Source organism: Paenibacillus taichungensis (genome assembly GCF_003287275.1).
GTDB classification, from domain to species: domain Bacteria; phylum Bacillota; class Bacilli; order Paenibacillales; family Paenibacillaceae; genus Paenibacillus; species Paenibacillus taichungensis_A.
The window spans coordinates 115,343-346,028 of the sequence record NZ_QEVW01000014.1 but is presented as its reverse complement, the minus strand read 5'-3'; the positions used below and the strand labels follow the sequence as shown (position 1 = coordinate 346,028).

Annotated in this window: 184 protein-coding genes, 1 pseudogene and 2 riboswitches (2 of these 187 cut by a window edge); of the genes and pseudogenes, 137 read left to right on the top strand and 48 right to left on the bottom strand. The window is 45.1% G+C overall.

The genetic code is table 11. From position 1 onward, the window contains the following. Positions 1-450, top strand: the final stretch of a protein-coding gene (locus DC345_RS21425; RefSeq protein WP_113054825.1) for a glycoside hydrolase family 76 protein. 681 nt of this gene lie to the left of the window's left edge; the window shows 450 of its 1,131 coding nt (coding positions 682-1,131); its start codon lies off the left edge, out of view; its stop codon occupies positions 448-450. 217 nt (positions 451-667) lie between these two features. Here the strand turns inward: DC345_RS21425 and DC345_RS21420 are convergent, their stop codons facing one another. Beyond that, complete coding sequence (locus DC345_RS21420) at positions 668-2,722, bottom strand: GxGYxYP domain-containing protein (RefSeq protein WP_113054824.1); 2,055 nt, start codon at positions 2,720-2,722, stop codon at positions 668-670. 307 nt (positions 2,723-3,029) lie between these two features. On the opposite strand from DC345_RS21420, the gene DC345_RS21415 reads away from it, so the two are divergent. The 10 genes from DC345_RS21415 to DC345_RS21370 all read left to right on the top strand — a co-directional run bounded on the left by DC345_RS21415 (position 3,030) and on the right by DC345_RS21370 (position 21,234). After that, positions 3,030-4,178 carry a GntR family transcriptional regulator gene (locus DC345_RS21415; protein WP_113054823.1) on the top strand — a complete coding sequence of 383 codons (1,149 nt, stop codon included), beginning with the start codon at positions 3,030-3,032 and terminating at the stop codon, positions 4,176-4,178. A gap of 167 nt (positions 4,179-4,345) precedes the next feature. Then, positions 4,346-6,550 carry a hypothetical protein gene (locus DC345_RS21410; RefSeq protein ID WP_113054822.1) on the top strand — a complete coding sequence of 735 codons (2,205 nt, stop codon included), beginning with the start codon at positions 4,346-4,348 and terminating at the stop codon, positions 6,548-6,550. A gap of 46 nt (positions 6,551-6,596) precedes the next feature. Then, positions 6,597-9,680: an alpha-mannosidase gene (locus tag DC345_RS21405; RefSeq protein WP_113054821.1), complete on the top strand. Its 3,084-nt coding sequence runs from the start codon at positions 6,597-6,599 to the stop codon at positions 9,678-9,680. 44 nt (positions 9,681-9,724) lie between these two features. Further along, positions 9,725-10,651, top strand: coding sequence for an ABC transporter permease (locus tag DC345_RS21400; RefSeq protein ID WP_113054820.1), 927 nt, complete (start codon positions 9,725-9,727; stop codon positions 10,649-10,651). A gap of 12 nt (positions 10,652-10,663) precedes the next feature. Continuing rightward, positions 10,664-11,560, top strand: coding sequence for a carbohydrate ABC transporter permease (locus tag DC345_RS21395; RefSeq protein WP_063565068.1), 897 nt, complete (start codon positions 10,664-10,666; stop codon positions 11,558-11,560). A 62-nt stretch (positions 11,561-11,622) separates the two neighbouring features. Beyond that, positions 11,623-13,275, top strand: coding sequence for an extracellular solute-binding protein (locus DC345_RS21390; protein ID WP_113054819.1), 1,653 nt, complete (start codon positions 11,623-11,625; stop codon positions 13,273-13,275). 142 nt (positions 13,276-13,417) lie between these two features. After that, positions 13,418-15,427, top strand: coding sequence for a glutaminase family protein (locus DC345_RS21385; RefSeq protein ID WP_113054818.1), 2,010 nt, complete (start codon positions 13,418-13,420; stop codon positions 15,425-15,427). 18 nt (positions 15,428-15,445) lie between these two features. Continuing rightward, positions 15,446-18,673, top strand: a complete 3,228-nt coding sequence (locus tag DC345_RS21380) for a glycosyl hydrolase (protein ID WP_258530747.1) — start codon at positions 15,446-15,448, stop codon at positions 18,671-18,673. Positions 18,674-18,928: 255 nt separating this feature from the next. Further along, on the top strand, positions 18,929-20,503 hold the full coding sequence (gene ptsG, locus DC345_RS21375) for a glucose-specific PTS transporter subunit IIBC (RefSeq protein WP_113054816.1): 1,575 nt from the start codon (positions 18,929-18,931) through the stop codon (positions 20,501-20,503). A 5-nt stretch (positions 20,504-20,508) separates the two neighbouring features. After that, positions 20,509-21,234, top strand: a complete 726-nt coding sequence (locus DC345_RS21370) for an N-acetylmannosamine-6-phosphate 2-epimerase (protein WP_113054815.1) — start codon at positions 20,509-20,511, stop codon at positions 21,232-21,234. Between the two features lie 47 nt (positions 21,235-21,281). Here the strand turns inward: DC345_RS21370 and DC345_RS21365 are convergent, their stop codons facing one another. Beyond that, complete coding sequence (locus tag DC345_RS21365; RefSeq protein WP_181586682.1) at positions 21,282-22,085, bottom strand: MurR/RpiR family transcriptional regulator; 804 nt, start codon at positions 22,083-22,085, stop codon at positions 21,282-21,284. 296 nt (positions 22,086-22,381) lie between these two features. Between DC345_RS21365 and DC345_RS21360 the strand changes: the two genes are divergently transcribed. From DC345_RS21360 to DC345_RS21350, 3 genes are all read left to right on the top strand, one after another. Continuing rightward, positions 22,382-26,446, top strand: a complete 4,065-nt coding sequence (locus tag DC345_RS21360) for an S-layer homology domain-containing protein (RefSeq protein WP_113054813.1) — start codon at positions 22,382-22,384, stop codon at positions 26,444-26,446. Positions 26,447-26,604: 158 nt separating this feature from the next. Continuing rightward, positions 26,605-27,654 (top strand): helix-turn-helix transcriptional regulator, encoded by a 1,050-nt coding sequence (locus DC345_RS21355; protein ID WP_113054812.1) that lies wholly within the window; start codon positions 26,605-26,607, stop codon positions 27,652-27,654. A 168-nt stretch (positions 27,655-27,822) separates the two neighbouring features. Next, positions 27,823-28,617, top strand: coding sequence for an SDR family NAD(P)-dependent oxidoreductase (locus DC345_RS21350; RefSeq protein WP_113054811.1), 795 nt, complete (start codon positions 27,823-27,825; stop codon positions 28,615-28,617). A gap of 235 nt (positions 28,618-28,852) precedes the next feature. Here DC345_RS21350 and DC345_RS21345 read toward each other — a convergent pair whose 3' ends face one another. Beyond that, entirely contained in the window at positions 28,853-29,512 is a 660-nt protein-coding gene (locus tag DC345_RS21345; protein WP_113054810.1) for a helix-turn-helix transcriptional regulator, read from the bottom strand. Between the two features lie 273 nt (positions 29,513-29,785). Here DC345_RS21345 and DC345_RS21340 point away from each other — a divergent pair, with 273 nt between their 5' ends. From DC345_RS21340 to DC345_RS21300, 9 genes are all read left to right on the top strand, one after another. Beyond that, positions 29,786-31,081, top strand: coding sequence for an MFS transporter (locus tag DC345_RS21340; protein ID WP_258530767.1), 1,296 nt, complete (start codon positions 29,786-29,788; stop codon positions 31,079-31,081). Positions 31,082-31,114: 33 nt separating this feature from the next. After that, positions 31,115-31,420: a winged helix-turn-helix transcriptional regulator gene (locus DC345_RS32465; protein WP_113054809.1), complete on the top strand. Its 306-nt coding sequence runs from the start codon at positions 31,115-31,117 to the stop codon at positions 31,418-31,420. A 50-nt stretch (positions 31,421-31,470) separates the two neighbouring features. Then, positions 31,471-31,824, top strand: a complete 354-nt coding sequence (locus DC345_RS21330; protein ID WP_113054808.1) for a hypothetical protein — start codon at positions 31,471-31,473, stop codon at positions 31,822-31,824. Positions 31,825-31,854: 30 nt separating this feature from the next. Beyond that, on the top strand, positions 31,855-32,211 hold the full coding sequence (locus tag DC345_RS21325; protein WP_113054807.1) for a HesB/IscA family protein: 357 nt from the start codon (positions 31,855-31,857) through the stop codon (positions 32,209-32,211). A gap of 113 nt (positions 32,212-32,324) precedes the next feature. Further along, a complete protein-coding gene (gene murB, locus DC345_RS21320; RefSeq protein WP_113054806.1) occupies positions 32,325-33,215 on the top strand; it encodes a UDP-N-acetylmuramate dehydrogenase in 891 nt (296 codons plus the stop codon). A 141-nt stretch (positions 33,216-33,356) separates the two neighbouring features. Further along, positions 33,357-33,905, top strand: a complete 549-nt coding sequence (locus tag DC345_RS21315) for an NADPH-dependent FMN reductase (protein WP_113054805.1) — start codon at positions 33,357-33,359, stop codon at positions 33,903-33,905. 207 nt (positions 33,906-34,112) lie between these two features. Then, positions 34,113-35,336, top strand: a complete 1,224-nt coding sequence (locus DC345_RS21310) for an RNA polymerase sigma factor (protein ID WP_113054804.1) — start codon at positions 34,113-34,115, stop codon at positions 35,334-35,336. A gap of 174 nt (positions 35,337-35,510) precedes the next feature. Next, positions 35,511-36,491, top strand: coding sequence for an SDR family NAD(P)-dependent oxidoreductase (locus tag DC345_RS21305; protein ID WP_113054803.1), 981 nt, complete (start codon positions 35,511-35,513; stop codon positions 36,489-36,491). 192 nt (positions 36,492-36,683) lie between these two features. Further along, positions 36,684-37,718, top strand: a complete 1,035-nt coding sequence (locus tag DC345_RS21300; RefSeq protein ID WP_258530746.1) for a phosphotransferase enzyme family protein — start codon at positions 36,684-36,686, stop codon at positions 37,716-37,718. 83 nt (positions 37,719-37,801) lie between these two features. On the opposite strand, the gene DC345_RS21295 is transcribed toward DC345_RS21300, so the two are convergent. Next, a complete protein-coding gene (locus DC345_RS21295; RefSeq protein WP_113054801.1) occupies positions 37,802-38,428 on the bottom strand; it encodes an HXXEE domain-containing protein in 627 nt (208 codons plus the stop codon). A gap of 24 nt (positions 38,429-38,452) precedes the next feature. After that, positions 38,453-39,034: a TetR/AcrR family transcriptional regulator gene (locus tag DC345_RS21290; protein WP_113054800.1), complete on the bottom strand. Its 582-nt coding sequence runs from the start codon at positions 39,032-39,034 to the stop codon at positions 38,453-38,455. A gap of 210 nt (positions 39,035-39,244) precedes the next feature. Between DC345_RS21290 and DC345_RS21285 the strand changes: the two genes are divergently transcribed. After that, positions 39,245-40,150 (top strand): poly(ethylene terephthalate) hydrolase family protein, encoded by a 906-nt coding sequence (locus tag DC345_RS21285; protein WP_397333704.1) that lies wholly within the window; start codon positions 39,245-39,247, stop codon positions 40,148-40,150. Positions 40,151-40,304: 154 nt separating this feature from the next. On the opposite strand, the gene DC345_RS21280 is transcribed toward DC345_RS21285, so the two are convergent. After that, entirely contained in the window at positions 40,305-41,420 is a 1,116-nt protein-coding gene (locus tag DC345_RS21280; RefSeq protein ID WP_113054798.1) for a GntR family transcriptional regulator, read from the bottom strand. A gap of 406 nt (positions 41,421-41,826) precedes the next feature. On the opposite strand from DC345_RS21280, the gene DC345_RS21275 reads away from it, so the two are divergent. From DC345_RS21275 to bshB2, 13 genes are all read left to right on the top strand, one after another. Beyond that, positions 41,827-43,206, top strand: coding sequence for an ABC transporter substrate-binding protein (locus DC345_RS21275; RefSeq protein WP_113054797.1), 1,380 nt, complete (start codon positions 41,827-41,829; stop codon positions 43,204-43,206). A gap of 71 nt (positions 43,207-43,277) precedes the next feature. Continuing rightward, positions 43,278-44,171, top strand: coding sequence for a carbohydrate ABC transporter permease (locus DC345_RS21270; RefSeq protein ID WP_024631712.1), 894 nt, complete (start codon positions 43,278-43,280; stop codon positions 44,169-44,171). 12 nt (positions 44,172-44,183) lie between these two features. Then, positions 44,184-45,002, top strand: coding sequence for a carbohydrate ABC transporter permease (locus DC345_RS21265; protein ID WP_024631711.1), 819 nt, complete (start codon positions 44,184-44,186; stop codon positions 45,000-45,002). A gap of 40 nt (positions 45,003-45,042) precedes the next feature. Beyond that, on the top strand, positions 45,043-47,802 hold the full coding sequence (locus DC345_RS21260; RefSeq protein WP_113054796.1) for an alpha-mannosidase: 2,760 nt from the start codon (positions 45,043-45,045) through the stop codon (positions 47,800-47,802). Between the two features lie 123 nt (positions 47,803-47,925). Then, positions 47,926-53,478 (top strand): glycosyl hydrolase family 28-related protein, encoded by a 5,553-nt coding sequence (locus DC345_RS21255; RefSeq protein WP_181586681.1) that lies wholly within the window; start codon positions 47,926-47,928, stop codon positions 53,476-53,478. 45 nt (positions 53,479-53,523) lie between these two features. After that, entirely contained in the window at positions 53,524-54,747 is a 1,224-nt protein-coding gene (locus tag DC345_RS21250) for an enolase C-terminal domain-like protein (protein WP_113054794.1), read from the top strand. Between the two features lie 34 nt (positions 54,748-54,781). Further along, positions 54,782-55,624, top strand: coding sequence for an NAD-dependent epimerase/dehydratase family protein (locus tag DC345_RS21245; RefSeq protein ID WP_113054793.1), 843 nt, complete (start codon positions 54,782-54,784; stop codon positions 55,622-55,624). A 45-nt stretch (positions 55,625-55,669) separates the two neighbouring features. Further along, positions 55,670-57,349 (top strand): carbohydrate-binding protein, encoded by a 1,680-nt coding sequence (locus tag DC345_RS21240; RefSeq protein ID WP_258530745.1) that lies wholly within the window; start codon positions 55,670-55,672, stop codon positions 57,347-57,349. 50 nt (positions 57,350-57,399) lie between these two features. After that, the gene (locus DC345_RS21235) at positions 57,400-58,728 is read left to right on the top strand and encodes a family 43 glycosylhydrolase (protein WP_113054791.1); all 1,329 of its coding nucleotides are present in this window, start codon (positions 57,400-57,402) and stop codon (positions 58,726-58,728) included. Between the two features lie 331 nt (positions 58,729-59,059). Further along, positions 59,060-61,531, top strand: a complete 2,472-nt coding sequence (locus tag DC345_RS21230; RefSeq protein WP_258530744.1) for a family 43 glycosylhydrolase — start codon at positions 59,060-59,062, stop codon at positions 61,529-61,531. A gap of 217 nt (positions 61,532-61,748) precedes the next feature. After that, positions 61,749-62,666: a deoxyribonuclease IV gene (locus DC345_RS21225; protein ID WP_181586680.1), complete on the top strand. Its 918-nt coding sequence runs from the start codon at positions 61,749-61,751 to the stop codon at positions 62,664-62,666. A 101-nt stretch (positions 62,667-62,767) separates the two neighbouring features. Beyond that, positions 62,768-63,112 (top strand): YojF family protein, encoded by a 345-nt coding sequence (locus DC345_RS21220; RefSeq protein ID WP_024631702.1) that lies wholly within the window; start codon positions 62,768-62,770, stop codon positions 63,110-63,112. A gap of 23 nt (positions 63,113-63,135) precedes the next feature. Then, positions 63,136-63,810, top strand: coding sequence for a bacillithiol biosynthesis deacetylase BshB2 (bshB2, locus tag DC345_RS21215; RefSeq protein WP_113054992.1), 675 nt, complete (start codon positions 63,136-63,138; stop codon positions 63,808-63,810). Positions 63,811-63,828: 18 nt separating this feature from the next. Here the strand turns inward: bshB2 and DC345_RS32245 are convergent, their stop codons facing one another. Next, positions 63,829-64,221 carry a hypothetical protein gene (locus DC345_RS32245; RefSeq protein WP_258530743.1) on the bottom strand — a complete coding sequence of 131 codons (393 nt, stop codon included), beginning with the start codon at positions 64,219-64,221 and terminating at the stop codon, positions 63,829-63,831. Between the two features lie 25 nt (positions 64,222-64,246). On the opposite strand from DC345_RS32245, the gene DC345_RS32240 reads away from it, so the two are divergent. Beyond that, positions 64,247-64,621: a hypothetical protein gene (locus tag DC345_RS32240; RefSeq protein ID WP_258530742.1), complete on the top strand. Its 375-nt coding sequence runs from the start codon at positions 64,247-64,249 to the stop codon at positions 64,619-64,621. A gap of 37 nt (positions 64,622-64,658) precedes the next feature. Continuing rightward, positions 64,659-65,360 carry a hypothetical protein gene (locus DC345_RS21205; RefSeq protein WP_113054788.1) on the top strand — a complete coding sequence of 234 codons (702 nt, stop codon included), beginning with the start codon at positions 64,659-64,661 and terminating at the stop codon, positions 65,358-65,360. Positions 65,361-65,475: 115 nt separating this feature from the next. Here the strand turns inward: DC345_RS21205 and DC345_RS21200 are convergent, their stop codons facing one another. The 3 genes from DC345_RS21200 to DC345_RS21190 all read right to left on the bottom strand — a co-directional run bounded on the left by DC345_RS21200 (position 65,476) and on the right by DC345_RS21190 (position 68,087). After that, positions 65,476-66,288, bottom strand: coding sequence for an undecaprenyl-diphosphate phosphatase (locus tag DC345_RS21200; protein ID WP_113054787.1), 813 nt, complete (start codon positions 66,286-66,288; stop codon positions 65,476-65,478). Positions 66,289-66,304: 16 nt separating this feature from the next. Then, complete coding sequence (locus DC345_RS21195) at positions 66,305-67,069, bottom strand: DUF817 domain-containing protein (RefSeq protein ID WP_113054786.1); 765 nt, start codon at positions 67,067-67,069, stop codon at positions 66,305-66,307. 166 nt (positions 67,070-67,235) lie between these two features. Further along, the gene (locus DC345_RS21190) at positions 67,236-68,087 is read right to left on the bottom strand and encodes a bifunctional 5,10-methylenetetrahydrofolate dehydrogenase/5,10-methenyltetrahydrofolate cyclohydrolase (RefSeq protein ID WP_063565033.1); all 852 of its coding nucleotides are present in this window, start codon (positions 68,085-68,087) and stop codon (positions 67,236-67,238) included. 51 nt (positions 68,088-68,138) lie between these two features. Next, positions 68,139-68,220: riboswitch (ZMP/ZTP riboswitch) on the bottom strand. 186 nt (positions 68,221-68,406) lie between these two features. Here DC345_RS21190 and DC345_RS21185 point away from each other — a divergent pair. Genes DC345_RS21185 through DC345_RS31815 form a run of 3 tightly spaced genes read left to right on the top strand, consistent with a single transcriptional unit; the run spans position 68,407 to position 69,988 of the window. Then, on the top strand, positions 68,407-68,889 hold the full coding sequence (locus DC345_RS21185; protein WP_113054785.1) for a MarR family transcriptional regulator: 483 nt from the start codon (positions 68,407-68,409) through the stop codon (positions 68,887-68,889). 20 nt (positions 68,890-68,909) lie between these two features. Continuing rightward, positions 68,910-69,485: a nitroreductase family protein gene (locus tag DC345_RS31820; protein ID WP_181586679.1), complete on the top strand. Its 576-nt coding sequence runs from the start codon at positions 68,910-68,912 to the stop codon at positions 69,483-69,485. Positions 69,486-69,502: 17 nt separating this feature from the next. After that, the gene (locus DC345_RS31815) at positions 69,503-69,988 is read left to right on the top strand and encodes a nitroreductase family protein (RefSeq protein ID WP_181586678.1); all 486 of its coding nucleotides are present in this window, start codon (positions 69,503-69,505) and stop codon (positions 69,986-69,988) included. A 169-nt stretch (positions 69,989-70,157) separates the two neighbouring features. On the opposite strand, the gene DC345_RS21175 is transcribed toward DC345_RS31815, so the two are convergent. The 3 genes from DC345_RS21175 to DC345_RS21165 all read right to left on the bottom strand — a co-directional run bounded on the left by DC345_RS21175 (position 70,158) and on the right by DC345_RS21165 (position 73,277). Beyond that, positions 70,158-71,420 carry an MFS transporter gene (locus DC345_RS21175; protein WP_113054784.1) on the bottom strand — a complete coding sequence of 421 codons (1,263 nt, stop codon included), beginning with the start codon at positions 71,418-71,420 and terminating at the stop codon, positions 70,158-70,160. Positions 71,421-71,459: 39 nt separating this feature from the next. After that, positions 71,460-72,365 carry an ArsR/SmtB family transcription factor gene (locus DC345_RS21170; RefSeq protein ID WP_113054783.1) on the bottom strand — a complete coding sequence of 302 codons (906 nt, stop codon included), beginning with the start codon at positions 72,363-72,365 and terminating at the stop codon, positions 71,460-71,462. Between the two features lie 249 nt (positions 72,366-72,614). Continuing rightward, positions 72,615-73,277: an MBL fold metallo-hydrolase gene (locus DC345_RS21165; RefSeq protein ID WP_113054782.1), complete on the bottom strand. Its 663-nt coding sequence runs from the start codon at positions 73,275-73,277 to the stop codon at positions 72,615-72,617. A 556-nt stretch (positions 73,278-73,833) separates the two neighbouring features. On the opposite strand from DC345_RS21165, the gene DC345_RS21160 reads away from it, so the two are divergent. The 3 genes from DC345_RS21160 (at position 73,834) to DC345_RS21150 (ending at position 76,467) form a co-directional block, all read left to right on the top strand. Further along, positions 73,834-74,493 (top strand): hypothetical protein, encoded by a 660-nt coding sequence (locus DC345_RS21160; RefSeq protein ID WP_113054781.1) that lies wholly within the window; start codon positions 73,834-73,836, stop codon positions 74,491-74,493. Between the two features lie 297 nt (positions 74,494-74,790). After that, positions 74,791-75,426: a glycoside hydrolase family 11 protein gene (locus DC345_RS21155; protein WP_113054780.1), complete on the top strand. Its 636-nt coding sequence runs from the start codon at positions 74,791-74,793 to the stop codon at positions 75,424-75,426. 201 nt (positions 75,427-75,627) lie between these two features. Then, positions 75,628-76,467 carry a formylglycine-generating enzyme family protein gene (locus tag DC345_RS21150; RefSeq protein ID WP_113054779.1) on the top strand — a complete coding sequence of 280 codons (840 nt, stop codon included), beginning with the start codon at positions 75,628-75,630 and terminating at the stop codon, positions 76,465-76,467. 143 nt (positions 76,468-76,610) lie between these two features. Here the strand turns inward: DC345_RS21150 and DC345_RS21145 are convergent, their stop codons facing one another. Beyond that, positions 76,611-78,092, bottom strand: coding sequence for a DHA2 family efflux MFS transporter permease subunit (locus DC345_RS21145; protein ID WP_113054778.1), 1,482 nt, complete (start codon positions 78,090-78,092; stop codon positions 76,611-76,613). 163 nt (positions 78,093-78,255) lie between these two features. On the opposite strand from DC345_RS21145, the gene DC345_RS21140 reads away from it, so the two are divergent. Continuing rightward, positions 78,256-79,149 carry a LysR family transcriptional regulator gene (locus DC345_RS21140; protein ID WP_113054777.1) on the top strand — a complete coding sequence of 298 codons (894 nt, stop codon included), beginning with the start codon at positions 78,256-78,258 and terminating at the stop codon, positions 79,147-79,149. Positions 79,150-79,452: 303 nt separating this feature from the next. Beyond that, a complete protein-coding gene (locus DC345_RS21135) occupies positions 79,453-80,880 on the top strand; it encodes a hypothetical protein (protein WP_113054776.1) in 1,428 nt (475 codons plus the stop codon). An 80-nt stretch (positions 80,881-80,960) separates the two neighbouring features. Here the strand turns inward: DC345_RS21135 and DC345_RS21130 are convergent, their stop codons facing one another. Further along, positions 80,961-81,344, bottom strand: coding sequence for a winged helix-turn-helix transcriptional regulator (locus DC345_RS21130; RefSeq protein ID WP_113054775.1), 384 nt, complete (start codon positions 81,342-81,344; stop codon positions 80,961-80,963). Next, positions 81,337-81,699, bottom strand: a complete 363-nt coding sequence (locus DC345_RS21125; protein ID WP_113054774.1) for a winged helix-turn-helix transcriptional regulator — start codon at positions 81,697-81,699, stop codon at positions 81,337-81,339. Before DC345_RS21125 ends, DC345_RS21130 begins: the two co-directional genes overlap by 8 nt. Before the next feature lie 105 nt (positions 81,700-81,804). Between DC345_RS21125 and DC345_RS21120 the strand changes: the two genes are divergently transcribed. Beyond that, complete coding sequence (locus DC345_RS21120) at positions 81,805-82,719, top strand: arginase family protein (RefSeq protein ID WP_113054773.1); 915 nt, start codon at positions 81,805-81,807, stop codon at positions 82,717-82,719. Positions 82,720-82,815: 96 nt separating this feature from the next. Here DC345_RS21120 and DC345_RS21115 read toward each other — a convergent pair whose 3' ends face one another. The 5 genes from DC345_RS21115 to DC345_RS21095 all read right to left on the bottom strand — a co-directional run bounded on the left by DC345_RS21115 (position 82,816) and on the right by DC345_RS21095 (position 88,723). Beyond that, positions 82,816-83,937 (bottom strand): Ger(x)C family spore germination protein, encoded by a 1,122-nt coding sequence (locus DC345_RS21115; RefSeq protein ID WP_113054772.1) that lies wholly within the window; start codon positions 83,935-83,937, stop codon positions 82,816-82,818. Beyond that, positions 83,934-85,022: a GerAB/ArcD/ProY family transporter gene (locus DC345_RS21110; protein WP_113054771.1), complete on the bottom strand. Its 1,089-nt coding sequence runs from the start codon at positions 85,020-85,022 to the stop codon at positions 83,934-83,936. The genes DC345_RS21115 and DC345_RS21110 overlap by 4 nt, the downstream gene beginning before the upstream one ends. Beyond that, positions 85,015-86,478 carry a spore germination protein gene (locus DC345_RS21105; protein WP_113054770.1) on the bottom strand — a complete coding sequence of 488 codons (1,464 nt, stop codon included), beginning with the start codon at positions 86,476-86,478 and terminating at the stop codon, positions 85,015-85,017. Before DC345_RS21105 ends, DC345_RS21110 begins: the two co-directional genes overlap by 8 nt. Before the next feature lie 123 nt (positions 86,479-86,601). Next, on the bottom strand, positions 86,602-87,453 hold the full coding sequence (locus tag DC345_RS21100; RefSeq protein ID WP_113054769.1) for an aldo/keto reductase: 852 nt from the start codon (positions 87,451-87,453) through the stop codon (positions 86,602-86,604). A 226-nt stretch (positions 87,454-87,679) separates the two neighbouring features. Next, complete coding sequence (locus DC345_RS21095; RefSeq protein ID WP_113054768.1) at positions 87,680-88,723, bottom strand: SIS domain-containing protein; 1,044 nt, start codon at positions 88,721-88,723, stop codon at positions 87,680-87,682. Positions 88,724-89,051: 328 nt separating this feature from the next. Here DC345_RS21095 and fba point away from each other — a divergent pair, with 328 nt between their 5' ends. The 9 genes from fba to DC345_RS21050 all read left to right on the top strand — a co-directional run bounded on the left by fba (position 89,052) and on the right by DC345_RS21050 (position 98,859). Further along, the gene (gene fba / locus DC345_RS21090; protein ID WP_113054767.1) at positions 89,052-89,918 is read left to right on the top strand and encodes a class II fructose-1,6-bisphosphate aldolase; all 867 of its coding nucleotides are present in this window, start codon (positions 89,052-89,054) and stop codon (positions 89,916-89,918) included. Next, positions 89,915-90,844, top strand: coding sequence for a 1-phosphofructokinase family hexose kinase (locus tag DC345_RS21085; RefSeq protein WP_181586677.1), 930 nt, complete (start codon positions 89,915-89,917; stop codon positions 90,842-90,844). Before fba ends, DC345_RS21085 begins: the two co-directional genes overlap by 4 nt. 184 nt (positions 90,845-91,028) lie before the next feature. Then, positions 91,029-91,829 (top strand): DeoR/GlpR family DNA-binding transcription regulator, encoded by an 801-nt coding sequence (locus DC345_RS21080; RefSeq protein ID WP_113054765.1) that lies wholly within the window; start codon positions 91,029-91,031, stop codon positions 91,827-91,829. A 70-nt stretch (positions 91,830-91,899) separates the two neighbouring features. Next, positions 91,900-93,192 carry an ABC transporter substrate-binding protein gene (locus tag DC345_RS21075; RefSeq protein ID WP_113054764.1) on the top strand — a complete coding sequence of 431 codons (1,293 nt, stop codon included), beginning with the start codon at positions 91,900-91,902 and terminating at the stop codon, positions 93,190-93,192. Positions 93,193-93,207: 15 nt separating this feature from the next. Further along, positions 93,208-94,143 (top strand): carbohydrate ABC transporter permease, encoded by a 936-nt coding sequence (locus DC345_RS21070; protein ID WP_113054763.1) that lies wholly within the window; start codon positions 93,208-93,210, stop codon positions 94,141-94,143. A 21-nt stretch (positions 94,144-94,164) separates the two neighbouring features. Next, positions 94,165-94,989 carry a carbohydrate ABC transporter permease gene (locus DC345_RS21065; protein WP_113054762.1) on the top strand — a complete coding sequence of 275 codons (825 nt, stop codon included), beginning with the start codon at positions 94,165-94,167 and terminating at the stop codon, positions 94,987-94,989. Positions 94,990-95,007: 18 nt separating this feature from the next. After that, positions 95,008-96,309: an alpha-galactosidase gene (gene melA, locus DC345_RS21060; protein ID WP_113054761.1), complete on the top strand. Its 1,302-nt coding sequence runs from the start codon at positions 95,008-95,010 to the stop codon at positions 96,307-96,309. Continuing rightward, a complete protein-coding gene (locus DC345_RS21055; protein ID WP_181586676.1) occupies positions 96,309-97,262 on the top strand; it encodes a carbohydrate kinase family protein in 954 nt (317 codons plus the stop codon). The genes melA and DC345_RS21055 overlap by 1 nt, the downstream gene beginning before the upstream one ends. 49 nt (positions 97,263-97,311) lie before the next feature. Then, positions 97,312-98,859, top strand: coding sequence for a right-handed parallel beta-helix repeat-containing protein (locus DC345_RS21050; protein WP_113054759.1), 1,548 nt, complete (start codon positions 97,312-97,314; stop codon positions 98,857-98,859). A gap of 204 nt (positions 98,860-99,063) precedes the next feature. On the opposite strand, the gene DC345_RS21045 is transcribed toward DC345_RS21050, so the two are convergent. Beyond that, entirely contained in the window at positions 99,064-99,567 is a 504-nt protein-coding gene (locus tag DC345_RS21045; RefSeq protein WP_113054758.1) for a hypothetical protein, read from the bottom strand. A gap of 270 nt (positions 99,568-99,837) precedes the next feature. Here DC345_RS21045 and DC345_RS21040 point away from each other — a divergent pair, with 270 nt between their 5' ends. From DC345_RS21040 to DC345_RS21025, 4 genes are all read left to right on the top strand, one after another. Beyond that, the gene (locus DC345_RS21040; protein WP_113054757.1) at positions 99,838-101,499 is read left to right on the top strand and encodes an extracellular solute-binding protein; all 1,662 of its coding nucleotides are present in this window, start codon (positions 99,838-99,840) and stop codon (positions 101,497-101,499) included. Between the two features lie 95 nt (positions 101,500-101,594). Next, positions 101,595-103,409, top strand: a complete 1,815-nt coding sequence (locus DC345_RS21035; protein WP_113054756.1) for a sensor histidine kinase — start codon at positions 101,595-101,597, stop codon at positions 103,407-103,409. Between the two features lie 2 nt (positions 103,410-103,411). Then, on the top strand, positions 103,412-104,983 hold the full coding sequence (locus tag DC345_RS21030; RefSeq protein WP_146752150.1) for a response regulator: 1,572 nt from the start codon (positions 103,412-103,414) through the stop codon (positions 104,981-104,983). 158 nt (positions 104,984-105,141) lie between these two features. Beyond that, positions 105,142-107,190, top strand: coding sequence for a glycoside hydrolase family 16 protein (locus DC345_RS21025; RefSeq protein ID WP_258530741.1), 2,049 nt, complete (start codon positions 105,142-105,144; stop codon positions 107,188-107,190). Positions 107,191-107,460: 270 nt separating this feature from the next. Here the strand turns inward: DC345_RS21025 and DC345_RS21020 are convergent, their stop codons facing one another. Both DC345_RS21020 and DC345_RS21015 read right to left on the bottom strand, forming a co-directional pair. Further along, positions 107,461-108,876 carry a M56 family metallopeptidase gene (locus tag DC345_RS21020; RefSeq protein ID WP_113054754.1) on the bottom strand — a complete coding sequence of 472 codons (1,416 nt, stop codon included), beginning with the start codon at positions 108,874-108,876 and terminating at the stop codon, positions 107,461-107,463. A 9-nt stretch (positions 108,877-108,885) separates the two neighbouring features. After that, a complete protein-coding gene (locus DC345_RS21015; RefSeq protein ID WP_113054753.1) occupies positions 108,886-109,260 on the bottom strand; it encodes a BlaI/MecI/CopY family transcriptional regulator in 375 nt (124 codons plus the stop codon). 237 nt (positions 109,261-109,497) lie between these two features. Between DC345_RS21015 and DC345_RS21010 the strand changes: the two genes are divergently transcribed. From DC345_RS21010 to DC345_RS21000, 3 genes are all read left to right on the top strand, one after another. Further along, positions 109,498-110,124, top strand: a complete 627-nt coding sequence (locus DC345_RS21010) for a hypothetical protein (RefSeq protein ID WP_113054752.1) — start codon at positions 109,498-109,500, stop codon at positions 110,122-110,124. Between the two features lie 191 nt (positions 110,125-110,315). Further along, the gene (locus DC345_RS21005) at positions 110,316-110,909 is read left to right on the top strand and encodes a YdeI/OmpD-associated family protein (RefSeq protein ID WP_113054751.1); all 594 of its coding nucleotides are present in this window, start codon (positions 110,316-110,318) and stop codon (positions 110,907-110,909) included. 179 nt (positions 110,910-111,088) lie between these two features. Continuing rightward, the gene (locus tag DC345_RS21000) at positions 111,089-112,120 is read left to right on the top strand and encodes an ABC transporter substrate-binding protein (protein WP_113054750.1); all 1,032 of its coding nucleotides are present in this window, start codon (positions 111,089-111,091) and stop codon (positions 112,118-112,120) included. A gap of 179 nt (positions 112,121-112,299) precedes the next feature. On the opposite strand, the gene DC345_RS20995 is transcribed toward DC345_RS21000, so the two are convergent. Continuing rightward, entirely contained in the window at positions 112,300-113,676 is a 1,377-nt protein-coding gene (locus tag DC345_RS20995) for an aminotransferase-like domain-containing protein (RefSeq protein ID WP_113054749.1), read from the bottom strand. 187 nt (positions 113,677-113,863) lie between these two features. Here DC345_RS20995 and DC345_RS20990 point away from each other — a divergent pair, with 187 nt between their 5' ends. Beyond that, the gene (locus DC345_RS20990; protein ID WP_113054748.1) at positions 113,864-114,724 is read left to right on the top strand and encodes a DMT family transporter; all 861 of its coding nucleotides are present in this window, start codon (positions 113,864-113,866) and stop codon (positions 114,722-114,724) included. Between the two features lie 186 nt (positions 114,725-114,910). Then, positions 114,911-115,282: an iron chaperone gene (locus tag DC345_RS20985; protein WP_113054747.1), complete on the top strand. Its 372-nt coding sequence runs from the start codon at positions 114,911-114,913 to the stop codon at positions 115,280-115,282. Between the two features lie 68 nt (positions 115,283-115,350). Here DC345_RS20985 and DC345_RS20980 read toward each other — a convergent pair whose 3' ends face one another. Then, positions 115,351-116,241 (bottom strand): LysR family transcriptional regulator, encoded by an 891-nt coding sequence (locus tag DC345_RS20980; RefSeq protein WP_113054746.1) that lies wholly within the window; start codon positions 116,239-116,241, stop codon positions 115,351-115,353. Positions 116,242-116,352: 111 nt separating this feature from the next. Here DC345_RS20980 and DC345_RS20975 point away from each other — a divergent pair, with 111 nt between their 5' ends. Further along, a complete protein-coding gene (locus DC345_RS20975) occupies positions 116,353-117,738 on the top strand; it encodes an MFS transporter (RefSeq protein WP_113054745.1) in 1,386 nt (461 codons plus the stop codon). A gap of 24 nt (positions 117,739-117,762) precedes the next feature. Here the strand turns inward: DC345_RS20975 and DC345_RS20970 are convergent, their stop codons facing one another. After that, positions 117,763-118,626, bottom strand: coding sequence for an AraC family transcriptional regulator (locus tag DC345_RS20970; RefSeq protein ID WP_113054744.1), 864 nt, complete (start codon positions 118,624-118,626; stop codon positions 117,763-117,765). 126 nt (positions 118,627-118,752) lie between these two features. Between DC345_RS20970 and DC345_RS20965 the strand changes: the two genes are divergently transcribed. From DC345_RS20965 to DC345_RS20950, 4 genes are all read left to right on the top strand, one after another. After that, entirely contained in the window at positions 118,753-120,696 is a 1,944-nt protein-coding gene (locus DC345_RS20965; protein WP_113054743.1) for a glycoside hydrolase family 127 protein, read from the top strand. Between the two features lie 280 nt (positions 120,697-120,976). Then, the gene (locus tag DC345_RS20960) at positions 120,977-123,118 is read left to right on the top strand and encodes a M1 family metallopeptidase (RefSeq protein ID WP_113054742.1); all 2,142 of its coding nucleotides are present in this window, start codon (positions 120,977-120,979) and stop codon (positions 123,116-123,118) included. 344 nt (positions 123,119-123,462) lie between these two features. Beyond that, on the top strand, positions 123,463-124,908 hold the full coding sequence (locus tag DC345_RS20955; protein WP_113054741.1) for an amino acid ABC transporter substrate-binding protein/permease: 1,446 nt from the start codon (positions 123,463-123,465) through the stop codon (positions 124,906-124,908). Continuing rightward, positions 124,901-125,629, top strand: coding sequence for an amino acid ABC transporter ATP-binding protein (locus tag DC345_RS20950; protein WP_113054740.1), 729 nt, complete (start codon positions 124,901-124,903; stop codon positions 125,627-125,629). The genes DC345_RS20955 and DC345_RS20950 overlap by 8 nt, the downstream gene beginning before the upstream one ends. Positions 125,630-125,685: 56 nt before the next feature. On the opposite strand, the pseudogene DC345_RS20945 reads toward DC345_RS20950, so the two are convergent. Then, positions 125,686-126,595, bottom strand: a pseudogene (locus DC345_RS20945) (AraC family transcriptional regulator). Between the two features lie 188 nt (positions 126,596-126,783). Between DC345_RS20945 and DC345_RS20940 the strand changes: the two are divergent. The 4 genes from DC345_RS20940 to DC345_RS20925 are packed head-to-tail and all read left to right on the top strand — an operon-like array spanning position 126,784 to position 130,183. Beyond that, positions 126,784-127,785, top strand: coding sequence for an aldo/keto reductase (locus DC345_RS20940; protein ID WP_113054739.1), 1,002 nt, complete (start codon positions 126,784-126,786; stop codon positions 127,783-127,785). 50 nt (positions 127,786-127,835) lie between these two features. After that, positions 127,836-128,165: a carboxymuconolactone decarboxylase family protein gene (locus tag DC345_RS20935; RefSeq protein ID WP_113054738.1), complete on the top strand. Its 330-nt coding sequence runs from the start codon at positions 127,836-127,838 to the stop codon at positions 128,163-128,165. A 24-nt stretch (positions 128,166-128,189) separates the two neighbouring features. Beyond that, positions 128,190-128,930, top strand: a complete 741-nt coding sequence (locus DC345_RS20930; RefSeq protein WP_113054737.1) for an SDR family oxidoreductase — start codon at positions 128,190-128,192, stop codon at positions 128,928-128,930. A gap of 38 nt (positions 128,931-128,968) precedes the next feature. Then, on the top strand, positions 128,969-130,183 hold the full coding sequence (locus DC345_RS20925; protein WP_113054736.1) for a sugar efflux transporter: 1,215 nt from the start codon (positions 128,969-128,971) through the stop codon (positions 130,181-130,183). 67 nt (positions 130,184-130,250) lie between these two features. On the opposite strand, the gene DC345_RS20920 is transcribed toward DC345_RS20925, so the two are convergent. The 3 genes from DC345_RS20920 to DC345_RS20910 all read right to left on the bottom strand — a co-directional run bounded on the left by DC345_RS20920 (position 130,251) and on the right by DC345_RS20910 (position 133,164). Next, complete coding sequence (locus tag DC345_RS20920) at positions 130,251-131,531, bottom strand: MFS transporter (protein WP_113054735.1); 1,281 nt, start codon at positions 131,529-131,531, stop codon at positions 130,251-130,253. A 17-nt stretch (positions 131,532-131,548) separates the two neighbouring features. Beyond that, positions 131,549-132,181: a TetR/AcrR family transcriptional regulator gene (locus tag DC345_RS20915; RefSeq protein WP_113054734.1), complete on the bottom strand. Its 633-nt coding sequence runs from the start codon at positions 132,179-132,181 to the stop codon at positions 131,549-131,551. A gap of 131 nt (positions 132,182-132,312) precedes the next feature. Further along, a complete protein-coding gene (locus tag DC345_RS20910) occupies positions 132,313-133,164 on the bottom strand; it encodes a MurR/RpiR family transcriptional regulator (RefSeq protein WP_113054733.1) in 852 nt (283 codons plus the stop codon). 180 nt (positions 133,165-133,344) lie between these two features. Between DC345_RS20910 and DC345_RS20905 the strand changes: the two genes are divergently transcribed. The 3 genes from DC345_RS20905 (at position 133,345) to DC345_RS20895 (ending at position 136,483) form a co-directional block, all read left to right on the top strand. Then, entirely contained in the window at positions 133,345-134,364 is a 1,020-nt protein-coding gene (locus DC345_RS20905; RefSeq protein WP_113054732.1) for a Gfo/Idh/MocA family oxidoreductase, read from the top strand. A gap of 1 nt (position 134,365) precedes the next feature. Further along, positions 134,366-135,352 carry a Gfo/Idh/MocA family protein gene (locus DC345_RS20900; RefSeq protein WP_113054731.1) on the top strand — a complete coding sequence of 329 codons (987 nt, stop codon included), beginning with the start codon at positions 134,366-134,368 and terminating at the stop codon, positions 135,350-135,352. A 129-nt stretch (positions 135,353-135,481) separates the two neighbouring features. After that, positions 135,482-136,483 carry a LacI family DNA-binding transcriptional regulator gene (locus tag DC345_RS20895; protein ID WP_113054730.1) on the top strand — a complete coding sequence of 334 codons (1,002 nt, stop codon included), beginning with the start codon at positions 135,482-135,484 and terminating at the stop codon, positions 136,481-136,483. A 53-nt stretch (positions 136,484-136,536) separates the two neighbouring features. Here the strand turns inward: DC345_RS20895 and DC345_RS20890 are convergent, their stop codons facing one another. After that, positions 136,537-139,209 carry a CHASE3 domain-containing protein gene (locus DC345_RS20890; protein ID WP_113054729.1) on the bottom strand — a complete coding sequence of 891 codons (2,673 nt, stop codon included), beginning with the start codon at positions 139,207-139,209 and terminating at the stop codon, positions 136,537-136,539. 282 nt (positions 139,210-139,491) lie between these two features. Between DC345_RS20890 and DC345_RS20885 the strand changes: the two genes are divergently transcribed. The 5 genes from DC345_RS20885 to DC345_RS20865 all read left to right on the top strand — a co-directional run bounded on the left by DC345_RS20885 (position 139,492) and on the right by DC345_RS20865 (position 145,941). Beyond that, a complete protein-coding gene (locus DC345_RS20885) occupies positions 139,492-140,394 on the top strand; it encodes a helix-turn-helix domain-containing protein (protein WP_258530740.1) in 903 nt (300 codons plus the stop codon). A 134-nt stretch (positions 140,395-140,528) separates the two neighbouring features. Next, complete coding sequence (locus DC345_RS20880) at positions 140,529-141,524, top strand: aldo/keto reductase (RefSeq protein WP_113054728.1); 996 nt, start codon at positions 140,529-140,531, stop codon at positions 141,522-141,524. A gap of 175 nt (positions 141,525-141,699) precedes the next feature. After that, positions 141,700-143,055: a DJ-1/PfpI family protein gene (locus tag DC345_RS20875; RefSeq protein ID WP_113054727.1), complete on the top strand. Its 1,356-nt coding sequence runs from the start codon at positions 141,700-141,702 to the stop codon at positions 143,053-143,055. 276 nt (positions 143,056-143,331) lie between these two features. Further along, entirely contained in the window at positions 143,332-144,330 is a 999-nt protein-coding gene (locus DC345_RS20870; protein ID WP_113054726.1) for a helix-turn-helix transcriptional regulator, read from the top strand. 165 nt (positions 144,331-144,495) lie between these two features. After that, positions 144,496-145,941 carry an MFS transporter gene (locus DC345_RS20865; RefSeq protein ID WP_113054725.1) on the top strand — a complete coding sequence of 482 codons (1,446 nt, stop codon included), beginning with the start codon at positions 144,496-144,498 and terminating at the stop codon, positions 145,939-145,941. 14 nt (positions 145,942-145,955) lie between these two features. Here DC345_RS20865 and DC345_RS20860 read toward each other — a convergent pair whose 3' ends face one another. Then, positions 145,956-146,861 carry an AraC family transcriptional regulator gene (locus DC345_RS20860; protein ID WP_113054724.1) on the bottom strand — a complete coding sequence of 302 codons (906 nt, stop codon included), beginning with the start codon at positions 146,859-146,861 and terminating at the stop codon, positions 145,956-145,958. Positions 146,862-147,016: 155 nt separating this feature from the next. Here DC345_RS20860 and DC345_RS20855 point away from each other — a divergent pair, with 155 nt between their 5' ends. The 3 genes from DC345_RS20855 to DC345_RS20845 all read left to right on the top strand — a co-directional run bounded on the left by DC345_RS20855 (position 147,017) and on the right by DC345_RS20845 (position 149,696). Further along, positions 147,017-147,925 (top strand): DMT family transporter, encoded by a 909-nt coding sequence (locus tag DC345_RS20855; protein ID WP_113054723.1) that lies wholly within the window; start codon positions 147,017-147,019, stop codon positions 147,923-147,925. Between the two features lie 55 nt (positions 147,926-147,980). Then, positions 147,981-148,313, top strand: coding sequence for a chaperone CsaA (gene csaA / locus DC345_RS20850; RefSeq protein WP_113054722.1), 333 nt, complete (start codon positions 147,981-147,983; stop codon positions 148,311-148,313). Between the two features lie 192 nt (positions 148,314-148,505). Continuing rightward, positions 148,506-149,696 (top strand): glycoside hydrolase family 5 protein, encoded by a 1,191-nt coding sequence (locus DC345_RS20845; RefSeq protein WP_113054721.1) that lies wholly within the window; start codon positions 148,506-148,508, stop codon positions 149,694-149,696. A gap of 76 nt (positions 149,697-149,772) precedes the next feature. On the opposite strand, the gene DC345_RS20840 is transcribed toward DC345_RS20845, so the two are convergent. Together DC345_RS20840 and DC345_RS20835 are read right to left on the bottom strand one after the other, a co-directional pair. Continuing rightward, positions 149,773-150,414 (bottom strand): DUF2306 domain-containing protein, encoded by a 642-nt coding sequence (locus tag DC345_RS20840; protein WP_113054720.1) that lies wholly within the window; start codon positions 150,412-150,414, stop codon positions 149,773-149,775. Positions 150,415-150,464: 50 nt separating this feature from the next. Then, the gene (locus DC345_RS20835) at positions 150,465-151,499 is read right to left on the bottom strand and encodes a DJ-1/PfpI family protein (RefSeq protein ID WP_113054719.1); all 1,035 of its coding nucleotides are present in this window, start codon (positions 151,497-151,499) and stop codon (positions 150,465-150,467) included. A 260-nt stretch (positions 151,500-151,759) separates the two neighbouring features. On the opposite strand from DC345_RS20835, the gene DC345_RS20830 reads away from it, so the two are divergent. The 3 genes from DC345_RS20830 to DC345_RS20820 all read left to right on the top strand — a co-directional run bounded on the left by DC345_RS20830 (position 151,760) and on the right by DC345_RS20820 (position 154,845). After that, entirely contained in the window at positions 151,760-152,446 is a 687-nt protein-coding gene (locus tag DC345_RS20830) for a response regulator transcription factor (RefSeq protein WP_113054718.1), read from the top strand. A gap of 1 nt (position 152,447) precedes the next feature. Beyond that, a complete protein-coding gene (locus DC345_RS20825) occupies positions 152,448-153,776 on the top strand; it encodes a sensor histidine kinase (protein WP_113054717.1) in 1,329 nt (442 codons plus the stop codon). A gap of 67 nt (positions 153,777-153,843) precedes the next feature. After that, a complete protein-coding gene (locus DC345_RS20820; RefSeq protein WP_113054716.1) occupies positions 153,844-154,845 on the top strand; it encodes an NADP-dependent oxidoreductase in 1,002 nt (333 codons plus the stop codon). A gap of 66 nt (positions 154,846-154,911) precedes the next feature. Here the strand turns inward: DC345_RS20820 and DC345_RS20815 are convergent, their stop codons facing one another. Beyond that, positions 154,912-155,757, bottom strand: a complete 846-nt coding sequence (locus DC345_RS20815; RefSeq protein WP_113054715.1) for an AraC family transcriptional regulator — start codon at positions 155,755-155,757, stop codon at positions 154,912-154,914. A 332-nt stretch (positions 155,758-156,089) separates the two neighbouring features. On the opposite strand from DC345_RS20815, the gene helD reads away from it, so the two are divergent. The 3 genes from helD to DC345_RS20800 all read left to right on the top strand — a co-directional run bounded on the left by helD (position 156,090) and on the right by DC345_RS20800 (position 163,298). Further along, positions 156,090-158,519: an RNA polymerase recycling motor HelD gene (helD, locus tag DC345_RS20810; protein WP_113054714.1), complete on the top strand. Its 2,430-nt coding sequence runs from the start codon at positions 156,090-156,092 to the stop codon at positions 158,517-158,519. Positions 158,520-158,776: 257 nt separating this feature from the next. Continuing rightward, positions 158,777-161,626 (top strand): glycoside hydrolase family 2 TIM barrel-domain containing protein, encoded by a 2,850-nt coding sequence (locus DC345_RS20805; RefSeq protein WP_113054713.1) that lies wholly within the window; start codon positions 158,777-158,779, stop codon positions 161,624-161,626. A 325-nt stretch (positions 161,627-161,951) separates the two neighbouring features. After that, positions 161,952-163,298, top strand: coding sequence for an amino acid permease (locus DC345_RS20800; RefSeq protein WP_113054712.1), 1,347 nt, complete (start codon positions 161,952-161,954; stop codon positions 163,296-163,298). Positions 163,299-163,316: 18 nt separating this feature from the next. Here the strand turns inward: DC345_RS20800 and DC345_RS20795 are convergent, their stop codons facing one another. The 6 genes from DC345_RS20795 to DC345_RS20770 form a co-directional block, all read right to left on the bottom strand. Then, positions 163,317-164,078: a YqcI/YcgG family protein gene (locus DC345_RS20795; RefSeq protein WP_113054711.1), complete on the bottom strand. Its 762-nt coding sequence runs from the start codon at positions 164,076-164,078 to the stop codon at positions 163,317-163,319. Positions 164,079-164,161: 83 nt separating this feature from the next. Continuing rightward, positions 164,162-164,788, bottom strand: coding sequence for a LysE family transporter (locus tag DC345_RS20790; RefSeq protein ID WP_113054710.1), 627 nt, complete (start codon positions 164,786-164,788; stop codon positions 164,162-164,164). Positions 164,789-164,899: 111 nt separating this feature from the next. After that, positions 164,900-165,523: an urea carboxylase-associated family protein gene (locus DC345_RS20785; protein ID WP_258530738.1), complete on the bottom strand. Its 624-nt coding sequence runs from the start codon at positions 165,521-165,523 to the stop codon at positions 164,900-164,902. A gap of 112 nt (positions 165,524-165,635) precedes the next feature. Then, entirely contained in the window at positions 165,636-167,141 is a 1,506-nt protein-coding gene (locus DC345_RS20780; RefSeq protein WP_113054709.1) for an amidase, read from the bottom strand. A gap of 137 nt (positions 167,142-167,278) precedes the next feature. Beyond that, on the bottom strand, positions 167,279-168,259 hold the full coding sequence (locus DC345_RS20775) for a DMT family transporter (RefSeq protein WP_113054708.1): 981 nt from the start codon (positions 168,257-168,259) through the stop codon (positions 167,279-167,281). Positions 168,260-168,403: 144 nt separating this feature from the next. Further along, positions 168,404-168,555, bottom strand: a riboswitch (FMN riboswitch). An 83-nt stretch (positions 168,556-168,638) separates the two neighbouring features. Then, positions 168,639-169,136 carry a DinB family protein gene (locus DC345_RS20770; protein ID WP_113054707.1) on the bottom strand — a complete coding sequence of 166 codons (498 nt, stop codon included), beginning with the start codon at positions 169,134-169,136 and terminating at the stop codon, positions 168,639-168,641. Between the two features lie 137 nt (positions 169,137-169,273). Here DC345_RS20770 and DC345_RS20765 point away from each other — a divergent pair, with 137 nt between their 5' ends. The 5 genes from DC345_RS20765 to DC345_RS20745 all read left to right on the top strand — a co-directional run bounded on the left by DC345_RS20765 (position 169,274) and on the right by DC345_RS20745 (position 175,777). After that, positions 169,274-169,834, top strand: coding sequence for a CGNR zinc finger domain-containing protein (locus DC345_RS20765; RefSeq protein WP_113054706.1), 561 nt, complete (start codon positions 169,274-169,276; stop codon positions 169,832-169,834). Between the two features lie 223 nt (positions 169,835-170,057). Beyond that, positions 170,058-171,425: an amidohydrolase family protein gene (locus tag DC345_RS20760; RefSeq protein WP_258530737.1), complete on the top strand. Its 1,368-nt coding sequence runs from the start codon at positions 170,058-170,060 to the stop codon at positions 171,423-171,425. Positions 171,426-171,989: 564 nt separating this feature from the next. Further along, on the top strand, positions 171,990-173,429 hold the full coding sequence (locus DC345_RS20755) for a branched-chain amino acid transporter BcaP (RefSeq protein ID WP_113054704.1): 1,440 nt from the start codon (positions 171,990-171,992) through the stop codon (positions 173,427-173,429). Positions 173,430-173,743: 314 nt separating this feature from the next. Beyond that, positions 173,744-174,817: a hypothetical protein gene (locus DC345_RS20750; RefSeq protein ID WP_113054703.1), complete on the top strand. Its 1,074-nt coding sequence runs from the start codon at positions 173,744-173,746 to the stop codon at positions 174,815-174,817. A 27-nt stretch (positions 174,818-174,844) separates the two neighbouring features. Then, positions 174,845-175,777 (top strand): tyrosine-type recombinase/integrase, encoded by a 933-nt coding sequence (locus DC345_RS20745; RefSeq protein ID WP_113054702.1) that lies wholly within the window; start codon positions 174,845-174,847, stop codon positions 175,775-175,777. 394 nt (positions 175,778-176,171) lie between these two features. Here the strand turns inward: DC345_RS20745 and DC345_RS20740 are convergent, their stop codons facing one another. Continuing rightward, positions 176,172-177,101, bottom strand: a complete 930-nt coding sequence (locus DC345_RS20740) for an L-lactate dehydrogenase (protein ID WP_090898036.1) — start codon at positions 177,099-177,101, stop codon at positions 176,172-176,174. A 312-nt stretch (positions 177,102-177,413) separates the two neighbouring features. On the opposite strand from DC345_RS20740, the gene DC345_RS20735 reads away from it, so the two are divergent. The 8 genes from DC345_RS20735 (at position 177,414) to DC345_RS20700 (ending at position 185,435) form a co-directional block, all read left to right on the top strand. Beyond that, a complete protein-coding gene (locus tag DC345_RS20735; protein WP_181586675.1) occupies positions 177,414-178,691 on the top strand; it encodes a WD40/YVTN/BNR-like repeat-containing protein in 1,278 nt (425 codons plus the stop codon). 135 nt (positions 178,692-178,826) lie between these two features. Next, positions 178,827-179,036, top strand: coding sequence for a hypothetical protein (locus DC345_RS20730; protein WP_146752149.1), 210 nt, complete (start codon positions 178,827-178,829; stop codon positions 179,034-179,036). 302 nt (positions 179,037-179,338) lie between these two features. After that, positions 179,339-179,731, top strand: a complete 393-nt coding sequence (locus DC345_RS20725; protein WP_062319566.1) for a DUF2500 domain-containing protein — start codon at positions 179,339-179,341, stop codon at positions 179,729-179,731. Between the two features lie 183 nt (positions 179,732-179,914). After that, positions 179,915-180,664: an SDR family NAD(P)-dependent oxidoreductase gene (locus tag DC345_RS20720; RefSeq protein ID WP_113054699.1), complete on the top strand. Its 750-nt coding sequence runs from the start codon at positions 179,915-179,917 to the stop codon at positions 180,662-180,664. 204 nt (positions 180,665-180,868) lie between these two features. Continuing rightward, positions 180,869-182,554 (top strand): hypothetical protein, encoded by a 1,686-nt coding sequence (locus DC345_RS20715; RefSeq protein ID WP_258530736.1) that lies wholly within the window; start codon positions 180,869-180,871, stop codon positions 182,552-182,554. A 160-nt stretch (positions 182,555-182,714) separates the two neighbouring features. Next, a complete protein-coding gene (locus DC345_RS20710; protein WP_113054697.1) occupies positions 182,715-183,137 on the top strand; it encodes a cell wall hydrolase in 423 nt (140 codons plus the stop codon). Between the two features lie 18 nt (positions 183,138-183,155). Beyond that, entirely contained in the window at positions 183,156-183,647 is a 492-nt protein-coding gene (gerQ, locus tag DC345_RS20705) for a spore coat protein GerQ (protein ID WP_397333696.1), read from the top strand. Between the two features lie 216 nt (positions 183,648-183,863). After that, the gene (locus tag DC345_RS20700; protein WP_113054696.1) at positions 183,864-185,435 is read left to right on the top strand and encodes a sigma-70 family RNA polymerase sigma factor; all 1,572 of its coding nucleotides are present in this window, start codon (positions 183,864-183,866) and stop codon (positions 185,433-185,435) included. 164 nt (positions 185,436-185,599) lie between these two features. Here the strand turns inward: DC345_RS20700 and DC345_RS20695 are convergent, their stop codons facing one another. After that, positions 185,600-187,456 carry an alkaline phosphatase gene (locus DC345_RS20695; RefSeq protein ID WP_220095250.1) on the bottom strand — a complete coding sequence of 619 codons (1,857 nt, stop codon included), beginning with the start codon at positions 187,454-187,456 and terminating at the stop codon, positions 185,600-185,602. 378 nt (positions 187,457-187,834) lie between these two features. Between DC345_RS20695 and DC345_RS20690 the strand changes: the two genes are divergently transcribed. The 8 genes from DC345_RS20690 (at position 187,835) to DC345_RS20655 (ending at position 196,945) form a co-directional block, all read left to right on the top strand. Continuing rightward, positions 187,835-189,151, top strand: coding sequence for a hemolysin family protein (locus DC345_RS20690; protein ID WP_110000146.1), 1,317 nt, complete (start codon positions 187,835-187,837; stop codon positions 189,149-189,151). A gap of 159 nt (positions 189,152-189,310) precedes the next feature. Then, positions 189,311-190,219 (top strand): ArsR/SmtB family transcription factor, encoded by a 909-nt coding sequence (locus tag DC345_RS20685; RefSeq protein WP_258530735.1) that lies wholly within the window; start codon positions 189,311-189,313, stop codon positions 190,217-190,219. 321 nt (positions 190,220-190,540) lie between these two features. Beyond that, complete coding sequence (locus DC345_RS20680) at positions 190,541-192,265, top strand: ABC transporter substrate-binding protein (protein ID WP_113054695.1); 1,725 nt, start codon at positions 190,541-190,543, stop codon at positions 192,263-192,265. A 101-nt stretch (positions 192,266-192,366) separates the two neighbouring features. Further along, complete coding sequence (locus tag DC345_RS20675) at positions 192,367-193,323, top strand: ABC transporter permease (RefSeq protein WP_090898117.1); 957 nt, start codon at positions 192,367-192,369, stop codon at positions 193,321-193,323. A 13-nt stretch (positions 193,324-193,336) separates the two neighbouring features. Continuing rightward, on the top strand, positions 193,337-194,278 hold the full coding sequence (gene opp4C, locus DC345_RS20670; protein ID WP_113054694.1) for an oligopeptide ABC transporter permease: 942 nt from the start codon (positions 193,337-193,339) through the stop codon (positions 194,276-194,278). 9 nt (positions 194,279-194,287) lie between these two features. Further along, positions 194,288-195,271, top strand: coding sequence for an ABC transporter ATP-binding protein (locus DC345_RS20665; protein ID WP_113054693.1), 984 nt, complete (start codon positions 194,288-194,290; stop codon positions 195,269-195,271). Next, positions 195,264-196,229: an ABC transporter ATP-binding protein gene (locus tag DC345_RS20660; protein WP_113054692.1), complete on the top strand. Its 966-nt coding sequence runs from the start codon at positions 195,264-195,266 to the stop codon at positions 196,227-196,229. The genes DC345_RS20665 and DC345_RS20660 overlap by 8 nt, the downstream gene beginning before the upstream one ends. A gap of 224 nt (positions 196,230-196,453) precedes the next feature. After that, the gene (locus tag DC345_RS20655; protein WP_113054691.1) at positions 196,454-196,945 is read left to right on the top strand and encodes a hypothetical protein; all 492 of its coding nucleotides are present in this window, start codon (positions 196,454-196,456) and stop codon (positions 196,943-196,945) included. Position 196,946: 1 nt separating this feature from the next. On the opposite strand, the gene DC345_RS20650 is transcribed toward DC345_RS20655, so the two are convergent. The 4 genes from DC345_RS20650 to DC345_RS20635 all read right to left on the bottom strand — a co-directional run bounded on the left by DC345_RS20650 (position 196,947) and on the right by DC345_RS20635 (position 201,245). After that, on the bottom strand, positions 196,947-197,915 hold the full coding sequence (locus DC345_RS20650) for a hypothetical protein (protein ID WP_113054690.1): 969 nt from the start codon (positions 197,913-197,915) through the stop codon (positions 196,947-196,949). After that, a complete protein-coding gene (locus DC345_RS20645) occupies positions 197,893-198,483 on the bottom strand; it encodes an RNA polymerase sigma factor (protein WP_063563940.1) in 591 nt (196 codons plus the stop codon). Before DC345_RS20645 ends, DC345_RS20650 begins: the two co-directional genes overlap by 23 nt. A 213-nt stretch (positions 198,484-198,696) precedes the next feature. Next, on the bottom strand, positions 198,697-199,929 hold the full coding sequence (locus DC345_RS20640; RefSeq protein WP_113054689.1) for an aminopeptidase: 1,233 nt from the start codon (positions 199,927-199,929) through the stop codon (positions 198,697-198,699). Positions 199,930-200,012: 83 nt separating this feature from the next. After that, on the bottom strand, positions 200,013-201,245 hold the full coding sequence (locus DC345_RS20635) for an aminopeptidase (protein ID WP_113054688.1): 1,233 nt from the start codon (positions 201,243-201,245) through the stop codon (positions 200,013-200,015). A gap of 214 nt (positions 201,246-201,459) precedes the next feature. Between DC345_RS20635 and DC345_RS20630 the strand changes: the two genes are divergently transcribed. The 24 genes from DC345_RS20630 to DC345_RS20520 form a co-directional block, all read left to right on the top strand. Then, the gene (locus DC345_RS20630) at positions 201,460-201,726 is read left to right on the top strand and encodes a hypothetical protein (protein ID WP_181586674.1); all 267 of its coding nucleotides are present in this window, start codon (positions 201,460-201,462) and stop codon (positions 201,724-201,726) included. A gap of 185 nt (positions 201,727-201,911) precedes the next feature. After that, positions 201,912-202,721 carry an MBL fold metallo-hydrolase gene (locus tag DC345_RS20625; RefSeq protein WP_113054687.1) on the top strand — a complete coding sequence of 270 codons (810 nt, stop codon included), beginning with the start codon at positions 201,912-201,914 and terminating at the stop codon, positions 202,719-202,721. A gap of 214 nt (positions 202,722-202,935) precedes the next feature. Next, complete coding sequence (locus DC345_RS20620; RefSeq protein ID WP_113054686.1) at positions 202,936-203,946, top strand: aldose 1-epimerase; 1,011 nt, start codon at positions 202,936-202,938, stop codon at positions 203,944-203,946. Positions 203,947-204,169: 223 nt separating this feature from the next. Continuing rightward, positions 204,170-205,558, top strand: coding sequence for a class II fumarate hydratase (gene fumC / locus DC345_RS20615; RefSeq protein WP_113054685.1), 1,389 nt, complete (start codon positions 204,170-204,172; stop codon positions 205,556-205,558). 178 nt (positions 205,559-205,736) lie between these two features. Then, positions 205,737-208,481 (top strand): CHASE3 domain-containing protein, encoded by a 2,745-nt coding sequence (locus DC345_RS20610; protein ID WP_113054684.1) that lies wholly within the window; start codon positions 205,737-205,739, stop codon positions 208,479-208,481. A 256-nt stretch (positions 208,482-208,737) separates the two neighbouring features. Further along, positions 208,738-210,360, top strand: coding sequence for a PucR family transcriptional regulator (locus DC345_RS20605; protein WP_113054683.1), 1,623 nt, complete (start codon positions 208,738-208,740; stop codon positions 210,358-210,360). 294 nt (positions 210,361-210,654) lie between these two features. Then, positions 210,655-212,160 carry a factor-independent urate hydroxylase gene (pucL, locus tag DC345_RS20600; RefSeq protein WP_113054986.1) on the top strand — a complete coding sequence of 502 codons (1,506 nt, stop codon included), beginning with the start codon at positions 210,655-210,657 and terminating at the stop codon, positions 212,158-212,160. Next, entirely contained in the window at positions 212,160-212,537 is a 378-nt protein-coding gene (gene uraH, locus DC345_RS20595) for a hydroxyisourate hydrolase (protein WP_113054682.1), read from the top strand. The genes pucL and uraH overlap by 1 nt, the downstream gene beginning before the upstream one ends. A gap of 40 nt (positions 212,538-212,577) precedes the next feature. Next, complete coding sequence (allB, locus tag DC345_RS20590; protein WP_113054681.1) at positions 212,578-213,984, top strand: allantoinase AllB; 1,407 nt, start codon at positions 212,578-212,580, stop codon at positions 213,982-213,984. Beyond that, entirely contained in the window at positions 213,981-215,282 is a 1,302-nt protein-coding gene (locus DC345_RS20585) for a Zn-dependent hydrolase (protein ID WP_113054680.1), read from the top strand. The genes allB and DC345_RS20585 overlap by 4 nt, the downstream gene beginning before the upstream one ends. 6 nt (positions 215,283-215,288) lie before the next feature. Then, positions 215,289-216,530, top strand: coding sequence for a pyridoxal-phosphate-dependent aminotransferase family protein (locus tag DC345_RS20580; RefSeq protein ID WP_113054679.1), 1,242 nt, complete (start codon positions 215,289-215,291; stop codon positions 216,528-216,530). Continuing rightward, on the top strand, positions 216,524-218,119 hold the full coding sequence (gene ggt / locus DC345_RS20575) for a gamma-glutamyltransferase (RefSeq protein WP_113054678.1): 1,596 nt from the start codon (positions 216,524-216,526) through the stop codon (positions 218,117-218,119). The genes DC345_RS20580 and ggt overlap by 7 nt, the downstream gene beginning before the upstream one ends. Positions 218,120-218,227: 108 nt before the next feature. Beyond that, a complete protein-coding gene (locus tag DC345_RS20570; protein ID WP_113054677.1) occupies positions 218,228-219,550 on the top strand; it encodes a 5'-deoxyadenosine deaminase in 1,323 nt (440 codons plus the stop codon). 14 nt (positions 219,551-219,564) lie between these two features. After that, complete coding sequence (locus DC345_RS31810) at positions 219,565-219,702, top strand: hypothetical protein (RefSeq protein ID WP_181586673.1); 138 nt, start codon at positions 219,565-219,567, stop codon at positions 219,700-219,702. Next, the gene (locus DC345_RS20565) at positions 219,689-220,741 is read left to right on the top strand and encodes an XdhC family protein (protein WP_113054676.1); all 1,053 of its coding nucleotides are present in this window, start codon (positions 219,689-219,691) and stop codon (positions 220,739-220,741) included. The genes DC345_RS31810 and DC345_RS20565 overlap by 14 nt, the downstream gene beginning before the upstream one ends. Continuing rightward, the gene (locus tag DC345_RS20560) at positions 220,707-221,351 is read left to right on the top strand and encodes a nucleotidyltransferase family protein (protein ID WP_181586672.1); all 645 of its coding nucleotides are present in this window, start codon (positions 220,707-220,709) and stop codon (positions 221,349-221,351) included. The genes DC345_RS20565 and DC345_RS20560 overlap by 35 nt, the downstream gene beginning before the upstream one ends. Positions 221,352-221,663: 312 nt before the next feature. After that, a complete protein-coding gene (locus DC345_RS20555) occupies positions 221,664-222,578 on the top strand; it encodes an FAD binding domain-containing protein (protein WP_113054674.1) in 915 nt (304 codons plus the stop codon). A 66-nt stretch (positions 222,579-222,644) separates the two neighbouring features. Next, complete coding sequence (locus DC345_RS20550) at positions 222,645-225,068, top strand: molybdopterin cofactor-binding domain-containing protein (RefSeq protein ID WP_113054673.1); 2,424 nt, start codon at positions 222,645-222,647, stop codon at positions 225,066-225,068. Continuing rightward, positions 225,065-225,565: a (2Fe-2S)-binding protein gene (locus DC345_RS20545; protein WP_113054672.1), complete on the top strand. Its 501-nt coding sequence runs from the start codon at positions 225,065-225,067 to the stop codon at positions 225,563-225,565. The genes DC345_RS20550 and DC345_RS20545 overlap by 4 nt, the downstream gene beginning before the upstream one ends. Before the next feature lie 240 nt (positions 225,566-225,805). Beyond that, positions 225,806-226,753, top strand: coding sequence for a helix-turn-helix transcriptional regulator (locus DC345_RS20540; protein ID WP_113054671.1), 948 nt, complete (start codon positions 225,806-225,808; stop codon positions 226,751-226,753). A gap of 66 nt (positions 226,754-226,819) precedes the next feature. Further along, positions 226,820-227,386 (top strand): DinB family protein, encoded by a 567-nt coding sequence (locus DC345_RS20535; RefSeq protein WP_181586671.1) that lies wholly within the window; start codon positions 226,820-226,822, stop codon positions 227,384-227,386. Between the two features lie 44 nt (positions 227,387-227,430). Beyond that, complete coding sequence (locus DC345_RS20530) at positions 227,431-227,949, top strand: EVE domain-containing protein (RefSeq protein ID WP_113054984.1); 519 nt, start codon at positions 227,431-227,433, stop codon at positions 227,947-227,949. A gap of 583 nt (positions 227,950-228,532) precedes the next feature. Next, positions 228,533-229,609 carry a class II fructose-bisphosphatase gene (gene glpX / locus DC345_RS20525; protein WP_113054670.1) on the top strand — a complete coding sequence of 359 codons (1,077 nt, stop codon included), beginning with the start codon at positions 228,533-228,535 and terminating at the stop codon, positions 229,607-229,609. A 259-nt stretch (positions 229,610-229,868) separates the two neighbouring features. Continuing rightward, positions 229,869-230,686, top strand: partial view of a LacI family DNA-binding transcriptional regulator gene (locus DC345_RS20520; RefSeq protein ID WP_113054669.1) — the 5' portion only. The gene runs 229 nt beyond the window's last position; the window shows 818 of its 1,047 coding nt (coding positions 1-818); the start codon lies at positions 229,869-229,871; the stop codon falls past the right edge of the window.

Genomic DNA, 230,686 nt, shown 5'->3' with positions numbered 1-230,686 from the left:
ACACTGGATGTGAATGAAGCATGGATCTTCACGTACAATCAAGGCACGTTTATCGGAGCGGGTGTTGAACTCTACCGGATAACAGGGAAGAAGACGTATTTGAAAGATGCTGAGAAAACGGCAGCAGGTTCTCTGAGGACCTTAACGGATGAGAAAACGGGCATATTCAAAGAGGATGGCGACGGGGACGGTGCGTTGTTTAAAGGTATACTGATCCGCTACATGGTCGAGTTGTATGAAGCCGGACATAACAATAGCTTGAAAAAGGCAATCTATCGCAATGCAGATGCCTTACTGAAAGGCAGCCGCAATACAGGATTATTCGGTCAGGCTTGGGGCAAAGCAGCCCAGAATCCACTCGATCTTACCGCTCAGTTCAGCGGCGTGTTTCTGCTGGAAGGAGCGGCTAAGCTGGAAGCAGGCAAAGCGGATAAACCAGTGAAGAAGTAGGCAGGCGAGTGGATGATAGGTTAATAGGATAGTGATTCTTAGAGGTGAGCGCCTGCATGACTCTTTCCAAGAGAAAGTTCATGTGGAGCTGTTATGTTCCGGTGTCGCTGTAACGATAAATCAGCGGTGAGGGTTCATCCGAAAAAAGCATCGTACCCAATAAATCAGGGGTACGATGCTTTTTTCGCGTCTGCAAAATTCATTGTAAGTAAGGTTATTATTTGCTAGGGGGTAAGTGGTAACTTTCTCGGATTAAGGAGAAATAGTCATCAGCACGGACAACCTTGAATTCTGTTCCAAGTTCTTCGGTGATCGCCAGTGCATCGGATGGAGTCGTACTCCATGCAAGCAAGCCAAGAGAAACAAACAATGGCGATTTGCCATCCCAATTCGCTTTCGCTTCATTCAGCACTTGTAATCCGTCCTGCACCGTACTTATTCCACGAATCGTGGATACGGGCAGGCTATCGTTAATTATTTCCACACCATAGTTGTCTTCATAGCTGATGAATAAGCCGGGTGCATGATAATCCTGTGCATAAGCCTTGGCTTTAAATGGCGTGAGAGGTACATTTTCACTGTCAACACGGTTCAACACATAAGGAATGGTCATGCCGGTCTTTTTCATATATTTTTCGGTTTGCTGCAAAAATTGCCGGAAGCTTGAGTCGGGCCATGCCTCTGGATAGAAGTATCCTGCACCGGACGGCCCTGCGATCAACAGATCATTCGGGGTTGCTGTGTTCACATAATAATTTAATATTGCTGGTGCACCTTCGTAGAGAAGCGGGCTTGAAGTCCAGTTAATCGGAACCTTACCTCTGGCCGGATCATCCCACATCACACGCATGCGATGCTGGTTATACTGGAAATTATCACCCTCCGTAAAGGTATATGTTACATAGATTTTGTTCTCCAAGGCAGGTCGTGGAGATTTTTTCACCGGAGTGAGTTTCGGTTTAGTTCCCGAGAAAACAGTCAGGTTGCTGAACCAATCGGCAGCGAGAACATAGACACCATATCGAGATGCGATCTCAACGGAGCTGAACTCACCTTCGACATCATTGCTAAACCAGCCAAGGTAGGGAGTTCCGGGATTTACATCAGACATGATCTTCTCGAAGAGTGCTTTTTGCTCAGGTACATTGGAATCCAGCCAAAATACCATCGCTTTATTGGCGACTGCATAATCCCTTAAATATGCATAAGGCTCCCGTTGCTCAGCGGAGAGAGGGCGGACATTACCCGCGGATACTTTATATTGGTTCCACATGTCCACTTCAGCCGTCAGGTTCTGAGTACCTGAAGGAGGAGTGAATTCATAAACAAAATAATTGCCATTATCGGCGAAACGGTGACCGCCTTGACCTTCAGCGACCTTGGAATTCTGTCTGTCATAGAGGAATTGTTCTTCTTCCGGAGTTCCTGCAATGAAGTTTGCAATCTCTTTTCCATCCGCCTTGACCGTAATCTCATGCACAGCCGGTCCCCAGCCATCTTGAGTAAAGGCATCATCAAATCGGAGATATACTGAAGATTTTCCCAAGTGCGAAGAAAGATCCAGGGAGTACGTATCGCGGTTGCCTGCATCCCGAATCTGTTGTTTTTCCTCCGCAATCGTAACAAAGGATTCAGGCATGCCGGATGGGATGCGAATTGCTGTATCGGGATCAAGTCCAATTAACATCTGATGACTCGTTTTCTTCCACAGATTCTCATATTGCCAGGTATAGGCATCGATCCGACTTTTGAACTTACCCCGCAGGTCATCCAGAATCTTCAATTTGTAAGGGGCTTTGGACAACTTGACTGCCAACTCGGGACTGGCAACCACAGCATTCTTCAGTCCTGCGAGCGTAGTCGCTACGTTGATTGTATCAGGTACTTCAGGATCATATACAATCATGCCTTTGACTTCACTGCGATAAGCAGAGAACACTTCCCAATAATCCTGATGAAGCGTGTAAGGCACTGCGATGTCCTTAAGCCAGGTTAATTTGCCTTCTTCCTGGGACTCAATCAGATAGATCCGGGGTTGTTCTCTGTTCACGATTCCCTGTAATGTTCCAAGCAATAATTTGATGTCACCTGGCGCATCATAGATGTCGGCTGCATCCAAATGTTTCGGCTTTTTGAAACTTGGCAGTTCACGGTGTTTGGACCCATCAGGTTTGGCTGTCTGTACATCCGTTTCGGAAGCTGAAGCAGCGCCGGCGGTTAATGAAAAAGCACATATGAGAGCTAAACAGAGCATCGTGAATCTACGAGCCATGGCGAATTCACTCCTTGTTATAGTCAAGAATTAGAGTTGTGCCTTCGTAATACCCACCCTCCTTTTTTTGGTCAAAAGCCAATCCACACATCTCTATACAACACATATTAAATATATTCATATATAATTTTACAAGTGGTTCGACAAAACTTCCCATTTTTCCTGGAAAACAGGCATATTAAATGCGATGATATCAAGGAGATATTCTTTGCAACTGCAGATAAGTTCAGCTTGTTTATTGCACTTGCAGGTGAAAGGATATATTATATATCTCAAATATTATGAATGAATTGGTGATGTGATCAAAATGAGTACAAATGATCGAATTCCACTGTATCAACAAATCCAGGATTATATCAGACATGTCATTACTCAAGAAAATATGAAACCCGGTGATCGCATACCAACAGAGAAGGAACTGATGGATCAGTTTCAGGTCAGTAAAATTACGGTTGCCAATGCCTTGACCGGATTAGCAAATGAAAAGTTAATTGCGCGTGTGCCGGGGAAAGGCAGTTTTGTAGCTGAAGAAGCGGATAGTGCTTCTGTGACCTTAACGCAAGCGACCACAATGAAAGGTAGAGAGGGGACACTGTCTACAGGAATGATTGGCATCATTGTGCCCTCCATCCATGATTATTTTGCCATCCGGCTCGTTGAGGGAATTGAGCAAGCCTTGCGGGAGGAAGGGTATCGCAGCATGATCATGTTTACGCATGGCAAGGTAGATAAAGAGAAGGATGTCATCAAGGAAATGAAGGCGCTCGGAGCAGAAGGTCTGTTAATCTTTCCTGTTGATGAAGAGAACTACAACGAGGAGATCCTTGGCATGAAGCTCTCGGGTTTTCCTTTTGTCCTGATGGATCGTTATTTGCCAGGGGTCGAGACCCATTATATTGCGGCAGATGGCAGACGGGGCACGAGGCTAGCTGTAGAGCATCTGTGGGAGCTAGGGCACCGGGATATCGCTATTTGCTCGGATTCTCCCCTTCAGACAGTCACGGTTCAAGAGCGGATCGAAGGTTATATTGAGGCTTTAAAAGGCAAAGGCGCGTTAATCAATCCTGCTCATATGATTACGGATTTCCAACCGTTAAGTGAACTTAAGGAAGCGGAGGCCCACCCTTTGTACCGATATATTCAAAATCGAATGGTCACAGCCTATGTTTCGCTTAACGGCAGGTTAGGTGTGCAAATCTATCAAATGGCCAAGCAAGCAGGGCTTCGGGTGCCAGAAGATGTATCGATTGTAAGCTTCGATGATCCTACCTCAATCGTGGAGGAATTCAGTATATTTACCCATGTTAAGCAGTTTGAGCGGGATATGGGGTATCGGGCGGCAGCTAAATTACTTGAAGTATTACGTGGCCATGGGGAAGCAAAAAGTTATAGCAAAATGCTGATTGAACCCGAGCTGGTTGTACGTCAAACCACAGGGACAGTTCCTCAAGCTTAATTTTCACAAGAAAAGAAAACCTTTTCCGTAGAGAAGCGGAGAAGGTTTTTTTATGTTTGTATAAAAAACATATTGAATATATTCATATCATATATTATAGTCTAGAAAATGATGGATAGTCATACATTGCAACCCAGATCAAATACGAGCTTGGGGAGGTTAAGAAGATGGCACGAGATCGAAAAGAGGAGCGTACCGGGTTTCAAGAATCTGCTGCTTACCATCCTGATTATGATCTGCAGACTGACTTTGTGATGGTTTACGGGATTGATGATTCGATGCAGGAACGTATTCTGAAGTGGAAAGAAAAAGGATATGTGGTTCATCTGATGACAGGAGTTGCTTGGGGGACCTACAACAGCTATCTGGATGGCGAAGTCGATGGAGCAACACATTGGGATGAAGCTCAAATGGACCGGGAAGGCAACATGATTCTTCATGGTAGCGAGCCAGTCATTCCATACATGGTGCCTACCATTTCCTTTGGCCATTACATAGCGGATCGAATACGTATTGCCGTTGACGCCGGTGTGGAAGCCATCCATCTGGAGGAACCTGAATTCTGGGTTAATGGAGGCTATTCGGAAGCTTTCAAACGGGAATGGCAGCTGTATTACAAAGAGTCTTGGATTCCGCCACACGCTTCACCTGATGCACAATTTCGAGCTTCCAAATTAAAAGCGTATTTATATACACGTGTCCTGGACCGATTATGTGCAGAGATGAAGGACTACGCGTTAAAACGTTATGGTCGTGTCCTTCGCTTTTATGTTCCGACCCATAGTCTGATTAATTACACGCAGTGGCGTATTGTCAGTCCACAATCTCAACTCTTGGAGCTGCCCTCCATCGATGGGTATATTGCACAGATATGGACCGGGACATCCCGAACCCCCAATGTGTATGAAGGGTTGCGCAAGGAACGTACGTTTGAAACCGCTTACCTTGAATATGGTGTCATGCAGGAACTGGTTCGTGGGACCGACAGACGGATGTGGTTCCTGCATGATCCGATCGAAGATAACCCGAATTACACCTGGGCTGATTACCGCCAGAACTATTTAAAAACGGTGGTTGCCTCACTGCTGCATCCCGGGGTCGCCCATTATGAAGTCGCACCTTGGCCTAGACGAATCTTTCAAGGGAAATATCCTTCCGAGGATGGATCTGGCAAGGAGCAAATTCCGTCAGACTATGCCACAACTTTGCTTCAGGTTATGCACACCCTTGGTAACATGAATCAGGATGTGATTGAAACCGCAGAGGAGCCATTACAAGTTGGCGTTTTTATTGCTGACTCAGCAATGTTTCAACGAATGAAGCCAGATCCCCATGCACCTCATGCCGGTAAATACGATGGAACAGATCCTGAAGGATTCCAGCAGGATGGCGATACAGAGCTGCTCGATTTCTCTCCTTTTTACGGTCTGACACTGCCGTTATTGAAACATGGTATTCCTGTCCGTCCACTTCAACTGGATAATGTAAGGCGGTATCCGGGTTACTTGGCAACTTATCGTGTACTCATACTGAGCTATGAATTTATCAAACCGGAATATCCAGACATTCATTATGCCCTTGCACAGTGGGTACAGGATGGTGGAGCTTTAATCTATGTAGGTGATGACAGCGACCCGTACCACGATATTCGTGCATGGTGGAATCATGACCGCAAGCAAGGGCAGTCAGATCCGACGTATAACTCCCCTCGAGCACATTTGTTTGAACAACTAGGTCTAAAAGATAAGAGGCAAGGTGTCAATAAGGTAGGAAAAGGGGGAGTTTGCTGGCTGAATGAACATCCGACTGACTTCACTTTTTCAAAGGCAGGGGCTGATCGGCTGCGCCAATCTGTCAAAGAAACGATGGAAGCTGTCCACGGACCAGATCTACAGTGGGAATCGAAGCCATATTTCAAAATTAGACGAGGTCCCTATCTAATCGTATCGGTGCTCGATGAATCGGTCAGTGAAGAGGCAGTAGTCATTCCAGGTCCGATTGTGGATTTGTTTGATTCAAACCTCTCCGTTCTGAGTCAGGTGGCACTAAATCCGGGAGAGCAAGCCTTGCTCTATGATGTTGAAGCGGGTCGTCCAACGGATGAAGAAGTATCCGTGATTGCTGCTTCTTCCCGAATAGAAGATCTGTCCTTGTCGGCCACAGGTTTTCGATTCATTGCAAGAGGACCTGCCAGCATGAAGGCAACGGCAAGGTTGTACTGCAAGTCCAAACCATTATCTGCCGAGTATGTGGTTCAAGAGCAGTCGGCGCCAGTCGTATGGGATTGGGACCCGGAATCAAAGACAGTTCTTCTTCAGTACGAACATGGCAACGAGAACAATGCAGAGGTTCATGTCCGCTGGACTTCCTGAATTCACAATACAACCTGATTGATGTAACAGAGAGGAGTATACTAGCATGCCATACGAACCGATAAGGCCAGAACGGTTAAAACAGATGTTAAACAAACTTCGGGAAGCCATATATGAGCCGATTGCCGAATTGGAAGTGACGGCTTGGGTTACACCAGAGCCCGTACCTTACGAGGAACGGATGACCGGCATGAAAGTACCACTCAAGCAAGGAGAACAATGGGGGGAGTTATGGGACTGTGCCTGGTTCCGTTTTGCAGGTAATCTTCCGGCAGTCACAGGTAACCGAACCACGGTCCTTTTGCTGGATGTCAACGGTGAGCTGTGTCTGGTTGACCATGAAGGATCACCTATCCAAGGGTTGACGACGATTAACTCCGAATTTGATTTCTCATTAGGTCTGCCTGGGAAACGAGTCGTGCAGCTTCATGAGACTTCTGTAAATGGACAGGAAGTTGAAGTGTGGGCAGATGCAGGCAATAACGATCTGTTCGGCAAGTATCGGGGAGGCACGTTGAAAGAGGCACTCATCGCCTTCTGCAGGGAAGATATTCGGGATATCTATTACGATACCGAGGTGCTCTTGGAGACCGCAGAGCAGCTTCATGACGGTTCCGCCCGGAAGGAGAGAATCTATCAGACGCTCTATGATATTTCAGTACAGTTGATTGATTTCTCGAAAGAGAATGTCGAGCAAGCGAAAAAAAGACTAAATGAACAGCTAACCCTGCAGGGGGGCGATCCGGTTTTAACCCTAAGCGCTGTGGGCCATGCTCATATTGATTTGGCCTGGTTATGGCCGATCCGTGAAACGATCCGTAAAGGAGCTAGAACGTTCTCAACTGTGCTTCGCATGATGGAGCGTTATCCCGATTATGTGTTCGGAGCGAGCCAACCCCAGCTGTATGAATGGATGAAGCAGCATTATCCCAAGCTGTATGAGCAGATCAAGGAACGTGTACGTGAAGGCAGATGGGAACCCCAAGGCGCCATGTGGGTAGAATCGGATACGAATGTGCCTGGTGGTGAATCACTCGTACGCCAGATTTTGTATGGTAAACGTTACTTCCAGCAGGAATTTGGCCTGGAAATGAACTCGCTCTGGATGCCTGATGTATTCGGCTACTCGGCCAGTTTACCCCAGTTATTAAAAAAATCCGGTGTGGATTACATGATGACCCAGAAGCTCTCCTGGAGTGAGTACAACCGGCATCCTCATCATTCTTTTTTATGGGAGGGAATTGATGGTTCAACGGTATTAACACATATGCCGCCAGAGGATACTTACAACAGTCCAGCAGCTCCACGTTCGATCATCAAAGCTGAACAGGGGTATCTGGATAAAAATGTATCAAGCCATGCACTAATGCTCTTTGGTATAGGAGACGGAGGCGGAGGGCCTGGCGAAGAGCATTTGGAGCGGCTGACACGGGAGAAAAACCTGCTTGGCTTGTCCCCTGTCATACAGGAGCCTTCTTGGAAATTTTTCGAACGACTTAATGAAGAACGTGAACGGTTCCAGACATGGCGCGGTGAGCTTTACCTGGAGAAGCATCAAGGAACCCTGACCAGTCAGGCGCGAAGCAAGCGGTATAACCGGAAGATGGAGAAAGCATTGCGTGAATTGGAGTTCGCCTCCGTACTTGTGGCTTCACAGCTAGGCAAGTCTTATCCGTCCGAGGCACTGGAAACGATATGGAAGGAAGTCCTCCTGTATCAGTTCCATGATATCCTTCCCGGGTCTTCCATCAAGCGTGTGTACGATGAGTCGCTCATACGATATGGAGAACTTTTAGATCAGACAGAAAATATGATCAACGAAACCTACAGCCATATAGCAGACCAGATCTTTTCAAATATCGATTCCTCATCCAGCTCCTCCGTGGTGATATTCAATTCATTGCCTTGGGAGCGTCAGGAATGGATTAACACGAATAGAAGCTGGCGCAAGGTTCAGGTTCCATCCATGGGATACACAATGGTATCAGATCATGTGGACCAGGATGCTATAGATGAGATCGCATCATGCGTCCAGGTAGTTCCGGGAATACAGGAGTCGGAATTTCACGTTTCCGCTGAAGAACGCTCTGTGGAGAACGACACATTCATCGTGAAGTTTGATCGGAACGGAGCCATTATCTCCATTCGGGACAAGGCAGAAGCTCGGGAAGTCATTCCGCAAGGTCATCCGGGAAATGCACTTCGTGTGTATCACGACGAAGGAGATGCTTGGGATTTCAGTCATGACTATTCCGCACATACAGGTATGACATTAACGCTCCATGACATTCGCGAGCTTCGTGACGGTCCCAAAGTCGGGCTGGTCTTCGAATATAACTATGGAGAATCCACTCTGATCCAGACCGTGGTTCTGACAGAAGGCAGCAGACGGATTGATTTCGAGACGACCGTGGATTGGAGAGAGAACGGGAAAATGCTTCGTACTTCATTCCCGGTGAATATCCGTACAGATCAGGTTCACTGTGAGATCCAATTTGGGAGTTTGACCAGACCAACTCATCGGAATACCATGTGGGACTTTGCCAAGGATGAGATATGTGCTCATCAGTGGATTGATTTATCGGAGCCGAATTATGGAGTCGCATTGCTTAATGATTGTAAATATGGTCATAGAGCCATCGATAATGTGCTGGGTCTGAATTTGCTGCGCAGCAGCTCGTATCCTGATCCGGAAGCGGATCGTGCGGAGCATACGTTCACCTACTCGTTATATCCGCATCAAGGCAACCATGTTCAGGCTGAGATCTATCGAAGAGGTAATGAACTGAACATCCCGCTTCGTACCGTTTCCTTATCATCTGTATCTGCGAAGAAGAACAGTAAGCTCCCGTATTCCAAAGCATTTCTTCAGCCGGATCATCCGCACATCATGGTGGAATCCGTCAAAAAAGCCGAGGAGGGAGACGACATCATCGTCCGTCTATATGAAACTTCGGGAACACATGCCACCACGGCATTACATCTTGGATTCCAGGTAGCAGAAGCGTGGACGACGGATCTTATGGAGAATATCCTTTCACCTGTTTCCATTGCAGGAGCATCCGAGATGGCTTTGTCCTTCACGCCATTTGAGATCATCACATTACGATTGAAGCTAGGACAGCTATAGCTGGGATGGTTGACCGTCCATCATGAGAAAGGAGAGGTTGGAATGTGATCAAGACACGAGTGAGCAACAATCGATTGATGAAGCGAATCTGGCAGCATAAACTCTTTTATTTGTTTATGCTGCCTGGAATCGTCTGGTTTTTCCTGTTCTCCTATGTACCGCTATATGGAATTCAGGTCGCTTTTAGGGATTACAATTTCGTTGGCGGATTCACCGGAAGTCCATGGGCAGGTCTTAAGTACTTTCAACAGTTCTTCAATTACTACCAATCCGGTGACATCATCCGTAACACGATCATCATCAGTCTCATGAAATTGCTAATTGGCTTTCCGATGCCTATCATTCTTGCACTCCTCTTAAATGAAGTACGAATGATCAAATTCAAAAAGACGGTTCAGACCCTTTCCTACTTGCCTTACTTCGTATCCTGGATCGTTGTGGTTACGCTGATGCAACGTCTCCTAACGCCGTATGGGGGGCCAGTCAATGACTTATTGGGTTCATTTGGAGCGGAGTCGATCCAGTTTCTGAACAATCCAACATGGTTCTATCAGATGATCGTCGGTTCAGACATCTGGAAGAATATTGGTTGGAATTCCATTATTTTTATGGCCGCAATTGCAGGTATTGATCAGCAGCTTTACGAAGCTGCCAAGATGGATGGTGCAGGACGCTTCAGACAGATGTGGCATGTGTCGCTTCCAGGTATCCGCAATGTAGCTATCATATTATTCATACTCGCTGTGGGCAGTCTGATGAGCGCAGGTTATGAACAACTGCTGCTCCTGAATGGACCAGCAACCGCCAACCTGGGCAGTGTACTGGACGTGCATGCCATTAACTCAGGGATTCGAGAGGGGCGTCTCAGTTATGCTGCAGCTGTCGGACTATTCCAAAGTGTTATAGCACTCATTCTGGTTGTAACCGTTAATCGCATCGCCCGCAAAGTCAGTGATGTATCCCTGTTCTAAGGAGGTGACCTTATGGAACGAAAATGGTCCTTATTCTCGGTGCTTAACTATATCTTTCTTGCTTTGGTTGGCTTCTCGATGATTTACCCGTTCATATATATCTTGGCTTATTCACTGAACGATGGTAAGGATTCGATGCAAGGCGCGATTTATTTTCTTCCCCGCCAATTCACGTTGGATAACTACGCACAGGTATTCGATAACGCACGGATTTGGAAGGCATATCAAATTACGATTATGCGAACCGTGCTGGGCACTTTCCTCCACGTTGTATTGTGTACACTCATGGCCTATGCACTATCAAAAAAAACATTGCCAGGTCGCTCCTTTTTCACCTTTTACATCTTTTTGCCCACGATTTTTAGTGCAGGATTCATCCCGTTCTTCATTACGCTTCAAAAACTGCATCTGATTAATAGTTTCTGGGTTTACGTTTTGCCCTTGTTGTTCAACTTCATGCACATCATCATTATTCGGACATTCCTGCAAGGCATACCGGAGGAACTGGAGGAATCCGCCCGAATTGACGGGTACGGTGATTTTCAAATTTTTGTACGCATCATTTTGCCTCTTTCCGGGCCAGTACTTGCAACAATCTCGCTGTTTATTGGGGTAGCCCACTGGAATGACTGGTTTTCGGGCGCTTATTACGTATCTAACAAAGATTTAATTCCGGTGCAGACCCTCCTGCAAGAAATGCTGACGGAAGCAGAGGCGTTGTCCAATTCGATGCAGCGTGCAGCACAGCAGGGAGGGCAGACGGTTGGTGGTGTCGGTGGAGCAGGAGCAACACCTGAATCACTTCGTATGGCCTTGCTTGTCATTACGGTTTTCCCAATCTTATGTATATATCCGTTTCTACAACGATATTTCGTGAAGGGGGTTATGATTGGTTCGGTTAAAGGGTAGATCATCCTGACCTGAATTTGCTAGAGCTTTACCGAGATCATTTATTCAAGGAGGCGATTGGTTTGAACAGGATTTGGTCGAAAGGCGTATCCATCTTGCTCGTGTCCATCATGGTTGGAGGTTTGCTGAGCGGTTGCACGAATTCATCAGGGAACGGGGAAGGCGCAGAAGGCGAGAACGGAAATAAACTCAAAATCTTGCACAATTGGAATGGCTCAGGCGGATCGGATAATGGGATAACCCCTGTCGAGGAAGTCATCAAAGAGAAAACGGGTGTCACTTTAGAGTGGGAATATACGAAAGGCAGCGAGACGGAGAAAGTAAACCAGATTTTCGCCACACAGGATTTGCCAGACATTTACACTGGACCTGCATGGGGCGGCGAGCTGGACGGGATCATCAAGGCTGCCAAAGAAGGACAGCTGGTCGATATATCGGATAAATTGGGAGATTACCCGAACCTGGCGAAATCCATTGCGAAAGAGAATGTGCCGCCCGCATTGTATGAAAAAGCAATAGATGCGTATGACGGCAAGAAATATTTACTTTTACAAAATCAGCCCGCAACGAACGAAGACGGCATGGATTGGCTGTATGGCTTCTATGTTCGTAAAGACATCGCCGAGAAAGTCGGTGTGGATCCTCAATCTGTTGAGACAAAGGAAGACTTCTATAACTTCCTCCAAAAAATCAAAGATGCCAACCTGAAGGAAAGCGGTCAGCCCGTGTTTCCACTGGGCGGCTTTAGTAACGGATGGTCCGTGGGGATTGGAAACACGATGTTCTATTCCGGAGCAGGCTATGTAGACAAAGGTGACGGAACGGTAGAACATAACTTTTTCACCAAAGGATACGAAGAATACACGCTATTCTATCGTAAACTGGTCGCAGAAGGGCTGATGGACCCTGAAGCCTTTACTCAGACGGATCCTATTGCCAAAGAAAAAATTAATCAAGGACGCATTGCTATCCTTGCCGCACATTATCCGGCCATTTTGGACGCCTCCAAAGAATATGTTACTTCACATCCTGGAAGCGATTACATCCCGATCGGACCATTGGAGCGGGCAGATGTTGACCCGAGCCGGCCTGTTGATCTAGGCATTCAAGGAAACAACGTAACGGCTATCACCAGTAGCTGCAAGGGCGCGTGTGTAGATGCTGCGCTCAAGTTTCTCGATTACATGGCTTCTGACGAAGGCTTCATGCTGGCCCGGTACGGAGTCCAAGGGGTTCATTGGGATATGAAGGATGGTAAACCTGTACCGAATAAAGAATGGTTCGATAAGTTTACAGCAGATCAATCCGGTAAAGTTCGCAAAAACGAGGGCATTTCCATTGGTCTGGAATCGATCACGGGGCTTGACCGCATCAATTCGGCAGCAGGCGGCGACATCTGGGCAGACCAGGAAAGACTCGATGCGATGGAAAATGCCCGGAAGATCCTGCGTCCAAACGGTATTCATGTAATCACAGCCTATAACCCGGGCGATGTGATTACCAAATCTCCGGAATGGGAAATGTTGAAGCCTTCCATGGACCGGATGGGAGATGCCTGGAAGGAAGCCATTTTCGCAAAATCGGATGAAGCGGCCCTTAGCATTATCAACGACCTCAGGGAACAGCTTCGCAAGACCGGATACGATCAAGCGATGCAGTTCACCAATGAGAATCTAAAAGGAAAAGATATTGTAACTGTTCAAATGCCGAACTAAAGCCGGAAGGACAGGTTACCGATTCGCACGGGAATCAAATAGGCTTTGCAGCGCCTTGGTGAACAAGGCGAGCGAAGCCTTTCCCTTTTAAGCAAGGATGCACCATTTACGTTGAAAAAATGAATTGAAGGAGTTGTAATAAATGACGACGTTTAGACCACCATCCGTACCTTTGATCACGGTAGACCCTTATTTTAGCGTATGGTCTGCTGCTGACCATCTCTATGATGATCACACCAGGCACTGGACGAACAAACCTCAGGGTATGGTTGGCATGATTGTCATTGACGGCAAAATCAGAAGATTTATGGGGAAAGTAGGCGTTCACGAAGCTTCAACCATTGAGGAGCCTGAAGTTCTCATTCAGACGAATCTTACCGTTGAGCCTGTAACTACCCGTTATACCTTTGAAGGAGAAGGAATCGAACTTGAGGTTCATTTTACCACACCACTATTGCTCGATGATCTTGAACTGTTATCCAGACCTGTGACGTATGTTACGTTCCATGTTCGAGCGATAGATGGTCAAGGCCATCAAGTGAAAATCTATTTTGATGTGACAGGTGAATGGTGTGTACATACTCCTGATCAGCAAGTCACCTGGGCGTCTCATGTAATCAATGAACAGTTACACGCCATGTCTATAGGAACGGTGGAACAACCTATCTTAAAACGTGCCGGAGATGATACGAGAATAGATTGGGGTTATATGTATCTGGTGGTTCAGCGATCTCATCAATCTCAATCAGTCATCCATGCGGTATCCAGGCGTGAGGAGTATGCCCAGTCAGGTCTTTTGAAGACAGGAGATGATTCTAACCAGCCAAAGTCCATATCTGGCGATATGGCTATTATGGCAACTGAAATGGATTTGGGTCTTATTCATGAAGAGTCGACATCCCGCTACCTGATGCTTGCCTATGATGATATTCATGCGATTGAATATTTTCACCAACCGCTGAATGCGTATTGGAAGAAAGAGGGTCTGACATTTGAGGAGATGCTGGTAAAAGCAGCGGATCAATATGAAGAGGTAGTACAACGATGCGACCGCTTTAATCGGGAGCTCTTAGCGGAGAGCCAAGCCGCAGGCGGAAACCAATATAGAGACATTCTGGCATTGACCTATCGGCAAGCAATTGCTGCACATAAATTGGTTGCTGATGAAGCGGGAGAAGTATTGTTTTTCTCCAAGGAAAACTTTAGTAACGGTTGCATCGCTACAGTGGATGTGAGCTACCCGTCGATTCCATTGTTCCTGAGATACAACACCGAATTGGTCAAAGGTATGATGCGTCCAATCTATAGGTATGCAGAGAGCACGGAGTGGACATTTGATTTTGCTCCACATGACGTAGGGACATACCCTCAAGCTAACGGTCAGGTTTACGGAGAGAACAAACTCGAATACCAGATGCCTATCGAGGAATGTGGCAATATGCTCCTGATGGCAGCTGCGGTATGCAAATATGAGAAGCATGCGGAATTTGCCCGTGAGCACTGGGGACTTCTCACCACATGGGCTTCATATTTGCTGCAACATGGACTGGACCCTGACAATCAACTCTGCACGGACGACTTCGCCGGACATCTGGCGCACAATGCGAACTTATCGATAAAAGCGATATTAGGTATCGCCGCCTATGCGTATATGTGCGAAGAGCTTGGTTTGCCGGATGGTTCCGTTTATCGTGAAGCGGCTGCAAAAATGGCAGAGGAGTGGTCATCCATGGCGACAGCAGGTGATCACTACAAACTGACTTTTGACAGCTCGGATGAGTCATGGAGCATGAAATACAATCTGGTGTGGGATCGTCTGCTCGACTTCAACCTGTTCCCAAAAGAAGTGGCTGCCAAAGAGTTGGCGTATTATCAGCAAAAACAGAATCGATATGGCGTACCGCTGGATAGCCGTGAGACGTACACCAAGTGCGATTGGCTCGTATGGTGTGCCTCCATGAGCGAAACGAAGCCTCAGTTCAAACAGATGATTTCACCTTTGTGGAACTTTATGAATGAAACATCGAGCCGTGTACCTGTAACAGACTGGTATGACACCATCACTGGAAAGCAGTTGAATTTTCAGAATCGGTCGGTTGTCGGTGGATTTTTCATTCCTCTGCTGAGAAAGACATCTGTATCAAAAACATGATGAGATCAGGTGATAAGTGTGGAAACGAAAATCACGGATATTCATACATTTCAAGAGCAGTTCAAGAATCCTGAGGCAACTTATCGGCCACAACCCTTTTGGTTTCTGAACCACAGTTTTAGCAAGCCAGAGCTAGAAAACCAAATTCAGTCCATGGTTGAAGCCGGTGTTGGTGGCGTTGTATTGCATGCACGTCATGGAATGCAGGCCGCGTACCTGTCAGAGGAGTTCATGGATACGCTGGATTTCTGCACAAAAGAGTGCCAGAAGCGTGATATGGTTGTCTGGTTGTATGATGAGGACAATTGGCCGAGCGGAACACTGGGTGGTAAGCTGACGAGGCAGTATCCCGAATATCGGATGAGATACCTGAGGGTTGAGGAACGAAGATATTTACACGATGCACAGCAGGAAATGTTATCTCTCGATTTTGCCACCTACGCTAACAATGAACTCATCGCAATTCTCGCTTATCGTGCCATCCAGCAAGAAGGGGAATGGCTGATATATGATCAACCTGAGAATATTACAGTGTTATGCGGACAGGAATGGAAGCCTGGAACCGACGAGGATTATATTATACTTGCCTGTTGGTCCTGTGAAATTGCTGAAGGGATCACGTTTGCAAAAGGGTATTATCTGGACACGTTGAACCCGGAAGCCGTGCAGGCTTTCATTCAGTCGGCATACGAGCCATTTCAGCAATTTCAGCCTCATTTCGGAGTGACCATTCAAGGTGTATTCACGGATGAACCTGGGCTCATGATCCACGACGGTTTTTTCGGAGTCGAAGCCATCCGAACGTCGGTTCAGGATGTGAATGCCACTCTGCCGGGTATCGTGTTCGCTTGGACCCATGGGATGGTGGAGCGCTATCAACAGGAGAACGGATATGATCTGATTCCAAGATTAGGCGCGTTGTTATATGGTATGGCCGACGGCAGCAGATCTGCGAGGCAGGACTATTATGATACGATTACCCGTTGGTATGTAGAAGGTTATCATGAAGCTATTCGTTCGTGGTGTGAATCACACAGCTTGCTGTACATCGGCCATACGCTGGAAGAACCCGTCTGGGGGCAGGCTCGGTCACAGGGTAATCAAACCCGCGTATTACAGCAGTTCCATTATGCGGGTGTGGACTACCTGACACATGGGATAGGTACAAAGGAGAATCCACATCGTATCGTATCCGTTAAGACGGCCGCGTCTGTCGCACAGTTGGATGGGAAAAAAAGAATTATTTGCGAGTCATTTGGTGCAAGCGGTCATGCTTATGCCATGCGACAAAGGCGGCTTGATGCCAATTTTATGGCATTTCTGGGTGTTAATCTGTTTATCCCGCATGCATTCTACTATTCATTTGCAGGGTATCGGAAAACAGACTTTCCACCTACCGAATTCAAGCATGCACCGCATTGGCCGCATTATCGAACTTTTGCCGATTATCTTGGTCGGTTGAGTGTACTGGGTACTTTCACGAAGCGTACACCTGAAGTACTTCTGTTATCACCCATCCAAACGGTATATGAGCATATGTTTTTATCCGGTGAATCGAACCAGCATCCAGCTGCGGATCAACTGTTTTCGTTATTGTCAGACCGCATGCTGCGCAGCTCTATTGATTACGATTATGTGGATGAGTGTCAGCTCAGAGAGGCAAAGATTACTCATGCTGGAGGATATCAGTTTAACGGAGAACGAAACGAATATTCGATTTTGATTTTGCCAGAAATTACGGTCATGTCGATAGACATCGCAAAACAGCTTGTTACCTTTGTAAACCGTGGTGGAACGCTTATTGCGATTGGGGCAATTCCTTGTGATAGTGAGCGACAGCGCCAAGATCCGGAATTACGGAAGTATATGAACGAACTATATGGATCCGATCATCAGTATGGGAAATTACAAGCGATTGGCAAAGGGCACAGCTTATTCTATTCCATGAAAAACACCGCTCATAACGACACACTTATGAACTTTTGTGTTCGGTTAAGAGAGTTAATGACATCATCCCCGGCGATTGCCTGGAAACAGATCGAAGGGAACACTGAGGATCTCATTACCATTGAACGCAAATTTGAAGATCATGTGCATATATGGCTGATGAACTGGTCGGAGCAGCCCGTGACCATTCAACTCCATCAGAAACCTGTAAAAGAACACATTGAAGAACAGATGGAAGAATGGAACTTGGAAAACGGGAGTATAAACCCGTTGAGTCATGATGCTGTTCTAACATTTGTACCGGGTGAGCTCCGGATTCTATCCGTTAGTCAGGATCATGTACCTGATTCACTTCTTACGGAAGAGACGACTCTTCCCAACGCGCAAAAGCCTATAAATCATAAAGTGCAAGATGCCGCCGATGTGTGGGTACTGGGTGATCATTGGCAGTTTCAGACTCTCGAACCCAATGTACTTGTGTTGGATCAATGGCAGGTCACATTGAATGACCGCCAGTCCAGAATGAATGCAACAATGCCAGGCCAAGTCAACACGTACCGGACAACATTTGCCGTAACTGAAGAATGGATCGAGCCTATGAAGTCACAGCAAGATGCAGTTCATTTAAACGAATCTGGAAATGAGCAGATCTTCACGATTGAGCTAATCCTTGACGATATCGAGCAAAAAATCCCATCCCATATTGGCTTCCTGCAACGCAGACGTAATGTTGAAATCTTTGTGAATGGAGTGCGGATGGAAGCACTCCGGCCTTCACCGTGGCAAGATAATGATTACGCTGGCGTGGATATGACCAAACATCTGGTGATAGGCGAGAATGTGCTTGAAGTTCTCACGGTTTCATTGCTGGAACCTATGCCAGCCATTTCCTTTCCTGCTTATCTGATTGGTTCATTTGCTATACAAAATCAGACTACATTAACCGTTGAACCTGAACAAATGACTGCGGTTTGGAATGTTGAAGGTTATCCTTTCTATTCGGGAGCAGGCGTGTACTCGCAGCAAGTGGATTTGTCTGATGTCAGCTTGAGTCCGGAAAATGAAATTTGGCTGGAAGCGGAAGAGATTAGAGAGACGGCCTGCCTGTACGTGAATGGGGAGCAGGTTGGCATCCGGTTATGGCCACCCTATCATTGGAACGTCACGTCTTACATGCTGCGTGGTAATAATGTAATCGACATTCATGTGGCTAATACACTGGAGAATCTATACGGAAAGTCATCCCTACCTTCAGGCATGAATGGGCAGGTAAAAATTTTAACTAAAATAATGAAATAATCCACGATTCAGGTTTAGGTTTTGGATTCGTCGGGGAAGAATATGAACGCAATAAAGTCGCCATACTGGCGGCTTTTTTTTGCATTGAACCGAAAAGACTGAGCTTTGATACGCTGGAAATAATTATATTTGAACCGGGTTATTCATCAAATGATTAGACCTCACACGTAATGAAAGCGATTTAAAATTGTGTTGACGAAAACCATTTTCATAATTATTATGTAAATGAAAATAGTTTTAGAGAGGTGGATCACTGTGAAGCAATATTTTGAGAAGGCTCAGAAGTTTGGTAAATCGTTCATGCTTCCTATTGCTGTTTTACCAGCGGCGGGTCTATTACTGGGGATTGGAGGGGCCTTGTCCAACGCCAATACGATTAACTCGTATCCATTTTTGCAGATCACATGGTTGCAGCAAGTGTTTACGGTGATGAGCAGTGCAGGAAGTATTGTATTTGATAATCTTGCTTTGATCTTTGCCATTGGTGTAGCCGTCGGACTCGCCAGGGCGGACAAAGGTACAGCAGGTTTGGCAGCTGGACTTGCCTATCTGGTCATGAATGCATCGATCAATGCGATGCTTGTCAATTCGGGTAAACTTGCGGCAGATCATTTGGCTGGTGCCGGTCAAGGTATGGTACTTGGAATCCAAACCTTGCAAACTGGTGTACTCGGAGGGATCGTTGTCGGTTTAGTTACCGCATGGCTTCATAATCGGTACAACAAAATAGAACTTCCTCAATTCTTAGGATTCTTTGGAGGTTCACGTTTCATTCCTATCGTTTCATCTTTTGCGGCCATCTTTATTGGTATTGCTTTGTTCTTGATCTGGCCAACGATCCAGCTTGGCATAACGCAGCTTGGAGGTTTGGTCGATAGAACTGGGTATATCGGAACACTGTTGTACGGATTTATTTTACGGATGCTGGGTCCACTTGGGTTGCACCACATCTTTTATCTGCCTTTCTGGCAGACGGGAGTTGGCGGAACAATGGAAGTTGCGGGAAAAGTTTACGAAGGAACACAGAATATTTTCTTTGCTCAACTGGGAGATCCTGCAACCGAGAAGTTCTTCTCGGGTACATCCCGATTTATGTCAGGTCGTTTCATCACGATGATGTTTGGTCTGCTCGGTGCGGCGCTCGCTATTTATCATACGGCCAAGCCTGAACGTAAAAAAGTAGTTGGCGGACTGATGTTGTCTGCGGCCCTCACTTCGTTCTTGACAGGAATTACGGAGCCTCTGGAATTCTCATTCCTGTTTGTTGCTCCAATCCTGTATGTCATTCACGCCGTATTTGATGGCTTGGCATTTATGCTGTCGCATATTTTTGAGATTACAATTGGTCAGACTTTTTCAGGGGGATTAATCGACTTTATCTTATTCGGGGTACTTCAAGGTAATGCCAAAACCAACTGGATTATCGTTCCCATCATCGGTGTGGTCTGGTTCTTCCTTTATTACTTCACCTTCCGAATCTTGATCGTGAAGCTGAATTTAAAAACTTCGGGACGTGAGGAAGAGGTAACATCGGAGCCAGACACCAAAACGCAAAGTCAGCCCTCCAATACAACCGCATCAGCGAAGGGTGAAGAACGCTCCATTGCTATCCTGAATGGACTTGGAGGTGCAGACAACATTAATGAATTGGATTGCTGTGCAACACGGCTTCGCGTATCTGTGAAGGATATCGAGAAAGTTCAAAAGGATGCGCTTACAGCTACAGGAGCCAAAGGGGTAGTACTTGTCGGTAACGGAGTGCAGGTTATTTATGGCCCTCAGGTTACGGTGATCAAAAATGAAATCGAAGAAATTATGGAAACGGAGTAATTGCAATGAATTTAGATAAATTAGATAACTTAGGTTTACAAGGTGGTCTCGTTGTATCATGTCAGGCTTTGGAGCATGAGCCGCTTCATAGTTCGCTGATCATGGGACGCATGGCAGTCGCAGCAAAAGAGGGAGGAGCCATCGGCATTCGTGCGAATACGGCGGCAGATGTGAAAGAGATCAAGGAGCAGGTTGATCTTCCCGTCATAGGCATTGTGAAAAGAAACTACGGAACCAATCCCGTATTCATTACACCAACGATCTTGGAAGTGGATGAGCTTGCCGAGGTTCATGCAGAGGTTGTTGCGGTTGACGCCACTTTGCGTGCGCGGCCGGACGGTAAAACACTGGATGAATTCGTAAAGGAAATCCGCACCAAACATCCTCAACTTCTATTAATGGGGGACATTTCAACCAAAGAGGAAGCCATTAATGCAGAACGACTTGGTTTTGACCTGATCTCTTCTACATTGGTTGGATATACAGAGGAGACAGCAGGGCTTAAACTGTACGATAATCAATTTGCAGCCTTGAGGGAAATTTTATCTAGCGTACAAACGCCTGTTGTTGCGGAAGGGAATATCATGACACCGGAGATGGCGGCAACGTGTCTGGAAGCTGGAGTCTATTGTGTAGTTGTGGGAGGAGCCATTACCCGCCCGCAACAAATTACGGAACGTTTTGTCTCTGAAATTGCAAAATTGAAGCAGTCTTCTCCTTCTGTCCAATAAAAAAAGAGAAATGAACAAACAGCCAACGAATCAAGTTGGCTGTTTGTTTATTCAGCTGAATAAAGAGCTTTTAACGTTTGCTGCCGCGCATGGAGTAAATGTTCATCTTCAAGTAATAGAAGAGAAATCACATCCAGGATGTAAATGATAGCCAATTGGCTGTTGATGAAGTGTACATCTCCGGTTCGCCCGATATCGGGTGTGAAAATGCATAAATCCGAGACTTCAGACAGCGGTGTGTGATCAAAATTAGTAATTCCAACAACTTTGCTTCCTCTTTTTTTGGCTGCATTTAATGCATCACTGACTTCCAGTGTTCGTCCTGAATTGGATAAACCAATGACCAGATCATCTTCACCCAAAAGGGAAGCGCTCATGATCATCATGTGCGAATCCGTCACCGCATCAATGACGATATCCATCCGCATTAGTCTGTATTTGAACTCCAGTGCAGATAAACCTGAACTTCCCAAACCATAAACATAGATTTTGCGTGCTTTTTTTATGTACTGGACCACTTGTTCAATCCTGTCGGTATCCAGCATTTCTGCGGTTGCGTTAATGATATCATTGTGGATCTGCTGTGTTCTTATAAAGAAATCCGTTTGATTGCGGGGTTGATCCACTTCACGGTTAAGCCGAATTTTAAAATCTACAAATGTAGAACAACCTACTTTTTTACAAAATCGAGTAATGGTCGACATGGAGGCATTGGTGTAAGCAGCCAAATCCCTAATATTAATGTTATTAATGGATGATTTATTGCGCATCACATAATCAGCGATTTCCTTTTCTTTTGCTGAAAAACGCTGGTATTCAAGCTGCAGCATGTCAATGACACTGGATGACATTACGAATCCCCTTTCCCAGAACATGTTAACTTTTGTATAGTCTGTCCTCATTAGTCTACTTCCTAAAAGCCAATTCATCAAACTTTAAAAATAGTGAGTATATTTTATCTAAATAGGAGTGAAAACCATATTAATTATTATGTTAACTTGAAATGTTATCGAAATTATAAGTTTAATAAATGTAAGAGTTTACATAAGTTTTACTTCCCGCTAACCGGATGCTGATCTTCCCTTGTTATGCTAGGCCTGTTTGGATTTACATAAGCCAACCAATCATACATACAAAGGAGAGAATTATGATCAGTCACCTCTACAAAAAAGTGTTATCCATCCTGTTATCGATTGCTTTGATATTCGGATGGCTTGCGGGATTTGGGGGAGTTAATTCAGCCCAAGCCGCATCATTGTCGGAGCCTGAGATGCTATTACAGCGTAATGCCAATTGGAATTATTTCGATCAGGGACAGGATCTGCAATCGGATTGGCGTGCTTCATACGATGATTCGTCCTGGAATTCGGGACTAGCTCCATTCGGTTATAAAGACAATGGTAATGGCGTAAGCACTTCCTATTTTGGACCTCTTCAAACGGAAGTCAGTTACGGTCTGGACAAAAAATTCAAACCCCGTACAACCTATTTTCGGACAAACCTTACCGTTAACAAGGACCAAATTGACGATTATGGTCAAATTCTCGGCACATTCGGTATTGATGACGGTGCAGTGATCTATGTGAATGGTGTGGAAGTCATTCGTTTTGGCATGCCGGACGGCGAGATTGAGTACTCTACCAAAGCAACTTCTGGTAAGGATTTGCCGGTAATGTATGAGGATATTGACCTCACTGCGCCGATGAAAGCCAATTTACGTGATGGCTCAAACGAAATTGCGGTCGAAGTACATCAACAGAGCGACAGCAGCTCGGACCTGTATTTTGACATGGAACTTAAAGCCTTGGCTAACGCGCCATCGCTGGATATCAGCAAAGTAACGGTTACCTTCTATGGAGATGCAACAAGTAGCAAAGGCTTTACCTGGTATACTCCTCTTGCATCTGCACAGAGCACAGTTCAAGTGGTGCCGAACCAAGAAGGCGTTGCCGACTTTAGTATGGCCCAAAGTTTCAATGGGCGTGCAACCGTAGCTTCCAACTCCCCGGGAGAAATGGTGCATAAGGCGGAAGCGACAGGCCTTTCCCCTGACACTTCTTATTCTTTCCGTGTTGGTGATCTGGATCTGGGCATATGGAGTGAGGTTGGAACGTTCAAAACGGCTCCGGTTGATGGAGCATTTACCTTTATCGACCTGACGGATACACAAGCGAAGGAAGAGGATGAGGCGATCCTGTCCGGATCTACTCTGTCCAAAGCACTCGCGACTGTTCCGAATGCTGAATTTGTCGTCCATAACGGAGACGTTGTAGAGAATGGCACTTCAGAGCAGGAATGGAATTGGCTGCTTAGTCATTCGCAAGCCAGTCTTATGAACACGACCATTGCACCATCTGCTGGCAATCATGAGAATAACAACTATGCGTTCTACGAGCATTTTAATGTGAAGCAGCCAGACGGTGCTGCAACGGAAACAGGCGCATATTATTCTTATAATTACAGCAAAGCCCATTTTATCGTATTGAACTCCAACGAGAATTCAACGGAGTACTCCAACTTCTCGAATGAGCAAGTCGCATGGATGAAGCAGGATGTAGCGGAAGCAAAAGCCGCAGGAGCCAAGTGGATTATCGTTAACATTCATAAAGGTCCATACACGACATCGAATCACGCTACCGATAGCGACATTATTGGTGCAAATGGGGAACGAAAAAAAATCGCCCCGCTCATGAACGAACTGGGGATTGATCTGGTCCTTCAGGGACATGACCATATCTATGCACGGACGAAACCGATCAAGAGCGATGGCACGGCTGAAGAAGTGTCCAAAATAACGGAGACCTTCAATGGGCAGAGCATCGAGTACGCGGTTAGACCGGATGGAACCATTTATATGATTCCTGCTACTGCCGGGGCCAAAGTATATTTCAAAAACGTAAAACCGGCGCTGGGTGAAGCGTACTTCAGCTTGTTCGAGCGTGCGGAGGAAAACCACGCACGGCAATATGGAGACACTACAAGTTTGGCCAGAGGTCATGTGCAGAACTTCGTTTCATTGACCATTGATGGAGAGAAGCTGTCCGCCATAACCTATGAGATTGACCAAAATAAAAATAATGCTGAGCCATTTATTGTGGATACGTTCGGAATCATCAAGGAATCGGATACAGTTCCTGTTCCAGAACAGGTAAACAAGGTAACGGTAACGTTCCATGGAGATCCTACCAAGAGCAAAGGCTTCACGTGGTACACTTCCGATCAAGTAACGAATAGCGACCTTCAGGTTGTAGAGAAAACAGCTGCAACACCTGATTTCACGCAAGCCAAATTGGTTCAAGGGCGCTCTGCAAAACCTGCGAATGCTCCTACAGAACTGATGCACAAAGCAGAAGTGACAGATCTGAAAGCTAATACAACTTATTATTTCCGTGTAGGCGATGCTTCTCAGCAAGTATGGAGCGAGACAGGTACCTTCCGTACAGCACCGGAAAATGGAAAATTCACTTTCATTGATCTGGCGGATACACAAGCGAAGGAAGAGGATGAGGCAATTCTATCCTCTGAGACATTGGCCAAAGCATTGGCTACAGTACCAGATGCACAATTTGTCGTTCATAACGGGGATATCGTCGATAATGGAGTGAAAGAGGAACAGTGGAACTGGCTGCTAGGGCATTCGCAAGAAAGCCTCTTAAATACAACCATCGTTCCGTCCGCAGGGAACCATGAGGACAAAAATTATGCGTTTATCGATCATTTTAACATCCAGTCACCGGTGAATTCCGCTACGGAGACGGGAGCTTACTATTCTTATGATTACAGCAATGCGCATTTTGTTGTGTTGAACTCCAATGAGGATTCGGACGAGTATGACAACTTCTCTTTAGAGCAAGTCGAGTGGCTGAAGAAAGATGTTCAGGCTGCCAAGAAGAATGGATCCCAGTGGATAATCGTTAACATTCACAAAGGGCCGTACACGACGTCAAATCACGCAACGGATTCCGACATCATGGGAGCAAACGGTGTACGTACCAAGATTGCACCGATCATGGCGGAGCTTGGCATCGATTTTGTACTCCAGGGACATGATCACATCTATGCCCGCACAAAACCGATTGATCAGCAGGGGAAAGCGCGTCAGCCAGAAATGATCACGGAGATGCAAAATGGACAGAAAATCGAGTACTCTGTGAATCCGGATGGCACGATCTATTTGATCCCGGCAACAGCTGGTCCAAAAGTGTATTATAAAAATCCGAGCACAAGTCTTGGTGATGCTTATTACAATCTTTTTGAACGTGCAGAAGAGAATCATGCAGCCAAATATGGCCCTGATCCGAATGACAATCGTCGTCCAATGCGCAGTCAGGTACAGAATTTTGTAGGCATTACGATTGACGGCAGCAAACTGACAGCTGTAACGTATGAAATTGACCAAAATCTGAACGGAGCAGCCCCGTTCATTATTGATCAGTTCGGTATTGTGAAGAAGACAGAACCATCAAATCCGGGACCAGGAACGTCCAACCCGGGAACATCGAATCCTGGCTCCGGTTCAGGCTCAGGTAACGGTTCCGGCAGCAGTAATGGCTCTTCAGGAACCGGTGGCGATACAACAACTGGAAACGGTTCGAACAGCGGTAGTGGTAGCGGAACTGATTCCGGCAACAAACCGGATACTGGATCAGGCAATAACGGAAACGGAGGCACAGCGCCAGCGTTGAAAGATACAGCTGGACACTGGGCAAAATCTGCAATTGATAAAGCCCTGGCGGCTGGATTCGTCAATGGTTATGGTGATCAGACCTTCCGTCCGAATCAGAAAGTCACACGTGCCGAGTTCATTACGATGCTGGGCCGTGCCCTGAATCTGAATACCGTAAGCGAGAGTATTTACTATACGGATGATAACAAGATTCCTTCTTGGGCGAAACCGTATATTACAGCAGCTGCGTCCGCTGGCATTGTCAATGGTTACGAAAATGGCTCGTTCGGCCCTAGCAAGACGCTTAGCCGTGCAGAGATGGTAACTATGATTGCACGCGCTGGCGGAATCCAAACGAATTCCAATGCGAAGCTTGATTTCAAAGATGCAAAGGATGTCCCAGCATGGGCAGTATCCTATGTAGCTTCTGCCGTGGAAGCAGGTCTGGTGGGCGGTGTAGGTGGCAATCGATTTGCTCCGATGCAGACAGCTACCCGTGCTGAAGCAGTTACACTTATTGTTGGGCTTCTTGAACAATCGAAATAACACTAAACCTAATTTCCAAGAAACCAATGCGGAACGTTCCCGCATTGGTTTCTTGTTTTATTCTGGGGACCAGAAAATATTGGAGACATTGCAAAAGAATCAGAGTCCCTGTACAGTGGATGAATCATTAAGCAAAGAATCCCAGAAGGAAGGTATTTATGAAATCCCACACCTCTGAGCGTATTAAATTCCCGGTAGGGTTTTGGACAGGCTTGCATCAATTAGGGATTGCCGCCCACGATGTAGCGCGCAATGCACAACTGCCGCTCACGATTATAACTGAACCAGCCGTCACGACCGCTCAATATTTTGCGATCTGGCAGGCATATTCCGATCTCGTCGGTGACACGGCCGAAGCAATCATCAAGCTTGCAACCGTCTTTGAAACAGGGAAATACCCGCCAAGTGTATTAGCAACCTACCATGCGCGTGACTACCGTGATGCATTACACCGCATGGCTCGGTACAAACAACTTTGTCCCCCTGAAAGCTTACGTATTACTGAGGAAGGCGATGATTGTTCAATTGAACTGGAATGGTTAACTAACGAACAACCAGGTCCGTCATTGCTGGTTGGAGTCACATTGGCATTTCTCCTCGAACTTGGGCGCCGGGGAACAGGTCAACCTTTGACCGCTCGGCTTGTTGAATTTTCGCATACCATGGGCGATGTTCGCACCCTTGAGACTTATTTTGGCTGCCCAATTCGGATTGGTGCAACATGTAATCGGCTCACCTTACATCGTAAAGATTTGGACCGTTCGTTTCTTTCATACAACGAAGAGTTACTGGAGATCCTTACTCCCGCCCTGGACCGATCGCTGGATGAACAGCAGGGCAGTCGTTCTATTACAGAGATGGTCAAATGGATTATGAAACGCAGTCTCACAGGAGGTCGCCCTGACATTCAGGTCGTTGCCAAGGAATTGGGTATGAGCGATCGGACCTTGCAGCGCCGGCTTACAGAAGAGAATACCAGTTTCAAGCATCTATTGACACAAGCCAGACATGAGCAGGCACGAGCCTACTTGGCAGACCCTACACTGGACATTAAAGAAGTGGCTTTCTTAATTGGATACGAGGACCAGAACTCGTTCTATCGTGCCTTTCGTTCATGGGAAGGGGATACGCCAACGAATTGGCGTACGGAATATTTAGGTGCGAATTCACGATCCGAAGGACCCTCAGCATCAACAACTCTTCATTAATTAAGTGCTTTGTATCATTTGGCGTGTTATGCAAGAACTTTGGCGTAACACGCTAGTTACTGGACAATGTAGACAAGGTAATATAAATCCTATCCGGAGCACAAGACTGTTTTTAACACGAAAACGAATCAGCTTGCCGCTACAAGAAAATAAAAGGAGTAGTGTGATATGGATATGGGTTTATACGGTAAAACAGCTTTGGTTACAGGATCGACGAAAGGGATAGGGAAAGCCATTGCGATTGAACTTGCCCAAGAAGGGGTTAATGTAATCATCAATGGACGAAATGATGCAGAGGTTGAGCGCACGGTTCATGAAATAAAGTCCGATTTTCCCGCTACCTCACCTCAAAAAGCTACAGCTGATCTGGTGGACATTGGTCAAAGAGAAGCCTTATTTGAAAAATACCCCCAAATTGATATCCTGGTGAACAATATGGGGATATATGAAATGATGCAATATGAAGATATCAGCGATGAGGTTTGGGAGAAGTACTTCCGTACGAACGTGCTCGTTGCAAATGCATTGTCCAAATTTTATATGTCTAAAATGTTGCAAAATAATTATGGTCGCATTATCTTTATTGCGAGTGAAGAAGCCATAATGCCTTCAGGACAAATGCCTCAGTATTGCATGACCAAATCCATGTTATTATCGTTGTCCAAAAGTTTATCGAAATTAACGGTAGGAACAGAAGTTACCGTCAATACAATCATGCCAGGACCAACCCTCTCTGAAAATGTGCAACAAATTATTGAGAGTATCTACCCTGATGAATCGATGACTTTTTTAGAAAAAGAGAAGGATTTTATGCGGAAAAACCTGCCTCAATCCGAAATTCAACGATTTATCAAGCCTAATGAGATAGGCAGATTGGCTACATTTGTATGCAGTCCTTATGCATCGGCATTCAAAGGTTCTCCAATTCGTATGGATGGGGGAATGGTACCTACCATCTTCTAAACTTAATATACAATTGAACGAAAAGAACCATGAGCTGAGCTCAAGGTTCTTTTTTTGTTTCCAAATATCGATAATCTTAATGAATCAAATCCAATTCGTTATCTGATACAGAGATTGATTTTATAACAAGCTCACTGAATGTTTTCACGGCATTTGATCATATCCTCACGATTATCTCGATATACTGGTTTACCAATACGATTGCATCCTCCATGCGAATCTATACCGAAGGTAATCACGAATGATGTTCTCTAACCGTATATATGCAGTTTCTTCCTCCAGCCAAAATATACTCTCCCCGTTCAATATGAACTTGATCTCCAAGAACTGTTTTGAATAAATGCAATTCATTCTTACATAACCCGGTACATACTGCTGCAGCTTCACAGATTGGACAATGCTTCTCTATAAATAAGAGGCTACCATCGCCTTGATCCTTGACCTCGGCCATATATCCTTCATTTGTTCGAATTTCAGCAAGTTTTTCAAGCCTTTCCTTCACGCCGCATGCATCACCAATGTATTGAAGATATTGATCTTGCATGTTTTTATTCCGCACACTGAGCAGCTTGTCCAGCCCTTCATTTCCGAAAGCTTCTTTCATGGAATTGATCAGACTGACGGATAACTCCGAATAGCCACTAGGGAAAAAACGATCAGCAGCGGGGGTTAATCTCCATAGTTTGGTTGGTCGGCCCATAGGACGAGCCTCTTCTTCGAAAGTAACCAATCCTTCTTCTTTCAGTGCATTTAAGTGCTGCCTGATGGCCATGCCAGATAACGCAAATTGGGAGGAGAGTGCAACCACATCCATTCCACCTTGATGCTTAAGCAGGTTAATGATTGCTTTTCGGGTACTGGTTGAGGCATCCTTTTTCGTTTGATCCCGGCTCATGGTGAACCTCCTTTTTAAGCAACTGAATCTTCATTATTTCATACATTTTAAACAAAAACATTGACAAAGTCAAAAGTGAACTGTAGTTTAAACTTTGTAAAGTAAAATGTTTACTAAGTATCCGGATACGGTGTATACATAAAAATCTCTTGGAGGTCACATATCATGTCGTCCCATTCTCAAAGTATCTTCAGTCCGCGTTATTTTGCATTATCCATAGGAATTATATTGTCAGTGATGGCTGTTGGATTTGAAGGTTTGTAGGTAACGACGATTGCTCCTTCCATTGCTGGAGACCTGAACGGCCTTAACCTGTTCGGCTGGATATTCAGTACATATCTGCTTGCACAGATTATCGGAACCTTGGTTGTTGGTCGGATTATTGATAGGAGGGGACCAGCAATACCCTTTACGCTAGCACTTCTTTTGTTTATTGTTGGGCTGGTCGCTGCCGCAACTGCAGGAGATATGTATACCATGATCGCCTCACGGGCCATGCAGGGTTTGGGGGCCGGGGCTATGATGACTTGCGTATACACGGCCATTTCCTTAAGTTATCCGGACGAATTACGTGCCAAAATACTGGGAGCATTCGGTACAGCCTATGTTCTTCCGTCCATGCTCGGTCCATACATTGCAGGCCTTATTGCAGATCAGTGGTCATGGCGCTTTATGTTCTGGGGGATTCTACCGATCCTGTTGGTTTCAGCACTTCTTAGCTTACCTGCGTTTACAAAGTTAAAATCACAGCCTGTACAAGGGGAGAATGGATCTGCCGCTACATGGATGGCGCTGCTATTAACGATAGGTACAGGGACTTTATTAGTGGGACTTGGCAAGCTTCCGTCAATTATTGGATTTGTTATTGTCCTCATCGGGGGAGTACTGATGGTATACCCACTGCGCAAACTGCTGCCGGCGGGAACCCTTGTTTTGCGAAGAGGTATGCCCGCTATACTCGCTACGCGTGGACTGTTCTTCGCTGCTTATACCAGTACACAAAATTTCTTGGTATTGGCTTTAATTGAGGTGAAAGGCATTACACCTTCTCAGGCCGGATTAATTGTAGCAAGCGCTGCACTGAGCTGGTGTGTCATTGCTTATTTGCAAGGACTTTGGGACTCGGCAGATCAGGGTCGTGGACGTCATACACGAATTATTATTGGTGTACTCCTGCTTGCCATCGGAATCACCATCGTATTTTGGGTTCCTGTGGTGACCGTTACTGTAGCGGTTATAGGTCAGATCATAGCTGGAATAGGCATTGGATTAGCGCATCCGATTAGCGGTGTTGTGGCGTTTTCCCAAACAGGAGAGGGCGGCGTTGGCAAAACTTCGGCAAATCTGCAATTTGCAGATTCGTTTACACCAGGCGTAGTTATCGGGATCGGCGGTTCCATCCTGGTGGTGTGTCAAGCTGGCGGGATGTCATTGCAATCAGGATTAATCGTAACGTTGGGTTTTCATCTGGTGTTGATCGTATTGAGCTTGATTGCCAGTACTCGGATTGCACCAGAAACAGGACAAATAAAAATGGGGCTACGATCGTTGGGATTGAAAAACAAATAAACGGGGGTAAGCCAAGGAAGGTGTGTTCATGCGATGCTGACTTCGGATACCGAGAAACTTTTCACAGCCTATCGTATTATCGGAACGAAATGGACGATCCATATCCTATGTACTCTTTCGCAAGGTCCTAAAAAATTCAGCGAAATTTACGAACATGTGCCTTCCATCTCAGAAACGATCCTCTCCAAACGATTAAAAGATCTTCAGAATGATCAGTTGGTGAAGAGAAAAGTCCTAACACATCCCATACAAATCATGTATGAACTTACACCCAAAGGGGCCGCTCTAGCTGCTTTCATACCCTGTTTGATGGAATGGTTTACTACAAACATGAATTAACCCAAAGGAATATCCTGCGATTGCCATCATTTTATCCGGAGGTTTTCTGAATGAACCATGTGTTAATCCTATCCGATACGCATCACATTGTTAAAAGTTTAAGTTTGTTGATTCAAACCGAGCCGTCTTTACATGTATTGGACGTTACTCGTAATGTGATCGGTAACATGGATCAACTTCCGGATAATTCTGTGATCATCATAGATATGAATGTGGACAATATCGAGCTGCTTATAGAACAATTTCCCGAGAAATATCCAGTGATATTGTACAGCGGATCGCTGGAACTTATGGATATTCCTATTCATTTGCAATCAGCAGGTTGTCGTTATTTTAATGCATATACGAGTCCTGAAGAAATCATTAAGATTTTAATGGGCTGCTTTCAAAATACAATAAGCTAGCCAAAAAATACGCTCCAAGGAGGTATAACAATGATTCAGGTCAGTGAAGCAGCAGCAGAAAAAATCGTTGAAATCCTGGCAAGTGCGGATACACAGAAATCTTTCCTTCGGGTAGGGGTGGATGAGGGAGGATGCAGTGGACTATCCTATACCCTAATCGTAGATGAACAGCAAGCAGAAGGGGATATCTTATTAGATAAAGGTGTGTTTCGTATTTTGGTTCACACCAATACGGTTCCATATATTGATGGACTGGAAATTGATTACGAAGAAAGTGGAATGTTAGGGGGATTCACCATGAATAACCCTAATGCAAAAGTTTCATGCGGATGCGGGGCCAGCTTCCGGATGGCGAATTATCGTGGTGAGGTCAGAAAATGTGATTAATTGTCAGGATCACGGAATAATATCAACCAATATCTCATATTAAACATACAATGAAGGAGCTTTCTATTCGGCGCTCGTGTAATCATGTCTTTTCAACTCAGGGAGAGAATGTCATGGATATTTTTGAAAATCAAATACCTTTGGAAAAATTAAAATGGAATGAACCATTAAAAGACCACACGTATATAAAACTTGGTGGTAAAGCAGACATACTTATCCATCCTACAACGAAAGAAGAAATTGTTAACACGGTTAACATTGCAAAAACACATCAAATACCTCTGACGATCCTTGGAAAAGGATCAAATGTCATTATTAAAGATCAAGGTGTGCGTGGAATAACGCTCTCTCTGAGTCAATTCGATCAGATTAAAGTCTATGGTGACAAGATTGTCGCGCAGAGCGGTTCCAATATTATTGATGTGTCACGTACTGCTTTGCATAACAGCTTAACAGGTCTGGAATTTGCATGTGGAATACCCGGAAGTACAGGTGGCGCTTTATATATGAATGCGGGAGCTTACGGTGGTCAGATGGATGAGGTCGTTGAGCGAGCGCTAGTGGTTACTAAAAATGGAGAGTTGCTTAACATGGTCCGAGATGACATGCAGCTTGGCTATCGAAACAGCATCTTCCGAACGGATCAATACATCATACTTGAAGTCCAATTTAAGCTTAAACCAGGGAACAAGGATGTTATCTCCAGTACCATGCAGGATTTAACGTTTAAACGGGAATCCAAACAACCGCTTGATTTTCCCTCTTGCGGAAGTGTATTCAAACGTCCAGAGGGACAGTATGTTGGAAAACTCATTCAAGAGTGTAAGTTACAAGGCACTCGCATTGGGGGAGCGGAAATTTCCAAGAAGCATGCAGGTTTTATCATTAATGCAGATGACGCTACTGCTGAGGATTATTTGGAATTAATCAAATTAATTAAAAAAACAGTACGTGATCAATTTAATATTGAATTGGAAACGGAAGTCATTATTTTGGGGGAGTAGGCTGCTATAAACAGTGAGCTAAGTGTTGTCGTCTATATTCTGGTTCTCCTTAGTGCAGCATGCTTCATGTGATGAAGGAATGTGCGTTGGAAACCATGGCATAGTTTCATAATGAAGAAGAAAACATTGGAGGTTAATGTTGTGAAATTAATCGGATTGTCCGGGTCACTGATTGGATCAAAGACACCAGTGGGTGTGGATGCTGTGCTCCAATTCGTGAAAAATAATCATCCCGAAATTGAAGTGGAGCTCATAGACCTAAGAGATTATAAAGGGATCGAATTTTGTGATGGCCGCAAGTTGGAGGATTATAATGAAGACACCCAGTTGGTTGTTCAAAAATTGATTGATGCTGACTTTTACGTGATCGGCACACCCATTTATCAATCCTCTCTGACAGGTGTACTAAAGAATGTATTCGACCTATTGCCTGTGCAGAGCATTTACAATAAAGTAATGGGTTTTATAGCAACTGGGGGCACCTATCAGCATTATTTGGTAGTGGAAAATCAATTAAAACCGATTGCCGGCTTTTTCCGCTCCTATGTTGCCCCAAGCTACGTATATCTGAATAGTGATCATTTTGATGCTGAGAATAACATTAAAGATACTGAAGCAATAAGTCGGCTGGAAAAATTGGCTGAGGAACTGGTCTTCATGCAGACTCAATTAAAAGCTTCATCCCGCTGAAATAAGCAAGAATTAAAATTTATGTTTCAATAAAGAACAAAGGTAGCCGGTCAGTGTGATCGGCTGCCTTTGTTTGTTTTTCAACTTCATAAGTTAGCAGAATTCATATCAAAGAGGTGGGTAGTCAAAAATTATTTTTTCTCATGCGTGGCTTTTTTGCTTCCTCCGGTGTCTAATTAAATGTAAATCAAGAGGAGGTTCCCCACCATGTCAGGAGCTCATGACACGAAACCTGTTTATCCGGATGAACAGGACAGCATCACCATCTTTGAGAACACGTATGAGCAATATCGTCAACGAATCAGCAAATACTTCTCACTGAAATTGAATCCATTGGTTGCAGATGATTTGACCCAACAGGTATTTTTGAAAGCAGTCGAAAATATTCACAATTTTAAAGGGAGCTCAAATTTATTCACCTGGATCTTTAAGATTGCTCAGAACACGGTGAAGAACGAATATCGCAGGTTATCGAGACAAAAAGAATCTCCTTATGATTTTACAGATTATGAATCGCAATCGATCTCTCTTGAATTTACGAAACATGTTGATATTCGAATTGATATTGGCTCTGCGTTACAAAAGCTGGATGAGATTGATCAGGAAATTATTGCATTACGCTTTTTCGTTGACTGCACCTTGCCCGAAATATCCAAGATAGTTGGACGACGGGAAAGCGCAGTAAAGAACAGACTGTACCGGGCTCTGGAGAAATTAAGAAAAGAACTGAAAGAGTGGGGGGATATTGCCATCATGTCTATTCAAGACCTGATTTCCATTGTAAATAAAGGTGATAACCAAGATACGAATGATCATACGAAGAAAGTGCATCAGGATTTGTTCGATGAGCTCAACAATAGTGTTGAACAAGTGTCGACCAAATATAAACATCATCCATCACAAAAGGTAGTTATTGAAATATATCCTGATTTGCCAACGTTCCATCAAGCAGTCGGAGAAACAGATGCCCCGAATTGGTTTATGGGGACATATGAAGGGCGTACTCTGAAAATTGTCTCTCCATTGGAACCGGGACCGGAGCATACGTATCAATCCATTCTGAAAGGTACAGTCCACTTGTTCGCCATGTGGCTAATCAGCGATATTAATCCTGCAGCTCCCAAATGGATCAGACAGGGCATTGGTGGATATGAGGCGAAACAGATGTCCCGAGATTTCATTAAAGGTTCGACGGAAGATAGCATTCGCAACCAGACCATTCCTTCTTTTGATGAATTAAATAACGATACGTGGGATTTTGAAACGATGAAAGGTTTTCAGTTCTCTTATATGATGGTGGAATTTGTGGTTGAGCGATACGGAGTAGATGCATTGAACAAACTGATCCGCAGTCCTCAAGATTTCGAAGGGATCTTTCAATGTAGTGAGACTGAACTGTATGAGCAATGGGTGAAGTATATCAATGCATAATAGAAATACAACCAACCTTATACTTTGACTGTAGGCCCGGTGATGAACCGGGCTTTTTTTGTATTAGTAAAGGTTTGGGACATTCATTGAGTAGAGGAATTCGTTCATATTTGACTTAGAGTACACTCTAAGCTGTAAACTTGAAGAAGACACATCTGAAAGGAGCTTATTTTAATGACCCAGGATAACAATTCAAAAACCTTACAACATAAAATCGGTTCCGGATTCAACCATCGCACAACAACTGAGGAAGTATTGAGTAACACGGATCTATCCGGAAAACTTGCCATCGTCACGGGTGGATATTCCGGATTGGGACTGGAGACTACGCGTGCACTCGTTCGTGCTGGTGCCAAGGTTGTTGTGACCGCACGTCGGCCAGATACCGCCAAAGAGGCTCTTGCAGGACTAGATGGTGTAGAGATTGATGAACTGGACCTCGCAGATCTCCCTAGTGTCCGTGCTTTTGCCGATCGTTTTCTGGCAAGCAACCGGAATATCGACATGTTGATCCTGAATGCGGGCATTATGGCTTGTCCAGAGACTCGCGTAGGCCCGGGTTGGGAAGCTCAATTTGCTACGAACCACCTTGGACATTTCACACTGACTAACTTATTATGGCCGGCACTCGTCAGCCATGGAGGAGCACGAGTTGTATCCGTTGCATCAACTGGGCATCATTTTTCACCAATTCGCTGGGACGATATGCAGTTTGAGAACGGCTATGAAAAGTTTCCTGCATATGGACAGTCCAAAACAGCAACCATTCTGTTTAGCGTCGAACTGGATAGACGTGGTGCAGATCAGGGAGTCCGTGCATTCTCTGTACATCCAGGTGGAATCATGACGCCGTTGCAACGACATATGCCGAAAGAGGAAATGATCGCATTGGGCTGGATTGATGAGTCTGGTCAAGTCGCTAATCCCAACTTTAAAACGCCTGAGCAAGGGGCAGCAACGCAAGTATGGGCAGCGACCTCTCCGCAACTTGATGGAAAAGGTGGCGTGTATTGCGAGGATTGTGACATCAGTGAGCCAGCTCCTGCGGACGGAGCCTTCTTTGGAGTCAAAGACTATGCCATCGACCCAGAGCAAGCCCGTCGTCTATGGGAAGTTTCCGCCCAGTTGACTCAAACGGATTTACCAATCTCTTAAGATCTGTTTTCTGTTCACGAGGAAAGTCGCCTGAAATGGCGGCTTTTTTTGTGTTGGAAATGCCCTTCGTGAACAGCATCCTGTGTAAAAAATGTTTTAAAATTGTTTGTTATATACTCCCCAAATGGTCTGTTCTGTATAATTCGTTGTACATCTGGATTCGCTTTCGGATGATGAATGAGGAGGACAATGATGACTTTTTTTCAAAATGGGACGCATGAAGAACTTCAAAGTTTGCTCGTTCAGGCGAGAAGTATTTGTCTAAGGGCATTAGATCAGTATGAATTAGCATGGGATTGTGTACATTTTATTCAGGTGTCAGATACCATCACGTACAAAATCGATACAACTTCATCGAAAAGCTATTTGCTTCGCATTCATTCCAATCGGCTAAGTAAAGAGACTATTCGTTCAGAACTTACTTTGCTTCAATCATTGGGCACATCCGATGAACTCCATGTACCTCAGGGTGTGGTGAGTCGCGATGGTTCATATGTTTTGTTTATGGAGGCAGAAGAAGCAGGAATGTACTTTTATGTCACGATGATGAATTGGGTAGACGGAGAGCATATGGATGGAAATGAGCTTGATGAACGTTGTGCATACCGTATGGGCTTTATGGCCGCAAATCTCCATGAAGCAACAGCCCGTTTTGTGCCATCTGTTGATTTCGCTCGTCCCGCATGGGGCGAAGAAAGTTTCAAAGTGGATATGGCCAAACTGAGACGTTATTACACAAGGTTTTTATCCGATCAGGCATGGAAGACATATCAGAAAGCATCCAGTAAAATATTATCCCAACTCGCAGACTTGGATCAGAATCCACAGCATTACGGAATTATCCACGGAGATTTACATATTGGCAACATCGTATTCAACGATGAACAACCTAATCCAATTGATTTTGGCCGATGTGGCTATGGATATTATCTTTACGATATAGCAAACACGATATTAGGGCTTTTTCCCGCACAACGTTGGGAGTTCATCAGAGGTTATGAAAGTGTAAGAGCTCTGCCAACAGATTATGCTAAGGCTCTGGAAAGTTTCTTTATCATGTGCATGATTGAGAATTACAGCCATCATTCGTCCGACCCTAGAGAAACATCAGGATTAATAGATGAGCAACCGTACGCACAAGCATGTATCAGAGAATATTTAATGAATGCTCCATTTCTTTTCAATGAGATAGAAGTGCAGGAAGTTACGGAAAAGTTCAACATTTAGAAATTCAATCATTTCAAAAGAAAAACGTAAAACGCATCAAGTCCATGGACTCGATGCGTCTATTTTTTATTGAAGTCACAGGTTTATTTTTTAGTATAAGATCCTAATTGTTTCTGTGAAAAAGGATAAACGGAGTTCTTGTTTCTTAGCCACATATTGCCTTTAACAATTAAAACATGGACAGCTACGCCAAAATAGATGGTGCTCCAAATCCAGTTTATTGGTGTTAACATATTCTGCTCATGAGCACTTGTAATGTACCAGATTCCAATTGGCAAATGCAGAAATATCGCTGTAAATAATCCGGGATTATATATGCTTTTTGCTTTTATATTGGCGAAGACGCCATGCCAGATAATCTGGAAAAATCCCATTAATATAGGTGCGAGACCCAGCCATACAACGGAAGGGAAGAATACAGGCGGTAAATAAAACACATAGGCGATAATCAGATTAATAATCATGGCTGACTGCTGATTTAACGGATATCTCTCAGGTATCTTACTTTGGAACAGAACTTTATTAAACAAGCCTGCAAAGTAACCCGGCCATCGATATTCTTCAAATTGATGCAGGAGAATGGCAATAAAGCTTAACCACAAAATGCTGTTAATGCGCGGAAGTGTTCCCCAATCCAAGATGAGATAAATACATACAAGGAATGCAATGATCAATCCCAAGTCCTGCCAATGTTTTCTTAACGTGTTCATCTGAATTGCCTCCATCAATGTTGTTTAATGAAAGTATCTTTCAAAGAGCAAGTCAATTTGTTCTTCTATAGGAGCAATCTTGACAGAAGCTCCTTTTTCCAGAATAGGACTCATAAGTGCCGGAAGAAAAAGCGCCCCAAAAATTTGCGTCATCATTGTGGTCAGTCTTTCCGGTTGTTGTTCTCCGGTTATCTCTTTTAATGTATTTTGAACTTTGGGGAACCCCAATAGATTTAAAAACGACCCATATTCCTGTTGAGATGAGAAATCTGCTGAACCCATAAGAATAATTCTGGATAACAATTCGGGATATTCACGAATGACTTGTAAATAATCCATCAAGAATTGCTTTAATCGATCTCGGGCAGGGATGGATAATTCATCGAGTATAGCAAAGGTATGCTGAAAGCTACTCAGAATCATTTTAATAGATTCACTGATCAGATTTTCTTTGGAGCCAAAGTAATAATTAACCAGGGATACATTTGTGCCAGAGGCTTCGGCAATTTTTCGGATGGTGATGCCTTCAAATCCACTTTGTTTGGTGAACTCCAGTGTGGCTTGCATAATCTTTTCCTTTGTTTCACTTTTCTTGTCTGGTTCCATATATAAAACCTCCAATGAAGTCATTTAAACGATGTTTTAAACGTTGTTTAAATTTATATTATCATGTTTTCCTAATATTGCAAGGCACACATATGGAAGTATTGACCATTAACTAAGAAACAAAAAAATCTCTAAACAAAAAGGGCTATACCTGTGGTATGTTTTACGTACGAATACCGCTTTAATGTGAGAGGAGATTGTATGCCACTATTGAAAAGAGTAATTCGAAGCAAGTGGTTTTTATGGATAACAGGTGTTGTCGGTATTTTAATCGCTGCATTTTGCGTACTATCCTTCATTCTCGTAAATTCGGTATCTGCTACTTTCGAAGCCGGAAGTGTTGAAGAACAATATGCTCTACCCGGCACGTACGAGGTAGATACTCTGGAGATCAAGGACGAATATGGCGAGAAGCTCTACAGGGTTTATTCTCCGCAATCAACGGATGTCATGCACCCGCTCATCGCTTGGGGCAATGGAACCGGGGCATTACCTGACAATTATGATCAGTTGTTAAGACATCTGGCCGGTTGGGGATTTATTGTCATCGATACATATAGCCAAACCACGGGTACAGGAAAAGAAATTATGACTGCCATAGAATATATGCTTAGTGAAAATGAAGCGAGGGTCAGCCCGTTCTATCACAGGATTCAAAAAGATCGGGTCGGTGCGGCAGGGCATTCGCAGGGATCAACGGGTGTGATTAACGCTCATACGAATTTTGAGAACGGGGGTCTCATCAAAACGGTTGTATCGATTGCTCTGCCTGATCTGAAATATTGTGATCCAGAGGATGTGTATGATACATCAGCATTGAAGGTACCATTTTTTGTTATAGGGGGAACCCGGGATTTCATCATCTCCCCCTCAAACTCCAACAAATTGGCCTTGAATAATACCAATTCGGATCTTCCGGTCTTGATGGCCATGGCTAAAGGAGCTGCACATACAGCGATAGAGCAGGATGGAGGACAGCATCGAGGTTATTTGACAGCTTGGATGAGATATCAATTGATGAATGATTCGGAGGCAAGAATGGCCTTTGTTGGAAAGCATGCTGAAATACGAACGAATAAACATTGGAAGGATGTTACTTCCGCAAATTTACAATAGTCATCGTTCACATAGCTAGAAGGACCCTTCTGAAATGGAAGGGTCCTTCTTCGTATTTACGTGAAAAACATTTTGAGGCATTGAAATGGGGATATCTAATACCACTATAAACGTTTTCAGTAAAGGCATCCTGTTAAATGCCAAGTAACGGTAGCTATAATTTCGCTTTTGCTGTTGACTGTCTGGGAATAAGCATCGTGGGTAACTTAACCTGAAGATACTCACTGCTTGGATTCTCCACTTGTTTCAGGATGACTCTGCCCGCTTCTCGTCCGAGTTCAAGTTCCTGCTGGACAACAGCCGTGGGCGGAATGATACAGAACTCCGGAAATTCGACATCATCGAAGAACACGACAGATAAATCTTCTGGTACAGAAATCCCCATCTGCATCGCCGCTTGAATAACATGAGGGCTGAAATTGGAGGATAGAAGGGCCGTCATCTGCGGATTTGCCTGTAAAAACTTCTGAATCATCATGATAACCTCTTCATCGCTGTCACTCATGGCCAGACGTGTCATCTGTATACTGCGATCAATCAGAATATGACGGTCCTCCAAGGCTTTCTCATACCCATGCAATCTGTCCTCAATACTCGATGTCCCCTCAGCAAGAGTGGAAATAAAGCCAATTCGACTGTGCCCAAGCTCATAAAGATGCTTAACTGCCTGAATAGCTGCCTCATGGTTGTCCGAGCTGATGGAGTTGGTCTCTACCCCTTTCAGATTGCGGTCCAGAAGGACCAGGGGAAAGCGATTTAGCGTAAGGGCAAGAATCTCGTTGTTATAGTGCTCACCCTCAACGGGATAAATGATTAGTCCTCTGACGCCCGCCTGTTTCATTTCCTGGATTTTGAGAATCTCCGTCTCTTGTGAATCATTCGTCTTGGCAAATAACAATTGATAGCCATTCTCTGAAAGGGTGTCCTCAATGCCGCTCAGCAGATTGGCGGTAAACCGATTGTCGAGACGGGGGAGAAGGAACCCGATTGTTGGTGCTGTGAGCTGCTCTTTTACCGCTGATGTGATGTTATGAATCTCCTCGGGGCTATGATCGTTAACAAAGGTGCCTTTGCCTTGAAGTCGGTAGACAACTCCTTTATCGACCAGAGCAGTAAGGGCATTTTTCACCGTGATACGGCTCACACTGAATTGTTCAGCCAGTTCATTTTCGGAAGGAATTCGGCTGCCCGGTTTCCAATTTTCGCTTCGAATCTGGTCAATGATATATGTTTCGATTTTCTTGTACATTGGCTTGAAGGTTCTCACCATCGCATTTTATCTCCATTCACTATTAGTTCGTTCTAAATATATTATATTAATACAACATATACAAGTGCTAAAAATCAATAACAAGTGAGTAAGACAAGAAGATTGAAATTACGAACAAATATAATAAAAAAACCTTATGAATAAACAATTTATTAAGAATGTAGTTTGTTAAGTTGTATCTAAAAATAAACATTTACAAGTAAAAGTATGTTGTTTATATTGTTTTTAAAGTTTGTTGGATAAAGCGTTTCCAACGAGCCTTCACAATCTTATCTATGCCAAGAATTTTAATCAAGTGTTCCTTAGTTCAAAAAGGGGGTGCAGCGGTTTTCAACGCCGATTTGTTGTCGTGGAATATTCATTAAGCCAGAAACGATCCAAAATTAAAGATAAGGGTGGTTGCGGGATGAAAAAAAGAGCAGGCATGATCGTTACTTTGTTAACTGTTATCTCACTCATTGTAAGCGCTTGCGGTGATACGCAGTCCGGGGGGACGGAACCCAAAGCGAGTAAAGAGCTGACCATGTGGACGTGGAAGGTTGCTTACACGCCAGGGATTGAAGCAGCTGCGAAATTGTATGAAGAGAAAACAGGAATCAAAGTCAAACTCGAGACCTTTACACCAGATGATACGTATCGCCAAAAATTCCAGGCAGCAGCCAACTCCAAAAATTTGCCGGATATCGTGAACTGGTGGGCAACGGCAGGGGATTCCATCGAGAACTCGGTTCTCGAGCTGTCTGGTGAAGTCGACGATGATCTGTTGAACAGCTACTACAGTGCTGCAATGGACCCGATCATTGTTACACAGAGCCAGGTTGACTCCTGGAAAGAAGACAAGAATGCCACCACCATTCAAAAGTCACTGAAGACTGGACAGTTCTATGGACTGCCGCTCGATATTGGAGGATTCTTTACTTTCTACGGTAACAAGAAGCTGATAGAAGAAGCGGGTCTGACAGCGGAAGCGCCAAAAACGTGGGAAGAATTCGTCACCATGATGGAGACTGTCAAAGAGAAAACAGGTACTCCTGGGCTTGTGTTTGGTGCAAAGCTGCCTGATCTGTGGGAAAACTGGGCCGGTTCGGCACTGTCCATCATGCTGAACGAACCTCAAGGTTATATTGATCTGCTTGAAAGAAAGTCCAAACTAAGCGACCCTTCTAACCTGCCGGTAGTGAAAGCGATGGAGACACTGGCAAACAAAGATCTGCTTATGCCGGGAATTTTATCAACGGATATTGATGGAGCAGATCAGGCGTTTGCCGCTGGCAAGGCCGCTTTCGATCTCGGTGGTTCCTTCACAATGTCTACGCTACTGGCTATGGGAATGAGTCCTGACGATATTTTCACTTTCCCGGTACCACCGCTTGAAGGGTCAAAAATTAACAGCTGGACGACTGATCCATTCACGTTAACGATGTTGTCAGTGAATAAAGATTCGCAGAACAAGGCTGAAGCACTCGATTTCATTAAATTCCTGACAGGTGATCCGGATGCTGCTGTTGCTTTTGCTAATGCGGCCTATACAGTACCTGCGCTGAATCTGGGCGATCGTGCAAATGATCTGGACCCGAATCTGAAATCAATTTCAGAAGCATTCGCTGCCGAGCCTGGCCCTTACAGCCAAGCTTCACCAGCGATCAATACGTATCGTGGCAAGCACAAAGAGTGGGAAGTGTATGCTCAGTCCATGCAATCCATGATCGAGAAAAAGATGACCGCTGAACAAGTCGCCAAGAAGTTCGACGACACCATGGATAGTCTGAAAGCAAGCGGGAACTAGAACATCAAAGCAATCGGCAAGCCCCGTAAGGGGCTGTCGATTGCCAAATTGAGAGCAAAAGGTGATTGATCATGATAAAAAGTCGAAATAAGTGGATGCCGTATCTCTTCTTACTGCCTGGCGTGCTTTTGTTTCTCGCCATTGGGGTGTATTCGGTCGGATTCTCGATCATGCTCAGCTTTTATAACTGGTCCGGGATCGATTTTTCCACCGCAAGGTTTGAAGGTCTGGCGAATTTTCGTCAGTTCCTGCTCGGTGATGATCCGATTGTAACCCGGAATTTCTATAATGCCGTTCTGCACAATCTGATTATTGCGGTTTCACAGGTTGTGGTCGTCGTTCCAATCGCACTTGTGCTGGCATTTGTGCTGCAAAATACGAAGGCAGCAACTTGGTACCGGACGATTTATTTTCTGCCGATGATCGCATCTGGCGTAGCTATCTTTTATGTATGGAAAGGCTTGTTTGAACCTAGTGGAGCATTCAACTCACTCTTCTTATGGATGGGCTTGGATTTCCTTGCTGTACCTGGTGGAATGCTGGGGAGTTCATCTACTTCTTTACTCGGTATTATTTTGACATCAATCTGGGGCGGTCTGCCGGGAACACTGATTCTGTATTACGCTGGCCTGACTTCCATTGATCCGACACTGTATGAAGCAGCAAGTGTGGATGGTGCCAAGAAAACAACCATGATATTGAAAATTACCTGGCCGTTGCTGAAGCCAATTACGCTTATTGCCGTCATTCAGATGGTGAACGGAGCCTTTCAGGCCTTTGAGAATGTGTTCATCATGACGGGCGGCGGACCGGCAGGCAGTTCCGAGGTTATTGGTACACTCGTATACCGTACAGCTTTTCTAAACAATGATTATGGTCTGGCCAGCGCAATCGGGTGGGTATCATTTCTGATTACAGGTGCCATTGCCATATTCAGTATTCGCTCATTCAAGGCAGACATCTAAAAGGAGGAGCACATGGTCAAATATATTAAACATATCATTCTAATCTTGTACGGATTGACCTGCCTGTATCCTTTTGTCTGGATGATCGGCACTTCGCTGAAGACATCACAGGATGCACTAGCCAATCCACAAAGTCCGTTTCCGCAAGCTGCACCGATGTGGTCCACATTTGGTGACGTATGGAACAAATTGAATTTCTATCAGTTTTTCATCAACAGTGTGATCGTAAGTGCGGTCGTGATTATAGGCGTCATTCTCATCTATACCATGATGGCCTATTCGTTTGCCAAATTTGTTTATCGGGGCAAAAAATTCATCTACTACACGTTTATTGCCTTGCTGCTCGTTCCAGGGGTAACCACATTGATTCCACTTTATATCAACATGACCAATCTGGGGCTGCAAAACACGTATATTGGCATGATCCTGCCCATGATTAATGGTGCTGCACCGTTCGCGATTTTCCTATTCACCAGTTACTTCCGTACTATCTCACATGAATTATACGAGAGCGCCGTCCTGGATGGATGCAACAATTTCAAAATCTACTACAGAATCTATCTGCCATTAGCGTTGCCAGCTATCGGAACCATTGCGATTCTGAACTTTATCGGAAGCTGGAACAATATTTTGTGGCCGATGATCATCGTGGATAGCAGGGATATGTTTACGTTACCGATGGGACTTATGTATCTGGATTCATCTTCATTTAAGAAATGGAATGAACTCATGGCAGGGGCTTTGATTACGGTCATTCCAATCCTGCTGGCCTTCCCGTTCATGCAGAAGATGTATGTCAAGGGCATGACAGTAGGGTCAGTAAAAATGTAAATACACAACAACTAAATCATACACGATTGGAATGAAATGAATGACTACAAAAACCGCGCATATTGTCGCACATTCTCACTGGGACAGGGAGTGGTATCTGTCCTTCGAGAAGCACCGAATGTTGCTCGTTCAGCTTATGGAGGATTTAATCCAGACGTTTGAAAAGGACCCGGAATTTACGAATTTCCATCTGGATGGGCAGTTTATTGTACTCGAGGATTACCTGGAAATCATGCCGCACAGGTCGAATCAGGTCCGCAAGTTGATTGAAGAGGGCAAGCTGATCGTTGGTCCATGGTACATCCTTCAAGATGAATTCCTCGTCAGCAGTGAAGCCAATGCACGAAATCTGTTAATTGGGATTCAAGCCTCGGAACAAATGGGAGGATATGCGAAAATCGGATATTTCCCAGATTCCTTCGGCAATATGGGTCAGGCACCACAGCTCATTAGCCAGGCAGGCATTGAAGTAGCTGTATATGGACGTGGAGTGAAGCCAGTTGGATTCAATAACGAAATTCAGTCTGGCAATGAACATACCTCCAAATACTCGGAGATGTATTGGGAATCACCCGATGGTACTCGTGTACTGGCGATCCTGTTCGCCAATTGGTACAACAATGGCATGGAGATCCCGGTGGAACCGGAGAAGGCGAAAGTTTATTGGGCCGAAAAGCTGGCTGCAGCAGCAGAGTTTGCTTCAAGTTCGGAACTCCTATTCATGAACGGATGTGATCATCAGCCGCTCCAGAAGGATCTGACACAAGCGTTAAAAACAGCCACCGAGATTATGCCAGATGTGGCGTTTCGTCATTCCAGCTTTCCCGAATACATTCAGGCTCTGCAAAAAGCGAAACCCCAATCATTGGATGTCATTCGCGGTGAACTTCGAAGCCAATGGACCGACGGCTGGATCACACTTGTAAATACTGCTTCAGCAAGGGTATATATCAAACAGCAAAATGTAAAAAGTCAAACGTTACTGGAGAAAGTCGCTGAACCGCTGGCAGTCATGGCCTCTCTATCCACAGGCATTTATCCACGGCATGAACTGTTATATGCCTGGAAGACGCTACTGAAGAACCATCCCCATGACAGCATCTGCGGGTGCAGTGTTGACGAAGTCCACAGGGAGATGATGACCCGATTTGCCAAATCGCAAGAAGTGGCTGAAGGGATATCGGTTCAGAGTGCTCGTACAATAGCCGAATCCGTGGATACATCTGGCTTTGACGCAGATTCTGCGTTGCCTTTTGTAGTGTTTAACACTTCGGGGCATCGCCGATCCAATGTGATTGTAACTAGAATGGACGTTGAGCGACGTTACTTTGACCACGAGCCTCCGCATGAAAAGTATCAGGAATTTAAGCGCGAATATGAAGCCTTTGACCCGAACGACTGGGTTGTATGGAACGCGGAAGGCAAGCAAGTGGAAGCCGTGATCACACCCGTTGGAACGACATTTGGATATGATTTGCCGGATAACCGATTCCGTCAACCATACTGGGCATATCAAGTGGATGTAGAGCTTCATGTCCAGAACATCCCTGGTTTTGGATATCATACTTTTGCTCTTGTGCCTAAGCGTGTTTCTGGAGAGAATGCGTTTAGCGAATTGACTACCCCTGAACTTGTTACAGAAGAGCAAGTGATGGAGAACAATTATGTGCGGATCGAGATTGCGGGGGATGGATCGTTTACCATGCTGGATAAAGTGAACGGTCGTAATTATACAGGGCTTGGTATTTATGAGGATACGGGGGACATCGGAAATGAGTATATGTACAGACAACCGGATCAGGAAGCTCCGTTAACTACGCAGGGGCTGCCTGCCCAGATTAAGCTGGTGCATCATACACCAATGAAAGCCGTTTATGAGATCGTGCATAACTGGAAGCTCCCGGTCGGTGCAGATGAACTGTTGGATGAAGAGATCCGCTCCATGGTTCCATTTCGTTATCGGAAATCCCGGCGGCTTGATGAAACCAGGGAGGTGAGCATTCGTACAGAGCTGAGCCTTGAAAAAACGGGGCGTTCGGTTGGCATTAAAAGCTATATCGACAACACGGTTCAGGATCATCGTATCCGCATGTTGTTCCAAACGGGACTCGAAGCAAGTCATGTTACCGTTGACTCCATATACGAACTGGCAGAGCGCCCGATACAGCCGGAAGCGGAATGGAGAAATCCCAGCAATGCGCAGCATCAAAATGCATTTATCAGTATCAGCAATGGTCGTGAAGGGCTGACGATTGCGAATAAAGGTCTTAATGAGTATGAAGTATTAGCTAGTCAGAACACCATTGCGGTGACACTCTTGCGTGGGGTTCGTGAGCTTGGGGATTGGGGAGTATTTGCAACGCCGGAGGCCCAATGTCTCGGACAGCACATTCTGGAAATGGAGCTCATCTCGCATGATTTGGATGTTATTGAGTCCGATGCTTATGTGCAGGCGTATCAATTCCCGGTTCCCTGGACTGTTCAACAGACAGGAGTACATGGCGGCACGTTACCCGCTACCCACGAGTTTTTGCAATGGGAGGGTGATCATCTTGCTTTTAGTGCGCTTAAACGGGGCGAAGCAAATGATGACATGCTGTTCAGGGTGTTCAATGTATCATCGAAATCGACTTCACTGAAGGTAACGCCTTCGTTTGAGGCCAAGGAAGTGTATGAAAGTACAATTGTTGAAGATCAAGGTGAAGCCATGAAGGTAGTGGATGAGGAAAGTTATGTTTTGAATGTGGGACCGGCAAAAATTCAGACGATCGGCATTCAACCCACAACACGTTTAGTATAAACAATTCAGTCTTGGAGTTCTCTCCACTGCTGCGGATTGAAAACGGATGCATCATGTTCCACATACGACAACCCTGTTTTCGTGCAGCTTGATTACATGATCAAGTGAATGGGAGGTACGATTGTGAACAAACGATTATGGTTAGGTGCCAGGTGTACCATTTCAGTGCTGTTGACGATTGTCATGTTATGTTCAGGGCTATACATCACACCAGCAACCACACACGCGGCAGCAGAGGGGGAAGAAACTGAACAGGGAGACGTCCATCCAAATGATGTGTCACCTGACTCGGTAAGTATTACGTTGGGAGAAACTCCTGTACAGCAGGGCATAACGGCTCGTCCCGGCGATGGACCTCCAGAAGGTCTGCTAGTGGGGATGACTGACGGCAAGGAGTATTGGAAAACAAATCAGACGGTGAATCCAACAAATCCAGCCGATAACATCCTGTATTTTTACTTCAATGTTGCGGATGAATATTTGTTTGAAAATACGGATCAGGACGTATTCGTCACGGTTGAATATTACGATAGCAATAGCGGAGCGATGTCTCTGCAATACGATTCGAAGCAATCCAATTTCAAGGATGCTCCTTTGTTCCGGTATGAAAATACGGGAACCTGGAAGACACATACCTTCAAACTCAGCGATGCCAATTTCGGTAACCGCACCCATGATGCGGATTTCCGGATCGGGGTTAGCGGCGCAGGGGCACCAGCCAACAATTCGGAACTTCATCTGGCCACAGTAACCGTCCATAAGCAGCCTCAGCAGCAGTCGGGGACTCAGACCAAGGTCTATGATACGGAATTCCCTACATCAGATATCGTCATTGCAGATCGGAGCGTAACCGATTATGGAGCAGCAGGAGACGGGGTCTCAGATGATACTCAAGCATTCAAAGAAGCGCTGGCAATAGCGGGAAATCAAGGCGGCGGCGTTGTGTTCGTACCATCTGGAACCTATAAATTAACCGGAGAGCTGGTTATTCCAACAGGCGTTACGCTTCGCGGCGATTGGGGGAGTCCCGACGAGCATGGCGGGTTAGTCAAAGGTACAATCCTTGCTGTATATGGCGGCAAAGGTCAAGCTAACGGGAACAGCTTCATAAAGATGGAGCCTTCCAGTGGGGTAACCCATGTGTCTATCTGGTATCCCGAACAGAATATGAATAACCCGGTGGCCTATCCATGGACGATGGAGCAGCTTCCAGGTGACAGTGCTACGGTGAAAAATGTAACACTCGTCAATGCGTACCAGGGGATTAAGATTGGCCCGGAATGGAACGAACTTCATTATGTGAAGGATGTATACGGCACTACACTGAAAACCGGTATCTTTCTGGATTTCACAACAGACATTGGGAGACTGGAAGAGCTTCACCTGTCCCCGGATGTATGGGCGAACTCCGGTTTGCCAGGAGCACCTGAACGGTCTCAATTGCGGGAATATATGATACAGCAATCCGAAGGTATCGTAATGGGGCGCTCGGACTGGGAGTACATGTCGAATATTCATATCTCGGGTTACAAGACAGGGATACGAATCACGACAAGAACAGGAAGCCTTGAAACAGCCAATGCGCAGCTGTACAAAATCCAGATCGACGACTGCAACGTAGCGTTGAAGATTGAAGGCGTCAATGATTATGGATTGCTGGTGACTGACAGTCAATTTGAAGCGAGTGCTGGTCCGAATCCTGTTGCCATTTATGCAACGGAAGGCTTTCACTCCATTGTCCAGTTTAACAAAGTAACGGTGGGCGGGGAGCCCAAACATGCGGTTGTAAATGAAGGGCGTGGAACGTTGTCCTTTGAGAGCAGCTCTTTCGAGAATTGGGGTGAAGGAAACGGAGATTATGCCATTGTTGCGAAGAGTGGTTCGCTTATACTGGGCAGTTCTACCTTCGTCAAGCCGGATCGTCACCTGCTTCTTCAGGGAGATGTGGCAACAATCAATGCCATACATTCCGGATACGAAGGCAACCTTGCGGTGAACGATGAAAGTACCTCGGCGGAACTGAACATCCATCAGGAAGAAAATTTGGTGTTGGAAACCATCCCCGATGTTCCTTCAGTGGATATTGCTGTGCAGCCCAAGCCGGGTACTCGCGAGTTGTTTAACGTCGTGAGCCAGCCCTATTTGGCTGATAACACAGGGAATACGGATTCATCCCAAGCCATTCAACAGGCATTGAATGATGCCGAAGCGGCAGGTGGAGGAACGGTCTATATGCCGGCTGGCATATACCGCGTTGAGCAGGCTTTAGTGGTCCCGACTGCCGTAGAACTGCGCGGCAATTATGATGTACCTCATCATACGATCGGGAATGGAACGGTTATTTTTACGAACTATGGAGAAAACGACCCGGATGCCGATGCCTTCATTCAGCTGAAGCAAGCAGCGGGATTGCGCGGATTATCCGTCTATTACGATCAACAAACATGGTCTGATGCCAATCCGGTGAAGCCTTATGCCTGGACTGTGCAAGGTCAAGGGAAAAACGTATACCTGATCGATACAACCTTGGTTAATCCCTACCAGGCTGTCGACTTCGGCACCCATGATACAAGTGGTCATTATATCGATTATGTAGCGGGATCACCGCTCAAGGAAGGCATATATCTTGGTGGCGGTTCAGACGGAGGATACATGCGGAATGTGCAGTTCAATCCGCATTATTATGGACGGAACAATTATCCGAATCATCCATCGAATGATGAAGAATTTAATCAAATTTGGAATTATCAAAAAGAGAACCTGGACGCCTTCCGTATAGGGGATGTCACCAATCAGGTTATTTTCAATACATTTGTATACGGTTCAAAGTACGGTATTCATTTTGAAGAACAGAATGGAAGAGGGCCCGAAGCCGTCGTTATTGGTCATGGCACGGATGGCAGCAAAAAGGGAGCCGTATTGCAACATGCGGGAACAGCAGGTCTGTCGTTTATCAACACAGAGCTTGTTTCCATGAGTACTACAGACAAGGTATACGTGGAGGTTGGGCCAGATTTTGGCTCTAAAGCGGTGTTCTTCAATACGTCCATGTGGGGAGATACAACCAGGTCCTTTGATATACACGGAGGAGATATCCGCATACAGCAGGGAAACTTCACGAACGTTGGTGAAATCGGCATTAATGCAATCGGTGGTGATATTACTCTCTACAATTCCTATTTTCAACAGCCTCGTACGAATCACGTGGTTGCAGGACCAAACGTAGAGAAGATGGTGATATCCAACAACCTGTTTAATGGCGGTTTTCAGATTGAGAATGAGGCACCTCCTGGAAAAGTGACGGGTACCAATCTGTTTCCTTTGGCACTCAAACTGAACCAGCTTGGGTATGATCCATCCAGACCAGGTGAACCCGGAAGCACACTGACTTTGACTAACGTTGCAGGTGAGGCTCTGCTTAAAGGGCAGATCGAACTGATTGAACCGAGTGTGTATCATGCGATGTTTAAGCCAGTGCGATTTGAGGGACTGGGCATTGGAAAAAGCATGGATGTGGCGCTTCCCTATATATCAAGTGACTTGCTCAAATTCAGAGTAACGCTTGAGAACGGGTTCCGTTATGAGACTTCAGTCAAGCTGTCACAATCCTTTGCGGCACAAAAAGATGCTGTTGGAACGCTGCCATTCATTGAGGTTTCGAGTCCGGAGCATTACAACAGCGTCGGTGGAAGCTGGGGAGGTCCGAATGACCTCAGCATTCAAGCTAAAGCAAGTTGGGATGCGGAAAATTTGGTTCTCAAGGTGGACGTCAAGGACGATATTCACCATCAAACCAATACTAATGGAGATATATGGCAAGGTGACAGCCTACAACTCGGTATTGACCTTGGCAAAGAGGATGGTGCGGCCAGCAAACAGGTGAATGAGCTTGGTTTTGCACTGAATCAGGATGGTGTCGTCACGAAATGGAGATGGCGAGCTCCAGAAGGGGTTGCTTCAGGATTGTTGGAATCCGCTTCAGCAAACATTACCCGAGACGAGACGACTCATATTACGCATTATCAAATTACGTTGCCTTTTGCAGCACTTCACCAGGAAGGATATTCATTCCAACCTGCCAAACCTATCGGTTTTGCACTGCTTGTCAATGAAAACGATGGGCAAGGGCGATCTGGCTTTATGGAGTTTAATGGAGGGATCGGTACAAGTAAAGATGCACGATTATTCGGAAACTTGTATCTGCTTACGGGTGATTATGTGACATTGTTGGAGCAATCGGCTGAGGCGAGTGTTCGTACTGCGGAGCAAAAGAAAGATGTGACCTCTATAGACACAGCAACCAACTTCGTCAATCTGCTACCGGGCGGCATATTAAAGTCCTCATTACTCGTGAGACTCACTGCTCTTACATCAGGTTCCAATCCGAATCCAGGGGGACCCAATCCCCATCCAGGCTCGGGCTCTGGTTCGCAGCCAAGTGCTGGAGGGGGCTATACGACTGGAGGGAAGAATGAAGCAACACCTGACGCTCCTGGTGCTACAATGCAGCTTCAGCCCAAGCTGGATAAAGCTGCTGCATTAGCAACAGCCGAGCTTACCAACAAGATGATGGAGGATGCATTCAACCGCATCACCCCTGATCAGGACGGGAAAAAGAAGCTGATTGTAGACATCGAATCTGTGGATGGTGCTGAAGGGTATGCTCTTACACTTCCATCCAGATTTTTGCAGGAAACACCATCTACCCATTGGTTGGAAATTCGAACAGTATGGGGAGTGCTGCTGGTTCCGAGCAATTTGCTGGCCAATACCCAAGGAACGATTGGAGATCGTATTACCTTGGTATTAAGCAAGGCTGACCGAAGCTCTTGGAGTGCCAAGATGAAATCAGACTTAGGAGAGCGGCCTGCAATTTCATTATCTGTGATATCGGATGGCAAATCCGTTGCATGGCAACATTCCATTACGCTAATCACAGTAAGTTTGCCCTATCAGCCTAATGTAAGTGAACTGCTGGACCCAGAAAAACTCGCAGTACGACGTATCGCGGATGACGGGCAAATGATCTCCATTCCGAATGGAAAGTTCAATAAAAAATCGGAACAAATGATTTTCAAAACAAGGCTAAACGGAGTTTATGCAATTACTCAGGATAATCGAACATTCCAGGATATACGGCAGCTATCATGGGCCCGCCATGCCATCGAAGTTCTAGTGTCCAAAGGGGTTATTCTTGGAATGTCAAAGGCAGAATATCAGCCTCAATCCATGATCCGCCGAGCGGATTTCGTGACCCTGCTTACCAATGCCTTGGAACTACAACCTGATCAGGGAACCAAGGTGGAACGTTTCGTGGATGTACCTGAGCATGTTTATTACGAACAGTCCGTGAACACAGCAAGAACGCTGGGCATTATTCAAGGGGAAGGAGCCGATCGATTCTCGCCAGCGTCTCCAATTACCCGTGAAGAAGCAGCCGTTATGATCTACCGAGCTATGCAAGTTATCGGGATGCAGCCACTTCCTGAAGGTGAATACGGTCTGAATGACTATAAAGATATTCATTTGATTAAGGCATATGCTCGCGATGCAATTGATTCGTTAACCAGATCAACAATTATGGAAGGAAGTAATGGCAGCTTCCGTCCGGGAGATACAATGACTCGTGCTGAGACCGCAGTGCTGCTGTATCGTTTATACAACCGTTTGACTTAAATCTTCCAGTAGGATCGAAATGGAGCAGATGAGGAGAGTGAACACATGGCTAAAATTACACGGATAGAGTGCATACGTACAAGGCACGACGGAAGCTGGACCATTGTGAAGATTTCGACGGATCAGGATGGTCTTTACGGATTGGGTTCTGCTTCCGATCTTTATAATCCCGAAGCGGTGGTACAGGTCATCGAACAACTGCTGGCACCATTACTCATGGGGAAGGATGCATCCCAAATTGAAGATTTGTGGCATCTCATGCATATGAGCGGATATTGGAGAAATGGAGCAATACTTCAGACGGCCATTGGTGGAATTGACATGGCCCTGTGGGATATCAAGGGCAAGGAAGCGAATCTTCCGGTATATCAATTGTTAGGAGGGGCCTGCCGCTCGGCAGTTCCCTGTTATGGCCATGCCGGAGGTGCTGATATCAGCGAGTTGAAAGAAGACGTTGCTCGCTTTATGGAAGAAGGATACACGGTCATTCGAGTGCAGATGGGAGGTTATGGTGGCGGGGGTTTTGTCAGCGGCAAGGACGCGAATTTGCCGCGTGAGCCCTGGAGCAGTGGTCCTGTATTTGATGAACATGCGTATCTGCATGCTATACCTGACATGTTTGAGAAGTTGCGCCTGGAATTCGGGAATGGAATTCAGTTTACCCATGATGTGCATGAGCATTTGTCTCCCATTCATGCCATTCAGCTATCGAAGCGGCTTGAACCTTATCATCTATTCTTTCTGGAAGATGCACTGGCACCGGAACAGATCGGATGGTATCGACAGCTTCGTCAACAGAGTGCTACGCCGCAGGCCGTGGGAGAATTATTTGTTAATCCTCAGGAGTGGACGGGTTTGATTCAAGAGAAGTTGATCGATTTTATCAGAGTTCGGGTATCGAAAGCAGGCGGAATCAGCGCTTGCCGCAAGATCGCTACGCTGGGCGAAGCCTACGGAGTACGAACAGCCTGGCAGGAGGGTGGGGAGAATGATCCTGTTAACCAGGCAGCTGCTGTCCATCTGGATATGGCCCTGTGGAACTTTGGTATTCAGGAAATCAATCATTTTAAACCTCATGAGTTGGAGGTATTCCCGGGACATATCGTCAGAGAGGGCGGATATCTATATCCTTCCAACAAACCGGGACTGGGCATTGAATTGGATGAAGTGAAGGCCAAATCATTACTAAGTGACTTATGGAATCCCAACAAATATCATCGGCCGTATCCTCTGGACCGCAAAGCGGATGGGACATTGGTGCGACCCTAACGAAGTGACAAGAACAGACAGGAGAGATATAGGAATGAAGACGATTGCAGTTACAGGCGGAGGCGGAAAGCTGGGTTCACAGGTCATTGAGAAGCTGCAATTACAGGGTCATGATGTGGTATCGCTGGATAAACACCTGTCTGATCGGGTGCGTTGCAAACAGATCATTGTCGACCTGAACGATTATGGTCAAGTCGTGGGAGCGCTCGCCGGAGTGGATGCGATCATCCATCTGGCTGCGATTCCTGCGCCGCTTCACTACCCACACACTTACATTTTCGCTAATAATACAATTTCCGGATACCATGTGCTGGAAGCAGCCACTTTGCTCGGTATAAAAAAGGTGGTCATGGGCTCCAGTGAATCATCCTACGGATTTGCCTGGGCCAACAAACCCTTCTCTCCGGATTATTTCCCGGTGGATGAACAGCATCCTCAACAGCCGCAGGAATGTTACGGCCTGTCCAAGATCGTTAATGAGGTCACTGCAGAGATGTTTCATCGGAGAAGCGGGATGCAAGTAATTTCCCTCCGTTTTTCAATGATTGTGGGACCGGGAGAGTACAGACATCTGGCTATTGCGAAGGCGGAAACGTTCAAGCACATATTGTGGAGTTACATTGATATCAGGGATGCGGTTGATGCTTGTTTGGCTGCTCTGCACGCCGATTATGATGGGGCTGTTCACGTTAATGTTACCGCTAATGATACGTTAAGCGATCGCCAAACGACAGAATTGCTCGCCACCTTTTATCCTAATGTAAAAGATCTACGGACACCTTTCTCTAATCGAGAAGCCATTGTCAGTAATGGAAGGGTGAAAGAGGTTCTAACCTGGGGTCCGAAGCATTCGTGGACGGATGGAGAACAGGAGTAGCTCACACGCAACTATAATGAATAGGGGGATACTATGCTAAATTTCATGCAAAAAAACAAGAAGGTTTTGGCTTTTGCAAGTGCGGCATTATTGATTCTTACGTTGTGTTTGTCTATTTCTCCTTCCAGCGTATCGGCAGCTTCCGCGTTTAATCAAACGCAGGCTTCCAGTTATAACAGTCAATCCGGAGTCCAGCTGGAAAGTTCCAGCGAGGGCGGGCAAAATGTCGCATTTATTGACAACGGTGATTATATTGTATTCAACAATGTTGATTTTGGCAGCGGTGCCAATTCAATCGACGTGAGAGTAGCCAGCAATAATAGTGGCGGTACCATTGAGGTCCGTCTGGATAGCCTAAACGGGACACTCGCGGGAACGGTTGCCGTTCCAGGTACGGGCGGCTGGCAATCCTGGCAAACAAAGTCCGGTTCAATCAATGGTGCCACTGGTGTACACACGGTCTATCTTAAATTCACGGGCGGAACCGGAAATTTGTTCAATTTGCTCTGGTTCAAGTTCAGTGCTTCCGCCGCAGGCAGCGGAGGCGATGTTGTAGGCAAACTGTATGCCGGATATCAAGGCTGGTTCAACGCAGCCGGAGACGGTTCACCGAACGGGGGCTGGGTGCACTGGTCCAAAAATAGCAGTGCGCCATCAGCAAATGGCAACGTGAATTTCGAGTTGTATCCAGACCTTCGCGAATATTCCAAGCTGTATCAGACAAGTTTGGCGAACCTCGGAAATGGTTCTCCTGCCAAATTGTTCTCTTCATATGATCAAGAGACGGTCAACAAACATTTTGAGTGGATGCAAACCTACAATATCGACGGTGCAGCGTTGCAACGGTTCGGCGCAGATGAGAGTGATACACCTAACAACTGGAAAAACAACCGGGACAGCGTAGCCGTCAAGGTTAAGAATGCCGCGGAATCCTATAATCGCAAGTTCTATGTCATGTATGACATTACGGGAATGAATGCGAGCAATTGGGTACAGGCAGTCAAGCATGACTGGACGACCAATGTCGTGAACAACATGCACCTGCCATCATCTTCGGCCTATGCGAAGCAGAACGGTAAGATGGTTGTCTGCATCTGGGGTATTGGCTTCACGGATCGGCCGGGTACAGCAGCAGAGGCTGCCGATCTGATCGGTTGGTTCAAAAACCAGGGGATCTATGTCATCGGTGGTGTGCCTACGTATTGGAGAACGGGTAATAACGACTCCCGATCTGATTTTATGAATGTCTACAAGTCGTTGGATATGATCTCGCCATGGTCCGTTGCTCGCTTCGGCAATATTCAGCAAGCGGACAGCTTCAAAACCAATCAGCTTCAGCCCGATCTGGCCTTCACCCAGCAGAATGGAATTGACTATCAGCCAGTTATCTGGCCGGGTTCGGCTTGGTCAAACATGACTGGAGGCCCAAGAAACGAGAATCCGCGTCTGCATGGTGACTTCATGTGGAGGCAGGCCTTCAATCTGAAGAGCATTGGTATCAATACCGGATATATCGCAATGTTTGACGAATACGATGAAGGTACAGCCATTGCCAAGATGGCAGAGAATAGCTCCATGATTCCAACCAATCAATATTTTCTGACACTGGATGCTGACGGTGTTGCCCTATCTTCAGACTTTTATCTCCGACTCGCAGGGGATATCAACCGCATGTTCAAAAACCAGATTCCAGTGACGGCAAACCATCCAACGAGTCATCAATAGAGCCCAAGTGCACGATTTTAACAAGCAAGTTTACGTTCAGGAGGATTAAAATGACCATTAATGATATTGACTTTGAAACCATACGTCAAAAGACTACATCCATGAATCCAGCAATTACATCTATATATACAGCAGATCCTTCGGCCCATGTATGGAATGACGGTAAAATTTATATTTACGCATCTCATGACATGGACCCAGCCAGAGGATGCGATCTCATGGACAGGTATCATGTTTTCTCCTCGGAGGATATGGTTCACTGGTTGGACGAAGGGGAAATACTCCGTTCAGACGACGTTTCCTGGGGCAGACCGGAAGGCGGCTTCATGTGGGCGCCTGACTGTGCTTACAAGAATGGGACCTATTACTTCTATTATCCGCATCCAAGTGATTCGAACTGGAATGATTCCTGGAAGATCGGGGTTGCCACCAGCAGTTACCCTGCACATGGCTTTACGGATCAAGGGTATATCGAGGGACTTGGCGGGTTTGCATTGATTGATCCGTGTGTACTCGTAGACGATGACAATAGCGCCTATATCTACTATGGCGGGGGAAGTGTCTGTCTGGGAGGCAAGCTCAATGAAGATATGATGTCCCTGGAGAACGGCATGACAGAAATGCAAGGTCTCGAGGATTTTCATGAAGCGGCCTGGGTGTTCAAAAGAAATCATCTTTATTACCTTACCTATGCGGATAATCTGGAAAACAACAACCGTATGAGATACGCAACAAGCGAGAATCCGCTTGGCCCTTGGACATACCGAGGCATTTTTCTGGAGCCGACCGGCTGTTCCACGACCCACGGGTCGGTAGTGGAATTCAAAGGACAATGGTATCTTTTTTATCACAATCAAGCGATCTCTAGGGAAGGCACGCTGCGCAGTGTATGTATTGACTATCTGGAGTTCGATGAAGATGGTTCCATCAGACCTGTGGTTCAGACAAGGGAAGGTGTATCCTCCGTCGGTCCAGCCCCGGTTCCTGTCCAGCAACGGAAGATTTATGCAGGTGCAGCTAGTGAGGTTTTTGGAGGAGCTGAAATCAGGGCATTGCAATCCGGTCAAAGCGTGGTCGGGAATCTTCAATCCTCAGAAGCATACGCCTTGTTTAAAAATATAGATGGAGGCGAAGGCGGAAGAGCATCGATTGAGCTTTATTATGCGACAGGTGAACGACTGGCCAAATTGCATCTGACCGTCAATGACCAGGACTACTCCTTACTGAATGCGCTATCTACTGGTGGTTTGCAGGAATTCGGCGGAATCACCAATATCACCGTTCCTTTGGAGCCGGGTAATGTTAACACAATCCAAATTTCAGGTGGACATGGTGAGATCAATCTTTTAAGCCTCACCGTTACCCCGTTGTTGGATTAATACGTAAGAAACGGGATAGACGTTTAAACCTCAGGAGAGTTTCCTGAGGTTTTTTCTTGTAAATATGAACGAGTGAGTTCTAATAAAAGATAAGCACTTTTTTCCAACAAAATGCCAAATAAATGACAACGAAATGTTATTTCTATTTGTAACGGCTTACTTTATGCTAGATTTCAACACCCGATGAAGAGACTGGATTATGTCTGTACATACGCTTGTGAGGGATAACCGTTGTGCAGAAACAAGTTCTTCAGATGTTAGACAGAAGCGTACGTAAAGAACCTTGATGTATTTGTAAGCGGTAACAAAAAACAGACTAGGAGGAAATCATGTGAGGAAGAGTCGTCGATTCATGTTCACGCTGTTGGTCATTTTATTAATGGTTTCGTCGGTGCCACTCCCTGCCACAGCCTATCAAAATCCGCAAACGTTACCGGATGAATGGGGACAATATGGACTCGGGGACCCCTATGTATTGAAATTTAATGGATACTATTACCTGTATGTAAGTACAAGAGATACGGACGACGGTGTCAAAGTCTGGAGCTCCAAAGACCTCGTGAATTGGTCGTATCGTGGGTTAGCTGCAACAGATCCCATTACGCACGGAGCTTATGCTCCTGAAGTCGTTTACTGGAATGGCATGTTCTACATGTATACATCACCTGCCGGTAAAGGTCATTACGTGCTGAGCAGCACAGGTCCTACCGGACCCTTCAACGTAGTAACGGGCAACCTTGGAAAGTCGATTGACGGTAATGTGTTTATTGACGACGACGGCTCGTTCAGCTTCTATCATGCCGCACAGGGCCGCATAGATGCAGCACCGATGAGCAGTCCGACTGAGATCGGAGTGAGTGCGTCTACAGGAGTGGGGATGGGAGGCTGGACTGAGGGTTCAACCGTCTTCAAACGAAATGGAAAATACTATATGACCTATACAGGTAACCACGTATTTAGCAAAGGATATCGGGTCGATGTGGCTGTTAGCACCACAGGTCCGAGGTCCGGATATGTTACGGATAGCACCAACCCGGTATTAATTCGTACAGAGGGCCCAACCGTGGGATTGGGACACAATACCGTAGTAACAGGACCTAATCTGGACGCACATTATATGATGTATCACAACTTGGAAGGTAACGGAATAATTGGACCGCTGCGGCATCTGAACATGGATCGAATTGTATGGAATAACGACAAGATGATTGTGCAAGGTCCGACTTCAACGGATCAACCCAATCCGGAAATGCCTGTGTTCTATGACTACTTCGATCGTTCTGCAATCGGAAGTAATTGGTCCAACGTGAACGGTGGTAATTGGGGCATCTACAATCAGGAACTCATGTGGCAAAATTCAATGGGCAGCTCAACTTGGTATAAACAAGTGACGGCTTCGAGCAGCGCATCGGATTATACGGCTGAATTTAACATGAAGGAAATGAATCGGGGAACGTCCACCAATCCGAGATACGGCGCTACTTTCTCCTATACGAATGAGAACAATTACGGTGTTGCGCTGATCAGTTCGAAAAACAAAAGACTTGAGACATTTTTCCGGATTAACGGGGTCGATCAGGCTTGGCAAACATTCGATCTGCCTGCCGACTTCAATTATTCGAAATGGCATAACATACGGATAGAAAAATCGGGATCAACGTTTAAATATTACGTAGATGGTATGTTCAAAGCAACGCGTACCGCCAATGTAGGAGCAGGTAAGATTGGTGTTCTGACAGAGGATACGCATGCAGACTTCGGCTATACTGCTTTTAACAATGATGTGAACGGAAGCAGTGCATGGAATGCCTCCAAGCCGATTCCAGGCACAATCGAGGCTGTTCATTATATGAAAGGAGGCGAAGGTGTCGCTTATCACGATACGACGGCTGGGAACCTGGGCGGGGCATATCGGAACGATGCTGGGGATATTCGCCTGAATAACGAAGGACTGTTCAACTTAGGCTGGAATCAGACTGGAGAATGGTATAAATACAAAGTAAACGTGGAGTCAAGCGGATATTACGATATTGATTTTCGCATGGCCACCTCGTTGGATGGAGCTCAGATCCGAGTGTGGGATGGTTCGACCGACTTAACGGGTATCGTCAATGTACCTAATACGGGCGGATGGGATAATTGGAAAAACATCTCCAAGAAAAAGGTCTATTTAAACGCTGGACAACGGGAATTAAAGGTTGAATTCGTAACAGGCGAGGCCGATTTCTCAAGAATGACGTTTCAGAAGAATGTTGATGTGACAAGTGTAAGTGATAATTTTAACGATGGCGACGATAATGGATGGACACGGTTTGAAGGAACCTGGGCTGTAGAGAATGGTGAATACAGTGCAGGAAGCACGGGACCGGCCAAATCTACATTTGGGGATTCGCGATGGGCGGATTATACAGTCGAGGCTGATATCAAGATGATTGACTCGGGGGGAGACGGAGGTTTACTTGTCAGAGTGTCCAATCCATCCCACGGTACAGAGCGAGGCCAGAACAATTATGATGCTTTACAAGGATATTACGCCTATCTCACCACAAGCGGAGTCAGTTTGGGCAAGATGAATTATAATTGGGCGCTCCTCAAGAGCAACGCGCAATCATATTCCACTAATACCTGGTATCATATGAAAGTTGCCGTTAATGGCACAAACATCAAAGTGTATGTGGATGATATGGTCAATCCGAAGATCGATTATACGGACAACAGCCTGAATCCGTTTACGCATGGCAAAATCGGTGTCAGAACGGCAAACAAGCATACGCATTTCGATAACGTATCCGTTTCTCCTTGAACCGGAAGCTAGGCGTTGAGAATGCAAATGGTTGTAATGAGAAGTGATTTCATATTAAGCCGCCAATTGGCGGCTTTTTACTTTAAACGATAACAAGCTATGGCAACCCAATGGTGCCTTCCTCTGATCTCCTTCACCACCGTCATTTCCCATTAGCCAATCCAACCCATATCATTGATAATTAAATGATGGATTCGACAGGGGAGGGTGGTTGGTAATGAAAAGTAGTGAACTGCTAATTGGATCTCATGTATCCTTTGGAGGAAAAGAGATGCTTCTTCAGGCTAGTAAAGAAGCTGCTTCTTATGGTGCATCTACTTTTCTGATGTACACCGGCGCACCGCAGAATTCGAAACGAAAACCTATTTCGCAATATAATATAGAAGCAGGGCATTTGCACATGAAGCAGCATGGCATTTCCAATATTGTCGTGCATGCTCCATTCCTGATTAATCTGGCGAATAGTTGTAAACGAGAGGTATTTGATTTTAGCATACAATTCCTGCGGGAAGAGATCGAACGAACAGCATCGCTTGGATCAAAACAGCTTGTTCTTCACCCCGGGGCCCACGTCCACGCTGGATTGGACATCGGTATTCGCCAAATAATCCGAGGCTTAAACGAAGTATTACAAGACGATAATCATCCAGAGGTACAGATTTCGTTGGAGACGATGGCGGGAAAAGGAACAGAGTGTGGAACAAGCTTTGAAGAACTGGCACAGATTGTCGATGGCGTGCAGCGGAATGAACGGATTTCCATATGTCTGGATACTTGTCATATTCATGATGCCGGATACGATATTGTTCATAATTTTGATGGGGTACTCGAGCAGTTTGACAAGGTGCTTGGCCTTGATCGATTAAAAGTCCTGCACATCAATGATTCCAAAAATGTGCGGGGATCGAGGAAAGATCGCCATGAGAACATTGGGCACGGACATATCGGACTTCAGGCTTTGGATTATATCGTACATCATCCCCAACTCGTGTCACTTCCGAAACTGCTTGAGACGCCATCGATTGGCAAAATAAAATATAAAAGTGCACCTTATCGACATGAAATTGCCCTGTTAAGAAGAGAGTGCACCGAACCCGTGCAGAAGGAAGAGGATTCTTTAGAAAACAGTAAATAGAGAGTATTACAAACATTCGCTCACTCATTCCATGTTTATTCTCACGGGACATATGTTAAAATGGATGTTGAACGTTACTTTTTACTAAAAAGGAGGCCGCCATGCAGCCAATAGAGCCTCAAGACATCCAACACCGGATCAATCAACTTCTCGATCAGGACCTATATCTACACCTCGAACTCACGTCAGGTGCTTACGCCAGTCACTTCGATAGCACCAGGCACCCGGGGTCGGCATTCATTTCCAATGCGGTCATACGATATACGCAAGGATCTATCTCGGGCACAGGCCCATACCGAGTTGGCTTAAAGACCACTCACGGCTGGATATACGCTGAAGGACTTACACACATTGACGAGCTGGAACAAGAAAGACTCATTCTGGCTGGTCACGATAGTCAAGGAAAACTGGTTGTAGCTTTACAACTTAGTCGGGAATTGTTCTGATGAAAGCGGAGGATCAAATAAGCATGAATAACAAACAGATTGAACATCAGCGCATTTTAGTTGTGTTTCCCCATCCCGATGATGAAGCATTCACTGCTTCGGGAACGTTGGCGAAGTACATAGAAGGCGGTGCTCAAGTCACTTATGCTTGCCTGACTCTAGGGGAGATGGGACGTAATATGGGCATCCCTCCATTTGCCAACCGGGTCACCTTGCCAATAATCCGTAAGGATGAACTCATAGAGTCCTCCAATGCGATTGGTATTCAAGACTTAAGAATGCTCGGTTTTCATGATAAAATGATTGAATTTGAAGACCCTGAATTGCTAGATGGCCACATCTTGGCCCTGATCAAGGAGCTTAACCCATCACTGGTCATTACTTTCTATCCAGGGTATAGTGTACATCCCGATCATGATGCGACCGGAGCCGCAGTTACTCGAACGATTGGCCGATTGCCAGTAGGGGAGAGACCTATTGTGTACTGCTGCGCATTCTCGAACAATCACGAAGAGAGCATCGGGAAAGCGGATGTAATTGAAGACGTGAGCGGATTCCTTGCCAAGAAAATGGCTTCGATTCGAGCTCACCGTTCACAATTCCAAGCGCCTGAACTTGTCGGCAAGCGGGAATTGGATGATGAACAAATCCGAAATCGGTTTGGAAGAGAAGCGTTTTGGACCTATAAGTTCGATTAATTTTACAGTTTGTAAAATCTAATTTTCGTAAAAAGTCGCCATTATGGCGACTTTTTTTGTTTTAGACATACTATATTGTTCAGGTATTGAATGGAGTGGGAAGGGGCAATCGTATGGTTTCCATACGTTTTCATGGGTAATAACATATTGACCATTAAACTCGTAAGGAGTGATACAATTGAAAGAACTTCGTTCTGTTTTTGTTAAAATCCCGATGTTCGTCTTGTTTCTTGCACTTACAGCTTGCTCTGGAGAAACAGAGCCGCCAGCAACCTCTGAACCGTCAGCACCAACAAATGAATCGGTTACAGCTCCCACCACAGAAAATGAGGAAACATCGGAAACGACACGACCGCACACAGAAAATTTTGATTTGATGACAGGTGAAGGGAATTCATCACGAACGGCCACCTTGCATCAAGGAGAAGGTTTTACATTGTACGTGTTTGAGAAGTTTTCTTTTGAAGCTGCCAAAGGTCGCTTGTCGCTGACAAGCAATCCGGACTACTATGTGGATATTAAACCGCTGCCCTCTGATTATGATCTGGAAAAGCTTGAGACAGATGGGCGAGAAGAATTGGACAAATTCGGTGCGGTGACTGATTATAGTGGGGAGCTGATTGAGCACCCGCTTGGTTTCGCTGAGCTTTATCTTCAAGCCTCAGGTGAAAAAGGGATAAACGATTATATGGTCTGGAAATCAGAAAAAGGTGACGCTTTTTTATTCCGTCTTCATAATCCCAAAGGGGAAGAAGCCTCCGATTTCGCTGGTCCGGTCCTTGTGTCCTTATCTACGGTTCAGGGCGAATAGTTATCATCGTCATCTTAAGGAGTGAGTGGACATCGTAATGCCGAAAATGCGAAGCAAACGAATCATTCGAATTACTGCGTTAATCATTTTACTTTTGCTCATATCATGCATCGCATTTGTTTATGTTAATGACAGACCTGGCGGATTAGCCGATCGGCGTATGTCCAAAGCGATGGGAATGAGTGAAACCATCCATATTCCTATAGGGAAAACTGCTGAAGAATCCATTCAGAAGTTTAGAGGTAAGGATGATTCATTACAAATTATTTATCAAGAACCGGTAGACGGCGGCATGATTTTGTTTAAACAAAAAGTTGGTCAGAAGAATAACAGCAATCTTCAAATGGAATATGCTCGGAAAATAATGTTCGGATGGAAGTGGGCTTGGGGTGGCGGATATTCTATTGGGGAATCATCTCAATTCACGTCTGCAATGGATTATATGAGCATGCCTGAATTGAGTCATATATCGACACCTTTCCCTATGCTGTTTGGACATATATTAGACCAGGCTATTCAGCGTGTAACTGTCGAGTTCGAGGGGGATGAGAAACCAGCAGTTACCGAAGCCAAGTTGGTTGAGGTGGGACCGGAAAGCATAATCTGGTTTGTAACACTGCCCTCGTCTGCAACAATTCCTTATGAAATAAAGGGATTCAACGATAGAGGAGAGCTCATAACCCATAAACAAATTGATGATCCGAATGGCATGGGTTCCATGGTTCTTGGAGAGCGTTAATGAGTATTCGTACGGAACCTGCAAGTAGGGCGGGATCGTCAAGTTTGGAAAACAATAAAAAGGGAACAACCACTGTTGAGGGTTGTTCCCTTATACGTTACAAGGAAATTCGGGTTTACAAAAAAATAAGTAAAAGTATTCCGACTATAAAGCAATAGTATGAAAAGTAAATCAAGTTCCCTCTTGCCATAATTCCCATGAACCATTTCATTGAAAAGTAGGTTACGATAAGGGTCGTAATGAACGCTAAAATGTAAGGTATAGCCAACTGCGCTCGGTGCGGATCGGTTACGATGTCAGAAGCTCCTAATATTACCCCGCCGATGCTAATCGGAATGTAGAGCATAAAGGAAAATTTCAACGCCGTTTCTTGTTTCATCCCGACAGCAATTGATGCAATAACTGTTGCACCAGAGCGGCTTATTCCCGGAATAAGAGCCACCGCTTGGGCCAGACCCACCAGTACTGCGTCTTTTGCAGACAAATCGCCATCTCTTTTGCGCCCACGAAGGTTTCGAATGAGCCATAGGGCAATCCCTGTAATTAGTAGACTAATCGCAACCGTATAGACAGAAGTGAATATTTCTTCAATTTTATCCTTGAATAGCACAGCCCCGATCGCAGCAGGGAGGGTACCAATGATTATGTATAGACAAAACATAAAATCTGCTCTGTACTCCGCATTGCGAGAGACTAGGAATCGCCAGCCTCCTACAATAAGTTTTTTGATATCTTCCCGAAAGATAAACATAATGGCAATCAGTGAGGCGGTGTTCGTCAAAATTTCAAAGGATAATCCGTTCTGCTCCATGCCAAGCAATCGTTGAACGATAATCAAATGTCCGCTTGAAGAAACCGGAATAGGCTCTGTAGCCCCTTGCACGACACCCAATAACACATATTTCAACCACAAAATAAAGTCTTCCATTGTATCCTCCTACTCATTATTTTCGATTAGCTTTGACATATTTCAATTGGGCCACAATGATGACACTAATAATCACCAAAAGGAACCACGAACTGATCTTGCTAAAACTGACCAGCTGCCAGGAGTCATGTTGGTCAGGATATTTCCAGCCGTTAAAAAATGTAGCTATATTTTCAGCGGTCCAGATGAAAAAACCTACGATGATAAAAGCGAGTGTTAACGGCATTCGATAGGTAGTTAATCGTACCCGATAGATAATCCATGTTTTTCGAAAAACAATAAATACCAGAGCGGTCAACCACCAACGGAAATCGGGAATAAAATGATGTGTGAAAAAGTTGATATAGATGGCTCCTCCTAACAGAACCGAAGATGCAAACCCAGGCCAGCCCGTCATGTCCATACGCAATCTGCGCCATATTTGACACATAAAGCTTGCTACACTTGCATACATAAATCCGCTATAAAGGGGGACACCAAAGAGCTTGGTATAACCAGGCTCGGGGTATGACCAGGACCCCATCCATACCTTATACATCTCCAGTACCAATCCAATCACGTGAAATATACATATGACTTTGATTTCATCACGTGTTTCCAATCCGCTCCGGTACATAAGGTATTGTACTGCTAATAAAACAAGCAGAATGGCATCATAACGATAGAGAAGAGGTATCTGAATAACGCTAGAAAGGGCCAACGTTCCAAAGATCGCCACAGGAAAAATGCAACTCATCGCCTGATGATAACCGAAATGCAGGAGCTGTACTAAAGGTTTCAAGTTATGTTTATCTCCTTCCTAAGCCTTGTTCATAATAATATAGATATGGTCCGTTTGTAAAAAGAGAAAAAAAGAAATATATATTTTCTTATTTTCAATTCGAGCTGATTCAAAGACAAAACAGGCCCCTCGTCAAATGGAGGGACCTTGTTTTTGGCTAATTCATTTATGCATTTTCAGACAGCTTGTAGGCAGATTTAATCGTATGTTCGATGAGCGTCGCAATTGTTACAGGACCAACACCGCCCGGTACAGGTGTAATTGCTGAAGAAGGAACAAAGCAAGCTTCGTAGTCCACATCTCCGACGTTGCCTTTGTTATAACCAGCATCAATAACGACAGCACCTGGTTTAATCCAGTCGCCTTTAACAAAGAGCGGTTTGCCCACGGCTGCAATTATGATATCGCCAAGCTTCACGATTTCCTCCAGATTCACGGTTTTGGAGTGGCAAGTCGTCACCGTTGCATTCCGGTTTAGCAGCATGGCTGAGACAGGTTTGCCCAGAATAGGGCTTCTTCCGATGACAACCGCATGTTTGCCCTCGATCTGAATATTGTAGAAATCCAGAATACGCATAATAGCCTGTGGTGTACAGGAAGGGAATTCTGCGTCTCCAAAAGCATTAAGTGCAAAACCGAGGGTCGTTACACCGTCAACGTCCTTCTCGATACTAATGGCATCAAAAGCTGCTCTTTCATCGATGTGATTCGGGACAGGGTGCTGAAGCAAAATACCGTGTACGGAAGGGTCATCATTTAGCTTGTTAATTTCTTGAATTAATTCATCTGTGGTGGTATCCGCAGAAAGAACAACCTTAATGGATTGCACGCCTAAGCGAGCACAAGCATTTCCTTTCATACGTACATAGGTCGCTGAAGAAGGATCATCTCCGACGAGAATTGTAGCGAGACAAGGCTGAATGCCTTTTTCCTTAAGTATGGCAACCTTCGAGGCCATGTCTTCCTTCATAAAGTCCGCTACCGTTTGTCCATTCAAGATCAGTTTGTCAGTACTCATTTTCACATCGCCCTTTCAACATAAAAAAGAGGCAAGGAAATAAATATTCCTTACCTCTGCCCAGGCGTACGGCTTATTACAAAACCATATGCTCCCTCACGGTTCACCGTGTTCGCCAGTTACATATGATCGTTTTAAATTGTTTAGATTGATACTACTTGAAAAAGCAGAATTGTTCAATAGTTAATGGATTTGATAACTGTTCTCACTTATGATATATTATTGTTAACCAGTAAACTATTTGCGGTTGAATTAGTGCATTAGATTCATTATTTAAGGTTTTTTTATTATTTATAGGTAAATAAGGAGCGATTGAAGAATGGATTCAAACGATCGATCAAAACAGTTACTGTATGACCAATTTATCCGCTTTTTACATGTATATGAGAATCACAAGGATACGGAAATTGAACATTTTCTAAGTATCGCCCAGCGGGAAAGCATGGACAAAATCCCTCAGCATTTGACCGCGATTCATATGATAGATTGCATTGGCAAGCATGAGCCTATTAACAACACTGGTATTGCCGAGGCGATGAATTTGTCCAAAGCAAGCATTACCAAGATAGGCAACAAACTGCTGGAGGAAGGATTCGTTAAACGTACGAAAATGAATGACAACAAAAAGGAGAGCTATTTCCGGTTGTCACCACAAGGCAAGAAGATCTTTGAACTGCATGAACGTCTGCATGTACTCGAGGCTGAACGGTTTTATCAATCTTTGGACAAATATTCGGAACCTGAGCTGAAAATAATACATCGATTTCTTCAAGACAGCAGCATGGATATGGAGTCCAGATAAACTGAAGGAGAGTGAATAACTTGAGCCTGACAGAATTAATCAGGGAACGCAGAAGTATTCGTAAATGTAATTCAATACCGGTGGAACAGGAGTTGGTTGTTGAATTGTTGCACAAGGCCACACGGCTTCAACCATCTGTTGAAGCTGGCTCATGGCGTGTTGTGTATGCTGGAACTCCCGAAGCACGCAAACGGTTGGTGGACTGCATGCTGGAACAGATGTCGCAGAGCAAGCTCGGCAAGCTGATTCCAGGTAAATTGCTGGATGTTTTTAAAAAGAGGTTTACCGATATTCCAGCTCACGTCATTGTTATGTCGACTGTAGGACCGGATCGTCTGACCAATGACCGCAATTATGCGGCAGCCTGCGGGATGATGCAGAGCTTCCAACTGCTGGGATGGGAAAAAGGGTTAGGAATGTTGTGGGATACAGAGTCCATGATTCAGAATGAAGGATTTTTCAAAGGCATTGGACTACGTGAGGATGAAAGATTTGTTGGCATTCTTCATATGGGATATTACGACAAAGCGCCAAGAAGCCGGAAAAGAACACCTGCTGAGCAAAAGTGGACTGTATTTCAGGGTCAAACTACGTAGAAGGGGAGGAAGTAAAAATGGAATTAGCCGATCTGCAAGGAGGCATACACAGTCCAAAAGATTTTTTGGATCGACCGGTATCACAGGAGCTAATCCTTGAATTGCTCAATCACGCCGTGTGGGCGCCAAATGATGGACTTCGTGAGCCGTGGCGATTTATTTTTGCCGATAACCGTAATGGGAAACTCATGCAGGGATTACAGGAGCACGCTCCAGCCTATCTTCTGGTCTTGGTAAAGGAAGAGGCGGATTATCATAAGCGGGAAGAGGACTTTGCAGCCGTCTGCTGTCTGATCCAAAATTTCCGTTTGCTTGCCCATGAACAGGGCCTGGGTGTGCGCAGCACGCTGCATGACTGGATGTACGACCGGAATCGTGCTGAAACGTTTGGCGTGTTAGGCAATGAGCGAATTGCTGCGGTTCTGGAATTGGGATATGGTGCCGAACAGCCGGAAGCGAAAGCTGAGATAGCTGAACCTCAGCTTCATTTCGAACTGTTGTAGCGGGGAAGATATAGGGAAGAGAATTGATATGAATGAGGAACGACAATGCCTTGATCAGGATTGTCGTTCTTTTTTATGTGGTGTGTATCCGGTTTGCAGATTAAAAGTCAGCTAAACCGGATACACACGACTAATCCAGAGATTCACCTATTTTTTATAAATGATATTCCTATAATGTTTTTATTACCTTGTTATGAGAATTTAATTGCGTTCTGTTCTGTAAAACAGATAAATCACCATCTAAATTCTTCAGATTTGGAAGGAATGCTGCAGCAACCGAACAAAGCAAGGGGAGCAGACCCAAAGACAAGAATAAAAAAGGAATACCATATAGTTCTGCAATCGCTGCACCTGCAAAAGCTCCTACAGGTTGCAGGCCGCCACCAATGAGGAACCGTATTGAGTTAACTCGGCCTTGCAGAGGTCCAGGGACGAGCGTGCCATGTAATGATGAACTGAGAGAACCAAAGAAAGGTCCTGCTGCACCAGCGGCACATAAAGCAACGAGCGCAAATGGGTAACTCGGGAACAGGCCCAGTAAGGCGTTAAAAAGCCCCATGGCGGCTAGGCTGCACAGCATGACTGTCCGTCGTCTTTTGATTTCGCCCATGCACGAGATGATCAAAAGTCCTACTAATGTGCCACATGCTGAAGCAGTGGTGAGTGTGCCCATAGCAGCGGCATCCCGATCTAACACTTCACGAACAAAAGGAATCATCATCGTCCAGATCGCTATAGAAGACATGTTGCTGATCGAAACTATCCCCATAATCGAAAGCATGGCCGGAAAACTACGATAAAAGGAAAAACCTTCATGGATATCTCTAAAATAAGCCTTAAATGAAAAGGAGGGCTTAGCTGCTACTGGCTTCTGCATTGTGGGCAGATAGAGCAACGTGGCAATGGCGGCGGTGTAACAAACGGCGTTGATGCCCAGCGTCGGCAATGCCCCAGCTACAGCAGTAAGAGCTCCGGCTAGGGCTGGGCCCAATAAAGTAGCTGCATTACGGCAGCCGTCGATTACCGCGAATGCACGCACCAGTTTCCGCTCATCTGATACTCCGGGAACAATTGCCATTGCGGTGGGCATGAATAGAGCAGAACATGCCCCGCTTAGTCCTGCGGCCAGAAAAAGGTGCCATAATTGCAAGTGGCCTGCGAGTCCCAGACTCAGCGGTAATAAGAGAGCAAGCAACCTTACAGAAGCAAGCACTGCCATGAACCGCCCTCGGTGTAACCGATCGGATAACGGCGACCCGAGCAACCGAATGACCACTTCTGGAATGCTAAAGCTTAGTGCCATCGCACCCATGGCCATCTTAGATGCAGTTATTTCATAGACAAGCCATTCCATAGCCAGAAGACCAAATACGTCACCAAATGAACTCAGAGTGACAGTAGCTAGTAAACCATAATAACTGCGCTTAAGCATGAGTGTTCCTCCGTGTGCGTGGGTTAAAGGACATTATCATCATTCTTCAATATAACCTGAAATCTGTTCCGATAGTTTGTTGAGTGCTTCTAAACGCAAGCTGTACGAGGTCGTTTTCTGGTTATAATGCACGATAACAAGCCCCGCTGCTCTTAATGAGATAAGGTGGTAGTGTACCGTGCTCTTAGAAAGTTTAACTTCGCTAACGATCTCAGTGAATGTTAACTGCCTTCCAGCCAACAGGCGGAGGATGTATAATCTGGTTTCGTCGGACAATGCTCGAGTTAGACGCAACAACCGATGTTCAGGCCGACCCGTTGCTGGTGGGATAATATCGGCAGAGTAACTCGTGAAAATCACTTCATCAAAGATGGCTGAGGTGACAAAGGGCCGAGCATGATATTGAGGGATTAGAATCACTTGTTTTAGTAGAGGGGTGGGGTATAGACGCATACCTTCCGTTGCCTCCTCATAAACCTCTAGGTCATTGGTCCCGTTCAGACTGGACCGTCTGGTTTCAGCTTCTAAGGCAAGACCTTCGATAATCGCCGAATCAATTTGGCTGAAATAGTGGGTATCCCATTCACGAAGCGCTTCGGATGTCCTGCTCCGCAATTCCGGGAGATTGGAGGGAACGGACAACTTCACATGAGCAGCGATGTCATATAGCTGGCCTGTGGTTAGGTCTTCAAGCCAATCCAAAAAACCACTCACTGAGCGTTCACCAGGACAACTCCAGATGTAAGGTGCAAGGCTAAAATCATCTACAAGTTTCATCGTCTCCCGCATTTGTTGCAGTTTGGCAGGTGCGAACCGATCTTGCACTTCTTTGACCCATAGTTTTCCAGCATCCAGAGCATTATGATTTTGTTTGCTCATGAAAACCGTCAGGCTACTTACACATTCATAGATAGGCGCGAAATCAACTTCCACTTTGTAGTTCATAGCTCGAATTTCCCCTCTGTCTTTTTTTGTTCTATATTTATAGAACAACTAATTTGTTTTATTTTATACGAACAATTATAGGTTTGCAACAAAAATGTCCAATGATTTACTTATTCTCTTCAACGAAAAAAGACGTTCCACGGGTGGCGAGCACCTGAAGAATCGTCTTTACGATTTACAATGACAGCAAAATGAGCAGACTGATTTTAAATAACTGAATAATACTCACCGAAAGTGTATATTGAAACTTTAATCTTGGTTGAGAGCTGCTATCTGATCTTTCACATTAACATCACTCAATCCTCCGTGGTAACAAACAACGGATGTAATGTCGAGATCTGCATACTTTCTTAACGAGAGTTTTGCTGCGTTCATATCCGGTGTAGTCGGGGCGTGAATTCCACCAAGCATACCGTCTACACTGTACATGGAGTCCCCGGCAATGAGAGTTTTACTTTCCTTCAAATAAAGACTGATATGACCGGGTGTGTGTCCAGGCGTGTGAATAACGCGAATAGCGCCGCAAAACGGCAGTTCCTGACCATCTATTAAAGTATGGTTTACTGTGCCCTTCGGGGGATTCTCCAGGTGACTATCTTTGATTAGAGGCAGTTCCCCTTGGATGTACGGCTTATCCATTTCGTGTGCATATACTTTAATAGTGTTACCACCCGTATGCAAAATCTCTGGAAGATTCCCTATATGATCTACATCCTGATGGGTCAAAATAACTGCATTTAATTGGTCTATTGAAACGCCAGCCTTCTCCATTGCCACACGTAAATCCTCAAATTGACCTGGAAAACCAGTGTCTATTAGAATAGTCATTTCATGGTCCTTTAAAAGAATGGGGTGGATCACATTCCCATGATAGTCCAGATGAAGCATTTCGACTCCCTTTGCAATTTCCATAATTTTAGTCCTCCGTAGAAAAATATAGTATCTCTTTGTAAACGAATCAACTTCGTAAAAGGATACGGGGTAGAAACGGGGAAGGGCAGGATATAACTTCTTAAAAAAAGTGTTAAGATGACATTTTGAGATATAGACAGTTCCTTCAAAAATAAAATTAATGGTAAAATAAAAAAAGGAGGGGAGATCATTTAGCTTAGACAGCTACAATATTTGAGCAAAAAACTGAATTCAAAATGGTAAACTTTTATTATTGAGTAAATACACAGATGGTATAGAAATGTTGGAGGTGCAAGGTCATATTGAAGAAATTAATCTTCGCAACACTATTATTCTTAACGAGTTACGTATTATTCTCATCAAATTCAACGGAAGCTTCAACAACAATTAAAACCGCTGTACATACCTATAAAGGTCAACCGTATGTTCAAATTAGTGGTGGAAATGCAATAGTTATAAAAAAATAAATGATACTTTAAAGGAACATACAGTAGATGTAGCTAATGGCAATAAGGCACTCCAACAGAATAATAGTGTAGCTTGGTACAAAACGAGCGTGAAAACTACTTACAATAATAATAAAATATTATCTGTAGCTTACACAGATGGACTCAGTTACAGCGATGATAATATAGGAACATATGTATCCATTATTTATAATTTTGATCTTGCAACAGGTGACAGAATTACATTATACGATGTAGTAGATTCTGATCAAAAAAAGGCCAATCTTGTGTCTATTTTATCTCATAACCTTCAGCTCAAGTATAATAAGGGAATTACAATTTATGAAAAGAGTATATATGATATTCCAATAAACTCTTCCACACCATTTTATTACTACGATAATGGTATAATTGTTCGATTTTATCCCTCTCAAGTTGCAGAATTGTCAGAGGGATTCATAGATATAAAGGTTCCATTCTCACAGCTAAATGAAGAGATAAATAGATTGGACCCTCTTATTACTTATTTAGATTATCTCCAAAACAATGTGACTGATTATGTTGATACTGAGATCGAATATTTTAATGGATACAGTATAAGGAATAGTTATCAACTCTTAAATGGTGAAGTATGGAAGCAAGTTGAGCCAAATTTTTTTAGCCTTCAATCCTATTCGTTTTATCCGAAAGTACGCATATATAAAGATAAAACACGCTATTATATGTGGGTTGAGGGTACAGATGACGCAGTAGAGGTTGAAAGGTATTAGATAATTTCTAAGCATAGCATTTATTTTCTCAGCCGCCCTTCTGGGCGGCTTTTTACATATTTGTTTTCTTGTAGGTACAAGTCGATTTTTAGAAGGGGAACAGACATAAATCTAAACATATTAGAGATTAATCTTTAGTTTGTCAGGTTTTTATGTAACCGCTATCATTCTATAATTTAGTCAGAAAGGAGGTAAAAGTAAAAAAAAGAATTGCTTCAAATGGCAATAGAGAACTTCAACCGAGAATCAGACGAAAGCAGTCGATAGTGAAAATAAAACCATATTGGGAGGTAGAGTATGTTTAAATTTAGCAAAAAAATGTTGACGGTCATTCTTGCGGCTTCCATGAGTTTTGGCGTGTTTGCAGCAACCTCAAGTGCAGCGACAGATTATTGGCAAAATTGGACCGATGGGGGCGGCACGGTTAATGCTGTGAATGGATCGGGCGGAAATTACAGCGTGACATGGCAAAATACGGGGAATTTTGTTGTTGGTAAAGGCTGGAATGTTGGATCTCCAAACCGGACAATTAACTATAATGCAGGTGTCTTTGCACCATCTGGCAATGGGTATTTGACGCTCTACGGGTGGACGAGAAATGCACTCATTGAATATTACGTTGTAGATAGTTGGGGCACATACCGACCAACAGGAACGTTTAAAGGAACTGTCAACAGTGATGGAGGCACTTATGACATCTATACAACGATGCGATATAATGCGCCTTCCATTGATGGCACACAAACCTTTGCCCAGTACTGGAGCGTAAGACAGTCGAAGAGAGCGACCGGGGTTAACTCCGCAATTACTTTCAGCAACCATGTTAACGCATGGGCAAGCAAAGGAATGAATCTGGGTAGCAGTTGGTCTTACCAGGTGTTAGCGACAGAAGGATATCAAAGTAGTGGAAGTTCCAACGTAACGGTGTGGTAAGCAATCCACGATCTTCCGTTTAATGAAAGTAAATCAGATTTTTATACATTAGGGACAGGCTCAATGTTCTTTCTTCAGTTCTACCATCATTCCGGATATGTTGAAGGCCGTTTCAGTCAGAAAAACGGTCTTCGATGTTGCCGGATGCGAATGGACGGCATCATATCCATATCTTCCCATTAGCTTAAAGGAGATCGTTCAATGAGAAAGCTATTAATGTTCTTTTTAATAGCAACAATGCTAGTAATTAGTGCTTGTTCGCAGGATAAACCCGAACCGAAGGATAACCTTGTATTCGTGCAAGGTGGAACGTTTAAAAACAATAAGTCCAATTTTGCTGGAAGAAATGAGACTCTGTCGAACTTTTATATCGGGAAATATGAGGTAACTCAAAAAGAGTGGGAAGATGTGATGGGAAATAACCCCTCCGGATTCAAAGGTGATCAATTACCGGTAGAAATGGTGAGTTGGTATGACGCGGTAGAGTATTGCAATCAAAGAAGTATAAAAGAGGGCTTAAAGCCGCACTACAACATCGATAAGAATACCCAAGACCTGAATAATAAGAATGATAACGATAATATAAAATGGACAGTAACCATCAATGAGGGAACTAACGGATACCGACTGCCTACAGAAGCGGAATGGGAATATGCTGCAGGCGGAGGTCAGGAGAGCAAGAATTACACGTACAGCGGCAGCAACAAAGCTGACGAAGTCGCATGGTATTGGAAGAACGCCGGGGACAAAATTTTAACTGGAGACTGGAACTGGCCTGCCATAGAGAGCAACAAAAACAAAACCCAATCGATTGGTACCCAACAGCCCAACGAGCTTGGTATCTACGATATGTCTGGCAATGTAAGAGAATGGTGCTGGGACTGGTATAGCGATGCTGAGAATCAAATTGCTTCATTTCGGGTTGTAAAAGGCGGAGGCTGGATCGGTGGTGTTAACAATAACGAGATCGCTTTTCGAGGCAAATTCGATGCAAATGGTTTTGGTCCGGATCAGGGTTTTCGTGTTGCTCGCGGAGAATAGTCGAAATAATCAAAAGTATTCTAACTATACTATTGCAGTACGCCCAGGCTCATACGTTGAAAATTAAATCGTTGAACATACAGGGATGCTCACGCTAATGTAGATTAGCGTTGGCATCCCTTATTTGGACTGTTGTATTCCTTCTAATGCATCGGTTGATCATGTCCCACTTGAGCTTCATCAGGAGCTTGGGTACGTTTAACGAAGAATCCTAGCAACAAAGCAAGAAGACTAATGAAAAAAGCAACCTGAATCGCGACTTGCATCCCGCTCACTAATCCGTTTATCGCTTCGGCAGGTGCCATGGGATCTGAGGAGGATTCCAAATATTTTTTAGTTCCGTTTGAAAATATGCTAATGAACAATGCTGTACCGATTGCTCCCGAAACCTGCTGTAACGTACTCATAATGGCAGTGCCATGTGGATAAAGCTTCTTGGGAAGTTGATTAAGCCCAGTCGTTTGTGCAGGCATCATAATCATGGAGATGCCAATCATCAAAATGATGTGAAGCGTAATTAATACTCCTGTACTCGTTCCGAGATCAACTCTGGATAGCAGGAATAAGGAAACAGCTGTAATGACAAGTCCAGGTAGGATCAACACTCTCGGTCCAAATTTATCGAAAAGCTTGCCAGAGATTGGAGACATGATTCCATTGGCGATACCTCCCGGCATTAATGTCAAGCCTGCTGCCAAGGCTGTCATCATCATAGCCTGCTGCATATATAGTGGCAATATAAGCGCTGTCGAGAAGAGTGTCATTGTCATGACGATCATTAGAGAGACAGTTAGAGCAAACATCGGATATTTGAATGCCCGCAAATCCATCATGGGTTCTTTGACGACCAGCTGTCGCCAGGTGAACAAGATAAGGGATACGAAGCCTGTAGCAATGGTCCAAATGACCTCTGGTTCTGACCATGATACTTCGCCGGCTGTACTGAAACCGTAAACGATACCACCGAAACCGATTGTTGAGAGTAAGATCGATAACAGATCAACCTTCGGTTTTGTAATATCAGAAACATTTTCCAAATACATAAATCCGAACACAATGGAAACCACGACTAACGGAATAACAAGGAAAAATAACCAATGCCATGATAAGGAATCAATAATAAGACCTGATAAGGTAGGACCAATAGCTGGACCGAACATGAGAACGAGACCCATCATGCCCATAGCCGCACCACGATTGCTTGGTGGAAAAATAATAAGAATGGTATTCATCATAACCGGAATCAGTAATCCAGTACCCGATGCTTGAATGATTCGTCCAATTAAAAGTACAGGAAAAGAACCGGAAAATCCGCAAATTATTGTACCTACCAAAAAGAGTAGCATCGCCGATAAAAACATCTGTCGTGTGGTAAACCATTGCTGAAGCATGGCTGTCACGGGTACCAGTATACCGATAATCAGCATATAGACAGTGGATAGCCATTGAATTGTGGACGCTCCTACTTCGAATTGCTTCATTAAATCCGGAAATGCAATACCAAGCAATGTTTCATTTAATATCGCTACAAATGCTCCTATGATCAAGGCTATGATAATAGGCCCTCGTTTTATAGAGCTTAAATCCAAATCTGTCTTCGTTGAACTACTTCCTTCTGATATCATTTTATTGCCTCCTATTGATGTGGTTTCTTTTTTTTCGTTTCATCCACTACCTAAGTATAAGGAGGTTTATTTACTCGAAATACACCGGATATTTTGTTGATTAACAATTCAAATAGTATAATAACTTTAAAAAACTTATTAGAATCGTTAAGGAGACAAGAAAGTGGAGCTTCAGCAATTAAAATATTTTGTGGAGGTTGCCAGTCAATTGCATTTTGGCCGTGCAGCTGAACGTTTGCATGCTTCCCAGCAGACGGTAAGCCACCAAATTGGGCAATTAGAGAATGAGCTTGACCTCAAGCTATTCAAACGAACAACACGCAAAGTCGAATTGACTATGGCTGGAGAGGCACTATTAGCAGAAGTCCAACTCGCTTTCAAGCATTTGCAACGGGGGATAGACGAAGCCAAAAGAGCAGAAACCGGCAGAAGAGGAAGGCTGACCATCGGTTATTTTGGAATTATGCTATATACCGTTTTGCCAAGTGCTATACGGCTTTATCGTGAGCTCTATCCCGATGTCGAGATTGTTATGCAAGAGATGGAATCCGATCAAGTGGAGCAAAAACTGTTACAGGGCGAAATAGATATTGGTTTTTCAGTTGATCTAAATGACAAGCATAGTGAACACAGCATGAATTGGCTTCCATTTTCAAAGGAGCCCCTCGTCGTAGCTCTGCCCAAAAAACATCTTTTATCGGATAAACAACACATTACTCTCGCAGATTTAAAAAATGAATCCTTCGTTATCTTAAATCGGAATGATTCGCCAGCCTTGTTCGACTCCTTTATTCTTTTATGTCGCCAGGCTGGGTTCACACCCCATATTGTGCAGCAAGCGGCAAGTGACCAAGCAGTAGTCGGTCTCGTAGCCACGGGCATCGGTGTCGCTTTTGTACTTGGATGCATGAGTAAAATGTTTGAGAATGACGTTACGTTTATCCCGCTCACGGAACCAAGTTTTGAATTAACTTTGGCAATCTGCTGGCTGCGCAGCAATCAGTCCTCGCAAGTCGATCATTTTGTAGACGTCATGCGAAGCTTTAATGAAGTCTAGATATATAACATATAGCATAAGATTCGAGAAAGAAGGAGTTACTTGGAGAGTCGCCTAACAGCGGCTTTTTTCTACTGTACCTGCAAGCTCGTTTTACAAGCACAGGATGGAAAACTTGTTAAAAAATCGTACCATTCGATTCTTTGTTTTTGCAGGATCAAAAAGTATCCTACGACACAAAAATGATCGGATCATACAAAAAAGTGCGTACTATTCAGCGATCAGGACACCTGATAATCTAACATTCGAAGGGCAAGTTGAATTGTCGTTCAATATATAAATCGTACTGAAGGGGTGGAATAAATGCCAGCGTATCAACTTCACTTGAAAGATAAACGTATCGAATGGGGAAACGCAATAGATGTGGAGTATCTCATTGGCACATATTCACAGGACTCGATTAGAACAGGAGAGAATGCGGCTTTGAATTGGAAATTGCCTGACGGCATATATAGAGCAAAAGAGGTCGTCATAGAGCTGGATAAACTGCTTGAAGCCATACTGGTTCAGCTTGGCGAACCGATAGACGGTAATCCTTCGGTGTTATTGGACAGCCTTCAGGCCAATTTGGCAATCTCCGGTGATCTTTCATCACTACCGCTTGGACCTTTGGCTTTGAAGGATAAAGCGGGTGTTGAAATTACGGCACAGGCTGCACGCATTGGTGAACAATTGGTTCTCTGGGCACGAGAGATTAATTCTGAAAAGAGGGCACTGGCGCAATATGGGCCGGAAACTCTTGGAGAGCTGGAATTTAGAAGTCATTGCTACGGTCATACTCTGATACCGGAAGCTATAGCTCAGGTTTGGGGACCCGCTGGGGGACCAAAAGTTATGCAGCTATATAATGAATACTTGCACCAATTTGTATTGCTGCGGGATGCATTACTTCCCTTTGCCAATTGGGAACAAGTACCCTTTGAAGTCAAGGAACACACGCAATTCAAAGGATTACGTTTTCTGGAGCCTGCCCGTAAGATCTTTTTAACTCAATTGCTCGGGAAGGAATTAACTCACAAGGCGATTGTTCAATATGCACAGAGTGTCGTTAGCTCGGGTTTGACCTCTGCTGGTTATGGTTTTCAATATTCTCTAGGAACCGTATTTCCAGCTGGCTTGGGAGAGTCGGCTGGTACTGCTTCACGTTATCTTCTGAAGTGGCATCCGGTACAAACCATTGAGACTGAAGATACACAAGATTTAGTTGCCATCTCATTCGAATACGAATATGACGATTATTATGCTGCACCACGTAGGGAAGCGGGAGCGGGTATACCGGGCAGCAAAGATCACCTTCGCGTTGCAGAAGCCAACATTGATTCTCCATCTGTCGCACGGTTGCTGCCGAATACAGATTCAGATCGAACAACGGTGCGTTTCAGTTTGGAGAGGGAAGGTCACGCATTCACTGTAGATCTCGGTCAGCTTTTCAGGGGGCATCGATTTTCATATCGGCCTGAACAAAACAACCATTCCAAGGATACTGCCGTGGAGCGAACATCGACCAGCATTCATCAGGTAGCAGACATTCTGTCGCATCCCGGGTTGGTGACAAATACGGACGCTGGGGTCCATTTCATTTCAACAGGTGGGAATGAACTTGTACAGTGGGCTTTGTTAGGCAAGCTGTATCCTGAAAATGTGGTGTTATTGGACAAAGGAGATCAAGAGGAGCTGGAAGCAGCTTTGGTTTCCGGGAAGGGGTGTGGAACGCAATTTCTGGTGTTGTAGTGCCTTAAACCATTCGTGACAGATGATATGACGGCGGCAGCGTATTCGTACACAGCTGCTGCCGTCTAATGAAGACTACTTTAATTTACATTAGCGATGTCGCGGCGAGAGTCATCATTGTCGCAAGATACTTCGTCGGGGAATTTCTCGATATAAGTCGTGCCAAACTTGCACAACATCTGAAGCATGGGGGCCAGTTCCTCACCCAGATCGGACAAATAATATTCTACTTTTGGCGGTGCAACCGGATAGACCTTACGAATAATCAGACCGTCACTTTCAAGCATTCTAAGCTGCATCGTAATCATGCGTTGGGTTGCATCAGGAAGAAGTCGCTGTAGCTCATTAAATCGAATGGAACCTTTTGTTAAGTGATTGAGTATAGAAATCTTCCATTTGCCGCTAAGTAAGCTCATGACAATTTCCGATGTACAGCGATAGGTTTTATTTCTAAAGTTAATCATCCTCCAACACATCTCTTTCACTTTGATTTTGTACTCCCCACTCGCACAAACCTTCCAGAACGGGCAATAACGTTTCTGCTTTATTGGTCAGACTGTACTCGACTTTAGGTGGGACTTGAGGATACTCTTTCCGTTCGACCATACCATCCGCTTCCAATTCTTTGAGTTGTGAACTCAATGTTTTAAATGTAATTGCTCCAATTTGTCTTTTCAGTTCATTAAAGCGTACCGGTTGGTTTTCTGCCAAAAGATAAATAATGACCATCTTCCATTTACCGCCAATGACAGACAGTGTGTAGCCAAACGGCGTATCTTGAATATGTTTAACCTTACCCTGATACTCAGCCATGCTCATATTTATGCTATCCTTTCGGGTAGTACCTGTCATAATAGTGCGTACTACTTTTTGATTTGCGTTCAGTTTATACTAACCTTACTTTGAAGTAAAGGAGAGAAAAACATGAATCAAAAAACAATACGTCTGTTAATGCCACAGTGGCAAGGCGGGAATAATCCTAACTACTCTTTTGGGGCGGAACTGCTTGCCTGGCTGGCTCCTGATAATGATCAACCAATGATTCAAGTACCTGTACGAGCATATGATGGAACTCCACTGGAAAACGAGGATGGTGTCAATGGGAGAAAACAACTCATCGAACAACTGGAAGCGGCCCAGCATATTATTCATGCTCACATGCCTGACCGCATCGTCATGTTTGGTGGGGATTGCTTGGTCGAACAAGCCCCATTTGCCTATTTAAATGAACGGTATAATGGAGAATTAGGATTGATTTGGATCGATGCGCACAGTGATTTGGTTGGTTACGTGGGTTATGATAACGGACATACGCTACCACTAGGAAATCTTTTGGGAGAAGGGGATGAGGAGTTTGCAAAACATGTAAAAATCCCTCTAAAACCTGAAAATGTCTTTATCGCGGGGTTGGCAACACCTACAGAAGAGGAAAGCGAAGTAATCTCAGCAGCATTTGAAAGATTGGGTATAACAACTGCTGAATCAGATACAGAAATGATTCAAAGACTTGGCATTAAAACTGCCGGAGCCGAAGAATTAACGAAAAGTACAGCATCCATCAAAGAGTGGATTAAAGAAAGCGGCATTAAGCATCTGGCTGTTCACCTGGATCTGGATGTGCTGGATCCCAAAGCTTTTCGCTCCTTACTATTCGCGAATCCTGAAGGACCTTATATGTTCTCTCCTGCGGGAAGCTTGCAAATCCCTCAGCTCCTGCATCTACTTAAAGAAATATCGAAAGAAACAGATGTCGTGGGGTTAGGTATAACCGAGCACATGCCATGGGATGCAATTAACCTGAAAAACCTGCTGGGGGAAATACCTATTTTAAATCAATAAAGTTGTACACGAGAAGAAATTATCGTTGAACCATAACTGATTTGCTTCATCAAACGCAAAAAATCCGTATATTGCTACGGCTCTTTGCGTTTGATGCTAATTCAATACACCGCTTCCGACCACTTTGACCTTCACTTCCGGGTGAAAACGAACCTGAGCATATTCTTTGTTCCAATCCAACTGTTTCCACAAGTCCGGATAATGTGCAATTAACTGCCTTCCAATACCAAATGAATCACATCCACTTCGCTGTAGTGTCTGGATAATTACCTCAGCATCCCGGGTCATGGCTTCCGATAGCTGACGGTTTAGACGTTCAATCGTACCCTTTTCCTGAAGATGATCTCTTGGATATTCAACAATAGTAACAGGAAGATTTACACGGAGACTCACATCAATCTGACTGTCGTTACCCACCTTTACGTTCAGCTTGCGTTTAATTTTTTCCGTATTTGCTTCATAAGTAACGTAATTTCTCGGATCATTGGAAGGACCGGAGTGTATCTTTTTGACAAAGCGCGCAGCCTTATTCCATTTCCCGCTCATAATAACGTAAAGTGGCCCTTGTTCCGTGTTCAGACTCCCGGTGAACTTTTGATCATGGAACAGGGCAATCCCCCGTGCAGCAATCTCTTCTCTGTCCTGATAAAGATAGGGCAGCGCAAAATCCTGACCTGGGTCAAGCATGGGTGGAAGCAGGGTTTCCAACGTCATCTCGGGGAAAATGCACAATTCCTCCAGACTTTTAATCTTTTTCGTTATAAACTCACCAATCAAAATGCTGCCGACTCTTTTTTGTTGTAACAAATCTCCGGCTGCGCCATCAACGATGCCTATTTTTACGTGTGAGGTTGGATAATCAGGTTCCCGATATAAGACGTCCAAATAGGGATAAATATCGTTTTGTGCAAGTTTGTTACCATATAGAATCATTCCATACTTGAAGAAACGAATGTCCCCAGTGACTTTGGCCCGAATTCGATCCGTGCTCTGACGAACAGATCTCCCCGTACCTGAATGAATTTCATTATCGCTGTTGCCTTGTTCACTTTCAAAATCATCGACAATTTCGAGAGTTTGCTTGATTTCACCCTCAGAAGTTATATCATACGCAGAAGCATTAGCTAATCTTGCATCCTTTAGACTGTCCTGATCCCAGCAGCCTGTCGACAGCATAAGTAGTGTCAGCATTCCAAGGACCGTTCCTCGCTTTCTCATATCGTCTTCTCCTTTCGTCTCAATATATAAGACAGGATCAGCAACAAAAGAGGAAGAATGATGAGAAATAGGTAGGCTGATTTGTTGGCATCCGTACTAACCATCTCGAGATTTTCTTGCTGCTGTGGCAGGTAGGCAATGATGCAAGATGCAATGACGACATACGGCACGGCTTTTTTATGGTTTTTTTGTTTAAAAAGATAACCTAAACCATAGGAAGCAGCATAATAATAACCGCAAATCGCGCCGAAAATGGAGATTAACCAAATCGGGAGGAACAGAAAATCGGCCCGATCCATTGTCCCGAGCGGGATGGAACGGAGCAGATATATAACAGGTTCAGGCATCATATCGAGCTGCTGGGGACTGAATGCCGTTGAACATATGAACACGCTGAACGAATACAGCACAGCGACGACTGCACTTGCTGCAGCAATGGATTTGAGCTTACCCGTACTTTTGCCTTCTACCATGGGATACACAACGAGGAAAAATTCAAATCCAAACATGGCCATTAACGTTTCGGTTGAGCCGCTTATAATATTGGGCCAGCCTGCTTCGTCCAAAGGCAGCAAATACAGCAAATTAACTTTCTTGAGTCCATAACTGATCAAAACCATCATGGGTATAACCAAAAACGAAATCAGTACAAGCACTCTCGCAATAATTCGCAGGTTTTGACGAACCAGATAAATGCTGCTGAACAGAAAGAGGGACAGTATGGCCCACCTGGGTGTGTCCTGCAGCATCCAGCGATTAATAACACCGTAAGCGTTCACCAGCACAGAAGTACCCATGAACAGGTAATATCCAATGTAGCCGATTGTAAGAATTTTTCCAATCACATTACCGGTAATCAGGGTCGTGATTTCATATATGGAAGAGCTAGGGAAACGCCGCATGAGCATCCAGCACATGAATATGATTAATTGGATCAAAATACCGCCAAGGAAAACAGAGATCCACCCGGCGCCATGGGATAGAAGATGGATGCGATAAGGGAGTGACAAAATATCCACGCCGATCTCGAATTTCAAAATCAGGAAAAATAATTGTCCCCGAGTGATCGTAATATCTTTATTCACGTTTTTTCCAACTCCTAGAGAACTTCTGCTGTTTCAATTGTTGTGGTCTGGCATCATGAGGTCGTTGACGAAGCGCCCAGATCGGAAAACGAATGAATACATCCTTCATGTCGGCTAGTCGAAAAGGTGCCACCGGCGCAAAATAGGGAGAACCGAAGGTTTCCAGCTTGCACAGATGAATTGTAAGAAATACCAGTCCAAAAGCAATACCAATGTATCCAAAGATCGCTGCGCCAATCATCATTGGAAAACGAAGAATACGTACTGCTGAACTCATCTCATGAGATGGCACGAGAAAGGAGGAAATGGCAGTTAACGATACAACGATGATCATCGTATAGGATACAAGGCCTGCACGAACAATGGCATCTCCAATAACCAAACCGCCAACGATACCGATGGTTTGACCCACGCGGCTGGGCAGTCTCACTCCGGCCTCTCTCAATACTTCAAATATTAGTTCAAGCAGCATTGCCTCAATAAGAGCAGGGAACGGGATGTTCTGCAAAGATTTTTTGATTGTATGTGCCAGCTCCAACGGTAAAATGGCCGAGTGGAAGGAGATGGTTGCGATATAAACAGCAGGCAACGTGAAAGCAATGATAAAGCTCATCATTCGAATTAATCTTAAAAATGAACTTACCATCCACCGACCGTGATAATCATCCGGGCTCTGGTAAAATGCAAAAAATGTAACGGGAGCGATAAGGGCTGAAGGGCTGCCTTCTGCAAGAATGGCTAAACGCCCTTCCAGCAGATTGGCAATAACCCGATCTGGCCTTTCAGTGCTCAGCTGTTGCGGGAACAAGGAGAATGGGCTATCCTCTATGAGCTCTTCAATAAATCCGGGTGCCAGAACCATATCTGAGGTAATGGACAAAATTCGCTCTTTCACTTTATCCACCAACTCCGGATTGGCTACATCCTGTAGATAGACGACAGCAATTTTGGTACGGGTTTTCTCACCCACATTAAAATAACGAACTATTAATGACGGACTAATAATTTGTCTGCGAATCAGATTCAAATTGACGGAAAGCTGCTCAATGAATCCATTATGCGCACCTCGAATAACGCCTTCGTTTTCCGGTTCCGTCGTTGTACGGGCATACATTTTCTCTGTAGAAAGAATATAAAACTCGGTAGCTCCATCCAGTATGTAGAGGCACTTTCCTTGAATGAGTGAATCTATGGCTTTTTGCAGATCCGTTTCCAGATGACTACCCAATGTGGTAAATAAGGGATGGTCTACAGGATTGCAGTGGTCGTACAACGAGGCTAATACATGTGTCTGTATGATCTCCTGATCCACGAGTGACTCAATATAGAGAAGTACACCCTCGACACCATGTAACGAGATAAATTGTTTATTCAGATCATCAGTTTGAAAAAGGGACTGCTCCACATAGGAGATGTTTTTCTTTAATTCAGAAAAAGTAGTGTGGGGTTGGGTCATGAGACACCTCTTGTCCAATATGAGATGTTCATAATGTGTACTTAGCTAGGATGATTTATCCAACAAGGATTCGGATGAACACAAAAAGTCGCCAGAAATGGCGACTTTTATAATTAGAAAGGGTCAGATATCAAGTTTACGGGTACCGAGCCATTTTACCATCTCTGGGTCATTGTGAGAAAAGAACAGACTCTGCTTCGTATCTAAAGCAGTAATTGATTCCATATCATTTGGGCTTAATTCAAAATCAAAGATATCAAAATTCTCCACAATTCTTTCTTTACGAACAGACTTCGGAATGACAACGACTTCTCTTTGTGTCAACCAGCGTAAAACGACCTGAGCAACGGATTTATTCAGCTTTTCCGCGATGGATACCAACAATTCATTCTGGAACAGATTATTTTTACCTTCAGCAAAAGGAGCCCACGATTGAATCTGAACATGATTCTCTTTCATAAATGCAGCACTCTCAATTTGTTGATTGAAAGGGTGTGTTTCCACCTGGTTTACCGCAGGAACTACCTCATTATGAATGATTAAATCGATCAGACGATCCATCTGGAAGTTACTTACCCCTATGGCACGGATCTTTCCTTCACGATACAATTCCTCCATAGCTCGCCAAGAGCCGTATACATCGCCAAAAGGCTGATGAATTAAATACAGATCCAACACATCCAACTGCAAGCGTTCCAGAGATTTTTCGAATGCTTTTTTAGTGTTTTCATAACCCGTATCCTGAACCCAAAGCTTCGTAGTGATAAATAGCTCTTCTCTTGCCACACCACTTCGTTTAATGGCTCGACCAACGGCTTCTTCATTCAGATATGAAGCAGCTGTATCAATCAGGCGATATCCTGCCATAATGGCATCGTAAACGCTTTGTTCGCATTCATTTTGATCTGCAATTTGAAAAACACCAAAACCCATAATGGGCATCTCTACACCATTGTTAAGTATTACTTTTTCCATGTTAAAAGCCCTCCTTTTAATATCTTTATTATGTACCGAATCATAATTCTAGCGTTATATCATTCATATCAAATGTTTGCCTAATTATCTCACTGGGTGTATAAATTCACTCTTGACCTTCAATTGAAAGACTTCTATTCTGCCTCGAATAGAAGTCTTAGGATTTTCCTCTGAAATTACCCTTGCTCGAAACGTCCAAGCTGATCGGAAGAACTAACCTTTCTTTTTACAGCTTGACCCAGGCAACCAGCCCATCCGGTTGATCCGGGTTAATACCATGGCGTTCGGCATTAGCCAAAGCAGCGATTTGCGAGATGAAAATGAAAGGGATACCTCTTACCGCTGTATTAAGCGGACGATCAGTTGTGATTTCAAGGTCAATGAACTCCTGCGGGATGTCCATCGTCCGGTCGGAAAACGTAATAATGGTGGCTCCACGCTCCTTAATATCCCTCAACAGATTGCGCTGATGCTCAATACCGCTGTCCGACAAGGCAGCAATCACTAGTGTATCTGAACCTACAGTGACCATCGGCCCGTGCCGGACGTCAAGAAGATGGTATGCGTGGGCTTGCGTCTTGGCAATCTCGGTCAGAGCGATGGCACCCTCGGCTGCCAGCCCTTGTAGTTCACCGTCTGCGAGCAGGACTGCGTTCGTCCAATTGAAGTTGGAGACGCGGCGGATGCTGTCCTCTACACGTGCCATATAGGCTTCACCTTGATGAATCGCTTCCTGCATATCAATAATCAGCTCCTCATCACCAGCAAGAAAAGCGGCAAGAAGGAGATTGGCTGCATACAGATTGGTCACTGTGCGGGTTTGGCAAACGCTATGGTCAAAAGCCCAGGGCAGTTCTAGAGGGAAATCGGCGCTTTTGGATAACGGCGAGTCCGTTACACAAGAAATCGTTAATAAAGGAATACGTTGATCGGACTGGAGTAAACGTAACGCTTCAACGACCTCACTCGTACTGCCAGATCGTGACGGCGCTATGATCAGGCTGCCCTCCAGCATGGGACGATAGCGGTCTGCATGGAGCATGAGATCACCAGCAGCAAGTGACATTGCAGGCAGGCCAGCACGCAAACGGAAGGAAAAAGCGGCCGTTTCGCTCAAGCAATAGCTGGACCCGGCGCCAACGAAGGTTACGGAGGTAATCGCTTGAGCTTGGACAAAGGCAGTAAATTCCGTGCGCTTGGCCAGTAAATAGTTGTAGGTCTGCTGCAATGCCTTATATTGTTCTTTTACTTCATGATACGTCAAACTCATAAAAATACCTCCCGGGAATGATTTAGATTGATAAGTTCAGTTTTTGATCTTTTCGATCAATTATATAGTTTATTGATTGTGTTAATCATAATTATGCCTTTATATCCCTGTAAATTGCAATAGATTTCCAAAATAATGATTGATTTAATCAAATTAAAGGATTATTATGATCACAAGCTAGAAATTTTCAAATGTTTCCCAATCTCATCTGACCCGTGAAGGGAGGTGCAGGATAGATCGAATCATCGCCATGTATCCTGATAGAAGGTGTTAATTAACTTGAAGCCTTGAAGCAGGAAGTGACGAAACCTTAAGAGGGGGAATGGATATGCCACTGATCTCGTCCACTGAAATGCTGCAAATAGCTCGCAGGGACCAATACGCCATCGCTGCATTTAACGTTCATACCCTGGAGATGCTTCAGGCTGTCGTTGAAGCGGCTGTAGAAACCGAGTCACCACTCATTATTCAAACTACGGTGGGCACAGTCAACCACTTGGGTCCGGATTACATTGCCCATGCGGCCAAAACCGCAGCGGACTTGACGGATATCCCCATCGCACTTCATTTGGATCACTGTACTGATTTTTCGACAATTATCCGATGCATACGAGCAGGTTATACCTCCGTTATGATCGATGCATCCATGTACCCTTTTGAAGAAAATGTGAACCTAACCCGTAAAGTGATGGAGGTTGCACAGGCATCTGGCGTGAACGTGGAGGCGGAGCTTGGCAAGGTCGGGGGCGTTGAGGACGATATTGTCGTCGATGAACACGATGCTTCCCTGGCAGATCCTGAAGATTGCGTGCAGTTTGTTGAACGCACCGGCGTAACTACGCTCGCTCCCGCAATCGGAACCGCACACGGTATTTATAAGGGACAGCCGAACATAGATTTTGAACGAATAGAAACCATTGCGAATCGAGTATCGGTTCCTTTGGTGCTGCACGGTGGTTCGGGTATACCAGCTGAACAGATTCATCGGGCGGTTGCACTGGGGATGTCCAAGGTAAACATAGCCACAGAGCTGCGTATTGCTTTTTCCGAAGCTATCAAAGATGTATTTGTAATCCATCCGGAAGAGAATGATCCACGCAAATACATGGCTCCAGCGAAGGAAGCGGTTAAACGGCTTGCCATGGAGAAAATACGGTTATGCGGAAGCACTGGCAAAGCCGGCGTAGTCCGATGATTACCACAGTCACACTCCATGCGGCCATCGACCGGACGTTGTACGTTGACAAGTTTGGCGTAGGCCAAGTGCATCGGGTGACAAGACAGGTTAATGAGCCAGGTGGCAAAGGCAATAACGTAGCCAAGGTGATCCGGCAGCTCGGCGGTGAAGTCACAGCTACAGGCATTATTGCCGGCAATAACGGTGTATTTATTGAGAGAAATCTGACTGAACGAGGGATACGGACTGCTTTTATCCAATCAGCGGGAGACTCACGAGTTTGCCTCAACATTGTGGATGATTCCAGTGGTAGCTCTACCGAGCTGCTTGGGCAGGGTCCAAATATGTCAGAAGCTGAAGTTGAAGCGATCAAGAAAAAAGTACAGGAGCTTGCCACCCAGTCCAGTACAATTGTGATGTCTGGAAGTTTACCTCCAGGTGCACCGGACACATTGTACGCAGAATTGATTTGTATTGTCCGTTCAGCAGGCACGAGAGCCTTTCTGGATACTGGTGGAACAAGTTTCAGCATTGGGCTGAGTGCAACGCCCCATTTCGTGAAGCCAAATGAGCTGGAACTGGCCGAATGGCTGGGGCAAAAGCCGAAAGACGTAAATGGATGGGCCCGTGCAGCGCACAGGTTGGCGCATCAAGGCATTGACGAAGTGTGCATAACACTCGGTAGTGACGGTGCTTTGGCTATTATAAACGGAAATGCATATCTGGCGAAGCCGCCATCCATTCAACCTGTGAATACGGTAGGTTGCGGAGACTCCTTTGTTGCCGGCATGGCATATGCAGGGGAGCGCGGCGAATCGCCCGAGTCCAAACTGCGTACGGCTATCGCGGCTGCCGCTGCGAATGCAATGTCTTCCAAAGCAGGAGACATCGACTATGTTCTCTTTGAGGAGTACGAACATCAGGTGCAAATTATACCTTTATGATGGTTGAAGGTTTGGAAAATCAGCCTCTTATCCCTCATGAATAACCGTTAGAGAGATGCTTTTCTTATGGGATGCAGTTCACGTCGACATATTGCAATCCATCCTTTCATCCTACACAATAGAGCTAGCACGGGCTGAAGTTAACGGATATCATGCAGGCCCAGACATATTAAAGGAGAGACTTATGCAATATTCAAAGGGTGAACTGCGCAGAGCACAAACACTGGAACTGATTAAATCGCATGGAAAAATATCGCTGCAAGAGATTGTCCAAACAGTTGGCTGCTCGGAAGCAACCGCAAGACGGGATTTGGACGTACTTGAAAAAGCGGGCGAGATTATTCGAACAAACGGGGGAGCCATATATGAAGGGGGTCTGACGTCGGCGGTATCGGAGCTGCCTTTTGCAGCAAAACGCGATTTCCGACGGATGGATAAGGAACGGATTGCCGCTACAGCGGCAGCCCTTGTTAAAGAGGGGGACATTATCTGCCTGACGGGAGGTACAACAACGTTCTTTATTGCGAAAGCACTCAAAAAGCAGCGTAATATTACGATTGTCACCAACGCGGTGAATATCGCTTATGAATTGGCTGATGCCGAAGAAATTCAGGTCGTCGTCATTGGCGGTGTTATGCGGTCTAAAAGCTACGAGTTATGCGGTCCGCTGGCGGAAAGCGTGATCGACAAAATTAACATTACGAAAATGTTTCTCGGGGTGGACGGAGTAACGCAGAATTTCGGCTTTACGATGCATTCCGAGCTTGAAGCCCGTATAGCCCAATTAACGATGGAACGATCCAGCGAGGTTTATGCTGTATTCGATCAAAGCAAAATTGAGAAAAGTGCTTTGTTTACCATTGCTCCTTTAACGCAGGTGACGGGGGTAATTACGAATAAACAGCCGGAAGGTTGGTTTGAGCAGGCGTGCCGGGAGCATCAGATTGCCATACATACAACTACAGAGCACATTGCTTCTATATAAATACGCGCAATCCTCAAACGCCCTTCCCTTCATATGCTGGCAAATTTGCAGGACAAGGGAGGATATGCGAATGCATTTTTCCAAGTTTATGCTGATCCTTGCGATGGTTTGTGTTGTATTCGCTGAAGCGGGCTGTTCCAGCTCCTCCTCTTCAGGCGGCGATACATCCGCAAACCCGCAAGGAAAGGTAAATCTGGTCTTTTGGAGTCATCAGGAAGACGCCATTGTGGGCGCATACAAGAAATTAATATCCAAATACCAGACCTTACACCCCGATGTAACGATTGAGTATCAGACCTTTCCATATGATGTATACAGCCAGAAGCTGAAAGCCTCATTCTCCGCGAAGAAACCACCCGATATTGCTGAATTTTTCGGTACGTGGGTGCCCGAATATTCCAAGAACGATCTGCTTGTCGAAATCCCTGATAGTGAAAATGTAAAAAAAGAGTACTATGATGCTCCCCTTGGGGGATATTTGCGAGACAACAAGCTATACGGTTTGCCACTTGAGTACAACATTGAGAATGGCGGCATGTTGATTCACCCGCAAATGCTCAAAGACCAAGGTTTCGATCACGCACCGTCCAACTGGACAGAGCTTGTGGACTACGCCAAAAAATTGACTGTCCGTGAGAACAATGTCATCAAAGTCAAAGGCTTCGATTTTGTATCGGCAGACAATATTACGTTTACATTCTTATCCCTTATTTTGCAGCAAGGTGCAAGTTTTATGGGTGAAGACGGACATGTTAACTTCCACTCACCGGAAGCAGAGAAAGCGATGTCCACCTTGGTCTCGCTCGTGGCCGATGACCAAGTTGCGGATTTAACCACGTTTGGTGGTGAGCTGGATACCTCTGACTATTTTTTTCAGGGCAAATCAGCCATGACCTATCGTGGTCCCTGGACGATTGCTGCGGGACAGAACAACTACAAGGTTGATGATTTTGAATACGTTTCCGTTCCTTCCTTTACGGAAAATCCACCCGTTTTTGCTGCCGAATCCGGTTGGGGTCTTGCGGTGTCTAAGAAAAGCAAACAGCAGGCGGCCGCGCTCGATTTCATCCAATTCATCTCGGAGAAAGAGAACCTCACGACCTGGAATACGGACACCTTTACCGTTCCTGCCAAAAAAGAAATTGCCGAAAACCCGGAATTCCTGAAGAACAATCCTCATCTAAAGCCTTCGCTGGCTATATTGGCGTTAGGTCAATGGATCGGCCCGATAGCCGACCGGGATTTCTTCTTCAAGCAGGTTAACGACAATTTCCAACTGATGGCCAGTGGACAGCAGAGTGTCCAGGACGGATTGGCGAATATCGAACAGACGATCAATGATAATCAGGATCAACATAAGTGATAGGGGTGCTGGGGCATGAGTACTGCTATATCAACCAATAAGGCGGACAAGGTTAACCCAGCGGTAAAGTCAACAGCTTACAGGGCAAAACGAAGGTTCATCATCATCTCACTCGTACCGATCTTGCTTCTGTTCGGGGTGTTTGCCTTCCTTCCCATCGCATGGAGCCTGGGCTTGTCCGCATTCAAGTATGACCCGCTCAGCTCAAACGCGATATTTGTGGGGGCGGAAAACTATATTCGCATGTTCCAGGATTCCATCTTTCTGAAGTCACTGTGGGTAACCTTCAAATTTGTATTTATCGCCGTATTGATCAACATTGTTATTACGCTTTTGATTGCTTCAGCGATTCAGCGAGTCCGCATCCCTTGGCTTAAAAATGGCTTTCGAACTGTCTTCTTTCTTCCCACGATCGCTCCGCTGGCGGGAACGGCTATCGTATGGAATACCATGTTCAATTACAATGACGGCTTGTTCAACATGATTCTCGCCAAGGTGAATATGGCCCCGATCCAGTGGCTCAGTGATCCACATTATGCGCTCTATTCCGTTATTATGATGACCTTGTGGGCTGATATCGGCTATAATATCGTTCTTTTCATTGCCGGTCTCGATTCCATTCCGGATATGTACTATGAAGCAGCAACGCTGGAGGGGGCGGGCCGCTGGCATGTCTTTCTTCACATCACACTGCCACTGCTGCGCAGAACGCTGCTGTTTGTTTCCATCACGACAGTTGTTTCCTATTTTCAGGCCTTCCCACAATTTCAGATTATGACCAAGGGCGGACCCTTTAACGAAACACGAGTGCTGTCCCTGCAAATCTATGAACAGGCCTTCTCCAGCTCCAATATGGGGTACGCATCGGCTATGGCAACCGTGTTTCTAATGATCATCCTGCTTGTGACCCTGCTGCAACTTCGATGGGGACGCACGCAATGGGAACATTGAGAGAGAAGGGAGAAAAAGTAGATGCCGCGTAAAATCAGCCTGTGGGAAGGGTTTACTATCGCAGTACTTACAATTATAGCTTGTGTTATGCTTTTGCCTTATGTCTGGATGGTGCTGTCATCACTGAAAAGTAACATGGACATCGTCTCGGGTTCCGGCGGTTTTTTTCCAAGTAAGCCGAGTCTGGACGGATACCGAACGGTTTTTAGCGAGGCGCCGTTTGTCACATGGTTGCTGAATAGTCTTGTGACTTCTGTCATCATAACAGTGGTCACCTTGTTTACTAGCGCTTTAGCCGGATATGTCTTTGCCAAACATCAGTTTAAAGGCAAGAAACTGATGTTTATTCTAATCCTGGCAACCATGATGATTCCCTTTCAGGTTATTATGATTCCCACGTATTTGATCACGGCTGAGCTTGGATTGGTTAACCATTTGCTGGCAATTATTTTACCCAATCTGGTCAGCTCCTACGGCGTATTTCTGGCTAAACAATTCATAGAAGAGATTCCACAGGAGCTGCTCGAGGCAGCAAGAATGGACGGTTCAGGGGAATTCAGACTGATGCTTCGCATCGTTATGCCGCTTATATTGCCGATGTTGTCAGCGCTGGGAATATTCACGTTTATGAACTCCTGGAATAATTACCTGTGGCCACTGATTGTATTGAATGATGAGAGCAAGATGACCGTTCCGCTGGCATTGGTCTATTTTAACGGAACGCACCAGGTCAATTACAACGTCGTTATGTCAGCTGCAGTACTGATTACAATACCGGTTATTATAATGTTCCTGATCTTCCAGAAGCAATTTATTAAAGGCCTAGCTATGACGGGCATGAAATAACGGGTGAGGAGAAGAGTTATGACTAAAATCTCAATTATTGGAGCAGGCAGTGCATTCACACGAGAGATCGCTATGGATATTCTGCTGATTGAAGGTTTGGAGGGTGGCACGATTGCCCTGGTTGATATCGACGAGCGGCGGCTTGAGTTGGCACGCAGGCTGGTGCTTCAGATCGTGGAACGGACAGGTAAGACGTGGGAGGTGATTGCCTCTACGGATCGCAGAGAGGTTATCGGCGGTTCACAGTTCGTGATTAACCAAATTGAAGTAGGCGGGCTGGAGACGGTTCGTTATGAATATGAAATTCCATTGAAATACGGGGTAAAGCAGTGCATTGGCGATACGCTGGGACCCGGAGGATTGTTCAAAACACTCCGTACCCTTCCCAGCTGGATGGAAATCGTACGGGACATTGAAGTACTCTGCCCAGATTGCATCATTCTAAACTATACCAACCCGATGTCTGCGGTTACACTCCTGACTTCCCGCATTACGGATATTCCGGTAGTGGGACTATGCCACTCCATCCAGAACACGTCGGCTCAACTGGCCGAATATGCCGGAGTTCCATATGAAGAGATGTCATGGAAAGCCGGCGGCATTAACCACATGTCCTGGTTTGTGGAGCTGTCCCATGCCGGAAGGGATTTGTATCCGGTTCTGTTAGAGAAAATTCAAACTCCTGAGCTGCTGCGGCAGGACCCGGTCCGCTTTGATGCGATGAAATACCTGGGTGCTTTCGTCTCGGAATCGAGCGGCCATTTCTCGGAGTATATCCCGTATTACCGTAAAAGCCAATCGCTGATCGACCAGCACTGCAACTCAGGTTATAACGGAGCCACGGGATTCTACGCTGACAACTGGCCGATCTGGCGGAGAGAGAATGATGAGCAGATCGTTTCACAGCTTGAGGGAACGGCACCGCTTGAGCTGAAATCCAGTAATGAATATGCAGCCATGATCATTGAAGCAGTATTGAAGAATGAGCCGAAGGTCATTTATGGTAACGTTCCTAACCGGGGATTGATTGAAAATTTGCAGGCTGATGGTGTGGTGGAAGTGGCCTGTCTCGTTGATGGGAAAGGCGTTCAGCCTTGTCGCTTTGGAAGACTGCCCGAGCATTTGGCCGCATTGTGCCGCTCGAACATGGCTTTTTTTGACCTGGCTGTGGAAGCTGTGCGGAGGAGTGACATGGAAATGGCTCGCCATGCACTGATGCTGGACCCGCTAACTGCTGCCGTATGCTCCCTGGAGGAGATCGGAAGTATGTTCGATGAACTGTATGAGGCGGAACGGGGCTTTGTTCCGGTATTGAAATGATGCAGAGACAGCAAACAAGTCCCGTTGTTGTCATCGCTGGCGAGCTAAATGTAGATGTTATTGTATCGGGAACGGATGTCATGCCGGAATGGAATCGGGAGAAAATGGTTGATGGCTTCGAAATAGTACTTGGTTCCTCATCAGCAATTACGGCCTGTGCGCTGGCAAGCCTGGGAGCGGATGTGAGATTCGTAAGCGTAGTGGGAGATGACGATTTCGGAAAATTCTGTATAGCTGAGCTGCAGCGTATGGGCGTAAATACAGAGCATGTAACCCGATTATCTGGCATCAAGACAGGTGTAACTCTGTCGCTCTCCACACCCGATGACCGCGGGTTGTTAACTTACGCTGGCAGTATCCCTTTGTTAACACCGGATTATATCCCGGAATCCCTGTTGCAGCAGGCCACACATCTTCATTTTGGTTCCTATTATTTGCAGGATGGAATGAGACCTCATTGGCGAGAACTCTTTACAAGATTGCGGGCAGATGGAATCAGCACATCTTTTGATACCGGTTGGGATGTATCCAATCAATGGGACCGTGAGGGCATAAGTGCACTACTGACGGTGACTGATTTGTTTATTCCCAGCGAGGATGAACTGCTGCACATTTTCCCTGCCGATGGGGTAACCCAAGTGCTTGATTCCATGCTTCCTGCTGTGGCAGGAATTGTAGCGGTCAAACAAGGGTCAAAAGGGGCTACGCTACGCGAACTGGACGAAAGTAAAATATCGGCCAGATCTTACACTTTGACCCCCGTCGATACGACAGGAGCAGGAGACTGTTTCAACGCAGGAATCATATATGGATACTTGCTTGGGATGCGAAGCGATGAACTGCTGCGATTTGCCAATGCATGTGGGGCTCTTTCCACACTTGGCATTGGTGGCACAGGAAGCTTACCGACGGTGGAGGCAGTCCTTCTTTTGCAAGCAAAGCATGAACAATAAATCCTGGTTTTACGCTATACATCCAATTTGATCAAAGGGAGTTGAGGATATGTTGAAATTCGGTAAAACATTGTTGGTGGGATTAAGCATGGCGGTAGGAATAGGACTGGTTTCAGGCATTGAATGGTCCTCCTCTGCTGCCGCAGCAGGCGCAGATTATTACGTGGCGACAAACGGAAATGACTCTAATGCCGGAACGAGCAGCGCGCCATGGAAGACACTTCAGCACGCAGCGGATGCTGTTCCTGCAGGCAGTACAGTGCATGTTCGTGGCGGTGTGTACAACCAGAAGCTGAAGATCACTCGCTCAGGCTCCGCTTCACAGGGACCGATTGTATTCACTAACGATGGCACGGAGACTCCAATTATTGACGGCACAGGACTTTCGGTTAGCGGGATTGAAGGGTTGATTGACCTGACCGATGTAAATTACGTTACCCTTCAGGGATTTGAAATTCGCAATTATACTACAGCTACCAAGGACGTCATGCCCGTAGGCATTTATGTTCACGGATCAGGCAGCTTCATCAATTTGTCTGGCAACAAAGTCCATGATATCAAGAACACAGCCACCCCAACTGGCAGTGATCTGCTGGGCCGTGACGCACATGGGATCGCCGTATACGGCACAAAAGCACCTGAATCCATTCACGATATTACGATTAATGGTAATGAACTGTACAATCTCGTGCTCGGCTCCAGCGAATCGCTTGTTCTCAACGGTAATGTGGACACCTTCTCGGTGACGAATAATGTCATTCACGATAACGACAACATCGGCATTGATCTTATCGGTTTTGAGGGTAAAGCGCCGAATACGGCTTACGATCAGGTACGGAACGGACTTGTAAAAGGCAACAGAGTCTACAATATCTCTTCCAATAATAATCCTTCCTATGGGAAGTCACTTCCGAACAACAGTAATGCAGCCGACGGTATTTATGTCGATGGTGGCAAGGATAGTATTATTGAACAGAACTACAGCTACAACAATGATATCGGTATCGAGATTGCGTCCGAGCATGCCGGTAAATCTACCAGCAATATTACAGTTCGCAGCAACGCAGTCTACAACAACCGACTCACCGGCATCGCGATGGGCGGGTATGATACCAAACGCGGCTCTACAGTAAACTGTAAGATAGTTAACAATACCGTGTACAAAAATGATACGCTTGGCGATGGCAGCGGCCAGCTTTACGTCCAATACGACACACAAAACAACGTAATTAAGAACAACATTTTCGTAGCAAGCTCTACCGATGTATTGATTTACAATGAATATACCAAGAATTCCGGAAACGTTGTGGATTATAATCTCTATTTCGCCCCTGCCGGAAGCAATGGAGCGAGCTGGACCTGGAAAAATAAAGATTATACAGGATTCTCCGCATATAAAACGGGAACTGGCAATGACGCGCATTCCTTGTTCATCGATCCCAAATTTGTGAATGCCTCGGGATACGATTTCCATCTTCAATCTACATCTCCAGCGATTGATGCGGGGAACACGGACAATGCAATTATCGGAACACTGGACATTGAGGGGAAACCAAGAGTACAGGGAGCTGCTGTGAATATCGGCGCTTACGAGTGACACTTATAAACGAATGGGAAGATTCTTCCCAAGGACAAACCGACAAAGGTAGCTGAGTGGTCAGCTACCTTTGTTTTAATTAAATATAAGGCTATGTTACATCTTAATTAATGTTTTAAAAACTAAATAAAAACTGATTTTTCACTAAAAGGCAGTTAATTAAACGATCGTGTCCTGTTACCTCAACGATTTAGCTTATAAAAATCATTTTATTGTATTTGCTATGTCAATCAATGTTTGGTAATCGTATAACGGTTCAATATTGTTATTTTTTCCTGAAATAAGAGAGTAAGTTAAACCCTCGTTTCTCCAATAGATGGCACTTACATGTTCGTCCCCTTGGTCCCATGTTTGCGAACCGTTAGTTAATTTTAGACCTTTTGTCCCATTCGGTAGCGTATCAGCCTTTGAGTTTGTAATCATTGTTATCAGGGTCAATCCTTCGTCGGTATTTGCATACGTAATTTCAACTGCATCAAATTTACCATTGGTCTCAAGAATCCTTGCTGATTCTTGAGTAACTTGGAAAGGAACAGACGGTTGTTTGATTTCAAAAGGGATGTTTGCTTCCGCTTCTTCAAGTGAAATTTCAACTGGAGGACTTAGATCCGAAATATTGGTTGGTTGATTACTTTCCGCGTTTTGGAAGCAGGCAGATAATAAAAGAGGTATCATGCATAGGAACAGCAACTTACTTACAAATTTCATGTAATCACCTCGATATCAGAATAGATAATTTTATTACGTTTCTATTAACTGGATAGTTGCATTATTCTACCATTGTTGTTTTCCATGACCGCCAACCACTGCTTTCAATTTTGTAGTCTGAATACGTCACGTCCAAGAAAACAGAATAATTCATCTTCTATTTAGGTAGGGAGCGGCATTTCCATTTCGAGCCAAGGATAGTAAAATCGGTTATAGCATGATTAATGATAAGGTTAATTCACAACTGTAGCAAAGAAAGGAGGGGATGGAATGAAACTCGGCTCCCTCAAGCACTGCATGGTCATTTGTTGGAGCTTAATCTTAATGCTAGTTTTGGCTGCATGTTCCCGATCAGAGCAAAATGAGAATCTGCCACCTCTACAGCCTGCTCACCCTTTACAACAGCCCGTTGAATACAAGGCGAACCCAGATCAACCCGCATGGAAGCTTGATAACACGCCTGTGGATTTGACCTGGTTTGTCGGCGCGAACTGGTATGGTCACACATGGGGTAAAAGTATGACCTCCAAGGTTGTAACAGAGAAAACGGGTGTTAACATCAAATTCGAAGTGCCCTCCGGTGAAACCAGTGAACAAATTGCGCTCATGATGACCTCTGGTAAGCTGCCGGATTTGATGACAATAGGCTCATGGGAAAGTGCGATTAATAAGTTGTGGGAAGGCGGACAGGTATATGCTTTAAATGAACTGGCGGAGAAATACGATCCTTACTTTTTCAAGGTCGCAGGGGACGGTGCATTGAAGTGGTATCGTCAAGAAAATGGCAATACATATGGCATTCCAAATGATTCATACAGCCCCAGCCTGATGCAGGCTACCGGTTTGACGGCTGCGAACCAAACTTTCTTAGTGCGAAAAGATCTGTATGAGGCTATGGGGAGACCGGATTTGAGCACTCCGGAAGGCTTTCTGAATGCACTGCAATTGTTGAAAGATCAGTATTCTGTGTACAAAGGACAGCTCATCAGTCCCTTCTTTGCTCAGGGGAATGTCTCTTATGGAATGACCGAATATTTGCAAAACCTGCTGGCTATCCCGCATGAAAAGGACGGTAAATTTAACGACCGTATGACCGACCCGGACTATATCATCTGGCTGAAAACGTTCCGCACAGCTTATGAGCGTGGCCTGATTAATGTGGATTTTCTGGTGGATTCGAATGCTCAGGTAGAGGAAAAAACCAGTAATGCCCGTTATTTTATGATGATTCGCGAGTGGACTGGTATGGCGGCTATTAATCCGATCCTGGCTGCGGGTGCATATCCGAATTCGTACTACATCGCTGTAGATGGACCGCAAAACAGTCACGGTGATCCCGCCAGACTGTTTCCTGGCAACATGGACGGTTGGATGGTTACGATGATCAACAAATCCACCAAGAATCCTGAGCGAGCCATCCGATTTTTGACCTATTTAGCCAGCGAAGAAGGACAAAAGGATGTATTTTTGGGAAAAGAAGGCGAAACATGGGCGATGAGGGATGGCAAACCGAAGTTGACGGCCGATATGGTCCAATTGCTTGACACAGATAGGGAGAGGCTGGAAAAGGAATACGGTATCATGGATACCTACTGGATGCTGCGTAACCCTGCCTTCGTTAATCAGTGGAGACCAGAAAAAGTGCCATCCGTTAACCAAATGGAGGAGTTCGCGAACAAACAAGCGGATCTGGACAGCGGCATATATAAGGGAATAGATCCTGTTGGAGATTCCGATATAGCCTTATCCTGGTCGCGTATTTCTCAGAATTGGGAAGAAGTTCTGCCAGAACTGATCACTGCCAAAGATGAAGCTGCTTTTGATAAAATTTTTGAAAATTTCTTGGCCCGCCGAGTAAATTACGGTTTTAATCAGGTAATGGAATACCGTCAGACCGAGCTGGAAGCGAGAAAAGCCAAGATGGCTGAATAATCATTCCTAACATCCGCGCTCTCTATCGGCCAACTTGTAATATATGGTATAACAAAGGTGGTGAGGAGTTCAGAGTGAATTACCTACTGACTAGATTGAGGAAACTTTACCGCAATGCCCGTATATCCCAAAAGCTGTTTTTGGCGTTTAGCCTGATGATTGCCATACCTGTTATTTTAGTATCCTTCTTATATATTCGCATGCAGGAAACTCAGCTATATAAGGACGCTATGGCAGCAGGTAATAGCCACGTTTCATGGTTAAACGAACAATTGCGCAGCAGAATGGATATCATTGAGAACGCTTCCAACACGGCACTCACTCAAAAATCATTTGTTGATTTTATTCATTCCAATATGCTTGTGGATGGACTACGACTGGTGAAATTTAAGCAAAACCAATTTGAGCAAATGCAAAATATCATTCAAAGCAATGCAATGATCAGTGAGCTCAGCTTTTACGTCGATAACCCGAACTTGTATGAAATCTGGCCTGAAATCTATCATTATCAGAAATTTTGGCCGCAGGATTACTGGGCTAAGCTTCGGGATGAAGGTGGGGCTGCTTACCGCTTATTTTCTTTTAAGGATGGTGAACATACGCTATCATACTACCGGCTGGTTCGCCTTCAGGGTCAGGAGAAAAAACGACCTAGTATTATGGAAATTCGCGTTCCACACAGTATGTTTTTCAGCGACCTGCTCCAGGAGAGCAAGGGGGATTTCTTTTCTGTTTTAATGAACGAAAGCGATTCTCCCCAATATGTTTATAATTCCCAGCATGAGTTTTCTCGAAAAGCCGGAGAGGGACTGGATGAAATTCTTGGCGGTATTCATCGCCAGTTGGATGTACTGCCACAGGAAAGTCCAGTTAAGATTAAGGTTGGAGATCAGAGCTACTATGCACTATACCGTTACATCGCTCCGCTAAACACTTATGTGGTTGATATCGCCTCCCATCAGGCATTGATGAAGGGGCCACGCAGCTGGTATGCATTTGTGGTAACGATTACATTATGTGTTCTGCTGCTTATCATGCTGCTCGTATCACATACAACTCGGCGCATTTTCCGACGGCTGGACAGCGTATTGGCTTCAATGCGTCAAGTGCGAAAAGGAGAACTGGATGCAACGATTGATACCGGTCTTGATGAGAACGAAAGAGGGGATGAGATTGATGAAGTGGCTGTGAGCTACAATAAAATGTTACATGAGGTCAAACGTCTGATGACACAGGTCGTGGATAAGCAATTGATCGCCAAAAACGCACAGCTGCATTCACTGCATTCGCAGATCAACTCTCATTTTTTGTATAACGCACTGGAATCTATTCGAATGCTCGCGGAGGTTCAACGACAACCTGCTATTGCAAATTCATTGGTATCATTAGGTTCACAACTTCGTTACAGCATGCAGTGGCGCAGCGATACGGTTGCGCTTCGTGAGGAACTTGCTAACATTCAAAGTTACATTCAATTTATTAATTTGATGGAAGGCGGCAGCATCAAATTGACATCAGATCTTCCGCTGGAGGTGCTCCGCTATGCGATTCCTAAAATGTGTATGCAGCCTATCGTTGAAAACGCAGTGCATCACGCTGCACCATCAGGCGGTAGTGTGTGTATTCAGATCACCGTATCAGTGGAGAATGACCGCTTGCTCATTAACATACAAGATGATGGAGAGGGGGTAGACCCGGAGATGTTACTTCGACTGCAAGCGGCACTGCGGGGAGACTCGGATTCGCCGATTGTTACCAGCAAGAACGGACTTGGTTTGGAAAATGTGAATAAGCGGCTGCAGCTTCATTATGGCGAGGATTGCGGTCTTTGGATTGATAGTGTTCAGGGCGCTTATACCTGTGTAACGATACGTTTGCCTTGGGAAAATGTAAATCTTGGAGGGTGGTAGGAGTGATCAATATTCTGGTTGTGGACGATCAAAAGCACATACGTGACGGTCTGCAGGCGATGCTGCATCAATTTCCTCTGGAGCTGAACAACATTTACTGTGCTGCAAGCGGGATGGAGGCGCTAATCTTTTTGCGCCAGCATAACATTCACATCGTTATTACTGATATTATGATGCCAGACATGGACGGGCTGGCACTGATGGCACAGACCAAAGATGAGCGTATCGAGGTGGAATACCTCATTATTAGCGGTTATAGTGATTTTACATATGCTCAGAAGGCCATCGAACTAGGGGCAAAGGGATACTTGTTAAAACCTCTGAAGCGAGGGGATCTGCTAACTTCACTAGAGCATGTTTGGCAAGAAATTCAGACACGGCAGGCTCTTGCGGACAACATACAGCATGTCTCCCGTCTCGCCCAAGAGACAGATCGCAAAGAATTAAGAATGTTTATGCACGGAGCGTTAAACGATGAGGCCTGGATCCTCCAAATCCAGGAACAACATCCTGCACTTTGGCACAATTATCGCTTATGTTTGCTGCGAGAGAAATGTTGGATCAATCAGCCGGGTTCCAGCAGTGTCCATAGCATGGAAGCTATTGCTTATGATGTGTTCGGTAGACAAGGTTGCGTTTGCCTGCAACACAGCCCGTATCTGATTCTCGCAGTGGATTCATCGATAGATCCGGAGGCTTTACCAGCGGCGCTCAAGGAAGGGATGATCGATGCCATAACCGTTATGACTGACCCGCAGCAAGGATTAAAGATGTTGCCCGGTAGCTATACACAAGTACATGAGTTATTCCACCATAGTTATCTGTTTCCAGATCGATATATCATCCTGCCAGCAACTATTGAGCATATGGAGCAGCAGTGGCAACTCCCTTATGAAGAGCTTTATGAACTGTTCCAGTCTGTTGGGACCGACGATAGTGGTAGAATTGCTCAGGGCATTTCAGCAATATTTAACAAAAATGTACTGCAACGCTATCATATTGGCTATACCCAACAACTCTGCGGCGCCACAGTGCAGATGATGGAGGAATACGAACGAGTTATTCGTCCCTACATGGGTGAAGAAGCGCTGGATCTTGAATCTTTGCGTAATCTCTTTGATTATCCGGGGATGCGCGATTATATTCAAGCGCTGCAACAGCAGCTGCTTCGATTGAATCAGTTCTATTTTGAATATAAACAGAGTTATCGCAATTCTCAGGATCTAAACGAAGCCATCCGTTTTATACACGAAAGCTATCATAAGCCGCTGGACCTCGCGATGGTATCCAATCATGTGTCGCTTAATTATGCCTATTTCTCAAATCTGTTCAAGAAGAATATTGGTAAAGGATTTGCAGAATACCTGAGAGATGTACGTATGGATAAAGCGCGGCGTCTCCTAGCCGAAACCGATCATAAGATTGTTGAAGTTGCTGCTATGGTAGGCTATGAAAGTTACAAAAGCTTTACGCGAGCGTTCCGCCTAGCGATGGAAATTCAACCCACAGAGTATCGACAAATGATGCGTCAAAAGGTAGAACGTGAAGTGCAATACCACAGTACAAATATATAAATTGAATCAAAACCCAAAAAAATGGGATATAACAAAAATAATTGTACCTTTTCAGCAGATTATCCTATTCGATAGAATAAAGATGTTCCCCGATGTAAGCGATTACCTTTAAACGCATAGATTGGGAGAAACTATTATCTTATCAAAGGAGGGCAATTATGAAACCATCTCACTTTACGGGGAAACGGTTTATGAAAAAGGTACTTGGCTTGTTCCTAGTGGTTGTGATGCTAGCTAGTGTTGGCGTGCTGCCAACATCGAAAGTTCAGGCAGCTGGAACGACAGTTACCTCAATGGAGTACTTCTCACCAGCAGATGGACCTGTTATTTCAAAATCTGGGGTTGGCAAAGCCAGCTACGGATTTGTTATGCCTAAGTTCAATGGGGGCTCCGCCACGTGGAACGATGTTTACAGTGACATGGGTGTTAATGTGAAAGTGGGTAACAACTGGGTTGATATAGATCAAGCCGGAGGTTATATCTATAACCAAAACTGGGGGCACTGGAGCGATGGTGGTTTCAATGGTTATTGGTTCACCCTTTCTGCAACAACCGAAATTCAACTGTACTCCAAAGCGAATGGCGTTAAACTTGAATATCAACTTGTATTCCAAAACATCAACAAAACAACCATCACAGCCATGAATCCGACACAAGGGCCGCAAATTACAGCAAGTTTCACAGGCGGTGCAGGCTTTACATATCCAACGTTCAACAATGATTCTGCGGTAACCTATGAAGCCGTAGCGGATGATTTGAAGGTGTATGTAAAACCTGTAAATAGCAGCACATGGATTGATATTGACAATAATGCAGCCAGCGGCTGGATTTATGATCACAACTTTGGCCAATTCACCGACGGTGGAGGAGGTTACTGGTTTAACGTAACGGAGTCGATCAACGTCAAATTGGAATCAAAGACTTCCTCGGCTAACCTTGTTTATACCATTACGTTTAATGAACCTACAAGAAATTCATATGTCATTACGCCATACGAAGGAACAACCTTCACAGCAGATGCGAATGGTTCCATTGGAATTCCACTTCCCAAAATTGATGGGGGTGCGCCAATCGCCAAGGAACTGGGCAACTTTGTATACCAAATTAACATCAATGGGCAATGGGTGGATTTGAGTAACTCCAGTCAGAGCAAGTTTGCATACTCGGCAAATGGCTACAACAATATGTCTGATGCCAACCAGTGGGGTTACTGGGCCGATTACATCTATGGACTTTGGTTCCAGCCAATCCAGGAAAATATGCAAATCCGTATCGGATATCCGTTGAACGGGCAGGCGGGTGGAAATATTGGCAATAACTTCGTCAACTATACCTTCATCGGCAATCCTAATGCTCCACGTCCGGATGTATCCGATCAAGAGGATATCGCGATCGGAACACCAACCGACCCGGCTATCGCGGGCATGAATCTCATCTGGCAGGATGAATTTAACGGAACTACGCTGGATACCAGTAAATGGAACTATGAAACAGGATATTATCTCAATAACGATCCCGCTACTTGGGGATGGGGTAATGCAGAGCTGCAGCACTACACGAACAGCACTCAAAATGTATATGTACAGGACGGAAAGCTGCATATCAAAGCCACGAATGATAGCAAATCTTTCCCACAGGATCCGAATCGCTATGCACAGTATTCTTCAGGTAAGATTAACACCAAGGATAAACTTTCCCTGAAGTACGGTAGAGTAGATTTTCGTGCCAAGCTTCCTACAGGGGATGGCGTTTGGCCAGCACTGTGGATGCTTCCAAAAGATTCAGTATACGGCACATGGGCTGCATCAGGTGAAATTGATGTTATGGAAGCGAGAGGACGTCTTCCAGGGTCTGTAAGCGGTACCATACATTTTGGTGGACAATGGCCCGTGAACCAGTCTTCAGGTGGCGATTATCACTTCCCTGAAGGGCAAACTTTTGCCAATGATTATCATGTGTACTCGGTTGTCTGGGAAGAGGACAACATTAAATGGTATGTCGACGGCAAGTTTTTCTATAAAGTGACTAACCAGCAGTGGTATTCTACAGCTGCACCGAACAATCCGAACGCTCCTTTCGATGAGCCGTTCTACCTCATTATGAACTTGGCAATCGGCGGAAACTTCGACGGAGGCCGTACTCCGAACGCGTCCGATATCCCAGCGACCATGCAAGTGGATTATGTACGTGTGTATAAAGAACAGTAATAAAACAGCCGTTTCCGCGATTGGGGTCGTGTCGAGGCCATTCACCATAGTTACGGGTGATGAGGCAAGTTGAACGGAGAATAAAGACAGGGAAGACCAACAACAAAATGTTGTTGGTCTTTGTTGTTCAAGAAGGTTGACGGTTAGGCTCAAACGAAATGCCTCTTCTCTACAATAATGAAGCAGCCTTGGTTCAACAATTGAACAAAGGCTGCTTCTTGGAGTCTTTATATCTTGCCTATATATTTTGTGATTTCATGTAAAAAGCTTTTAATGACGGGAAGCTTCTTGAGCTGGCACTACAGAGGGCTCTTCACGAACTGCCGATTGTAATGTTGGGCGTGTTACCCTAGCTGCTTCTTCACGAACTGTGGCTTGAGCTGCCGAAGGTCTTACCTCAGGAGCTTCTTCACTAACAACTGCTTGTGCCGATGGACGTGCTACTACAGTCGCTTCTTCGTGAACTGCCGCTTGAGCTGATGGTTGTGTTACTACAGGAGCTACCACTTGGTCATCTGAACGTGTTACAACCGAAACTTCATCACGAGGTGTCGCTTGAGCTGATGGGCGTGCTACCACAGGAGATTCTTCACGAGCTGATGGACGAGTTACTGCAGGAACTTCTTCGCGAACAGCCGCTTGCTCCGATGGACGCGTTACAGCGGATGTTTCGTCACTTGCAACCACCCTCGGAGTATTGCTCGAAGCCCAAGCCGTTGTCACTGTACTAATTGTAGCAACGACGAAAAGCGTCGATATCGCTATAATAAAGGTTTTCTTGTTCGCATTCTTTACGTTCAGCATAAAAGTTAATCTCCTTTTTAATTGTTTGCCGTCCCCTGATAAAGAGGAGCAGAATTGTATGGGTAAATTCCTTGACCCTGCCACTACGTTCAAGATGGTTTCCCCATAGCGTTTACGATCCGCAAAGGACATTCCCTTTACGACTTCTTCATCGCAGGACAGTTCGCTCCACGTATGAATATCTTTGGAAAGCATATGAACTAATGGATTGAACCAATGCAGTGAACGGGCTACTAATATGAAGGCCTTGATCCATAGATCTTTCCTTTTCAGGTGAATCAGTTCATGATGGAACACCATACCGATATCCACGTTTGCAGAATTCTTCATAGGCAGATAAATAGTAGGTTTCATCAATCCAACTAGAAAAGGACTGCGAACCAGAGGGCTGTAAGCAAGCCGAACCTCGTCCTTGAGACCCAGATTCTCCTTAATTGCAGGGAGCAGCATAGCAACCTCACTGGTCTTCGGAACGATGGTTCGCGTCAGTTTTAATGTCTTGAGAAACCTGTGATAACAATAGGTTTGCCATGCTGCAAAAACTATGGCCCCGATCACCCACAAGCATATTAAAGTGAAAGCTATGTTTGGTGAAATAGTCTGTACCTGTATGGTAGGTGCCGGATTGAATGGTCCAGGTAACACGTGTTGAACAGTTAAGGGTGACTCATTTACAGTAGTACTGGATGTAAACAACGAAAAAATCCAATGAAATACCAGAAAGATAGGCAATAGATACAAACCTAAAGCCATTTTCCCAATTCCAAAACGCCATTTTGCAGGAATGACTTGAAAGGGGGCAAGCCGCAAAGACAGAATGAAAGCGACAACGACACTTCCGGCAACGGTCAGCGTAGACAGTAATACAAGAATGGTATTCATAGACTACACCTACTTTTCTGAAAACCATTGTCTCAGCTCTGCAATGTCTTTATCCGAGAGCTTGTCGCCATCATACAAAGCTGAAATCATATTTTTTACAGAGCCTTGATATAATCCATCCAGAACTTGCTGTGTCTCCAATAGCTTGTAGTCTTCGGGCGAAATACGAGGCACATATTTGTTGGTCCGTCCATCCCTTGTCGCTGTAAGGGCCCCTTTGTCTACCAGCCGAGAGAGAAAGGTGGAAATTGTTTGCGCCTTCCATGCCTTACCCCTTTGGGAAAACATGTTCAGCAGTTCGGTGGAGGTGACTGGTGGCTCACACTCCCAGATCACTTCCATCAGTTCCATTTCAGTATCCGATAATTTTTGAAGATGGTTCACGGTGAACACTCCTTAACTTCGTTATGCGTCCATATCGAAGGTTATTACTACACTACGTAGTACATACAAGTTACTACAACGTGTAGTAGATAGTCAAGTGGTGAATGAATACTGTAAAATCAGAGTCAGGTTTGTACTAGCAGTATGTTCAATCTTTGATTGATTTTAATGCAGAGACGAATGTCTGGAGTATATACTTAGTCTTAAATCCTGAAATCACTATGGGGGAGGAACCACATGAATCTATTTCACATACAATCTACACTGCAAGAGATTGATTGGACCGCATTGTTCCTTGAGAATAACTTTATCGGCATTGGTTGGCCGGCGACAGGAGATTTGGAGAACGAGCCTGCTGCAGAATGGACAGAGCAATTAGTTCAACGCTACAGGATAGGAAAGACGGAGCTTAGTGATGTCCTGGATACGCTCCATACTTTTGTCTACATCATGCAGGATGGGGACTATGTCTTGATAAACGATGATGAGTGGGCATATGTTGGGGATATGGGAGATTATTTTTACGATGATTCCAACGGAACCGGAGAGGAGTACATATGCCACCGACGAGGTGTTACCTGGCTGGGACGCATTCCCTTAGCAGAGTTAAACGACAAAGTACTTGAACTTGTAAGTCATTACTCAATTATTGCAAAGTTCGAACATCCAATTTCCCGGGCTCAACTGGAGCCATGGGTTTCGATCACCTCTGCAACCACTGAAGAAGATAAATATTCTTCAGTTAGAGTAGATGAAGGCACAATTCAAGAAGCGCTCAATGTTCTAAAAAACGCATTGCAAAGCGAAAAAGAGGACCTTCGCATCCAAGCAGCGACGGCAATTTTACAATATGCAAAATCCTAGGGGTTTCTCTCCTTGGTTTCTTTAATATGGGTTGACCCGACGCCAAAAGGTATCATAATATTAAAGCGACACTACATGGTATGAAATGAAATTAAAGGCTTTTTCTTGGCAATCATATGTAGAGAGAAGCATTTAATAAAATTCAATTACAATCTCAATAATATGACTAGCATGATGAAGGATGGTCCCTGATGACAGCTAATAAAACAAATCCCAAGGTGGATGAATATTTAAACAAAGCAAAGAAGTGGAAGGAAGAATCGGAGAAGCTAAGAGAGATCGTTCTTTCCTGCGGGCTGACCGAAGACTTTAAGTGGATGCATCCTTGTTACACGTTGGAGAATAAAAACATCGTTATCATTCATGGATTTAAGGAGTATTGTGCGCTTCTTTTCCATAAAGGAGCCTTGTTAAAGGATAAGCAAGGTATTCTAATCCAACAAACAGAAAATGTACAAGCAGCTCGCCAGATCCGGTTCACCAACCTTCAACAAATCGTTGATATGGAAAACATTCTGAAAGAGTACGTTCTTGAAGCCACTGAGGTTGAAAAGGCAGGATTGAAAGTGGAACTCAAAAAGAATACAGAATATGTTGTTCCAGAAGAGTTTCAGGCTAAACTGGATGAAAACCCTGCTTTGAAAACGGCATTTGATGGATTAACGCCTGGACGTCAGCGGGCATACCTTTTTTATTTTTCCCAACCCAAGCAATCCAAAACCCGAGTCTCCAGGGTTGAGAAATCTACACAGCAAATTCTGGATGGAAAAGGATTAAATGATTAAACCGTTAATGACCAGGGAAGCAGTCTGTTTTGAAATTAATTTATATGCGTCAAAGCACCTGCCTTCGTAGGTGCTTTTTTGTTTGTCTTTTGTCGAATTTGAAATCATCTTGTCAAATGTCTTATCCCATGGTATCGTTGATAACGATTATCAATATCATTTGAAGAGGTGGGTTTATTTTGCTGAAACGAAGAAATTCGATATGGATAATGTCCGCATTGATTGTATTGCTCGTACTGAGTGCATGTGGTCAGTCCGTAACATCAAGCAATACAACGGAGACTATAAACACAACCGGAGCTGCGGACACGGGATCATCAATCGACTCAACTTCTGCTTCTGATGCCGATACCACAACAGGTACTGAAGGAGAGACCGTTACATATCAATCGGATGCAGGTGAAGTGGAAGTACCTGTGGAGCCGAAGCGGATTATCGATTTGACCGCATTTTCAACAGGGTACTTTGTTGCACTCGATGCTCCAGTCGTCGGAGCCTTATCAGGTGCAATAAACAACAAGTACATCAAGGCTCAGCTCAAAAGTGAGGGGACAACAGATCTAGGAGAGCAGCCAACAGCCGAGCAATTGATCAGCCTAAAGCCTGATCTGATTATCGCATACACAGGTACGGAGGGCCTCGACAAGTTGTCGCAGATTGCACCAGTAGTACAGTTACAATATGGTAAGCGTAATTTCAAGGATCTCATGTTGGAGATGGGGAAACTGACCAATAGAGAAGCCGAAGCAAAAAACTGGCTCACACAATGGGAAGCGAAGATCACTGAGCTGAAGCCGAAAGTACTTGCTGCTGTGGGTGATCGTACAGTCTCCATTTTGAATCCATACGCCAAGGGATTATTTGTATTTGGTCATAATTACGGTCGTGGTGGTGAAATACTGTATGACGAAATTGGCCTCAAGGCACCTATGAGGGCTCAGACAGAGGCCATTGACAGTGGTACAGGCTGGGCCTCAATCTCGATGGAAGTATTACCTGAATATGCAGGCGACATCATCTTCACTAGCCCGTGGTCAGGGGATACAACCGATCCCAAGATTGTTTACGATAATACGGTGTGGAAAAACCTAACTGCAGTCAAAGAGGGCCATGTGTTCCAGCTTGATCCGACCTCTGATACATACAACGACCCTGTATCGCTTGAAGGTCAGCTGACGTTTATCTCGGACAGTCTGCTTTCGGTGAAGTAGTCCATGGTTAAATGTTTGAAGAGGTCCGTGCACTTTAGCACGGACCTCTTCAAATTATACTTGTTTTGATTTGCTGACTCGTGTTCAATCACTCGTCGCAGTAATTACTTCAAAACCTGCTTGATAATCTAAATTAGCATATCCCGTTCCAATTCAGATGTAGTTGTATCGATTGTATTTTACAACCGGAAAAATGGCTTGGGAGGGTTGCTTGTGAAACGCATATGATTTAATTCCTCTGCAATGATGCCGATTCCCTCTTCAATCGCTTTTTCGTCGGTACGAACGATACTAAGACGCAACAAGTTCAGCTTGCGAAACGATGAGAGAAACTGATTATCAGTGGCCAGAACGTCAACGCCACGATTCTCCAACCGTTTGATTAAATCTTCTATGTTAATGGAATCGGAAAGGCGTATCGTTGCGAAGAGTCCTCCACAAGATTGAACAGTATATAAGCACTCCTTGGGAAGTAATCGCTGTGAAGCTTCCTTTAGATACCTAATGCGCTCATGGTACAAGGCTTTCATCTGTTTGGCATGATGATCATACATACCCGACTTCATATAAATTTCAAGAAAACCTTGGGACAATACTGAGGTGCTTAAATCAGCTGCATGTTTGTGCCATTGCATTAATGGAATTAGCGAATCGGGTATAACGGCAGCAGCAATCCTTAATCCAGGCAACAGCACTTTGGAGAAACTTCTGAGGTAAATGACATGGCTGGCACCATGATATGCGTGGATTGGATCAGCTTTACTGTTAGTTTCAAGATCTGCTAGATAGTCATCTTCAACGATGTAAACATCATAGGCCTTGGCAAGTTCAGCCAGCCGCTGCTTTTCTTTCTCCGTATATGAAGTTCCTAAAGGATTATGGAAACGGGGGATTGTATAAAAAAATTTGATCATATTACTCTGAAAATGCCGCTCCAAGGTCACCCAGTCAATTCCTTCATGAGTTCTCTCGATACCAATGACGGTTTGGTTCTGTGTCTTAAGTGCTGCAAGCATGCCCCAATACGTCGGCTGTTCAACCAGAATGTTAGATTTGCCGTTAGGGAAAGGCATGCCAGCTAACAGATGTAATGCCTGTTGAGCACCTGAATAGATAAACACCTGCTCCGGCGAAGGGAACACCTGTTGTCTTTGAAAAAGCTTTATGAGCTGTTGCCTAAGAGACAGCAGCCCCTGCGGGTTTGCATAGGTGAATATGGACGCTTCAAATAGTTCCAGAGCTTTATTCATACTTTGACGAAATTCAGCTTGAGGAATCGAAGATGAATCTGGAGCAGCAGATGCAAAATCGATTCGTTTTGTTTCCAACAACGGGAGAAGGGCTTCCTTGGCTACGACAAAATAACCACTCTTTGGGCGTGAATATATAAGATATTGATCTTCAAGCTCTTGATATACTCCAATAATGGTATTAAGACTACAACCAAATCGTTCACTTTGCTTACGGATGGACGGCAGTTTCTGACCGGGTCCAATCAAACCATCAACAATCTCAGAACGAATCAGTTCAACAATAGATTCTTTTTTATTGCCCATTCCTATGCTCCTAACTTTATAAATGACCTGTTCTAATCTGTACCCATACAGATCGATAAATATTCAATGTACGAGATGATTTGTATCTAATATAATACAAATCAATCATAAAAGTGCACTTATGAATTGATTTTTTTGCATTATTTCTAAACTGTACAGTTAATTAGGATCATATGGAGTGGATTGGATGAATCAAAAGAGAAACGGTTGGATCAATGGTTTTCTGGGCGTACTTATTTTCAGTGGGTCACTTCCCGCAACACGATTAGCAGTAATAGACTTTGATCCGGTGTTCCTCACTGTATGTCGAGCTGCTATTGCTGGGGGGTTGGCTGGAATTCTGTTGCTGCTATTCCGACAACAGCGTCCAGTGCGAGGTGATATCTTTCCTTTATTCGTAGTAGCATTATGTGTAGTAGTTGGTTTTCCGCTGCTTACAGCCATAGCTCTTCAGTATGTAACATCTGCACATGCAATCCTCTATCTCGGCCTGTTACCACTTTCAACAGCTATATTTGGGGTGCTGCGGGGCGGTGAGCGTCCAAGAGCTGCTTTTTGGATCTTGTCAGTTCTGGGCAGCAGTCTTGTTGTCGGCTTTGCGCTGACAGAAGGAGCAACATCGTCGCCTATTGGTGATACGCTTATGCTTGCCTCGATCATCGTATGTGGTTACGGTTATGCGGAAGGGGCACGACTATCACGGAGATTAGGAGGCTGGCAAGTAATCTCTTGGGCACTTGTGTTATCGCTTCCCTTTATGGTTTTGCTTTCAGTTTATTACATGCCTGCTTCATGGTCGGATATTCATGGTTCTTCATGGTTAAGTCTTGGCTACGTTTCCCTCTTCAGCATGCTTATTGGTTTTGTGTTCTGGTACCGTGGCCTGGCCCAAGGCGGGATAGCTGCGGTAGGACAACTGCAGCTTCTTCAACCGTTCTTCGGATTAGTGCTTTCGGCGCTCGTTCTCCATGAGTCCATTGGCTGGTCCATGTTTGCAGTAAATATCGGTGTCGTGTTATGTGTGGCAATTGCCAAACGTTTCGCATGAATTCAGAGCCTATTCATATGCTGATATGTTATGCTAAATATCGTTACTTCTGAGACTTGTATAGAGTCATAATCCGTATATTCTTCCAACCCTTTGGCGAATCTGTACCAAAGGGTTTTTCAATTTCATTTTCATGATAATATGAGATGAAGTATGCGAATTAAATTCTGGTTAGGAGAAGATAATATGGACGTTTTTGCAGAATATCTGGCACGAATTGATAACCTGGGACATCGGGATCGTACGGAAGAAGTATTAGAGTGGATTATCAACAAGTACCCCAATTTAGTACCTAAAATAGCGTGGAATCAGCCCATGTTTACCGATCATGGCACATTTATTATTGGATTTAGTGTATCCAAACATCATTTGGCTATGGCGCCTGAAAAGGCAGGGATCAATCATTTTTCCGATGAAATTGCGAAAGCTGGTTATGATCATACGAAAGAGTTGGTGCGCATCCGGTGGGATGGGCCGGTTGATTTTTCATTACTGGAAAGAATAATTGACTTTAACATCACAGAAAAGGCAGACTGTTCAACCTTTTGGCGGAAATAGGCATGCGAATATCCTACAACAAAAGACCTCGCTCTCACTTACGTCGGTGAGCGGGGTCTTTATAATGCTCATTCATCCATTGAGTTGGACATTGCACCAAAGTAATCTATAACTACGCTGCGAAACGCGATAGCTGCATTCGAGATATATCTGTCTCTATGCGACAATAAAGCAATTTCCCGCACGAGGCTCTGATCCTCAATTTGAAGATATACAATGCGTTCCTGCGGGTTTCCTGCTGTATTGGGTATGAATGCAAGCCCAATCTCCGCTTCCACAAGTGCAGTTAATCTTGCAGGTTCATCTCCTTCATAAACATACTTCGGTACAAACCCGACGGATTGGCATTTGGAGTCCACCAGATCACGAATACCATATCCTTTTTTCACCCCCACAAACCATTCATCCTTAAGCTCTTCTAAAGTGATGCTGCTTCGATCCGCATATCGATGACCGAGAGGCACAGCGACTACAATGGGGTCCTCGAACAGTATCTGACATTCAATATCATCCCCATGGATCGGAGGGGATGATAAGCAAAAATCAATTTCACCGCGGTGGAGAAGGGTGGACATCTCTTCCAAAGTAACCATTTGTACATGAAACTGAACATTCGGCTTATTTTTTCGGAATTCCCGCAAGATTCCTGGTAATGTGCTTGCTGTAGTGACTGCCAAGTTAAGTGTACCGTGATCCGGGTTGGAGAGATCAGCAATTTCCTGTTTTCCCTGTTCCAATTCGAATAGTGCTTTTTCTGTCCGTCGAAGGAATGTTCTTCCGAATTCATTTAACCGCAGCTTTCTGCCCAATCGATCAAATAACGGTGCACCCAAGTCATCCTCCAAACGTTGTATCGTTTTGCTCAGTGAGGATTGAGTGACATGCAGCTTGCCCGCAGCTTCCGTAACATGTTCACATCGGGCTAACGTTAGAAAATAGCGTAGCTGAAGAAGTTCCATTTCGCACCACTCTCTTATTCCTTTTGGTTCATCAAATCATAACATAAAATGCGTTGGAATAAATAATGGGATTCCATTAAGATGACAACAGAAGAAGGGGGGATATACGTAATGAACGCTCGAAATATATGGTTAATGATATCTGTGGGTTTGGGAATCATGCTGAATCCGCTCAATTCCTCCATGATCTCTATAGCAATTGCAAGACTACAACAGGAGTTTTCACTTGATGTTACAGCCGTGTCATGGATTATTTTTTCCTTTTACATTGCAAGTGCAGTGGCTCAACCCGTCATGGGAAAATGCAGTGATCTGTTTGGCCGAAGACAGATATTCCTTATCGGTCTGGTTGTTGTCTTCGTTTCCTCCGTGTTAGCTCCGTTATCACCAAACTTTTCTTGGCTCATCGTATTCCGGATCATTCAATCTGTTGGCACAAGCATGATGGTAGCCGTCGGGATGGCGATTGTAAGAATCCACGTTACTGAGAAACAGGCAGCTGCCCTGTCTATCCTTGCGATGTTCCTGTCTGGTGCAGCCGCGGTAGGCCCTTTTATTGGCGGTGTATTGATTCATTGGTGGGACTGGCAAAGTATTTTTCTTGTGAATATTCCATTGGTGATTGCAAGCTTTATATTCGCCTGGAAAACCATTCCCAAAGAAGGGGCACTTAAATCCAACTATGGTGACTTGTCCATCAGAAAATGGTTCCTGCTGATTGATGCGCCAGGCATACTCTTGTTCACTGTCGCTTTGGTGATTCTGCTAATGAGCGTGCTTTCCGTTAAATCAACCGGACATTTTTCATCATGGCACCTTATGGCAGGGGGAATCGGTTTGATTGCATTAGCAAGTTTTATACGACATGAATTGAAAACACCGTCTCCTTTTATCCCGCTGAGGGTATTTGCCAAATATCCCGAAATGACCTGGGTGAATGTACAATTTATGCTGGTTAACACGTTGTTTTACGCGCTGTTCTTTGGTGTGCCGTCTTATTTGCAGCAGGTACGCCATCTGAACGAAGTTCATACAGGACTAATGATGCTAACCCTCGGTTTATGCTCACTCATTAGTTCTCCACTCGCCGGACGCTGGATTGACAAATCAGGTACGCGGCCAGCTTTGATCGTTTCAGCGGTGTTAATGACGTTCGGTTCCATCTTGATAGTGGCATTGGATAAAAATTCACCCGTGGTGAGTGTCATCTTGCCCTTAGCTGTATTCGGCATAAGTAACGGGCTGAACAGTGTCGGGATGCAGGCGGCTTTGTTTAAGAGCACACCCAAAGATATGATCGGGGTCGCATCAGGCATGTTTAACACATCGAGATATCTGGGGACCATTTTGTCGTCGTTGTTGATTGGCATTGTCATGGGAAACACTTTCAGTTTTATCGGATTTCAAACGCTCGGAATCATCCTGTCGGTATTAGCTGCATCTTTAATCATGATGACCTTACGACGCCATAAATCATCCGAAGCACAAGCGATATAGTGACAAACCACATGATTCACATTTTTACGTAGTCATATATTGCTTTCGAAATTGAAGCGGAGACAACCCGATATACCGTTTGAAACAAGACGAGAAGTAGGGTGCATAACGAAAACCCACTTCTTCCGCAATGCGGTCGATTAACCAGTCTGTAGTAACCAGTAATCGCTTTGCACGTTCTAAACGAAGCTCATTTAAATACTCAATCGGTGTTTTACCATACTTCATTTTCATGCAACGGATAACATAGTTGGGATGAAAATGGAGAGCTGCGGCCAAGGTTTCATTTGTGACCTTTGTCTTGTAATTCTGTTGAATATATATTGCTGCTTGTTCTGCTAATCGTGTCTGTACTGAATCCATCACCCGCAAGCTACCTTCTTCCAGCATGGACAGCAATTCACCTAGCAAGCGCTGCTCCTGCCAAAAGGAGCTTTCCATTTCAAGTGTCAACAATTGCTCCAGAAGGTTGAAAACCGCTTGTGGATTGGCTAATTTTGAATGCTTAGGAAGCCTTAATGTATAAGGGTTGCCAAACGGTCTGGAGGAGTCTTGCAACTCCGGTTCATGGATAGAAGAGGTGAGCAAACTTTCATATCTTTCAACATGCTCGAAATGCAGCCAGTAAAACACCGTTTTCTGTGTACACGGCCTGACCGAATAGTGTTCTCCTTCTGGCAGCAGGATTAGTGAATCTCCTTTTTCCAAGGTCCATTGCTGATCATTCTCTCCTATATATAACTCTCCCTTGACCACAATCAGTACATCGTAGATACCAAGCTTTTTTCGGTTCGGATGATGATCTCCAATTTCATATTCTGAACGTCCCGCTCCTAAATAATAGGGGAGTTGGGGGACTTTAAGCTCTATGATTCCTTCTCCATTCAAAACAGATAACCCTCCCTATTAGTGTTAAATTTTATAGAAATAAGTTCAATTCAATTCTATTTTCCCACGTAATCACAGCTTATAATTGAAAATCATAAGAGTCAATTTTATAGGAGGAATTCCATAATGCCAAAAACCAAAGTAGCCATTCAAGACACCTTCTGGAAAGAATACTCCGAATTAGTCCGTCAGACTGTCATTCCTTATCAATGGGAAGCGTTAAATGACCGAATCGAAGGTGCGGAGCCGAGCTATGCCATCCGTAATTTTCGAATTGCAGCTGGTTTGGAGAAAGGTGAATTCGGGGGATGGGTGTTTCAGGATAGCGATCTCTATAAATGGTTGGAAGCGGTTGCTTATTCGCTCGGTAACCATCCTGATTCCAAACTTGAGAGCATCGCTGATGAAGTGATTGACCTGATTGGTCAAGCTCAACATGAAAATGGGTATGTAAATACCTATTTCACCATTAAAGAGCCTGGAAGACAATGGACCAATCTGTATGAAGCTCATGAGTTATATTGTGCCGGTCATATGATTGAAGCAGCAGTTGCATATTATCAAGCGACAGGGAAGCGCAGATTGCTTGACATCGCATGTCGATTCGCTGATCTCATTGACAGCATGTTTGGAACCGAGCCAGGTAAAATTCAGGCGTATTGCGGGCACCAGGAAATAGAGTTAGCCCTGGTTAAACTGTATAACGTTACGGGAGAACAGCGTTACTTGGATCTGAGCAGTTATTTTATTAATGAACGCGGCAACCAACCCAGTTATTTTGTGGAAGAATGGGAACGCCGGGGAAGGAAGAATATTTGGTCGCAAGGAATTCCCAATCTTGAGGTCTATCAGTCTCATCTTCCTGTGAGAGAACAATCAGTGGCTGTAGGTCATTCAGTTCGTGCGGTGTATATGTACACCGCCATGGCCGATTTGGCACGCCTCACGAATGATTCAAGCTTGCGAGAAGCCTGCGAACGGCTCTGGATCAATACAACGCGCAAGCAAATGTATATTACCGGGGGCATAGGTGCAACACATTTGGGGGAAGCATTCACGTTCGACTATGATTTGCCTAACGATACGGTATATGCGGAGACCTGCGCTTCCATTGGGCTGATTTTCTGGGCACGTCGGATGCTGCAATTGGAAGCCAAAAGTGATTATGCTGACGTCATGGAAAGAGCACTATACAATAATGTACTTGGCAGCATGTCCAAGGACGGACAACATTTCTTCTATGTAAACCCACTAGAGGTATACCCGGATGCGAGTGAAAAAAATCCAGATAAACATCACGTAAAGCCCGTACGTCAGAAATGGTTTGGTTGTTCATGCTGTCCGCCTAATGTGGCACGTTTATTAAGTTCACTTCATGATTACATTTACGACGTAACCGATGACGGAAAAACGGTGTATGTTCACTTGTTTATCGGCAGTGAGCTTCAATGGGTGACAGGAGACGGTTTGCAATTGACAGTACACCAACAATCTGAATTACCGTGGCAGGGGAAGGTGGAATTTTCGATTTCTATTGGTTCCAATCATGCTAAAGCCGCACCATTTGAGATTGCACTCCGAATTCCTCAGTGGTATCAAAGCCAAGATCCAATATTAAAGATCAACGGGGAACCTCAACATTATCGTAAGGAAAATGGTTATGCGAAAATGGAACGTAATTGGTCCGATGGTGATACAGTACAGTGGATATTGCCACTGGAAACCCAATTGATTGCAGCACATCCTCTGATTCGATCGGATGCTGGCAAAGCTGCCATCCAACGCGGACCGCTCGTTTATTGTCTGGAGCAAGTGGATAATGGATCTCCACTGTCTTCTCTCTCGTTTGCCGAGGAGCCAAAGTTGGGAGAACATGATGCGCCTGAACTGCTTGGTGGCTGCATTACTGTAGAAGTTGATGGACTACTTGTCGATGAATCTGCTTGGGTGGAGAATCAGCCATACCAACCGCTGCACAAAAAATTAAAACCGGTACAACTCACAGCAATCCCTTATTATTTATGGGGCAATCGACAAGCGGGAGAGATGAATGTTTGGCTTCGTACCTGATTATATAATTCGGATGTGACAGCTTTAATTGAAAATCGGAAAGAGTCACAAAGTAAAAAGTCGCCTAAATGGCGACTTTTTGCTTTTAAGGTCAGGCTCATTTAATGCAAACAGCTACTTTTTTTAAACGAAATTTAAGATACGTATTAAACCAGTGTAAGGTTGATCTTCTATACTTGCCTCTGAGCTTCAAAAATCATTCGAGGGAGAGATTTATATCAATCATTCACGTTCATTCACATCAAATCGAATCAGAATAACAGCCATAAGCGCACTCGCTATGATTCTGACCGCATGCCCGATCATAAGTACGGGTAGTGCTGCCGCTAATGCAGCTCCTGTATCTGCTATTTCACAAGCCACCAAAGATATTCAGGCTCAAGCGCCTATCCAATATCGAATTCAAGCCCGGCTGGATGAGAAGAAGATGACGATAGAGGGGAGTGAATCCATTACTTACCGCAATACAAGTAAAGATACATTGAAGCAACTGGTTTTTCATACTTATGCTGATGCCAACCTTTCGGAATCGACACAGACGACCATGTTTAAACGTTCCAATGAAGAGATTAGCAAAAATAACCCTGATAAGAAACCGGAAGACTTTCTTGGAGGAATTAATATTGAGAAGGTGACGTCCGGCGGACAAGCCCTTGATTTCAGTAATAAAAACCAAGCTATGTCGGTGAAATTGGAGCAACCCCTTCAGCCGGGTGAATCCGTGTCGGTTCAAGTCCATTTTAATCTAAAGATTCCCTATGGCTCACAGCGCTTATCGTATTACAAAGATATTATCAATGGCGCTCATTGGTTCCCTGTAATGTCGGTCTATGACGAGGCCAAGCATGAATGGGATAGCAAACCTTATAGTAAGACATTTGAAACGGATTATTATACTTCCGCGGATTATGAAGTTCAGTTCAATGTTCCCGATCAATATCAGGTAGTGATGCCTGGTACGATAACCACACAGGATGATGCAGAGACTGGACGCAAAGTGGTATCCACTGTAGCCGATAATACGAGGGAGTTTGCTTTCTTTGCCAGCCCGAACTTCAAAGTGGACAGCGTAACCCGGAATGGCCTCACCGTAGAGTATTATTATTTCGACAACCAGCCAGGTAAGAAAAAAATCGTTGATGGATATATTGACCAAGCATTCAAAGCCATTGATTTTTTCAGTGATAAATACGGTAAATACCCTTATCCGGAATTCCGGGTTGTTGAATCATATGTAGAAGGTGTAGCTATCGAGTATTCAAGAATTATCCAAATGGGGCAAATCGGAATAAATTCCGACCCAGAACAAGACACGGTATTTGTCCATGAAATCGCGCACCAGTGGTTTCATGCGTTAATTGGGAATAATTCGGAGACAGAGTCTTTCCTGGACGAAGGCTTTGCAGATTTCTCCAAAGTGTATTTCTCTGAGAAGCAGGGGGATACGATGAATGGTTTTAAGTCCATCCAATTTGACGATTCCACTGTGGATAAGGCCATTGCTTCAACCAATGATGAGGTGGGAGATTGGGCAAGTCCGGTTTATTACGATAAAGGCCGCCAAGCGATATACCAGTTGTACCGTTCCGTCGGGGAAGAGAAATTCGATGCCTTTATGAAAGAGTATTTTAAACGCTATGTGTACCAAAACGCTACGATTGACGGACTTCTGCAAACGATAGAAGATGTACTGGGAAAAGAGGTACGTAATGATATGAAGACGGCTTTATATGAGCCTAATTTTGCTCTAAAGTCTGAGTATCAACTGTCGAATGAGGAGAAAACGGCATATCTGCATGATCAGTTTCAATCGCTGTATGAATCAGCATTAACTCAGGTTCCGAATTTACCTTTTGAAACGATGAGCCGTGTGATGGAAAAAGCCCTTCAAGGTGAGCCATTAGCCATTGTGCTTAGTGATCAGGTGAGCAAGGCAGCGAACAACCAACAGGAAGCCATGATAAACCAACTGACAACTCTACTGGATTTGAGCGGAGTGAAGTATGATGTGATCCGGGACCGCAAGGAGTTGAAGCAAAAAATGAAAAAAGAACTGGCTACCAGCAATCTGATTGTACTTGGTACTTCCAAATCAAATGGTTTTGTACAAGCATTGAAATCCAGCATTATGGACCGTGCTAGCCATATCGGGTTTCACTGGAAAACGACTATGAACCAATCTTCTGCTGCTGGAGCATATGTGATCAAGCATCCTTATAATCAAAATCGTTTGATGCTGCATTATTTCTGGAATGAAGATCATCTAAGCGGTGGGAGTCTTGAATCATTCGTGATGAAAATGCAGGAATCCATTGGATTCAGCAGCGCTTATTATCAGTATTATGTGTTGGACAAGACGGGCAAGGTAACACTGGATAAAAAAGTTGAAAATCCACTTTCAAAATTTTTCGCTGAAGAATAACCGGAAATGTTCATTATATAAAGAAAGATTAAATTCCCTTTGGGAATTATCATTTAAAAATATAATATTACCTGTTATGGAGTCGCCTATATGGCGACTTTTTTTATTTAAGTTCAATTTAGGTTTTTAAAAGCTGTTCTGAAGGGTAAATATAACGTGGATCTTTAAATGGATGTCAAATAAAACGTTACGGAGGAACATGAAGAATGTTAGGGAAAGCATTGATTGTTAATATACTGCAAATAATAACAATATAATGTGCAAGACACCTAAAAATGTACGACAGTAACATCAATGACAAGAAAATGATCAGAATTCGGAGAACACCGAGATGAGGAGGAAATATGAAAACAACCAAGGTCTCATTTTATGTACTATCACTAATTCTGCTCCTAGTGGCGGGGTTATCCGGATGGTCGGGGGATGCCAATGCAAACTCCAATTCAGGTAAAACCTATGTGATCGGCACGGACATCACATTTGCACCGTTTGAGTATCAAGACGAAAATGGGGATTATGTAGGCATCGATATGGATTTGCTGGATGCGATCGCCAAAGACCAGAACTTCAATTATCAAATCAAAGCGCTGGGATTTAATGCGGCGGTGCAAGCTCTTGAATCCAATCAGGTGGATGGCGTCATCGCCGGGATGAGTATCACGGATGAACGAAAACAAAAGTTTGATTTTTCAGAATCCTATTTCGATTCAGGTGTAGTTATGGGTGTGAGCGCAAATAACGAAACCATAAAAAGCTACGAAGATCTTCGCGGTAAAAAAGTCGCCGTGAAGACGGGCACAGAAGGGTACAGCTTTGCTGAATCTATTTCCTCAAAATACGGCTTTACCATCGTTCCGTTTGATGATTCTTCGCAAATGTATGACGATGTAAAGACGGGGAACTCCGCAGCGTGTTTTGAAGATTATCCAGTACTGGCTTACGGGGTAAATCAGAATAACGGTTTGAAAATCGTGACCAAGAAAGAAGACGGGGCTTCCTACGGATTTGCGGTAAGCAAGGGACAGAACCAGGAACTCCTAAAGATGTTTAATGACGGCCTAACGAACATTAAGGTAAGCGGAGAGTATGATCGTATTAAAGAGAAATACCTTGGGGAAAATGCCGTTGTCGCAAACCAAGGTCGTTGGGAATTAGTTCAGAAATCTCTGCCCGCACTATTCAAAGGTCTGGGAAATACTCTCTTGTATACGATTATTTCGCTGTTTTTCGCCTTTATCATCGGCTTGATTTTTGGCTTTATGAAAGTGGGACAGAATAAGGTCCTTCGCGGGATTGCTACTGTATTCGTGGATATTTTCCGCGGAATACCGTTGATCGTCCTGGCATTCTTTATATATTTCGGGATTCCTCAGGCGATGGGCTTCACCATGCCACTGTTCCTGGCAGCCATTCTAACGCTTAGTTTGAATGCAGGAGCGTACGTAACGGAAATTATTCGCGGTGGAATTCAATCGATTGATCGTGGACAGATGGAGGCCGCCCGTTCATTGGGACTTCCTTATCGCAAAGCGATGATAAAAATTGTAATCCCTCAGGCCATACGGGTTATGATTCCTTCATTTATTAATCAGATGGTTATTACATTGAAAGATACTTCGATTTTGTCTGTCATTGGCCTGGTGGAGTTGACGCAATCCGGTAAGATTGTTATTGCAAGGACTTTCGCCTCTTTCGACATTTGGTTGACCGTTGCGATTATGTACCTGATTGTAATCATCACATTGACTAAAATTGCTGACTATCTGGAGGTGAGGGTTCGTCGTGGGTAAAATTAAAGTTGAAGGATTAAAGAAAAGTTTTGGTACGAATCATGTGCTGAAGGGCATCGATATATCGGTCAACGAAGGTGAAGTTGTCTGTGTTATTGGACCTTCAGGTTCAGGTAAAAGTACGTTTTTGCGTTGTATTAACCAGTTAGATGAGATCACAGCTGGACGGGTTATCGTAGATGACCGGGATCTAAATGATTCCAAAACGAACATTAACAAGGCTCGCGAGAACATAGGTATGGTATTTCAGCACTTTAACCTGTTTCCTCATTTCAGCGTGCTCAAAAATATCATGTTTGCACCCAGAGAACTTGGCATATTAAAAGAACAGGAAGCCCGCGATACGGCACTTCGTTTACTGGATCGGGTTGGCTTGTCGGATAAAGCTGACAGCTATCCCAACCAACTTTCGGGCGGACAAAAACAACGCGTAGCGATCGCACGTGCGCTTGCCATGAATCCGGACGTGATGTTATTTGATGAACCAACTTCAGCGCTCGACCCCGAGATGGTAGGAGAAGTCCTTGGTGTAATGAAGGATCTTGCGAGCGAAGGTATGACGATGATTATCGTGACCCATGAAATGGGGTTTGCCCGTGAAGTTGCGGATCGGGTTATCTTCATGGATGGTGGATATGTTGTAGAGCAGGGCACCCCTGTTGAAATATTCGGGAATCCAAAAAATGAACGGACGATCAGCTTTCTGGAGAAAGTACTTTAAAAAGCCAAACCAAAACCCCCTTCAAGATCCGTTCTTGAGGGGGGTTTGGTTTGTATTTAATTTTGATGGGTCATTGCCCGTAGACGTTTGACATCTTCCCTTGGCGGAAAACCAAACATGCGAGAATATTCACGACTGAATTGTGAAGGGCTCTCATAGCCGACCTGGAAAGCGACATCCGCAGCATCCGTTGATTCAGACAATAAGAGGCGCCTGGCTTCCTGCAGTCTTAATTGTTTTTGGAACTGAATTGGACTCATGGCGGTAACCTCTTTGAAGTGTCGATGAAGTGAAGCCACGCTCATTTTTCCAATCTCCGCAAGCTCCTCAATCCGAAATGTTTGATTATAACTACTCACAATCCGTTCAATCACATCTCTGATTCGATAAGTAGCACTTCCTTCAAGTGCGATCTGCTCCAACATGCCCCCATGCTCACCTTCAAGAACTCTGTAGAGAATTTCCTTGATATAAAGGGGGGGCTAGTATCGAGATGTCCTTTGGTTTATCCAGTAATCGGACTAATCGAATTACGGCATCCAGCATCGTTAACTCCGTCGGGCTGACATATATGCCTCGCTTGGCATTTTTCTTCTGCCTGCCTTGAATTTCGGAATCGCGTAACACGTCCAGCACTTGCTCCGGCGTAAATACAAGATTGAGAGCCAAATAGGGGGCATCCGAGGAAGCCTCAACCACTTCCGAGGTAACCGGAAGATCCAAGGAGGCTACAAGATAATCGGCTGGACTGTATCTGAATCGCTCCTGTGCCAGCCATACATCTTTGGCACCTTGAACAATAATGCACAAGGAAGGTTTGTAAACACCATGCTTTGGACCGGTAACTGTTGAGCGACGAATAAAAAATAATGAAGGAATTGCAGTCTCATTTAAACCTTCATATTGTGAATAATGCTTAATAACATGGGCAAGCTCTTCCTGTTGCTTATAAATGGGCTTAGACATAAGATCCTCCTTACTCCTTCAACGGAATAGCCCAATTATAAACCATGAAGATCTCATATAAAAATAGTCTTGAGAAGATTAGGCAAGCTTTTGCGATGAATTGGTTATCGGTCATTCATTCATCTGGTGCATAATTGGATGACAGAGACACCACAACAGTCTTACTTTCTTTAGAGAGGAGAATCAGAATGGAAAATCGTTCACTTGGAACTACGGGATTAAAGGTAACGAATCTATGCCTGGGTACAATGACTTTTGGTAATCAGGCAGATCAAAATACTTCATTCCATATTCTTGACCAGGCTTTTGATGCAGGTGTGAACTTCATCGACACAGCCGATGTATATCCCATTGGCAGGGCATCGTATGCAATCGCAGGAGCTACCGAATCGATCATTGGGGAATGGATGAAGGGTAAACGGGACAAGGTTATTCTGGCTACAAAGTGTTTTGGAGCAATGGGACCTGGTCCTAATGACAAGGGTTTAAGCAGAAAGCACATCATTACAGCCTTTGACGAAAGTCTTCGCCGCCTAAAAACGGATTATATTGATCTTTATCAAGCTCATCAATTCGACCCAAGTACACCCTTGGATGAAACGCTGCGTGCATTTGATCAGCTTGTGGAACAAGGTAAAGTTCGTTACGTGGGGGTATCCAATTGGCGTTCCTGGCAAGTGGCGAAAGCAAATGGAATTGCAGAGAGAAAAAATTACACACGAATTGCAAGCGTCCAGCCACGCTACAACTTGTTGTTTCGGATGATAGAGGAAGATTTGATTCCAATGGTTCTCGATGAAGGTGTTGGAGTGATCAGCTATAACCCACTGGCGGCTGGTTTGTTAACGGGACGATACAGTAATTCTGCAAACATTGAAGAAGGCACCCGCTTTGGTCTCGGAAACAATGCAGGAAACTTGTATCAAGAGCGATACTGGCAAAAGGCTAATTTTGATGCAGTTCAAAGATATGTTTCCTGGTGCCATGAGCATAATTTGAACCCTACCACAACAGCTGTACGTTGGGTTATCCAACAACCTGGCATTACTTCAGCTATCATCGGAGCGAGTCGTCCAGAGCAGTTGGAGGCAAGTCTGCGTGCAGCGGATGTAAGTGAATTGACTCAACAAGAGCTGGAATGGCTCGATGAGTTATGGTTTTCATTGCCTCGTCGAAAAGAGCTCAGTTAATAAGCAACCAACCAAATAAATAAATTTCAAGCGAAGGAAGGGATTGTACAATGTCGGATGCTAAAGAACAAACTGTCGCTCAGAAGAAAATTGGGGATTTTGCACCAAAGCTTGTGTCATTAACCGATGATGTGCTGTTTGGAGATGTATGGAATCGGAAGGAACTTTCCCGCCGTGAACGCAGTTTGATTACTGTATCCAGCCTGATTACTGGAGGAAATACACAACAATTGAGATCCCATCTGGATCTGGCGAAACAGAATGGTTTGACTGAAGAGGAATTAATCGAAGTCATGACACATCTTGCTTTTTATGCTGGTTGGCCTAAGGCCATGTCCGCTATTACGGTTGCAAAAGAAGTATTTTCAAAAGAAAAATAGAAAAGGAAAAGGGGTTAATTCCAAATGTCCAATATTCAAGGGAAAGTTGTCATTATTACCGGTGCTTCCAGTGGGATTGGAGAAGCTACAGCCAAGGAACTCGCGTCAAGGGGAGCAAAATTAGTACTGGCAGCTCGCCGTGAAGAACGATTAAAGACATTACAACTTGAGATTCAAAACAACGGTGGGGAAGCGATTTATAAAGTTACGGATGTAACTTCGCATGAACAAATGGAGGAACTTGCCGAGCTCGCCCTGGGTACGTTCGGAAAAGTGGACGTATTGGTCAATAACGCGGGACTTATGCCAAACTCATTCCTCCATACGAAGAAAATTGGAGACTGGAATAACATGATCGATGTCAACATAAAAGGTGTGCTTTATGGGATAGGTGCTGTTCTTCCTTCAATGAGAGCAAGAAAAGAAGGTCATATTATTAACATTTCGTCTGTAGCCGGGCATTCAGTTGGTGCCGGAAGCGCTGTATATGCAGCTACCAAGTTTGCCGTGCGAGCAATTTCTGAGGGTTTGCGTAAAGAGGAGTATGCCAACAATATCCGAACAACCATTGTATCCCCAGGAATGGTTACAACCGAATTAACCGAATCCATTACTGATGAGAATTTCAAACCAGTCGTTGAAAAGATGTATGAAGGGGCCATCGATGCAGACAGCATTGCTCGTTCCATTGCATTTGCCATTGAACAACCCTCTGACGTGGCAATCAACGAAATGATCATTCGCCCTACAAGTCAGGAGCGGTAATCTAGGGAAAATGCGTTCTGCTGCTTGGAGGTGAGCATTTGAATACACGGATTAAAAATCTGTTTGAGATAAAAGGATATCGTTTATTCATCATTTGCATACTATTGGTCGGAATAGGTATTTCAATTACGCAGCCATACTTATCCTTATATGCCACCGAAGTTTTGGGAATGAGTATGGGGAAATTTGGCGTTTTCATGGCGATAAGTTCATTAGGTGGAGTATTGGTCAACTCGCTTATTGCCAAACGGTCTGATAGCGGTTTGGATCGAAAATGGTTAATTATTTTGGCTATGTTATCATCTGCGTTGGGATACGCTTCCTATTTGGTGTTTGATCATTTCATTATTTTATTGATTGTCATTACTTTTTTTAGTGGATTAGGCGCACCGGCGATGCCGCAAATCTACGCCTATGCACAGGAATCAGCAGTAGCAAGTCAAAACAATGATAAAACATTTGCGATGTCTATTTTACGTTCACTTGTGTCTTTAGGCTTCCTGATAGGACCTCTTGTCGGTACAGTCATTTTGGGTGTACTTGGATATAAAGCTCTCTTTCTAGGCACATCTTTTATCTATATTACCATTGCGTTTCTTGTGTTCTTTTTCTTACAAAGACGAAAATTGGTCCAGCAGAATAAGAATAAGGTAAAAAGTGCACATACTTCATCGTTGAAAAACAAAAAAATCATGCTGCCGTTTATCGCTTTTATCTTCCTGTTTGCTGTAAATGCGATGAATACCATCAACACACCGTTGTTTATTGTTCATGAGCTTCAGGGTACACCGATGGAAGTTGGATTGGTCGTTAGTATCTCTGCTTGTTTGGAAATCCCTATTATGCTTGTATTAGGTTCCTTGGGCAAGAAGATATCAAACCACGCCTTGTTGATCATCGGTTGTTTTGTGGGGCTTTTTTATTACGCCATCTTAAGTCTATCCACCCATTCTTGGCAGCTTATCGCGGCGCAGCTCCTGCAGGCAATATATGTAGCCATTGTGATGGGGAATGGGCTAAGCTATTTCACGGATTTATTGCCTCATTCACCGGGACAGTCCACGACCCTTTATTACAATGGCTCCATTATTGGCAGACTTGTAGGAAACATGGGTGGGGGTATTCTTGCCCAGTTCATCGGATTTCGTCATGTGTACTGGATGTGTATCGCTATCATGATTTTGTCTCTGTTGATCCTATGGGCGACAAGGGCTCATTCAAAAATCAAACCATCAGTAGGACATTCACTATAGTTCGTAATCCTCCATTTCCAGTTTAAAAAGAAAGAGGCTGGCAGGTATTCACCCAGGTGAATCTTGTTTAGGCTTCTTTTCCATCTGTGATGGTCTTTTCGGCCGTTGCATAAACCAATCGGTTGCGAACCAGAGAGGGCAGAAATTTCAGATAGAAAAAGCTGACGGCTAGCGTGCAGAATGCCAGCATGTAATGCAGCCAGGTGACCGACAACCAGACTGGAAAGGCGAGAGCAATACCTCCCAAAGCCAGTGAGTGCCCTAGCATCATAATCGGTTCGATCAATGAATTAACTCGGCCCATATTCTGAGGGGGAACAAGTTCCGGCATCCAACTACCCAGCGCAATGTTAATAGGAGCTATGGCGATTCCCGCCAACAGGATGAGAAAAAGATAGATTTCAATCCGCATGGTTGTTCCAAATCCTCCGATAAGCAGGCTGGAAATGAAAAGTCCCGATATCAGAATCGGAGTTCTTGTGAAGCGCTTGATGAAGTGAGGAGCGATAATGCTGCCAATCAGAAATCCGATCCCCAGAAAGACAGTAATGAGCGAAGAATGAACAACGTAATTGTCGGGGCTTAACTTGTATTTCATGGCGAAGATAGGGAGTACAGAGAAGACACCGTTTACAATACCGAAAAACAGAAATCCACTAATCAGTACGAGAAGCAATCGATTCCCGGCAATATACCGAAGACCATGCCAGAAATCCTTAAATAGAAGTGATAGCCGCAGTTCCCGAATAGCGGTTCTTCCATTGGGAGTTCGGGCACGTTCGGGAAAATCTCCCCAAGCTAAAAGAAGACCAGAGATCAGGAAACTAACACCGTCGATGATAAAGGCGCCTTTAATGCCGATATAATGATAGGCCGCTGCGCCCAAGCTCATGCCAAAGAGCATAAACATCCCCATGATCATCTGATTGAGGCCGGAGGCCTGAACATATTGTTCCTGATCAATGCTGCCTTGCAGCAATCCCATTTCTGCGGGACCAAAAAATTTGGATATCGAACTGCGTAAAAAGAGCATCAAAAAGCAGAAGAACAGCATGTCATAATGAACAAATAACAGCAGCAGCAGAGTAAGCCCTGCCCTGATCCAGTCGCTGTAGGCAGCGATATGCTTGCGGTCGAATCGGTCAGCAATGACACCAACGATCCAGAATACAGCCAAGGTGGGCAGCGAGTACATTAGCTCCGCCAACGTAGCGAGCGACGGACGCTCACTGTACCGGTCTACCAGATAAAAGGCGAATGCCATATTTCCAATTACGGTGCCTAGCTGCGACGCAAAAGCTGCAATGAACAGCTTGCAAAATGTCGGATTACGAAAAAGCGTCTTCATTCTTTCTCCCCCTAACACTACATCTCTTTCATCGATACTGGATGGAGCAGATTTTTCAAATAAAGCATCAGGGCATCATATTGCATTCGAGTGTTCGCTTTTTGGGGACCAATTGTGATGTAGTGGGTCATAATGCCCTCCTGAAAGGAAGCAGCAAGTCTCGAGATATCCATAACATCCATGGCAGGTGAGAATTCTTCACGTTCCACACCGATCCGAAGCAGCTCCGCAAATTGTGCGATTCCTTTTTCATATCGTTCAAGAAGCAGCTCGCGGCGTGGCATATCCCGCCATCCGACCAGAAAGTACTCATAGAACGCAGGCATCAATCCTCCGTGGGGAGAGCGATAAAGCTCCTGCCACTGCTGGGAATAAAGTGTAGTCACCGTTTCCCATATGGAGGAAGAGGACTCCATTAGCTGATTGATATACTGTTCATAATCTGCGTCTTGATAATCCAGTAATGCCTCGAAAATATCCTCTTTGGTCTGATAATACAAGTAAATCCAGCCACGGCTCATTCCGGTTTCCTGAATGATATCCTTTAACGTTGCAGCGCCATAACCCTTTTCGGTAAACACCCGTTTGGCTGCTTCAAGGATTTGCAGATTTCTCCGTTCTTTTTGACTATCTGTTAATCTGGGTGACATTTCACCACTTCCTTTCCGTTTTAACAAAATGAACCTCGTGTCATTTTAATAATAATGACACGAGGTTCATTTTGCAATAAAAAAATAATCAACGCAAGAAAAATTCTTCAAGTGCGCTGATCATGTTAATATCATTCATCCAAATTGAAATTCTTTAAAGAATATGTAGTCATTTGCATGTTTTTGGCGTAGTCAATTTGAAATATACAGGAATATATCACGTTTAATACGTAATCAAAAGCAATTTGCGATGAAAAAGTACCGATCTTTGCGTGTTTTGTTTCATCATTCGGAACTTGGATACAGATCCTACTCAATTTGGCCAACTCACTTTGATGATTTGCGGTAATCGTGATAAATGGTATTTTTTCATGCGAGAAATGTTGGGCTGCCTTTAGGAAAATGGGCGATTTTTCATGATAGGTCAAAAAAATGGCGCAATCCTGAGGGGTAAGATTTATGGTGTGGTAGGCCCATTCAGATAGCTCTGTTGTAATCACGACGTATTTATTGATTTTAATCAACTTATTCTGAAAGCTCTTCGCGCGGATTTGGGAATCCCCCAACGCATAGATGAAGATTCGTTTCGCCTGATCCAGCAAATGGGCTGCTTCTGTTAGAGAGGCTTCATCCATAAAAGCAAAGTTTTTCTCAATCGTTTCTTTCATTAGTTCAGCTATATCTTTTGCCACCTGGAGTGAAGATTCACCAATTGCGAAGGGATAATTGGGATCAACATTGGAGATGTTCTGAGCATTCTGCTGAAACTCTCGAGCAAGCTTTATACTGAACTCCTTAAACCCTGAAAGTCCAAGCTTATGAGTCAAGCGGTTGATAGCAGAATGTGACGTGTATGTGGCTTTGGCAAGCTCCTGAATATTCAAGTGAAGCATTAACTCCTTATGAGTCAGAATATAAGAAGCGATGCTTTTTTCATTTGGTGTAAAGTTGTTCATGTCTGTTAATTGGGTCAATATTTTCAACAGGTTCACCCCGGATTCATTGAAATAACGTTGATGTAGAGCATCCAGTAAACATTTTGTTTAAAAAGAGGGCATTAGAAATACATAATATTGGTCAAATGTACCGTAATTTCTCCAAAGCTCCTCCGGAGGATTTTCTTCTTCTATAATAAATGAAAAAGAGCCTAAGGGGGAATTCATATGTTAACTATCGGTTACATTGGCAATGGCAAAAGTACAAATCGTTATCATCTTCCTTTTTCATTGAATCGAGATCATTTGAAAGTAAAAACGATATATGCTCGGCATCCTGAAAAAACAGAATGGGAGAAAGCTCCTGGCGTTCTCTACACAGATGATCTCGCAGCTTTAATGAATGACGATGACATTCAGTTGGTCGTGGTCTGTACACATACCGAATCCCATTATGAGTATGCAAAAATGGCGCTAGATCACGGAAAACATGTACTTGTTGAAAAACCTTTTATGCTGAGCAAAAAAGAAGCCGAATCCATTTTCCAGTACGCCAAAGAAAAAAATCTCTTGATTCAATGTTATCAGAACCGACGATATGATTCGGATTTTCTGACAACCAAGAAAGTGATTGAATCAGGAAAGCTTGGCGATTTGCTGGAAGTGGAGATGCATTACGATTATTATCGACCGGAGATCCCGAATGCTACCACCCATTTTTCCAAATACAAAAGTTATTTATACGGGCACGGTGTTCACACCATTGATCAGGTATTATCCTATTTCGGGCAACCGGACAAGATACATTACGATGTTCGTCAATTGCTGGGCCCTGGCAGAATGAATGATTATTTCGATCTGGACTTTTATTACGCTTCACTCAAAGTATCAGTCAAATCCAGCTTTTTCCGTTTGAAGCACCGCCCGAGTTTTGTAGTATACGGCAAAAAGGGGGTATTCGTAAAACAAACAGAGGATCGTCAAGAGGAACATCTAAAGTTAATTTACCTTCCCAAAGGACATGCCGATTTTGGCAAGGATTTGCCTCAGCATTATGGTGTACTGACGTATCTGGATGACGCAGGAATGTACCATGAAGAAAAAGTGATTTCTGAACAAGGAGATTATGCAAGAGTGTACGACGATATCTATGAAGCCATCAACCATGGCAAAGAAAAAGTGATTCAAGACAAAGAAACGATCGCAGTTATGGGAATATTGGAAAAAGGTATGGAGGAGTGTAACTAAAATGAGACTGGGAATTGTCGGAGCCGGAATGATTGTAAGGGATCTATTAAGCTTTATTCATGAAATTTCTGCGATTACGTTGGAGGCCATCTGTTCCAGACCTGGTCATCAGGATAAGTTGTTGTCTCTGCAAGAACAGTATGGTATCGCACAAATATATTCGGAGTACAGCGATATGATTGCAAATGATGAAGTGGATACAATCTATATCGGACTTCCAAATCATCTTCATTATGCATATGCCAAAGAAGCGTTAATGGGCGGCAAACATGTTATCTGTGAGAAACCGTTTACTTCCAACCTGCAACAATTTGTTGAACTTAAAGAGATTGCACAGCAAAAACAGCTGGTGTTGGTCGAAGCCATCACAAACCAATATTTGAAGAACTATTTGTCCATGAAGGAGAATCTGCCCAAACTGGGTGACATCAAAATCGTGGAGTGTAACTATTCCCAATATTCATCCCGCTATGCGGCTTTTCAGGCTGGAGAAGTCCTGCCGGCATTTAATCCGGAAATGTCTGGTGGAGCCTTGATGGATATTAATTTGTATAATATTCATTTAGTTGTAGGGCTTTTCGGGAGCCCGAAGAAGGTGGAGTACTGGGCCAACATGGAACGCGGGATTGACACTTCAGGCATGTTGCTTTTGGACTACGGTGAGTTCAAATGTGTTTGCATAGGTTCCAAAGACAGCGCCGCTCCCAATGCAACGAACATCCAGGGGAATAAAGGGTATATTCATATGACAAGCTCCGCGAATCAATGTGAATCATTCGATCTTGCGCTTCATAAAGAAACGCCGATTCGGATAGATAACAAGGATCATCGTCATCGCATGTATGACGAGTTTGTTGAATTCGAGCGTATGATCTGCGAACAAGATTTGGAGAAAGTTACAGCTATGCTTGAGCATAGCGAGAAGGTGATGGAGGTTATTGAACAAGCCAAACAATCCGCAAATCTTGTATTTGGACCTGATCGATAATATATTCTGAAATTCCAGTATGATTGTATCTTTTTGTGCATTTCCCAAGATGACTGTGTTAAAATGCGATGAATGATATAAAAATTCATAATACCAGTGACCAAAAACAGTCTTCTTGGGGAGTATTTAATGATAACGATTAAAGATGTAGCAAAGTTAGCGGGTGTTGCGAGTTCAACCGTATCCTATGTACTTAACGGCAAAAAACATGTAAGTGAGCACACAAGACAGAAAGTACTTGCAGCAGCAAGTGAGCTCAATTACATCAAGCATGGAGCCGCATCCGAATTAAAGCGAAAAAACACACAAACGATCGGTGTTATTGTTCATGACATGTCCGTTCCCTATTTTTCCGACTTGGTGAGTGGAATTGAATCCAGTGCCATAAGTCAGGGATACGACCTGATCGTATGCAGTTCTTTAGGCGGAGAGCGATCGACAGCAGCACGCTTTATCAGAGAGAGAAGGCTGGACGGCGTGATTGTAATCGCTGAAAATATTGAAGATGAGTTGTTGTTGCACGCTGCTGAAACGGGATTTCCTATTGTTGTGATGGATCGGGAACTCCATAATAAGCATATTGTAAATGTTCTGATGGATGATGAGCAGGGTGGTTATATGGCAACCCGTTTCCTTCTGGATAAAGGGCACCGCGCAATAGCCTATATTAGTGGACCTTTAGGTTCGGATTGTAATCAAATGCGATATCAGGGTTATCTGAGAGCCATGCATGAAGCTGGGGTGGAAGAGAATGAGAATTGGAGACTTGGCGGTCAATTTCTGAAAACAGGCGGCTACAACGCAGCCAAATTGCTAATGGAGGGAGAGCTTCCAACGGCAGTCTTTTTTGCGAATGATGAAATGGCCATCGGTGGCTTAGAGGCTTTTAAAGAACACGAGGTCTCCATACCCGAAGATCTATCCATTATTGGATTTGATAATATACATGTATCCGAATACTTAAACCCACCTCTTACGACTTTTCGACAACCCAAAACAGACGCAGGTTCTTTTGCTGGACATGTGCTCATTCAAATGTTAAAAGGAGAAGCTGTAGAATCTACTTATAAGATCAATATACAGTGTGTCGAACGTGAATCCGTTTCAGAGTTATCCCTTTCTAAACGTTAAGGATGACACGTAGAGGCCCAACCTCAAACAAAGGAGGTTGGGCCTCTACGTGGTTAATTCTTATTTGCAAGCAACATTCTCATGATCACTAACAACTGTTCCATGTTGATTGGTTTACTCATATACTCTGTAGCTCCGGCATTAATAATCCTCTTGCGATCTTCAATCATAGCCCTTGCGGTCAAAGCAATAATCGGCAGATTTTGATATTCTTCCATCAGCCTGATCTGTTGAATTGCTTCATAACCATCCATAACCGGCATCATGATATCCATCAAAACAAGATCTATTGCCGAGGACTGTTCTAGTTCCAGCAACGCTTGTTCACCATCCTTAGCAATGGATACATCCAGGTGGTGTGCTTTCAGTACCTTGCTTAAGGCAAACAAATTCCGATCATCGTCATCCACAAGCAGCACATGTTTGTTCTTTAATATATCATGTTCTACCAAGGATGCTGATTCTGCAGTGGATAATACCCGTATATTTTCGGAATTTTCCAAGTCATCGGTGGTATGCTCCTTTGTGATGGGCTGCTCATGCTGGGCGAAAGGGTTGTATTGGACAGGTAAATAAACGATAAAGGTACTTCCACGTCCAATATCACTTTCTACAACAATATGGCCACCTAATAACAAAGTAAGTTCTTTCGTAATAGAGAGGCCTAAGCCCGTTCCTCCGTAGTGACGTTCCGTGTCTTTTTCAGCCTGTTGGAAGGCCTCGAAAATGATGGATTGTTTATCTTCTGAAATTCCGATTCCTGTATCTTGAACGGAAAACGCCAAAAATGGCTCTTCTGTCAATCTTTCCGTTTCCGTTAATTCTTCCTCATTGGCCATTCTAATATCAAGTAGAACAGACCCTTGAGAGGTGAATTTTAAAGCATTGGATAACAGGTTATTGATGATTTGTTTTAATCTCTGTCCATCCGTGAACATTATATCCGGTACAGTCTCTTCAACACGAACTTGAAGATCAATTTGTTTTTCTCGGGCAATCTCACCAAAGTATTGCATCACACTTTCCGGAATTTCGGAGACATTGACGGCTTCAGCCTCAATATTCAATTTGCCGGCCTCCACTTTGGACAGATCCAAAATATCATTGATCAGATTTAACAGATCCTGCCCGGATGAGTGTATGGCCTGAGCATATTCCAATTCATCTGTTGTCAACGAATTGGAATTGTTCTCTTTAAGAAATTCGGATAATAACAAAATTCCATTCAGTGGTGTACGAAGTTCATGTGACATATTGGCTAGAAATTCCGACTTATAACGTGTGCTTCGTTCAAGCATTTCCGAATAGGTAGTCATTTCGGCTTGGGCTCTTTGTGCCTCAATGGTTTTTTCGTCTGCAATGAGCTGTCGTTCCTCCAATTTGCTATTTAGCAATTGTAATGTTTCGGATTGCATCTGAAGCTCCTCAGATTGCGTCTGTAATTCTTCCGTATACACCTGCAATTCCTCATTCAATCGTTGGGACTCTGTTAACAAGGAATCAATTCTCATTGTATTTAGTGTGCTGTTGATTGCAGCCCCAAAATCCTCTGTAATCGACTCCACATATGAGATTTGTATAGGTGTTAACGGTGAGAAAGCAGCAATTTCCGCCACAGCAAGAACTTCACCCAAGAAACAGATGGGAAACAGTAATAGCGAATCGGGAGGAGCGGTACCAAGAGAAGAAAAGACCTGGACATAATTTTCGGGTACCTGACGGAATTCCATAAGTTTGGCTTCCTTGGCACACTGACCCACGAGCCCTTCTCCCATCTGAAAAGAGGTGCGAACATTTAATTGGGCATCACCAGCATAAACAGCAGTTCGAATCATGAGATCCTCTGCTTTCTCCTCTTGACGTACATAGAGTGCTGCATAGGGATAATGAAGTTTATCTGCCAAATTGCTTAGGAAAATGTCACTGAGCGATTCAATTTCATGGACTCCCTGATATTTTGACATCATACTATTGGTGTGTTCCTGCAGTTCAATTCGTTCCTGCTGAGAACGAAGCAATTCATTCGTAACATGTCCCAAATCACTAATCTCATCATTGGATGTGATGGCGATTCGGCTCATCAGGTTTCTGGATGACGTAAAGCCCGATATACTCTCCGTAATATTCTGTACGGGTTTGGAAATTGCTCGCGACATTAACCAGGCAGCCGATATTGTCACAAGAGCAATGAGCCCCCATATGAGATAAAGAAGTTCAATTAATAATTGGTTTCGTTCTGCTTGCCTGACTATTAAATGATCTGTGTTTGCAGTCATGATTGTACGATACTCATTAATTTGAGAACGGATTTGATTCATTTGATTGATACCGTCATCCGTTTGATACTGTGCGATAACATCACGGTCCCGTCCATCTCGTTTTAGAGTAATCAAAGGTTCACTTGAAGAAGCGATCCATTGATCAACATTCGTTTTTAGGCTGGCAAGACGATTGGCCTGAGTTGAACCTTCCGTACTCCACGACATCAGTTCATCATAGTTGTTCTGCAAATCTATACGACCAGCCAGATAAGGTTCCAAATATTTGTCATTACCTGTAATGACATAGCCTCGCTGACCTGTTTCCATATCCAGAATATTTTTCTCCATCTGATTGGTCAGATTGGTGATCTCGCGATCCTGATGCGTGATTACGTTTGTTTCCTCCTGAAGCGCGTTAATTCTGGAATGCATAATAAGTACAAAAATCAGTAAAGCTGTGATCATAAAAACAGTTAATGATAGTATTTTATTTTGAATCGTAAAACGTCTTCTGATGACACATGGCCTCCATTCGGGTTATAAAAAAAATGTAGTACGGACCCGTTCAATTCTACGCGATTTCCCTAGGATAAGATAGGTAAGTATACCGGTTTATCAGGATTGATCAATCCTCTGGATGATGTTTGGGCTAAATGGATAAACTTTATGGGCTTTACAACAAAGCACCCATTCACGTTTCCTGTTATTCTATTATCAAAAGCTGAAAAGGCGGGACTGTTCATGTCCATGAAAAACGGAAAGATAATTAAAGCACCAGAAGGGCTGGAACGTGCCCCGGACAAACAAGGAAGCTTAAAGCAGAATGGTTTGTCCGTCATTAAATTCTGTTTGCACACAGAGGGAACAACAGGTTCCTATTTTCTGAAGGATCACATGTTGTTGTTCGTTATATCAGGCGTATACACGGTTCGATTCAATGATCAGGAGTACACGGTGCGCAGTAATGAAATGGTATTTCTTCATAAATCAATTCGCATTGATTACATAAAGTCGGGTGAACCCGGCGCTGAATTTATGCTGGACTATATGATGTTTTTCCTGAATGAAAGTATGCTTGAAGAATTTGTTCAATTTTCTGGCTTCAAACCGACGAATAACGTGAATGAAATCACTCCGGTGTCCATTATTCAGGTCAATGAAATCACTCGCTCTTATATAGCATCATTGAAACCCTATTTCGAAAATCCAGACGAGGTACAAGACGGACTGATCCGGCTAAAATTCATGGAACTCCTGTTCCATCTGGGGCATGCCAATGATCAATTCTTACATCAACTTCTGCAACCGAATCATGATAAAAATAATGACTTTGGCAAAATAATGGAGGAGAATATCACGAATCCCATTTCAATAAGTGATCTGGCTTATTTGTCTGGCAAAAGCTTATCTACTTTCAAAAGGGATTTTCAGACCCTATACCATACTTCACCCCTGAAGTGGATTCGTAATCAGAGGTTGGATAAAGCCAAGAAAATGTTGGCCGAGACGTCTCTGTCCGTCACCGATGTCTGTTTCTCAACAGGTTTCGAAAACGTTGCCCATTTTTCCAAAGTATTTAAACTTCAGTTCGGACTCCCGCCATCAGAGTTTAGACAGCAATGCAAGCGAAGCGAGGAAAAGATAAAATAGAGGGCCTCACAAATGAGCTAAATAAACAAATCCTATGAGCTTAGTAGCAAAGAAGCACAGCTATTTTCTTGTTATTCTTATCTCATGCGTTACACCGTTATCGCGGAACCAAAACTTCTGAGGAGGATTAACCAATGGAATATGTGAAATTAGGAAATACAGGTATGGATATATCTCGACTTTGTCTTGGCTGCATGGGATTTGGTGAACCAGGGCGTGGATTTCATCAATGGGTGTTGGATGAAGAGAACAGTCGTCCCGTCATTCAGAAAGCGTTGGAGCTAGGCATTAATTTCTTTGATACGGCCAATGTATATGCAGGTGGAACAAGCGAGGAGATTCTGGGACGGGCTCTAAAGGACTACGCGAGTAGAGATGAAATTGTCCTTGCCACCAAAGTGTTTTCCCGTATGCATGATGGTCCGAATGGAGCCGGACTTTCTCGAAAAGCAATTATGAGTGAGATCGACAAGAGCCTCAAGAGGCTGGGGACCGACTATGTGGATCTGTATCAAATTCACCGCTGGGACAACCATACCCCTATTGAAGAGACCATGGAAGCATTACATGATGTGGTGAAGGCAGGGAAGGCAAGATATATTGGTGCTTCTGCCATGTCAGCATGGCAATTCCAAAAGGCTTTATATGTCGCCGAAAGAAATGGATGGACCCGCTTTGTATCGATGCAGAACCACTATAACCTAATCTATCGTGAAGAGGAAAGAGAAATGATGCCTCTTTGTCAGGAAGAGAAAATCGGTGTGATTCCTTACAGTCCACTTGCTTCTGGCCGGTTGACCAGAGATTGGCAGGAAACAACACAACGTTCCGAAACGGATCAGGTTCAAAAGTCAAAATACGATGCAACAGCCAGCACCGATCGATTGGTAGTAGAGCGGGTTGCAGAAATCGCGGAAAAACGCGGCGTTCCCCGGGTACAAATCGCTCTTGCCTGGTTGCTGCACAAGAATCCGGTTACAGCTCCGATTATTGGCGCTACGAAGACATCTCATCTTGAAAATGCGGTTGAAGCTCTGTCGATTGCGTTAACATCAGAAGAAATGGCGTGCTTGGAAGAGCCGTATGTGCCTCATCCGGTATATGGACTTAGTGTTGGATTTAAGTCATAGCAACATGCTGAAGATGAGTTTATGGATAAGTTTACTACTAAGTTAATAGCTTAAAGTCCAGTAGCAAGCCCGACGTTAGTCGAGTTCCTCTAACCGACCACAGACAGACGATAAGTTCAGTTTGGATTGTTATAATTCCGTAGGTAATCATCTATAACCAGAAGGAGAATCCAAAATGAAATCTGTAATACGTATCATGATTTATCTGATCATTGTAGTTATTGTGGTGGTCGGAGGAGGAACAATTGGGTTCATCAGCACGATGAATTCAGGAATGTCGACTTACGATAAATCTGCTCCTGAATTGAACAATGTACAAGTACCGGAATATGACGCCAGCAAACCGACAGTGGCTGTGCTGCTGGCAAACGAGGTTACCGAGGTGTTCGATTTTCTCGTTCCGTACGAGATGTTTGCCATGACCGAAGCTTACAATGTGTACGGCGTTGCCCCCGAGCGGAAAATCAAATCTCTAACCGGCGGACTTGATGTTATTCCGCATTATTCTTTTGATGAGATGGATTCACTGCTCGGAAAAAGTCCAGACCTCATTGTTATTCCATTTATGCCAATATTGGACGAGAATCAATACGCACCTGTACGTGAATGGATTCAGAAGCATTCAAGTGTTAACACAACATTACTCTCCATTTGCAACGGAGCAGAAAACCTGGCTGATACCGGCTTACTGGATGGCAAGTCTGCCGCAACGCACTGGGGAGACGTTAACCGTCTCATCAAAAAATATCCCCAAGTCCAGTGGGTAAAGGATCAGCGCTATGTTCAAGAAGGCTCGATCATATCTTCTGCAGGCCTGACTTCTGGTATAGATGCGACACTTCGTGTCATTTCGGATCAATTAGGCGATAAGGCTGCAATGAAGGTAGCGGAGCAGATGAACTATCCATCTTATGAATATGTCTTAAAGCCGCATATGGAGCCGTTTAATGCCAAGTTGAGCGATATTTCGTACATAATGAATAATGCTTTTCAATGGAATAAGTTGAAGGCAGGGGTGCTGCTGTATAATGGAGCAGATGAATTGGATTTGTCTTCCGCTTTTGATACGTATGGTGCCTCCGGTACAACAAAGACACTGACCGTCTCCAACCAAAATGAACCCATTGTAACGAAGCATGGACTGAACATCGTGGCTCGGTATCAGATTAAAAACGTGCCGAAGCTGGAGAAAATGATTATTGTCGGTGCGGATGCAGAGTTTGTCGCTGATGAAGATATCAATAATTGGAAAGACAGCGGCAATATTGCAGAGCTATTGTTCCTGCATCGTGATGCATCGGAACGGTTTGCAATGGAACCTGCTTTCGAGGATCTGGCAGAACAAGAGGACATCCAAACCGCGAAATTTGCGGCCAAACGACTTGAATATCGCGCTACCGATGACCTGAGCCTGAAGGGCAGCGCCTTTTCCTTGGAAGCCTTTCTCATCCCTGTGCTACTTGGCGTAATGACCTTTCTTATCGTTCTGTTCATTGATTTGCGTTTCATCCGCAAGAAAAAGAAATCGTAATTACATCAAAGCTCGAATCAATGTGCCAACAGAGAGATGGCCAACATATGAGGGGAAAAGGAATCATTGCAGGTATTTTGAAGTTCAGATAGGATCCTTTGAAGTTTCTCGGCGTTACGTGAAATGGTCCTGCACCAATAATGCAATAGTTCTCATCTTTGATAAACTCCATATTTGTGGTATATATATTCCTATCTGTGGGCTTCGGGAAATATTGAATTTAGCAAAGAGGAAGTAGCGCGCAAAATTTCTAAATGGATATAAGAAGGTGTCGTTTTGACTCTAAATATAGTTAACAGCGAGGTACACAGCCTTTTTGATCAATTTACTGGTCTGATTCAAGCACAATCCCGGATCCAGATATGGGAGCAGCATATTACGATTCCGCAAGAGATGGGCCAAGGAGGCATACACCGAACACGTATCCGTCCGGGTATGGAAATTGTTATCACCGATGCGACCTATGTCCAGGATATGAAGCTTCGTATTCAGGAGGCTTGTCCGTTATTTGAGATTAGTTATTGTCTTAATGGGGATATCTATTGTGAGTGGGAAGGGAAGACAAGCTATACCCACCATTGGACAGGCAATGTGTTATTTTTCGAGGATGAATTGGTATATGAAGAGAAAAAAGCAGACGTCCGGCATCATATGCTTGAAATTCGCTTATCCCCGCAGGAACTGTTGCATTATGCAGTAGATCTATCCGAGGAACAAAAAATGCAGTCTTGGCTGCAGCGATATAAAGGAAATATTGATAACTATCCCAATACACCGGAGATTCATCGATGTGTGTTGGACATGTTGAACTGCACGTATAATGGAGCCTTGAAAAGGTTGTACTTAGAGAGCAAATCCATGGAATTGATTGCATTATTTGGTGAAGTGGAGGGGCAGCAGGCGTTAACTAAAAAAAGCTTCCTGAGCCGTGAGGATCTGGTAAATCTTGATTATGCCAGGGAATTGGTTATTCGCCATTTTGAACAACCCTTATCCATTCAGGAGCTGGCCAGAAAGGTCGGGATCAATGAATTCAAGCTTAAAAAGGGATTTCGCAAACGCTTTGGCATGACTGTATTTGAGCTGGTACGCAAGCAAAGAATGGAAATGGCGCTTTATTATATGGAAGTACAGCGAATGAATGTCGGAGAAGCGGCGGTATCCGTTGGCTATAGTAATGTCAGTAATTTTGCGACAGCCTTTCGTAAGATTTATGGATATAACCCCAGTGAGCACCTCAAAATGTTACCTCAACGGGATATAAAAACCGATTAGGGCAATTCAGAAGGAATTTCAGACATGACGATCATGTTGAGATTCCTTTTTTCGTTTACCCACGCTCCTTCTATAGGGATAGAAAATCCCTTTGCAGGTAGACCCTCTCTCACCAATAACTGATAATTATTATCAATTGGAGAAGGATAGGAGAGGATCATAATCATGCATAAATCAACTGCTACAGTTACAAGTGAAGCATATCCAGCACCACAGGTGGACCCGCGCCGCTGGATGGCTCTAATTCTGATTTTGTTGCCAACACTGCTGATTTCGTTGAACAATTATATGATACAGGTGGCTCTTCCAATGATGCAATCCAGCATAAAAGCAAGCTTTGGCGAGGCCCAGCTTATTTTTTCTGGATATTCGTTAGGACTTGCAGTTGCATTGATTCTGGGTGGGAAACTTGGGGATATATATGGTCGAAAACGCATGTTATGGATTGGCGTATTAGGCTTCACCCTGATGGGTCTGCTCGGTGGCCTGGCTTCTCATCCAACGATACTCATTGCCATTCGTATCATCCAGGGTCTATCTGCAGCGATGATCCAACCCCAGGTTTTGTCGATTATACAGAGCAGCTTTCCGGAGAGCGTAAAAGGGTTTGTTTTTGCCATCTATGGTGCTGTTATCGGTGTAGGTTTTACACTTGGTATCATATTAGGCGGCATATTAGTGGACTGGAACCTGTTCAATCTTGGCTGGAGGATCGTTTTTCTATGCAATGTGCCAATAGGATTGCTTGTACTAGCAGGACTCCGTATCATTCCCGAATCTCGGGGACATTACAGGCAGAGTATTGACTGGCTCAGCACGGCTGTGGTCATGTTCGGCTTGCTTATGCTCATTTATCCGTTAACGATCGGGCAAAAATCAGGATGGCCGTTATGGACTTGGGGCTGTGTGTTTAGCTCACTCTTGCTGCTATTCCTATTCGTGCTTCGGCAGAAACGGAGGGAAGAGGCAGGACGCACGCCGTTAATGGAGCTATCCATTTTCAAAATAGATTCGTTTCGGATAGGTATTATCACAGAAATCGTTGTATATCTGAGCATGTTCTCTTTTTTCTTCATCTTAAATTATTATGTTCAGGTGGGATTACAATTGGATGTTCAATCAACCAGTCTTGTTTTTTTGCCGCTAGGCCTTGGATTTTTCGCCACTTCATTATTGTCCTCGCGGATGGTGAAAAGGTGGGGAGATGCGGTATTGAAAGCAGGTACACTTACCATGGGTGGAAGTGTATTTTTACTGATGTGGTCTTTGCATACGGATGCCGTTCATTTATTCCATTACCACAATATTTTGATTCTCTTGGTGTACGGGCTTGGTCTGGGCATGGCCACAACCCCACTCGCCAATACGATCTTGAATCGCGTGCCAGCGGCCTCGGCAGGAACCGGATCAGGGCTGTTCACAACCTTTATGTATTTGGCGAACACATTGGGTGTGGCGATGATCAGCATGTTGTTTTCTGCCGTACTGCATTTGCCCCTTGACGAGGCCGGCCTTGGGGATTATGTAAGAGCTTTTTCCATCTCAAGCGCCGCGAGCGGTATACTTGCCTTTGCTGCTTGTGCCTGCATTTACATGTTAAAAGAAAAGTGACGAAATGCATCATACTAATTATTTCTTTGATGTTTGATCTCATTACTCGAATTCCGAAAACCCTTAGGTGTTTGGTTTTGATGTTTTTTGAAAGACTGAATGAAGTTATTTACATGATTAAAACCAACCCTGTGAGCTATTTCGGTTACTGTATAATCGGTTGAAATTAATAACTCCATGCTTTTTTTGATCCGGTACTTAATTAAGTAATCATACGGTGTCATATGAATGGTCTTCTTAAAACTCCGGGTGCACTCCGAGATGCTCAGATGTGCTGTATCAGCAATTTCTTGCAGTGTGATATTCATTGAATATTGCTGATGGATAAAGCTGAGCATGAGTTGAAGGCGCTCTTGCTGAAGTTTTACATATTTGGGCGCCTCCTCGGAGGAAAGCGTAATATTATGAATCAAAATTAACCACAATTGTACTGTCTTGATAGAAACCTCATATTCCCAACCCCACTTTTTTGTCATGTCAAATCTCTTTTTCATATCCCATAACATATCTAGCACAATCTGTTGCCATTCTACATCACCCTTGATTACCAGCGACACCAGTGAAGAGTTTGTATAAGGTAAGACATAATTTTTGTCCATCGCACTATCTGCGTAGAAGGCTAACAGCTTTTCAGGGAAATTAAAACTCACATATTGACCGTTGTGAGTCAGATGCGTTGTAACATGCAGGACTCCCTTATTAATTAGGATAGCTTGGCCCGCCAGTAACTCATGATCAACACCGTTTACCTGTATAACCAACCTTCCTTGAGTAACCAATGTAATCTGTAGTTCTTCATGCCAATGTAAGTCATTAAATCCTCTACCTTCAGGAATAATTTTCTCGGAATTAGCTGTGTACATAATGTATGGGAATGAAGCATCAGGGAAAAGAATCGTCTCGTGGAGCTGCTTTGACATTTAAATGCGTCCTTTCAAATGGTGATATTTATATATAATATAGCGATATTATTACACAATAAAAATATTAACGATGATATTATTATATCCAATCTTTGTTTTATCACTATAATCCTGTGCACAGAATTTGGATAGAACATATTAAAGGAGTAAGTATGAAAATGAATAAAAGGTTGTATTCGCCTCATCCGTACCTTTTGCTTTTTATCAGCATTTTGTCCATCTCGATCTCTTCCATATTGATAAAGTCCTCAGAGACGCCAACCTCTGTAGCTGGGATGTACAGATTGTTCATAACCGTAATACTAATGCTTCCTTTTGTACCTTGGAAAAGTCTTCGAAATCTTAAGATGAGCAGAAAAGATTGGAGTGTTGTGTTGTTAGCCGGACTCTTTCTCGGATTGCATTTCTTATTCTGGATGGAGTCACTGGTGCATACCTCCGTTGCAAGTTCCATGGTCATTTTATCGTTGCAGCCCTTATTTGTAATGGTCGGGTCATACTTCATCTTCAAGGAACGAGCAAAGATGGTTACGATACTATGTCTGGTCACAGCGCTTGCAGGATCAGTTATTATCGCATGGGGTGACATCGGGGTATCTAGAGAGGCGTTGGTTGGGGATGGATTATCTTTACTAGGTACAATTGCGGTTTCGGCATATATGCTTGCTGGACAAAAGGTCAGTCACAAAATCGATGCAAATGTGTACAGCGTTATTGTTTTCTTCCTTGCGGGAAGTGTCTTGCTTATCTACAGTCTATTCAATCATATCTCCCTGACCGGATATAATACTTCAGATTGGATGTATTTCTTGTTACTTGCCATAATCCCAACCATTTTTGGTCAATTTCTTATTAATCTATTATTGAAATCTTTAGGAGCAACGACGGTTTCTGTAGGCATTATTGGAGAGCCTGTTCTTGCGATCATACTCGCCTTTGTATTTCTGGGAGAAACCATCTCTTTGTTTCAGTTTATAGGTGGGATGATGACTGTACTCGGCATGGGGGCATTTTTTGGGGCAAAATCCTGGCGTTACGCCGTTCCTGAAGTTCGAACTTAATGTGAATTTATAACAACTATTGTATCCATAAAACAAGTAGAAGAGGAGAATATATATGGCTACCATTGATGATTTTTTGAAACTGGATATTCGCGTCGGAACCGTTAAAAAAGCTGAGTTTTTTGCAGAAGCGAAAGTGCCTGCGATCAAACTTGAGATTGATTTTGGACAAGAAATTGGAATAAAAAAGTCTAGTGCACAAATTACCAAAAGATATGCAGCCGAGAAACTGGTTGGACAACAAGTCATAGGGGTAGTCAACTTTCCACCGCGCCGGATAGCCGGGTTTAAATCAGAAGTATTGGTTCTGGGAGGAATACCCGAAAAAGGGGATGTCGTTCTGTTAAAACCAGATATCGAGCTGTCTGACGGAACACCGATTGGATAATAGAACATATTGTCATATTGGCGTAACAGACAACGGGTAAGATGGCTATCGAGGTGATTGACCATGAAGAAAATATCAACCAAATCGAGTTGGCCCATCGGAAAAAATGTCTTACTCTCGGCGGCCATATTGGTTGCACTAGCTGGATGCAGTTCTAACTCAGCTTCTCCAAAGCCATTGGAGATTTCAGGGATGAACAGCAGTCAGGAGGAGAAGCAGGCTGTTCCTTCGGAGAAAATGAGCTATTGGAATGAACAGCGAAAAGGGACCAATTTTATGAACTCCACAACTCTTCCTGACAACTATGAAGCAGCCAAGGAACAGGGCATAGAGTTTGTACGGCTTGCACCCGATAAGTGGAGTAAGGATCGAGATTTTTTGTTTAACGACAAGCCAGATGCCAATATCAACGCAGATTTTTTGATAGGCAGCTCGGATAAGTACGAAGGTATCGTGGATGCGGATTTTGCCCGACTCAAAGCAGATCTGGACGCCGCCGAGGCTAAAGGGATGAAAGTGATTATTACAGTGCTTAGCTTACCGGGAGATCGCTGGCGGCAGTTCAACGGGGCCAAGAATGATGATCGGATCTGGAATGATACTGAATATCACAAACAGGCCGCTGAGTTTTGGAAGGATCTTGCAGCACGTTTGAAGAATCATCCTGCCGTTATCGGCTATAATCTGATTAATGAACCTCATCCGGAAACGGGTACGGGTTTTCATGACTTTTGGACGCAGGATTATTCGGAGTGGTATGCCAAAGTAGAACATACCGCAGCTGATCTGAATTCACTCTATGACACGATAACCAAAGAGATCCGGACGGTAGACCAGACAACGCCCATCATTGTGGATTCGGGGCTCTACGCAACGCCTTGGGCCTTTACGTATCTGAAGCCGATTGATGATCCTAACGTGCTGTATGCTTTTCATATGTATGAGCCTTATGAGATGACAAGCCAGAACAAGAAAAAAGGATTTACGTATTCATATCCGGGGATCGTAAAGGTTGGAGATGATGAGTCTGAAAAAGAGTTTAATCGTCAGACGCTGAAACAATTTGTCGGACCTGTCGCCAAATGGGCATCTGATCATAACATACCTGCGAACCGGATTATAGCTTCCGAATTTGGAACGAATCGAATGGTTCAAGGTGCAGACCGGTACATTGCGGATCTGATATCTATCTTTAATGAGTACGGATGGCATTGGGCGTTCTATGCATTTCGCGAAGATACGTGGGATGGTATGGATTATGAATTAGGTAGCGCGAAGCCCGACTGGAAGTATTGGGATGCCATTGAAAAAGGAGAGCAGCCTGCACGCGGTACGGCTGACAATCCGATCTGGAATAAGATAAAAGCAAGTCTGACGAATTGAAATAGAGCAGACAAGGATCACCATTGCATTCTTACTTGTTCTACTAAAGCTAGAATGCAGAACAGCCTCCGAAAGATTATTCGGGGGCTGTTTTCAATTTGAAGTTCATTCTGATGATGAATTCTGGAATAACTAGCAGCAAAGCAACAGAGCCATAAATACTTATAGTGTAGCTTGTAGCATAAACCAACCCAAAACCCAGATGAAAAAGGGAAGTGATGAGATGAATCAACATGTTCGTGAAGCAAAAGGCATAACTTCGAATCATCCAGTTCCGGTGTTGGATCATTCGTTTCTGTTTAATTTGAATGAGAGCGGTAATTGTAATGAATAGCCAGATGATATTAAGCGCATTGAAACCAATACTGCTTATTTTCCCTCCAGTAGCGTAAGGTGCCATATAGCCGGAAGTCAGTACAACAAGCGCAACGGACACAATATAAACATAACCGTTTATACGGTGGAACCTGCGGCTCTTTTCCAAAGTCCAACTAGAGAAGTTGAGCAATCCAGACGCCATCGCCAAACATGCAAACGCAACATGAACGTACATGACATTCAGCCAGATCGGAAGATGAAGCTCACGCTTCAAACCTGTCTTATGGCTTAAAAAGCCTGAGGCTTCTGGGTCTATCCAATAGTTCTTCACTAAAGCGTACACAATAAATAAAATAGTGACGCAGCCTAGCCATCCGTACAGTCTTCCTCGTTTCTTCATATCTACCTATGCAACCCCCGAGACTCCTTTTGTGAACATAGACAACAAGGCTAGTTTATTCGTTTTCCCGTTAATTTGGAAGAAGGAAGAAGGCCAGCCTTAGCGGTTCCGCTCATCTGATCTTCATCCACGGTAACTTCGAATTTCAGATTCAAACGCATGGGTTTGGTAATCGGCAGGGTCCAGGTCAACTTGTTGTCGCAGAGTACAGGGTTCAAAAAAGCGATTGTTTCATCACCTTGTGTAGCCGTGCCCTGGATCACATCGGTACTTGTCTTTATATAGAGCTCGACTTCCAGTTTACCAACTGGTGTATTGATTGTTGTATTCCAATTACCGTCAAAGAAGGATATCTTTGTTTTCTCGTTTTGCAATATCTCCGAGGTTCCTATCGTTTGATTGAATACAATGCTTGGTTCATTGTCCGTTAACGACTTGTGAGTGCTGGGTACAATGCCTTTTGCACTCCAAACGGTTCCTCTTCGCTCATACTCAAACAATTGCTCTATCTCGTGTGCAATACGTGGTCCCAGTTCACGTTCGACCAGATATAGCGCAACATCGAGTCCCGAGGTCACACCGCCACCGGTAACCAAGTTACCATCATCCACTACGCGTGCCGGGACTGGAATTGCCCCGGTTGCACCAAGTAAATCCATACCCAAACGATGTGTTACCGCATGTCTGCCTTCCAGGACTCCTCCCATGGCTAACAAAAGGGAACCGCCGCACACCGTAGCGATTACGACGTCTTTGCGTTCGAAAGCTTCCTTGATCTTATTGGTCAATCCCGTATTCATGGCTTTGCCCAGAATAACTGGAATCGAGTCTGGACCATCTCCTTCTACATCGCCGGCTGCGCCTGGCACAAGTATGATACCCCCACGTTCCGGGTCCAGTGTGTCGTGCGCTTCAATGGTCAATCCGTTCATACCGCTAGTAACTGATCTTGGTCCTTCAGCCGTGACCAGTTCTACCTTTAACATGTTGTCCATATGTGTGGAAGCGGCGCAAAATACTTCGTAAGGTGCAATAGCATCCAGTAGGTCGAAGCCGTCAAATAAAACAATTTGAACAGTTATCATTAACCCATCCCCCTTATCATAATTTGGTCAAAATATCTTTCAGCAAGTGATATTCCTTCACGTCAATTTCTCCTTTAGCCATTCGAATGGACAAAATGGGATGCGGGTCGTCCTTGCTAACAGGTAGAATCATAACAAATGAATGTCTCAAAGGAAGTTGTAGAAAGGTCACAAAACGATAAACAAATCATCACAGATTACAGCCTCGTCTTGGTAATGGAAGAAAAAATGGTAAACTAGATGGCAGAGGTGGGATAGACATGAGTAAATATCATACGATACTTGTTGTAGATGATGACCTAAGTATCGTCGAACTATTAAGAGACTTTCTAGAGAATGACCATTTTCACGTAAAGACTGCTTGTGATACGGAACAAGCGTGGACCATACTTCAACAGCATTCCATAGATTGCATTGTTCTGGACATTATGATGCCGGGACAAAATGGGTTTGAGCTATGCCGTCGAATTCGAGGGGAAAGCAATGTTCCAATCCTTTTCTTGAGTGCTCGCAGTGATGATGTGGATAAGATCCGTGGCCTTACGCTCGGAGGAGATGATTATATCGTCAAAACGGCTTCGCCTGGGGAAATTGTTGCCAGAGTGAAAGCCGTGTTGCGGCGCACTACTTCCAGGCAACCCATGGAAGGGAAGATCTTGGATTATGGACGCATCCGGTTAAATCTGACTGCAAGAGAAGTCCTGGTCGAAGGGGGAAAAGTCGAGCTTACACCTAAAGAATATGAGTTACTGCGATTATTTGCTGAACACCCGAGACATGTTTTTTCCTATGAACAGTTGCTTGCAAAGTTTTGGGAGGGTGTGGGCGACAGACATACCATTCGGGTCCATCTTAGCCGACTTCGCGAAAAAATTGAATCCGATCCAAACCATCCACAATTCCTCATTAACATATGGGGAGTAGGATACCGCTTTGAGGGAGTGTAGCATGAGAAAACTTCGCATTCGGACTTTTACTATGCTTTGCCTATTCTTTTTGCTTACGATGCCTTGGATCTTCTTTGTCACGGCTCACTTTATGGATACTCAGACGTTTAGCATCTCAGCAAACCAACAGCAAAATGAAACGCTGCAAAAGCATCTCAGCGAGATGATCCACATGATTGAAGTTGGTACGGATAAATGGGCGAGTACCGTTTGGCAAAACGAACTTCACACCGAGCTGAGCAAAGCAAAGATGGATGTGGTGATTGAATCTGCGTCCAATTCGGAAATTTATCGTTCCAGCCAAAAGCACCATAGTAGATTATCGTCTACTGAACAGTTTTCTGTCATAAAAGATGGACAATTACGGGGAAGAGTGGTTCTTTATCTTCCTAAATCCAATGGAGTTCCAATGCTTGCGGCATTTTTTGGGCTGCTGCTTGCTTTCTTTGTGGTTGGAGTTGAAATGAGAAGGTTCCTTCTTAAACCGCTTGAGAAAATGAGCAAGGCAGCCAGACAAATTGCAGCTGGGCATTGGGAAGTGCAGTTACCTAACTCCAGAATTACGGAAATTGCCGAAGTCCGGGATGGATTCGATGTTATGGTAAAAGGACTCGAGCAATCCCACCGAAAACAAGTGGAGCTGGAGGAAGAACGCAGATTTGTCATCGCTGCCGTTGCACATGATTTGCGCACGCCGTTGTTTGCCTTGCGGGGTTATTTGGATGGATTGGAACAAGGGATAGCTCAGTCACCGGAGAAGGTCGCCCGATATATTGCCGTATGTAAAGAGAAATCTGCCCAATTGGATCGATTGGTTGAAGACCTTTTCACTTATACAAAAATGGAGTACTTGGACAATGAGCTTAAAACTCATAAGCTAGATTTGACGCACATCCTTCGAAAGTCGATTGACAGTTTGAGCCCGCTAGCTGAGCAGAAACATATTTCTATCTTAAAAGAATTAACAGACGGTTGTTTCATTAGCGGAGATTCTCATGTATTGGAGCGTGCGATGAACAACGTTTTAGAAAATGCTGTTCGATACACACCTACAGGTGGCGAAGTAACGGTCCAATGCTGGAAAGATGGCAACAACATTAGGTTTATAATACGGGATACCGGACCAGGTTTCTCTTCCGAAGAACTAGAGCGCGTTTTTGAACCCCTATATCGTGGGGAAGCTTCCAGAAGTCGTGCAACTGGGGGCAGTGGATTAGGATTAACGATCTCACAACGAATGATGAGGCAACATGCAGGCGAGCTTATGGTAAGCAACCACCCTGACGGTGGGGCAGTTCTGACAGGATGGATACCTCGATATAATACTTGATTTGTTTAACGTGTTAGATATAATGTGTTTATATGTTTAAACTTATAAACGCAATGGAGTGATTTAAATGCAGGCCATGGTAATTGAGAAATACGGGAAAGATGTTCCCTTGTTACGGAAAGAAATGCCTATTCCTCAGATCGGAGATCATGATGTATTGGTGGAAATCCATGCAGCAAGCTTAAATCCAATTGATTTTAAAATAAAAGAGGGCAAGGTAAAGCTCCTGCTGAATTACAAGATGCCATTGATCCTTGGAAATGATTTTTCCGGTGTTGTGGTCAAGGTGGGTAAACAGGTGAACGCTTATAAACCTGGAGATGAGGTATATGGCAGACCCCGTAAAGACCGAATTGGAACTTTGGCTGCATACATTGCTGTCCATGAAGAAGATATCTCGCTGATGCCCCAAAATTTAAACTTTGAAGAAGCAGCATCCATACCACTGGTCGGTCTTACGACATATCAAGCCTTTTACGATATTTTGAACCTTCAGAAAGGCCAAAAAATATTAATTCACGCAGGATCAGGAGGAGTGGGCACGTTTGCCATCCAATTGGCCAAATTAATGGGAGCTTATGTTGCCACTACTGCCAGCGATAGAGGATACGAATTGGTCCAATCCCTTGGCGCGGATCGTATCATCAATTATCGTAAAGAGAATTTTGAAGAAATGCTGTCGGGATATGATGCCGTGTATGACACGATAGGAGGCGAGGTACTAGAAAAATCCTTTCAAGTACTAAAGCCAAATGGAAATATGGTATCTGTTTCAGGCTTGCCGAACGCGAGATTCGGTCGAGAAGCCAACTTGGGCTGGTTAAAGACAACATTGCTATCGATTGTGAGCCACAAGATTACAACTCTTGAGAAGAAAAACCAAGCAAGATATCATTTCCTGTTTATGAAACCAAGCGGGATGCAATTAGAGCGAATAAAGAGTTACTTGGAGGAAGGTCTCATCAAACCCGTGATTGATAAGGTTTATGATTTCAAGGATGCCAGGCAAGCGTTTCGGTATCTTGAAAGTGGAAGTGCCAAAGGAAAGGTCATCGTGAAAATGAAGTAAGCGTTCAAAGGAGATGAATACCGTTCTTGTCCAAATGGAGGGCAAGAACGGATACTATAATACTCTTTATTTTATCGGTATCCAGATTTGAGGTGGCTGGTGAGGTCCTGGATATACTTCAAGCTCAGGTATACCCGCATGCTCGTAAGGGTTGGAAGGGAACCATTCAGAAATAATCTGCTTCCATAAACGCTGCATACTGTCTGGCATCGGACCTTCAACTTCAAAGACACTCCATTTGGAAGCTGGAATTGTGAATGATGATAACCCTTCAGGTACTTCGCCATCATAAGCCGTAGCAATCCAATATTCCATCTGCTTCTCCTGAATTTCGTTCTGATCCACACATACACCAAGCAACCCTTGGATTACACCATTATTCAATTCAAATAAACGATCTTCTGTACCGCTCTTATATGCATCCTGCCACATCTTGCCTATGCCTCGTAAGTTTTCCCCATCAATATAAGAGAAAGCCTGCTTTATCCCTACTAATGTAAACGACGCTTGTTCAACAATTCTGTGATTCATTGGTTCTGCTCCTTTTAGACTTAATTGAATAACCAAACGATTATACGATTTGACAGAGGTACTGTTCTTACGTGCTTCACTGGGGGCAATTCCGTGCTGTCTACGAAAGGCTTTGGAGAAAGATTCAGGAGTGTCATAACCATACTTGAGCGCCAGATCAATGATTTTGTAATCACTCTGTATCAGTTCATTGGCTGCCAATGTTAACCGTCTTCGTCTGATATATTCGGCTACCGTAACATCAGTTAATAGGGCAAACGTACGTTGAAAATGAAAGGGAGAAATATGGGCTTGAGCTGCAATTTGCTCCATAGTCATATTTTCGAGTAAATGTTCTTCCATATATGCAATAGCTAGCTGTAATGATTCGATCCAGTTCATACGATTAACCACTCCTTGATTCCTATAATAGATGAAGACTGATCCAAGAACCTGTCATTATGTGCTTTCATTTGTCCGGTTAGGGAAAGCGGGGGGAGGGTGACCCAATAGACATGAAAAAAGATGACCTCTGGTGAATTCAAAGGCCATCTTTTGGTAAACAAAAAAAGAATTGAACGAAAAATAACGCTATGATATAATCGTTAGCGCCATTGACAAACAAAATCAAAGTATGTACTTGTTTTTATCCCTACTTTAATTTTACATCTGGAATTTTGATTTGTCAATGCTCTTTTTCATCCCAAAAATAGGAAAAGGAGTGGTTCGGAGAGATGCAATCAAAAGATTGGCAACTGGAACAGGAACGTCTGGAGTCTGTAAGGAACAAACTGCAGGCCAAAATCACAGAATTGGAGCCAGAGGTTGCCGGAATGCGTGACCAGGCTTCGGAAATTCGCAAGCGCTTTTGGGAAGAGGTGACGATCAATACCAGCACCCACGAAGATTTCGAAGAGACCTTCTATACCATTAACCAGCAGTCTGCGGTACTGGCCGAGCGGGAACGTGGTCACATACGGTTGATGCAGCAATGGAACAACATGAAGCGTTTGCTCCCGTCCCCTTATTTTGGCCGTATCGACTTTCAGGAGAAAGGTCTGGCCCTCACCGATCAGATTTATATCGGCGTATCTTCTTTTATGGACGAAGACGGTTTGAGCTTTCTGATCTATGATTGGCGTACACCGATCGCGAGCATGTATTACGACTCTTCCCCCGGCATAGCGTCCTATGTGACGCCGATTGGACGAATCGATGGCACAATGGAGCTCAAACGGCAATTTCAGATCCATAACGGACAAATCCGCAATATGTTTGATGCTAACGAAACGATTGGAGACCAATTGTTGCAACAAGTGCTCGGCAAAGGTGCAGATTCACAAATGAAAAGTATCGTGGCAACCATACAGAAGGAACAAAACGCCATTATCCGTAATGACACAAGCCGAATGCTTATCGTACAAGGAGCAGCCGGTAGCGGTAAAACTTCCGCAGCCTTGCAGCGGGTGGCGTACTTACTATACAAACATCGCCAGACGATCAGCGCTGATCAGATCGTCCTTTTCTCACCAAATCCGATGTTTGGCAGTTATATTTCCACTGTCCTTCCGGAGCTCGGCGAAGATAACATGCAGCAGACTACTTTTCAACAATTCCTCGACTATTGGCTTGGCTCTTCGTTGCGTCCAGAGGATGTCTTTGATCAGATTGAATATGTACTGACCTCGCATGAAGCTCCGGGCTATGAGGCTCGGCTTCAGGGGATCGAATATAAAGCTTCCGATGCTTTTCTGCAGGCCTTGCAGAACTATGGAAATTGGTTGGGACAGGAAGGTATGCGATTCAACAGCATTCGGTTTCGGAACCGTGATTTGATTACTGCAGAGCAAATGAAAGCCAAATTTTACGGTTATGATCGGTCCCTACCCTTGCTAAATCGCGTTGTACTCTTGCAGGAATGGCTGCTGAAAGAGCTGGCTTCTCTGGAACGCAAGGAACGTGAAGAGTCGTGGGTACAGGAAGAGTTGAATTATCTCGACACTGATCAGTATGCGGATGTCTTCGAAGTGCTGCATAAAGATAAGGAAGTATTCGATATCGCGGAACAGTACGCCCAAATTCGCGAGAAAATAAGCAAAAAGCGCCGAGAAGACGAAGGTGACTTTGACTTTGCCCAGAAGGAGGAGGAGCTGCTCGGCCGTAAGATCGTGAAAGAACGTTTTAGCCCACTAAGAAAAAGTGTCAAGAAATTCGCGTTTGTTGATATCAAAGGTATATATGGTGAATTGTTTGTTGACGAAGCAGCTTACCGGCAGAAAACAAATACTGAGGTTGTCCCATCGCTATGGCCTGAGATATGCATTCAAACCAAGGAAACTCTGCTCCGGAACGAGTTGTTTCATGAGGATGCGACTCCCTATTTGTATGTAAAAGAACTGATTGAAGGTGTCCGGACGAACACAGAAATCAAGTATGTCTTCGTTGATGAGGGTCAGGATTATTCAACATTTCAATATGAATATCTCAAAAAGTTGTTTCCCCGTGCCCGAATGACTGTGCTGGGCGACTTTGGGCAAGCGATCTTCACGCAGGCTACCAAGTTGGCAGCAGCTGATTCACCACTAGTCCGTCTCTACGGTGAAGCTGAAACAAGCCGTTTCTCTCTAGTACGCAGCTATCGCTCAACGAAGGAAATCGTTGAGTTTACAAGAGCGATGCTTCCAGGCGGAGATGAAATTGTACCCTTTGAAAGACATGGCCTAAAGCCCCTGCTGACGATAAGCATCGACAGGGAGAAGCTGAATACACAAATGGTTGCAGATATCGCTGCGCTAAGAGCCGAGGGCTTTGATTCCATCGCTATTATTACGAAGACCGCCGCCGAAAGCCTCAAGGCCCATGAATCGTTACAGATTCAAGGAGGTGAAGCGTTGCAGCTCGTAACGAAGGAAACGTTCAACTTCGAGAAAGGTGTAATGGTCATCCCCGTGTACCTTGCCAAAGGTGTCGAGTTCGATGCAGTCTTGCTCTATGATGCTTCGTCTGGAGCCTATGGCCGCGAAAATGAACGCAAGCTGCTTTATACGGCGTGTACGCGGGCTATGCATCGGCTTCATCTATACACGGCGGATAAATGGTCAACTTTTGTGCAGGCTTTGCCAGCAGATTTGCATGAGGAATCGGAGGTCTATACATCGGAATAACTTTGCCGGTATTTTCTGATCTAGCTGTGTATAAGAATAGAACCACCCAAATAAGTAACACTAGTCGCCTTTGGGCGACTTTTTTATTTTCAAGTCATTATAGCGACAACTTGTTACCGACAACCTTTGGATTATTTCCATATTGTTATACTCAGCATAAATTTTATTATATGGGTGGACTAAGGTTACAGTTATATAATAGTAATACGAACTAAAAGAATAGATTACATACATAAAGGAATAGAGGAGTTGGGATCATGTTAACCAAAATGAACTTGCAGGGAAGCTGGGAGCTTCAACTGGATGAACATAAACAAGGCGTTCAAGGCCCATTTGAAGACACTATAACACTGCCGAACACAACTTCTCATGCACGCAAGGGTAGGAAGAATGATGTGGCTCACATCGGGTCTCTGACTGATGAATATTCATATGAAGGATGGGTATGGCTGAAACGGGAAATTGATATACCAGCTACACTTGCTAGCAAGAGATGCAGTTTGTATCTGGAACGCACGCGTATAACGAAGTTATGGGTCGATGGTGAAGAAGTTGGAACACAAGATAGCCTTAACACCCCCCATGTGTACAGTTTGCCGGAAGGACTACTGGAGGGAAAACACACCCTCACCATCCGGGTTGATAATACGGACTATCCGACGAAAGGCGGGCATCTTACATCCGCCGATACTCAGACCAACTGGAACGGAATTACCGGGAAGCTGGAGCTTCATTTTTACCACGACGTGCATATGGGTGAGGTACAGATCTATCCCGATGCGAAAGAGCGATCCTTTAGAATCGCAAGTACTTTGTCCAAATCGATACCAGGTACTGTATTGTCTGTTACTGCGCAAACCTTCAAGCCTCTTTTAGAAGAGACTCATGGATATATAGCTTCAGACAGAAATCATGTGGTGAGTGAGCAAACCTACCCATGCAGTCAGGACGAAGTGAATGTGCTCTACAAGATGGGAGACGACGCATTGCTCTGGAGTGATTCGGACCCACATCTGTATGTGCTGACCCTTAATCTGTTGGGTGAACATGGCGATGTGCTGGATACAACCGAAATCATAACAGGACTGAGAGATTTTGAAGCTGCTGGAGATTCTTTTACTATCAATGGTCGAAAGACCTTTCTTCGCGGAAAACATGATGGTTTAATCTTTCCACTTACAGGTTACGCACCAACCGATGTGGATGAATGGCTGCGAATCCTGAGCATTTCCAAATCATATGGTATAAATCATTATCGTTTCCATACCTGCTGTCCGCCTGAAGCAGCGTTCACCGCTGCAGATATGCTTGGCATCTATATGGAGCCTGAATTGCCATTCTGGGGTACAATCACGGATGAACTCGACCCACAGCATAATCAGGCTGAACAGGACTATCTTATTCGTGAAGGCTTTGCCATGCTCAAGGCGTATGGGAATCATCCTTCTTTTGTCATGATGTCACTCGGTAATGAACTTTGGGGAAGCAAAGAAAGACTAAATGCCATTATCAAAGCGTATAGAGCATTTGATCCACGACCTCTGTACACTCAGGGTTCAAACAATTTTCAGTTCACTCCGCACATTCTAGAGGAAGAAGATTTTTACTGTGGTGTGCGTTTTTCCAAAGATAGACTTTTCCGCGGCTCCTATGCCATGTGTGATGCCCCGTTGGGTCATGTGCAAACCGACGTGCCTGGTACTCTGAAGGATTATGACGACATGATCTTGCCCGTTGGGACAGTTTCGGAGAATGAGGGAATTCAAGCAGAGGAATCTGAAATTCAAATTCAATATGGCACGGAGGCCAAGACCGTGAAAGCCGCTTCTGTTGAACAACAGCTCATTCCACACCTGCCCGTCATCTCCCATGAAATTGGACAATATGCCATGTATCCGAATTATGAAGAGATCGAGAAGTATACCGGGTCGTTGAAAGCAAAAAACTTTGAGGTGTTTCGGGAACGATTGCAGTCCAAGGGAATGGGACATCTGGCTGAACCCTTTTTCAGAAACTCTGGCAAACTTGCCGTTGACTGCTATAAGGAGGAGCTTGAGGCGGCATTTCGATCCAATCATCTGGCAGGGTTTCAATTGCTTGATCTTCAGGATTTTAGTGGACAGGGGACAGCACTGGTAGGTATTTTGGATGCCTTCATGGATTCGAAAGGGTTAATTACTCCCGAGGAGTGGAGGACGTTTTGCTCCGATGCAGTCCTTCTGGCCCGATTCGAGAAATACAACTACAATTCAGGAGAAGATTTCAATGCCCACATTCAATTAAGGTACTACCGAGCAGATTCATTGACAGGTCATGCTGTGGTGTGGGAATTACGTGATTCGGATCAATTGCTTGCACGAGGAAAAGAAGAGATTTCCTTTATCTCTGGCGAAACTTGGTTTGAAATAAGTCAAATCAAGTTCAAGCTGCCAGATGTGAAAAAGATGACGCCAATCACTCTATCCCTGCATATTCCAGGTACCGATATTCGGAAACAATATGACCTATGGGTATACCCTGATCATGATGTGACAGCTATTGAACATGACCATATTTATAAGGAATTGTCCAATGGAGTCATTAGCTTGCTGGAAAAAGGGGAGAGTGTGCTTCTGCTTCCAACACTCGAGGATAACGATAATTCAATCGAAGGCACATATTGTACCGATTTCTGGTGTTATCCGATGTTCCGATCCATTTCGGAAAGCATGAACAAGCAAGTGCCGGTCGGCACGCTTGGTCTTCTAATCGATAACGCGCATCCAGCATTGAAGCACTTCCCAAGTGAGACGCATTCCACGTATCCTTGGTGGCATATCGTCATGAATTCACGGTCTATTATTTTGGATAAGGTTGCCGCGAATGTTCAGCCTTTCGTTCAAACTATCGATAATTTTGAACGTAATCATAAGCTGGGGCTGCTGTTTGAATGCCAGGTTGGAAAAGGCAAGCTGTTGGTTGGGGCGCTAAATTATGATAAATTGATTAGCCAAACGGAAGGGCGGCAATTGCTTTACAGCCTTGCACAATATGTGAGAAGTGAGGAATTCCAACCGGAAGCCCAGATAGAGATGGTTGAGCTTCAACAATTGTTCGGCAACAAATAGAACCTTCATTATGTAGGTTATTAGCTACAAGAACATCCACCGACAGATTCGCCTTAACAAACGAGAAGTTTGTTCTCAGGAACTAACAAGAAACCCTTCAAACTGTTTTTCAGTTCGAAGGGTTTTCATTAATGATAGAAGCTTAAAAGTGTTACTACTGTTTTATTCCAAAAGCATTGATGTATCAACAGTAACACCATTAGTTAACGAGATTATTATTATGTAAACTAAATCTATTGTCAGTTTCATTTTCTTTTTTACTTTAATGACATAAAAAATCCATCATATGTAAACCGTAATGGGGTACGCATGAAGGAGGATACATATGAAAAGTCATGTGCATCAAAAAGAAGAAGATAAACTGAGCTGGATTAGTCTTTCCTTATTTGGAGCAGGATGTACGCTAGGAACCGGATTTTTCCTCGGAACAAGTCTGGCTATTCATTGGTCCGGTTTATCCGTGCTTGTACTTTTGGTGCTGGCTGCTGCGGGGACCTACTTTGTTTTTGGAGCATTGGCTCAGATGACGGCAGAAGATCCGAAGGAAGGGGCTTTCCGAACATATGCCGGGGAAGCGTTCGGCCCATGGGCCGGTTTTGGAAGTGGATGGATGTATTGGTCTTCCGAAATGCTGATCATGGGGAGTTCATTAACGGCGCTTGGATTGTTCTCTCAATTTTGGTTTCCCAAGTTTCCATTATGGGTGTTCGTTGCGGTATATGCATGCATTGGATTGTTCATCGCCGCATTGGGAGCCAAAGGGTTAACCCAAACGGAGAATGTGCTCGCCGTAATCAAGCTAGCTGCAACGGTTGCTTTTATCGGGATTGCAGCAGCGGCTTGTCTTGGCTGGTTAGATGTAAAGATTACACCGCAGAAAATAACGAATGAATGGTTCCCTCACAAAATAAAAGGCGTGTGGACCGGGTTTATTTATGCTTTTTTTGCCTTTGCCGGGATTGAGGTCATGGGTTTAATGGCAGCCAAGCTGAAAGAACCTAAGGACGCTGTGAAGTCAGGCAGAGTGATGTTGTTAACCGTCAGTACGCTGTATGTTGTGGCGATTGCCTTGATCCTGCTACTGGTCCCCGCTGCTAAATTAACACCAGATGAGAGTCCTCTCGTCAAAGCGATGTCATCGATTGGGTTTACGGTCGTGGTTCATATTCTCAACGGAATTTTGATTATCGCGGGGTTTTCCACGATGGTTGCATCAATCTATGCGATTACATCCATGCTGGTTAAATTGGGTGAGGACGGAGATGCACCGAAGATGTTTACGAAGACTTGGGGAAACAAGAGCATGCCCCTGTATGCATTAGGATGCACTGCGGCCGGATTAATCCTTTCTACTCTCCTGGCATTATGGATGCCTAAGAGCCTATTCGAATATGTAACAACCGCAGGCAGCTTGGTATTAATGTATACCTGGCTTTTGATTTGCATCACGTATATCAAGAAAATGAAGCCAACGAGTTGGAATCGGATCAAAGTATGGATCGCCATGGTCCTTATACTTGCAGCAGTAGCTGGCACGGCTATGGAAAAAGCCAGCAGAAGAGGTCTGCTGGCCAGTATAGGTCTTGTTGTATTGATAGCCTTGATCACTTACATTGTAAACAAAGTACGAAAACCGCGACCATCTCCAACCACTGAACCATCAAAGACTTGAAAGGGTGTCTCGTATAAGCTATTTTGTCATTTTGCTAATGGCTTGCTTCATGCGCATGAATGGGCACTTGGAAGGGGTCTGCTCGTCATCGGGCAGGAAATATTGTTTCCATTCCAGGTTATCCTGCTGTCCATACCACATGAGGGAAGGATGAGCAGGAATGGCATCATAGGCTGCTAACCGCTTGCGGATCAAAGTTTTCATTTTCCGGCCAAGAGGTGTGTTGTCATTAATCGATTCAAACACCCATCGTGGTTGAAAAGCAAACATAAGATAGGGGAAGTGCCTGCTGGCTCTAAGCTCGTGCGCGGGAGTGGCACAGAAACAAAAGTAAGGCTCCCCGCCAAAGCAAAATTCCCATGTCGCTTCATGCGGATCAGTTGAAATATGTTCAGGCCAAGAGGCGGTATCGAGTGAGCTTACCCGGTTAAGCATCTCCCAGAACAAGGACTGATACTGCTCTACCGTAGTGTTGTTTCTCAAATCATCTGTTGTATCGCAAATGACAACCAAAGAAGCATAATGTCCCGTATCCCGAGAAATGGGACCATATTGACGAAGTAATTCCGCCATGTCTTCAGCAGAAGCTTGTGTACGTGGATCCCTTGTGAATCCATATCTCAGATGTCCTGAGAGAAAACCCATACGTCCAGGTACACAAGGATACGTATTATCCTCATCTGCAATCATATTGGAAAATTTTGAATATGCGTCCTGCTGCCATTCGGGCAGGCCTTTGAATGATGCATTTATTTCATCGGCACTGTACAGCTCTGCCATTGATTCCCCAACTCCATTCCACATGATACCGTTAACGTATTAATGCGGATGGTGTTGGGTGACTGTCCAGTGTAGTTTTTAAGTTAGAAAAAGATAGATCGTACAGCTTCAAGCCCGAAGTACAGGCCAAAACCAATCAGGCAGATACCCGAGATGATGGAGATCCAACGCAAAACGGTTTCGTTGCTGCGTTTATGGAATCGACTTGCCATGCCAGCCATGATGACATCCCATACAAGGATGCCTATGAAAATACCAGAACTGTATATTAGCAGATGAGCGGTATCGGTATGCTTCACGGTTGTAGCGAGAATAGAGCCGTAAATGCCGAGCCAGAATAGAATATTCAGGGGATTGGACAGGGCCATGAGAAAGCCAGAGACAAAAGATTTCCCAACCCTCGCTTCTGCTGTAGAAGAGGCCTGAATGCCGTCTTTTAACTTCGACAGTGTTTCCACACCGGTATACACCAGAATAAAGCTTCCAAATGACCAAAGAAACGAGCGCATGAACGGCGTGTCCAGAAAATGGGCAACTCCAAAGTAGATCAGAAGCATGTACACCAAATCTGCAAACATGGCACCAAGCCCCAAAATCCAGGCGTGCATAAATCCATGGCGGGCTCCCCGATCCAACTGAGCGGCATTGATCGGACCAATTGGAGCTGATAGTGAGATTCCCAGAATAATATAACTAAACAGTACAGACATATACACGTTCACTCCTTAACGGGTTCGACGAATTGTACCGGTAAGTCAGACCATATGGGTACAAGTCATCGTATTCCCGACTGGAGCAAATTAGAACAAGCTGTGCGTCTCTTAATCTGCCATGGATTCTACATCCAGCTGAATAGCTGTGCAATGAAATCCGTTGCATGAGCTCTCTTCACATGGGCAGGCGGATAAACCGATAATCAGATCGGTCAGTGCCTCCATCTCCACATAGTCACCGGCGCGGGAATCTGGAGCTACAACGTCAATCTTGCCAAGATCATCTACAACCGATTTCATAAACAGATTAAACGGATAATGCTGATCCGGCGGCAAGATCCCGAACGGTTCAAGAGCCTGATTTAGGTTATGATAGCAGCTGGCATGATCCTTTTTATCGTATAAAACTTCATACATTTCCGGACGACAGGCGGAGTTGAAAAAATCATGAACACCAACCGTGTCACGAACGATCTTAAGCAACGGCTGATATTGATTGGAATACACGGTTTGTCCTGGTTTGATCCGGTAGGACCGCAGTACGTCCATCGTTACACCTGGGTCTAGTCGATTATTGGCATTTTGAGCATCATATGCAACAAAATCAACGACCTGCTGCCCCTCCAAATCGGTCACCCGAATTAATGAACCCTTATTTACCTTAACGGCATAACCCGTTTTGGCCGGGATGCGAACAGCCTGTTTGTGGCGTTCCGTTGTATTCATATTCATTCGTCACATTCCTCCGCTGTTTTTGCTTTCAGTATGCGGAGCTGACATGGCTTTCATGCATTTTGGCAAACATACGGCTCACATTGAAAATGATATAGATTGTAATCAGAGTTTATACTGGAAACAGTGGATTACCCTGCATGCCGACCCATAGTTCGGATGTTTCCAGCTGACCAGCCAGATGAAGCAACCAGTCTTCACGGCCTTTCGTTGCCATAATTTGTACACCCATGGGCAGGCCTTCAGGAGTCAGGTGAACAGGAACACTCATGGCTGGTTGACCTGTCAGATTCGCGAGCTGAGTGAACGGTGTGTAGGTAAGACTTGGTTCAAACATCTCATAAATCAACTGTTGTTGCTGGATCTTGTCCAAATCACTAATGCGCATCAAATACTGAATCTGTTCATCATGAGGTGTCAATTCTCCAATCTTGGGAGCGGAAAAAGCATTGACGGGTGTGACATAAAAATCATACCGTTCAAACAACGTAGACATCTGAGCTGCGGCAACATCCCATTCGGCCAAACTATGTACGAATTCGGCAGCGGATACTTTTTTGCCGGCCTCAGCCAGAACCCAAGACTCGATCTCCATATCATCAGAGGTTAATGCTCTACCCATAGAACGTTCCATCGAAGAGATCATCGCCGCCATTTCGCCGCTGTTCATCATGTAATAGTTCTCCATTAATTTGACACCATTCACCGGACTTAGTTTTTCTTCAACCTCATGACCTTGTTCTTCCAGCCAGCGGACTGTCTTATATACAGCTTGTTTGGCTTCTTCACTCACTGGTGTACCTACAGGCGAAGCTGTCGTGTAAGCAACTCTCAGTTTGCGTTGATGAGGGTAGTTCATATCAGCCAGATAGCTGCCTGGGAAGAGGGGAGCATGAAACGCAGCTTCCGGTTGAATCACTTGCAATGTATCCAGTAAAGCAGCGCTGTCACGAACGGAACGGGACAAGGCAAAATCAATCGAAGCACCCTGCCACTGACGGCCAACCCCTGGTCCAACAGGTGTCCGTCCACGTGTAGGTTTGAGTCCGAACAAGCCGCTGAATGAAGCAGGAATTCGGATGGAACCGCCGCCGTCACTTGCTCCTGCAAGGGGGACAATACCCGAGGCTACTGCGGCAGCGGCGCCGCCACTTGAACCGCCGGGTGAGTGATTCGTATTCCATGGATTTCGAGTTGGACCGTGAAGACGGGGTTCGGTAATGTTTTTCAGGCCAAATTCCGGCGTATTGGTATGTCCAATGATAATGAAGCCTGCATCGCGCAGACGGGAAACGAAATTGGAATTCCGTTGTGAACGATGCTCACGGAGAAGGCGGGAACCTGAGGTGAGAATTTCACCTTCCAGGGATTGAGAGATATCTTTCAATAACAAGGGCACGCCGGCAAAGGGTTGCTCTCCCGGATGAACCATACTTGCTTCCTGACGAGCGCGTGTTTCATATGTACGAATGACTGCATTGAGCTGCGGGTTCACTTCTTCCAGGCGAGCATAAGCCGCTTCAAGCAATTCGACAGGAGATATCTCCCGAGCGCGAACCAATTCAGCCAAACCTATGGCATCGTAAGATGTATATGAAAATGATGAAGATGAAGACATGATGATCGTTCCTCTCTAAATTAACTTGATCTATTATTCCCTAAGTCATCGTACCATCGGAATAGTAAAAAGACAAAAGGCACTATACATCTCGAAGGATGTGCAGTGCCTTAATTGATTTGCATTTATATACAATTTCAATTTGTACGAAGCTTCGGTGCAGCATCAGCCGGACTCGCTGAGCGTTCTTGCTGTTTGGAGATAGCGAATAGGGCAATCCAGATGAGGATGAAGCCCACCAGTTGCTCCCATGTAATTAATGTACGGAATGCAATCCAGTTTACCAGTACACCGGCCATCGGGAAGCTCAGTTCTGCGAGCGTTGCGACTGAGGCTTTGGTGGAAGAGAGCCCTTTGTAATATAAGAGAAGACTCAGCAACCCTGGCAGTAATGCCTGACCCAGAATATTAAGTGCTACAGCCGCCTGTTCACCTGTAGCGGAAGGGAATGTCCAGGCAGCACCTTCGTTCCAAGTCATAAAGATCAGCAGCGGCAAGGCTACGACAAAGCGCAGGGAGGTGACCGTTTCATAACGGGTTTGCCCCAGCATCAGCCGTCCCATAACCGTTGAACCGCCCCACAATGCAGCTGCACCCAGTGATAACAGGCTGCCTGCATGAACCCAATTGTCCCAGTTGCCAATGGGAAGAGTGAATCCGAACGTGAGCAGGTATGTTCCTGCAAGTGCAATGATAAACAGTCCGCCGAAGCGGCGAGGCAATGTTTCTTTCAGCAAAAGCTTAGCCAGAACAATCGCAAATAGCGGCTGCATCTTCTGCAATAACAAAACGGTGTTGGGATCGTTATGTGTCAGCGCCAGGGTGAATAAGACCGTGGCGAGAGCAGATCCTCCCCAGGAGATAAAAATCACGGCAATCCAGTGGCGTGCACGCAGGTTTTTCAGATCAGCCCGGAACTTCCACAACACGGGAATTGCCACAAGGCTGACAATAATATGTTCCACCAGTACAATCTGAGTGGAGGTCATCGTTTTGAGCAAAATAATACGAAACAGTGGATCTACACCCCAAAGGGCGGCGCCGAGCACGACGAGCCAGAATCCGGTATTGCTTCGTTCCTTGCGGTAAGCTGTTGATGCAGATTGGGTCTTTTCCATATTCAGGACTCCTTCGTCAGAACACGGAATCTTCAGTTGGCAAAATCGACAAAAGCCCCCGTTTTGGTATACACCAAATAAACGGGGGCTCAATCATAAACATGTCGTACGAAAATAAGCCTTTCCGTAACGGCATGTCAATGTGTTGATCTTCTCTCATCCGGACTGTACCGTCGGCCTTGGAGTCACACCAAGTCAGTCGCTGAATCCCTACATCGGGTCAAACAGCGAGTCGCGGGCTGGTTCCGAAGAACATCACCGCCGGTTGGGAATTGCACCCTACCCCGAAGATCCTATTCAATTATATTGTGTATTGAACAAGCTGTAACATTAATAAGTCCATCTTATTCCTGTAAGCGCTAGCAGTTCAAGTGTTTTTTTAGAATATGATATTCCAGCTCCCTTGTTGTCTGCGTAGTAATACAATCTGGCCTGCATGATACGCATCGTGTAGTACCCAGCGAGCTAGTTCATGAGCCCATTTTTCATCCGTATCCATATATGGAGCTTCAAGATCGGATTCTTCCAATGAAGCTAGCTGATCACGAAGCTGTCCGGCTAATTGTGTTGTTTTCTGCATAAGTGTATTCCAGCCAGTGGTATCGGAAGGGTCGCCGGGATCACCGAAGGTGGATTCATTGTTTTCGGCAGGTGTACCGGAGGGTGTTTTGCCCTGAATGCGACTCATCAAACGATAATTATAGTAATACATATGGTTAGCCAACTGCCAGATGCTTAATCCACTGGATGATGGAACCCAGGCTGCCTGTTCAGCAGTAAGTCCTTCGAGTGCCTTGGATAAAGGCACAATCCAGTTACATTGATCCCAGGTGTCATCTTTCTGAATGAGCAATAGTTCTGTTGCTGTTGTAGTCATCGATTTTTCCTCCCTAAAATGAATTCATGGTAACTAGCTAAAGTGCTTAAATGTGGTTACAATTAATATAACCCAAACAGGAATGGTTGTAACTATCTTTTTCACCATTAGAACGTTACAATTTAGCGGAGGTATATATGGATAGACTATGGACTGATTATGTGAACAGTGATTACCATGACTGGCGTGGCGGAAATCGTTCAGAGGACAGGCTTGGTAAAGCTCAATGGCAGCAGGCATTCCTCAAACAATGGCAACTGAACGCATTGATACCTGCTTCTTCAGAAGAGCATGGAGCCTTGAGAAACTTCAGAAATGAATTGCAGGCGCTTGCAACTCGTTTATCTGATGGTAATACATTATCGGACAAAGACAAGGAATGGCTTAACGGCATAATGGAGAAAGGTCAAGTCATAAGAAGATTGAACACTGGAGATGAGGGACTGAAACTTTCACTTATTCCTGTAGGAAGTCAATGGCAACAGGTCATGGCAGAGGTCGCGGCCGATTTTGCCAACACATTGGTTGAAGGGGATGGGAGAAGGATACGTATCTGTGATAATGCGGATTGTCGCTGGATTTTCTATGACGATACGCGTAGCAGAACTCAGAAATATTGTGATGACAAGATGTGCGGTAATTTAATGAAGGTTAGAAGATTTCGGGCAAAACAGAAGAAGGATCAGCAGCAAGAGTAAGATGTACGCACAGAAAGTGTGATTTGCTGTACTTTGTTGTTATAGACAGGAAAATACTAGAAAGAAAATATGAAATCCAGAAATTGCATGTTCCCAATAACTGCTATATAATATATATGAACTTAAAATAATTCAGTTAGTAATTCAGTCAATAATTCAGTCAGAGATTAACAACCGGGATTCAAGCGTAAATCCAAAAAAACAATGATTGGAGATGTGTCTTGTGGGGACAAGTTATCTACTGAAAAATGGTTGTGTATTGTCTATGGATTCGTCGGTGGGTCAGTATAGACGGGCGGACGTTCTCATTGAGGATTCTCTTATAACTGCCATCCAGCCCGACCTGAATTGTATTGAAGCGGAAGTTATAGATGCATCGGAAATGATTATACTCCCTGGACTTGTAGATACGCATCGGCATGTATGGGAGTCACTTGTAAAAACAGCGGGAACCAACTGGTCACTGCCGGTCTATCTGCAAAATCTCTATTATGGAGCGATGGGAAGTAAACTCCGGCCACAAGACAGCTATATCGCCAATTTGTTGGGTTCATTGGAAGCGCTTAATGCAGGGGTGACCACGGTGCTTGACTGGAGTATGCCGTATTCCCCGGAGCACACGGATGAACTGATTCGTGGACTTCAAGATGCGGGTATTCGGTCGGTTTTCGCTTATGGTCTACCAGGTGAGACGCCCTACTGGAACAGAGAGAGCCAGCTGACGTATTCGAATGATGTGAGAAGAGTCAAGGAACAGTATTTTTCCTCACGGGATCAGCTGCTTACGTTCGGCCTTGCTATTCGTGGTCCGGAGTTCAGCCATTGGGATACCGCGGTGAAGGAAATTCAGCTTGCCCAAGAGCTGGATGCGATATGTTCAATGCATGTCGGCTTTGGAAGCTGGGGATCTGTAGATCGATCGATAAGTAAAATGTATGAGGCTGGTTTGCTGAGCCCAAGTCTGAACGTCGTACACGGAAATACGATGGATACGGATGAATATAAAATGTTGGCCGACAGCGGGGCCTCGCTGTCCGTCACACCGGAAGTAGAGATGATGATGGGACATGGGTACCCGGCAACAGGGTACTTTCTTGAAAATGGAGGAACTCCAACCCTGGGAGTCGATGTTGTAACATCAACGGGTGGAGATATGTTCTCCCAGATGAAATTTGCACTTCAAGCTGAACGTTCCCGGGAAAATGAACAACTTTTGCTGCAGGGTGAAATGCCAGGTGAGCTTAATCTGCAATCCAGTCAAGTGCTGAGATTTGCAACTTCTGCTGGGGCGAAGGCTCTGGGACTTGAACAGAAGATTGGTACACTTACGCCAGGTAAAGAAGCGGATCTGATTATGATCCGAACTACCGACCTTAACTTGTTCCCGGTGCATGATCCGGTTGGAGCCGTCGTTCAATTTGCCAATCCATCTAATGTGGATACTGTATTTGTAGCAGGTCGTCCGGTGAAGCGCGAAGGTAAGCTGCTGCATGTCGATCTGAATGAGGTCCGGCGGAAGGCTTTGGACAGCAAAGAATATCTGCTATCTCAATATCGCATGTCGGATGCAGAGCGAATTGTATTTTCATAAGTGTGATGATCCATGTGAGTGAAAGAGCGATTCTCATAATGAATGGAAAGTGAGAGTGTTCTCATCTATCTCATATATTTCTCTTAGATCTAATAGCGTAACAAGTGATGGGCCGCATAGGGATATGCGGCTCTTTGGCGTACCTTTTTATCGTGCAACATGGCAGGGGAAACCAGGGGAAACAAGGATTTAGCAACAAAAAGAGGCGAAAAGGCACTGTATTTGCACAATTGCATGTAACAACGGATTTATGATGTTTTGCTGAAGAAAAAAGCTGTTAAAAAACTGCGCATAATATAAATTATACGCAGTTTTGATTTAAAACGATTTTCATAATCACCCCTGTCCAACAGATCATGATAATTTTCGTCTGGAATGAACAAAATATACCATCATCCCGAAATAAATTTAACAAAGCAACGCGACAAAGTGTAGAAATCGATAGATTTTTGTAGTTGATAGGTAAGATAGAACAAGAGGATTTTTCATAGAACAGATGAACCAAAAAAAATATTAGAAGTTTAGGGATACAATCATCATTTTCAATACGAGAGGAAACTGTGTATGAATCAAAACCAGAATCGATCTTCCCTGTTTAGAAAAAAGCCGATAGCCACCGGAGATAACGAAAGCAACATGTTGAAAAGGGTGCTTGGCCCATTTGATCTGATGACTCTCGGGGTAGGAGCAATCATCGGTACGGGTATCTTTGTACTCACAGGCGTTGCTGCTGCAAAATATGCAGGCCCCGGTTTGGTACTGTCTTTTCTGCTGGCAGGTATTATCTGTGCCTTCGCTGCATTGTGTTACTCGGAGTTTGCATCCAGTGTGCCTGCTTCAGGAAGTGCGTATACATATAGCTATACCGCTTTTGGCGAAGTCATTGCCTGGATTCTCGGATGGGATCTTATTCTGGAGTATGGATTTGCAAGTGCGGCTGTTGCTAGCGGTTGGTCTGGATATTTTCAAACGTTATTGTCCGGATTTGGGTTGCAATTACCCCATGCGCTCACCAGTGCATTTAGTCCTGAAAAGGGGACCTATTTTGATATCACCGCAGCAGCGATCACGTTAATCATTACATTCCTGCTCACCCGTGGAGTGAAAGAGGCGGCACGTGCCAACGGAATCATGGTAGCGATTAAAATTATCGTGGTTCTGATCTTCATCGGTGTGGGTGTGTTCTATGTGGAGCCGGATAACTGGAAACCATTTCTTCCATTTGGCATCTCCGGGGTAACCGCAGGGGCGGCAACAGTATTTTTTGCTTACATTGGTTTCGATGCGGTCTCTACGGCTGCGGAAGAAGTGAAACGTCCTCAACGGGACTTGCCAATCGGTATCATTGCCTCCCTTGCGATCTGTACCGTGCTTTACATCGTTGTATCGTTGATCCTGACAGGGATGGTACCTTTTCACATGTTGAATGTGAGCGATCCGGTTGCCTTTGCCTTTGAATTTGTGCAGTTGAAAGGATTGTCCTGGATTGTTTCGCTTGGAGCGATTACGGGAATTACCACGGTATTACTTGTAATGATGTATGGTCAGACACGTTTGCTTTATTCCATGTCACGGGACGGACTCTTGTCTCCGGTATTCTCCAAAGTCAGTGGCAAAAGCCAAACACCCGCTACGGGAACTTGGGTTGCTGGGATCATCGTCGCTTTATTCTCAGGTTTCATATCACTTGGACATCTGGCAGAGTTAACCAACATCGGAACACTGTTTGCTTTCGCGGTTGTGAGTCTGGGGATTATCGTATTGCGGAAAAACAACCCCGAACTGAAAAGGGGATTCCGCGTGCCTTTGGTTCCACTGATTCCTATTCTCAGCGCTGTTGGCTGTATGTATCTCATGACACGTCTTGCGGCTCTGACCTGGATCACGTTCTTTGGTTGGTTAATTATTGGTTTAATCATCTACTTTGCCTACGGACGTCATCACAGCCATTTGAATCCGGCACGCCGCATATCGGACACGTTCAGAACAATAAAGGGAAAATAGCTACCATAGCAGATGCCCTACATTGTAGAGATATCTTAAAAGGTTAGTAAATTAATTTGTAACTTTGGAGCTATACGTTAATAGAGTCAACTCCACAGTCTCATACCGCATCGCCAAAACGGCGTGGTATGGGGCTTTTTTTTGTGAGAGCAGTTCGTGTATTATGAAAAAAATGGTAATATTTAAGGTTATATATGGGTATCTAATAAGTAATACATCTGTCCTTGTGAGTGGAACCGGGGTTGCGGTCAGGGCAAATATAACATATATTTGGGGGTGTGACATGCCATCAGACATAGGAGAGGGGATGTATCATGAACACACCATTACATACCAATCAACATCACCAAAATTCGAATTTCGGTTTTGCATTGGCTGACTCAGCCGTACTTGCCGAGACGAAGCTAATCCTTTCACATCCAGAAGACACAAACGAATTTGTATTGGACATTGATCCGCAGCGCCTTTTGAAGGATGGACGCAAAGTATCGGTTGTTGCGCAGCATATGGATACACCGCCAGTTCGGCAAGATACCATTATCATATATGGGGAGGAGCTGGGATTCTCACAATATACAGTTACCCTGCGACCAGACAGTACATGCTCGCTCACTCCCATTGAAGGAATAGATCATCCGATCGTATTGAATTTGAGAGACTTTGCAGAAGGGGAGTACGAGCTGCGAATTTCACTGCACGTCAAAACACCCCGCATCGCGGAGGGGCCACTGGAGCCCGAGCAGCATGCCATGGTGAAATATGCTCAGGTGGTAACTGTAGCGATATGTCTGTTTCCAGTCGAAGCTTCGCAGATGAATACAGCGCTTGAAACGGTGTGGACACGGGATAATCATGTGTTTGACTCCTACGGCAGTGGTGGCTTTATTCTCGCAGATCTGTCTCGTATGGCGAGACGTGTAGAAGATCTGATCGGTTCTGGAAACCATAATCTGATTGAACAATTCAGAGAGGGTGATCTATCGGATACCTTGCTGGAGGACGGTCTCATGGCGATTGCCTGGGGAGTAACACCATGGTGTTATTCGATATATTCGGCTCCAGATGAACATTCGAGAACTATAATTTCGGTAGACAAGCTGGGTGATAAACCTCAGACCACGGGAATATACCGTGTGCATCCTGAAATTAAACAATTAAGTATCGTGCCGGTAAACGAATTGGCTTACTGGCCATCCTGTACAGAGAAAACATGGCCTGTAATTGATGTTGCGGGTGAAGGTGAGACCTTGCGTATGGACTTGTTTGTTCAGATCTGTGAATCAGTGAATGGACTGCACGAAAATCCACTGCCTTCATTTTTACTCACCCGCAGTGAGGGAAAACCCGAAGCGATTATCCCACTAATCGACGTCATTATAGTAGACTAATAAATAGAAGTGTGGTGACAAACACAGATGATGACTGAAGAGATTCAGGAGCAATACGCTGATGAGCTTGAAGCTTTTCATATATGGATGAAAGATGCAGGGTACACGGGACATACGGTAAAATCATATACAGGTGACGTTGCTGAATTTCTCGTCTCTATTCATGGAAAGTCACTGGAGCAGGTCAAAAAACTTCATGTGTTATCCTTCTTGTCCCGAGCTCGGGAAAGAGGGGTCAGTGACTCGACGCGGAATCGGAAACACGCAGCGGTTAACTGTTTTTACAAGTCATTGATTGAGCTTGAATTGGTGACCAATAACCCCGCTTTCGGAATCAAGAAATCCAAAACCGAGCAAAATCGGGCCCCCGTCTTTCTTGACGAAAGCGGTTTGGAACGATTTTTGCAATCGGTCGAGGGCAAGTATCGTACACGAAATCTGGCTATTTTTCTGCTCATGGGATATATGGGGTTGCGGGTTGGAGAGGTGCATGCCTTGAACTGCAAAGACTATAATGTGGATCGGCGCACGTTGGATGTATTCGGTAAGGGCCGGAAATGGCGTACATTGCCTGTACCTGAGACCGTTGCCGAACTGTTATCGCAGGCTCTTCAGGAGCGGCTGGATCCATGGCGGGCGAAGGAAGAGGCATTATTCGTCTCACAAAAGGGGAAACGATTGTCGATTCGCAGTATTCAGCTTATATCGACTGAAACCTTCGAACGTTTTCAACAGGAATCAGCCTCCAATCAGCGTGTGAACTATTCCAGTCATAAACTGCGTCACTCATTCGCAACCATGATGCTTAGACGCGGAGCAGATCTGCGAACGGTTCAGGAGCTGTTGGGTCACTCCTCCATTCAAACCACCACGGTGTACACCCATGTAACCAGCCGCGAGAAGGAAGAAGCGATGGCCTTACTGGATGTCAAACTTCCCGCATTTGTGGCTGATATGTAAAAGAGAAGCTTCATTTATATAATAGAAGCAAGTAATGGTAGAGAAACCTGTCCAAAATGACAGGTTTTTTGCATTTTGATGATAGAGCAGCAATAATACATTTAATGGAAATATGAGAGGGGATCAGAAATTATAAAATAATCTCGTGATATTAACGGAATAATTATTATGTTAACTTGAAAATATAATCAATGTTTGCTTTTCTTGTTCATATGAAATAGGGTGATAAACTAGCCAGAGATTGAATTGAAACTTAACGATATACAACAGTGTAAGCTATTTACAAGACTAAAGGACCACCCGTATCCTCTTAAGGAAGTTACAGGTGGTCCTTTAGTTATACAAACTTAACGATTTTGCTCATGATAAAACGTGATTGGTCCAACACCAGGATTTACTCCAGTCCGGCAATCTGCTCTTTCAATTTGTTGGCAGAGGCCTGGAAAGCGACTTTCTCCGTCTCATTCAAAGGAAGGGGAAGAATCTCGCGCACGCCGTTGCGGTCAACCACACATGGAACACCCAGATATACATCGGATACGCCATTGTAATCTTCCAGCAATGTGGAAACGTTCAGTACAGAGCCTTCATTGCCCAGAATGGCAGCGACAATACGGTCCAAAGCGAGCGCAATTGCATACGAAGTGGCTCCTTTGGCATTAATAATCTCATAAGCTGCATTTTTGGTCCGGTCGAAGATATCCTGCTGTGTTTCTTCATCCAGCTCCAGATTCGTTCCTGCAACGTTGGCAAGACTCCATACTGGTACTTCGGAATCACCATGCTCCCCGATAATATGCGCGTGAATACTGCGTGGGTCAATTCCTTTGTTTTTACCAATAAGGTAACGGAAACGAGCGCTGTCCAGTAACGTACCAGAACCAATTACGCGAGAAGCGGGCCAACCGCTTTGTTTCCAAGAAGTATAGGATAAAATATCTACAGGATTCGTTGCAATCAAAAGAATACCATGGGAATTAACTTCAGTAATACGTTCAATGATTTCTTTGAAAATGCTTGCATTTTTCTTCAGCAGATCAATGCGAGTCTCTCCTGGCTTTTGGGAAGCACCCGCAGTAATAATAATAATGTCTGCGTCTTTGCAGTCAGAGTAATCGCCTGCCCATACTTTAACACCTCCGGTAAATGGGAGACCGTGGTTCATATCCAGCATTTCGCCGGTAGCCTTATCATGATTCACATCCACAAATACCAACTCGGACGAACGCTGTCTTAACATCAGCGTGTATCCCGTTGTTGTTCCCACCGCACCCATGCCTACAATAACGACACGACTTGGTTTGAGCGCTGCACTGTTTACCATTTTCATATCCTCTCCTTTTTGGGGTATACTTCCATCCATATTAAGGGATAAGCGTGTGAAAAGCGAGCGATGTCTATAAACTTTTTCACATTTCATGTCTTTTTGCGGAAGGTTTCGTCGAAACCCTGGTTTATGTTCCACAGAAGAAACAGATACAGTAAAAAGATCGCTGTTTGATTCCAGAGAGTGGAGATGAGCCTTTTCGACATCGTTTGTGGTAGAATAGGAGCAGTGGATTCAGATGAATCGTAAAAACAACATGAATGGACAGGCATGCGCGCCTGCTTATTGGATGAGAGAGGTGGAAACCACTTGCGTTCGCAATGGATCAAAATCGCGCAGACAGTGTTGCTGTCTATCGGTATAGCTGCTCTGCTGGCGGCTTGCACCGATTCGGGAGAGCCCCCGGTGGCAGAACCGCCACAGGAGCAAGAAGATAACGGAAATATGGGCCAAACATTAACTGTTGTTCCTCCCGCAAACAGTACACAAGCTGCGGATACAGCTAAATATCAAATTCAGACCCGTTTAACTGATTTCCAGTTGCTTAACGGTAACGGTGGATTAGCATGGGGCGTGACGCGGAACGCCTTGCGTCTGTACTATACTCAGGATCAGGGAAGTACCTGGATCAACATCTCACCTTCTGAAAATGTCCAGTTTCCAGCTAATCCGCAATATGGACAAAGCATTTATTTTGTAGATAGTACACATGGATGGATTGTTCGTGAAGGGATGGGCGGAACAGATACAATGGTACTGCGCACGAACAACGGAGGAGCGAGCTGGAGTCTGTCCTCCTTGTCGAAGACGGATAAGGTGACGGCCATTACATTTGTTTCTCCTGAAAAGGGCTGGATATTGACCACAGTGGATACTTCCATTGGCAAGCAAGACAAAAAACTGTATCTTACCGAAGATGGTGGCATTACATGGAATCAGATGACTTCCAGTGACGAGGACGGCAAACCAGCATCTGCAGAGATCCCCACACGGGGATATTCAACTGGGATGACTTTCTCGGACTCGGATCACGGGTTCTTGACCGCTCTAGAGTTCGGTACGCCGAAATTGTACGTTACAGCGGACGGTGGCCAACACTGGAAGGTGGGACCTTCGTTTTTTGACCGAAATAAATTTAATGGATGTGGTAATTTCAACATCAGCTCCCCACAATTTTTTGGTCGGGAAGCTAAAACAGCTTGGATGTCGATATCCTGTTCTCAGGGGGAGAGTACCAAATTTAACGGATTTTTCACTACCAATGGTGGAGAGAGTTGGCAGTTATCAACGTTCAGTCTGAATAAACAAACCGGAATCAATCGCGGTCTGACTCCTACATTTCTGAACTCTTTGGAAGGTTGGGTCATGCAGAAAGGCAAGACTTATTACACCAAAGATGCCGGTAAAACCTGGAAGGCACTTCCTGTAAGTGAAGTGTTGGAAAACATTCTCAAAGAGTATCCTGAAATCGTCAAGCTCCAAATGGTTTCTTCGAAACTGGGCTGGATTTTGGTCGAAAATACGGATGCCAAAAGATCGCTGTTGCTGCAAACCGTAGACGGCGGTGTACGGTGGAAAGTACTGTAATTGCGGTTGAATATAACGTGTTTAGAAGAGGAACCTCCGGGTTTCTTTTCATTTTAATTACTTTGTGAATTAAATCACAATAAATCCCTTCAAATGATGTTATATTGAATTCAAGAAGAGATGGGAGTGATGAACATGAGAACGAATGAACAAGCTCAATTCACGCAGGCGGACGAGTTAACCAGATACATGCTCCAATTATGCTACACATGTGATGATGCCAACCGTTGCACTACTGAGGAAGAAGTCAAAGCATGCATGGCGAAGTACGCACAGGCTGATGAGCCGGAGCAGACGGATGGCGGAGAAGTTACACGCGGATATATGGATATGATGTACGCTTAACAAACGAGCAGATAACATGTAGCTTATAGCAATATATTGCCTCCAGATTGGGGGCATTTTTTTATTGTGATTTATAAATCGCATCTGGATACAAATAAGGTCAATTCAGGATTTTTACTTTTTAAGGTTCGTTAGCATGGAAAATGCATTTAAGTCTGATATAGATCATTCGGAAAAATTACAACCAACAGAAAAACCAATTTGAATCCGAAATAACAATTTCCCTGTTCAAGCGCATATATATTACAGAAGACGGGTCAAGACTCCGGCTGTCCTAGGTTTGATGAACGGAGGGGAGAGACATGGGCATTGAATCATCCTGGATGTTTGATTTTTTTGGAACCGTCTTTCCGGTAGTATTTGTCCTGATTATAGGTATTGTTCTTCTGTCGGTAGGGAAAGAAGTATGGAGATGGGGGCGCAATAACTCAGAGCCTCTGCTTACCGTACCTTCACGGATTACCAGCAGGAGAATGCAGATGAGTCAGTCGCACTCCGAACCAGGAAGTACAGCCCGTACGCTTTATTACATTACTTTTGAAGTGGAGAGCGGGGATCGGCTCGAATTCAAAGTGAATGGTGATGAGTACGGTTTGTGCGCCGAGGGAGATGAAGGTCGACTCTCTTTCAAGGGAACGCGTTATGTAGGCTTTGAACGCTACAATCGTTTGTATTCAGAACGTGTACGCGGATAAACCGGCTGGCTTGCGCCATAGTGGCGTAAGCTTTTTTTAATTTCTTTTACGGACAAGCGTTTCTTAATGGGGCTAACGTGTTTGTATATAAGAAGAGACTTTATTCAATTTATGGTTCATATTCGGTGAGTTGATGTAGACTTATGTGATGAATGGACCATCCCAATAGAGGAGGAAATGATGATGTCATTTACAGATCAAGTCGTGGTTGTGACGGGAGCAGCCAAAGGAATCGGTCGAAGTGTAGCTGAGGCCTATGCGGTTGCAGGGGCTAAAGTCGTACTTGCAGACCATGAGGAAGCGGAAGGGGCTGCTGCAGCAGCTTCGATTCGCAATGAAGGCGGAGAAGCCATCTTTGTCCAATGTGATGTACGTCAAGAGAAGGATATAACGAACCTCATTCAAACGACAATGGATGAATTCAAACAGATTGATGTACTTATAAACAATGCGGGTGTCTCCAGATGGAAATCTCCCTATGAGCTAACGCTGGAAGAGTGGGACGATATACTCAATACCAATGTGCGAAGTTGCTTTCTCACAAGCCGGGAAGCGGCCAAACATATGAAGCACAACGAAAATGGCGGAGCGATTGTGAACATGGCCTCAACACGTGCGTTTATGTCAGAGCCAGAAACAGAGGCTTATGCTGCTTCGAAGGGAGCTATCGTGGCATTGACGCATGCCATGGCTGTATCCTTGGGTAAGGACAAAATTCGGGTCAATTGTATCAGTCCGGGATGGATTGAGACAGGCAATGTTGAAAAATTGAAGCCAGAGGACCATGAACAGCATCCGGCAGGACGTGTGGGTGTTCCTTCAGATATCTCCCGCGCTTGTTTATATTTGTCCGATCCGAGCAATACCTTTGTCACAGGGACCAACCTGATTATTGATGGAGGCATGACCCGAAAAATGATATATGAGGACTAGTACCGGGATTTCTCCGGTCAATTGTAAACTTTTGAAAACATAGCAGAAATAAGCCCAAGTTAAGCACTTGGGCTTATTTGTTTTTGATAACTCGGTTGCTATAATAAATGTGATTTTACCACAGTACAGGAATGGAGGGAGATTATGTTCGGGAACTCATCCCGGAAAGTGTTTTGGCTATTACTGCTGATTGGAGGGATTATAATGACAGGCTTTGAATCTACTGCGGAAGCTGACGCAGATATACGAGCAGCCTGGGTATGGCAGGCCAAGTCTGTCAGTGATGGAGGAAATGAGCTGCTGGAAAATGCAGCTAAACATAAGATTAACAGACTGTATGTGAATGTGGATATGAATCTGTCAGAGGAGGTCTATCATACGTTTATATCCAAAGCCAGCAAGGCTGGAATTGCAGTTGAAGCTCTGGGCGGAGATCCTTCATGGGCAGTGAGTGGTCGTGAAGGTCCAATGCTCAAACTGGCGTCCTGGGTGAGCAATTATAACTTGGCTGCTAAACCGGAAGAGCGATTTGACGCCATTCATCTGGATATCAAACCTTATGTATTGCCACAGTGGAAAGAAGATGCCAAACCGCTGGTCCAATCCTGGGTTGTCAATATGAAGCTCTTGCTGGAACAGGTGAAACAGGCTGGTGCGGTTGAAGTGAATGTCGACTTGCCTTTTTGGCTAGATTCTTATACTGTGACGGGTAGCAGAATTACTGACGATGCGGATAACGAGTCGTTGTCACACTGGTTTATCGGACAATTTGATCATATTACGCTGCTCGCTTACCGTGACAGCGCGCAAGGAAATAATGGAATTATACGTTTGGTAGAACAGGAAATGATATGGGCGGACGCCAGAGATGTATCTGTTACCGTTGGCGTAAATACCAAGCCGATGCCTGGGGAAGAGTTCACTACTTTTGCCGGAAAAGGTGCAGCACAATTGGAGAGTGTCATAAGGGAAGTGGCATCTGCATTCTCGGATCATGCTTCCTACGCAGGTTCAGCTGTGCATGACATCGTGTACTGGGGGCAGCTGGAGCCAGAGGAAGTACCATTACCAGAGAATCCATCCAATCAACCGGAAATCAGGGGAACCTATATCTGGCAGGCTTCTCAAGTTACGAATGACGGTGGAGATCATATTCTGGAATTCGCCAAAGAGCAAAACATTAATTGGTTATACGTCCGGCTTGATTTGGATCAGCCATACTCCAGCTATCGCAGTTTTGTGAAGCGCGCACAGGCTCAAGGTATTGAGGTTCATGCCATGGGCGGCCATCCAATCTGGGGGAAAAAGGAAAATCGGCCACGGATACAACGCTTGATTGATTATGTAAAAAATTATAACGCTGAGTCTGAACCGGATGAACGTTTTAAGGGAATCCATCTCGATATTGAACCATATACCTTACCTGAATGGGAAAATGATCGGGATACGCTGCTGACTGAATGGGCTGCCAATATTGCTTATTTCCATGAAGAGACGAAAAAGGACAGTGATCTGGAAACGAGTGCCGATCTGGCCGTTTGGCTGGATACGTATCCGTTACCAGGAAGGGACATGTCTGTCAGTGAATACATGATCACAACACTGGATCACATATCTCTGATGGCATTCCGTAACATTGCTGAAGGCTCCAATGGAATTGCCGACGTCGTCAGTCAGGAAATGAAAATTGCGGATCGTTTGGGCAAGCCACTCTTGATCTCGGTGGAGATGAAAGAGAATTTTGAAGGTAGGCATATTTCATTTTATGATAAGGGCGCAGCGGAGATGGAGCGTCAGCTGGCACTGCTTCCCGATCTGTTAAGTGAGTATAAAGCCTACAAAGGTAATATCGTACATGCTTACGATTATTGGATTCAAGCCAAGCCCTGAATAGGCAGGTTATATAGGAAATGTTATGTCTCGGGACTTCACTTAGGGTGAGGTTCCGGGATTTTTTTTACGGTAAAAAAATAAAATCGTGTCACCGAATAGGCATCTGCACAATACGATATACGGTGATGAAGAGGTTCAACAAGGGAGGAAACAGGATATGGCTGTTATTAAAGCCAACTCGGAAGACGTCAAGCTGCTCGCTAGACTGATGAGAGCGGAGGCTGAAGGTGACGGCGAACAAGGCATGCTGCTTGTAGGCAATGTGGGTGTAAACCGGGTGCTCGGCGATTGTTTGGATTTCGGTGATATTCGGGACATTAATCGAATGGTGTTTCAGAACCCGGGTGGCTTCGAATCTACGCAAAAAGGATATTTCTACCAACGGGCAAGACAATCGGAAATACGCTTGGCACAGCGTGTCATTAATGGTGAACGCTTCTGGCCGGCCAGCAACTCTCTGTGGTTTTTCCGTCCGGTAGGAGAATGTCCGCCAACTTGGTATGATCAGCAAAATACAGGCCGCTTCAAGGCGCATTGTTTCTTTAGTCCGACAGGCGAAGACTGTCCGAGTGTATTTTAAATTTTGGGAGGAATCAATATGATTAACCAGCCTTATCAACCGACACAAGTTATGGGCCAACAAGCCAATTCACAAGTGCAAGGAACGTCTTATAAAATCGGTAACGGTATGCCGATGATGTCGCCAACACCAGGCATGGTTTCACCTAGTTCCACAAGCGTACCTCCGCTTGTTTCAAGCGGCGCTCCAATGACACCTACGGGTGGAGTGGTAACCACTACTGCGCCACAGTTTGAACAATCCTACATCGAAAATATTTTACGGCTTAATCTGGGTAAATGTGGAACATTCTACATGACATACGAAGGCAACAAAGAGTGGAATGCCCGCATTTTCCAAGGTATTCTGGAAGCCGCTGGTCGTGATCATATCATTATCAGTGACCCGAACACTGGAAAACGGATCATGCTTCTCATGGTCAATTTCGACTACGCAACATTCGATGAGCCATTGTTGTATCAATATCCAGGTGTGATCGGCAACTATCCGCAACAACCAAGCAGACGCTAATCTTTAGAGAAAAACAGAACATAATATAATATGGCGATACACAGGCTGTCTCGAATGTGGAAGTTATTCCGCAAACGGGGCAGCTTTTCCTATAATATGATAAAGAGCATAATCAAATAGAAAATTAAACATAAGCAGAAGTAACCTTTTTCTCAAATCATGGCACTTAAAGATAAATACATCAAGCAGCAAGCGCATAGGAAGGAGCAAAACATATTGAAAACATGGATCGATGGAGCAATCCAGGGGGAAGCCGAGGCTTATGAACAGCTGGTGAAGCAATTTCGCGGGATGGCACTGACTGTCGCCTATCAAAAATTAGGGGATACGTTCCTGGCCGAAGATGTGGTACAAGAGGCTTTCACGGAGGCCTTTGCGAATTTGTCCAAACTGGACAATCCTGATGCTTTTCCCGGGTGGTTCAAAATCATCGTGGAAAGACAGTGTTACCGTCTTATGAGGCGTAAGCAGCATGGCACCATCCCGGTCCTGGAGATTCAGGATGCAATTCAGGAAGAGAATCAGGCTCATAATCCTGAAGAACAGGCTTTGAAAGGAGAGGTGCATCGCCTCCTGCGAGATTCGATTTCCATTTTGCCAACTTCCATGCAGCTTGCTGTTGAACTGTTTTATTTTCAGGGCTACTCGCTCAAGGAAATGTCGGAATTCCTCGGGGTTAATGTTCCGGCTCTAAAAAAACGGTTGTATGATGCCAGATCCAGGCTCAGACGTTCTTTGCCTGTGGCGGATGTGATTTCAGTATTTAGTGATCTATACGAAGGAGGAAAAGGAATGCTTCACATTATGAATGGTGACCATGCGGCAGATCGATTAAGACAAAGCGGGATTCAAGGTGAAATTTTGGTCTGGCGAGAGCTCTATACATTTGGACCGATAACAAGAGATATGGGTAATGAGAAGGATCGAAGTGAACGTGCCATATATTTGGAGCAGCACTTGGGTATTCCACAGAATGAATATTTAAAAATCAAAGAACTTGAGCAGACACTTAAGTCATTCCATCAGCACGAAGAGATCGTCCTTTGGTTTGAGTATGACCTTTATGATCAGGCAATGCTATCGTATTTGCTGCATTATTTCAGGGAACAGGACCTAAAGAATACAAAGCTGAATCTGTTATGCATCGATACCTATCCGGAAATAGAACATTTTCGGGGACTTGGGCAGCTTACACCATCACAGATTGGACGTTTATCAGGTACTTGGCACGTGATGGGGGCAGAGGAAATTCAGGCTGGCAGCGAATTTTGGACAGCGTATGCATCATCAGACATTCAGGATCACAAGGACTACTTGCTGAAAAATACATCGCTTCTCCCTTTTGCACATGCCGCTTTCAAGGCCCACCTGTCACGTCTGCCCTCTGTATCGAACGGACTGGGCATCATTGAGCAATCCACACTGGAGGCCGTAAGAGAGGGCGTGGATAGCCCTTATCCATTATTCAAGCACGTTGGAGACCAATTGCATGTCTTGGGAATGGGTGATCTGGAGTATTGGGCTCATCTGAAGAGAATGACGGATGAACCTCATGCTTTACTTCAACTAAGTGGTGTACAAGCTTTTCCAAACTTCCAGCAGCATCATGACGAATTCCGTCACGGTGTCTTGTCTTTGACCGAACTAGGTATTCAGGTACTGAACGGAGAAGCAGATTGGGCACTATTAAAACATGATACATCCTGGATTGGAGGTCTTCAGATAGGGGAAGGGGAAGACACGCTGTTGCGTTGGGACACCTTTAATGAGTCCGTAGTGATCCTATAGAGAATGAGATGGCATCAGAAATAAAATAAAATCAGTAGAAGCAGTAAAGAAGTGTTAAGTAAACAGGCTAACTAATCCTCATCATCCAAAAAATCGTGAAAAAAGAGTATCCCGCCATGCCGGAGCATGAGCTAGGATACTCTTTTGTTAGTTCAACCGTTATTCTACTTGGACGCATCCAACTTCAATGCAGTTACCATTTTGCGGAACACGTCCGTATTATCGAGATATCCAGAGAACAAGCGGGACCCTGGTCCCGAAGCGTTGATGGGCACATCGTCGAATGTGTGGACTTCCTGCCCTTCATCATGAGGCAGGTTACCCGTATAGTGAACTCCGTCCGGGTCTTTGTCCGGGTTAGCGATATACCATGTTTTGTCTTTCACGTTAGGGTCCTGGATGGTAGGGCTGATTGGCACCGGATTAGCAAGATAATCCTCATTGTTATCCGGCATATTGCCCCAACCAACAGCAATCTTCCACTCGGAATCCGGATTGTCCGGGAATCCATCTCCGTTTGCATCCACATACGTCGGGAACTTGGAATCAGCATATGTGCCGATCAATTCGCGGAGTTCGTCACCCGATTTACCTTTGGCGGCTTCCGTGTTGTACGTTCCGTTTAGAGTAAGGGAATGACCGTGGTCGGATGTGACGATAACGAGCGTATCCGGGTGTTTCTTCGCATATTCCTTAACCCGACCAACCGTTTGATCGAATTCAATGGCATCCCATACGGAGCGTTCAAAATCCATCGTGTGAGCCTGTTTATCAATCGATGCGCCTTCGACCATCAGGAAAAATCCGTTTTTGTTCTGTTCCAGTACCTGAAGAGCTGTGTCGGTCATTTCCATCAACGTTGGCTGATCGATATCCTTGCCTACAATTTCTGCATTGTTAGGCTGCGTATACTCCCGGTCATAATATACGTTCATGTTGCCTTTGCGGAACAATCCCAGCAAAGATTTGGTAGAGGCAGACTTGTCCAGATTTGTTGCATCCGTAACGTAGGTATACCCTTCTTTTTTGAACTCCTCCACAATATTGCGTCCATCTTTGCGTTTTCCGCCGTCAGCTGCTGGAAGGAACCACTCCAGACCACCGCCCAGAATAACATCCGGTCGATTGGCTTCATTCAGATACATGCTGGCAATCGCTTCTTGCTCCCCGCGCTTACGTGTATGTACAGCCATCGCAGCAGGTGTCGCGTCTGTCACATCCGCAGTCGTTACAAGGCCAGTAGCCATACCACGTGTCCGTTTCACCAGCTCAACGATGTTTTCCACCTTCGGATCGTCAAATGGGTCTGGTGTATTGTCCGGGTAGACACCCTCGGCATTGACGGCCGTTTTGTGACCAGTTGCATAAGCGGAAGCACTATTGGCGGAATCAGTGACGATCGAATCCATACCGGACGTGGTGACCATGCCCATGGCATCCATTTGCTCCATCTCCAGCCAACCCTTGAATTTACCTTCGTTAATACCCTTGGATACAACACGAGCGGCGGTGCGAATATTGGCACTCATGCCATCGCCAATCATCAGAACGACATTTTTGGCTTGCTCACCGTTTGTCAGTGTTGCCGAGTCTTTGGAAGGATCGAACACTTGGTATACGACCCGTGAATATGTACGCTTGCCTGTAGCCGTCGTCTCGGCGGTTACCACAATGGAATCACTCTCTTTAAAGGCAACATCCCGGATGGTGTATTCCGTGCTCAGGTCGGTGCTGCTTGTCCACGTTCCAGACTTGCCAAAGTATTTGTCCGGTGACAAGCCATTAACCTGGATTTTAATGTCTTTCGAATTCAACTTGGCACCGTTTAGCTCAACCCGGAAATCGAGCTTTTGGCCTGCCAGAATCTGAGCGCGGTCAATAGGTAAAATGGTAAATGCGGCAGGGGCCGTCTGTTGCTGAACAGATACGGGTTCAGCATTGACCTGCCAAGGCACTGCTGTAATTGCAACAGCCGCGCTGAGTAGTAGAGCATTCCATTTCATAGCATGATGGCTTTTCATGAACATACCTCCGAGATCAATTTGTTGTTCTATTTGGAAGTATATAGCTGAATGATTAACGGAGCGTAAGAGAAAAGTTAAACCGAAAGTAATAAGATGCATATATTTGTTTGTAAAACGTAAAAAAAACGGCGTATTCGGCACATTTGTTAACGAAATAGCCTGTATGCATCATTTCGTTGTCATAGGACACGGATTGACTGTGTAGTGTAGAATTATATAATAAAAGAAGCATATCCTTGTTATTCGACAGAAGAAGGTGGAGGTGAACGCATTGGGAAGTTGAAACTGCATATGAGCGGCAGAATGGCAAATATCCTACATTTTCGAAGGAGGTGGACCTATTTGCCGAAGAATGACGGCGAATAGGAAGATAATTTGAGTGACCCCTTACCGAGTATATTAAATTTATTTTTAATTGCTTTGCTTGTATTGATGAATGGTTTCTTTGTCTCGGCAGAATTCGCGATGGTCAAAGTTCGTGGCAGCCGGATTGAAGCTTTAGTGGAAACGGGTAATAAAAATGCGATTTATGCTTCTAATATTGTACGCAACCTGGATGCTTATCTGTCCGCGTGCCAATTGGGCATAACGCTTGCTTCACTTGGACTTGGGTGGCTGGGAGAGCCGGCGATTGCTCATCTGTTAGAGCCCATGTTTACTGCATTTGGAATGGGTCCGGTATACGTACACGGAATCTCCATTGCGATTGCTTTTGTTATTATTACGATTTTGCATATTGTACTCGGGGAACTTGCTCCCAAGACGATGGCTATCCGCAAATCAGAGACGATCACGTTATGGTCTGCGGCGCTGCTTACGTTCTTTTACAAATTAATGTATCCCTTTATATGGGCATTGAATGGTATGGCGAACAGCCTGCTGAGAGTGTTTCGCATGGCACCGGCCTCGGAGCATGACTCGGCGCATAGTGAAGATGAAATACGTATTCTGATGAAAGAAAGCAATAAGAGCGGTTTAATTGATAATACTGAATTGGCGCTTGTTGATAATATATTTGATTTTACGGCAACAACCGCCCGTGAAATTATGATTCCGCGGACGGAAATGATCTGCCTGAATGCCAATCAGTCCATGCTGGAAAATCTGGAGATTGCCAGTGAAAGCATGCGTACCCGTTATCCGGTTTATAACGGTGACAAAGACCATATTATCGGTTTTATTCACATTAAAGACCTGATGCGATCTCAGCTTACAGATACCATTTCGGTGATTCGGCCGATTCTCGCAGTACCCGATTCCACTCCGATCAGTGACCTGCTCAAGCGGATGCAACGTAGTAAGACACAGATTGCCATCCTGATTGATGAGTACGGAGGAACCTCCGGGCTTGTAACGCTTGAAGACATCATGGAAGAGATCGTGGGCGAGATTCAGGATGAATTTGACCAGGAGCGTCCGGCGATTGAGAAAGTGGATGAGATGGAATACTCCATTGACGGCCTCATGCTGATTGAAGAAGTAAGTGAGCGCTTTGGGCTGGATATGGACCGGGCGGATTATGATACGATTGGTGGTTGGTTATACTCCAGAGTAGAGACCATCCCACCCGAAGTAGGGCAGTCGGTAGAGTATGATGGATATGTCTTTGTAATTCAAGAGACCGAGCATAAGCGGATTTCACGTGTGAATGTGATTAAGCTTGATCTGATGGTTGAAGGCGAGGGCGCCTAATCCAAAGTATTATTTTTGGAGACAGGTGATCCCGGTCTATAGGGAGGCCGTACGGTGGATGATTCCACTGTGCGGCTTTTTGTTTACCCTATAATCGTAGCATGCACGGCTGCAAACAGGGTATAATGGAACGACTTTGCAAGATAGGAGAGGTTGAGATTGAGCTATCGCATTGAGGTTGGATTTACGCCTGTATTTGAATTCATGGCCAGTTTGCATACATATATTTGCCGAAAATCGCATAAAAAGATTGATTTATCCATAGCCTGGGCGCAAGAAACAGAAAGGCAGCTAACCCCTGAGCTTGCTGCTGTCTTGCAAGAGATGAACGTGAATGATGATTGGAAATGGATGTATCTGCTTGTCTGTTTGCGAGTGGAAGCTGAGGAGCCAGAGGATTTTATTGAATGGTTCAGCCAACGAACAGTACTTGACCTTCATGACATTTTTAGTCGGTACAGTTTCCCGTATACGGATGATATCGCTGCTTTCCAGACCAATATGACCTATGTCCTAACGGGCTGGAATGAGCAATATTTTCGCTTGTTGGATCCCGTAATCCTACAACACCTGCGCCAGGAGGTTCTGAACTGTAAGGAACAGTTAAATCAATCTCCCCAGAAAGAGGTACTGGATGATGCGACCAACGGGTTGATGTTCCGGGACATGAAGGGGCTGGATAGACTGCTGCTTGTGCCACAATTTCATTTTCAGCCCCTAAATGTCATCCTGCATTTTGGGGATACTCTGTTGTGCCATTATTCCTCCAGATTGTATATGGGAGACCAGGAATATATTCCGACCCATCATTTGCGTGTGATTCGCAGCTTGGGAGAGAAGAATAGACTGAAAATCATGCGTTTTCTGCATCAGGGACCACGTTCGTTCATCGAAATTGTTCGTCACTTGAAGCTTTCCAAAGGGATTACTCATGACCATCTGTCCAAGCTTCGTGGAGCAGGGTTGGTCTATGCGCATTTTGAAGGAGAGAGCCTGGTTGAGTATTCACTTCGTGTTCATGCACTGGAGCAAATTTTACCGAATGTCATGAATTATTTGGAGCAATAACGTTTATCAAAATGTGGTTTTTAGAAAAAAAGTATTCCCTCGATACAGCCGTATGTTTGTTGTGGCCGAACTGAAATTTATTCAGGAAATCCGCGCAAAACATACGGCTATTTTATCGCTTTAAAGTGGATATTAATGGGTTTAATATAAATATTTTTTTGTGGTTCTCTATTTACAGAACCAAATGCGGTTCTTATAATAGGGCTTATCGAACTTATACCTTACTAATTTCATAGGAATTATATATATTCTGGATTACTCGGGAATTAGGAACGGCTGAGCGAGAAAAATATGGATTATTTACGAATTGGGGAGGATTTTATGAGAATGAAAGGTTTATCTGTGGCATCGTTAATCATCAGTAGTGCGATTGTGTTATCGGCATGTGCTGGAGGTGGGGGAGCAGAGACTACTACTGCTGGAAGCGGGACAACAAATTCGGGCACACAAGCGACTCCGGTTTCAGTAGCACTGGATGCACCCTTTCAGGCAACGGACCTGAATCAATTACCTGAGACGGCAAAAAAACGAACGGATACGGTGATTGTGGGACTTACGGATCCCAGTGGGGCTTTCACACCGTACTTCCATCAGAGTGGATATGATGGCAACGTTGCTTCATTGTTATTTGCTTCACTAGTGACCGTAGATGAGAAAGGTTTACCTGTTCCTGATCTCGCTGAAAGCTGGGATGTATCCGAGGATCAGCGTACATACACGTTTCATCTGAGAAAAGATTCCAAGTTCAGTGACGGCTCGCCGCTCACCGCAGAGGATGTCGCTTTTACATGGACCATTCTGCATGATAAGTCGTATGACGGGGGATTTGATATTTTCTCCACCAAGGTAAAAGGCGGCAAAGCGTATACCGAAGGAAAGGCAGATCACATTGAGGGTATTCAAGTCATTGATCCGTTAACGATCTCGGTCACGCTGGAACAACCAAACGCAACTGCTCTGCTTACATTGGGCTCAGAGGTGTTGTCCAAAGCCTACTACGGCAAAGACTATCAATTTGGAAAGCTTGAATACATTAAAAATCTTCATGCAGCACCTGTAGGCAATGGCCCTTACAAACTTGAAAAGTTCATTCCGGGTCAGGAAGTACGATTCGTTGCCAACGAATTCTACTACAAGGGCAAGCCGAAAACGGAGCACTTCATATATAAAACATCGGAAGGAGACACCTGGCAGTTTATTGAGACCGGAGAGATCGACTTCACTTCGTTCACGGCTACCCAGGAGAATATTGATAAGCTGAAAAACATCCCATACCTCAACCTTCTGCCTTACACACCAAGTACATACGGATATTTACAGCTTAATCTGGAGCATGAACAACTTCAGGAAAAAGAAGTACGGCAAGCCATTACCTATGGCCTGGATCGTCAGTCCATCTATGTGGACGCCAACCAAGGGGCAGGCGCTGTTGCCAACATTCCGACTTCACCAATTTCATGGTCTTATACGGAAGACGGCATTAATCCATACGCCTATGATCCGGACAAAGCGAATCAATTGTTGGATGATGCAGGGTGGGTGCCTGAAGCGGATGGCATCCGCGAGAAAAACGGGAAGAAGTTGTCCCTGCATTTCCTCGGAACGAAAAGTCCGGCCACGGATATCTTCATTGCTGTAGCCAAAGAAAACTTCGAAGCGATTGGTGTGCAGTTCCAGCCTGAAGTGTTTGCCGATTTCAACTCACTTGTATCCAAAGTGGAGGGCGGAGATTACGACTTGGCTTCCTTCTCCACCCCGATGTTAACAGATCCTTCAGACGGTGTGCTGCAATTTGTAGATGGTGAGCTGAAAGGGTACGACAATCCCAAAGTGAAAGAGCTGTACAACAAAGGACTGGCTACGACTGACATTGAGGAGCGTAAGGCAGTATACAAAGAGCTGTACCAATTGCTCAATGATGAGCTGCCTGTCATTTTCACCAGTTACAAAAAAACAGTCTACGCCTATAACGGTCGGATCGATGGGCTCTCTGTCAGTCCATACCGCGGGATTGCAACCAGCTTGCCGGAATGGTCTTTGAAATAAGCGGTTTTATGAATCAAGTAACATCAATACCGAAATAAACAAAACGTCCCTTGTGTTTGCGATGTCGCAGATGCAGGGGACGCATTGATAAGGAGCCTGATATGAGCACTTACATTGTGAAACGGATGACATACATGGTTCTTATTTTGCTGGCCGCTTCCGTTCTGATATTCAGCCTGTATGCACTTACCCCTGGCGACTACATCTCCAGCAACATTAAGCTGAGTCCAGAGCGCAAGGCCGAGCTGCGAGAATTGTATGGACTGGACAAGCCTGTTATCGAACGGTATCTCATCTGGATGAAAAATGCTGTACACGGGGACTTCGGATATTCATTGGCACAACAAAAGCCTGTGCTCGCGCTGTTCAACGAATATATCTGGAATTCATTCCTGTTAGCTGCGGTGACCACGTTCCTGACCTGGTTCATCGCGGTTATTATCGGTGTGATTGCTGCTTATAAGCAGTATTCGTGGTTCGATACTTTCGTGATGATAGGCATATTTGCAGCCATGTCCGTGCCATCTTTCTTTATCGGATTGTTTTTGATCAAACTGCTGGCGGTTGACCTAAAATGGTTGCCTCCAGGCGGCATGATGACTACAGGAAGTAATGCTACCGGTCTGGCCTATGTCAAAGAGGTGATTCAACATATGACCTTGCCTGTAATTGTGATGACTCTGCTTGGGGTAGGCTCACTTACCCGTTACTTTCGCAGCAACATGATTGATGTGATCAAGCAGGATTATATTCGGACAGCACGAGCCAAAGGTTTAAAAGAAAGCAAAGTGTTATACACCCATGCCTTGCGCAATGCTCTGCTGCCTGCGATAACACTGATTGGATTCGAGCTGCCGTCCTTATTCGGTGGTTCACTGATTATTGAGAAAATATTCAGTTGGCCCGGTATCGGTCAGTTATATATGCAGTCCTTCTCACTGCGGGATTATCCACTGCTGATGGGCTTTACGATGTTTATCGCCATCCTGACCGTCATTGGAACGCTGCTGTCCGATGTGCTCTATCACATCGCAGATCCGCGTGTCCGTTTGCAATAAGGGGGCTATAAACATGACAATCTCTTCATCGTCTGTAACGAGAAATGCCACAGAAGCTGCATTACCTTTAAAGGTTCCGGCCAAGTCTTCTTTATGGAAATTGTCGATCCAAAGACTGCTCAAGAACAGACTTGCTGTTGGCGGATTCATCGTGGTTTTGTTGATGTTTGTAGCTTGTTTCATTGGACCGCTGTTCTCACCATATACCGATAACAAGATCAATATGACAGCGATGAAACAAGGTCCTGGCATTCATCACTGGCTTGGTACGGATGCGCTCGGCAGGGATGTGCTTACCCGTGTGCTGATGGCAGGTCGTATCTCGCTCACTGTTGGTTTGGCTTCCATGGTTCTATCCGTATTTATCGGCTCCTTGCTTGGAGCCATCGCCGGATATTATCGCGGCATTGTTGATCAGGTCATTATGCGGATTGCCGATTTGCTGCTTACAATCCCGGGACTGCCGCTGCTGTTCATTTTCGGCGCGTTGTTATCGGATTGGAAAGTTCCGCCGGATTCCAGAATGTATATCGTCATGCTGATGCTCAGCTTTGTCAACTGGCCTGGTATGGCCCGAATGGTGCGAGGACAGATGTTGAGCTTGCGGGAGCGGGAATTCATGCAGGCTGCAGTTGTTCTTGGCCTGCGTGACCGTCGCAAACTGTTTCATCATCTTTTGCCCAATATCGTTCCACTTCTCATCGTCATGGCGACTCTGAATATCGGAGGGTCCATTCTCAGCGAATCGGTACTCAGCTTTTTTGGACTGGGTGTCATGCCGCCAACGCCTACATGGGGCAATATGATCGATGCGGCCAACAACATGATTGATTTTCAGCAGCATCCGTGGTTATGGATTCCGCCAGGGCTGTCCATTTTCGTGACCGTTATTGCCATTAACATATTTGGTGATGGACTTCGAGACGTATTAGATCCCAAACAGAAGAGAAGGTGAGCACGCCTCATGCAAAATATGATTGAAATTGAACAATTGGAGACTCATTTTTACTCGGAAGAAGGCCATGTCAAAGCCGTGGACGGCGTAAGCCTGAATGTACGAGAAGGGGAGACGGTGTGTATCGTTGGTGAATCGGGCTGCGGCAAAAGTGTAACCGCCATGTCGATTATGGGTTTGATCGAGGAACCGGCAGGCAAGGTGGTAGGCGGTGCAATCCGTTTTGGTGGACGGGATCTGCTCCGTGAAAGTAAATCCTCATTACGTGCCATCCGGGGCAACGATATATCCATGATCTTTCAGGAACCGATGTCCTCGTTGAATCCCGTGCTTAAGATCGGTGAGCAATTGATGGAGCCGCTGATTGTACACTTGAAAATGAGTAAAAAGCAGGCTCGCGCACGAGCGGTTGAACTTATCTCCGAAGTTGGTATTTCACGTCCGGAACAGATTGCAAACAGCTATCCGCACGAACTGAGTGGAGGTATGCTGCAGCGCATTATGATTGCCATTGCCATCTCTTGTAACCCGAAACTGTTAATCGCAGATGAACCAACCACCGCACTGGATGTGACCATTCAAGCGCAGATATTGGATATGCTACAACACATTAAGTCCCAGTCAGGAACTTCCATTCTGATGATTACGCATGACCTTGGCGTTGTAGCCGAAATGGCGGATTATGTCGTTGTGATGTATGCAGGTAAAGTAGTGGAAGAGGGGGAAGTTGTGCAATTATTTGAATCTCCCAAACATCCATATACCCAAGGATTACTACGCTCCAAGCCAATTATCAATCAAAGGCAGGACGAATTGTATTCAATACCCGGACATGTACCTGATCCACTATCCTTAAAAGATTGCTGCCATTTTGCTGACCGTTGTGAGCACTGTATGTCGATATGCACCACGCAAATGCCGACGCTCAAGCAGCTTGGACCTGGTCAGAGGGCTGCATGCTTTCTGTATGAGGAGGCATTGAGTCATGTCTGAACCTCTATTGGAAATTGAACATCTCAAAACCTATTTTCCAGTGCGCAAAGGCTTATTGAATCGTACAGTAGCCCATGTGAAAGCAGTCGATGATATCAGCATCACCATCCATGAAGGCGAGACGTTTGGATTAGTGGGTGAATCCGGAAGTGGCAAGAGCACCGTTGGCAGAACGATCGTACGCTTAACGGAGAAAACGGAGGGACAGATTCGTTTTCAAGGTGTAGACTTGCATCATTTGTCTATGCAGGAAGTACGGAAGATCCGTCCACAGCTTCAACTTATTTTCCAGGACCCCTACAGTTCACTGAATCCGCGCATTCGCATTGGTGATGCGATCGGGGAGGCTGTATTGGATCACGGGTTGGCGACCGCAAGCGAGGTGCGTGATCTCGTCAAGGAGGTACTCGGAGCCTGCGGATTATCAGCTTATCATATTGATCGTTTTCCCCATGAATTCTCTGGTGGACAGCGACAGCGGATTGGGATTGCACGAGCTTTGATCTTGAATCCAAAACTGATTATTGCAGATGAACCGGTATCTGCACTGGACGTGTCCATTCAGGCTCAGATTATCAACCTGTTCAGACGGCTTCAGCAAGAGCATGGCCTTGCTTACTTGTTTATTTCGCATGATCTGAGTGTGGTGGAACATCTGTGTGACCGTATTGGAGTGATGTATCTGGGCTCCATGGTCGAGACGGCCTCCAGAGATGAGTTATTCGGCAATCCACTGCATCCGTATACAAAAGCCTTACTATCAGCTGTACCTGTGCCAATTCCGAAATTGAAACGGGAACGCATTGTTCTTAAAGGGGATATCCCCAGTCCGGTGAATCCGCCAACTGGATGCAAGTTCCATACACGTTGTCCATGGGCAGAAGATATCTGCAAGCAGCAAATTCCAACGTATCGGAACGTTGGAGCGGATCATTTTGTAGCCTGTCATTTGGTCTGAAGCATGTGAGAGTAATTTCATATCAACGGTATCTTATGGATACGTAATGGAATTATTTAGGTTTCATCCATTCTGTATGTGTTCATTCGAAGATTCATCAAAGGACAAAAAGACGCTACCGACAAGTAAGTCGGAGCGTCTTTTATTTTTTTGAAACCTTCTAACCACTACATCCGTTTAATACTTACACAAAATCAAATTTGGAAAATGAAGGGTGGATACATATGCGGAAATTAAGAATAACGTCCATGCTGAAAGTCATGATTGTTGCAGCACTAACGGCACCCATAATTCTTGCGCTACCCACCGAAGAGGTTGCTGTTGCCAGTCCAAGTATCCAGCCTCACGCGCTTACTCCACCGCCACCGCCTTTGGAACCAAGTATTCATGCACTGACTTCCCCAAAATATATTTATCAGGCAGAGGGGACGGTTACACCTGGAGGGGGGCTGACTGCGGTTGTAAATACAACAACAACAACTTTCTCGGAAATGAAATCGCTGCAAGTCGATTATCGACTTGAACGTTGGACGGGATCGGCCTGGATTCTCTATCAATCCGGTTCCAAGAAGAAAACCCAAACGCAGACCCTGAATGCCCAATCGAGCTGGACCGTGATAACCGGCTATTACTATCGAGTCGTCAGTCTTCACACGGCCGATGATGGGGTCAAGCCTGAGACGACAACACATATTTCAAGCAATGTATTATTTTAATTTACTTGCGAGTACTACCAGGAAATTTTTGTTCCTGCAGGTCGTTGGCAATGGCAGTCATTTCTTCTTCCGAAACGGTTCCGAATAAGCTCATATTGACAGAACCCATCATCCATTGAAAGGTATTATAGGGGGGACCGAGGTACATAAATGCATCGCTGCCATCAGCCAATTTGACGATACTTGTTTCGCGAAGCATGGGCCCCTCAATGACCTGACCAGGCGAAACATAGGCATAATCAAACTGAATGACTTCTTCTTCACCATTTTTGCCTTCGCCACTATAACGAACCCTCATTCGTTGAGATTCGTAATAATCTTCCGGATTGACGGGATTGAGGGTATCCAGCATGAGCTCAAATTTGATCTTTGTAAACCGCTTGGGAATCGCATTTGATAACAAAAAATCACCCATAAATCCCGAGCGTGCTATTTTCTTTGTTACAACAATAGGTTCAAGCAAGTGTGATGTCTCATAGAAGGGGAGAACAATATCTTCATCCTCTTCTGGTTCGTCTCCAGAATAGAATTTGGGAGCTTCATTAACTCCACGTTCAGGAGGTGGAGGCGTCTTGGCAGTCGACGGATCGGCGCCTAGTTGGGTGGTACGATCCTCAATAACAATGGATTTCATCCCATTGCCCCATTCCTTGATCGATTGTACAAAAGGGGAGACGGCTTGTGTCCCAGTCGGCATACTGAAGATGACGGCGCCAATGGTCACGGACGCAGCAACAATAACAGATAAACGTATGGTGCGCATTCTTTTCTTGCGTGCGCCAACCCGGGCAATTTCCTTTTGAACTCGGAGCCAGGATTGACGCATAGGTTCGGTGTTGGAAGCAGGGGTGGCAGATGCAGCCTGATGGAAGGCTTCCTCAAAAGCCATATCAAACGCGGCATCGAAAAAATCGTCTTCCAGCTCTGAATCGAATGAATCAATATGCTTATCGGACTTGCCTTTGCTCAATACTTCCACCCCATTCCTTATGTAATTTCTTTTTGATACTTCCGCGGGCTCTGAACAAACGTTGCTTAACAATTTCTTCGGATGTATCAAGGAGATCGGCCATTTCCCGATAGGAAAGACCCTCTTTCCAGCGTAGCTCCACAAGTACACGGTATTCCGGCTTAAGCTGTTCCAAATAGAATTCGATGGATTCCTGCATCATTTGAGTCTCCACCGTGCTCTCCACGGAAGCGGCCGTCTGATTAATTGTCTCCATATCTATAAAAACACTATCCGTATCCAGTTGGTTACGGTTATTTTTATTTTTTCTCAGATAATTAATGGCGGTATTCCGTGTGACAACCTTCAGCCATGCTTTCAGTTTGACTTCGTTGTCGAAGAGAGGTTTGTTTTTAATGATTTTAATAAAAGCTTCCTGAATGATATCTTCTGCTGCTGCACGTTCTTTGATGATGTAAACGATGAGACCATGTACCATATTATAGTATTCGTAGTACACTTCTTCTTGAAGCTGAGGGCCCAAATTATGGAAATCTGAGGCTAAGAGTAATTGGAGCCGATTGGCCATGATGTTCTCCTTTCTGGTGAACAATCCACAAACATTGGTATCATTTCATTTTACAACATTATATGGAAGCGATACAATGGGAGGTTAGTCCGACAGAAGTAGAAAAAGTATAGCCGAAATAGAAAGAGGCCGCCTCACTAACCACTAAATCATGGTCAGTAGGGCAGCCTCTATGAGTTACTTAATAATCGCAGAATAACAGGTACAAATGGCTTAGAAAGCCCAGTCACCGTTCAGGAAGATGGCTTCACGCTCACCATTCGCTGTCACGCCATAAATATTCGTTTCCGGCGATCCCATCATGAAGTCTACGTGAGTAATGCTGGAGTTCATGCCGCGAGCTGCAAGCTCCTCGGTTGACATGGTTTTGCCACCATCGATATTGAAGGCATAGGAACTACCGATAGCGAGGTGACATGAAGCGTTCTCATCATATAGCGTTGTGTAATAGAGAATACCACTTTCCGAGATTGGAGAATGGAAGGGCACCAAAGCGACTTCACCGAGATAATGGGAACCTTCATCCATATTGATGAGTCTTTCTAGTGTATCCTGACCTTCTTCGGCGTGGAAATCAATGATGCGTCCTTTTTCAAACGTAAGAGAGAAGCGATCAATGATACTTCCGCCATAACTGAGTGGTTTGGTGCTAGACACTTTACCGTTCACCCCAAATTTGGATGGTGCTGTGAATACTTCCTCTGTCGGAATGTTGGCCACAAAACGAGTGCCTTGTTCATTAATGCTGCCCGCTTGTGCCCAAATGTGCCCTTCAGGAAGATCAACGGTAAGGTCGGTTCCCGGTGAGACAAAATGCAGAGTTTTATATTTTTTGCTGTTCAGGGCAACTGCTTTGTGCTCCAAACGCTCAATATGCTGCTCCCAAGCCGCTACAGGATCTTCCAGATCAGCTCTTACAGCAGCAAAAATGGCTTCCCAGAGCTGTTTCATCTGCTCAGCAGGGGGAAGGTCAGGGAATACTTTGGCGGCCCAATCCGGCGAAGGACAGGCTACTCCTGTCCAGCTCATTTTGTCTGCCTGCTGGTACTGACGATATTTGGACATCGCCTGACCGTATGTACGCTGATGAGTGGAAATGCGTTCTGGATCGATGCCTTTCAACAGGTCCGGGCTGGATGACAATACGGTCAAGAACGAAGCATTGTTCGCTGCCAGCTCCTCAAGCTCAGCAGCATGCCATTTCGGCGGATCTTGGAAGGAATCCTCAGGCGCCATTTCAAAGCGCAGCCGATTGACAGTTTCGTCTCCATATTTGACGATAACTTTCTTTGCTCCGGCCTCGTAGCCTTTGCGCACCAACAAACGCACAAATTCAGCTGTATCAATCATCGCGCTAATAACGAAGATTTGCCCGGGCTGAACGTTGGCTCCGACTTTTACGGCCAGTTCAGCATAACGATCCAGTTTTTGTTCAAAACTCAACATATCAAGTTCCTCCATATCATGAATGCCCCGCATACGCAGGAAAAGAGAGGAGTGACCCTCTCTCTCATTTACACTATTTTAAATTAGAAAGCCCAGTTGCCTTGCAAGAAGATTGGCTCTTCGCTACCTTCGGAAGTGACACCGTGAATGTTCATTTCTCCTGATCCAATCATGAAATCCACATGAGTTAGACTGGAGTTCATGCCATGGCTGATCAATTCCTCTTTGGACATCGTTTTGCCGCCTTCCAGGCAGAAGGCATAGGCGTTACCGATAGCCAAATGGTTAGATGCATTTTCATCAAAGAGGGTGTTGTAGAACAAAATATTCGTATCTGAAATCGGCGATTGATGTGGAACGAGAGCTACTTCACCCAAATAATGTGCGCCTTCATCCATTTCGATCAAACTTTTCAATGAATCAAGTCCTTGTTCAGCAGTATAATCGACAATTCGACCATTTTCGAAAGTGAGGGAGAAGCCGTCGATCAGGTTGCCGCCATAACTCAGTGGCTTGGTGCTGCGAACTGTACCGTTAACTCCAGTTTTCAGTGGAGCAGTGAAAACTTCCTCTGTAGGCATATTGGCAACGAAGACATGTCCCTGCTCATTAATACTGCCACCGGAAACCCACAGATGACCTTCAGGAAGCTCGATAGTCAAGTCTGTACCTGGGGCAGTATAGTGAAGCTTTTTGTATTTCTTCTCGTTAAGCAGATCAGCACGGGAGTCGAGATTCAGCAAATGCGTTTTCCATTCAGCGACAGCATCCTGCTCACCAATGCGAACGGTTTTGAAGATGACATCCCACAATTTATCAATTTGTTGCTCGGCTGGAAGATCAGGGAATACTTTGGCTGCCCATTCAGGGGAAGGAACTGCCACAATGGACCAGCTGAATTTGTCTGCCATCTGATAGGAACGATATTTCTCCATCGCTTTACCACGAACCTTCTGACTAGTCACGATCCGTTCCTGAGGAACACCTGCAAGCAGGTCCGGATTTTCTGCGATCACATGCAGAATGGCGGCACCTTCTTCTACGAGTTCGGTCATTTCTCCTGCAAACCATTTTGGTTCAATGGAGAAGGATTCCTCTGGTGCGAGATCATATTGGAGACGTGTAATCACCTCATCGCTCCAGTTTACTTTGACCAGCTTGGCACCTGTGCCATAAGCGGCTTTGACGATCAGGCGTACAAAATGTGCTGCCGAGATTGGTGCATTCACGACGAGAGTCTGCCCAGGATGGACATTGACACCGACTTTGACAGCCAGTTCGGCATATTGTTGTAAATTCGTTTCAAAATTGTTCATGCTATTTTTTCCTCCAATTTGGTATAATGTCGTAGCTGTTTGTTATTATAGTCCTCATTACAGGTATGTAAGGAGTCAGTAAGGTTCCCTTATGGAATAAGGTATACGTTGCTACGATATATATTGTACAATTAACCAATAATAATTACCAAACTAGGTTTACCATAAATTGTGGAGACCTGCAACTGATGAGAGATTAAAGGAGAGAACGATTGTGAATATTGAGATTATTCGTGCAGAGATGCGTCGTGAAGATGAAAAGAATTTTGTAGGAAATACCGTTTTTCGTGCAGAAGGCGAAAAGTCCGTTTATGAGATTACGTTTATGAGCAAGAACGGCAAGGATTGGGATTATAGTCTGCATTTCACTGAACAATCCGGTGATGAAGATGAATTGCTGCGTATGGACGAGCTGCTGGAAAACGATGACGATATGTACAATCAGCTGCTTGATGCGGCACTGGACGCTTACCCAGCATAATCGGACCGAGAGGTTCTTGTTCTAATATGGAATGAAGCTGATTATACTAGACGGTGTATGCCTGAAACAGGGCGTCCATCGTCTATTTTATTTGGAAATAAAGAATGGTTAATCCAGAAAAGGGAAGTCTATGACAGATGAATGGAACCAGAGAGACAATCCGCCTGAATGGGAGGTAACCGTGAATGGCATCTGACAATCTGATTACAGCAGGAATGACGGGACTTGAAGAAGTCGCACACGATATCCTCAGTCTGCGTACACTGTTCGTTAATGTTGTGTTCATTGGGGAGCCTGGAAGCAGGAACTGGGTACTCGTGGACACTGGAATGGCCAGTTTCACTGATCAGATTCTTCATGTTGCAACTGAACGCTTTCCTGGTCCACCGTCTGCGATTATTTTGACACATGGTCATTTTGATCACGTCGGGACCGTCATCGAACTGGAACAATTCTGGGGCGTCCCGGTGTACGCACACCCGCTGGAACTGCCTTATTTGACAGGTGTGAAGGATTATCCTCCGGCCGACCCAACTGTTGGTGGCGGTTTGATGGCACGGCTGTCATTTGCTTACCCTAATGAAGCTATTAATCTGGATGATCGGATATTCAGTCTGCCGGATAATCATTCCATCCCAGGTGTTTCTGGCTGGGAATGGCTGCATACACCAGGTCATACACCGGGCCATGTGTCGCTATTTCGAAAAGAAGACCGTACACTGATTGCGGGAGACGCGATCGTCACTGTGAAACAGGAATCGCTCTGGAGTGTGCTGCTTCAGGACAAACAGTTGCACGGTCCACCCGCGTATTTCACGACGGATTGGGAAGCGGCTCATCGCTCAGTTCAGCATATTCGTCGACTGCAGCCTATAGTTGCTATTACCGGGCACGGACATTCCTTAACCGGAGAAATGCTGAGAGATTCGCTGGAGCGACTCGATCTTGATTTTGAACAGACCGCCGTTCCGGATCACGGCAAGTATGTGGATTAATAGAGCAGATGCCATACATGGGTATTCCATTGAAATCTGGAATGATTCCATTACGGCAGCATAAGGGGATGGAGACAGCCGCGGAGCATCGTAGCTGTCTTTTTTGTTGTTCCATCATGAATTTGTTCTCTATCATAGATTGGTATTTTGTGCCCGGTCATGATATAGTCGAGCCGTATAATATAACCTTAGTATGCAGGAGGTACATATAACGATGACACAGCAAAATGCAGCTTTCGAAGAACAATTTGGTGGTATACCAGCCGTCTGGCTTCGTTTTAATCAATTCGAAGCGGCAGTTATTCCGAGCGTGGGTGCCAACCTTGTCGCTTTCCGTGATACAGAGCAGGGATTCCGTTATTTGCGTGAGCCGGACCAGGAACATATGGACGAATTTATGGCTGCACCTGCCGTATACGGTATTCCGATTCTTTCCCCACCAAATCGTTATGAGGATGGTCGGTTCCCATGGAGTGGTGAAATCTATCAATTACCTGTGAACGAACCGGCTACAGGTAACCATCTGCACGGATTTCTGCATGATGCCGAATGGAAGGTTGAAGGCTACGGATCTAACGAGCTAGAAAGTTATGTTGTGCTTAGTCAGGAAGTGAAGGAAGGACATGAGTTCTACAAATACCTGCCATTCACTTTCACAGTGACACTCCGTTACTCGCTAAGTAGTCTGGGACTTCAGCAACAATTGAATGTCCGCAATAACGGGAAGGAACGTATGCCGAACCTGTTCGCATTCCATACAGCCATTAGCGTACCTTTTGCACCGGAAAGCCAGGCATCCGATTACACGGCCAAAATAACGATTGGTCAGCGTCGTGAATTAAATGAACGTTCTTTGCCTACGGGACAATTTCAACCGCTTACACCAGAGGAAGAGCAATTAAAGGGTGAAGGTGTTAGTCCGTTTTTTGCAGCCATGGACAACCATTACACGGCAGAACCGCAGAATGGGCGTAACTATATGGAACTTACTGATCATCGTACTGGAGACAAGCTGGTATATGATGTCGGCACGTCCTACAAGCACTGGATGATCTGGAATAACAACATGTCGGGCGGCTTCTTCTGTCCTGAACCACAGATGAACCTTGTTAACGCCCCGAATGTACAAGGCATTCCTGCTGAAGAGATCGGTCTGATTGGTCTTGAGCCAGGGGAATTATTTGAGCAAACCAGCCGTCTTTATCCGATCAAAGCGCAAAAATAAATACTCAAACACTTTGCGTCACGCTTACATTTTTGTCGAAAAGGTGAAAATCGGACAGGCAATCATGTATAATATGACAAGATACACAAGCTTTGCTCATAAGAGCATTTTGCATAAATGCCAAAGTTCACTTTGGAATCACTCAATGCAAGATGCTGTGAAGAAAAGAATGTATACGTATTTTTGTAGAGCCCAAACCATCTTTTTGGAGGAGGAAAAGCAAGTGGAATACCGCATTGAGAGAGATACGTTAGGTGAAATGAAAGTACCAGCCGACAGGCTGTGGGGAGCTCAAACGCAGCGCAGCAAGGAGAATTTTCCGATTGGTCGCGAGCATATGCCGATGGAAGTTGTACGTGCTCTTGCCATTTTGAAAAAAAGCGCTGCTGCCAGTAACCATAAATTAGGTAAATTGTCCGCTGCCAAAGCCGATGCAATTGCTTATGCCGCAGATGAAATTATTGCAGGTCGCATTGATGATCATTTCCCGCTCGTGGTATGGCAGACGGGTAGCGGAACACAGTCCAACATGAATGTAAACGAGGTCATTGCCAATCTGGGTAACCAGCTGCTGGAACAAAAGGGCAAGGAAGAACGTCTGCATCCGAATGATGATGTAAACATGTCCCAAAGCTCCAATGATACATTCCCAACGGCTCTGCATGTTGCAGGAGTACTTGCTGTTGAAGATCAACTCTTGCCGGCAATCGCGGTGCTGAAATCCACTTTTGCAGACAAATCGGAAAATTTCAAAGATATTATCAAAATTGGACGTACTCATCTTCAGGATGCAACGCCAATTACACTCGGTCAGGAAATCAGCGGCTGGGAAGCGATGCTCGATAAGAGTGAACGTATGATCCGTGATAGTGTGAATTATATGAAAGAACTCGCAATTGGTGGTACAGCTGTGGGAACCGGAATTAATGCACATCCTGACTTTGGTGATTATACTGCCAAGGAAATTGGCAAGCATACAGGCAAGGATTTCGTATCTGCACCTAACAAATTCCACGCACTTACAAGTCATGATGAAGTGGTCTATGCTCACGGTGCAGTTAAAGCGCTTGCAGCTGACTTGATGAAAATTGCCAATGATGTTCGCTGGCTGGCTAGTGGCCCACGCAGTGGTCTGGGAGAGATTCGTATTCCGGAGAACGAACCGGGCAGTTCCATTATGCCGGGTAAAGTGAATCCAACCCAGAGCGAGGCGATGACCATGGTGGTTACGCAAGTAATGGGGAACGATGCGGCGATTGGCTTCGCGGCAAGTCAGGGTAACTTCGAGTTGAATGTGTTCAAACCGGTTATTATCTACAACTTCCTGCAATCTGTTCAGCTTCTTGCGGACTCCATCGTTGCATTCAATGATAAATGTGCGGTGGGCATTGAGCCGAACCTCGGTCAGATTGAACACAATTTGAATAACTCGCTTATGTTGGTTACTGCTCTTAATCCCCATATCGGTTATGAGAATGCAGCCAAAATTGCCAAGCTCGCGCATAAGGAAGGACTGTCTCTGAAAGAAGCAACATTGCAGACCGGTCTGCTTACGGAAGAGCAATTCGATCAGTATGTTGATCCAGCGAAAATGATTGCACCCAAAGCCTAATCAGTCATTATCATGCGAACTTCATTCCAATAAAAAAGCGACCTGCATACGCAGGTCGCTTTTTAGCTCATGAGGTCTTTGAACTAATGCTTGTCAGTATATACGTATACATATAAACTACATATGCGACTGTTTTTTTTATTGATCGGAATTGTTTATTTCATTGGAGGTTTCTGCGTTGTCGAAAAAGAGAAGATTCACGATACGCTCCAAAATTTTATTGGGCTATCTAATGGTTGTGTTGTTATTTGGTGCCGTTTTGCTGGTGTTATCTGCCCAAATTGATGCATCGCAGAAGGAAATCGATTTTATAAGCCACCACGACCTGGAAGTGCATAACCTGACCAATGCAATTGAGAAAAATGTTCTGAATATGGAAACAGGACAGCGGGGATTCATGATCACCGGGGAAGAAAGTTATTTGGAGCCATACAATCAAGCGCTTACCCAGTGGAACTCCAATTATGCCGAACTGTATGAGCTTGTTAGTGATAACCCATCCCAGCAGATGACTCTGGAAACCATCAAAACTCATATTGTCCGCTGGATTGATGTTGCCGGTTCAGCCTCGGTGGCCCTAAAGAGACAAGGAGATCAGGAGAAAGTCATTGAATTTTTCCATGCCGATCCAGGGAAAAGTGAAATTGATCTGTTAAGATCCGAGTTCGAGAACTTCCGTAATACAGAGTTGCGACTGACGGAAAGCCGGGTGACCGAGCTCGCAGTACGAAGCTCCACATTGCTTACTATTATGTATACCCTTTGGGCTGCCGTTGCCGGACTATCTGTAGCCGCAGCGCTAGTCATTTCGGGCAATATCGTCAAAACTCTTCGTGAAGTCAAACATACCATCAGCGACATATCTCAAGGCGGCAATCTCACACAGCGTATTATTGTCCGTACACAAGATGAGGTCGGTGATTTAGGTAAAGAGACGAACTTATTGCTGGACACGGTACAGGAACAGAATCGACTTAAGGATCGGGTTGCCAGCATAGCTACACTCCTGCAGAACCCTACAAGTTTGGAGGGACTGTCACGGTTGTTCCTAAACCAAGTCGCGATCCTGCTGGAAGCCCCTTATGGCGTTTTATATGCGATGAAAGAGAATCGTCTGATTCGTGTAGCTGCGTATGCAGCAGATGGAGAGAAAGAGCGTTCCCTCGGTAAAGTATCCGTTGCACCGGGTGAGGGATTAGTCGGTCAGAGCGCGATTGAGAAGCGAGTTTTGCAGATGAACGACTTGCCTCAAAATTATATTCGCATCTCATCGGGACTTGGTGATGCGTCAGCTGCATCACTCACGGTAGCTCCGGTGGTATTTGAAGGTAAAACAATAGCTGTAATCGAACTGGCTTCCATGAAGCAGATCGAACCAAAGGAAACAAAGCTGTTAACCGAGCTCATAGAAATCTTCGGTGTCTCGCTTCATTCCACCGTAACACGCATGGAATTACAGCATTTGTATGATGAATCACAGGTGTTGAATGAAGAATTACAGACACAATCGGAGAAACTGCAGGCACAGACCGAAGAGATGGTGTCCCAGACGGAAGAATTACATATGCAGACAGAGGAACTGCACATGTTGAACGAGCGGCTGGAAATGCAGAAAAATGCGGCTGAGACATCTGCTAGCGAACTTGCAGAAGTAGCCGATCAGTTACGGACAAGCTCTGGTTATAAGTCTGAGTTCCTGGCGAATATGTCGCATGAACTGCGTACCCCGCTGAACAGCATGCTGATTCTGTCCGAGATTTTGACTGAAAACAAACATCAGCACTTAAATAGTGAGGAACAGAAATATGCTTCGGTGATCCATGCATCAGGTAAGGACCTCTTGAACCTGATTAACGACATTCTCGACCTTTCCAAAGTGGAGGCAGGGGAGATGGAAGTGGATTTGGATGATGTCTATCTTGGAACCCTACCGGAAGCGATGAATCAATATTTCCTGAAAACGGCGGAGCAAAAAGGAATTGATTTCCGGATTCAGCTTCAAAGTCCTCTGCCGGAAACGATTGTTTCCGACGAGATGCGGTTACACCAGATTTTACGGAATTTGCTCTCCAATGCATTTAAGTTTACCAATGAAGGGGAAGTAGCCTTAACCATCTCCAGAGTGAGTCTGTCCAATCCTGAAGCGAACGGAGCAGAGACCGATGTTATAGCCTTCTCGGTTAGTGATACCGGGATTGGCATTGCGGACAACAAACTGCTGCAGATCTTTGATGCTTTCAAACAGGCAGATGGGGCCACAGCTCGAAAATACGGGGGAACCGGACTGGGACTGTCGATCTCTCAATCCCTTGCCAATCTGTTGGGAGGATCAATCTCGGCAACAAGTCGTGAAGGACAAGGAAGTGTCTTTACCCTATTCCTCCCGCTTAGAAGGGAAGAGCCTGAGGTTGTGCAAAACTCCAGATTGTTCTTGAACGAGGTTGCCGTGACTGCTCCTGAAACCAACAAAGCTTCAGGTGAGAATTCAACAAAGGTCGAGATGTTTCTGACTCCACTTGAAGAATCATTATTGAATGGCCGCCAGGTTCTTGTTGTCGATGATGATATTCGAAATGTATATGCCTTGGCCAATGCCCTTGAACAGTATGACATGAAGGTGATTACAGCTCAGAATGGCTACGAGTGTCTGGAGATGTTAGAGAGCGGAGAAGCGAATCCGGATATTATCTTGATGGATATCATGATGCCAGAGTTGGATGGGTATGAAACCACTCGCCAAATCCGTGAGAGATTAAATCTCAAGCAGCTCCCTATTATTGCTTTGACTGCCAAAGCCATGAAAGAAGATCGTGATAAATGTATAGCGGCAGGAGCCTCAGATTATATTAGCAAACCGCTCAATATGAAAGAGGTACTGTCCCGGATGAAATTGTGGCTGAGTCACGAAACATTGGGAATCTGATCCTTTCCGTTTGTAATTCAACATGTATCAACTCGAAAAATAAAACCTATGCCAGTTGCGCAACGATTGCTGCAATTGTGTCATGGGTTTTATTTTTTTTCATGTAAGCTATTCAAAAGAAAATGATGTTATAATACTTAACAACATTCAAGGTTTATTTCAATAAAATGGTTAAAATCAAGTGTTACACCTTTTCTTAGATCCGGATAAAGGATATAAACTGCTTTACGCGTTATATATATGGGAGGTAATGTCCATGCAGCTTACGGTTAAAGAAGCTTTACAGGTGTACCCGTTGTCTGAGGCCAGACTGGTTGCAGGTGGGGAAGGGACTTCGCGGATGATGAAATCCGTTAACGTCATGGACGCTCCAGATATAGCGGATTGGATCAAATCCGGAGAACTGCTGTTCACAACCGCATTTATTATGAAAGACAACGAGACCGATGCACTTCGTTTGATGCGCCGTCTGAACGAACGTGGTTGTGCCGGATTAGGCATTAAATTGGGCCGCTTCTGGCAGGCCATTCCGCAAGGAATTATCGAAGAAGCAGATCGACTGCGGTTGCCGCTGCTGGAACTGCCGTTCCAGTTTACATTTTCGGATCAAATGAATGCGTTATTCAAGGCTGAACATGAACGCAGCAATCGTTTACTGCACGAGGTGGTTCAAAAACAGAAAAAATTGATGCAGTTTGCATTGCAGCAGCAACAGCATCGGAATGTATTTGCCGAACTTGCTACCGTGTTAAATTATCCACTTGCGGTTATTGGCTCCCGCGGCCATGTGCTGTATGGAAGTGAAGGCATTTCAGGAGATGCAGTAGTACAGGGTTGGCCCTGGAAATCCGTCATGCACCGTGTGAAATGGAATCAGGGAAGTTGCCACCGGGTACCTATCAAGCAGAATGATGAAGAATACGGATTTTTACTCGTCTTTACAGACTCGGCGCTGTCACTTAGAGCTGAAGAAGAATTGTTTCAGCAGGCCGCGGATGTCCTGGCCTTCTATATGGATATGACCTATCGAGAACACATTAACCCCACGGTTCAGGATGAGATGCGCACGCTGTTAACCCAATATCTAGATAACAAAATGACGGTAGATGAACTCACCAAACTTAGCGAGAATAAAGGCGTTCATTTGTTCCAGGGGACTTATCAATGTGTGTTGATCACGCTGGAGCCATCTGTTTTTGCAGAAGGGAAGCTGCTGAAGCAGATCCATCGCGAGTTGCAGTACAATCCACTGATGCAATTCACGGCCTCGCAGCATTTTCAGATCGAAGATGGCATATTATCCATCTATACCTGTCCAACAGGGCGGGATTATGGAGAAGAATTATCAGCATTCCTGCTAAATCGGTTCAGTGATGTTCTTGCAGCACAGGAAGCTAAGGGAGCATCTGCACCACGGTTCTGGATCAGCAAAATGAAGCATGAACCGAAGTCGCTGCGCGAGGCCTATCAGGAATGTCTAGATACGCGTCAACTGGCTCGCCGATTTGGTATGAAGGATCGGGCTCTCCAGTTTGAGATGCTGGAATTCGCCTATGTGTTCCAACATGTTCCGGATAACATCATGGAGAATTACTGCAATAAAGTACTTGAGCCCTTATTGGCTAGGGATGGTGATCCCAATCAGGTGCTGATGAATACATTGGAATCATTTATCGAGAATGATGGACTCATTAACGAAGCTGCCAAGCAGCTGTTTGTGCATCGAAACACTGTTACCTATCGGATGGAGAAGGTCGGAAGTTTGCTGCAAATGGACTTTAAGAAGACGAATGATCTTTTGAAATTAAAGCTGGTGTTCACCTTCCGCAAGTTTGTGCGGGATAAAACCTCGGCAAGACCTCATTCGCAGCATCATTAATCGGTCGACAAACCTTAATACTCATATCCAGTTATGATCATAATCATTATCCCTAACAAGGTTTGTGCAGCATAACAATGAAGCAGGCATGTCAGATAAAACCGTACTTCCCTTGAGGAAGTGCGGTTTTTTTGCGCTTTTCATTACATTTGAACAACCAAATCCCGTGCACTACTAACAAATCACATAACTGATGTTATGTTATATTACAAAATTGCGTAAATATTGTTGTCGCTGTACGAAGAGACAACTAAAATGAAGAACAACAATCCACAGAAGACCGGAGGTTCTAACATGGGCGACTTCATTAAACTCGTTAACAACTGGTCTATAACCCAGTTCGTGCATACGTTTGGCGGACTATTCGAAGAATCACCTTGGGTGGCGGAGCGTTCTTGGCCTTCGCGGCCATTCGACTCTTTTGAACACATGATGAACGTGATGAAGAACGTGGTTCAGACATCCAATGAAAAGGTGAAGTTGCAACTGCTTTGCAATCACCCGGATCTCGGTGCGCGAATCAGCATGAGCAGCAATTCCGTTCAGGAACAGGCTGGTGCAGGGCTGAATTCACTTTCGGTGGAGCAATATAACGAGCTTAGTAAATTAAATAAAGAATATACAAGCCAATTCGGCTTTCCTTTTATATTGGCCGTGAAAGGTCACACAGCTCAGTCCATCCTGGAGTCCATGCGGAACCGCAATCAGAGAGGAAGAGAGGAAGAATTTCAGACCGCCCTGAAGGAAGTGTTCAAGATTGCTTCCATTCGATTGGAGCAGTGGCTGCTACAGATTGGTCATAAACATGAATTTGAATTAAAGCCATCCGAAGTAAAGCAGCGGACCATGTATTACGGCAAAGGGGATGTATGGATGTACCGTTCATACGCCAAACCGTTGACGGGTATTCAGGCCATACCGGAATCTCCATTTACTGGACGCAATAATATCCTGTTCGGATTAAACATTAAAGTAGCCGTGCAAGGCGACGAATTTCTGCCTTCTTTTATCGAAGGAGATAATTCTCGCGTCGTTGCAACGAATTCAATGAAGAATTTCATCCTGAAACATGCTGCGGATTACTACGGAGCTACGGTGGAAGGTTTTCTCGCTTACGTCAGCCGACGTTTTCTGGAGACATATCCACAGATGATCAAAGTGCAAATGACGGCAGATCAGATTCCTTTTGAAGATGTGCCTGTTCGCAAAGAAGGAAGCCTTCGTGCAAGCGAGCTGGTATTCCGTTATTCCCAGAATGATCGCGCGACGGCAGCAATTGAAGCGCAGCGAAAAGGAAATCAGGTCGAGCTGAGCAATCATTTCAGTGGTGTTGCAGATATCAGACTTATTAAGGTAAAAGGCAGTGAATTTGCCGGTTTCGTCAAAGATGAGTACACCACCTTACCCGAGACATGGGACCGTCCGCTCTTCATTTTCCTGAATATCAATTGGCGTTACGAGGACCCGAGAGATGGCATGGACGATCAGCTCGGACGTTATGTAGCGGCGGAGCAAGTACGAGATGTAGCTGCTGCCGTATTCCATGCGTGGCGTTCGGCATCCATTCAGCATCTGATTTATCAGATTGGACTAAGGCTCTTGCGGAGATTTGGACAGCTCAGTGAGGTTTCATTTGAATCCAACAATCGGACATGGGAAACGGTGCTGGAGGAAGTAAAAGAAGGAGAAGGCAAAGTATTTACCGAGGCCAGACCTCCTTATGGATTTCAGGGCTTTTCAATGACAAGAGATGATCTAGAGGTTGACAATTCGGGCTCGAAAAAAGAAAGGGAGGCATGATGCCGGTGGCTGGAGGACGGATTACCACGCATGTGCTGGATACTTCCAAGGGTGTTCCGGCCGCAGGTGTGCGGATTGAACTTTTTATATTGCATAGGGATGGCGAAAAGGAAAACAAAATGAAAGTTGCTGAATCGTTGACCAATGCCGATGGGCGTCTGGATGCACCGTTGCTTGAAGGTGGGAAGCTTGAGCAAGCGGTCTACGAGCTTCAGTTCAACGTTGAGGGTTATTATGCACAGCGACCATTTGAAGAATTAGGGCAGGTATTATGGACGGTTGTACCGATTCGGTTTGCCGTTTCCGATGATGCAAGTCACTACCACATTCCTTTGTTGATTGCGCCAGGAGGTTACAGTACATACCGGGGAAGCTGAAATATACGAATCCGGTTCTGATCAAGGGAGGGTCATCCATATGACAAGATTAGACACGATCATCCGGGGGGCCCGGGTTGTATTGAGAGATAGCGTGGAAGAACTGGATATAGGGATTACTGGTGAAAAAATATCGGCTTTATCCTCACAGCTGGTGGGTGATGAAGATACTGAAATCATAGAAGCAAATGGCCTTACTGTAATGCCGGGAGCGGTGGACATTCATGTTCACTTCAATGAACCCGGACTGGAGAGCTGGGAGGGATTCAGATCTGGATCAGCGTCACTGGCTGCTGGCGGAATTACGACGTACGTTGATATGCCGCTTAATGGTGTCCCCCCAACGATAAGACCGGAGGCATGGGAGTCGAAAATGAAAGCAGCCAACGGTCAGTCCTATGTTGATTATGCGTTCTGGGGAGGACTTGTTCCCGGCAATCAGGGCGAGCTTGCGCCTTTGGCTGAACTGGGGGCGGCGGGATTCAAGGCATTTATGTCCGAACCTGGCGGCGAAGGGGATGACATCTTCGCCAGAGCGGATGACGATACACTTTTGAATGGCATGTATGAGATAGCAAAACTAAACCGTGTGCTGGCGCTTCATGCCGAAGACGAGACGATGGTTGCTGAACTGGGGGCCAGGAGTATTGCAGATGGACGAATTGGCCCGATGGATTACGTACAATCTCGCCCAGCAGAAGCAGAGGTTAAGGCGGTGTCCCGAGCACTGCAACATGGGGAGCAAACCGGATGTGCGCTGCATTTTGTTCATATCAGTACATGGGAAGCGCTTGATCTGATTGCAGAAGCAAAACAGCGCGGGCTGGATGTAACTTCTGAAACATGTCCCCATTACCTGACTCTGACAGATGAGGAAGTTGTCCGGTTGGGAGCTGTAGCCAAGTGTGCGCCGCCATTGCGGAGTCAGGCTGAACAAGATCGGTTATGGGATGCGCTGGCAGCAGGTCTAATTGATGTTATTGCATCCGACCACTCACCCTGTCCGCCATCGATGAAACAATCTGATAATTTCTTTGAAATCTGGGGTGGCATCTCGGGTGCGCAAAGCACGCTGCTGCTCATGTTGGAGGAAGGACATCTTCAGCGAAGTGTAGCCCTTCCGTTGCTCGGAAAAGTCCTGGCTCTGCAACCTGCCCGAAGGCTCGGGCTTGAGAGTAAAGGTGAGATCGCGATTGGCAAGGACGCGGATCTGGTACTAATTGATTGGGAGAAGAGTACAACCTTAAATACGGATGATCTGCACTACACACATAAACAGAGTCCTTATGTGGGACGCACTTTTTCCTGCAGCATTGCAGATGTGTTCTGCCGGGGCACACGAGTATATAGTTCAAAAACAGGATTATCGGATGAACCTGTGGGACGGTTTATCCGTGCTTACTCATCTGTTCCGGTTGGTGTTGAAGGAACGGAGGGGATGTCATGAACGACTTCGAAGTACACACATCTTCTGGAACGAAACGTCCCGCCCAACCTTTGCCGCAATTGGAGCAGGTGGGGCTGAAAGGCATGCTTAACTGGTTGTCCGCCTATGGCGCTGACCCCCAGGGAGGTGTGACACGTCTATTGTACGATCAAGCATGGTGTAAGGCACAGCATGCGCTTGCGGCAAAAATGCAGGAGAAAGGGTTGGCTCCTGAATTCGATCAATCGGGCAACCTGTATGGAACTCTTCAAGGTACGGGTTCAGGAACAGGAATGGAAAAGGCACCGATTGTTACGGGGTCCCATATCGATACTGTGGTGAATGGTGGAAAGTATGACGGTGCATATGGCGTAGTTGCAGGAGTGCTCGCTCTAGAGTACCTGCAGAAACATTTTGGGGCACCCAAACGAACGCTTCAAGTCGTGTCCTTATGCGAGGAAGAAGGTAGTCGATTCCCCTTCGCTTATTGGGGATCACGGAGTATAACGGGAGTAAGCAGGTTGGTAGAAGTTCAGCATTTGAAGGATCAAGAAGGCATTACCTTTGCAGAGGCAATACATGATGCAGGCTTTGGACCAGATAGCAGCTATAGATCGGCTTCACACACATACGGTGCGTTTATCGAACTTCATATCGAGCAAGGTCAGGTACTAGAAAGATTGGGCCATTCGATCGGTATTGTATCGGATATTGTAGGCCAGAAACGCTTTAGCATTACAGTAAGTGGCGAAGCTAATCATGCCGGAACTACACCGATGGCCTGGCGCAAGGATGCACTTGCGGGTGCAGCCGAGATGATTACAGCCGTAAGAGGCATTGCGCTTGAAGCGGGAGAACCACTTGTAGCCACTGTGGGACGAATAACAGCTGATCCAGGTGTGGGTAACGTCGTTGCATCCCGGGCTGTATTCTCGCTCGATATCCGGCATATCAGGCAAGAAAGTATTGATCGATGCTGGCACAATATGCTACAGGAATTTAGCAGAATCGCAGCCGAGCAACAGCTCGGACTGAACTGGGAGGAGCACTTGTCTGTCACGCCTATTCCGATGAACGAACAGATTACGTCAGACATTCGAGATATCTGTGAAGTGGAGCAATTATCCTATATGTACTTGCCAAGCGGCGCAGGACATGATTCGCAGATCTTTCAGCCGGCTTGCCCCACAGCGATGATTTTTGTCCCTAGCCATGATGGAATTAGCCATAATCCCCTTGAATATACAGCTGAAGAGGACCTAATGAAAGGTTTCAGGGTTCTGGTTCAGCTACTCTATAAATACGGTTACGGGAGTTGAGTGAAGATGTCCAACTATAAAGAATTGTCCCCGTCCTTGCGGACGATCATGACACCGGGGCCAGTTGAAGTCGACCCAAGAGTTCTGAGGGCATTATCCTTCCCGATCCTGGGGCAGTTTGATCCGGAGTTTACTTCCCTGATGAATGAGACGATGGTCATGCTGCGTGAACTATACATGACAGACAATGAGTGGTGTTATCCGGTAGATGGCACATCCCGCTCAGGGATTGAAGCCGTGCTGGTCAGTCTGATTCAGCCGGGGGACAGAGTGCTGGTCCCCATCTATGGTCGCTTCGGACATCTGTTGGTTGAAATTTCGGAGCGTTGTGGTGCCGAAGTTATCTTCTTTGAAACAGAGTGGGGAACGGTATTTGATCCCGAAGAGGTAATCAAGGCGATCCATGCACATAAGCCGAGTCTGGTTGCGATGGTTCACGGCGAGACATCAACCGGGCAAATGCAGCCGCTCGCCGAGATTGGCAAAGCCTGTCGTGAACTTGATATTTTACTTGTGGTTGATGCGGTTGCCACCATTGGTGGAACACCTGTCGAGACAGATGCATGGCATCTGGATGCAGTCATGGGAGGAACACAGAAGTGTCTGTCCGTTCCGTCCGGGATGGCGCCATTATCGTATAACAGCCGTGTGGAGAAGAAATTGATGAGCCGCAAAACCGTCGAACGGGGCCTTCGCGATGCAGCAAGTGCTCGGGCTGAAGGGCGCACGATTGCCAGTAATTATTTTGACCTGAGCCAATTACAAGACTACTGGAGTTCGGCACGGTTAAACCATCATACAGAGGCTACTTCGATGCTCTACGCTCTTCACGAAGGACTGCGAATTTTGCTTCAGGAAGGTCTGGATGCCCGTTTTCAGAGACATCGAATCAATGAACGAGCGTTGGTCGCGGGGATTCAGGGCATGGGGCTCAAACTGTATGGAGAAATGTCCAGTAAACTTCCGATGGTCACCTGTATCGAAATTCCGGATGGCATAGACGGCGAGTTGGTACGCAGCATGCTTCTGAACGATTTCAGTATTGAGATTGCCAGTTCGTTTGGACCATTGAAAGGCAAGATTTGGCGTATTGGTACGATGGGATTCAGCTGCCAGCGCAAAAATGTACTGCATGTGCTAGGTGCGCTGGAAGCTGTCCTGTTGCGTCATCGTCACAACTTGCCAGCAGGGGAAGCCGTGCAGGCAGCACTGGATGTGTATGCCGGGAAGGAGGGTGTCTTATGTTGAACCAGATGCCGATATCCAGGGAGGTAATGGTTACCTCCCCGCATTATTTGGCAAGCGCAGTTGGCAGCTCAATCCTCCAGCAGGGAGGGAACGCTTATGATGCTGCTGTAGCTGTAAGTGCAGCACTCGGCGTAGTCTACCCGCACATGACAGGACTTGGCGGAGATGCATTCTTTCTGATTCACGATGGAGCAAGTGGTGACATAACGGCCTACAACGGAAGCGGTCGTTCGGCAGCAGGCATTCATGCCGACACATTCAAAGCAATGGGGATGAGCACCATACCTCAGCGAGGTGTGCTTAGCGCGATTACCGTTCCTGGAATGGTAGACGCATGGTGGGAAGTCTGGTCCCGCTATGGGAAGTTAAAGTGGGAACAGTTGCTTGAACCAGCCGCGCAATATGCGGAAAAGGGATGTCCTGTATCCCGAAATCTGCGCCTATGGCTGGAACGTGATGAGGATTTCATTATGGGGCATACACCGTTGCGAGCGGTATTTGCCCCTTTTGGTACACTTTTGCAGGAAGGGGATCTACTCTTGCAGCCTGATCTAGCTTCCTCCATTCGTCTGATTCAGGCAGGTGGGCGCGATGCTTTTTATACCGGGGAACTGGCAGGGCAGCTAACTTCAGCTATTCGTGAGGATGGCGGCATGCTTGCCCCAGCGGATTTCGCAGCTCACAAGGGAGAGTGGGTGAAGCCGATCACTACTGATTACCGTGGCTATCAAGTTCATCAGATGCCGCCGAATTCACAGGGTTTCTCGATGCTGATGATGTTGAATATGCTGGAACATATTGATCTATCTTCCGTGGCGCGTACGTCCCCCGAGTTTTATCACCTGATGGCTGAAGTGGTCAAAAAGGCTTTTCGTGACCGTGATCGTTATCTCACAGACCCGGAGTTCAGGGATATTCCGCTGGAAAATCTGTTATCCAAGGTTTATGGAGATGAATTGTGGAATGAGATTCAGTCCGCTCCACCTGTGGCACAGCCTTTTCTGTCCAAAATGATGGGTCAGGATACGGCTTATGCGGCGGTTGTGGACAATCAAGGCAATGCCGTCTCGTTTATTCAAAGCCTGTATTTTGATTTTGGTGCTGCTTATGTGCCGGGGGATACGGGTGTGATCATGCAGAATCGCGGGTCCTTTTTCTCACTTGATCCGAAGGACGCTAACGTATTGGAACCAAATAAACGCTCATTCCACACCCTAATGCCGGGTCTTGTCACTCGTAACGGGAAACCTTATATGCTCGTAGGCACGCAAGGCGGTGAGGGCCAACCTCAGACACAGTTATCAGTTCTAACGGGTGTGCTGGACTATGGTCTGAACATTCAGGAAGCCATTGGGCTACCGCGATGGGTATATGGGCGCACTTGGGGCGAGGAAGGTGACACGATGCGAGTAGAGAACCGCTATCATGACGATGTATGTGACACGCTTGCCCAATGGGGGCATAACGTCGAAGCCAGAGCGCCGTGGGACGGGATTATGGGGCAGTCACAAGGAATTGTCATCCGTGAAGATGGCATGATCAGCGGGGCAGCAGATCCCAGGGGAGATGGCATGGCTATCGGGTGGTAACGTGATTTAAGTAGTGCATCATGCATAGAACCGAAGAAGATTATCCTCAATGTGCAGGATCAGAATAAGTAAAAATTACGCAGATAGATACGGATAGGGGAGATTATCATGGGAACGATCCTGCTAAAAGGTGCACAACTCGTCACAATGAATGCAGAAGAGGATGTATTTACGGGAGATTTGCTGATCGAGGACAATAAAATCAAAGAAATTGCAGAGCATATCGATGTTCTGGCGGATCAGGTCATTGATGCTCGAGGCAAAGTGCTGCTTCCAGGTTTTATCCAGACGCATATTCATCTGTGTCAGACCTTGTTCCGCGGACGTGCGGACGATCTGGAACTGATGGATTGGCTTCGTCAACGCATCTGGCCGCTTGAGGCAGCGCATGATGAAGAGTCTGTCTATTACTCGGCGATGCTCGGCTTGGGCGAATTAATTTCCAGCGGTACAACGACGATTTTGGATATGGAGACCGTGCATCATACCGATTCGGCTTTTCAGGCGATGGCACAGAGCGGCATTCGGGTAATTTCCGGTAAAGTGATGATGGATCACGGGGATGAAGTTCCTGAACCGCTGCGTGAAAATACAGCTACCTCGCTGCAACAAAGTGTCGATTTGTTGGAGAAATGGAATGGATTCGGCGGTGGCCGCATTCAATATGCTTTTTGTCCACGCTTCGTTGTCTCGTGTACCGAGGAATTGCTGGTTGAGGTGCGCGACCTGTCGAATAAGTACCATGTGAAGGTGCACACCCATGCCTCCGAAAATCGTGGCGAGATTGAATTGGTGGAACACGAACGCGGTATGCGGAACATCGTCTATCTGGATCATATCGGTCTGGCTACCCCAAGATTGGTGCTTGCCCATTGTGTGTGGCTGAGTGAGGAAGAGAAGGAGATTATTCGCAAACGCGGGGTAAAAGTCACCCACTGTCCCGGGTCGAATATGAAACTCTCCTCGGGTATAGCGGATATTCCTGATCTGTTGAATCGCCAGATTGCGGTAGGGATTGGTGCCGATGGTGCGCCGTGCAACAACAATCTGGATATGTTTCAGGAAATGCGCCTGACCGCGCTCATTCAAAAGGTACCTCATGGTCCAACAGTGATGGACGCCCGGACGGTGCTGCGCATGGCGACGATGGGTGGAGCGGAAGTGCTAGGAATGTCCAAAGAAATCGGAAGTCTGGAAGTGGGTAAAAAGGCAGACATGTTACTGCTGGATCTGGATGATTTCCATACGTATCCTTCCTATGAGACCGATGTGTACTCCCGCGTAGTCTATTCTGCAACTCGCAGCTGTGTAGACACCGTTATTATTGATGGAAGTATCGTGCTCCAAAACCGGAAGATTCAAACGATTGATCGCGGTATCGTACTTCGTGAATCGGATAAAAGTATTGCAAGATTGATGAAACGCATCTAATCAAAAGCAAACGGATGAACTCATCCAATGGACTGTCTGAGCAGGAGTTGGCATTCAACTTCGCCCAAAACTTCGCCCAAAAGGTCAAGAATTACTTCTTCGGATTCGGATTCAAATCCCTGAAAGGATGGAGACACGATGGAAATGCATGATCTGTGTGCAATTGCAGGGCGGGAACCGCGCTGTGTTCTCGCAACAGCGGTTAAGGTAGAAGGTCATGCTTACCGTAAGCAAGGAGTCTCTATGCTTTTGACCGAAGAAGGCGCGATGTATGGCAGTATCAGTCCAGGTTGTCTGGAGAGTGATCTGCTGGCTAGGGTGGACCGTGTGCTGCATACACAGCAGTTGGAATTCGTGGAGTATGATATGCGTCCCGAAGATGATCTGTCCTGGGGAGAAACGATAGGCTGCGGCGGGTTAATTATAGTGTTGCTAGAGCCGGTTTGTGTTGAACTCAGGTCGATCATGTCCCATATGCATGCGTATTTTCAATGTGGCTCAGCTGTGGTACTAACCCGTTCATTCAACGATCAATACACCGAGATTCATTATGTGATTCAGCTCGCTGAGGAAGCTGATGCTGTAGCATCTATTTCTGGAGAGAATGATCTTCAGAGGCATGAATTGACCGAGGCAGAGCGGTGGGATCTCCCCCTACAGATCTCTGCAAGATATGAGCCCAAACCCCGTCTGATTATCATTGGAGCCGGAAATGATGTGATTCCGGTCGCCCGACTGGGCATATCAGTAGGATTTCGTGTGGTCGTAGCAGATTGGCGAGAAACCTTATGCACCGCTGAACGCTTTCCGGGTGTTGAGCTTGTCCGGGGTTTCCCAAGTGAGATCATGCCTGTGCTGAATATTCAAAGCGTGGATTATATCGTATTGATGAGTCATCAGTTTCCGAGAGAACGGGAATTCCTTGAATTACTTGAGGATCGGAACTATGCGTATCTTGGTATTATGGGCTCCAGAACACGGACAGCACGTTTGCTGAACGATCTCCCCCCGCTAAAAAATTTGCATTCACCCATCGGCTTGACCATTGGTGCGGATGGACCGGAAGAGATCGCAATTAGTATCGCAGCAGAACTTATTGCCTGTAAACGTGCAGCTGTTGCCGCAGAGCGTCGCAACTTACAAAGGGGGATTGCACATGCAACTGACGGGCATCTTGCTAGCGGCAGGTAAGAGCAGCCGAATGGGGCGGGATAAACTGTCTATCGTCATGCCTGACGGAAGATGTTTGGCTGCATGGACATTGGAAGCTGCTCTGAATTCCGATTTGGAGAGAGTCATTTGTGTGGTCAAACCGGAGGATTCATTGGCATGGATTCCCTCCATGTGGCTCAATGCAGCATCATATGGCTGTAGTCTGGATATGAGGACGAAGCTAGAGATTGCAATCTGTACCGATTATGCATACGGTATGGCCATGTCCCTTCACTGTGGCCTTCTGTCTGCCATGGCATACAGGCCAGAAGGTGTGATGATGATTTTGGCAGATCAGCCGCTATTGCAGGCACAAGATATTAACAGGGTTGCTGAAGCGTTAACCACCAACAAACTGTGTGATTATGCAGCAGCTACGGATGGGGGTGGAGGCAAGCCTCCGGTAGCCTTTCGTGAGCATATGCTGGGGCAACTTTTGTCGCTTAGCGGAGATGAGGGGGCGCGAAAGATCATGCGCAATGCCAAATATACAGGCACACATGTATCGTTGTCTGAATTTAGCTTTTGGGATGCGGATACCGAACCAGAGCTGGAGCGCATCTTGGATTATGTGAATGGGATAAGATGATTGAAAATAAAGGCAGAAGGAGCGATTCCTTGTGTATTATTTCTTGAAGTGAAGAGGTCAGCCGGACCATCTGGTTGGGCTCTTTATTGTTTTTATCTAATTGGTTATGAAGTGACTTATGTTAGCTTTTGATAGTTAATAATGCATCAGGCACAAATCAAACAATCTATTTATACATTTATCCAAAATGATGTGAAGATAATTGACCTAATTGTTGCAGTGCCATATGATTTGAAGAATTATTTGGATCATTCGTTCATATCCAACACCCCGCAGACAGATTCCAGATAGATAGAGAAGGGAGATGGAAGAATGGTCATGGAGTCCTATGGATCTGGAGCGCAGCCAACGGTTTGGCAGCCCGTAAATCTGGATGAACTTCAAGCTTTAAAGAATAAGCTGTCCGGGAGTTATTGTTTTGCAGCAGGGGCCACTTTATTACGTACTCAGTGGGAGGGCGGCCTTGTTCCTGTACCCGAGCATATGATCAGTCTTGCTCGTATTCCAGATGCTAGCGGCATATATGTGGATGGAGATCATCTGGTCATTGGAGCACTGACGCGATTAAGTCATTGTGCCACAGACGTTCTTCTACAACAGCTGCCCTTATTACAGTCTGCAATGAATGCCATAGCGGCTCCTTCTATTCGGAATATGGCGACAATTGGCGGAAACATTGTATCGGGTGTCGGTGACTCCATCCCCGCACTTCTTGTCTACGATGCACAGCTGTACTGGAAAACGGACAACGGAATGGAGATGCGCAGTCTTTCGTCCTGGCTGAACGGCGGCCGTGAAGGCAGGCGCAATCCGAATGATGTGTTAATCGCCATTCATATTCCGATGAAACATAGGCCTTTCCTTGATGCCAATAGGGAACAGAGATCTGCGGCGCGTGAAATTTCATTTTACCGTAAGCTGGGTCGGCGGGAGACCTTTACAGCATCGCTGGTGACGATTGCATTTTACGGAGAATTGGGTGCAGATGACCGCTGGAAAAAGATTGCGATCGCTGCAGGTGGAGGTTCAGGTATCGCCATGCGACTTACGGAGTCGGAAAAGCTGCTTCTTGGCGTGAAGGCTTCTGTTATGCAAGCTTCATCTCTAGCTACCACGGTGATGACGGAATTCGAAACTTATAGTGATGCATTCGCTACAGAACAGTACCGCAAACAAACGGCAGGGAATATGTTCGGTGCCGGACTCTGGGAAGCACTTCGCTCTTAGAAGAGAACCATTTTGGAGAAGCAAAGCGTAAGACCATAAGCTTCTTAGGGAGAAAGGGGAGAGAGCATGCTGTTGAATCGGGAGAGTAGCGGGAAACGCTGGCATCTGCGGCCAGATGGCGTAGGCAAAGTAACAGGGAAGCTTCAATACCTGACAGACATGACTCTAACTGATATGGTTCACGGAAGGGTTCTTCGAAGCTCTTACCCATATGCCCGAATATTGTCTATCGATATTACCGGAGCAGAGGCTATGGAGGGTGTACTTGCTGTACTCACCTCCAAAGATGTACCCGGTTTGAACCTATTTGGCATTGCAACTCCGGATCAGCCAGTATTTTGTGAGCATGTTGTTCGTTATGTCGGTGATGCCATCGCTGCGGTTGCAGCAGATTCTCCGGAACGTGCAGCGCTCGCTCTGGATGCCATCCGGGTAGAGTATGAAGAATGGACTCCGCTGGACAGCCCAGAGGCTGCCCTGGCACCCGGTGCACCAGAGCTCCATGAACATGGTCCCGGCAATGTGCTGCACCGTACCGAAATCAAGCGAGGTAATGTAGATGAGGGCTTTGCTACATGCCAACATATTGTGAGTGAGACTTATTATACCCCTCGCCAGATGCATGCATATATGGAGACAGAAGGCGGATTATTTGTTCCTGATGAAAATGGGAGACTCCATGTCTACGCGGCTACACAGCATGGTTACAAGGACAGGATGCAGCTTGCCCGAATCATTGGGTGTTCTGAAGAAGATATCCGGGTGGTCTCGTCTCCGATAGGCGGTTCTTTTGGCGGGAAAGATGAGCTGAATGTACAGCCTTATGGGGCACTACTTGCTTTAAGGTCCGGACGTCCTGTGAAAATGCACAATTCACGCAAAGAATCGGTACGTGCAGGATTGAAGCGCCATCCTATGAAAATTGAAATGCAGACTGGTATCAGCCGTGAAGGCATGATCCAGGCTCACCGAGTTCGAATTACCGCAGATACTGGAGCATATGCCACGCTAGGGGCACCCGTCCTGAATTTTTGCACAGAACACTGTCTCGGGCCTTATTCGATTCCCCACGTAGATGTGGAGGGTGTCTCGGTGTACACGAATAATGGGGTGTCGGGAGAGTTTCGCGGATTTGGCGGCAATCAGGCAATCTTTGCAATGGAGGGTCAGATGGATCGACTCGCCGAGATTATGGATATGGACCCTTGGGAGTTTCGGAGACGTAACATGAGAGGGAAAACCGATCCTGGGCCATTAAATCAACGGATTCTGGTTACGGATGGACTGTCGCAAGTATGGGAGGCGATGGATCGTTCGGAGTTATGGCAAAAACATCAACATCCCCCGGCAAATCCTGCTTCGCCTCCCTGGATTAAACGTGGAGTGGGGGCAGCCATCGCGATGCACGGAGCAGGACTGGGTTATGGCATTCCCGATCCGGCGGGAGGGCGTCTATCCCTGAATGCCGAAGGTAAGATTGAAGTGGCATTCAGCTACGAAGAATTCGGTCAGGGACTTATTGCCACGCTTGAAATGATGCTCTGCGATCTGTTCTACTGCTCAACATCTGATCTGAGTATTGTTATTGGGGATACGGATCGAGTGCCGCACAGTGGTTCAAGCACCGCTTCACGTTCAACGACGATGGCCTGGATGGCTCTTCAGCGATTACAGACACCATTCCGTTCCAAAATGTTGTCAGTAGCCTCGGCCTTGTCAGGTATTCCGTCAGATGAACTGGTGACAGGGCCTGGTGGTATATGGTTAAGAGGAAAGTCGACTGAAAGTAAAGCCGAGAAAATAGCCATGTCTCCGGTAATCACCGAAGTGGTGGGTGAACGGACGAGTGGAAGTTCAGAGTCCTTCAATGATACGAGTGACACTGTGGATAATGCGGCCTTGATATCGGGATTGGTTGTTTCTTACGTAGATCTAGCGAAGCAGGGGAAATCCGAGGAATGGATATTTGATACTCAATTTGAATATCCGACCACGCCGGACAATGTTGTGGGTGGGCATTATCTATATACGCATGCGGCAGTAGCAGCAGAGGTGGAGGTAAACACGCTAACAGGTGAAGCCAAATTGCTGGATACGAGGCATGTAGTGGCTGCTGGCCCTGTCATCAATCCAATGGGATTCATCGGACAGATCGAAGGTGGGAGTGTGATGGCTCTGGGGTTTACATTGACCGAAGATGCCTTGATGCAAGACAGTCGTTACATGACAACCAATCTGGACACCTACCTGATCCCGACGATTCGCGACATTCACACCAACCTGGAGGTGGAGGCAATAGAAAATCTGCCGGAAGGTGATCCGTTTGGACCGCGGGGGATTGGCGAGATCGGTTCGGTGGCGCTTGCTCCGGCGATAACCGCTGCGATTCATCAGGCTACAGGTGTGTGGGTTAATCGTTTGCCAGTTCCGCGTGATCAACTAATCAAACCACTAGACGTCTCGCTTCAGAAAGGAGTGAGCTCAACATGACTGAACCTTTGGGCAATTTCTGGACAGCCGTTGTGAATGGGGAAAAGAAACAATTGCGCATCGCCCAGACAACCCGTCTTGTGGATGTACTACGGACGCAACTGAGTCTGACCGGAACGAAAGTCTCATGCGAAGTTGGCCGCTGCGGTGCATGTATGGTACTGATGGATGGAGAGCCGGTCAATTCCTGTCTCGTTATGGCTTATCAATGTGTTGGCAGTGAAATAACAACAATAGAAGGGTTGCACGGTGAAAAAGAAGGTGAGTTACATCCAATTCAACAGGCTTTTGTGGAGGAGGGCGGCTTCCAATGCGGATATTGTACTCCCGGAATGGTCATTTCCACCAAGGCATTGCTGGACCGCTATCCGCAGCCTAGTCAGGAACAGATTGAAACGGGATTATGCGGTAATCTGTGCCGCTGTACCGGATATGGAGGGATACTACGAGCGGTAAAAAAGGTGATCGATGAGCAAGATAGAATGGGTTCTACCTAATGATCATGGAAGTAGTAAGGTCCGAGCTTTCTCTGGATTTCAATATCATAAGAGTTTTAAAGACCAACCTATGCTCTAGGGTTGGTCTTTGTTGTTCTATGAAACATCTTACGAAAAGAGTGGACACAGGCACACTGAGAACTTGTTAATCGGTCTGCTTTTCAATTGTCCATATGTTACTTATAATAGATGTCCAATGAAGATGAGTATAATTAGTATTACACAAAAGGAGGTGTGTTCTTGAACAAATCAGATCGTATGCTAGCCATCGTACTTGAACTGCAGCGTGGGAAGGTTCAACGTGCGGAAGATTTAGCCCTCTTGTTTGAAACAAGTGTCCGAACCATATACAGGGACATTCAGGCGTTATGTGAGGCAGGAGTTCCTGTGGTGGGAGAACCCGGAGTGGGATATTCACTTATGGAAGGGTACTTTTTGCCGCCGATCAGCTTCACTGCTGAAGAAGCAGTAACACTTCTCATCGGACTTGATTTTGTGGAACAGCGCTTCGATAATTACTACAAAAGTACATCCTATACATCTCGTTCCAAAATCGAAGCAATTCTGCCCGTGCCTCTTAGGGAAGAGGTAGAACAGATACAACAGGGTATCCGTTTACTTCGTTCACCGGACAGTGATGCACGTGAGCGAGAGATCGAACATATGGGAATCATCCGAAAGGCAATGCAGCATAAGCTCAAAATTCGCTTTCATTATCATAAACCTGGAACTATTAATGAAACCGTGCAAAAGACCATTCGTTTGGCCTCCCCATACGGGATGCTTTGGATGCAAGGCTCATGGATGCTGATTGCCCGATGCGATTTGCGACAGGAGATTCGTCATTTTCGTATATCCCGCATGAGTGATCTGGAGATTAGTACAGATCCATTCGATCTTCCTCCAGGTTTTAATATTCATAGCTACTCGCCCCCTGACAACCGGGATGTTCATGTCCGTGTATGGTTTCATGGCCGAATTGCAAATAGAGTGATTGAAGCGAATAATTACTACATGGAGAAAGCAGAACTGCAAACAGATGGATTATACGCAGATTTTCGTGTAAGGCATCCAGAAGACGTACTGCGTTGGATACTTGGCTGGGGAGCCTCGGCTCTGGTTTTGGAGCCTGAATCATTGAGAAACCGTATTCGCGAGGAAGCAAGCAATCTCCTTAAACACTACTGACATAACGCTGTCAGTAGTGTTTGTGTATGATCGGTTTATAACCGATTGAAGGAGTTGTGTATTTGTATGGAAACTAAAAGAACAAGAAACAACGAAGAGATTCGACGTGATTTTGAACGGATGCTTGAACGTTATTTGCAGGAACTGGAGCTGATGAGTGATGCTCAGTTAAGCTACAAACCCAGTGAGACTGAGTGGTCAGTGGGCCAGATGTACCAGCATTTAATTCAGTCTGCGATGAAAATGCATTTAGCCAATGTTAGGCTGTGCATTAATGCAGACGAGAAAGCAGTCAAGAAAACAGAACAAGGCAAAACAGAAGCTGGTAAAGCTGTTTTTGCGCAAGGAAGTTTTCCTCCGATACGTATCCACGTTCCTGCTTCTCCTGAGTATACTCCGCTTCAACCGAATGGAAGAGAATCAATAATTCAAGGATTCAGTGAGGTAAAGGATGAAATGCGGAGAATGGAACTGCTGCTGGAAGAAACAACGCTGGAATCTACGTTGCCACATCCCAGTTTCGGTAGATTAAATGCTGAGGAATGGTTTGCATTGGTGGAGATGCATTATCGTCATCATTTCTTGCAGCTCGAGCGCCTGAAGAAGGCATGGGAAGAACGGGTGCAGAAATGAATGAACAGGAAAAGCATGATTTGATGGCCACCAGCAAAGACATTATGCAGATTCATACAAGCGAACCCCTACCTTCCCTATTAGATGTTGAGAATGAACCTGAAAAAGAAAACCGTTACTGGATCGGCGTTGTGTCTGCATCACATGTGGAAAAAGGAGTGGAAGGGGGCTTCGCCCAGCTCTGTCACGGCAAGGTAGCTTCACTGCGCAAAATGAATGCAGGAGACTGGCTGATCTATTATTCGCCGCGAACAAGCATGCAAGGAGGCAAGGTACTTCAAGCATTCACCGCCATTGGGCGCGTAATAGACAATCATGTCTACACGTACCAGGTGTCAGATTCCTTTGTACCGCATCGGAGGAATGTTCAGTATTATCCTTGTCAGCAGGTGAAGATCGCCGATTTACTGGAACAACTGCTCCTTACTCGGGGACAGGCACGTTGGGGATATCATTTTAGATATGGTCATTTGCAGATTCAAAGAGAGGATTTTCTGAAAATTGCAGCTGCCATGTTAGGGGCTGAGGTAGAAGACCTTTTGAGTGGAAGTAATAAGAACTGAGTTTTTAATAACGTAATAATTATTATGTAAACTTATTATTTTCGATGCCCTCCATAAGCTGTATCTATATTGCAGACGATTTTTAAGGGGCGGACAGAGCAGGATTCAGGTGGATTTTCAGTTCGAATTTTTGAATTGAAAACCTTACTTATAAGGTTTTCAATATTGTTACTTTGAAAGTGCAGAATGGTTGTAGCAGCCTTAATTAAATCGTTTTCGACGAACGTGGGAATGGATGATAATTCTCTTTGGCAATGTAAGTTTTATTACATAAATAACGTTGTTATATGAATTATATTTGCGATAATCTGTTCCTGAGACACACTCAACGCAATGAAAATGAAGTATCGAAATAAAAAGATGCAGCCACTGCTACAAACCAAATATAACCCGTAGATTAGACCTGAAAAACGGCATGTTCAAATGTGTGTAAATGTGTTCATTTATTGATGAAGGACATAATGAGTTCATTTCTCAGTATCGGCTTATTGCTTCCGTTTTAGATCAATTTCATATGGATTTGCGATGGATTTAGTACCGCTTTCAATGTATGCTTTTGGAAACTGGAAAGGAAGTGGGAAAAATGGAACGCGAACTGGCGTTGGAAATTGTCCGAGTAACAGAATTGGCTGCGTTAGCTTCAGCACCCTGGATGGGGCGGGGAGACAAGAATAGTGCAGATGAGGCGGCTACTTTGGCTATGCGCGCCATGTTCGATTCCGTGTCCATTCGCGGCACGGTGGTAATCGGTGAAGGAGAAATGGATGAAGCACCCATGTTGTATATCGGCGAGGAAGTCGGCAACGCTGAGGGCCCCGAAGTTGATGTGGCTGTAGATCCTTTGGAAGGTACAGAGATCGTTGCCAAGGGTCTTAACAACGCTTTATCGGTTATTGCAGTGGCGGGAAAAGGCAACCTGCTCCACGCACCGGATATGTACATGGAGAAGCTGGCTGTAGGGCCGGCTCTGGTGGGCAAGGTCAGTATCGAAGACCCGGTTGAAGTGACATTGGAGAAAGCTGCTGAAGCATTGAACAAAAACATCTCAGATCTTACTGTCATGATTCTGGACCGTGTTCGACATGAGAGCACGATCAAGACATTGCGCAAGGTTGGTGTGCGAATAAAGTTCCTCAGCGATGGTGATGTTGCAGGTGCAATGGCACCTGCATTCCCAGAGGCGGGTATTGATCTGTATGTCGGATCAGGAGGAGCACCGGAAGGTGTGCTTGCTGCAGCCGCCTTGTCCTGCCTGGGAGGCGAGATTCAAGGTCGCCTGATGCCTGCAAACGCAGACGAGTTCCAGCGCTGCTTGCAAATGGGAATCGACAATCCCTACAAAGTATTAACGATGCAGGATATGATCGGTACGGAAGACGTTATTTTTGCAGCAACAGGTGTTACCCCAGGAGAAATCCTTGGCGGTGTGCGCTACCTCGCAGATGACCGGGCAGAGACCGATTCCATTGTTATGCGTGCCAAAACCAAAACGATCCGTTTCATCCGTTCTCAGCATTTCCTTCCTAATAAGGAAGTGTTGCACAAAGTACGGAAGCTTCAATCTACACCTGAGCCTTCGGATCGTATTCAAAGTCATGTCACTATTCTGGAACAGGCAGAGTTCAGTCAATCATCGGTTGGTAACGGTGTGACGACCTGATGTAGTTCTGTACTATAGTTAGCTGGGTCAACATGAATCCATGTGAAAGCATGTGAAGAAGAAGGTCATAGAAGACAAGTTACAAAAAAATATAGTAAGCATGAGGTGGGGAATTTGTTTACACAAATCCTCATCTTTTTTTGTGTTAAAAGCATTGACAACGGTTACAACACATGAGAAAATGTACGCGCGTACATAATTATTTGATACATTGCATCGGTTTTGCATGTGTTCAGGAAACATGAAGGAGGTGAGATCCATGGCATCCCGTAAAGAAGTGGCTGATCTTGCCGGTGTTTCGGAAGCTACAGTATCCCGAGTTCTTAATGGCGTTGGTCCTATTAAAGAGGAAACCCGACGCAAAGTACTTGAAGCTTCCGAGCAATTGGGTTACGTGCCCAGCGCACTGGCCCGCAGCTTTGCGAGAAGTAAGAGTGGTAACCTCGGCGTGGTGTTACCTTACGTTCCGAAAGCGCATTTGTTCTCGGCGTATTTCTTCTCGGAAATGCTTAGTGGCATTGGGAGTAAAGCCAGAGACAGCGGCATGGACTTGCTGGTCATGTTCAGGACACCGGGTGAAGTGATGAATTATAAGGATCTGTTTCGCCGTCAGAAAGTGGATGCTTGCATCATTCTTGGCGCTCGAGATGATTATGGAGAACTGAATGCCTTGCAACAGCTCCAGCAGGAAGGACATCCCTTTTGCATCATGAACCAGCACTTTGGCGGCGAATCATTCATGGAAGTGGATGCTGATCATGTGGAGGGTAGCAGACTGGCAATCCGTCACCTTACCGATCAAGGGTATCGGAATATTGCTTTTCTCAATGGACCAGACAGCTATTCCAACAGTCAGGAGCGGCTTCAGGGCGTCCAGATCGGCTTGAGTGAAGCCGGAATGAATTTGGATTCCAGTCTGTTGTTGGAGGGGAATTATGGCAGACGAAGCGGTGTGGAGGCAGCATCCACCATTGCAGCCCGACTTGACGAGATTGATGCTGTATTTGCTGCGAATGACCGGATGGCGATCGGTGTTATGCATGGTTTGCGTGAGCGTGGGATCAAGGTTCAGGATTT

Coding starts and splice junctions, on each gene's coding strand:
- DC345_RS21420 (WP_113054824.1), bottom strand. CDS start 2,722: ATGGCTCGTAGATTCACGATGCTCTGTTTAGCTCTCATATGTGCTTTT.
- DC345_RS21415 (WP_113054823.1), top strand. CDS start 3,030: ATGAGTACAAATGATCGAATTCCACTGTATCAACAAATCCAGGATTAT.
- DC345_RS21410 (WP_113054822.1), top strand. CDS start 4,346: ATGGCACGAGATCGAAAAGAGGAGCGTACCGGGTTTCAAGAATCTGCT.
- DC345_RS21405 (WP_113054821.1), top strand. CDS start 6,597: ATGCCATACGAACCGATAAGGCCAGAACGGTTAAAACAGATGTTAAAC.
- DC345_RS21395 (WP_063565068.1), top strand. CDS start 10,664: ATGGAACGAAAATGGTCCTTATTCTCGGTGCTTAACTATATCTTTCTT.
- DC345_RS21385 (WP_113054818.1), top strand. CDS start 13,418: ATGACGACGTTTAGACCACCATCCGTACCTTTGATCACGGTAGACCCT.
- DC345_RS21370 (WP_113054815.1), top strand. CDS start 20,509: ATGAATTTAGATAAATTAGATAACTTAGGTTTACAAGGTGGTCTCGTT.
- DC345_RS21365 (WP_181586682.1), bottom strand. CDS start 22,085: ATGTCATCCAGTGTCATTGACATGCTGCAGCTTGAATACCAGCGTTTT.
- DC345_RS21360 (WP_113054813.1), top strand. CDS start 22,382: ATGATCAGTCACCTCTACAAAAAAGTGTTATCCATCCTGTTATCGATT.
- DC345_RS21355 (WP_113054812.1), top strand. CDS start 26,605: ATGAAATCCCACACCTCTGAGCGTATTAAATTCCCGGTAGGGTTTTGG.
- DC345_RS21350 (WP_113054811.1), top strand. CDS start 27,823: ATGGATATGGGTTTATACGGTAAAACAGCTTTGGTTACAGGATCGACG.
- DC345_RS21345 (WP_113054810.1), bottom strand. CDS start 29,512: ATGAGCCGGGATCAAACGAAAAAGGATGCCTCAACCAGTACCCGAAAA.
- DC345_RS32465 (WP_113054809.1), top strand. CDS start 31,115: ATGCTGACTTCGGATACCGAGAAACTTTTCACAGCCTATCGTATTATC.
- DC345_RS21330 (WP_113054808.1), top strand. CDS start 31,471: ATGAACCATGTGTTAATCCTATCCGATACGCATCACATTGTTAAAAGT.
- DC345_RS21325 (WP_113054807.1), top strand. CDS start 31,855: ATGATTCAGGTCAGTGAAGCAGCAGCAGAAAAAATCGTTGAAATCCTG.
- murB (WP_113054806.1), top strand. CDS start 32,325: ATGGATATTTTTGAAAATCAAATACCTTTGGAAAAATTAAAATGGAAT.
- DC345_RS21310 (WP_113054804.1), top strand. CDS start 34,113: ATGTCAGGAGCTCATGACACGAAACCTGTTTATCCGGATGAACAGGAC.
- DC345_RS21305 (WP_113054803.1), top strand. CDS start 35,511: ATGACCCAGGATAACAATTCAAAAACCTTACAACATAAAATCGGTTCC.
- DC345_RS21300 (WP_258530746.1), top strand. CDS start 36,684: ATGACTTTTTTTCAAAATGGGACGCATGAAGAACTTCAAAGTTTGCTC.
- DC345_RS21295 (WP_113054801.1), bottom strand. CDS start 38,428: ATGAACACGTTAAGAAAACATTGGCAGGACTTGGGATTGATCATTGCA.
- DC345_RS21290 (WP_113054800.1), bottom strand. CDS start 39,034: ATGGAACCAGACAAGAAAAGTGAAACAAAGGAAAAGATTATGCAAGCC.
- DC345_RS21280 (WP_113054798.1), bottom strand. CDS start 41,420: ATGGTGAGAACCTTCAAGCCAATGTACAAGAAAATCGAAACATATATC.
- DC345_RS21275 (WP_113054797.1), top strand. CDS start 41,827: ATGAAAAAAAGAGCAGGCATGATCGTTACTTTGTTAACTGTTATCTCA.
- DC345_RS21270 (WP_024631712.1), top strand. CDS start 43,278: ATGATAAAAAGTCGAAATAAGTGGATGCCGTATCTCTTCTTACTGCCT.
- DC345_RS21265 (WP_024631711.1), top strand. CDS start 44,184: ATGGTCAAATATATTAAACATATCATTCTAATCTTGTACGGATTGACC.
- DC345_RS21260 (WP_113054796.1), top strand. CDS start 45,043: ATGACTACAAAAACCGCGCATATTGTCGCACATTCTCACTGGGACAGG.
- DC345_RS21250 (WP_113054794.1), top strand. CDS start 53,524: ATGGCTAAAATTACACGGATAGAGTGCATACGTACAAGGCACGACGGA.
- DC345_RS21245 (WP_113054793.1), top strand. CDS start 54,782: ATGAAGACGATTGCAGTTACAGGCGGAGGCGGAAAGCTGGGTTCACAG.
- DC345_RS21240 (WP_258530745.1), top strand. CDS start 55,670: ATGCAAAAAAACAAGAAGGTTTTGGCTTTTGCAAGTGCGGCATTATTG.
- DC345_RS21235 (WP_113054791.1), top strand. CDS start 57,400: ATGACCATTAATGATATTGACTTTGAAACCATACGTCAAAAGACTACA.
- DC345_RS21225 (WP_181586680.1), top strand. CDS start 61,749: ATGAAAAGTAGTGAACTGCTAATTGGATCTCATGTATCCTTTGGAGGA.
- DC345_RS21220 (WP_024631702.1), top strand. CDS start 62,768: ATGCAGCCAATAGAGCCTCAAGACATCCAACACCGGATCAATCAACTT.
- bshB2 (WP_113054992.1), top strand. CDS start 63,136: ATGAATAACAAACAGATTGAACATCAGCGCATTTTAGTTGTGTTTCCC.
- DC345_RS21205 (WP_113054788.1), top strand. CDS start 64,659: ATGCCGAAAATGCGAAGCAAACGAATCATTCGAATTACTGCGTTAATC.
- DC345_RS21200 (WP_113054787.1), bottom strand. CDS start 66,288: ATGGAAGACTTTATTTTGTGGTTGAAATATGTGTTATTGGGTGTCGTG.
- DC345_RS21190 (WP_063565033.1), bottom strand. CDS start 68,087: ATGAGTACTGACAAACTGATCTTGAATGGACAAACGGTAGCGGACTTT.
- DC345_RS21185 (WP_113054785.1), top strand. CDS start 68,407: ATGGATTCAAACGATCGATCAAAACAGTTACTGTATGACCAATTTATC.
- DC345_RS31815 (WP_181586678.1), top strand. CDS start 69,503: ATGGAATTAGCCGATCTGCAAGGAGGCATACACAGTCCAAAAGATTTT.
- DC345_RS21175 (WP_113054784.1), bottom strand. CDS start 71,420: ATGCTTAAGCGCAGTTATTATGGTTTACTAGCTACTGTCACTCTGAGT.
- DC345_RS21170 (WP_113054783.1), bottom strand. CDS start 72,365: ATGAACTACAAAGTGGAAGTTGATTTCGCGCCTATCTATGAATGTGTA.
- DC345_RS21165 (WP_113054782.1), bottom strand. CDS start 73,277: ATGGAAATTGCAAAGGGAGTCGAAATGCTTCATCTGGACTATCATGGG.
- DC345_RS21155 (WP_113054780.1), top strand. CDS start 74,791: ATGTTTAAATTTAGCAAAAAAATGTTGACGGTCATTCTTGCGGCTTCC.
- DC345_RS21150 (WP_113054779.1), top strand. CDS start 75,628: ATGAGAAAGCTATTAATGTTCTTTTTAATAGCAACAATGCTAGTAATT.
- DC345_RS21145 (WP_113054778.1), bottom strand. CDS start 78,092: ATGATATCAGAAGGAAGTAGTTCAACGAAGACAGATTTGGATTTAAGC.
- DC345_RS21135 (WP_113054776.1), top strand. CDS start 79,453: ATGCCAGCGTATCAACTTCACTTGAAAGATAAACGTATCGAATGGGGA.
- DC345_RS21130 (WP_113054775.1), bottom strand. CDS start 81,344: ATGATTAACTTTAGAAATAAAACCTATCGCTGTACATCGGAAATTGTC.
- DC345_RS21125 (WP_113054774.1), bottom strand. CDS start 81,699: ATGAGCATGGCTGAGTATCAGGGTAAGGTTAAACATATTCAAGATACG.
- DC345_RS21120 (WP_113054773.1), top strand. CDS start 81,805: ATGAATCAAAAAACAATACGTCTGTTAATGCCACAGTGGCAAGGCGGG.
- DC345_RS21115 (WP_113054772.1), bottom strand. CDS start 83,937: ATGAGAAAGCGAGGAACGGTCCTTGGAATGCTGACACTACTTATGCTG.
- DC345_RS21105 (WP_113054770.1), bottom strand. CDS start 86,478: ATGACCCAACCCCACACTACTTTTTCTGAATTAAAGAAAAACATCTCC.
- DC345_RS21100 (WP_113054769.1), bottom strand. CDS start 87,453: ATGGAAAAAGTAATACTTAACAATGGTGTAGAGATGCCCATTATGGGT.
- DC345_RS21095 (WP_113054768.1), bottom strand. CDS start 88,723: ATGAGTTTGACGTATCATGAAGTAAAAGAACAATATAAGGCATTGCAG.
- fba (WP_113054767.1), top strand. CDS start 89,052: ATGCCACTGATCTCGTCCACTGAAATGCTGCAAATAGCTCGCAGGGAC.
- DC345_RS21085 (WP_181586677.1), top strand. CDS start 89,915: ATGATTACCACAGTCACACTCCATGCGGCCATCGACCGGACGTTGTAC.
- DC345_RS21080 (WP_113054765.1), top strand. CDS start 91,029: ATGCAATATTCAAAGGGTGAACTGCGCAGAGCACAAACACTGGAACTG.
- DC345_RS21075 (WP_113054764.1), top strand. CDS start 91,900: ATGCATTTTTCCAAGTTTATGCTGATCCTTGCGATGGTTTGTGTTGTA.
- DC345_RS21070 (WP_113054763.1), top strand. CDS start 93,208: ATGAGTACTGCTATATCAACCAATAAGGCGGACAAGGTTAACCCAGCG.
- DC345_RS21065 (WP_113054762.1), top strand. CDS start 94,165: ATGCCGCGTAAAATCAGCCTGTGGGAAGGGTTTACTATCGCAGTACTT.
- melA (WP_113054761.1), top strand. CDS start 95,008: ATGACTAAAATCTCAATTATTGGAGCAGGCAGTGCATTCACACGAGAG.
- DC345_RS21055 (WP_181586676.1), top strand. CDS start 96,309: ATGCAGAGACAGCAAACAAGTCCCGTTGTTGTCATCGCTGGCGAGCTA.
- DC345_RS21050 (WP_113054759.1), top strand. CDS start 97,312: ATGTTGAAATTCGGTAAAACATTGTTGGTGGGATTAAGCATGGCGGTA.
- DC345_RS21045 (WP_113054758.1), bottom strand. CDS start 99,567: ATGAAATTTGTAAGTAAGTTGCTGTTCCTATGCATGATACCTCTTTTA.
- DC345_RS21040 (WP_113054757.1), top strand. CDS start 99,838: ATGAAACTCGGCTCCCTCAAGCACTGCATGGTCATTTGTTGGAGCTTA.
- DC345_RS21025 (WP_258530741.1), top strand. CDS start 105,142: ATGAAACCATCTCACTTTACGGGGAAACGGTTTATGAAAAAGGTACTT.
- DC345_RS21020 (WP_113054754.1), bottom strand. CDS start 108,876: ATGAATACCATTCTTGTATTACTGTCTACGCTGACCGTTGCCGGAAGT.
- DC345_RS21010 (WP_113054752.1), top strand. CDS start 109,498: ATGAATCTATTTCACATACAATCTACACTGCAAGAGATTGATTGGACC.
- DC345_RS21005 (WP_113054751.1), top strand. CDS start 110,316: ATGACAGCTAATAAAACAAATCCCAAGGTGGATGAATATTTAAACAAA.
- DC345_RS20995 (WP_113054749.1), bottom strand. CDS start 113,676: ATGGGCAATAAAAAAGAATCTATTGTTGAACTGATTCGTTCTGAGATT.
- DC345_RS20990 (WP_113054748.1), top strand. CDS start 113,864: ATGAATCAAAAGAGAAACGGTTGGATCAATGGTTTTCTGGGCGTACTT.
- DC345_RS20985 (WP_113054747.1), top strand. CDS start 114,911: ATGGACGTTTTTGCAGAATATCTGGCACGAATTGATAACCTGGGACAT.
- DC345_RS20980 (WP_113054746.1), bottom strand. CDS start 116,241: ATGGAACTTCTTCAGCTACGCTATTTTCTAACGTTAGCCCGATGTGAA.
- DC345_RS20975 (WP_113054745.1), top strand. CDS start 116,353: ATGAACGCTCGAAATATATGGTTAATGATATCTGTGGGTTTGGGAATC.
- DC345_RS20965 (WP_113054743.1), top strand. CDS start 118,753: ATGCCAAAAACCAAAGTAGCCATTCAAGACACCTTCTGGAAAGAATAC.
- DC345_RS20960 (WP_113054742.1), top strand. CDS start 120,977: ATGATTCTGACCGCATGCCCGATCATAAGTACGGGTAGTGCTGCCGCT.
- DC345_RS20955 (WP_113054741.1), top strand. CDS start 123,463: ATGAAAACAACCAAGGTCTCATTTTATGTACTATCACTAATTCTGCTC.
- DC345_RS20940 (WP_113054739.1), top strand. CDS start 126,784: ATGGAAAATCGTTCACTTGGAACTACGGGATTAAAGGTAACGAATCTA.
- DC345_RS20935 (WP_113054738.1), top strand. CDS start 127,836: ATGTCGGATGCTAAAGAACAAACTGTCGCTCAGAAGAAAATTGGGGAT.
- DC345_RS20930 (WP_113054737.1), top strand. CDS start 128,190: ATGTCCAATATTCAAGGGAAAGTTGTCATTATTACCGGTGCTTCCAGT.
- DC345_RS20920 (WP_113054735.1), bottom strand. CDS start 131,531: ATGAAGACGCTTTTTCGTAATCCGACATTTTGCAAGCTGTTCATTGCA.
- DC345_RS20915 (WP_113054734.1), bottom strand. CDS start 132,181: ATGTCACCCAGATTAACAGATAGTCAAAAAGAACGGAGAAATCTGCAA.
- DC345_RS20905 (WP_113054732.1), top strand. CDS start 133,345: ATGTTAACTATCGGTTACATTGGCAATGGCAAAAGTACAAATCGTTAT.
- DC345_RS20900 (WP_113054731.1), top strand. CDS start 134,366: ATGAGACTGGGAATTGTCGGAGCCGGAATGATTGTAAGGGATCTATTA.
- DC345_RS20895 (WP_113054730.1), top strand. CDS start 135,482: ATGATAACGATTAAAGATGTAGCAAAGTTAGCGGGTGTTGCGAGTTCA.
- DC345_RS20890 (WP_113054729.1), bottom strand. CDS start 139,209: ATGATCACAGCTTTACTGATTTTTGTACTTATTATGCATTCCAGAATT.
- DC345_RS20885 (WP_258530740.1), top strand. CDS start 139,492: ATGAAAAACGGAAAGATAATTAAAGCACCAGAAGGGCTGGAACGTGCC.
- DC345_RS20880 (WP_113054728.1), top strand. CDS start 140,529: ATGGAATATGTGAAATTAGGAAATACAGGTATGGATATATCTCGACTT.
- DC345_RS20875 (WP_113054727.1), top strand. CDS start 141,700: ATGAAATCTGTAATACGTATCATGATTTATCTGATCATTGTAGTTATT.
- DC345_RS20865 (WP_113054725.1), top strand. CDS start 144,496: ATGCATAAATCAACTGCTACAGTTACAAGTGAAGCATATCCAGCACCA.
- DC345_RS20860 (WP_113054724.1), bottom strand. CDS start 146,861: ATGTCAAAGCAGCTCCACGAGACGATTCTTTTCCCTGATGCTTCATTC.
- DC345_RS20855 (WP_113054723.1), top strand. CDS start 147,017: ATGAAAATGAATAAAAGGTTGTATTCGCCTCATCCGTACCTTTTGCTT.
- csaA (WP_113054722.1), top strand. CDS start 147,981: ATGGCTACCATTGATGATTTTTTGAAACTGGATATTCGCGTCGGAACC.
- DC345_RS20845 (WP_113054721.1), top strand. CDS start 148,506: ATGAACAGCAGTCAGGAGGAGAAGCAGGCTGTTCCTTCGGAGAAAATG.
- DC345_RS20840 (WP_113054720.1), bottom strand. CDS start 150,414: ATGAAGAAACGAGGAAGACTGTACGGATGGCTAGGCTGCGTCACTATT.
- DC345_RS20835 (WP_113054719.1), bottom strand. CDS start 151,499: ATGATAACTGTTCAAATTGTTTTATTTGACGGCTTCGACCTACTGGAT.
- DC345_RS20830 (WP_113054718.1), top strand. CDS start 151,760: ATGAGTAAATATCATACGATACTTGTTGTAGATGATGACCTAAGTATC.
- DC345_RS20825 (WP_113054717.1), top strand. CDS start 152,448: ATGAGAAAACTTCGCATTCGGACTTTTACTATGCTTTGCCTATTCTTT.
- DC345_RS20820 (WP_113054716.1), top strand. CDS start 153,844: ATGCAGGCCATGGTAATTGAGAAATACGGGAAAGATGTTCCCTTGTTA.
- DC345_RS20815 (WP_113054715.1), bottom strand. CDS start 155,757: ATGAACTGGATCGAATCATTACAGCTAGCTATTGCATATATGGAAGAA.
- helD (WP_113054714.1), top strand. CDS start 156,090: ATGCAATCAAAAGATTGGCAACTGGAACAGGAACGTCTGGAGTCTGTA.
- DC345_RS20805 (WP_113054713.1), top strand. CDS start 158,777: ATGTTAACCAAAATGAACTTGCAGGGAAGCTGGGAGCTTCAACTGGAT.
- DC345_RS20800 (WP_113054712.1), top strand. CDS start 161,952: ATGAAAAGTCATGTGCATCAAAAAGAAGAAGATAAACTGAGCTGGATT.
- DC345_RS20795 (WP_113054711.1), bottom strand. CDS start 164,078: ATGGCAGAGCTGTACAGTGCCGATGAAATAAATGCATCATTCAAAGGC.
- DC345_RS20790 (WP_113054710.1), bottom strand. CDS start 164,788: ATGTCTGTACTGTTTAGTTATATTATTCTGGGAATCTCACTATCAGCT.
- DC345_RS20785 (WP_258530738.1), bottom strand. CDS start 165,523: ATGAATATGAATACAACGGAACGCCACAAACAGGCTGTTCGCATCCCG.
- DC345_RS20780 (WP_113054709.1), bottom strand. CDS start 167,141: ATGTCTTCATCTTCATCATTTTCATATACATCTTACGATGCCATAGGT.
- DC345_RS20775 (WP_113054708.1), bottom strand. CDS start 168,259: ATGGAAAAGACCCAATCTGCATCAACAGCTTACCGCAAGGAACGAAGC.
- DC345_RS20770 (WP_113054707.1), bottom strand. CDS start 169,136: ATGACTACAACAGCAACAGAACTATTGCTCATTCAGAAAGATGACACC.
- DC345_RS20765 (WP_113054706.1), top strand. CDS start 169,274: ATGGATAGACTATGGACTGATTATGTGAACAGTGATTACCATGACTGG.
- DC345_RS20755 (WP_113054704.1), top strand. CDS start 171,990: ATGAATCAAAACCAGAATCGATCTTCCCTGTTTAGAAAAAAGCCGATA.
- DC345_RS20750 (WP_113054703.1), top strand. CDS start 173,744: ATGAACACACCATTACATACCAATCAACATCACCAAAATTCGAATTTC.
- DC345_RS20745 (WP_113054702.1), top strand. CDS start 174,845: ATGATGACTGAAGAGATTCAGGAGCAATACGCTGATGAGCTTGAAGCT.
- DC345_RS20740 (WP_090898036.1), bottom strand. CDS start 177,101: ATGGTAAACAGTGCAGCGCTCAAACCAAGTCGTGTCGTTATTGTAGGC.
- DC345_RS20730 (WP_146752149.1), top strand. CDS start 178,827: ATGAGAACGAATGAACAAGCTCAATTCACGCAGGCGGACGAGTTAACC.
- DC345_RS20725 (WP_062319566.1), top strand. CDS start 179,339: ATGGGCATTGAATCATCCTGGATGTTTGATTTTTTTGGAACCGTCTTT.
- DC345_RS20720 (WP_113054699.1), top strand. CDS start 179,915: ATGTCATTTACAGATCAAGTCGTGGTTGTGACGGGAGCAGCCAAAGGA.
- DC345_RS20715 (WP_258530736.1), top strand. CDS start 180,869: ATGACAGGCTTTGAATCTACTGCGGAAGCTGACGCAGATATACGAGCA.
- DC345_RS20710 (WP_113054697.1), top strand. CDS start 182,715: ATGGCTGTTATTAAAGCCAACTCGGAAGACGTCAAGCTGCTCGCTAGA.
- gerQ (WP_397333696.1), top strand. CDS start 183,156: ATGATTAACCAGCCTTATCAACCGACACAAGTTATGGGCCAACAAGCC.
- DC345_RS20695 (WP_220095250.1), bottom strand. CDS start 187,456: ATGAAAAGCCATCATGCTATGAAATGGAATGCTCTACTACTCAGCGCG.
- DC345_RS20680 (WP_113054695.1), top strand. CDS start 190,541: ATGAGAATGAAAGGTTTATCTGTGGCATCGTTAATCATCAGTAGTGCG.
- DC345_RS20675 (WP_090898117.1), top strand. CDS start 192,367: ATGAGCACTTACATTGTGAAACGGATGACATACATGGTTCTTATTTTG.
- opp4C (WP_113054694.1), top strand. CDS start 193,337: ATGACAATCTCTTCATCGTCTGTAACGAGAAATGCCACAGAAGCTGCA.
- DC345_RS20665 (WP_113054693.1), top strand. CDS start 194,288: ATGCAAAATATGATTGAAATTGAACAATTGGAGACTCATTTTTACTCG.
- DC345_RS20660 (WP_113054692.1), top strand. CDS start 195,264: ATGTCTGAACCTCTATTGGAAATTGAACATCTCAAAACCTATTTTCCA.
- DC345_RS20655 (WP_113054691.1), top strand. CDS start 196,454: ATGCGGAAATTAAGAATAACGTCCATGCTGAAAGTCATGATTGTTGCA.
- DC345_RS20645 (WP_063563940.1), bottom strand. CDS start 198,483: ATGGCCAATCGGCTCCAATTACTCTTAGCCTCAGATTTCCATAATTTG.
- DC345_RS20640 (WP_113054689.1), bottom strand. CDS start 199,929: ATGTTGAGTTTTGAACAAAAACTGGATCGTTATGCTGAACTGGCCGTA.
- DC345_RS20635 (WP_113054688.1), bottom strand. CDS start 201,245: ATGAACAATTTTGAAACGAATTTACAACAATATGCCGAACTGGCTGTC.
- DC345_RS20625 (WP_113054687.1), top strand. CDS start 201,912: ATGGCATCTGACAATCTGATTACAGCAGGAATGACGGGACTTGAAGAA.
- DC345_RS20620 (WP_113054686.1), top strand. CDS start 202,936: ATGACACAGCAAAATGCAGCTTTCGAAGAACAATTTGGTGGTATACCA.
- DC345_RS20605 (WP_113054683.1), top strand. CDS start 208,738: ATGCAGCTTACGGTTAAAGAAGCTTTACAGGTGTACCCGTTGTCTGAG.
- pucL (WP_113054986.1), top strand. CDS start 210,655: ATGGGCGACTTCATTAAACTCGTTAACAACTGGTCTATAACCCAGTTC.
- uraH (WP_113054682.1), top strand. CDS start 212,160: ATGCCGGTGGCTGGAGGACGGATTACCACGCATGTGCTGGATACTTCC.
- allB (WP_113054681.1), top strand. CDS start 212,578: ATGACAAGATTAGACACGATCATCCGGGGGGCCCGGGTTGTATTGAGA.
- DC345_RS20585 (WP_113054680.1), top strand. CDS start 213,981: ATGAACGACTTCGAAGTACACACATCTTCTGGAACGAAACGTCCCGCC.
- DC345_RS20580 (WP_113054679.1), top strand. CDS start 215,289: ATGTCCAACTATAAAGAATTGTCCCCGTCCTTGCGGACGATCATGACA.
- ggt (WP_113054678.1), top strand. CDS start 216,524: ATGTTGAACCAGATGCCGATATCCAGGGAGGTAATGGTTACCTCCCCG.
- DC345_RS20570 (WP_113054677.1), top strand. CDS start 218,228: ATGGGAACGATCCTGCTAAAAGGTGCACAACTCGTCACAATGAATGCA.
- DC345_RS31810 (WP_181586673.1), top strand. CDS start 219,565: ATGAACTCATCCAATGGACTGTCTGAGCAGGAGTTGGCATTCAACTTC.
- DC345_RS20565 (WP_113054676.1), top strand. CDS start 219,689: ATGGAAATGCATGATCTGTGTGCAATTGCAGGGCGGGAACCGCGCTGT.
- DC345_RS20560 (WP_181586672.1), top strand. CDS start 220,707: ATGCAACTGACGGGCATCTTGCTAGCGGCAGGTAAGAGCAGCCGAATG.
- DC345_RS20555 (WP_113054674.1), top strand. CDS start 221,664: ATGGTCATGGAGTCCTATGGATCTGGAGCGCAGCCAACGGTTTGGCAG.
- DC345_RS20550 (WP_113054673.1), top strand. CDS start 222,645: ATGCTGTTGAATCGGGAGAGTAGCGGGAAACGCTGGCATCTGCGGCCA.
- DC345_RS20545 (WP_113054672.1), top strand. CDS start 225,065: ATGACTGAACCTTTGGGCAATTTCTGGACAGCCGTTGTGAATGGGGAA.
- DC345_RS20535 (WP_181586671.1), top strand. CDS start 226,820: ATGGAAACTAAAAGAACAAGAAACAACGAAGAGATTCGACGTGATTTT.
- DC345_RS20530 (WP_113054984.1), top strand. CDS start 227,431: ATGCAGATTCATACAAGCGAACCCCTACCTTCCCTATTAGATGTTGAG.
- glpX (WP_113054670.1), top strand. CDS start 228,533: ATGGAACGCGAACTGGCGTTGGAAATTGTCCGAGTAACAGAATTGGCT.